The 230686-nt window shown below is 42.4% G+C and carries 187 protein-coding genes and 13 pseudogenes; 60 read left to right on the top strand and 140 right to left on the bottom strand.

What is annotated here, in order from left to right:
* The 14 genes and pseudogenes from V6D41_RS04585 to nrnB all read left to right on the top strand — a co-directional run.
* A partial coding sequence (locus tag V6D41_RS04585; RefSeq protein WP_333517431.1) for an amino acid adenylation domain-containing protein occupies positions 1-3571 on the top strand: 3571 nt, incomplete at its 5' end.
* Between the two features lie 7 nt (positions 3572-3578).
* On the top strand, positions 3579-7421 hold the full coding sequence (locus tag V6D41_RS04590) for a non-ribosomal peptide synthetase (RefSeq protein WP_333517854.1): 3843 nt from the start codon (positions 3579-3581) through the stop codon (positions 7419-7421).
* 108 nt (positions 7422-7529) lie between these two features.
* Entirely contained in the window at positions 7530-7922 is a 393-nt protein-coding gene (locus V6D41_RS04595) for a DUF1360 domain-containing protein (RefSeq protein WP_333517432.1), read from the top strand.
* A gap of 152 nt (positions 7923-8074) precedes the next feature.
* Positions 8075-9607, top strand: coding sequence for a glycoside hydrolase family 10 protein (locus V6D41_RS04600; protein ID WP_333517433.1), 1533 nt, complete (start codon positions 8075-8077; stop codon positions 9605-9607).
* 118 nt (positions 9608-9725) lie between these two features.
* Positions 9726-9830: pseudogene (locus V6D41_RS04605) on the top strand (GNAT family N-acetyltransferase); the annotation flags it as partial.
* A complete protein-coding gene (locus V6D41_RS04610; protein ID WP_252400937.1) occupies positions 9825-10292 on the top strand; it encodes a GNAT family N-acetyltransferase in 468 nt (155 codons plus the stop codon). The pseudogene V6D41_RS04605 and the gene V6D41_RS04610, both read left to right, overlap by 6 nt.
* Positions 10293-10717: 425 nt before the next feature.
* Positions 10718-11860 (top strand): acyl-CoA dehydrogenase family protein, encoded by a 1143-nt coding sequence (locus V6D41_RS04615; protein WP_333517434.1) that lies wholly within the window; start codon positions 10718-10720, stop codon positions 11858-11860.
* Between the two features lie 42 nt (positions 11861-11902).
* A complete protein-coding gene (locus V6D41_RS04620; protein ID WP_333517435.1) occupies positions 11903-13549 on the top strand; it encodes an AMP-binding protein in 1647 nt (548 codons plus the stop codon).
* A gap of 9 nt (positions 13550-13558) precedes the next feature.
* On the top strand, positions 13559-14893 hold the full coding sequence (locus V6D41_RS04625) for an acetyl-CoA carboxylase biotin carboxylase subunit (RefSeq protein WP_333517436.1): 1335 nt from the start codon (positions 13559-13561) through the stop codon (positions 14891-14893).
* Between the two features lie 14 nt (positions 14894-14907).
* On the top strand, positions 14908-15129 hold the full coding sequence (locus V6D41_RS04630) for an acetyl-CoA carboxylase biotin carboxyl carrier protein subunit (RefSeq protein ID WP_333517437.1): 222 nt from the start codon (positions 14908-14910) through the stop codon (positions 15127-15129).
* 14 nt (positions 15130-15143) lie between these two features.
* Positions 15144-16046, top strand: coding sequence for a hydroxymethylglutaryl-CoA lyase (ldeG, locus tag V6D41_RS04635; protein ID WP_333517438.1), 903 nt, complete (start codon positions 15144-15146; stop codon positions 16044-16046).
* A 17-nt stretch (positions 16047-16063) separates the two neighbouring features.
* Complete coding sequence (locus V6D41_RS04640) at positions 16064-16846, top strand: enoyl-CoA hydratase (RefSeq protein WP_333517439.1); 783 nt, start codon at positions 16064-16066, stop codon at positions 16844-16846.
* 10 nt (positions 16847-16856) lie between these two features.
* Positions 16857-18392, top strand: a complete 1536-nt coding sequence (locus V6D41_RS04645) for an acyl-CoA carboxylase subunit beta (protein ID WP_333517440.1) — start codon at positions 16857-16859, stop codon at positions 18390-18392.
* Positions 18393-18563: 171 nt separating this feature from the next.
* Positions 18564-19763 (top strand): oligoribonuclease NrnB, encoded by a 1200-nt coding sequence (gene nrnB, locus V6D41_RS04650; RefSeq protein WP_333517441.1) that lies wholly within the window; start codon positions 18564-18566, stop codon positions 19761-19763.
* 48 nt (positions 19764-19811) lie between these two features.
* On the opposite strand, the gene V6D41_RS04655 is transcribed toward nrnB, so the two are convergent.
* The 3 genes from V6D41_RS04655 to V6D41_RS04665 all read right to left on the bottom strand — a co-directional run bounded on the left by V6D41_RS04655 (position 19812) and on the right by V6D41_RS04665 (position 21839).
* Positions 19812-20408, bottom strand: coding sequence for a DedA family protein (locus V6D41_RS04655; protein ID WP_148961693.1), 597 nt, complete (start codon positions 20406-20408; stop codon positions 19812-19814).
* Positions 20409-20480: 72 nt separating this feature from the next.
* Positions 20481-21374: a UTP--glucose-1-phosphate uridylyltransferase GalU gene (galU, locus tag V6D41_RS04660; RefSeq protein ID WP_333517442.1), complete on the bottom strand. Its 894-nt coding sequence runs from the start codon at positions 21372-21374 to the stop codon at positions 20481-20483.
* A 6-nt stretch (positions 21375-21380) separates the two neighbouring features.
* The gene (locus V6D41_RS04665) at positions 21381-21839 is read right to left on the bottom strand and encodes a GtrA family protein (RefSeq protein ID WP_333517443.1); all 459 of its coding nucleotides are present in this window, start codon (positions 21837-21839) and stop codon (positions 21381-21383) included.
* 209 nt (positions 21840-22048) lie between these two features.
* Between V6D41_RS04665 and V6D41_RS04670 the strand changes: the two are divergent.
* The 5 genes and pseudogenes from V6D41_RS04670 to V6D41_RS04690 all read left to right on the top strand — a co-directional run.
* Positions 22049-22299 (top strand): annotated as a pseudogene (locus V6D41_RS04670) (6-carboxyhexanoate--CoA ligase); the annotation flags it as partial.
* Between the two features lie 34 nt (positions 22300-22333).
* Positions 22334-22491: pseudogene (locus V6D41_RS04675) on the top strand (3-hydroxybutyrate dehydrogenase); the annotation flags it as partial.
* Positions 22492-22966: 475 nt separating this feature from the next.
* The gene (xynD, locus tag V6D41_RS04680) at positions 22967-24505 is read left to right on the top strand and encodes an alpha-L-arabinofuranosidase (protein ID WP_333517444.1); all 1539 of its coding nucleotides are present in this window, start codon (positions 22967-22969) and stop codon (positions 24503-24505) included.
* 256 nt (positions 24506-24761) lie between these two features.
* On the top strand, positions 24762-26033 hold the full coding sequence (locus tag V6D41_RS04685; protein ID WP_333517445.1) for a glucuronoxylanase: 1272 nt from the start codon (positions 24762-24764) through the stop codon (positions 26031-26033).
* Positions 26034-26681: 648 nt separating this feature from the next.
* Entirely contained in the window at positions 26682-27827 is a 1146-nt protein-coding gene (locus tag V6D41_RS04690) for an alpha/beta hydrolase (protein WP_333517446.1), read from the top strand.
* A gap of 494 nt (positions 27828-28321) precedes the next feature.
* On the opposite strand, the gene V6D41_RS04695 is transcribed toward V6D41_RS04690, so the two are convergent.
* From V6D41_RS04695 to V6D41_RS04705, 3 genes are all read right to left on the bottom strand, one after another.
* Positions 28322-28588 (bottom strand): YnfE family protein, encoded by a 267-nt coding sequence (locus V6D41_RS04695; protein ID WP_148961701.1) that lies wholly within the window; start codon positions 28586-28588, stop codon positions 28322-28324.
* Positions 28589-28668: 80 nt separating this feature from the next.
* A complete protein-coding gene (locus tag V6D41_RS04700; RefSeq protein WP_333517447.1) occupies positions 28669-30168 on the bottom strand; it encodes a cellulase family glycosylhydrolase in 1500 nt (499 codons plus the stop codon).
* Between the two features lie 326 nt (positions 30169-30494).
* Positions 30495-31892 (bottom strand): alanine/glycine:cation symporter family protein, encoded by a 1398-nt coding sequence (locus V6D41_RS04705; RefSeq protein ID WP_333517448.1) that lies wholly within the window; start codon positions 31890-31892, stop codon positions 30495-30497.
* Positions 31893-32373: 481 nt separating this feature from the next.
* Here V6D41_RS04705 and V6D41_RS04710 point away from each other — a divergent pair, with 481 nt between their 5' ends.
* Both V6D41_RS04710 and V6D41_RS04715 read left to right on the top strand, forming a co-directional pair.
* Positions 32374-32727, top strand: coding sequence for a hypothetical protein (locus V6D41_RS04710; protein ID WP_148961704.1), 354 nt, complete (start codon positions 32374-32376; stop codon positions 32725-32727).
* A 25-nt stretch (positions 32728-32752) separates the two neighbouring features.
* On the top strand, positions 32753-32878 hold the full coding sequence (locus V6D41_RS04715; RefSeq protein ID WP_333517449.1) for a hypothetical protein: 126 nt from the start codon (positions 32753-32755) through the stop codon (positions 32876-32878).
* Between the two features lie 47 nt (positions 32879-32925).
* Here the strand turns inward: V6D41_RS04715 and parC are convergent, their stop codons facing one another.
* From parC to V6D41_RS04730, 3 genes are all read right to left on the bottom strand, one after another.
* Entirely contained in the window at positions 32926-35346 is a 2421-nt protein-coding gene (parC, locus tag V6D41_RS04720) for a DNA topoisomerase IV subunit A (RefSeq protein WP_333517450.1), read from the bottom strand.
* A gap of 3 nt (positions 35347-35349) precedes the next feature.
* A complete protein-coding gene (gene parE, locus V6D41_RS04725) occupies positions 35350-37317 on the bottom strand; it encodes a DNA topoisomerase IV subunit B (RefSeq protein WP_333517451.1) in 1968 nt (655 codons plus the stop codon).
* A 397-nt stretch (positions 37318-37714) separates the two neighbouring features.
* Positions 37715-38122: a CoA-binding protein gene (locus V6D41_RS04730; protein ID WP_333517452.1), complete on the bottom strand. Its 408-nt coding sequence runs from the start codon at positions 38120-38122 to the stop codon at positions 37715-37717.
* A 167-nt stretch (positions 38123-38289) separates the two neighbouring features.
* Here V6D41_RS04730 and plsY point away from each other — a divergent pair, with 167 nt between their 5' ends.
* Both plsY and V6D41_RS04740 read left to right on the top strand, forming a co-directional pair.
* Positions 38290-38871 carry a glycerol-3-phosphate 1-O-acyltransferase PlsY gene (gene plsY / locus V6D41_RS04735; RefSeq protein ID WP_253269127.1) on the top strand — a complete coding sequence of 194 codons (582 nt, stop codon included), beginning with the start codon at positions 38290-38292 and terminating at the stop codon, positions 38869-38871.
* Positions 38872-38958: 87 nt separating this feature from the next.
* Positions 38959-39246 (top strand): HesB/YadR/YfhF family protein, encoded by a 288-nt coding sequence (locus tag V6D41_RS04740; RefSeq protein WP_087991417.1) that lies wholly within the window; start codon positions 38959-38961, stop codon positions 39244-39246.
* Between the two features lie 32 nt (positions 39247-39278).
* Here the strand turns inward: V6D41_RS04740 and V6D41_RS04745 are convergent, their stop codons facing one another.
* The 7 genes from V6D41_RS04745 to acnA all read right to left on the bottom strand — a co-directional run bounded on the left by V6D41_RS04745 (position 39279) and on the right by acnA (position 44109).
* A complete protein-coding gene (locus V6D41_RS04745) occupies positions 39279-39578 on the bottom strand; it encodes a hypothetical protein (RefSeq protein WP_039074078.1) in 300 nt (99 codons plus the stop codon).
* 15 nt (positions 39579-39593) lie between these two features.
* Positions 39594-40010: a YbgC/FadM family acyl-CoA thioesterase gene (locus V6D41_RS04750; RefSeq protein WP_333517453.1), complete on the bottom strand. Its 417-nt coding sequence runs from the start codon at positions 40008-40010 to the stop codon at positions 39594-39596.
* Between the two features lie 83 nt (positions 40011-40093).
* On the bottom strand, positions 40094-40345 hold the full coding sequence (gene tlp / locus V6D41_RS04755) for a small acid-soluble spore protein Tlp (protein WP_148961709.1): 252 nt from the start codon (positions 40343-40345) through the stop codon (positions 40094-40096).
* Positions 40346-40381: 36 nt separating this feature from the next.
* Positions 40382-40528, bottom strand: a complete 147-nt coding sequence (locus tag V6D41_RS04760; protein WP_010328560.1) for an acid-soluble spore protein N — start codon at positions 40526-40528, stop codon at positions 40382-40384.
* A gap of 64 nt (positions 40529-40592) precedes the next feature.
* Positions 40593-40718: an FbpB family small basic protein gene (locus tag V6D41_RS04765; RefSeq protein WP_333517454.1), complete on the bottom strand. Its 126-nt coding sequence runs from the start codon at positions 40716-40718 to the stop codon at positions 40593-40595.
* A 77-nt stretch (positions 40719-40795) separates the two neighbouring features.
* Positions 40796-41308, bottom strand: a complete 513-nt coding sequence (locus tag V6D41_RS04770; protein WP_333517455.1) for a redoxin domain-containing protein — start codon at positions 41306-41308, stop codon at positions 40796-40798.
* A 71-nt stretch (positions 41309-41379) separates the two neighbouring features.
* Positions 41380-44109: an aconitate hydratase AcnA gene (acnA, locus tag V6D41_RS04775; RefSeq protein ID WP_333517456.1), complete on the bottom strand. Its 2730-nt coding sequence runs from the start codon at positions 44107-44109 to the stop codon at positions 41380-41382.
* Between the two features lie 226 nt (positions 44110-44335).
* On the opposite strand from acnA, the gene sspO reads away from it, so the two are divergent.
* The 4 genes from sspO (at position 44336) to V6D41_RS04795 (ending at position 45794) form a co-directional block, all read left to right on the top strand.
* Positions 44336-44482 carry an acid-soluble spore protein SspO gene (sspO, locus tag V6D41_RS04780; RefSeq protein WP_003244839.1) on the top strand — a complete coding sequence of 49 codons (147 nt, stop codon included), beginning with the start codon at positions 44336-44338 and terminating at the stop codon, positions 44480-44482.
* Between the two features lie 31 nt (positions 44483-44513).
* Positions 44514-44660: a small acid-soluble spore protein P gene (locus tag V6D41_RS04785; RefSeq protein ID WP_003221237.1), complete on the top strand. Its 147-nt coding sequence runs from the start codon at positions 44514-44516 to the stop codon at positions 44658-44660.
* Between the two features lie 80 nt (positions 44661-44740).
* Positions 44741-45133: an outer spore coat protein CotM gene (gene cotM, locus V6D41_RS04790; protein ID WP_148961933.1), complete on the top strand. Its 393-nt coding sequence runs from the start codon at positions 44741-44743 to the stop codon at positions 45131-45133.
* A gap of 232 nt (positions 45134-45365) precedes the next feature.
* Entirely contained in the window at positions 45366-45794 is a 429-nt protein-coding gene (locus tag V6D41_RS04795) for a DUF2621 domain-containing protein (protein ID WP_087991423.1), read from the top strand.
* Positions 45795-45824: 30 nt separating this feature from the next.
* On the opposite strand, the gene V6D41_RS04800 is transcribed toward V6D41_RS04795, so the two are convergent.
* The 3 genes from V6D41_RS04800 to ccdA all read right to left on the bottom strand — a co-directional run bounded on the left by V6D41_RS04800 (position 45825) and on the right by ccdA (position 47540).
* Entirely contained in the window at positions 45825-46316 is a 492-nt protein-coding gene (locus V6D41_RS04800; protein WP_148961712.1) for a CcdC family protein, read from the bottom strand.
* A 66-nt stretch (positions 46317-46382) separates the two neighbouring features.
* The gene (locus V6D41_RS04805; protein WP_333517457.1) at positions 46383-46745 is read right to left on the bottom strand and encodes a response regulator; all 363 of its coding nucleotides are present in this window, start codon (positions 46743-46745) and stop codon (positions 46383-46385) included.
* 87 nt (positions 46746-46832) lie between these two features.
* The gene (gene ccdA / locus V6D41_RS04810; protein WP_333517458.1) at positions 46833-47540 is read right to left on the bottom strand and encodes a cytochrome c-type biogenesis protein CcdA; all 708 of its coding nucleotides are present in this window, start codon (positions 47538-47540) and stop codon (positions 46833-46835) included.
* A 217-nt stretch (positions 47541-47757) separates the two neighbouring features.
* Here ccdA and ynzD point away from each other — a divergent pair, with 217 nt between their 5' ends.
* Entirely contained in the window at positions 47758-47931 is a 174-nt protein-coding gene (gene ynzD, locus V6D41_RS04815; RefSeq protein WP_024121579.1) for an aspartyl-phosphate phosphatase YnzD, read from the top strand.
* 73 nt (positions 47932-48004) lie between these two features.
* Here the strand turns inward: ynzD and V6D41_RS04820 are convergent, their stop codons facing one another.
* The 6 genes from V6D41_RS04820 to yneA form a co-directional block, all read right to left on the bottom strand.
* Positions 48005-48223: a YneF family protein gene (locus tag V6D41_RS04820; RefSeq protein WP_003221221.1), complete on the bottom strand. Its 219-nt coding sequence runs from the start codon at positions 48221-48223 to the stop codon at positions 48005-48007.
* Positions 48224-48308: 85 nt separating this feature from the next.
* On the bottom strand, positions 48309-48755 hold the full coding sequence (gene sirA, locus V6D41_RS04825; protein WP_333517459.1) for a sporulation inhibitor of replication protein SirA: 447 nt from the start codon (positions 48753-48755) through the stop codon (positions 48309-48311).
* Positions 48756-48907: 152 nt separating this feature from the next.
* Positions 48908-50911: a transketolase gene (tkt, locus tag V6D41_RS04830; RefSeq protein ID WP_333517460.1), complete on the bottom strand. Its 2004-nt coding sequence runs from the start codon at positions 50909-50911 to the stop codon at positions 48908-48910.
* A gap of 167 nt (positions 50912-51078) precedes the next feature.
* The gene (locus V6D41_RS04835) at positions 51079-51312 is read right to left on the bottom strand and encodes a DUF896 domain-containing protein (RefSeq protein WP_087991429.1); all 234 of its coding nucleotides are present in this window, start codon (positions 51310-51312) and stop codon (positions 51079-51081) included.
* Positions 51313-51375: 63 nt separating this feature from the next.
* Entirely contained in the window at positions 51376-52029 is a 654-nt protein-coding gene (locus V6D41_RS04840; RefSeq protein ID WP_333517461.1) for a YneB family resolvase-like protein, read from the bottom strand.
* A gap of 18 nt (positions 52030-52047) precedes the next feature.
* Positions 52048-52365 carry a cell division suppressor protein YneA gene (yneA, locus tag V6D41_RS04845; RefSeq protein WP_087991431.1) on the bottom strand — a complete coding sequence of 106 codons (318 nt, stop codon included), beginning with the start codon at positions 52363-52365 and terminating at the stop codon, positions 52048-52050.
* A 149-nt stretch (positions 52366-52514) separates the two neighbouring features.
* Between yneA and lexA the strand changes: the two genes are divergently transcribed.
* Entirely contained in the window at positions 52515-53132 is a 618-nt protein-coding gene (lexA, locus tag V6D41_RS04850; RefSeq protein ID WP_087991432.1) for a transcriptional repressor LexA, read from the top strand.
* A gap of 383 nt (positions 53133-53515) precedes the next feature.
* Here the strand turns inward: lexA and V6D41_RS04855 are convergent, their stop codons facing one another.
* Both V6D41_RS04855 and fosM read right to left on the bottom strand, forming a co-directional pair.
* Positions 53516-53938, bottom strand: a complete 423-nt coding sequence (locus V6D41_RS04855) for a hypothetical protein (protein ID WP_333517462.1) — start codon at positions 53936-53938, stop codon at positions 53516-53518.
* Positions 53939-54021: 83 nt separating this feature from the next.
* The gene (gene fosM / locus V6D41_RS04860; RefSeq protein ID WP_333517463.1) at positions 54022-54444 is read right to left on the bottom strand and encodes a FosM family fosfomycin resistance protein; all 423 of its coding nucleotides are present in this window, start codon (positions 54442-54444) and stop codon (positions 54022-54024) included.
* Positions 54445-54621: 177 nt separating this feature from the next.
* Between fosM and V6D41_RS04865 the strand changes: the two genes are divergently transcribed.
* Positions 54622-55074, top strand: coding sequence for a YndM family protein (locus V6D41_RS04865; protein ID WP_333517855.1), 453 nt, complete (start codon positions 54622-54624; stop codon positions 55072-55074).
* A 26-nt stretch (positions 55075-55100) separates the two neighbouring features.
* Here the strand turns inward: V6D41_RS04865 and V6D41_RS04870 are convergent, their stop codons facing one another.
* The 11 genes and pseudogenes from V6D41_RS04870 to V6D41_RS04920 all read right to left on the bottom strand — a co-directional run bounded on the left by V6D41_RS04870 (position 55101) and on the right by V6D41_RS04920 (position 65667).
* Entirely contained in the window at positions 55101-55859 is a 759-nt protein-coding gene (locus V6D41_RS04870; protein WP_148961721.1) for a poly-gamma-glutamate hydrolase family protein, read from the bottom strand.
* A gap of 250 nt (positions 55860-56109) precedes the next feature.
* A pseudogene (locus V6D41_RS04875) lies at positions 56110-56404 on the bottom strand (hypothetical protein); the annotation flags it as partial.
* Between the two features lie 93 nt (positions 56405-56497).
* A complete protein-coding gene (locus tag V6D41_RS04880) occupies positions 56498-58138 on the bottom strand; it encodes a YndJ family protein (protein WP_333517464.1) in 1641 nt (546 codons plus the stop codon).
* Positions 58132-58752 (bottom strand): DUF4166 domain-containing protein, encoded by a 621-nt coding sequence (locus V6D41_RS04885; protein ID WP_333517465.1) that lies wholly within the window; start codon positions 58750-58752, stop codon positions 58132-58134. Before V6D41_RS04885 ends, V6D41_RS04880 begins: the two co-directional genes overlap by 7 nt.
* Before the next feature lie 4 nt (positions 58753-58756).
* Entirely contained in the window at positions 58757-59563 is an 807-nt protein-coding gene (locus tag V6D41_RS04890; protein WP_333517466.1) for a hypothetical protein, read from the bottom strand.
* A gap of 156 nt (positions 59564-59719) precedes the next feature.
* Entirely contained in the window at positions 59720-60928 is a 1209-nt protein-coding gene (locus tag V6D41_RS04895; RefSeq protein ID WP_333517467.1) for a Ger(x)C family spore germination protein, read from the bottom strand.
* Positions 60918-62009 carry a spore germination protein gene (locus tag V6D41_RS04900; protein ID WP_333517468.1) on the bottom strand — a complete coding sequence of 364 codons (1092 nt, stop codon included), beginning with the start codon at positions 62007-62009 and terminating at the stop codon, positions 60918-60920. Before V6D41_RS04900 ends, V6D41_RS04895 begins: the two co-directional genes overlap by 11 nt.
* Before the next feature lie 27 nt (positions 62010-62036).
* Positions 62037-63605, bottom strand: a complete 1569-nt coding sequence (locus tag V6D41_RS04905; RefSeq protein ID WP_333517856.1) for a spore germination protein — start codon at positions 63603-63605, stop codon at positions 62037-62039.
* Positions 63606-63844: 239 nt separating this feature from the next.
* Positions 63845-65035 (bottom strand): chromate efflux transporter, encoded by a 1191-nt coding sequence (chrA, locus tag V6D41_RS04910; protein WP_333517469.1) that lies wholly within the window; start codon positions 65033-65035, stop codon positions 63845-63847.
* 160 nt (positions 65036-65195) lie between these two features.
* On the bottom strand, positions 65196-65384 hold the full coding sequence (locus V6D41_RS04915; RefSeq protein ID WP_014113918.1) for a hypothetical protein: 189 nt from the start codon (positions 65382-65384) through the stop codon (positions 65196-65198).
* Positions 65385-65406: 22 nt separating this feature from the next.
* Positions 65407-65667 carry a hypothetical protein gene (locus tag V6D41_RS04920; protein ID WP_333517470.1) on the bottom strand — a complete coding sequence of 87 codons (261 nt, stop codon included), beginning with the start codon at positions 65665-65667 and terminating at the stop codon, positions 65407-65409.
* Between the two features lie 128 nt (positions 65668-65795).
* Between V6D41_RS04920 and V6D41_RS04925 the strand changes: the two are divergent.
* From V6D41_RS04925 to V6D41_RS04945, 5 genes and pseudogenes are all read left to right on the top strand, one after another.
* A pseudogene (locus V6D41_RS04925) lies at positions 65796-65891 on the top strand (SRPBCC family protein); the annotation flags it as partial.
* A gap of 263 nt (positions 65892-66154) precedes the next feature.
* Positions 66155-66358, top strand: coding sequence for a spore coat protein CotC (gene cotC, locus V6D41_RS04930; RefSeq protein WP_087991446.1), 204 nt, complete (start codon positions 66155-66157; stop codon positions 66356-66358).
* 240 nt (positions 66359-66598) lie between these two features.
* Positions 66599-66955, top strand: a complete 357-nt coding sequence (locus V6D41_RS04935; protein WP_333517471.1) for a YoqO family protein — start codon at positions 66599-66601, stop codon at positions 66953-66955.
* 161 nt (positions 66956-67116) lie between these two features.
* Positions 67117-67839: a YrpD family protein gene (locus V6D41_RS04940; protein WP_333517857.1), complete on the top strand. Its 723-nt coding sequence runs from the start codon at positions 67117-67119 to the stop codon at positions 67837-67839.
* A gap of 119 nt (positions 67840-67958) precedes the next feature.
* A pseudogene (locus V6D41_RS04945) lies at positions 67959-68205 on the top strand (hypothetical protein).
* A 115-nt stretch (positions 68206-68320) separates the two neighbouring features.
* Here V6D41_RS04945 and V6D41_RS04950 read toward each other — a convergent pair.
* The 3 genes from V6D41_RS04950 to V6D41_RS04960 form a co-directional block, all read right to left on the bottom strand.
* The gene (locus V6D41_RS04950) at positions 68321-69160 is read right to left on the bottom strand and encodes a thymidylate synthase (RefSeq protein WP_333517472.1); all 840 of its coding nucleotides are present in this window, start codon (positions 69158-69160) and stop codon (positions 68321-68323) included.
* 663 nt (positions 69161-69823) lie between these two features.
* Positions 69824-70258: a dUTP diphosphatase DutA gene (gene dutA, locus V6D41_RS04955; RefSeq protein WP_333517473.1), complete on the bottom strand. Its 435-nt coding sequence runs from the start codon at positions 70256-70258 to the stop codon at positions 69824-69826.
* A gap of 30 nt (positions 70259-70288) precedes the next feature.
* The gene (locus tag V6D41_RS04960) at positions 70289-70726 is read right to left on the bottom strand and encodes a DUF2691 family protein (RefSeq protein WP_333517858.1); all 438 of its coding nucleotides are present in this window, start codon (positions 70724-70726) and stop codon (positions 70289-70291) included.
* Positions 70727-71237: 511 nt separating this feature from the next.
* On the opposite strand from V6D41_RS04960, the gene alr reads away from it, so the two are divergent.
* The gene (gene alr, locus V6D41_RS04965) at positions 71238-72422 is read left to right on the top strand and encodes an alanine racemase (RefSeq protein WP_333517859.1); all 1185 of its coding nucleotides are present in this window, start codon (positions 71238-71240) and stop codon (positions 72420-72422) included.
* Positions 72423-72534: 112 nt separating this feature from the next.
* Here alr and V6D41_RS04970 read toward each other — a convergent pair.
* The 4 genes and pseudogenes from V6D41_RS04970 to xylA form a co-directional block, all read right to left on the bottom strand.
* A pseudogene (locus tag V6D41_RS04970) lies at positions 72535-72740 on the bottom strand (MFS transporter); the annotation flags it as partial.
* Between the two features lie 358 nt (positions 72741-73098).
* Positions 73099-73797, bottom strand: a complete 699-nt coding sequence (locus tag V6D41_RS04975) for a glycoside hydrolase family 11 protein (RefSeq protein WP_333517474.1) — start codon at positions 73795-73797, stop codon at positions 73099-73101.
* Between the two features lie 257 nt (positions 73798-74054).
* Positions 74055-75557 (bottom strand): xylulokinase, encoded by a 1503-nt coding sequence (xylB, locus tag V6D41_RS04980; protein ID WP_333517475.1) that lies wholly within the window; start codon positions 75555-75557, stop codon positions 74055-74057.
* Between the two features lie 170 nt (positions 75558-75727).
* The gene (gene xylA / locus V6D41_RS04985; protein ID WP_333517476.1) at positions 75728-77065 is read right to left on the bottom strand and encodes a xylose isomerase; all 1338 of its coding nucleotides are present in this window, start codon (positions 77063-77065) and stop codon (positions 75728-75730) included.
* 252 nt (positions 77066-77317) lie between these two features.
* Here xylA and xylR point away from each other — a divergent pair, with 252 nt between their 5' ends.
* Positions 77318-78469, top strand: a complete 1152-nt coding sequence (gene xylR / locus V6D41_RS04990; RefSeq protein WP_333517477.1) for a transcriptional repressor XylR — start codon at positions 77318-77320, stop codon at positions 78467-78469.
* 151 nt (positions 78470-78620) lie between these two features.
* Here xylR and xynB read toward each other — a convergent pair whose 3' ends face one another.
* The 9 genes and pseudogenes from xynB to V6D41_RS05035 form a co-directional block, all read right to left on the bottom strand.
* Positions 78621-80222 carry a xylan 1,4-beta-xylosidase gene (gene xynB, locus V6D41_RS04995; protein WP_333517478.1) on the bottom strand — a complete coding sequence of 534 codons (1602 nt, stop codon included), beginning with the start codon at positions 80220-80222 and terminating at the stop codon, positions 78621-78623.
* A gap of 42 nt (positions 80223-80264) precedes the next feature.
* On the bottom strand, positions 80265-81656 hold the full coding sequence (locus tag V6D41_RS05000; RefSeq protein ID WP_333517479.1) for an MFS transporter: 1392 nt from the start codon (positions 81654-81656) through the stop codon (positions 80265-80267).
* An 835-nt stretch (positions 81657-82491) separates the two neighbouring features.
* Positions 82492-82986, bottom strand: coding sequence for a hypothetical protein (locus V6D41_RS05005; protein ID WP_333517480.1), 495 nt, complete (start codon positions 82984-82986; stop codon positions 82492-82494).
* Positions 82987-83738: 752 nt separating this feature from the next.
* A pseudogene (locus V6D41_RS05010) lies at positions 83739-84209 on the bottom strand (hypothetical protein).
* 221 nt (positions 84210-84430) lie between these two features.
* Positions 84431-84595, bottom strand: coding sequence for a hypothetical protein (locus tag V6D41_RS05015; RefSeq protein WP_202327644.1), 165 nt, complete (start codon positions 84593-84595; stop codon positions 84431-84433).
* A 116-nt stretch (positions 84596-84711) separates the two neighbouring features.
* Complete coding sequence (locus tag V6D41_RS05020; protein ID WP_333517481.1) at positions 84712-85110, bottom strand: UPF0715 family protein; 399 nt, start codon at positions 85108-85110, stop codon at positions 84712-84714.
* Positions 85111-85174: 64 nt separating this feature from the next.
* Positions 85175-85348 (bottom strand): hypothetical protein, encoded by a 174-nt coding sequence (locus V6D41_RS05025; protein WP_333517482.1) that lies wholly within the window; start codon positions 85346-85348, stop codon positions 85175-85177.
* 349 nt (positions 85349-85697) lie between these two features.
* The gene (locus V6D41_RS05030; protein WP_333517483.1) at positions 85698-85988 is read right to left on the bottom strand and encodes a hypothetical protein; all 291 of its coding nucleotides are present in this window, start codon (positions 85986-85988) and stop codon (positions 85698-85700) included.
* Positions 85989-86018: 30 nt separating this feature from the next.
* Positions 86019-86111 (bottom strand): annotated as a pseudogene (locus V6D41_RS05035) (hypothetical protein); the annotation flags it as partial.
* Between the two features lie 107 nt (positions 86112-86218).
* Between V6D41_RS05035 and V6D41_RS05040 the strand changes: the two are divergent.
* Complete coding sequence (locus tag V6D41_RS05040) at positions 86219-86452, top strand: hypothetical protein (protein WP_148961745.1); 234 nt, start codon at positions 86219-86221, stop codon at positions 86450-86452.
* Between the two features lie 39 nt (positions 86453-86491).
* On the opposite strand, the gene V6D41_RS05045 is transcribed toward V6D41_RS05040, so the two are convergent.
* Positions 86492-86677: a hypothetical protein gene (locus tag V6D41_RS05045; RefSeq protein WP_333517484.1), complete on the bottom strand. Its 186-nt coding sequence runs from the start codon at positions 86675-86677 to the stop codon at positions 86492-86494.
* A 43-nt stretch (positions 86678-86720) separates the two neighbouring features.
* Here V6D41_RS05045 and V6D41_RS05050 point away from each other — a divergent pair.
* From V6D41_RS05050 to V6D41_RS05065, 4 genes and pseudogenes are all read left to right on the top strand, one after another.
* Positions 86721-86844 (top strand): annotated as a pseudogene (locus V6D41_RS05050) (SAR2788 family putative toxin); the annotation flags it as partial.
* A gap of 22 nt (positions 86845-86866) precedes the next feature.
* Entirely contained in the window at positions 86867-87232 is a 366-nt protein-coding gene (locus tag V6D41_RS05055; protein ID WP_333517485.1) for a hypothetical protein, read from the top strand.
* Between the two features lie 220 nt (positions 87233-87452).
* On the top strand, positions 87453-88127 hold the full coding sequence (locus V6D41_RS05060; RefSeq protein ID WP_333517486.1) for an SOS response-associated peptidase: 675 nt from the start codon (positions 87453-87455) through the stop codon (positions 88125-88127).
* Positions 88128-88195: 68 nt separating this feature from the next.
* Positions 88196-88270: pseudogene (locus V6D41_RS05065) on the top strand (hypothetical protein); the annotation flags it as partial.
* 455 nt (positions 88271-88725) lie between these two features.
* On the opposite strand, the gene V6D41_RS05070 reads toward V6D41_RS05065, so the two are convergent.
* Positions 88726-89598 carry a PhzF family phenazine biosynthesis protein gene (locus V6D41_RS05070; protein WP_333517487.1) on the bottom strand — a complete coding sequence of 291 codons (873 nt, stop codon included), beginning with the start codon at positions 89596-89598 and terminating at the stop codon, positions 88726-88728.
* Positions 89599-89815: 217 nt separating this feature from the next.
* Here V6D41_RS05070 and V6D41_RS05075 point away from each other — a divergent pair.
* A pseudogene (locus tag V6D41_RS05075) lies at positions 89816-90106 on the top strand (ATP-dependent DNA ligase); the annotation flags it as partial.
* 284 nt (positions 90107-90390) lie between these two features.
* Positions 90391-90732 carry a putative quinol monooxygenase gene (locus tag V6D41_RS05080; RefSeq protein ID WP_148961749.1) on the top strand — a complete coding sequence of 114 codons (342 nt, stop codon included), beginning with the start codon at positions 90391-90393 and terminating at the stop codon, positions 90730-90732.
* 1000 nt (positions 90733-91732) lie between these two features.
* Here V6D41_RS05080 and V6D41_RS05085 read toward each other — a convergent pair.
* The 8 genes from V6D41_RS05085 to spoVK all read right to left on the bottom strand — a co-directional run bounded on the left by V6D41_RS05085 (position 91733) and on the right by spoVK (position 98975).
* Positions 91733-92008 carry a DUF2651 family protein gene (locus tag V6D41_RS05085; protein WP_333517488.1) on the bottom strand — a complete coding sequence of 92 codons (276 nt, stop codon included), beginning with the start codon at positions 92006-92008 and terminating at the stop codon, positions 91733-91735.
* Complete coding sequence (locus V6D41_RS05090; protein WP_333517489.1) at positions 92001-92309, bottom strand: hypothetical protein; 309 nt, start codon at positions 92307-92309, stop codon at positions 92001-92003. The genes V6D41_RS05085 and V6D41_RS05090 overlap by 8 nt, the downstream gene beginning before the upstream one ends.
* 285 nt (positions 92310-92594) lie before the next feature.
* Entirely contained in the window at positions 92595-93002 is a 408-nt protein-coding gene (locus tag V6D41_RS05095) for a hypothetical protein (RefSeq protein ID WP_333517490.1), read from the bottom strand.
* A 416-nt stretch (positions 93003-93418) separates the two neighbouring features.
* On the bottom strand, positions 93419-94753 hold the full coding sequence (gene glnA / locus V6D41_RS05100; protein WP_087991491.1) for a type I glutamate--ammonia ligase: 1335 nt from the start codon (positions 94751-94753) through the stop codon (positions 93419-93421).
* A 58-nt stretch (positions 94754-94811) separates the two neighbouring features.
* Positions 94812-95219: a transcriptional repressor GlnR gene (glnR, locus tag V6D41_RS05105; protein ID WP_003238341.1), complete on the bottom strand. Its 408-nt coding sequence runs from the start codon at positions 95217-95219 to the stop codon at positions 94812-94814.
* A 109-nt stretch (positions 95220-95328) separates the two neighbouring features.
* Positions 95329-96594 carry a methionine gamma-lyase family protein gene (locus V6D41_RS05110; RefSeq protein ID WP_333517491.1) on the bottom strand — a complete coding sequence of 422 codons (1266 nt, stop codon included), beginning with the start codon at positions 96592-96594 and terminating at the stop codon, positions 95329-95331.
* A gap of 17 nt (positions 96595-96611) precedes the next feature.
* Positions 96612-97874 carry a GTPase HflX gene (gene hflX / locus V6D41_RS05115; protein ID WP_333517492.1) on the bottom strand — a complete coding sequence of 421 codons (1263 nt, stop codon included), beginning with the start codon at positions 97872-97874 and terminating at the stop codon, positions 96612-96614.
* 132 nt (positions 97875-98006) lie between these two features.
* Positions 98007-98975 (bottom strand): stage V sporulation protein K, encoded by a 969-nt coding sequence (gene spoVK / locus V6D41_RS05120; protein ID WP_148961936.1) that lies wholly within the window; start codon positions 98973-98975, stop codon positions 98007-98009.
* Between the two features lie 762 nt (positions 98976-99737).
* Here spoVK and V6D41_RS05125 point away from each other — a divergent pair.
* Positions 99738-100505: an N-acetylmuramoyl-L-alanine amidase gene (locus V6D41_RS05125; protein WP_333517493.1), complete on the top strand. Its 768-nt coding sequence runs from the start codon at positions 99738-99740 to the stop codon at positions 100503-100505.
* Between the two features lie 62 nt (positions 100506-100567).
* Here the strand turns inward: V6D41_RS05125 and V6D41_RS05130 are convergent, their stop codons facing one another.
* The 9 genes from V6D41_RS05130 to V6D41_RS05170 form a co-directional block, all read right to left on the bottom strand.
* A complete protein-coding gene (locus V6D41_RS05130; protein WP_333517494.1) occupies positions 100568-101188 on the bottom strand; it encodes a hypothetical protein in 621 nt (206 codons plus the stop codon).
* Between the two features lie 49 nt (positions 101189-101237).
* The gene (nrdF, locus tag V6D41_RS05135; RefSeq protein WP_087991483.1) at positions 101238-102227 is read right to left on the bottom strand and encodes a class 1b ribonucleoside-diphosphate reductase subunit beta; all 990 of its coding nucleotides are present in this window, start codon (positions 102225-102227) and stop codon (positions 101238-101240) included.
* Positions 102228-102244: 17 nt separating this feature from the next.
* On the bottom strand, positions 102245-104347 hold the full coding sequence (gene nrdE / locus V6D41_RS05140; RefSeq protein ID WP_087991482.1) for a class 1b ribonucleoside-diphosphate reductase subunit alpha: 2103 nt from the start codon (positions 104345-104347) through the stop codon (positions 102245-102247).
* Positions 104307-104699 (bottom strand): class Ib ribonucleoside-diphosphate reductase assembly flavoprotein NrdI, encoded by a 393-nt coding sequence (gene nrdI / locus V6D41_RS05145; protein WP_087991481.1) that lies wholly within the window; start codon positions 104697-104699, stop codon positions 104307-104309. The genes nrdE and nrdI overlap by 41 nt, the downstream gene beginning before the upstream one ends.
* Before the next feature lie 243 nt (positions 104700-104942).
* On the bottom strand, positions 104943-105173 hold the full coding sequence (locus V6D41_RS05150) for a hypothetical protein (RefSeq protein ID WP_003238362.1): 231 nt from the start codon (positions 105171-105173) through the stop codon (positions 104943-104945).
* An 81-nt stretch (positions 105174-105254) separates the two neighbouring features.
* Entirely contained in the window at positions 105255-105530 is a 276-nt protein-coding gene (locus V6D41_RS05155) for a YmzC family protein (protein WP_148961755.1), read from the bottom strand.
* Between the two features lie 196 nt (positions 105531-105726).
* On the bottom strand, positions 105727-105948 hold the full coding sequence (gene hfq / locus V6D41_RS05160) for an RNA chaperone Hfq (protein ID WP_003221097.1): 222 nt from the start codon (positions 105946-105948) through the stop codon (positions 105727-105729).
* A 39-nt stretch (positions 105949-105987) separates the two neighbouring features.
* Positions 105988-106932: a tRNA (adenosine(37)-N6)-dimethylallyltransferase MiaA gene (miaA, locus tag V6D41_RS05165; RefSeq protein ID WP_333517495.1), complete on the bottom strand. Its 945-nt coding sequence runs from the start codon at positions 106930-106932 to the stop codon at positions 105988-105990.
* Between the two features lie 99 nt (positions 106933-107031).
* Positions 107032-107445, bottom strand: a complete 414-nt coding sequence (locus tag V6D41_RS05170; protein ID WP_148961757.1) for a YmaF family protein — start codon at positions 107443-107445, stop codon at positions 107032-107034.
* 89 nt (positions 107446-107534) lie between these two features.
* Between V6D41_RS05170 and V6D41_RS05175 the strand changes: the two genes are divergently transcribed.
* The 3 genes from V6D41_RS05175 (at position 107535) to ebrB (ending at position 108613) form a co-directional block, all read left to right on the top strand.
* Positions 107535-107783: a hypothetical protein gene (locus V6D41_RS05175; protein WP_087991477.1), complete on the top strand. Its 249-nt coding sequence runs from the start codon at positions 107535-107537 to the stop codon at positions 107781-107783.
* Positions 107784-107925: 142 nt separating this feature from the next.
* The gene (gene ebrA / locus V6D41_RS05180) at positions 107926-108243 is read left to right on the top strand and encodes a multidrug efflux SMR transporter subunit EbrA (RefSeq protein WP_087991476.1); all 318 of its coding nucleotides are present in this window, start codon (positions 107926-107928) and stop codon (positions 108241-108243) included.
* Positions 108244-108259: 16 nt separating this feature from the next.
* On the top strand, positions 108260-108613 hold the full coding sequence (gene ebrB / locus V6D41_RS05185) for a multidrug efflux SMR transporter subunit EbrB (protein ID WP_148961937.1): 354 nt from the start codon (positions 108260-108262) through the stop codon (positions 108611-108613).
* Positions 108614-108624: 11 nt separating this feature from the next.
* Here the strand turns inward: ebrB and V6D41_RS05190 are convergent, their stop codons facing one another.
* The 3 genes from V6D41_RS05190 to V6D41_RS05200 form a co-directional block, all read right to left on the bottom strand.
* Entirely contained in the window at positions 108625-109077 is a 453-nt protein-coding gene (locus V6D41_RS05190) for an OsmC family protein (protein ID WP_333517496.1), read from the bottom strand.
* A 74-nt stretch (positions 109078-109151) separates the two neighbouring features.
* Positions 109152-109859 carry a poly-gamma-glutamate hydrolase family protein gene (locus V6D41_RS05195; protein WP_087991474.1) on the bottom strand — a complete coding sequence of 236 codons (708 nt, stop codon included), beginning with the start codon at positions 109857-109859 and terminating at the stop codon, positions 109152-109154.
* A gap of 279 nt (positions 109860-110138) precedes the next feature.
* Positions 110139-110372 (bottom strand): hypothetical protein, encoded by a 234-nt coding sequence (locus V6D41_RS05200; protein ID WP_087991473.1) that lies wholly within the window; start codon positions 110370-110372, stop codon positions 110139-110141.
* Positions 110373-110593: 221 nt separating this feature from the next.
* Here V6D41_RS05200 and aprX point away from each other — a divergent pair, with 221 nt between their 5' ends.
* From aprX to V6D41_RS05220, 4 genes are all read left to right on the top strand, one after another.
* Positions 110594-111922: a serine protease AprX gene (aprX, locus tag V6D41_RS05205; RefSeq protein ID WP_333517497.1), complete on the top strand. Its 1329-nt coding sequence runs from the start codon at positions 110594-110596 to the stop codon at positions 111920-111922.
* A gap of 108 nt (positions 111923-112030) precedes the next feature.
* Positions 112031-112855 carry an MBL fold metallo-hydrolase gene (locus V6D41_RS05210; protein WP_333517498.1) on the top strand — a complete coding sequence of 275 codons (825 nt, stop codon included), beginning with the start codon at positions 112031-112033 and terminating at the stop codon, positions 112853-112855.
* Between the two features lie 78 nt (positions 112856-112933).
* A complete protein-coding gene (locus V6D41_RS05215; protein WP_333517499.1) occupies positions 112934-113290 on the top strand; it encodes a hypothetical protein in 357 nt (118 codons plus the stop codon).
* Positions 113291-113516: 226 nt separating this feature from the next.
* Positions 113517-114734 (top strand): cytochrome P450 family protein, encoded by a 1218-nt coding sequence (locus V6D41_RS05220; RefSeq protein ID WP_333517500.1) that lies wholly within the window; start codon positions 113517-113519, stop codon positions 114732-114734.
* A gap of 42 nt (positions 114735-114776) precedes the next feature.
* Here the strand turns inward: V6D41_RS05220 and V6D41_RS05225 are convergent, their stop codons facing one another.
* The 16 genes and pseudogenes from V6D41_RS05225 to V6D41_RS05300 all read right to left on the bottom strand — a co-directional run bounded on the left by V6D41_RS05225 (position 114777) and on the right by V6D41_RS05300 (position 191423).
* Positions 114777-122396: a beta-ketoacyl synthase N-terminal-like domain-containing protein gene (locus V6D41_RS05225; RefSeq protein WP_333517501.1), complete on the bottom strand. Its 7620-nt coding sequence runs from the start codon at positions 122394-122396 to the stop codon at positions 114777-114779.
* Positions 122397-122410: 14 nt separating this feature from the next.
* On the bottom strand, positions 122411-138871 hold the full coding sequence (locus tag V6D41_RS05230; RefSeq protein ID WP_333517860.1) for a non-ribosomal peptide synthetase: 16461 nt from the start codon (positions 138869-138871) through the stop codon (positions 122411-122413).
* Between the two features lie 67 nt (positions 138872-138938).
* Complete coding sequence (locus V6D41_RS05235; protein WP_333517502.1) at positions 138939-151691, bottom strand: type I polyketide synthase; 12753 nt, start codon at positions 151689-151691, stop codon at positions 138939-138941.
* A 15-nt stretch (positions 151692-151706) separates the two neighbouring features.
* On the bottom strand, positions 151707-165389 hold the full coding sequence (locus V6D41_RS05240) for a type I polyketide synthase (protein WP_333517503.1): 13683 nt from the start codon (positions 165387-165389) through the stop codon (positions 151707-151709).
* Positions 165373-180510, bottom strand: a complete 15138-nt coding sequence (locus V6D41_RS05245; RefSeq protein ID WP_333517504.1) for an amino acid adenylation domain-containing protein — start codon at positions 180508-180510, stop codon at positions 165373-165375. The genes V6D41_RS05240 and V6D41_RS05245 overlap by 17 nt, the downstream gene beginning before the upstream one ends.
* Before the next feature lie 45 nt (positions 180511-180555).
* Positions 180556-181305, bottom strand: coding sequence for a polyketide synthase (locus V6D41_RS05250; RefSeq protein WP_333517505.1), 750 nt, complete (start codon positions 181303-181305; stop codon positions 180556-180558).
* Between the two features lie 41 nt (positions 181306-181346).
* Positions 181347-182126: an enoyl-CoA hydratase/isomerase gene (locus V6D41_RS05255; RefSeq protein WP_333517506.1), complete on the bottom strand. Its 780-nt coding sequence runs from the start codon at positions 182124-182126 to the stop codon at positions 181347-181349.
* Positions 182114-183376, bottom strand: coding sequence for a polyketide biosynthesis 3-hydroxy-3-methylglutaryl-ACP synthase PksG (gene pksG, locus V6D41_RS05260; RefSeq protein WP_333517507.1), 1263 nt, complete (start codon positions 183374-183376; stop codon positions 182114-182116). The genes V6D41_RS05255 and pksG overlap by 13 nt, the downstream gene beginning before the upstream one ends.
* Complete coding sequence (locus V6D41_RS05265) at positions 183377-184624, bottom strand: beta-ketoacyl synthase N-terminal-like domain-containing protein (RefSeq protein ID WP_333517508.1); 1248 nt, start codon at positions 184622-184624, stop codon at positions 183377-183379.
* Complete coding sequence (locus V6D41_RS05270) at positions 184602-184850, bottom strand: acyl carrier protein (protein ID WP_087991461.1); 249 nt, start codon at positions 184848-184850, stop codon at positions 184602-184604. Before V6D41_RS05270 ends, V6D41_RS05265 begins: the two co-directional genes overlap by 23 nt.
* Before the next feature lie 84 nt (positions 184851-184934).
* Complete coding sequence (gene fabD, locus V6D41_RS05275; RefSeq protein WP_333517510.1) at positions 184935-187244, bottom strand: ACP S-malonyltransferase; 2310 nt, start codon at positions 187242-187244, stop codon at positions 184935-184937.
* The gene (locus V6D41_RS05280; protein WP_333517511.1) at positions 187241-188215 is read right to left on the bottom strand and encodes an acyltransferase domain-containing protein; all 975 of its coding nucleotides are present in this window, start codon (positions 188213-188215) and stop codon (positions 187241-187243) included. Before V6D41_RS05280 ends, fabD (V6D41_RS05275) begins: the two co-directional genes overlap by 4 nt.
* Before the next feature lie 487 nt (positions 188216-188702).
* The gene (fabD, locus tag V6D41_RS05285) at positions 188703-189569 is read right to left on the bottom strand and encodes an ACP S-malonyltransferase (protein ID WP_333517512.1); all 867 of its coding nucleotides are present in this window, start codon (positions 189567-189569) and stop codon (positions 188703-188705) included.
* Positions 189566-189836 (bottom strand): annotated as a pseudogene (locus tag V6D41_RS05290) (hypothetical protein). Before V6D41_RS05290 ends, fabD (V6D41_RS05285) begins: the two are co-directional and overlap by 4 nt.
* Positions 189837-189947: 111 nt before the next feature.
* Positions 189948-190625, bottom strand: coding sequence for an MBL fold metallo-hydrolase (locus V6D41_RS05295; RefSeq protein WP_333517513.1), 678 nt, complete (start codon positions 190623-190625; stop codon positions 189948-189950).
* Positions 190626-190805: 180 nt separating this feature from the next.
* Complete coding sequence (locus V6D41_RS05300; RefSeq protein WP_333517514.1) at positions 190806-191423, bottom strand: TetR/AcrR family transcriptional regulator; 618 nt, start codon at positions 191421-191423, stop codon at positions 190806-190808.
* A 120-nt stretch (positions 191424-191543) separates the two neighbouring features.
* Here V6D41_RS05300 and V6D41_RS05305 point away from each other — a divergent pair, with 120 nt between their 5' ends.
* The 4 genes from V6D41_RS05305 (at position 191544) to V6D41_RS05320 (ending at position 194676) form a co-directional block, all read left to right on the top strand.
* A complete protein-coding gene (locus V6D41_RS05305) occupies positions 191544-192101 on the top strand; it encodes a hypothetical protein (RefSeq protein WP_333517515.1) in 558 nt (185 codons plus the stop codon).
* 198 nt (positions 192102-192299) lie between these two features.
* Complete coding sequence (locus V6D41_RS05310) at positions 192300-192767, top strand: regulatory YrvL family protein (protein ID WP_333517516.1); 468 nt, start codon at positions 192300-192302, stop codon at positions 192765-192767.
* 1179 nt (positions 192768-193946) lie between these two features.
* Positions 193947-194459, top strand: coding sequence for a hypothetical protein (locus tag V6D41_RS05315; protein WP_333517517.1), 513 nt, complete (start codon positions 193947-193949; stop codon positions 194457-194459).
* Positions 194460-194478: 19 nt separating this feature from the next.
* Entirely contained in the window at positions 194479-194676 is a 198-nt protein-coding gene (locus tag V6D41_RS05320) for a hypothetical protein (RefSeq protein ID WP_333517518.1), read from the top strand.
* A gap of 33 nt (positions 194677-194709) precedes the next feature.
* On the opposite strand, the gene V6D41_RS21510 is transcribed toward V6D41_RS05320, so the two are convergent.
* The gene (locus V6D41_RS21510; RefSeq protein ID WP_442893045.1) at positions 194710-194862 is read right to left on the bottom strand and encodes a peptidoglycan-binding domain-containing protein; all 153 of its coding nucleotides are present in this window, start codon (positions 194860-194862) and stop codon (positions 194710-194712) included.
* Positions 194863-194949: 87 nt separating this feature from the next.
* Between V6D41_RS21510 and V6D41_RS05330 the strand changes: the two genes are divergently transcribed.
* Genes V6D41_RS05330 through V6D41_RS05340 form a run of 3 tightly spaced genes read left to right on the top strand, consistent with a single transcriptional unit; the run spans position 194950 to position 197428 of the window.
* Positions 194950-196809, top strand: coding sequence for a ribonuclease YeeF family protein (locus V6D41_RS05330; RefSeq protein ID WP_333517519.1), 1860 nt, complete (start codon positions 194950-194952; stop codon positions 196807-196809).
* 18 nt (positions 196810-196827) lie between these two features.
* Positions 196828-197118 carry a contact-dependent growth inhibition system immunity protein gene (locus tag V6D41_RS05335; RefSeq protein WP_333517520.1) on the top strand — a complete coding sequence of 97 codons (291 nt, stop codon included), beginning with the start codon at positions 196828-196830 and terminating at the stop codon, positions 197116-197118.
* A gap of 10 nt (positions 197119-197128) precedes the next feature.
* Complete coding sequence (locus tag V6D41_RS05340; RefSeq protein WP_333517521.1) at positions 197129-197428, top strand: contact-dependent growth inhibition system immunity protein; 300 nt, start codon at positions 197129-197131, stop codon at positions 197426-197428.
* A 37-nt stretch (positions 197429-197465) separates the two neighbouring features.
* On the opposite strand, the gene V6D41_RS05345 is transcribed toward V6D41_RS05340, so the two are convergent.
* From V6D41_RS05345 to V6D41_RS05575, 47 genes are all read right to left on the bottom strand, one after another.
* Positions 197466-198443, bottom strand: a complete 978-nt coding sequence (locus V6D41_RS05345; RefSeq protein WP_333517522.1) for an N-acetylmuramoyl-L-alanine amidase — start codon at positions 198441-198443, stop codon at positions 197466-197468.
* 44 nt (positions 198444-198487) lie between these two features.
* Positions 198488-198910: a phage holin family protein gene (locus tag V6D41_RS05350; protein WP_333517523.1), complete on the bottom strand. Its 423-nt coding sequence runs from the start codon at positions 198908-198910 to the stop codon at positions 198488-198490.
* Between the two features lie 39 nt (positions 198911-198949).
* Positions 198950-199132 carry an XkdX family protein gene (locus V6D41_RS05355; RefSeq protein WP_289347378.1) on the bottom strand — a complete coding sequence of 61 codons (183 nt, stop codon included), beginning with the start codon at positions 199130-199132 and terminating at the stop codon, positions 198950-198952.
* Positions 199129-200316: a BppU family phage baseplate upper protein gene (locus tag V6D41_RS05360; RefSeq protein ID WP_442893046.1), complete on the bottom strand. Its 1188-nt coding sequence runs from the start codon at positions 200314-200316 to the stop codon at positions 199129-199131. Before V6D41_RS05360 ends, V6D41_RS05355 begins: the two co-directional genes overlap by 4 nt.
* A gap of 12 nt (positions 200317-200328) precedes the next feature.
* Complete coding sequence (locus tag V6D41_RS05365; protein WP_333517862.1) at positions 200329-202821, bottom strand: peptidase G2 autoproteolytic cleavage domain-containing protein; 2493 nt, start codon at positions 202819-202821, stop codon at positions 200329-200331.
* A 103-nt stretch (positions 202822-202924) separates the two neighbouring features.
* Positions 202925-204631: a phage tail protein gene (locus V6D41_RS05370; protein WP_333517524.1), complete on the bottom strand. Its 1707-nt coding sequence runs from the start codon at positions 204629-204631 to the stop codon at positions 202925-202927.
* Positions 204632-204642: 11 nt separating this feature from the next.
* Entirely contained in the window at positions 204643-205482 is an 840-nt protein-coding gene (locus V6D41_RS05375; RefSeq protein WP_333517525.1) for a phage tail family protein, read from the bottom strand.
* Positions 205482-209360, bottom strand: a complete 3879-nt coding sequence (locus tag V6D41_RS05380) for a phage tail tape measure protein (protein WP_333517526.1) — start codon at positions 209358-209360, stop codon at positions 205482-205484. Before V6D41_RS05380 ends, V6D41_RS05375 begins: the two co-directional genes overlap by 1 nt.
* 12 nt (positions 209361-209372) lie before the next feature.
* Positions 209373-209552 (bottom strand): hypothetical protein, encoded by a 180-nt coding sequence (locus tag V6D41_RS05385; RefSeq protein WP_013307994.1) that lies wholly within the window; start codon positions 209550-209552, stop codon positions 209373-209375.
* Positions 209553-209554: 2 nt separating this feature from the next.
* Positions 209555-209893, bottom strand: a complete 339-nt coding sequence (gpG, locus tag V6D41_RS05390) for a phage tail assembly chaperone G (RefSeq protein ID WP_333517527.1) — start codon at positions 209891-209893, stop codon at positions 209555-209557.
* A 57-nt stretch (positions 209894-209950) separates the two neighbouring features.
* Positions 209951-210562 (bottom strand): major tail protein, encoded by a 612-nt coding sequence (locus tag V6D41_RS05395; RefSeq protein WP_333517528.1) that lies wholly within the window; start codon positions 210560-210562, stop codon positions 209951-209953.
* A complete protein-coding gene (gene gp17, locus V6D41_RS05400; RefSeq protein ID WP_333517529.1) occupies positions 210563-210943 on the bottom strand; it encodes a tail completion protein gp17 in 381 nt (126 codons plus the stop codon).
* Complete coding sequence (locus V6D41_RS05405; RefSeq protein WP_333517530.1) at positions 210940-211323, bottom strand: HK97-gp10 family putative phage morphogenesis protein; 384 nt, start codon at positions 211321-211323, stop codon at positions 210940-210942. The genes gp17 and V6D41_RS05405 overlap by 4 nt, the downstream gene beginning before the upstream one ends.
* A complete protein-coding gene (locus V6D41_RS05410) occupies positions 211316-211687 on the bottom strand; it encodes a phage head closure protein (RefSeq protein ID WP_333517531.1) in 372 nt (123 codons plus the stop codon). The genes V6D41_RS05405 and V6D41_RS05410 overlap by 8 nt, the downstream gene beginning before the upstream one ends.
* A complete protein-coding gene (locus V6D41_RS05415) occupies positions 211620-211970 on the bottom strand; it encodes a head-tail connector protein (RefSeq protein WP_333517532.1) in 351 nt (116 codons plus the stop codon). The genes V6D41_RS05410 and V6D41_RS05415 overlap by 68 nt, the downstream gene beginning before the upstream one ends.
* Positions 211971-211985: 15 nt before the next feature.
* Positions 211986-212495, bottom strand: coding sequence for a collagen-like protein (locus V6D41_RS05420; RefSeq protein WP_333517533.1), 510 nt, complete (start codon positions 212493-212495; stop codon positions 211986-211988).
* Between the two features lie 28 nt (positions 212496-212523).
* A complete protein-coding gene (locus V6D41_RS05425) occupies positions 212524-212838 on the bottom strand; it encodes a hypothetical protein (protein WP_333517534.1) in 315 nt (104 codons plus the stop codon).
* 15 nt (positions 212839-212853) lie between these two features.
* The gene (locus V6D41_RS05430) at positions 212854-214056 is read right to left on the bottom strand and encodes a phage major capsid protein (RefSeq protein WP_333517535.1); all 1203 of its coding nucleotides are present in this window, start codon (positions 214054-214056) and stop codon (positions 212854-212856) included.
* Positions 214057-214092: 36 nt separating this feature from the next.
* Positions 214093-214719 (bottom strand): HK97 family phage prohead protease, encoded by a 627-nt coding sequence (locus V6D41_RS05435; RefSeq protein WP_333517536.1) that lies wholly within the window; start codon positions 214717-214719, stop codon positions 214093-214095.
* On the bottom strand, positions 214709-215959 hold the full coding sequence (locus V6D41_RS05440; RefSeq protein ID WP_333517537.1) for a phage portal protein: 1251 nt from the start codon (positions 215957-215959) through the stop codon (positions 214709-214711). The genes V6D41_RS05435 and V6D41_RS05440 overlap by 11 nt, the downstream gene beginning before the upstream one ends.
* A gap of 5 nt (positions 215960-215964) precedes the next feature.
* Positions 215965-216135, bottom strand: coding sequence for a hypothetical protein (locus V6D41_RS05445; RefSeq protein WP_333517538.1), 171 nt, complete (start codon positions 216133-216135; stop codon positions 215965-215967).
* Between the two features lie 12 nt (positions 216136-216147).
* Entirely contained in the window at positions 216148-217857 is a 1710-nt protein-coding gene (locus V6D41_RS05450) for a terminase large subunit (RefSeq protein WP_333517539.1), read from the bottom strand.
* Positions 217857-218390, bottom strand: a complete 534-nt coding sequence (locus tag V6D41_RS05455; protein WP_333517540.1) for a phage terminase small subunit P27 family — start codon at positions 218388-218390, stop codon at positions 217857-217859. Before V6D41_RS05455 ends, V6D41_RS05450 begins: the two co-directional genes overlap by 1 nt.
* A gap of 71 nt (positions 218391-218461) precedes the next feature.
* Positions 218462-218803 (bottom strand): transglycosylase, encoded by a 342-nt coding sequence (locus tag V6D41_RS05460; RefSeq protein ID WP_333517541.1) that lies wholly within the window; start codon positions 218801-218803, stop codon positions 218462-218464.
* Entirely contained in the window at positions 218772-219146 is a 375-nt protein-coding gene (locus V6D41_RS05465) for an HNH endonuclease signature motif containing protein (RefSeq protein WP_333517542.1), read from the bottom strand. Before V6D41_RS05465 ends, V6D41_RS05460 begins: the two co-directional genes overlap by 32 nt.
* 112 nt (positions 219147-219258) lie before the next feature.
* Positions 219259-220017, bottom strand: a complete 759-nt coding sequence (locus tag V6D41_RS05470; RefSeq protein ID WP_333517543.1) for a hypothetical protein — start codon at positions 220015-220017, stop codon at positions 219259-219261.
* A 62-nt stretch (positions 220018-220079) separates the two neighbouring features.
* Positions 220080-220418, bottom strand: a complete 339-nt coding sequence (locus V6D41_RS05475) for a hypothetical protein (protein WP_333516615.1) — start codon at positions 220416-220418, stop codon at positions 220080-220082.
* 190 nt (positions 220419-220608) lie between these two features.
* Positions 220609-221289, bottom strand: coding sequence for an FRG domain-containing protein (locus V6D41_RS05480; RefSeq protein WP_333516616.1), 681 nt, complete (start codon positions 221287-221289; stop codon positions 220609-220611).
* Positions 221290-221459: 170 nt separating this feature from the next.
* Positions 221460-222047, bottom strand: coding sequence for a hypothetical protein (locus tag V6D41_RS05485; RefSeq protein WP_333517544.1), 588 nt, complete (start codon positions 222045-222047; stop codon positions 221460-221462).
* Positions 222048-222270: 223 nt separating this feature from the next.
* Positions 222271-222813 (bottom strand): tyrosine-type recombinase/integrase, encoded by a 543-nt coding sequence (locus V6D41_RS05490; protein WP_003220264.1) that lies wholly within the window; start codon positions 222811-222813, stop codon positions 222271-222273.
* Entirely contained in the window at positions 222810-223262 is a 453-nt protein-coding gene (locus V6D41_RS05495) for an ArpU family phage packaging/lysis transcriptional regulator (protein ID WP_333517545.1), read from the bottom strand. The genes V6D41_RS05490 and V6D41_RS05495 overlap by 4 nt, the downstream gene beginning before the upstream one ends.
* A gap of 15 nt (positions 223263-223277) precedes the next feature.
* Positions 223278-223406 (bottom strand): hypothetical protein, encoded by a 129-nt coding sequence (locus V6D41_RS05500; RefSeq protein WP_333517546.1) that lies wholly within the window; start codon positions 223404-223406, stop codon positions 223278-223280.
* A gap of 95 nt (positions 223407-223501) precedes the next feature.
* Positions 223502-224194 carry a hypothetical protein gene (locus tag V6D41_RS05505; RefSeq protein WP_333517547.1) on the bottom strand — a complete coding sequence of 231 codons (693 nt, stop codon included), beginning with the start codon at positions 224192-224194 and terminating at the stop codon, positions 223502-223504.
* The gene (locus tag V6D41_RS05510) at positions 224187-225329 is read right to left on the bottom strand and encodes an MrcB family domain-containing protein (RefSeq protein ID WP_333517548.1); all 1143 of its coding nucleotides are present in this window, start codon (positions 225327-225329) and stop codon (positions 224187-224189) included. Before V6D41_RS05510 ends, V6D41_RS05505 begins: the two co-directional genes overlap by 8 nt.
* A gap of 108 nt (positions 225330-225437) precedes the next feature.
* Positions 225438-225698: a hypothetical protein gene (locus V6D41_RS05515; protein ID WP_333517549.1), complete on the bottom strand. Its 261-nt coding sequence runs from the start codon at positions 225696-225698 to the stop codon at positions 225438-225440.
* The gene (locus V6D41_RS05520) at positions 225695-226021 is read right to left on the bottom strand and encodes a VWA domain-containing protein (protein ID WP_333517550.1); all 327 of its coding nucleotides are present in this window, start codon (positions 226019-226021) and stop codon (positions 225695-225697) included. Before V6D41_RS05520 ends, V6D41_RS05515 begins: the two co-directional genes overlap by 4 nt.
* Before the next feature lie 42 nt (positions 226022-226063).
* Positions 226064-226261 (bottom strand): XtrA/YqaO family protein, encoded by a 198-nt coding sequence (locus V6D41_RS05525; RefSeq protein ID WP_046160674.1) that lies wholly within the window; start codon positions 226259-226261, stop codon positions 226064-226066.
* 78 nt (positions 226262-226339) lie between these two features.
* Positions 226340-226495: a hypothetical protein gene (locus V6D41_RS05530; RefSeq protein ID WP_333517551.1), complete on the bottom strand. Its 156-nt coding sequence runs from the start codon at positions 226493-226495 to the stop codon at positions 226340-226342.
* Between the two features lie 12 nt (positions 226496-226507).
* A complete protein-coding gene (locus tag V6D41_RS05535; protein WP_003237439.1) occupies positions 226508-226648 on the bottom strand; it encodes a BH0509 family protein in 141 nt (46 codons plus the stop codon).
* Positions 226649-226755: 107 nt separating this feature from the next.
* Entirely contained in the window at positions 226756-227304 is a 549-nt protein-coding gene (locus tag V6D41_RS05540) for a hypothetical protein (protein ID WP_333517552.1), read from the bottom strand.
* Entirely contained in the window at positions 227301-227459 is a 159-nt protein-coding gene (locus tag V6D41_RS05545; protein WP_003220291.1) for a DUF6906 family protein, read from the bottom strand. Before V6D41_RS05545 ends, V6D41_RS05540 begins: the two co-directional genes overlap by 4 nt.
* A complete protein-coding gene (locus V6D41_RS05550) occupies positions 227456-227617 on the bottom strand; it encodes a hypothetical protein (protein WP_333517553.1) in 162 nt (53 codons plus the stop codon). Before V6D41_RS05550 ends, V6D41_RS05545 begins: the two co-directional genes overlap by 4 nt.
* Positions 227604-228455: an ATP-binding protein gene (locus V6D41_RS05555; RefSeq protein WP_333517554.1), complete on the bottom strand. Its 852-nt coding sequence runs from the start codon at positions 228453-228455 to the stop codon at positions 227604-227606. Before V6D41_RS05555 ends, V6D41_RS05550 begins: the two co-directional genes overlap by 14 nt.
* Entirely contained in the window at positions 228406-229245 is an 840-nt protein-coding gene (locus V6D41_RS05560; protein WP_333517555.1) for a conserved phage C-terminal domain-containing protein, read from the bottom strand. Before V6D41_RS05560 ends, V6D41_RS05555 begins: the two co-directional genes overlap by 50 nt.
* Positions 229238-229477, bottom strand: a complete 240-nt coding sequence (locus tag V6D41_RS05565; protein WP_333517556.1) for a hypothetical protein — start codon at positions 229475-229477, stop codon at positions 229238-229240. The genes V6D41_RS05560 and V6D41_RS05565 overlap by 8 nt, the downstream gene beginning before the upstream one ends.
* Complete coding sequence (locus V6D41_RS05570) at positions 229470-229799, bottom strand: hypothetical protein (RefSeq protein WP_003237453.1); 330 nt, start codon at positions 229797-229799, stop codon at positions 229470-229472. Before V6D41_RS05570 ends, V6D41_RS05565 begins: the two co-directional genes overlap by 8 nt.
* 46 nt (positions 229800-229845) lie before the next feature.
* Positions 229846-230043, bottom strand: coding sequence for a helix-turn-helix domain-containing protein (locus V6D41_RS05575; RefSeq protein ID WP_077670761.1), 198 nt, complete (start codon positions 230041-230043; stop codon positions 229846-229848).
* 200 nt (positions 230044-230243) lie between these two features.
* Here V6D41_RS05575 and V6D41_RS05580 point away from each other — a divergent pair, with 200 nt between their 5' ends.
* Positions 230244-230633, top strand: a complete 390-nt coding sequence (locus V6D41_RS05580; RefSeq protein WP_333517557.1) for a helix-turn-helix domain-containing protein — start codon at positions 230244-230246, stop codon at positions 230631-230633.
* Positions 230634-230686: the final 53 nt, after the last annotated feature.

Raw genomic sequence — 230686 nt, forward strand, 5'->3', positions numbered from 1 at the left:
AACGCGGGATATGAGCAGAAACCCGCTGTTTGATGCCATGTTAGTTGTTCAAAATAATGATTACCAGCCATTGCATATGCATGATTTGCAAATGAAGCCGGCACAAGTTTCTCATCTCGTTTCTAAGTTCGATTTGACATTACAAGCATCTGAGGGTGAGGAGAACATTCATTTCCATTTTGAATATTCAACCGCACTGTTTGAGAAAACAACTATTAAACGCTGGGCATCTCATTTGAAAAATGTACTTAACATCATCATTAAAAACCCGGAGGTGACACTCAACCATATCGACATCCTGACCCCAGAAGAGCGAAATCAGCTGCTCAATGAGTTTAACATCAGGAAAGCAAATCAATACGAAGAACAAACAATCAGTCAATTGTTTGAACAGCAAGCTGCACGAACACCAAAAGCCCCTGCACTTGTGAGCGGAGACAAAACATTGTCGTATCAAGAGTTGGATGAGTGGTCTAATGGCATCGCACGTACATTGCGCAGCCGAGGTGTTAAACCGGACACACCAGTAGGCATCATGATGCCTCGTTCGTTCAGCATGATAGCAGCCATACTTGGTGTTTGGAAAGCTGGCGGTTGCTATGTTCCTATTGATCCGGAATACCCGGTGGAACGGAAACACTATATCCTCAGCGACAGCGGAACGAAACTGCTCATAACAATAAATGAAGCGGATCGGGGAGCACTTGCTGACTTTAAGGGAGAGATATTCACCATACAGAACGCGGAGGCATACGACAGATCACCGCTGCCGCAAGTATCGTTTGCCCATCATTTGGCTTATATCATTTATACGTCAGGAACGACGGGCCGTCCAAAAGGGGTGATGGTCGAGCATAAAGGCATTGCCAACACTCTTCAGTGGCGGCGAAACGCGTATGCTTTCAACGAGACAGACACCATCCTGCAGCTCTTTTCCTTCTCGTTTGACGGCTTTATAACAAGTATGTTCACACCGCTTTTGTCAGGTGCAAAAGCAGTTTTGCTTCATGATGAGGAAGCAAGGGACATTCTGGAGATTAAACACCAGCTGTCCCATCACCGGATTACACATATGATTATTGTGCCTGTTTTATATCGAGCGCTTTTGGACGTATTGCAGCCGGAAGATGTAAAGACGCTTAGAATTGTCACTCTGGCTGGAGAAGCAACTGACCGCGAATTGATAGATCGCAGCTTGGCCATATGTCCGCATACAGAACTTTCCAACGAATATGGACCGACAGAAAACAGTGTGGCCACCACCGTCATGAGACATATGGAAAAGCAGAAACACGTAAGCATCGGCCAGCCAATAGACAGGACCCAAGTGCTTATTTTAAATGGCAATCATCAGCTTCAGCCAATCGGTGTTGCCGGAGAGCTTTGTATAGCGGGAACAGGGCTTGCAAGAGGGTATGTCAACCTTGTGGAACTGACAGAAAGGTCATTCATCCAGAACCCATACAAACCCGAAACGCGAATGTACCGAACAGGAGACGCCGCCAGATGGATGGCCGACGGAACACTTCAATATTTGGGAAGAATTGATGAACAAGTCAAAATCAGAGGATATCGTGTAGAAACGAAAGAAATTGAATCGGTCATTCGTTGTATAAATGGTGTAAAAGATACCGCAGTACTCGCTCATGTAACAGCATCGGGACAAACCGAATTAAGTGCTTATGTTGTGACAGAACCAGAGCTGAGCACAGATACGATACGCTTAGAATTACAAAACAAACTGCCGATGTTTATGATCCCTGCGTTTATCGAAAAACTGAGTTCACTTCCATTGTCTCCAAACGGCAAGCTGGATCGCAAAGCACTTCCAACACCTGAATCCAAGGGCGGAGCTGAACGTTCATTCCGCGCACCAGCCAGTAAGATGGAACAAATACTGGCGGATATATGGAAAGGAGTACTAGGAACGGAAAAAATTGGTACAGCTGATTCATTCTTTGAGCTTGGAGGAGATTCGATCAAAGCGTTACAGGTATCAGCACGGCTTCATCGGATAGGAAAGCAAATGGCAGTGAAAGATTTGTTTAACCATCCGACCATTCAAGAATTGGCAGCTTATACCCGGGATTCAAATACAAGTTCCAGCCAAGCTCCGGTTGAGGGAGACGTACAATGGTCCCCTGTTCAGAGATGGTTTCTTTCTCAAGATATAAAAGAAAAACACCATTTTAATCAGTCCGTTATGCTGCATCGAAGAACCCCTATACAAGAGGACGCACTGCGCAAAACCTTAAAAGTAATAACGTGTCATCATGATGCGCTGCGGATGGTGTTTACCCAGAATCAACAAGGAACGTGGGCTCAATATAATCGGCCGATCAGGCATTCGGACGCCGCGCTGTACGGTCTTCAGATTATTGATTTGTCAGCTCTAGAAAATAGAGCGTATGAGCCTCTTATCAAACGCCATGTACGTGATATTCAGCGGAAAATGGATCTGAAGAATGGGCCGCTGCTGCAAGCCGGTCTTTTCCGTACAACTGACGGTGATTTCTTATTTTTATCTGCACATCACTTCGTCGTTGACGGCATCTCGTGGCGGGTTCTGCTTGAAGATTTGTCTTTAGGGTATCGCCAAGCTGCTGGCGGGGAGGATATCAAACTGCCGCCTAAAACAAGCTCGTTTAAAGCGTACGCGAAAAAGCTTTCTGGCTATGCAGAAAGCCAGCAGCTTATGAAACAGCTCAAGTATTGGCGCGAAACCGAAGAATATCAAACAGAAGCACTGCCTTTTGATCAAATCGACGAAACCATAGCAAACGAGAGAAAACGGTCCACCATTTCGTTTACATTAAACGATAAAGAGACAGCTGCGCTTTTAAAAGATGCCAACAGCGCATATAACACAGATACTCAGGATTTACTGCTCGCTTCTGTCATTCTCGCGTTGCGCCATTGGACCAATCAATCCGCCTTCAAACTATCATTAGAAAGCCACGGGCGAGAGGATGTATTAGACGGGGTTGATGTGAGCCGTACGGTTGGATGGTTTACTGCCATTTATCCGTTATTGATTAAACTGAACGCAGACTTGCCAGATTCGGAAGAAGGCATGGTTCATGTGCTAAAAACAACAAAAGACACACTGAGACGTGTACCGGACAAAGGATTCGGCTACGGTGTTATCAAATATTTGACGCCGCCTGACAAAAAAGACATCGATTTCACATGTGCCCCAGAAATCAGCTTCAATTATCTTGGTCAATTTGAAAACGGCAGTCCAGCTGAAGTACCTGAGAAGGACGTTTTCTCATTCTCTCCGCTGGGTGCCGGGGATGATATCAGCACAACATGGAACCGTGAACAGTCGCTGGATATCAGCGCAATCGCTGCAGAAGGAAAAATGACTGTCAACATGACGTATGACAATACCCGCTTTCAGCGCATAACCATCGAGCAACTTAGCGAGAATTGCCGTCAATATGTATTACAGCTGATCGAACACTGCCAGAACAAAAGAGAAACAGAAAAGACGGTCAGCGATTTTGATGATCAAGAGCTGACAGAGGATGCGCTGCAAGAGATTGCTGATATGCTCAGTTTTCACTAATGAATCCGTGAAGAAAGGTGCAAATGCTATGGATAAGATCAAAAAAATCAAGAATATTTATCCTCTGAGTCATATGCAGGAGGGAATGCTGTTTCATTCCTTCCTCCGTAAAGAGGAGGGGGCATACGTTGAGCAGTCGCTCTTCACCATTAAAGGGAGCCTCAGTTATGAATGGTTTCAGCACAGCATTCAAACCATCATCGACCGCCATGACATTTTCAGAACCGTGTTTTTGCCGCACGTCCCGCATTTGTCGGGACCTCGGCAAGTCGTGATGACAGAACGCGAATTCCATTTGTACAGCGAAGACATTTCCCATCTGCCCACAAACGGGCAGAATGAGTATATTGAATGCTTTAAGGAGAAGGACAAGCAAAAAGGCTTTGATTTGCAAAAAGACATGTTGATGCGGATTTATCTATTCAAAATAGCTGAAGAGGAGCATGTTTGCATCTGGAGCCACCATCACATTTTAATGGACGGCTGGTGCCTTGGCATCGTTCTTCAGGAATTTATGCGGATTTATCAATCGATTCATGCAGGAAAACCGCTTTCTTTAGACCCTGTCCGTCCGTACAGCACCTATATTTCCTGGCTGACAAACCGTGACAAAGAAACAGCGGCGGAGTACTGGGATTCCTATTTAAAAAACTACAGCACCCCATCACCGCTGCCTCGTGTGTCTGATGAAGAAACAAAAGAGGGTTATCAACGTGAAGATTTGATATTTTCATTAAATAAACCACTGACAGACAAGCTCAAAGAGACTGCCAAACAACATGGCGTCACGCTTGCCACCTTTATTCAGGCAGTTTGGGGTTTGATGCTGCAGCAATATAACCGCACTGACGACGTTGTATTTGGCGCGGTTGTCTCAGGCAGACCGTCAGAAATTCCGGGTGTGGAACAAATGATAGGATTGTTTATCAATACCATTCCGGTTCGGATCAAAACACATCAAGACGAAACGTTTCAAGAGCTGCTCAGACGCAGCCAGAAAGAAATGCTGGAAGCCGATCCATTTACCTGCCAGCCTTTATTTGATATCCAGGCAAACACCGCATTAAAACAGGAACTGATCGATCACATTATAGTATTTGAAAACTATCCGTTACAGCAGAAAATTGCCGATTCAGCTGATCGCACCAGTTCACCGCTGCAAATCGATCAAGTGAAGGTATCTGAGCAATCAGGGTATAACTTTAATCTTGTCGTTGCTCCCGGTGAAGAGCTTGTCGTCAAGTTCAGCTATAACGCGTTCGTTTACGATACTGCCTGGATCAGCTGTATCAAGAGGCAATTTACGCAAGCGCTAAGCACAGCAGCACAGCACCCTGACATACCCATTGCTGATTTTTCTTTTCTAGATGTAACAGAAAAAGAGCAGATTGTCACACAGTTTAACCATACAAAAACAGAGTATCCAAAGAATCATACAATTATCAATTTATTTCGTAAACAAGCAGAAAAGACGCCAGATCATACCGCACTTGTGTATGGCACTATGTCCTTTTCGTATAAAGAGCTTGATAAACGCTCTGATGCACTTGCCAGAGAATTATATGAAAATGGGTTTCAGCAAAACGAGACAGCCGGAGTATTAGCTGCTCATTCTCCTGAATTCATTATCAGTGTGCTTGCCGTTTTAAAAGCAGGAGGAGCTTACCTCCCGCTTGACGCCGAGCTCCCACCTGAACGTGTCAGCTTTATGCTCGAGGAAACACAAGCGAAAATACTAATTATTCAAAAAGGGTTAGAGGCAAACGCTTCGTTCTCAGGAACATGTATGACTTCAGATGCACAGGCCTGGATGGAAGAGAATGATACCCCTATCAACGTCGGCTCCAGTCCGGATGATCTTGCATACATCATGTATACCTCAGGCTCAACAGGCCAGCCGAAAGGCGTCATGATCACCAATCGAAATGTCGTGTCCCTTGTCAGCAACAGCAATTACACATCTGCGTCCGTTGATGACCGGTTTATTCTGACTGGATCTATCAGCTTTGACGCTGTCACCTTTGAAATGTTCGGGGCGCTTTTAAACGGCGCAAGTCTTCATATCATTGATAAATCGACACTGCTGTCACCTGATCGGTTTGGGGCGTATTTGCTTGAAAATGACATCTCAGTGCTATTTTTAACAACAGCTCTTTTTAATCAGCTGGCTCAAGCTCAAGCAGACATGTTCCGCGGACTCCATACGTTATATGTCGGCGGAGAAGCACTCTCGCCTGCCCTTATGAATGCTGTCAGACACGCCTGTCCAGATCTGGCGCTTCATAATATTTACGGGCCTACGGAAAACACGACATTTTCAACCTTTTTTAAGATGAAAAGAGACTATGCAGGGCCGATTCCGATCGGAAAACCAATCAGCAATAGCACCGCTTTCATCTTAGATGCAAAAGGCTGTCTTTTGCCAATAGGCGTTCCCGGAGAGCTTTGTGTCGGCGGTGATGGGGTCGCAAAAGGCTATTTGAACAGAGATGACCTGACAAATGATGTTTTTTCTCCTCATCCTTTCTTGTCTGGAGAAAGAATATATCGTACCGGTGATTTAGCTCGCTGGCTGCCCGATGGAAACTTAGAATACATCAGCAGGATTGACAGGCAGATGAAAATCAGGGGAAAACGAATTGAGCCCGCCGAAATTGAAGCGCGCCTGTTAGAAATGGAAGGCGTGCAGGAAGCGGCAGTGACAATGAAAGAAAAAGACGGAGAGGCGCAGCTGCACACTCATTACGTCAGCGATGGCAAAAGAACAGAAAAGGAGATCCGCGCCGATTTGGCGCGTGTGCTCCCGGACTATATGATCCCGCAGCACTGGGTGCGTGTGGACCGGATGCCGCTTACCGGAAACGGAAAAATAGACCGCAGCGCTCTTCCTATTTCAGAAAACAAGCCTGATAAACAGCAGGACATCACACTGCCCAGAAACTTGATTGAGGAAGAGTTGGCGAACATTTGGAAACATGTTCTCGGTGTCAAAACCATTAGTATCGATGATGACTTCTTTTCTCTTGGCGGACATTCGCTAAAAGCACTGCAAGTCATACACACATTGAAGCATCAGCAGCACATAGACATACCCATCGATTTCTTGTTCGAAAACCCGACCATCGCTCAGCTTGCCGAAAAACTTTATTCGAAACAGCTGACAGCTGCAGATGAACAGCAAGTGATCAAATTGAATCAGCAAGGCGCGCAAAACCTTTTCTGCTTCCCGCCGATATCGGGATTTGGCATTTATTTCAAAGATCTTGCTTTATTGCTGAATGACAAGGCGGCCGTATACGGATTTCACTTTATTGAAAATGATACCCGCCTTGAACAATATGTTAATTGCATCACAGACATACAGCCTGAAGGCCCATACGTTTTATTAGGCTACTCCGCGGGAGGCAACCTGGCTTTTGAAGTAGTACAGGCTATGGAGCAGAGAGGATTGGAAGTCAGTGACTTTATTATCGTGGACGCTTATCTAAAAGAACAGCATGTGCCTATCGACACTGGGAATGACGAATCGGCAGCTTACCTGCCTGAAGCAGTCAGAGAAAAGGTGATGAAGAAAAAAAGAAACTATCAGGAATATTGGGCGCAGTTGCTGAATGAAGGGCATATCAAAGCAAACATTCATTTCATTGAAGCTGGAATTCAAACCGAAACTGGCAGGCATACAGGCTTAACGAAATGGAAAGGCGCCGCCTTGGGAAGCTACAGCGAATACACTGGTTTCGGCGCTCATAAAGATATGCTGGAAAGCACATATGCTGAAAAGAACGCTGCCATCATCCTTGACGTTTTAGACAAGATCACTACAAATCAAGCAATACTGCACAAACGATAAAGCGATTAGCGGACAGAGACCCTTTCTCTGTCCGTCTTCTTTTTTGTATCAAGAATGGATAAAGGACACTAGGGAATGATAACATCATCCTTTTCTTGGAGGCTTGTCATGAATGATCTTTCTTGGCTTACTTTTATCATGCTGATTCTTGCCAGCTACAGGCTGACACATTTGATTGTATTCGACAAAATCACAGAATTTATCCGAAAACCTTTTATGAAAAAGAAAAGGATCGTTGATCAAAACGGGCATGTAGATGTAAAAAACGTTCCGGCTTCTAACTTTGGGTATATGCTCAATTGCTACTGGTGTGCCGGCGTTTGGTGTGCGATCTTGATCGGATTGGGCTATCTCTTTTTGCCTCGTATTGCAGTTCCAGTCATCTTTATTTTAGCCATCGCAGGAGCACAAGCAATTCTTGAAACAGCTGTCGGTGTCGGCGTAAAACTCGTTGATGTGTTAAAGAGCCTGCAAACCATGATAAATGATAAAAAATCCTAAAGCAGCACAAATATGCTTCAGGACTTTTTTCGTTTATCTGGTGATATAGACGTAAATCCTGATTTCTTCAAACCGATTAAGCACCCTTTTACAGCCCGGGAATACCGTAATAGCGAAAAGTGAAAGTGATGTAATGGGGGAGAAGAAACAGAATGAAGGTTCGCCAAAAGCCGATTGTCCGTTTCCTTGTCAGCTTGATCATCGGAACGTTTGTTATCTCCGTTCCGTTTATGGCCAATGCGCATCCTGACAGGGAACTAAGAGCCGTATGGATTGCTTCCGTCTTAAACCTTGATTGGCCGTCAAAGAAAGGTTTAACAACGGAAGAACAAAAACAAGAGTATATCAAACTGCTTGACGATGTACAGACAATGGGAATGAATGCCGTTATTGTCCAGATTAAACCGACGGCAGATGCCTTTTATCCGTCCGCTTACGGACCTTGGTCTGAGTACTTAACTGGTGTCCAAGGCAAAGACCCGGGCTATGATCCGCTAGCATTTTTGATTGAAGAAACCCATAAACGAAATTTGGAATTTCACGCATGGTTTAATCCTTACCGTATTACGATGAATCATACAGATCTCGATAAATTGTCTGAGGATCATCCGGCACGAAAGCATCCAGAATGGGTTGCCGCTTATGGAAACCAGCTTTATTACCATCCGGGCATTCCTGAAGCGAGAGATTTTATCGTGAAAAGCATTGAGGAAGTCGTAAAACATTATGATATCGATGCTGTTCATATGGATGATTATTTTTACCCCTATAAAATAGCGGGACAGGAATTTCCTGATCAAGGACAATATGAACAATATGGAAAAGGCACGTTTTCCAATATTGATGACTGGCGGCGTGATAATGTGAACCAGCTAGTCAAACAAATCAACCAAACGATCAAGGCCGCAAAACCCTACGTCAAATTCGGCATCAGTCCATTTGGTGTATGGAGAAACGCGGCAGATGACCCGACCGGATCAAATACCAAAGCAGGCGTCAGGAACTATGACGACCTATACGCCGACACAAGACATTGGATTCAAGAAGGAGACATCGATTATATTGCGCCGCAAATCTATTGGAGCATCGGCTTTAACGCAGCGGCTTACGACGTGCTGGCTGATTGGTGGAGCAATGAAGTCAACAATAGGCCTGTTCATTTATATATTGGGCAGGCAGCTTATAAAATCAACAACAACTTTGATCCGCCATGGTCCGACCCAGAGGAGTATGTAAGACAAATCACCTTAAACCGTCAGCTTGAGCTTGTAAAAGGAAGCATGCACTTCAGCCTCAAAGACCTCAACAAAAATCCGCTTGGCATTAAAGACAGGCTCATCACCGAGCTTTACAGCAAACCGGCATTGGTTCCGCAAATGCCTTGGCTTGACAGTGCCGCACCAAAAAAACCAAAGCTTACGAAGGTCACCAAAGACAAAAACGGCAATCTGCTGCTCATTCAAGACCACCCGTCAAATCAAAAAACAAAAGAAACTACCTATTATGCGATATACAGAGCCGAAGGGGAATCGACCAAAACATTGCTGGGAACCGTGAGAAAAACAAATGGGCAGCAAACCTTCTTAGATGAAACAGCAGACCCAAATAAGAAGTATACGTATTATGTCACTTCAGCAGACCGGCTCCATAACGAAAGCAAGGCTTCCAAACGAAAGACAAAATAAGAAGTGAGAAGGACGGCTTTCAAAGTCGTCTTTTTTTAAAAAGTGATGTTGGAGACAGGATCCTTATGATAAGCCGCTGAATTTGTTAAAGAAAAGAAAAAGCAAGGGAGAGACTCACATGAATATGGAAGCGGTTTTTGGACATTTCCCAGTATTGGAATCTGAGAATCTAGTTTTAAGTAAAATTGAAGAGGTGCACGTACAGGACGTATTTTCGATTTATGATAATGTCAGAGTATTTGAATACTGCGGCATCATCCCGAAACATAACATAAAAACAGTACATAAAATGATCGGCCATTTTGATAGGGATTACAACAAAAAAAGCAGAATTAAGTGGGGGATTTTTCCAAAGAATCAAGAGAATACACTGGTTGGGATTATTGAAGCGATGGATTTTAATCAAAAAGTAAACATGGTAACAATTGGATACTACTTAGGTGAAGAATACTGGGGGAAAGGCTTTGCTACAGAATCCGTCCGCATGCTTGCAGCATTTTTATTTAAACATGTCAATGTAAACAGGATTCAAGCTGAAGTCATGCCTGAAAATGAAGCTTCAAAAAACGTCCTCTTAAAAAACAATTTTATAAAAGAAGGATTGCTCAGGCAGGAGTCCTATTGGTCAGGTAAAGGAGTTGTTGATGTAGAGATATACGGCCTTCTTAAAAACGAATACATATAAGTCTTTCTTTTTTCAAATACAATCCGAATATCAATGTCTGACAGAAGAGCTCACTTAATTGCGGGGGCGAATTTCCAATCTAGTCTGGACAGATGCCATGCTATTTTTTGTCCTATTCGGAGATGCCGTTTTAAATGATCCGGCTGAAGAACCCTTTTTGCTGCACTTTCTTTTCTTGAACCGGACACCGCTCTTGTTTTATGCCTATGTTCTTTCTCTATCAAAAACTTGATCGATCACAGTTCCCGACGCTATCAAATAGGCACGCCATTGCGTTTGCGATATGGATGTATGCTATGTATGCTCATCCCGTAGATGTTTTGACATAAAAATGACCCCGTTTTAATTTTCAGACTTCTTTTGTCAGGGAATGATTACAGAACTCGCCTAATAGGATGTTACAAAGATGTGAAGGAGGAAACCACGTGAATTTTGAGCTGACAAAAGAACAGCAAATGGTGCGTGAAATGGTAAAGGATTTTGCGAAAAAAGAAATTGCTCCTCACGCTGAACATGTAGATCAAACAGGCGAGTTCCCGATTCAAACATTTAAAAAAATGGGTGAACTCGGGCTGATGGGCATTCCATTTCCAGAAGAATACGGCGGATCGGGAGGAGATACGATTTCATATGCCTTAGCGGTTGAAGAAATCGGCAAAGCCTGTGGCAGTACTGGATTAAGCTATGCAGCGGCGGTCTCCCTCGGCGCAAGCCCGCTTTATTACTTCGGAACAGAAGAACAAAAAAAAGCGCATTTGACTCCGCTGGCGTCGGGCAAAGCACTCGGATCATTCGGCCTAACGGAACCAAATGCCGGATCAGATGCAGGAGGCACTCAAACGAAAGCGGTAACAAACGGTGACGAGTACGTGATTAACGGCGAAAAATGCTGGATCACAAATGCAAGCTACGCACGCACGGTGATTGTGACCGCAGTAACAGGCAAAAACAAAGACGGAAAAAACATCATTTCCGCATTGATTGTGCCGGCTGACACACCCGGACTTACGATTACGAGCCCGTACGATAAAATGGGCGTCCGAGGTTCAAACACAGCGGAAATTTTGATTGAGGATGTCAGAGTGCCTGCGGGCAACTTACTCGGTGATCCAACAAAAGGGTTTAAGCAGTTTCTATACACGCTGGACGGCGGACGAATCTCTATCGCCGCTCTTGCAGTCGGCATTGCCCAAGCCGCACTTGAAGCATCATTGGCATATGCGAAAGAACGGAAGCAGTTCGGACAGCCGATTTCTTCCTTTCAGGCGATACAATTTAAGCTTGCTGACATGGCGATGGAAATTGATCTGGCGCGGCAAATGGTGTTAAAAGCCGCATGGCTGAAAGACCATAACCGATCGTTCACAAAAGAAGCGGCGTATGCCAAGCTCTTTGCATCTGAAATGGCGACAAGAGCTTGCAATCAAGCCATTCAAATCCATGGAGGTTCAGGCTATATGAGGGAATATGGGGTAGAGCGGATGCTGCGGGACGCAAAATTAATGGAAATCGGTGAAGGCACATCTGAAATTCAGCGTATCGTGATCGCCAGACAGCTTTTAACGTAAAATGTAAACGCTTTCCCATCTCTTAGAAAGGAGGAACAATGCATGGCTGAACTCATCCATTCCACAATCGGCAGACTGCTGGAACAAACCGCTGAAACCTATCCTGATCAAGAAGCGGTTGTTTATCCAGACAGACATATCCGCTATACGTACGCCCAATTTGACAGCCTGTGCCGTCAAACTGCTAAAGCACTCATGCGGATGGGGATTGGGAAAGGAGACCACGTAGCCATATGGGCTTCAAATATCCCCGAATGGCTGGCCGTTCAGTTCGCCGCCGCAAAAATCGGAGCCGTGCTCGTGACCGTCAATACCAATTACCAAGCACACGAGCTCGATTACTTGTTAAAGCAATCGGATGCCGCGGCGCTTATTGTCATGGATTCATACCGGGGCACTTCTTACACAGACATCCTGAACAGCCTCATTCCAGAGCTGCAAATCGCCGAGCCTGGGCAGCTGACATCAGAACGCTATCCCTTTTTAAAAACGCTGATCTATATTGGCGATAAACCTTTGCCGGGCATGTATCATTGGGGGGATACAGAGAGATTTGCAAAAACAGTGACAGATGCTGAACTGGAAGCAAGAATGAACAGCCTTGAAAAAGACGATGTGATCAACATGCAATACACATCAGGAACGACAGGGTTTCCTAAAGGTGTGATGCTGACCCATTTTAATGTCATCAATAACGCTGCCAATATCGCTGAATGTATGGCATTAACCTCTCAAGACCGCATGTGTATCCCTGTCCCGTTTTTTCACTGTTTCGGATGCGTGCTCGGGGTTTTGGCGTGTGTGTCCGTCGGGGCAGCCATGATACCTGTACAGGAATTTGATCCCGTTTCCGTTCTTAAAACGGTCGAAAAAGAGAAATGCACAGCGCTCCACGGCGTGCCGACCATGTTTATCGCCGAGCTGCATCATCCGGATTTTGAAGCATATGATTTATCGACGCTCCGAACAGGCATCATGGCCGGCTCTCCCTGTCCAAGTGAAGTGATGAAAGCTGTCATTGAAAAGATGGGCATGAAAGATATTACGATCGCCTATGGACAAACCGAAGCCTCACCGGTCATTACGCAAACGAGAGCCAATGATTCCTTCATAAGGAGAGTCAATACAACCGGCCGCGCCCTGCCTCATGCAGAAGTGAAAATTGTAGAGCCCGGAACATGTCAAGAAGTTCAAAGAGGCGTGCAGGGAGAGCTATGCACCCGCGGCTACCACGTCATGAAAGGCTATTATAAAGACAAAGAAGCGACTAGAAAAGCAATCAATTACGACGGATGGCTGTTTACCGGAGATCTTGCTGTCATGGATGAAGACGGGTACTGCCGCATCACCGGAAGATTAAAAGACATGCTCATTAGAGGCGGTGAGAACATTTACCCGCGGGAAACCGAAGAATTTTTATATCAGCATCCTGATATTTTAGATGTACAGGTCGTTGGTGTGCCTGACGCCAAATTCGGGGAGGAGGCCGCAGCCTGGATTAAACTGAAAGACGGGAAAACCGCTTCACCTGAAGAAATTAAGGACTATTGCAAAGGGAAAATCGCCCGCCACAAAATTCCGCGTTATGTGATTTTTACAGACGAGTACCCGATGACGGCTTCAGGCAAAATTCAAAAATATAAACTGCGTGAAAAAACGATTGAAATGTTCAACTTATCATGTCAATGAGGTGAAGCCATGTTTACAAAAGTACTAATCGCCAACCGCGGAGAAATCGCAATGAGAATTATCCGAACGTGCAACCGCCTCGGCATCAAAACGGCTGCGGTTTATTCTGAAGCAGACAGAGACGCGCCCCATACAAAAGCGGCCACAGAGGCTTATTTGATCGGGGAATCAAGAGTGAGTGAAAGTTATTTAAATATAGAGAGAATTATAGAGACGGCGAAAAAAGCAAACGCCGACGCGATCCACCCGGGATACGGGTTATTATCAGAAAACAGCCGATTCGCTGAACGCTGCAAGCAAGAAAACATCGTGTTTATCGGCCCTGCACCCGATATCATCGCAAAGATGGGCAGCAAAATTGAAGCGCGAAAAGCAATGGAGGCAGCAGGAGTCCCTGTCGTTCCCGGCATTTCTGAATCCCTCGGAGACATTCAGGCAGCCTGCCGCACTGCAAGTCAAATCAGCTACCCCGTCATGCTGAAAGCTTCAGCGGGCGGAGGAGGCATCGGAATGCAGCTTGTTCAGAACGAAGAAGCATTAAGAAAGGCGTACGAGGGGAACAAAAAGCGCGCCGCAGATTTTTTCGGCGACGGGTCGATGTATATAGAGAAAGTCATTGAACATGCCCGCCACATCGAAGTTCAGCTTTTGGCCGATCAGCATGGCCATACGGTACACCTGTTTGAACGCGATTGCTCAGTTCAAAGACGCCATCAAAAGGTCATTGAAGAAGCGCCGTCTCCATTTTTAGACGATGAACTGAGAATGAAAATCGGGCAAACGGCAGTAAAAGCAGCCAAAGCGATCGGCTATACGAACGCAGGAACCATTGAATTTTTAGTTGATCCGAATCAAAACTTTTATTTCCTCGAAATGAATACGAGATTGCAAGTTGAACACCCCGTGACTGAAGAAATAACAGGCCTGGACTTAGTAGAGCAGCAGTTACGTATTGCTGCGGGCCAAACTCTCACATTCTCTCAAAAAGACATCAAACGAAACGGGCATGCGATAGAGGTCAGAATATACGCGGAAGATCCGAAGACCTTCTATCCGTCACCGGGAACGATCTCTGCGTTTTCACTCCCTGGCCAAACAGGCGTCAGACACGAATGTGCGGTAGCGAAAGACAGTACTGTCACCCCTTTTTATGACCCGATGATCGCCAAAATGATTGTCAAAGGCCAAAACAGAGAGGAGGCAATTGAAAAACTAGAGACAGCGCTCCGCGACTATCGGATAGAGGGAATCAAAACAAATCTTCCGCTTCTCATACAGGCTGCGGCATCAAAAGCATTTAAAGAAGGGGATGTTACGACTGACTTTTTGAAACAACACCTATAAAGGAGGCAGTTGTCATGACAGTTAAGATACAAATGGCGGGAAACCTGTGGAAAGTGCACGTCAAAGCCGGCGACCAAATTGAAAAAGGCCAGGAAGTTGCCATTCTGGAATCAATGAAAATGGAAATCCCGATCGTTTCAGACAGAAGCGGAACCGTAAAAGAAGTCAAAAAACATGAGGGTGATTTCGCAAATGAAGGAGACGTGCTGCTCGAACTGAGCGATTCGACTCAATAATCTGGAGGAAGAACATGCCATATCCTAAAAAAGTGAACATCAAAGAAGTCGGTCCGCGTGACGGCTTACAAAATGAGCCCGTATGGATCGCAACAGAAGATAAAATCACTTGGGTCAACCAGCTTTCCCGAACAGGTCTTTCCTACATCGAAATCACATCCTTCGTTCACCCGAAATGGATTCCGGCGCTTCGAGATGCGATAGACGTCGCAAAAGGCATCGACCGTGTAAAGGAGGTAACGTACGCGGCACTTGTTCCGAATCAAAAGGGACTGGAGAACGCGCTTGAAGGAGGCATTGACGAAGCTTGCATCTTTATGTCCGCCAGCGAGACGCACAATAGAAAAAACATCAACAAATCGACTTCTGAAACTCTTCGTATTCTCAAAAAAGTAAACGATGATGCTATAAAAGCAAACCTCACAACAAGAGCCTACCTCTCAACCGTTTTCGGCTGTCCATACGAAAAAGATGTCCCCATTGAACAAGTGATTCGCCTTTGTGAAGCCCTATTTGAATTTGGAATTTCTGAACTGTCGCTTGGAGATACAATCGGAGCGGCAAATCCCGCCCAAGTTGAAACCGTGCTTGAAGCTCTTTTGCCACGATTCCCCGCCAATCAATTGGCCCTGCATTTTCATGATACGAGAGGAACGGCGCTGGCCAACATGGTCACAGCGCTCCAGATGGGCATCACTGTGTTTGACGGATCGGCAGGCGGGCTTGGAGGCTGTCCATATGCCCCGGGTTCGTCCGGAAACGCCGCGACTGAGGATATCGTATACATGCTTGAACAGATGGAAATCAAAACAAATGTAAAGCTCGATAAACTGCTTTCTGCGGCCAAATGGATCGAAGAGAAAATGGGCACACAGCTGCCGAGCCGAAATTTACAGGTGTTTAAATCATCTTCATAAAAGAGAGGACAAATACAATGGAAGAATCTATTCTTTTTACCGTTCAAAACGATCACATTGCCGTGATCACTTTAAATAGGCCTCAGGCGGCAAATGCTCTTTCAGCGGATATGCTCAAAAACCTGCATGTGATTCTTCAGGAAATTGAATTCAATGCAAACATCCGCTGCGTCATCCTCACAGGTACCGGCGAAAAAGCGTTTTGCGCGGGGGCAGACTTAAAAGAACGGCTAAAGCTGAAAGAAGATCAGGTTCTTGAAAGTGTATCACTCATTCAAAGAACCGCGGCTTTGCTTGAAGCCCTGCCGCAGCCGGTTATAGCTGCGATAAACGGAAGCGCATTGGGCGGCGGTCTTGAATTGTCATTGGCATGCGACCTTCGAATCGCAGCTGAATCTGCCGTGCTGGGCCTTCCGGAAACAGGGTTAGCCATTATCCCAGGTGCTGGAGGAACCCAAAGGCTCCCGCGGCTGATTGGCAGGGGAAAAGCAAAAGAATTAATTTATACAGGCAGACGCGTAACTGCACACGAAGCAAAGGAAATAAGCCTTGTAGAGCATGTCACGGTTCCCTGTAACCTCATGCCAAAAGCAGAGGAACTGGCCGCAGCCATTTCTGCCAACGGGCCAATCGCTGTCCGTCAAGCTAAATTCGCAATCAATAAAGGATTGGAGACAGATCTCGCTACAGGTCTGGCGATTGAACAAAAAGCATATGAACATACCATTCCGACAAAAGACAGAAGAGAAGGACTTCAGGCGTTTCAAGAAAAAAGACGGGCCGTATACAAGGGAATATAAAAGGGAGGCAATGCTCATGGATTATGAAAAGGAACGAACAGAACGGGCCGATCGGATACGACAAGGCGGGGCGAAAAAGTATCATCAGAGCAACCAAGAAAAAGGCAAGCTCTTTGTCAGAGAACGGCTTGCTCTTTTGTTTGACGATGACATTGAGCTTGAAGACGCTTTTTTTGCGGAATGCATGTCAGACGGGCTTCCCGCTGACGGAGTCATAACAGCCATCGGCAAAATCGGCGGCCAAACCGTTTGCGCCATGGCCAATGACTCAACGGTAAAAGCAGGCTCATGGGGAGCGAAAACCGTTGAAAAAATCATCAGAATCCAAGAAACAGCGGAAAAATTAAACTGTCCGCTCCTTTATTTAGTCGATTCGGCAGGCGCCAGAATCACCGACCAAATCAATGTATTTCCAGGGAGACGCGGCGCGGGAAGGATTTTTTACAATCAAGTCAAATTATCAGGACGCATTCCGCAAATCTGCCTGCTATTCGGACCGTCTGCCGCAGGAGGCGCTTATATCCCGGCCTTTTGTGACATTGTCGTCATGGTAGACGGTAACGCCTCCATGTATTTAGGCTCACCAAGGATGGCGGAAATGGTCATTGGCGAAAAAGTGTCTCTCGAAGAAATGGGCGGCGCCCGTATGCATTGCTCAATCTCAGGGTGCGGAGATATTCTTGCAGACACTGAAGAAGAAGCCATACGTCTGGCACGGGCTTATTTATCGTACTTTCCGGCTAATTATCAAGCTAAAGCGCCCATTCAGGATAAACGCCCGCCAAAACACTTCGACAGCCCGCTTGCCGACGTCATTCCGCAGAACCAAAATGCGCCATTTGATATGCATGAGCTGATAGAGCGGGTCATTGATGAAGACTCATTTTTTGAAATCAAAACTTTATTCGCACCGGAAATAATAACGGCCCTCGCACGAATTCACGGACAGCCTGTCGGTATTGTTGCAAACCAGCCGAAGGTAAAAGGCGGCGTATTATTCCATGATTCAACAGACAAAGCGGCTAAATTTATTACCTTATGTGACGCGTTTCATATCCCATTGCTGTTCTTAGCAGATATTCCCGGCTTTATGATCGGCACAAAGGTAGAACAAGCGGGTATTATCAGGCACGGGGCAAAAATGATTTCAGCGATGTCAGAGGCAACGGTTCCCAAGCTCTCTGTCATTGTTCGAAAAGCGTATGGAGCAGGGTTGTACGCTATGGCAGGGCCGGCATTTGAACCGGATTGCTGCTTGGCGCTCCCAACCGCCCAAATCGCAGTCATGGGCCCAGAAGCAGCTGTAAACGCCGTCTACGCGAAAAAAATCGCCGAGCTGCCGAAAGAAGAGAGGGTGCCATTTATCAGCAGCAAACGGGAGGAATACAAAGAGGACATCAATATATACCGCCTGGCTTCAGAGATGATCATCGATGCCGTCATTCCAGCCAATTCGCTGCGTGATGAACTGGCCAAACGGCTCAAGGCATATATGACAAAGGAAATGACATTTACCAATCGAAAGCATCCGGTTTATCCGGTGTAAAAAAGCAAGGAATGAGGGTGGAGCGCAAAAAGCGCTCCTTTTATTTATTAACAATAATCACATTATGTTAACTAATCAACTTTGCATAAAACGCTATGTTTTTTAGAATAGTAAATAAAGGCTGCCTCACTAGCGGCAATTATCAGTTCATCATAAAAAGGGGCCTACATTATGTATCATTTATATTCACATAACGACTTGGACGGAGTAGGGTGCGGAATCGTAGCAAAATTGGCTTTCGGGAAAGATGTGGAGATCCGATATAACTCTGTCAACGGCTTAAACGCTCAGGTGCAGCTCTTTTTAGAAAAAGCGAAAGAGAACAACAGACAAGACGCGTTATTCATCACCGATCTCGCCGTTAACGAAGAAAACGAAGAGAGATTGAATGAGTATGTTCAAGCGGGCGGAAAAGTGAAGCTGATTGACCATCATAAAACAGCTCTTCATTTAAATGAGCATGAATGGGGATTTGTCCAAGTGGAATACGATGATGGACGGCTTTCATCGGCCACATCGCTGTTATATGACTATCTCGTTAAAAATGGCTTCATGAAACCGACAAATGCCTTAGATCAATTCACAGAACTCGTCCGCCAATATGATACATGGGAATGGGAACGGTACGATCAAAAACAGGCGAAGCGGCTTAATGACCTTTTCTTTTTGCTGTCAATCGATGAATTTGTAAAAAAAATGATTCAGCGTCTTTCTGCGCATGATGAATTTTTCTTTGATGAATTTGAAGAAAAGCTGCTTGATTTAGAAGACGAAAAAATCGAGCGCTACCTCCGCAGGAAGAAAAGGGAATTGGTGCAAACCTTTGTTCACGAACACTGTACGGGCATCGTTCACGCAGAATCGTACCATTCAGAGCTTGGAAACAGGCTTGGAAAAGAAAATCCGCATCTTGATTACATTGCGATTTTAAGCATGGGGTCAAAACGAGTCAGCCTGCGCACCATTCACGATGACATCGATGTGTCAGAAATCGCCGGCCGATACGGAGGCGGAGGACATGCAAAGGCATCCGGCTGTTCTATAACCGACGAAGTATACGAATTGTTTGTTGCTGAAGCATTTCGAATTGATCCTGTCAGGCCGGATGCTTTCCGTAACTTCTATAACCTAAAGGGGTCTGCCAACGGATCATTATATGAAAATCGCGCACAAATGAGATTTTTTCTGTTTCCTTTAGACAACGAGTGGAATATCCAAATTAACGGGGAAACACAGGATGAAACATTCACATCTTTTGAAGAAGCAGAATGGTTTATGAAAAGAAATTATGCCGCATCGCTCGTGCGTGATGAAGTATTTGTTGCATTTTTAGCGGAGCACTTGAAGCTGGCAAACCAACAGCGCAGATAAAAAAATATGCATAGGGGTGCATCAATCATCCCTATGCATATCCGCCAGCTATCGTTTAAAAATGGCTGTGCGTTTTTTAATCACAAAATAAAGGGCAATCACGACAATAGCCAGTATCATAATCGGTGTTGTATAAGTGCCCGCAATGTTCTCAACATCATCCCACTGGCTTCCGAGCTGAATGCCTAAATAAACAAACAGGATAGACCACGGAATGATCGCGAGTACAGTCAGGACCACAAATTTGGAAAACGGCATTTTGGCAATGCCTGCGGGGATGGATATCGCATGTCTGACAACCGGTATAAAACGTGCCGAGAAGACAACCCCCGTGCCGTACTTTTGAAACCAGTTTTCTGACATATCAATATGATGCTTTTTAATCAATAAGTACTTCCCGTATTTGTCCAAAAACGGTCTGCCGCCATAGCGACCGATCCAATAAATAAAGATCTGGGCAATGGTGCCTCCGATAACACCCGCAATAATGGCGCCAATAAATCCAATCGTGCCTTCCGATACCATATAGCCGCCATAGGCCAATACAATTTCACTCGGTATGATTTCGATCATCAAACCAATTGCAATGCCCGCATATCCCATATTCGTTAGCCAAGTTAAAATTTCGCTTATCAAACTGCCCACATTCTTCACAACCTGTCCTTATCTTTTTCACTATTATATGACTGATTGACGAGCAAGATGGTTACAAATTTTTTATCGCAGCACTTCTTTTGTTTCCCGTTTGAGCACTTCTTCTAAATAAGCTAAAAGCTGAGATCTCATTTCAGGACGCATTAAGCCGATTTCGGTGCTTGCTTTAAAACAGCCCAATTTATCGCCAATGTCATATCGTTTTCCTTTCAGCAGCCGGGCATGGATCCGCTGCTGACGGCAAACCTCACGAAGCGCATCTGTAAGCTGAATTTCGTTGCCCGCGCCTCTGCCAATGGACTTTAAAACGGGGAAGATCGAAGAATTCAGCACATAACGTCCCATCACGGCGATTTCCGAAGGCGCTTCTTCAAGAGAAGGCTTTTCCACTAAATCTTTTACCTCATACACATGCCCTTGAGATCTTGATGTATTGATAATACCATATTTGCTGACATCCTCAGGGAGAACTAACTGTACACCGACAACTTCTGTGCCATAAACATCGTATACATCCATTAATTGCCGAAGAGCGGGTGTTTCAGACATCATAATATCATCGCCTAATAGGACGGCAAAAGACTCATCTCCGATAAAATGCTCCGCACACAGCACCGCATGACCTAATCCAAGCGGTTCTTTCTGGCGGATATAATGAATATTGGCCAAATCGGCAATCTGCTGCATTTCCTTAAGCGTCTCCGTCTTGCCTTTTTCCCGCAGATTGAATTCCAATTCCGCCGATCGGTCAAAATGATCTTCAATTGAGCGTTTGTTTCTCCCTGTAATAATCAGTATATCTTCAATTCCTGACTCTACGGCTTCTTCTACAATGTATTGAATTGCTGGTTTGTCGACAATCGGGAGCATTTCTTTCGGCTGCGCCTTTGTCGCCGGCAGAAATCTCGTTCCTAAACCCGCTGCGGGAATGACCGCTTTTCTCACTTTTTTTCTCATTCATCTTCACTCCTGATCCTGTATGTTTTTCAGCGAATCTCCAAATACCCAGATTCGGTTTCCGATAAAATTCATCATCATTCCGCCGATAGTGGCGGCGAGCTTACTCACCAAAAGCGAACAGCCGACTTTTTGAAACAAATAAAGCAGCAAAAAGGTAATCCCCGACGCGGCAATATTAATCATGAAAAAGCGCACGATCTCTTTCCACCCAGCCTTACGTTTTACACGAAACGTCCAACTCCGGTTCCACACATAGCTGTTGATGATGCCTGCCGAATAGGAGCATATCTGCGCCGGCAGATAAGGGACATGACAAGCGGTGAGAAGAAAGAAGACACCAAAATCTATCAGCGTATTACCTACGCCCACAGTGCAAAAACGGCCTAATGTTTTTATTTTTTCTTTCAGCATAACGGCACCCGGTTTTGACCTCCCTTCATAAAAGATACGGATGGCTGTCATATTTGTTGATATGAATTACTTTAGCGGACAGTGTTGAATAAACAATTACTAAAATATGAACAAAACATGAAAAAGTAATGAGGCCTAGCAGATTCATTAAGTTAACATTTTGCTAGGAACTTTAATATTCTGTATAAGTGTTAATAAACATTTTAGTTAGCATTATTTTTCAAGATGAGAAAGGAGGGGAATGTGATGCAGGAAGAAACATACGAGAGCTTCCCAGGACGCCCCCACAAAGAGGACAACACATTTCCGGCGGAGAACGGCTCATCACTTACAGCGGTTTACAGGAAGGGGTGAATGGCTTATTACATAGTGGCTTCTCGCATTCAAGAGGGCAGTTTCAGCTTTAAAAGCGCTAATGAACCGATCAAAACGATCCGCACTTTACCCGATTGCCGTACATCAAACAGCTATGGCAGAGAAAGGACACGCAACCGCCCGGAAGCTTCTGCAAAATGGGATCCGCAATCAGCTGAAGGACATTCGCGCCGTATGAACGCGTTCTTGAGGACGTCATCTTCCTGGTCGTTCCCCAAAAACGGCTACTGTCAGGGAAGGAGAAAGAGATCGCTGCTTGACCAGCGACAAAGCAAAAGGCGCCAAAGGTCAGGCCGTAGTCATGGACGGCGGGAATACCGCTCAATAGTTCTTATGCTCTTGAAAAAAACAGCCGCTCTGAACGGCTGTTCTTTTGTGCTGAAAACTTTGTTCACAGAAGGATGACAAAATATGACGTGTACTGTCAATGGGGTCGTTTGCGGGAGACGCAAAGTTTGACAAAATGTAAATGATCAAGTGTAAAACGCCGCTGGCCTGGCAGTCAGCGGCGTTTTTTATTAAAAAAGCGAGAGTAATACTCCTGTGTTTGTAAGGCTTACTCTAGAAATCGTCCAATTTATGCGTTCTTCATGACCAGTTGTCATCAAATGGTAAAAAACAACCTCCATTTTAAGGAAAAAGAAGGATGTCAAGTTATTAGAAAAAAGTGTAGCGTATGTTTATGGGTTCTTGCTTTATTATTAAGTTGCTTATCTGCGGAGTCTGCTTTTGCTGCCGGTCTACAATTTGTCCTCAAATGTTAAAAGACCCCCATTTTAAAGAAAAAGGAGGAGTGTTAAGTTATGAGTAAAAAGTGTAGCGTATGTTTATGGGTTCTTGCTTTATTATTGAGTTGCTTATTTGGGGAGTCTGCTTTTGCTGCCAGTACTACAATTGCAAAACATGTTGGGAATTCAAACCCGCTTATAGACCATCATTTGGGGGCAGATCCGTTTGCGCTGACCTATAACGGAAGAGTCTACATCTATATGTCAAGTGATGACTATGAATATAATAGCAACGGAACGATTAAGGATAATTCATTTGCAAATTTGAATAGAGTATTCGTCATATCTTCAGCGGATATGGTGAACTGGACAGACCACGGAGCCATTCCGGTAGCAGGTGCCAATGGGGCCAATGGCGGCCGAGGGATTGCGAAATGGGCAGGTGCGTCCTGGGCTCCGTCAGTCGCAGTTAAAAAGATCAATGGCAAGGATAAATTCTTCCTTTATTTCGCCAACGGCGGCGGAGGTATCGGGGTTCTCACCGCAGACAGTCCGATTGGCCCATGGACCGATCCAATCGGAAAAGCGTTGGTAACGCCAAGTACACCAGGAATGTCCGGTGTTGTGTGGCTTTTTGATCCGGCAGTATTCGTAGATGACGACGGTACCGGTTACCTGTATGCAGGCGGAGGCATCCCTGGCGGTTCAAATCCAACGCAGGGGCAATGGGCCAATCCTAAAACAGCAAGAGTCATGAAATTGGGACCTGATATGACCAGTGTTGTTGGAAGTGCATCTACGATTGATGCGCCTTTTATGTTTGAAGATTCAGGAATGCATAAGTATAACGGAAAATATTATTATTCCTATTGCATCAATTTCGGGGGCACGCATCCGGCCGATAAGCCCCCAGGTGAGATCGGCTATATGACCAGCTCAAGACCCATGGGTCCCTTTACGTATAGAGGGCACTTCCTGAAAAATCCGGGTGCATTTTTCGGAGGGGGCGGAAACAACCATCATGCTGTTTTCAGTTTAAAAAACGAGTGGTATGTGGTGTACCATGCTCAAACTGTCAGTTCCGCTCTGTTCGGGGCCGGCAAAGGATACCGTTCTCCTCATATTAATAAGCTGGTGCATAATGCAGATGGATCCCTTCAAGAGGTTGCGGCAAATTATGCAGGCGTAACACAGCTTTCCAATTTGAATCCATATAACCGGGTAGAAGCTGAAACGTTTGCCTGGAATGGACGCATTTTGACCGAGAAATCCTCAGCACCCGGCGGGCCGGTAAATAATCAAAATGTAACAAACATTCATAACGGAGATTGGATTGCTGTAGGAAATGCAGACTTCGGGGCGGGCGGTGCCAGGACGTTTAAAGCAAATGTAGCATCCACTATTGGCGGAAAAATAGAAGTGCGTCTTGATAGCGCAAACGGTAAGCTTGCAGGAACCCTGAATGTACCTTCCACAGGTGGAGCGCAAACCTGGAGAGAAATAGAAACTGCGGTAAGCGGCGCAACCGGTGTGCACAAAGTATTCTTTGTATTTACCGGAACAGGTACAGGAAACTTGTTTAATTTTGATTACTGGCAGTTTACGCAACGATAGCGCCTGTAATGGCACCGCTTAAGAAACGAGAAGGGGGCAGAACTGACCAACACCGGAGCAGCCCCCATTGATCGGATAAGTCAACTCTAATGCGCGTGCGACTTGGGCGAAAAAAGTGTTCAGGTAATTATAACGGGTTTAGTAATGAAAAGTTTGTTATACCGCATAAAGCAAAGGGTTGTTTCAAAAGAGATAAAAATCTTTTGTTTGCAATATAAAAGGGAGACAGAAAAAGACATATAAAGGAGAGGTAAAAATGATGTCATGCGTAAAAAAACCAATTTGTTTATTATTGGTATGTTTCACTATGCTGTCAGTCATGTTAGCCGGGCCAGGTGCTACTGAAGTTTTGGCAGCAAGTGATGTAACAATTAATTTATCTGCAGAAAAACAAGTGATTCGCGGTTTTGGAGGAATGAACCACCCGGCTTGGATTGGAGATTTGACAGCTGCTCAAAGAGAAACCGCTTTTGGCAATGGACAGAATCAGTTAGGCTTTTCAATTTTAAGAATTCATATAGATGAAAATAGAAATAATTGGTACAGAGAAGTGGAGACTGCAAAGAGTGCAATCAAACATGGAGCAATCGTTTTTGCTTCTCCCTGGAATCCTCCAAGCGATATGGTTGAAACCTTCAATCGTAATGGTAACGCATCAGCTAAACGGCTAAGATACGATAAATACGCCGCATACGCGCAGCATCTTAACGATTTTGTTACCTACATGAAGAATAATGGCGTGAATCTTTATGCGATTTCTGTACAAAACGAGCCTGATTATGCACACGAATGGACGTGGTGGACGCCACAAGAAATACTTCGTTTCATGAGAGAAAATGCCGGTTCCATTAATGCACGTGTCATTGCACCAGAATCATTTCAATACCTGAAAAATATATCGGACCCCATTTTGAACAATCCACAGGCGCTTAGGAACATGGATATTCTCGGAACTCACCTGTACGGTACTCAGGTCAGTCAGTTTCCTTATCCTCTTTTCAAACAAAAAGGAGCAGGGAAAGAGCTATGGATGACGGAAGTATACTATCCAAACAGTGACAACAATTCAGCGGATCGCTGGCCTGAGGCATTAGGCGTTTCAGAGCATATTCACCATTCAATGGTGGAGGGAGATTTTCAAGCTTATGTTTGGTGGTACATCCGCAGATCTTACGGTCCTATGAAAGAGGACGGTACAATCAGCAAACGCGGTTACAATATGGCTCATTTCTCGAAGTTTGTGCGCCCCGGCTATATAAGGGTTGATGCAACGAAAAATCCTAATGCGAACGTTTACGTGTCGGCCTATAAAGGTGACAACAAGGTCGTTATTGTTGCCATTAACAAAAGCAACACAGGGGTCAACCAAAACTTTGTGTTGCAGAATGGTTCTGCTTCTCAGGTATCTAGATGGATCACGAGCGGAAGCAGCAATCTTCAACCTGGAACGAATCTCAATGTAACGGACAATCATTTTTGGGCCCATCTTCCAGCTCAAAGCGTGACAACATTTGTCGCAAATCGTTAAGGGTACTAAGGCAAAGGGTGCTGATCAAGTCTCATTTTCAATAGAATGTCTGAATTTAAGCGATTTTCTGATCAGAAAATCGCTTTTTTCGTGTCGTGCGTCACTTTGAAGCCGTTTTAAACGCGAGAGACATCAACTTGTCAAGGTAAAGGCCGTAGGTCGAAACCTCAAAATCAAGAAAAGGTTTCATAAACTCTAGTTATGAAGCGTTTTTAAGCGTTGTAAACACTAGTCAAATAAGTATTTTATCATTTAATGAATCCACTTTTATGTTCTCTTTACAGAAAGTAAAAGTGGATTCATTATTATTTAGGAAAGTAAAACTGGATCCATTCTGAACGACTGATGCACAATTACTGAGACATTATGAATAATTATAGAAGGGTATTGTAGAACCTTGGCGAAATTTTATAGAAATATCTTGTTAAAAGAGGTGTGTACATGTATTCGCCCATTAACATTAAAAGAAGCAGCAAGTTCGGAAATAATTATTGGGAATCATATAGTCCTAAACTAAAAAGGAATGATCTAGAATACGATTTTTGGGTTCTTGTTGAAACAGACCCTAAAACAGTTTTGAAAAGTGCTTAAAGCGCAATGTATGTATTTCACATTAGCCACTTTTATTAATTAAGGGGGAACAAGAGAATGAAAACTTATGACGCATTTCCGGAACCCATTGGCGATTATACTGTCGGCCGAACCCAGATGGATTTTGAGTACACGGCATCAGATCACTCTAAAAGAGAACTGACGGCGTTTGTGTACTATCCGTCCGACAGTAGCGAAGGTAAGACTACATCAACGTACATGTTTCCTGAAGTCTACGAGATGTTTAATGAGCAGCCACTTGTCACTGCGTATCTTAAAGGGAAGGATGTTTTCTCTATAGATATCAAGACCCAGTGTTACGACGACCTTGCTCTCTCCGGGAAGGAAAAGCGCTATCCGGTGTTATTCTATGTTTGCGGCGGGGGTGGTTCTCCAGAATGGGGTACAGTGATCTGTACAGACTTGGCAAGCATCGGATATGTTGTGGTAAGCATCGGCCATCAGAATAGCACGATGTATAAGCGTAAAGATGGGCGCCTGTTTAATGTATCAAAGGATTTTTCGGATGTCATTATGGCGTTTTCTGAAGATCCGGAGATGCTGGCGTTGGCTGGTAAGATGGAGATGCGGCCTGACGATGAAACTGCCATTGAGATGTGCCATAACGTGCTTACACTGCCGATACTTTCCAAGTTAACAGAGTATAGTGAATTACAGGCAGAAGATGTAAGGTATGTAGCCGATTATCTTTACAAACTGGACTCTGGAGAACTGAATTCCATCTTTAAGGGCAGATTGTTGCTTGACATCGGCATGGGCATAGTCGGACATTCTTATGGAGGGCCTACGACGGCGATTGTTTGCCGGGAAGACGATCGGTTTGCCTGCGGGATTGGCTTGGATAGCGGTGCGTTCGGCCTTCTCGACAGCGACCTTAAGAAACCCTTCTTGCTACTGTTTTGTGAGCCTAACTATAACATGAATGCGATAATTGGCGCTAACAATAGCATGGAAACCTATTATTTCTCTGTTGATCGTGTTGCGCATTTAGATTACTGCGACATCGTGTTTACCAGTGTTAATGAGGAACTCAGAGGCGAACGGGATGCTATGGAGATGCGAAATCTTGTTACAGACTATACGAAGAACTTTTTTGATCATTACATACTGCAGAAGGCTGCAAGTGTGGAAAGTCTGGCATACGATGGCGTGGACTTGATCAAGAAGACCAGCAACAAGTGACATAATCGAGAGGTTGCTGATAAAGCATGTCAAAGAGTTAGCTGTTTGTTATGTCTAAAAACTTTTATAATAATTATTTAAAAAAAGCACTTGAGAAAAATGAAATGGAATGAATGAGACAAATTAAAATACTCAAACTGAAAAACCTTTATGACCTATGACCAATTTAATTTATTAAGGACGTAGAGGTTTTTTAATATTACACTACAGAATGAGTGCGAGAAGAAAGTAAGTGAACATGGGCTTTTAAATTATCTAGGGAAGTATCAGCTTCACTTACGACAAAAAAATAGAAGGTCTAACTTCAAGAATGGATCCACATTTACCTTCTAGTACAGAAGATGAGCATGAAAAACAACTGCTGTCTGTTTTCGTTTTATTAGTTTACATAATATATATTCTAGGAAGTAAACAAAATAAATCATTTCCCGTCTCAATATCAAAGTATACTTAAGTTGGTGAGACAGAAAATGAAATTTTACGCTTCTTAAAACTCAATCATAAAATGGTGTTGTTAATTCATAATAAACGGCTTCTAAATCTTCCAGCGTCATATCGCCATATGCACATTTAATAGCTGAATCAGCAAATTCATCGTAGTCATAATCCGTAGAAAAATGTCGCTGCAGCTGTGTCTCGTAAGGTTCGATCTGTTCTTTTTGATTTTGAATATCTTTTTCCTTACCCGGATAGTCCGGGCCGTTTATCACATCATTCATATGTTTGAACAGCACCATATACTGTTTCAATATGTCATCCACAACGTAATCCTCCTCGTTTTGGTTTTGCTGTTTAAGATGCTAAAAACGGACATCATTGCTGATGCCCGCCAAAAGCTGAACTATTTGGGCTCTGTCCCCCAAATCAGTTTTCCGTGATTATATAATGTGATTTTTTTCGTTGTTTTAAACGTATTTGATTGAAAAAAGGAATAATCCTCGCTTTGTGCATAATTGCTCCAGTCATCATTGTGAAGACGAAGCTGAATATCCCCTGTGCTTGCTCCGGTTGACAGCGTTCCGGTTTTAAATCCTAGTTCCAGATAGGTATCTGCGCCTTTCTTAGGTTTATGCAACCTCACAAACTTGTGAGTCACATTGCCGCATCCGATCTTCGCGTAGTCACAGTCAAAGTTTTGGCCTTTGTTTTTCGCGTTATACCAGTAACGGACAGTGACATCTTTTAAATCAACCGTGGGGTTGCCGTTATTTTTGATGTGAAGCTGCGGGCGGATCTGGTTTCCGTTCACACTTCCATCCCCTGCTCTGGATTGCACAGAGATGCTCTTTTCCTGTGTAGGTTGATCTTGAACCGGCGTTTCAGGGCTGTCCTTCGTCGAATCTTTGGTACCGAGAATGCTTTCTCTTACAAATGTTCCTGAAGACGATAAATCTGACAACGGCCAGCCGCCTGTTTTAGATGCTCCCGGCTTTAAAGCTGAAGACGATTCCTGCTTATCAGAAAGATTCCAGTTGACCCAGCTGATGTTCTTGCTGTCGAGATAATTCAGCCATTCCCTTGACTGGTCAAGGAATACTCCGCCATTTCCAGAAGCATCGCTTGTCCCCCATTCCGTCACAAAAATAGGCGCTCCTTTGCTGAGGGCATAGTTTGCCTTATCCCGTAAAAACTGGCCATGTGTGCCGGCATAAAAATGAAGCGCGTACATGATATTCTTATCCGCAAGCTGATCATCTGCAGCATCATTCACATCCTGGCTCCATGTACCGGTACCGACAATGATGATGTTGTCGGGATCGTTTTTACGGATAACGGAACTTACTTCTTCAGCATACGGTTTAATATCACGCTTCCAGTTCACATCGCCGTTTGGTTCATTCGCAATTTCATAAATAACGTTTGGCGTGTTTCCGTAAAGGCTTGACATTTCCTTGAAGAATTCTTTTGCCTTCTCTTTATTTTGATTTGGGTTGCCGTCATTTAAGATATGCCAGTCAATGATGACATATATCCCAAGCTCTTTTGCCGCTTCAACCGCTTCTTTTACTTTGTTTTTCACAGACGGATTATCAATATAACCGCCGTCTGCCGTATACATCGCCGCTCGGAAAACCGTAATGCCCCAATCGTCTCTTAGCCATTTTAAGCTATCTTTATTGACAAAATCGCCAAACCATTGCAATCCGTGGGAGCTTATCCCCTTCAACTGCACTGTTTTGCCGTCTTGATTGACTAGCTGTGTACCTTTTATGCTAAGCTGGCCATTTATAGATACCGGTGTCTTTGCCCCTGCTGCAGATGCTTCTGGAGCCGCCAAGCCGCAGGTCGCTAGTAATGCAATGAATAAACATACGGTTAAGATAGAGACTGAACGTTTCATATATGATATTCTTCCTCCTTCAAATCAATATGTAAAAAATATGCCTAGTAACTCACCGCTCTCCTCCCTTTCGCTTTTATACCACGAACTCATTGTAAAAAGCTTTCTTATGTTTGTCTATCAACCTAATTTCTTGTTTTTAGCCGGCTTAAAAGCCTGTCTAATTTCTCTTTTTGTGTTGTTTCAGATACAAGCTAATACATGTGGATCAATGATAAAAGTGTATAATCAGGACTTTACACATTATTATTTTATTAAATCAAAATATTCCGCTTCTTTCAGGCAAATAAAAAGCTGCATTCATTGAAGTGAATGCAGCCGTGTTTTTATGCTTCTTGTTTCTCATCTTCCCAAGTTTCAGTGTTTTTAAGACCCGGGATGTTTTTCGATTTAAATACAGGGTCAAGTCCTTGTTTACGCTGATTCGCGTAATCTTTATACACTTTGTAAGCTACGTTTGACAAGAGCGTTATCACAATTAAGTTAATCAACGCCATAATCCCCATAAAGAGGTCCGCCATATCCCAAACAATCTGGAACCCTGCTACACACCCAAAGACAACCATAGCAATAACCGCGATACGGTAAATGTTCAGCCATGTTTTGCTTGTTTTAATAAATTCAATGTTTGTCTCACCATAATAGTAGTTTCCGACAACTGAACTAAAGGCGAACAAGAACATTGCGATAGCTATGAAACTAGGAGCCCACCCTCCAATATGGTGGCTCAGAGCAGCCTGTGTAACCTGGATGCCGTCACCTTTTGGTGTTACACTGTACAGTAAAATGATAAACGCTGTGGACGTACATACGATAAATGTATCGAAAAACACGCCTAATGTCTGAATAAAGCCTTGCTTTGCCGGATGCGAAACATGAGCAGTAGCAGCAGCGTTTGGCGCGCTACCCATTCCTGCTTCGTTAGAGAAAAGTCCGCGCTGTGCACCAATGACGATGATCGCTCCCAGTCCTCCGCCGACAACTTGTTCAATTCCTAAAGCGTTTTTAACAATGATCGCAATAACGCTTGGGAATGCAGAAATATTTGTGAATACAACATAAAGAGCAATGAGAATATAAAGCCCAGCCATGACTGGAACAATCAATTGTGTCACAGCGACAACACGTTTTAAACCGCCGAAGATAATAAAGGCCGTTAAAACAGCAAGAACAATCGCCACAACCGTTTTGTTCACATGAAAAGCGCCTTCTAACGCTCCTGCAATTGTATTGGATTGAACAGCGTTAAAAATTAAACCGAATGATACGGTAATCAAGACAGCGAATACGATGCCGAGCCATCTGACTCCAAGGCCTTTTTGAATATAGTAGGCCGGTCCGCCGCGGAAATCGTCTCCGTCCTTCACTTTATAAAGCTGTGCTAACGTGCTCTCAACAAAGCTTGAAGCCATACCTACAGCAGCTACAACCCACATCCAAAAGACAGCGCCCGGTCCGCCTGTCGCAATTGCTAAGGCAACACCCGTCAAATTCCCTGTACCGACTCGGGATGCGGCTGAAATAAAGAATGCTTGCATAGATGAAACGCCTTTATTTCCGTCAGGCTTCTCTCCCACTATTCTGAACATTTCAATAAAATAACGGAATTGGATAAAACCAAAACGAAGTGTAAAAAATAACCCAAGCCCTACTAAAATATAAAATAAATATTTCCAGATAAAATCACTTGGAATATTGATTAAGCTGTTGAAAAAAGACTCCATATTGACCTCCCGTATTCATCAATTCATAGTAATTTCAAATTTGATGTTAGATTTTTTAACATGCTAAGTCTTATTATATCACAATATGTCGAATTAGGAAGTTTTTTCGTTAAGATTATTGTCCTCGATTGATACTCACTCCTTCGCTCCCTCTCTCTATTATTTTCCTATGAATAAAAAATTACTTCTTATAAGCTTTCATTAAAAATCGTATTCTCTTTTGAAAATTAAGAATTTCTCTGATAAATAAAGACATAAATCCTAAACAACAAACATATCATTTAAAATATGTTTTTATTCACGTCTCAGACCGGGTATACATACACTAATAAATGAAGTTGCTCTTTCAAAAATAAGCAAAAAGATATATACTTAACAAAGTAAACTTTATTTTTAAATTTAATAAATCAGGTTTACTTTCGGAATGGGTTAGGGTATTATTATAAAAATATTCAGTAATATTAAAGGAGGGGGAGATCATTTGAAAAAAGTAACGATACTGAAAGCGTCCATCTTATTCTTGGCGATTGCCAGTTTTCATTTGTTCTCAATTCCCCACGCCTTTGATATCGGCCATCATTATAAAGCCGTAGCCGACCAGCAGGAATTGCATGAGATGAAAGCCGGCCAAAATGCTGATGATGAGAAGAAATCCATCACAGGAGCATTTGCGCTGACTGCTTTATGGGCAATGGCTGTTCGGCTTCTGACCGCTGAAAGCAAAGATACGGGATACTCCCGCAGGCGCCAGCGGAAAAAAAGCTTTATACTAGCCAAATTTTATCAATCGTCTTATTTTGGCAAACTTCATGTTCAACATCACCCGATTATATAACGAAAATATGAGGAGGCTGTTAAACATGTTGTTTATCTTAAGAATGGTGATTATAGGCTTATTTTCTTTCACAGCGCTGAATTTATTTGTATGGCAAGGAATCGAATTTGTTCATGCCTTTACAGATCTTTTCACCAGTCATGAAAGCTAATTGAAAAACAAACGAAACCCGCTCGCATAATGTGAGCGGGTTTTATATTATTGCTCTGTTTGAAGGCGCCAAACAGCTGTGACCTTGCCTGATTCCTCTTCATCAATAAAGAAAGAGCCATTGCTGTATCTGTCGTTTGTCCGCAAGTCTTTTGCCTGCAGTTCTTTTCTGTCGCCTTTTTCTGTTTCCGCCATAAGTCGTTGATCAAGACGACAAGCGAACACTGATACGACACGGTGAGGATTTTTCTTCAGTTCCCTTAGCATCACGACACCGCGTTTTGCACGGGACGTTTTTTCAAACTCGGCGAGAATCATGCGTTTTACCGCTCCCCGCTGTGTGAACAATACAATTGAATCAGATTCTTGAAGGATCTCTCCGGAGACCACAAAGTCATCTTCTTTTAAGTTAATCCCTTTGACACCTGCCGCACGCGCACCAACTACATTTACTTCGTCCTCTCCAAACCATAGGGCGTATCCAAGGTGAGTGGCCATAAAGATCTGGCTTTCCCCATTTGTCACATGTACATCGATCAGTTCATCTTCACCCTTCAAATTTAATGCCACGAGCGCTTTAGAATAACGCTGAGCTTTATAATGGGTGAGCTCTGTCTTTTTCACCATTCCGTTTTTCGTAAAGAACAATAGATACGCTGCTGGATCAAATTCTTTTATCGGTAAGGCCTTTACAATCGTTTCATCACCATCAATACTAATCACATTTGAAAAATGCTGGCCCATGTCCTTCCATCTGATATCAGGCAGCTGGTGAACCGGGCAATAGATATAGCTTCCTTTGTTCGTAAAGAGCAGCAGCACATCTGTCGTATTCATTTCAAACTGATGCAGTATTCTATCCGTATCCTTCATTCCGAAATCCTGACCGTTGGAAGCGGCATATGAGCGCTGGCTCGTCCGTTTTAAGTAACCATCCTTCGTAACGGTCACATATACATCTTCAGAGGCAACCATGACTTCAAGGTTAATTTTAATTTCCTCAATTTTTTCTTCAATCACAGAGCGTCTTGTGTCTGCATATTTCTTTTTCAGTGCTTTTAAGCTGTTTGTGATCACTTTTAACAGCTTTTTATCATTGCTCAGAATGGATTCGAGCTCTTCAATTTTTTCATCTAGCTCTTCAGCCTCTTCCTTCAGCGCTGTGATATCTGTATTGGTTAAACGGTATAGCTGCAATGATACGATCGCTTCAGCCTGAGGCTCTGTAAATTCATATTTCGCTATCAAATTGTTTTTAGCGTCACGTTTGTCGCTTGAAGAACGGATTGTTGCAATGACTTCATCCAAAATGGACAAAGCTTTCATGAGACCTTCTACGATGTGATGCCTGTCTTTTGCTTTTTGAAGCTCGTAAACGGAACGGTTTGTGACGACTTCTTTTTGGTGGCCGATATATGCATCTAAAATAGCCGGCAGACTCATCAGCATCGGACGGCGGTTATGAATAGCCACCATATTAAAGTTATATGTGATCTGCAAATCGGTATTTTTATATAAGAAATTCAAAATGCCTTTGGCATCCGCTTCTTTTTTCAGTTCAATAACCACTCTCAGCCCTGTTCGGTCCGTTTCATCGCGAACCTCTGAGATGCCCTCAACCTTTTTATCAATGCGGAACTCGTCCATTTTTTTCACAAGGTTGGCTTTGTTTACTTCATATGGAATTTCAGTAATGACGATTTGTTCACGTCCGCCTCTGATTCCTTCTATTTCAGCTTTTCCACGGATAATGATTTTTCCTTTTCCGGTTTCGTAAGCTTTTCTTATGCCGTCAACACCTTGAATAACACCGCCTGTCGGAAAGTCAGGCCCTTTTATAACTTCCATGAGTTCATCAACAGAACAAGATGGCATTTGGATGCGTTTAATAACAGCATCAATGACTTCTCCGAGATGATGAGGGGGAATGTCAGTCGCATATCCCGCTGATATCCCGGTAGATCCGTTGACCAATAGGTTAGGGAACATCGCCGGGAGTACGACAGGCTCCTTGCTTGTATCATCGAAGTTCGGCACAAATTCAACCGTATTTTTGTCAATATCCCGAAGAAGCTCAGATGCGATCGGAGATAATCGCGCCTCTGTATAACGCATGGCTGCCGGTGGATCTCCATCGATGCTTCCGTTGTTCCCATGCATTTCGATCAACACATTTCGCACTTTCCAATCCTGGCTCATCCGCACCATTGCTTCGTAAACCGAACTGTCACCGTGCGGATGATAGTTACCTATAACGTTACCGACTGTTTTGGCCGCTTTTCTGAAGTTTTTATCAAACGTATTTCCATCTGTATGCATCGCATACAGAATTCTGCGCTGTACCGGCTTTAAGCCGTCTCTTGCATCAGGAAGCGCCCTGTCTTGAATAATATATTTACTATAGCGCCCAAAACGGTCCCCGATCACCTCTTCTAATGGTAAATCATGAAATAATTCTGGCTGTGACAATCATTAAACCTCCTCAGCGACCGATAAGTTTTCATTTTCTAAAATATTGCTTTCTTCATCTAAGCCGAAAGCGACGTTTTTCTCAATCCACTTTCTGCGCGGCTCCACTTTGTCTCCCATTAACGTCGTGACACGTCTCTCTACGCGTGCCGCATCGTCGATTTTGACCCTTACAAGCGTACGGGACTCCGGATTCATCGTCGTCTCCCACAGCTGGTCTGCGTTCATCTCTCCGAGTCCCTTATATCGCTGAATGGTATATCCTTTGCCGACTTTTTTCAAGACATCATCCATCTCTTCATCAGACCATGCATATTCAATGATTTCCTTTTTTCCGCTTCCTTTGCTGACCTTATATAAAGGAGGCAGTGCAATGAACACCTTGCCATGCTCAATGAGCGGCTTCATATAGCGATAGAAAAAGGTGAGAAGCAGCACTTGAATATGAGCGCCGTCAGTATCGGCATCGGTCATAATGATGATTTTGTCGTAGTTGATGTCATCGACTGAGAAATCCGCTCCGACTCCGCCGCCGATCGCATGGATGATCGTATTGATCTCTTCATTTTTAAAGATATCAGCAAGTTTCGCTTTTTCCGTATTAATGACTTTACCGCGTAAAGGCAGAACCGCTTGGAATCTGCGGTCTCTTCCCTGCTTGGCTGATCCGCCTGCAGAATCGCCCTCAACGAGATACAATTCATTTTTTGCCGGGTTTCTTGAACCGGCAGGCGTCAGCTTTCCACTTAATGTCGCTTCAGATTTTTTGCGTTTTTTGCCGCTTCTTGCTTCTTCACGGGCTTTGCGTGCCGCTTCGCGTGCCTGACTCGCTTTGATTGCTTTTTTCACAAGGAGCGTTGCGGTATCCCGGTTTTCCTCTAAAAAGTAAGCAAGCTGCTCTGAAACAATCGCATCAACTGCTGATCTCGCTTCGCTTGTACCGAGCTTCCCTTTTGTTTGTCCCTCAAACTGAAGAAGCTCTTCGGGAATGCGAACAGAGATAATGGCTGAAAGCCCTTCCCTTATATCAGTGCCTTCAAGGTTCTTATCCTTTTCTTTCAGCAAAGCCACTTTTCTCGCATATTCATTAAAAGCGCGTGTCATCGCTGTTTTTGCACCTGACTCATGAGTACCGCCGTCTTTTGTTCTGACGTTATTAACAAATGACAGAATGTTTTCAGAATAGCCGTCATTAAACTGGAACGCAAAGTCCACTTCTATTGAATGATGCTCGCCCTCAAACGAGACCACTTCAGACAAGACGTCTTTTTCCTCATTTAAGTAAGCGACAAACGCTTCTATGCCGTTCTCGTAATAAAAGACCTCCTGCTGGTCATTCCGCTCATCAATCAGCTCAATTTTTAATCCTTTTAACAAAAACGCAGATTCTCTTAATCGTTCAGAAAGCGTTTCAAAATTATAAGTTGTTGCACTGAACATCGTTGGATCTGGCTTAAAGTGCGTAAGCGTTCCTGTCTTTTTTGTTTTGCCGAGCTTCTCGAGGGATGTAACCGGTTTTCCTCCATTTTCAAACCGCTGCTGATAAATGAAACCGTCCCGCTCAATGGTAACCGTCAGCCATTCAGATAAAGCATTTACGACTGATGCACCAACTCCGTGCAGCCCTCCGCTTGTCTTATAACCGCCTTGGCCGAACTTTCCTCCGGCATGAAGCACCGTTAAAATCACTTCAGGGGTTGGTTTGCCGAGCTTATGCATTCCGGTCGGCATGCCGCGGCCTCTATCCTGTACAGAAATACTGTTGTCTTTATGTATTTTGACGATAATGTGATCTCCATGGCCGGCAAGCACCTCGTCGACAGAGTTATCTACAATTTCATAAACCAAGTGGTGCAGGCCCCGCGCGTCAGTAGAACCAATATACATACCCGGCCTTTTCCTGACGGCCTCTAGGCCTTCGAGCACCTGAATGGCATCTTCGTTGTAATCAAATTGCTGTTTTCTAGCCAAACGTACAAACCCCTTTCAAAAACTAACATTGTCTTTCTCTTTTTTCAGTGATGCGCATCAATTGTAAAAAGTATTTTTTATGAACCTCGCCTTAAGCCGGTACTGCCTTGGACTCCCCATTATAACCAATATGTTTGTGATCGCAACATAAAGCTAACAAATCAGTTCACAAAACATCGGGCAAAGTGCTGTTTTTACGAAATGGGAACGTATGTTTGTTTATTATATATAAAGCAGCAGACCTTCGCAAATCGAACGGCCGAAACCCAGCTGGACAAGGTGTTCAAAAAAAGCTGTTCAAGCTTTATTGTATCTGTTTCACCGTAATACGCAAACAATATCTTAAAATTAAAAAGCAAAAATCCTTGAATTCACAAGGATTTTTGCGGTTCTGCATCTATTTTGTTACTGCGTGCGCCACTTTTATACACAGATCCATGATAACCGTTCTGTCTTTTTCCTTTAGCATCTTGTAAGCTTCTTCGTTGACCAGCCCTTGCTGTGCCCAAAATACTGGAGCATCTGTCTCCAAAAACTCTTCCGCAACGCTTGGCAGCTGTTCTGAGCGCCGGAATACATTGACAATGTCAACTGGGCCATCAATCTCTTTTAAAGATGAAACGGCTTTGACACCCAGAGTTTCATCAATTGTAGGATTGACGGGAATGATATCATAGCCCGCATCCTGCATCGCTTTTGAAACCATATGTGACGTTCTATCCGGCCGGTCCGAAAGCCCCACTACCGCTATTCGCTTGCTTCTATCAAGAATCTCTTTCAATTCCGCTTTGGAAGGGTTTTGCATCTGTACCACTCCTTTTTCATCTATTTTACACGATCAAAATGAAAAAAATCAAAATATGGTGCACGTTTGTGTGGATTTGTAAGCAAACTTTACAAAAAACTTGTCATCAGATCATGACATCTCATGTTAAAATAGAAAGAAGGGACTTTGAAAAAGGAGAAATGTAGATGTTTATTGCTTTATTGATTATTTTGGCCTACCTGATAGGCAGCATTCCATCTGGCTTAATTGTGGGCAAGCTTGCCAAGGGAATTGATATTCGGGAACACGGAAGCGGCAACCTAGGCGCAACCAACGCGTTCCGTACGCTGGGCGTAAAAGCTGGTTCCGTCGTCATAGCCGGAGATATTTTGAAAGGAACGCTGGCAACTGCATTGCCTTATCTCATGCATGTTGATATTCATCCGCTTCTTATTGGAGTCTTTGCAGTTTTAGGCCATGTGTTTCCTATATTCGCCAAATTTAAAGGCGGTAAAGCCGTGGCAACGTCTGGAGGCGTTTTGCTATTTTACGCACCTCTGTTATTTATCACGATGATCGCGGTATTTTTCATCTTTTTATACTTGACTAAATTTGTTTCCCTGTCATCAATGTTAACAGGGATCTATACTGTTATATATAGTCTCTTTGTCCATGATAGGTATTTATTGATTGTTGTTACCCTGCTCACTATTTTTGTGATATACAGACACCGGGCGAACATTAAACGAATTATCAATAAAACAGAACCTAAAGTGAAATGGTTATAAACGTAAAAACCTTCTCTTTTGACACAGAATAGCCTAATACGTTTATAATAGAGAAAATTCAAATGAAGTACAAAGGGGTGTTCTGTTATGAATATGACAATTAACGAAGACGCACTGAACTGGTATAAAGAAGAGCTGGATTTAGAAAGCGGAGATCAGGTTCGCTTTTTCGTCCGCTACGGCGGCTGCAGCAACGTTCAAAAGGGATTTTCCCTCGGTGTTGCGAAAGATGCCCCGCAAGAGGCTGGAGCCACTGCAGAAGCCGGCGGCATTACCTTCTTTATTGAAGAAAGTGATCTATGGTACTTCGATAACCATGACCTTCTAGTCAGCTATTCAGAGGATGCTGACGAACCTGTTTTTGAATATCAATAAAAAAGGAACGCACGTTATGTGCGTTCCTTTTTTTACAAATGAAATCTTTTAAGATGATCGGTCAGGTTCTCTTGTTCCAAAATATATTTTTGTGTCTCACCCAGGAGATCAAAGTGAGGAAATTCACTTTTCTTATGTATCCATTCTTTTTTTAAACCGTACGCCGCTCCCCATTGAATCAGTTTATCAATATCTGCACAGCCGGCTTTTGTCACGGTCTTTGCTTCTGGAAACCGGTCATCCAGCCAATAATGGGTTAAAAATGCAATATCTCCTCTTTTCACTGCTTGTTTCCACCGGTTGAGTTCTTCCCGTTTCACTCCAAACGCCATATCTCGTTCACTTCCCTATTTTTTGGCCTTTTCATATGCTGCGTGCCAATCAGGAAAAGCTTTGCGGAACTGAATAGGCTTAAAGTTTTCTTTATCCACACAAATATGAGATGAGGTGGCTTCGATGGAAAGCTCACCAGCCGGATTATAAATATGATAACCATAGACGGTTTTAAAGCCGTTGTAGTCCTCTATCCATGTATGCACAACCGCGGTTTCTCCATAATGAAGCGGCTTTTTATAGGATATATTGATATCAACGACTGGTGAGAGGACGCTCCTCTTTTCCATATCACTGTATAAAAAGCCTAAATCCTTTATGAGAGCCGTTCTGCCGACCTCCATCCATACAAGATAATTCGCGTGATAGACAATCCCCATTTGATCTGTCTCTGCATAACGCACTTCTATTTCTTTTTTTGATACCTGCAAAATTATTCTGCTCCCTTAACTTTAATTTAGCCCCATTTTACCATAATCAAATCAGAAAGAAAAAAACCAGGTTTCCCTGGTTTTTAAGAGCGGTATCCGTTTTGTCTCGCTTCGGATTCGTCTTGAATTTCATTGCGAAACGCTTCGATACTCTGTTCGCGTCTAGCATTTTTTTCTTTGATGTGCTGCTTATCTTCTCCTGAAGCAAACTCCATTGATGCTTCTGCTTCTTCCATGTTTTCAATTGTATTTTGAACCATATCCTGCAGCTTTTCTACGTTATCAGAACGATCATCAGGATTAGGGTGCTGGTATTGATTATGGTTATTTGTCATTTGGATGGACCTCCTAGAAATATACTCAATTTTGCGCTACTCACCTTTTGTCTGCATGATGATCGGCTGCTGTCCGGACTTATCCTGCATTTTTTCCCCTTTATTGGCTCTATATTTTACAGGCTTCGTACCCAAGTGGCTTGGAGCAAATTGAGGCTGACCGTTTTTCTTGTTGTTTCCCATGTTTATCCCTCCTCAACAGATAGGATTCTCAAAAGGAGGGGTAAACATGAATACAAATTTAAGGTTATTTTTGCTTAAATCGCTGTTCAAGCTTTTCCTCAAGCTGATTTAAATACTCTGTATTGGTCATCAGCTCTTTTTTATTTTCCATGACGAGCTCATGAAAAGAACGTTTTCTCACCTTCTTCACTCTTCTCACCTCCGCATATTCATTTATTTTTTCCAATTCTGAAAATTTGTAAGCATTCAGAACAAAAAAAACTGAATCTAATCAAGATCCAGTTTTTGTTCCATTTCTTTTTTTGTCATGGTGCCGATATGTATATCTTGAATAACGCCTTTTTCATCTAAGATATACGTCGTTGGGTATGACATCACGTTATAGTCAGCATTGATCCCTTTTTTATCAATCAGGATAGGAAACGTTAATTCATACGTATCAGCAAACGCCTGAACCTGTTTCACACTTTTCTCAGCTGAAGTGAAATTAACAGCAACAACCGCAAGTTCGTCTGCGTATTCTTTTTGCAGCTGTTCCATCGCTGGCATTTCCTGCCGGCACGGTTTACACCAAGTTGCCCAAAAATTGAGGAGGACTTTTTTGCCTTTTGTGTCTTGTAAGGAACTTTTCTCTCCCGATAGCGTTTTCAAAGTGAATTCTGGAGCTTGCTGTCCCTCTTCTATTCCCACTTCTTTTTTGCTGTATGTTTGATACAAATTCCATCCCATATAGCTGGCAAGCATAATAAGCAGGATCCCTGCGAGCCATTTTTTCATCATATGCCACCTCCGCAGCACACTTTGTCATAAAAAGAAGAGAAAGCGAAATGCCTTCTCTTCCTATTGATTCATCAGGACTGCTTCATTTTATCGCGAAGCACCATTTGCAGGATGCCGCCATGGCGATAGTAATCAATTTCAACCTCACTATCAAAACGGACAAGTGCTTCAAATGTTTTTACATTTCCGTCTTCATCAATTGCTCTTACTGTAACGATATCACGAGGGCGTACGCTTTCATCAACATCTACCTCGATCACTTCTTTACCGGTTAAGCCGAGTGTTTCTGCATTTTCACCTTGTTTAAATTGAAGCGGCAGCACACCCATAAATACAAGGTTGCTTCTGTGAATTCTCTCAAAGCTCTCAGCAATGACCGTTCTGATGCCGAGAAGGTTTGTTCCTTTTGCAGCCCAGTCACGTGAAGATCCCATACCGTAGTCTTTTCCAGCTAATACAACAAGGCCGGTTTTATCTTCTTTATATTTCATGCACGCATCATAGATTGATGTTACTTCACCAGTCGGCCAGTACGTTGTAAATCCGCCTTCTGTACCCGGCGCGATTTGGTTTTTGATGCGGATGTTGGCAAATGTTCCTCTCATCATGACTTCATGGTTTCCGCGGCGGGAGCCGTAGGAGTTAAAGTCACGAGGAGAAACCCCTTTCTCTTGCAAGTACTTTCCGGCAGGCGTGTCTTTTCCGATTGCCCCTGCAGGAGAAATATGGTCGGTTGTGACTGAATCGCCAAACTTACCGACAACACGAAGAGCTTTTAATGGTTCAACCTTGCCTGGTTCAACAGACATTTCTTCGAAGAATGGCGGATTCTGAATGTAGGTTGACTCATTATCCCATTTATATAACGCTTCATCTGTCGTTTCAATTTCGTTCCAACGCTTGTTGTCGTCAAATACCGTTTCATACTCTTTGCGGAAGAGCTCAGGCGTAACAGTTTGCTTAACAAGTGAATTAATTTCATCCATTGACGGCCAAATATCGTTAAAGTAAACGTTTTGACCATCTTTTCCTACACCGATCGGATCGGTTTTCAGGTTAATGTTCACCGTTCCAGCCAGCGCGTATGCCACAACAAGCGGCGGTGAAGCAAGATAGTTGCCTTTAACAAGCGGGTGAATACGTCCTTCAAAGTTACGGTTTCCGGAAAGGACAGATGTAATCAGCAGATCATTTTTCGCAACCGCTTCTTCGATTTCTGGTGAAAGCGGTCCTGAGTTTCCGATACATGTTGTACATCCGTACCCAACGAGGTTAAAACCAAGCTCTTTCATGTATGGAAGAAGGCCTGAATTCACAAGATATCCTGTAACGACTTTAGAACCCGGTGCAAGTGACGTTTTCACGTAATTAGGCACCTCAAGTCCTAATTCAACCGCTTTTTTCGCTACGAGTCCGGCACCGATTAGAACGTACGGGTTCGATGTATTCGTACAGCTTGTAATCGCAGCAATGGCTATCGCACCCGTTTTCATCACTGTTTCTTCGCCATTAAGGAGTTTAAAATGAATTTCTTTATCTTCTTCTTCAGCATTTAAACCGAATCCTTGGTTACCCGCAGGGCTGACTAAATGTTTTTTGAACGTTTCCTGCATAGCAGAAAGCGGGATTAAATCCTGAGGGCGTTTTGGACCTGATAAGTTTGCTTCAATTTGAGTCAAGTCAATTTCAACCACATCAGTAAATTGAGGGTCTTCAACATCAGGAGTGTAGAACAAGCCATTGCTTCTGCAGTATGCTTCGACAACATCAATATGTTCTGGATCACGGCCTGTCAGACGCATGTAGTTGAGCGCTTCTTCATCTACTGGGAAGAATCCGCATGTAGCGCCGTACTCCGGAGCCATGTTCGCAATTGTTGCACGGTCCGCAAGCGGCAATTCAGCAATTCCCGGTCCGAAGAATTCAACAAACTTGCCCACAACGCCTTTTTCACGCAGCACCTGAGTCACTTTTAACGCCAAGTCAGTAGCGGTTGTTCCGTTCGGAAGCTTGCCGACAAGTTTCGCGCCGATCACCTCAGGAACAGGGAAATAAGAAGGCTGTCCAAGCATTCCTGCTTCAGCTTCAATTCCGCCGACACCCCATCCAAGAACACCGATTCCGTTAATCATTGTTGTATGTGAATCTGTTCCGACAAGCGTATCAGGATACGTGACAAGCTCGCCGTCTTCTTCAATGGCATGGACGACACTTGCCAGGAACTCAAGGTTTACCTGGTGCACGATACCTGTTGCAGGCGGCACTGCCTGATAGTTATTAAACGCTTTCTTTGCCCAGCTCAAAAATTTATAGCGCTCTGCATTTCTTTCGAATTCCAAGTCCATATTAATAGCTAACGCATCTTCTGTGCCTGCTTTATCAACCTGAACAGAGTGGTCGATAACGAGATCAACAGGAATTTCAGGATTAATTTTATCAGGATCTCCGCCGACAGCTGCCATAGCTTTACGCAGTGAAGCTAGGTCTACTACTGCCGGAACCCCTGTGAAGTCTTGTAAAATAACACGAGATGGTTTGAACGGAACATCGATTTCCTTTAATTCGGCAGTTCCCCATTTTGCCAAATTTTCCACATGCTCTTGTTTGATCACGAATCCGTCAACTTGACGCAATACTGATTCTAAAAGAACTTTGATGGAATAAGGAAGCTTCGAAACCTTCCCGACCCCTGCATCTTCCAATGCTTTTAAAGAGTAGTAATGATAGGTTTTCCCATTTGTAGTAAACGTTTTTCTTGCTTGGAAAACGTCTTTTGCTACAGTTTTTTGCTCGTTTGCCATTCTCCAAAATCCCCCTTCAGATCAGATCATTCTCAGATGAACGTAAATCCCATCACAATTTTCTCACAATTTCATATTAAAACAAAATCATACATAAGTAAATATCAATGTTTTTATTAAATACAATAAGTTCGGCTTATCAGACAAACGTACCGGTAATTATTGCTGTTTATGATCTCTCATAGAACGAAACAAAAGAAGCCATATTATGATGGAGGTGATAATGATGGTCAAACGAAAAGCGAATCACGTCATTAACGGCATGAATGACGCAAAAAGCCAAGGCAAAGGCGCAGGCTATATCGAAAACGACCAGCTTGTACTGACTGAAGCGGAACGCCAAAATAATAAAAAAAGAAAAACCAATCAATAACATCGAACTCTTTTAAGGAGGTTCTCATTTTATGACCAATAAAAATACTAGTAAAGATATGCATAAAAACGCCCCTAAAGGACACAATCCGGGCCAGCCGGAGCCTCTCAGCGGAAGCAAAAAAGTGAAAAACCGGAACCACACAAGACAAAAGCACAATTCAAGCCACGATATGTAAGAAAAGCAGACCTCAGTGTCTGTTTTTTTATGCGTTCACCCATTTCTGATCCGCCGCATATGATGTCAAGCAAGGTTGATATGTGGAGGAATGCTTCCATGACCCATTCTAAACGTAATGACGCTAATGATTTCGATGGTATGGATGAATGGCTTCGGCAATTCTTTGAAGATCCCTTCGCCTGGTACGATGAAACATTGCCTATTGATTTATATGAAACAAGTCAGCAGTATATTATTGAAGCGGATCTGACTTTTTTACAGCCGACACAAGTAACGGTTACCCTGTCTGGATGCGAGTTCATCTTAACGGTCAAATCGTCAGGACAGACTTTTGAAAAACAAATGATGCTTCCTTTTTATTTAAATGACAAAATCATTAAAACCGAATGCGAAAACCAACTACTCACAGTTGCCGTCAATAAAGAAACAGAAAATGATTCTTCTTTTTCTCTTCAATTTCCTCTTAGCTAAAATGAAAAGTCACTTTCATCCCCTATTATGAAAGTGACTTTTTCCCGTCCATTTATTGTCAAATGCCCTCTAGTGACTCTCCCATGGCCAAATAGCAGATTCACTATACAATAGATTATGATCTACTATCTCTTTTGACTAGACGTCTATCACTTTTTTTCTATTCTTTTTTTACTGTGTTCTTCTAATCTCTCTTCGTATACAATATGGTTAGAATAAGGGGGAATGATTGATGCTGGAAGGCTGGTTTTTGTGGTTTATTCTGTTTTGGGTGATCACGATGATTGTCTTATTATCAATCGGCGGTTTTTTTATGTTTCGAAAGTTTTTAAAGCGTTTACCAAAAGAAGACGGCAGGTCAGAGCTGGATTGGCAGGATTACTATATCGAAAAGAGCAGGCATTTGTGGAGCAATGAAAACAAACAATTCCTTAATGAATTGGTATCTCCGGTTCCGGAGCTGTTCAGAGATGCAGCAAAAGCCAAAATCGCGGGTAAAATCGGTGAGCTTGCATTAAAAGAAAAGGTATCAAAGATTGATCAGCAGCTTATGATCAGAGGCTATATTCTCGCAACTCCTAAAAGAGACCATACCTTCTTAAAAAGACATCTCAGAGACAAAAAAATCGATCTCGAACCATATCAAACCCTTCTTAAATAAAAAACCTTTCCTGACAGGAGGAAAGGTTTTTTAATTCATTTGAATATTAGCAGACTGCAGCTCATTATGAAGTTTTCGGTATGACAAGTACATAGCGATTCTCCACGGCACAATCATACCGAACGCCAGGATCCAAAACATTCCGCTCAGTGCGCCGTAATCAATTGATGTACTCAAAATCGATTTCATCACGATTCTGATCACCAAAAGGCCGACTAATATAAATACAAATGCTTTAGAGCGTTTCATGTAAATTTCATTATTTTTAATTTCGAATTTAGACGTTTTGATTAGAAAAATAGAGAAAATCACGCCTAAAGTGAATGCTTCTAAAAACTCTGCACCAGTTACCCAAAATACCGGAAATAAAAACATTAACGCTCCCGTACTCATAAAAATCGGCGGAAGGATGATTTTTTTCGGTGAAACGGGCTTATCAGAAGATTTTATTCTGACCACCATCACAGCTACAGCCATTAACACAGCAATAATCGATGAAACTATAATCATCATATTTATCATTCCTTTGTTTCTAGGAGTGTTGATACTATATACTATACTCCAAAACAATAAAAAAAACCAATGACTTTAATGTCCCATAACGCGGCTGACAGCTTCTAGCACTTTTGTTTCCTCGAACGGTTTGACAATAAAGTCCTTTGCCCCCAATTCAATCGCTTCTGTTACAATTCTTTGGTGCCGCATTGCGGTACACATGATGACCTTCGCTTTAGGATCGAAGTTTAAGATATCACGAAGCGCCTTAATGCCGTTTTTCACTGGCATTGTAATATCCATTGTCACGATGTCCGGCTGCAGTGTTTTATACAGGGCAGCTGCTTGCTCGCCGTCCGCCGCTTCGCCTGCGATTATGTAATTTGCCTCTTCCAAGATCTCTCTGAGTTTCACTCTCATGAACTTGGCGTCGTCTACAACTAAAACTCTTGTCATATTCCCCTCCAAAATCGATTTCCACAGATAATAGTCTTATTGTACCAAAAACAAAAGGATTAGTAGTAGTACGAAAGTAATTTGCCGTTAAAAACCAGTAAATCCTCCAAAAAGATCCGACAGTAAAATAATAATTAGGCTCATCCAATTAAAGAATAACAGCACACCAATCACAATCATCAAGACGCCGCCTGCTTTCATGATCAAAAGCTGGTTCTTTCTTATCCACTTTAGCTTTGTGATAAAAAAAGACAATAAAAGAAACGGAACAGCAAAACCGAGTACATATAACATCATGTACGGCACCGCTGAGCCTGGATTTGTGCTTGCGAGTGTGATAACAGCTGCTAATATCGGACCGGTACATGGCGTCCACCCCGCCGCAAATGCCATTCCGATTAAGACGGAACCTAAAAACCCGCTTGGTTTATGCTTAAAATGGATTCTCCGCTCTTTCATCATAGCCTCAGGCCGGAACACGCCAAGTGTAATAAAACCAAACAAAATAATAAGCAACGCGCCAATTTGCCGAATCGCCTCGTGATAATCCCTAAAGAGGCTGCCAATAAAAGATGTTCCATAACCTAAAGCGATAAAAATGACTGAAAAGCCAAGCAAAAAACACAAAGTATGAAACAAACTTCTTTTCTGCAGCAGCAGCTTTTCTGTTTTCACATCATCCATGCTGACCCCTGTAATATATGACAAGAAAGCTGGGTAAAGCGGCAGGCAGCAAGGCGAAATAAAGGATAGAAATCCCGCTCCGAAGGTCAAAAAATAATTCACGTCTCCCATGTCATCATCCCTTCACGATTTGCTCCTTCAAATGACAAAATCATTTCATTTTTTTAACACTTTCACTTGAAGGATTTCTATTTTCAGAAAAAACTTATATAATTTAATTTGACATTGAGTTATTGTACTCCTTCTCATTTGAAAATTAGTATAAATATGGATATAATATAAACAAACATTCACTTTGAAGATCTAATGTATGAAAGGATACATCCCTGTGATTAGAGAGCATCTATTAAATGAAATCGAAAAAAAAAGAGCAGAGCTGCTGCAAATTGTCATGGCGAACGGAATGACATCTCATATTACGATAGAGCTCAGTCAGGAGCTTGACCATCTTCTCATACAATATCAAAAGCAGCGCCTTCGAGCAGTAGCGGGTGACGAATGATTGCAAAATAAAAAACCCGTATAAGGGTTTTTTATTTTATAACCATGTTTCTCTATATCATAATCTTTACGTATTATTTCGTTTGATTATTCATGGCTTTCATCATTTGATTGATTTTCTTTTGAGAAGGTTTCATTCCCATTTGCATCATCATCATGCGTAACATTTGTTCATTAATAGGCGGATTCTTTTTAAGATAGCTCATCATATATTTACGAGCAATAAAAAACCCGAGTGCAACACCTATGAGCAATGCAACAACGCCCACTAGGATGCCAACCCATAAAGTCATTTTATTTCCTCCTTCATGTTGTCTAGTTTAAAGTGTACTAAACCAAAAGCTATTATACAACATTTACATCTCTTTTTCTTCGGTTTTAGACAAAATTTCTTTCTTTCACCGGATTTAGCCAGCCGTAACGCTTCGAATTGAAATCCATAGCCAGAAAGCAAGGGCTTACCTTTCTCAGCACTTCAAAGAAAATCGTTTCTGCCTCGTAATTCCCCGAAGCCACAATTTCTATCATGTTCTCTTTCATCATAAACGTCGCGTGGCCTTTTGCTTTCGGCAAAGCTAATCTATAAATATAATCCAGCTGCCTGTAATCCGTGTTGTGTAAATTCATTTTTAACCGCTGATGCATATGTAAAATCGGGATTGGCTGTGTAATATATTGAATCTGTTTCTCTGTCATTTCATACCGCTGCTTTGTCAGGCTTGTCCAATGATAGTCTTGAAACAGCTCAAACATAACCGATTCCCGCCCGAAATAGTGATTGGCAAATTCCTCTTTTATCAGGTACGTATAGTAGTGACGTTCCATCTTTTCATCCCCTTTTTCAGCAGCATTTCATTTGCACTCTATTATACAAAAGAAGAAAAGAAAGAATTGTCTATTACTGTTAAACAGCCAATACTATTTTTGTCGGATAAACAAGAAAAAGAGGATGATTTGACTCATCCTCTTTGAAAGACTTACTTATTGAGTAATGCTTTGACTCGGTTCACTACGTTTGGAACTGAGAAGCCGTATTCATTGATGACGGTTTCACCAGGAGCGGATGCACCGAATCGGTCTATGCCGAGCACATCTCCTTCAAGCCCCGTGTATTTTCCCCAGCCAAATGATGAGCCCATTTCAATCGCAATACGTTTTTTCACTTCTGCAGGAAGGACGGCGTTCTTGTATTCATTTGATTGTTTATCAAAACGGTCCATTGAAGGCATACTGACAACAGACACATCGATATTATCTTTTGCCAATTCAGCCTGCGCTTCAATCGCAAGACCCACCTCGGAGCCTGAAGCGATGAGAAGAGCGTCAGGTGTTTCGTTTTTAGATTTAGAAACGACATATGCACCTTTTTCTACTCCTGCCAATGCTTCTTCAGCTGTTTGGTCGATCGTAGGAAGGTTTTGGCGTGTCAATACAAGCGCTGTTGGCTGTTCATTGCTTTGTACTGCAAGCTTCCATGCTGCCGCTGTCTCATTGCCGTCTGCAGGACGGATCAAGGATAGATTAGGCATCGCACGGAGTGAAGCAAGCTGTTCAACAGGCTCGTGCGTCGGGCCGTCTTCACCTACGGCAATACTGTCATGTGTGAAGACATATGTGACAGGAAGACCCATTAATGCTGCAAGGCGTATTGCCGGACGCAGGTAGTCAGAGAAGACAAAGAAAGTCCCGCCGAATACACGAAGTCCTCCATGAAGCGCCATACCATTTAAGGCTGCGCCCATCGCAAATTCACGAACACCGAACCAGAAGTTTTTGCCTGAGTAATCAGCCGCTGTAAAATCACCGGCATTTTTAATTGTCGTCTTGTTTGATCCCGCCAGGTCAGCAGATCCTCCCACAAAGAAAGGAATTTTTTCCGCAAGGCCGTTGAGAACTTCACCGGAAGATGCACGGGATGCCAGGCTGCTTCCTTTTTCATAAACAGGAACCTCTTGATCCCAGTCCTTTGGAAGCTCTCCTTTGATTCCCAGCTCAAGCTGTTCAGCGAGTTCAGGATAAACTTCTTTATATTTAGCGAATTGGGCATTCCATTCCTGTTCCTTTTTCTCGCCTGATTCTTTAACCGCTTTAGCGAAATGCTCATAAACTTCTGAAGGAACGTAAAAATCTTCTTCATATGTCCACGCGTAAGCTTCTTTTGTTAATTTGCTTTCCTCTTTACCAAGCGGCGCACCGTGAACACCCGATGTGCCGGCACGGTTAGGTGAACCAAATCCAATTGTTGTTTTCACTTCAATTAATGTAGGTTTCTTTTCATTTTGGCGGGCTTTTTCGATAGCCGCTGTTAATTCTTCGATGTTGTTTCCATCTTCAACATAAAGAACTTCCCAATTCATTGCTTCAAAACGCTGTTTTGCGTTTTCAGAGAACGAACGGTCGAGATCTCCATCGAGAGAGATGTCATTAGAATCGTATAATACGATCAGACGGCCAAGCTGAAGATGGCCTGCTAGTGAAGCGGCTTCAGAAGAGATGCCTTCCATTAAATCACCATCACCGCAAATACTGTATGTATAATGATCGACTACGTTAAATGAATCGCGGTTGTAAGTTTCCGCTAAATGGCGTTCAGCGATTGCCATTCCGACAGCCATGGCAATTCCTTGGCCAAGCGGTCCTGTTGTCGCATCAACACCGGCAGTATGTCCGAATTCCGGATGTCCAGGTGTTTTGCTGCCCCACTGGCGGAATCCCTTAAGATCTTCGATGCTAAGATCAAACCCGCTTAAATGAAGCATGCTGTATAAAAGTGCTGATCCGTGTCCAGCAGATAAAACAAAACGGTCACGGTTAAACCAGCCAGGGTTTGCCGGACTTACGTTCATAAATTTTGTCCACAGCGTGTATGCCATTGGAGCTGCCCCCATTGGCATCCCTGGGTGACCAGAATTTGCTTTTTCAATAGCGTCTATTGACAGTGTGCGAATGGTAGCAACTGATTTCTTTTCAATTGTATCCATAAAAATCCCCTTCCTTATATGTTGTACCCTTACATCATAAATGTCTGACGACTTTTTCTCAACTGTTTCAGCTTAAATTTGAGAGAAACTTGTTGAAATTTGTCCCATGAAAGTGTTGCTATAGTATATGCAAAAGAGGAATACGTTATTGCCGTATTCCTCTTCTATTAGTGAAGTTTATTATTTCTTTTTTCTTTTTTTAGTTTTTCTGGTGTAACATCATTGCCTTCCGGATCAATGATTTTCACACTTTTTAATGTGTTTTTCATAGAAGAGCGAAAACCTTTCAAATACTCTTGACGGAGCTTTTGCTGTTCAGCTTTTTCTTCTTCTGTCATAACGCCAGCTTTGGCTTTGGCAGCAAGTTCATTAATTCTGGCAATTTTTTCGTTTGAAATCATGTTAAACTCCTTTATGGCATTTTGTCTATATAGTACTAGATCAAAAAGAGTTTTACAACTGATTCAATCGGCTGTCTCGTCATTCTCTATGTATTCCTGAAACCGCCGGTGGACGGTCGCTTTAGATACATCATACCCAAACCCTCTCAGCGTAGCCGCAATTTCTGCGAACGTCAGTTTATTCGCTCTTAGGCGGACGATCTCTGAGATGGGCACCTCTATTCTTTCTTTTCCGCTGTTTTCATGTTGGTTTTTCAGGTTTTTTTGCGGTTTGAAACCGTTTTTTACTGCCCGTTTCATTCCCCGCTTGATTTTCATGTTGTGAATTTTCCGCTGGTACTCTTCAACAATGCTGACGATCTCCAGCACCATCGAGTCAGCCTCCGATAACTCCAGTTCACCTCTGTGAGCCGTTGTATAGACTTTCACACCTTCTCTATAGATGCAATGAAGCAGTGCGATTTTTGCATTTCCACGTCCGAGCCTAGTTTCATCCTGAACCAAAATGACATCAATTCCAGAATTCTTGATCTCATCAAGCAGCCCAAACACACCATCCCGATCCATTTCATATCCGCTAGCTTTCTCAGAAATCACTTTGACGACTTCCATGCCGTTCTCGCCCGCAATGGCCGTAAGCTCCTCCTCCTGCCGCTTTAATGACGTCTCCTGCTGTTGTTTATTTGTGCTTACGCGGGCATAAATGAGTGCTTTCATTTTTTCTATCTTTCCTCTCTATCTTACAGTTGCCAATTCATATGCATCCTGATGCTTCTTTTTCAATGGAATCACCAATTCATCTCCCGGCTGGATATCAGACGTCTGAAGATGATTTTTATCAGCCACCCATTCAATAAATTCACTTTTGTTTATCTTCTTTTTATCTGCTACCTGGCCGGCTATAGACCAAAGTGTATCGCCTTGCTGGACTTCTATTTTAACATACTGATTAAGCTCCTGGCCGCTGCTTGTATATGACAGCAAAAGGATTACCGCGCTCAAAATCACTGTGAACAGACCGACAAAAATAATAGATTCTTTACCCATGATCATAACCTCCAACAGGAATGTTTGTTCGCCTTTTTATAATTTCAGTATATACGAACAAACGTTTCTGTCAATTGTTTTTTCGAACCTATGTTTGTACTGTAAGGAAAATCATGCTATAATCTTCTTAAAATCGACGTTTTGAGGTGCGAAAAATGACGAAGCTATCAAAAAGGCAACTTGATATCCTCCGTTTTATTAAAGCAGAGGTTAAATCAAAAGGATATCCGCCTTCCGTAAGAGAGATCGGAGAGGCTGTCGGGCTTGCGTCCAGTTCAACTGTCCACGGCCACTTGGCCCGCTTGGAAACAAAAGGGCTGATCAGACGAGATCCGACAAAACCAAGAGCGATAGAAATTCTTGATGAAGAAGTAGACATTCCGCAAAGCCAGGTCGTTAATGTACCGGTCATCGGGAAAGTCACGGCGGGATCTCCTATTACAGCAATAGAAAATATTGAAGAATATTTTCCGCTTCCTGACCGTATGGTTCCCCCGGACGAGCATGTGTTTATGCTTGAAATTATGGGAGACAGTATGATTGACGCTGGTATTTTCGATAAGGATTATGTCATCGTTAAACAGCAAAACATAGCAAACAACGGGGAAATTGTCGTTGCGATGACAGAAGATGATGAAGCTACGGTAAAACGTTTCTATAAAGAGGATACTCACATTCGCTTACAGCCTGAAAACCCAACGATGGAACCTATCATCTTACAGAATGTCAGCATTCTAGGGAAAGTAATTGGCGTGTTCAGAACCGTCCATTAATCTATTGAACTATCAGATGATGAAATAACCCCCTCTTCCTTTATGGAGAGGGGGTTTATTGTATCAAAAAAAGCAGGCTCGCCCTGAATTTTAGGTACGAGCCTGAATAGGAGGAAAAGAACATCATGTTTACACCATAATTATCCATCAAACAATTGTTGAAGTCAAGAAATTTTTTTTCCTTCAGGAAACTTTTATCGAAATGTTGTCTGTTTAAAACATTAGACGTGACCTGCTAAAAAATGTTTCATTTCTTGGTCGTGGAATGATACGGGTTTAGATTTATGCAGAGAGCGCGGCAATTAATTTCTGTGAAAATTTAGTACATAGTTTAGTTAGTTCTATTTTATGTAAAAAACAGCTCACCTTTATCATCGTGAGCTTCAATCAAAATGAAAATATTGAATACCATAACTCCCTTTTACTCGAACACTTGTGCAGTTTTCCGAATGTTCTTCTGCAAAGATACGGTATCGATGAAATGGATCAATTGAAACCTTATCCTGAGCACTAAAATCAAACCAACTGCCTCTGAATTGTTTCGTGCTCAGCGTGGAATATTGCCCCGTAAGCCCCATCCGTTGAAGTTTAAGCTCAACTGAACAACTATTGGCTCCCAAGATCGTAAACTGATAGCCTAAAAAATATTCGATTGCCGGAACATCACTGATATTTTCCAGAACAAACGACTTTGTGCTGTCATTTAAAATAAAGTCTATTTTGTGATCAAACCCTAATGCTGACGCATGGGTACTGCCAATGCCAAAAAAACACGTCAAAACTGCCGTTAAAGCCAGTATCTTCATTTTCAACCAAACCCCCTCGTTTACCATACTTTAACCTTTATTCATATTTATGTATATGTTCTTTGTAATATCTCGAGGCCGTTTCAATCATAAAATTTCATATGCGTTTTTTCCTGTTTATAATAACGAAGCCTGTCTTGAAGGGTTCCGGTATGAAATTCAAATTTATGGCCGTCTGGGTCGGTAAAATAAATAGACTTTCGATCGCGTTCATTTCGTTCTCTTCCAGGCAGTATATGGACATGAAGCCTTTTCAATTTTGCTGACATTTCCTCAAACTTACGATCTTCAATAGTAAAAGCAATATGAGTATATGATGCCTTAATGTCATTTCTCGGAATGTCAGACTCTTCATTAAGTGCAAGCCAGATGCCATTCAAATCAAAATATGCTGTTGTTCTTCCTTTTACCAGCAGCTTGGCATCAAACACTTTGTGATAAAAATCGATTGATGTGTCCAAATGGGAAACAGAAAATAACAAATGATTGATTCCTTTTATCTCCACAATAAATCCCCCCTCTAAAGCTGATCAACCATATGTACGTTTTTGCACCAAGAAGGTTTCATGCAACAAGAAAAAAATACCAGTGTAAACAAAATCGAATTGTTTAAAATAATGACTGTAACAAAGATAACGATTAAGAAAAGGATTTTCCTTAAAAATAACAACTTAGGTGATCAAATGAAACATCTCATTGCACTTTCTTCAAAGATTGCTTTCACTCTCGCCCTTTTATATGTAATATTGGACAGGGTCTACTACGCATCCTTTCTAAGTGTGATGTTTATTGCACTTTTCTTAGGTTTTGTCTCATACCTTTCCGGTGACATGCTCGTCCTTCCGAGAACAAACAATATTATAGCTTCATTGGCTGACTTTGGACTTTCATTCGTTATGATTTGGGTCTTTGCTTTAACCCAAACAAGAAATGATTTCTCACCGTTTGCAGCCGCTCTTCTTTCCGCTGTCTGTCTTACTGTTTTTGAATACTTTTTTCATCGGTATTTGCTGAAGAATGTGCTGGATGAAACCTTCCGAAATGAACTGACCACCAGGGATAACACCCTTCAATATCAAACAGAAGCCGCAGACGAATTACTTCCTGACGTTACTAATGAGAAGCATGAGGAATAGGAGGCCGGCTTATGGCCTCCTATTTTTCAGTAGTTACTTTTCAGAAAACGGGACATCACTTCGGTAAAATCATAAAACCTCTCATTTTGAGTAACAGATCTGCTTTTTAAAGAAAATACGCCAAACAAAGATTTTCTAAAACCTGTGCTCATTTCTATCTGGATACTCAAACCTGTTTTTGATTTATTTGCAATGTTATTCGGACTAACGCCTGCATGCGGATGGTCTGTACTGAGCAAGACAGCAGGAAAACCGGCATTTTGCAGTTCTTCAACTAAATCTGCCGCTCTTATGCGATCTGTACCGCCGACTTCGATCTGCTGATCTTCTTCTGCATACCCGTGCAATGAAATGACATATTCATGACTTCCCGTCATCCTCAAGGCCCGGGGCTCATCAAAATGCGTACTCGTAATATGCAGCACAGAGTTTCCTGACGATTTTAAGCCTTCAAATAAATACATCGAAGACTCTTTGTTTAGCTCTCTCGCTACTTCACTTGTCCCGCCTTCAATACCTCCTCCGTGAATGGCTAAAATAAGGACAGGACTGCCGGTTTCTTTCGTAACAATACGGTAATCTGAAGGCTTTTCATTGTTTTTTAATTCCTCAAAATTCTGATAGACATCTTCCGCGTAAATTGAAGAAATCGGAATGAACATCACAAAAACAATCAATAATTTTACAATTTTAAGAGTTGATGGGAAACGTTTGGCTATGTTACAATCAACATGCTTCAAGGAATGGAGCAAACGGCGGAGCAGGGATACTTTGGCCGGTTTCATCTACTCCGCCTCTAAGTCCAAATCAACAGGATGTCGGTTTCTTTGAGGCTTTAGCACGAATTCTCTCGTCCTCCTTGTTAAATTTTTGTTAAATTCACAATATTATATACCATTAGCCCGGGCGCTGTTCTTCTCATTTTTGAATTTATGAAAAGGTATTGGCACCGCATGCATCCCAATTCCCATATCTAACATAAAAAAAACGCACCTGCTCTTTGGCCTGTGCATTTTTATTTTCTATTGATTCTTCCTTTTTTGCTTCATTCAGTTTCATGATATTTTTTTCGATTTTTCTTATTTTTCGCCTTTGCGGGATTGTTTTCACTTCATGATAAACAGCGATAAACCCGCTTAATGTTACTACTGCGATGTAAAGAACACGATGTTTGATAAACCGGTCAGCACGCTCGTGATCCCCCTTCTCTTTTTCCAGCCTTTCGATCACATCTTTACCAAACAGCTGATCGACATACACTTTTTTTCATTCCCACTGCAAATCCAGCAGCCAGCCAAAGAATCAGAAATAAATTGATATAAAATATCACTAGTCACTTCCTTTCCCGTTAAGATGCGGCGCAGAATTGGAATGCAGCTGATCGAATCGTCAAACAGCTGTCAGACGAAGCCATTTCTTTGTGTTAGGTACTTTCATTTGGTCGACAATATGTAATAATGTAATGTACTGTTAGAAATTTTAATCCAAACAGCCACATATGATGAACAGCGGTTAATCTGTTGTCATGCGAAGCTTCTATCAGAAAGGTCTCAGATAAAGGAAGCGGACAAGTTCCCGCTCTGGTTTGCAGATAAATTCCCTCATCTCCAGCTCCGTTTTTTCTCCGCCTGCTTGTCAAAACCAGTTTCTCATGATGATGATAAGGCTTTAAAATGCCTGTCATGCTGCTGAATGGAAGCGGGAGAGAGATGTTCATATACCCCTCTTCATTTGAACGATACACTGAATATAGAGCGGTAAAAATGGTTTCGTTTTTTTCATTTGTTCTGATCCAGGCACGCACTCTTTTTCTTCCGTCTTTTTTCGAATGAACACCCTTTATCGTGCTGTACATTTTATACCAATCAGGGTTCGTCGACAGATGTATTTGGCCGATTTTACTGCTGAACCATTCGTAAACAATTGCAAGCGGCCGAAACCACGTGCTCCACATCACTTTTGCTTTCACATCATACTCAACGGTTTGTTCATAAAACGATAAAATAAATGGCGCCAGTTTTTCGGGTGAAAAATCTTTTGAACGAAGGCTTCTCATATCATCCACAAGCCCTCTGTATTGAGCGTTATTTTCAGCTTGAATCTCAGCTAAAAAGGCTTTTCCAATCCTTCTTTTTCCATAGATCCGGCTGAATATCTTTACACTGTCTGCATCAAAAGGCTTTGGATCTTCTATTCTCCATCCGATGAGAGCGGGCAGTATCACAGCAAACGCGTTGATAAAACCGTGAATCCAAATCATCTGATTGATGCTCAGTGTAACTTCCTGCCGAAATACACCAAATGAATAAATCATCGAAAAAGTGATCGTTAACATTAAAACGGCAGAAGAAAGCCGAATAAGAATTTTTCCCGTCTTGCTTCGAAAAGCTGTGGTGAACACCAAATATGCATGAAGATAAAGCGCCGTCATATAGATGCCAACCGCAATGACATCAAGTGTTTTTGAATATGTGATGCCAACCGCGATAAGAATGGGCGAAAACAAAATCACCCATGTTATCCAACTGTACAACATCCGATTATTTCTGGCGATTCTTCCGAGCAAGCCGTTAAAGATCGGGATCAGAAAAGCTGAATAGTGAAAGTGGACAGCAGTCAGCAAAATGATAAGCGGGCCAAATTGCATGATCTGCAAATGTGCAGCATAAGCAAAAAACCAAAACCCTCCACCCGCCAAATAGATAAGCCCGAACAAAACTGAGGTCTCTTCGATTCTATGTATCTTTGTATCCCGCAAGCGAAGGAGCGCGTACAACGCCATAAAGACAGTGTAGATCCACCAGATCAGAGCGAACCACCCGATGTCTGTCACAAGAGCCAGCACCGCAAAGAAAGCGGCTGCCGGATAGCACTGTATGAAACCAGATTCCAGAAATTGAGCAGCCCGAGGCGGCGATTGATGAAAGACAAAAGGAAAAATCCCCGGAACGAAAAAGAGGATGGATAACAAAACAAGCGCCTCTGCCACTGATAGATGGGGTGTTTCCGCTGCAAGAAACCCTATAAAATAAAGCGTACTGATCATGCCATTTCGTTTTAACATGATTCTCTCTCTTCTTCCTGAAACGTTCCTTTATAATAGAAAAGAGTGCCGAGAATTGTATTTTGCACATGCACTTGAATGGTGAAGCAATTCTTGCTTTCATCAAACGTTTCGCAAACAACGGACGTACCGGTCAGCCATTTTGGCAGCGGTATTCGTTTTCCGCATATCAACAGCCATTGCTTTCCCGATGTAATCGTAAGAGTGCCGTCAAGAGATGCCTCTAACACTAAAACAGAGAGCAGAAGATGAGGTCTGCCGAAGAAATCGAGTATTTTGTCTTCTTTTTCGTCGTATACCATTATCGCGTCAAAAAAACGTTCTTTGCCTTTAAAGAAAAATGTACGATTCCATTCTATCCCGATATGTTCCCGATTCATAAGACAAGTTCTATTTTGTATCGTAAAAGGGATGTCTTTGCCTCTTTCTGAAAAGAAGCACCTGAAAAAAATACCCAGCTTTAACAGCATTCTGACAAGAAAAGAGCCTCCGCTTATTTCTGACATCGTTCCTGTCCCGCTGAATGTATGCGCTTCGTCTAATTGATATCGTTTTTGCAGCTTGGGATGCAGCAAATAATAGTTCTTGATCGTTTTTTCATAAATCGAATTCACAATGTCACTTCTTTCTCTTTCGTTTAGTGTGCCGGGCACTAGGGAGCTGAAGATTAAGAACGCCGCTTGCCGCAGAAAACACACTCAACAGAATTGATAATAATATCTCGGAACCTAAAAAAACGAACCCAGCATAGATAAAAGCCTGGACTGCATGAATGACCCATTTTTTCTTTAATGGAATAAGCCACAGAATACCCCATCCTATCTTCGCTGTTCCTGCAAAGATACTTGTTTCAAAACCTGTAAAGCCTTGATAAAACCAAAACAGACTAAAAAATAAACATATGAACACATAGACGATTGCCGATCGAATGGAGTGTTTCGGATGTTTGTTTTGCTCAATCCAGAGCCTTAGTACATCAAAGCTCCACGCAGTCGCCCAGCCAAGCAGCGGCCGAAAAAATATACGATCGATCCATCTTCCCGGCAGTCCGTAGGCTGTTTTGTATTGGTACTGTGTTAAAAACGTTATGTTCCCGTTGTCTCGCTGTATATACTTCCAGTAGCCATTACCGCGCCTAATCAGAGATAACGGATGATCAGAGCCAAAAGCCAGTGAAGAAACTCTTTCAGATGAATATTTGTCGAAAACACCGACTGTTTCTCCTGTACCCGATACCTTTAGCCCAAAACCTATTCTTGTTTCGTAAAGAAACTTCTGCTTTTCGTATTGCTGCTTAGGCAAATATGTGATATTTGAAAACCGGAGATCCCATTCTTTATGCAGCACTGGGGTTTGCGTATATTCCCAGAGCGTATCCAGGTCAGATCTCATTTCGATTTCTACATAAATCGGTTTCTGTCTCACAGCCCCTCCTCCCTTCTATTTTAAGCAATTTCATATTATCATATTGATTGTTTTAAAAAATGCATTTACCCCAAAAAAAGTATCTTCATCCTGAAAAATGCATAAGAAAAAGAAGAGATGTTTCTTTCTCTTCTTTTTAAAAATCTATTTGATTCATTACTGAGTTTTAACCGTTCCATAATGAGTAATTGTGGTGTTTACACTGTACGTGATGTCGGCCTTACTGAAGGTGTCATCCCAGTTCTTTTTCACCTTTTTCCATAAGTCCGGATGTTCAAGTCTTAATGATTCATCAAAACCCGCAACATCAGCTTTATAATCTTGCTGGATTTTTTTTAATACATGACCGACTATTTTTTTCACTTCGTTTTCAATATTCTTTTCAATACGTTCTATAAACTGTGTGTCCAACGTCTCATTTGTGTTCCAGTTTTCAACCAAATCCCCTTCCGATTCAATATCGACATGGAATGATATATCCGTTCCTTTTATTATAGGCTTTATTTTACTTTTTATATAATTGATATCGTACGCGATAATCTGCTGGCTCTTTTTATCATAGCACTTTACAACTCCGCCTTTTCCTCCTCCGGCAATCCAAGCAATTCCCTCCGTTTCATATTCATCTAAAAAGCCGATCATTTTTTTAGACTTCCCGTTAATTACCGCTGATCCGGAATACTTGACCGCTCCATTTGCCGAGACTGCATTTTGCAGTAAAAAACTGCTGCCGGAATGCAGTTTACCGATTAGTTTCGCGAGTGTTACAGGGCGAAGTATTCTGGAAACTTTATGTTCATTCTCAACTAATCCAGTCAGCCGAAATGCCGGAATTTCACCACTCTCTTTCAGTTGGAGGGCATCTCTCGCCTTCCCTTTTGCAGATAAAACAAGACAGCTCAGCCTGATTTCATTATCACGAAAAAATTGATCCAGCATTTTGTCGATAGGATATGTACGCAATACATCTTCACTCATGACAACCACTTTTAAATGCGGGCTAAACACTTCACGGTCCCTTCTTAATGCAACCTCGCTCCCAATCTGTTGTAACGAATCACCTGTTTCACTTATATTTTGATACGCTTTTTGCGTTCCTTGTCCGCCTCCTCCGTTTTGTCCCGCACCTACCACTTTTTCATTAACAAATTGATAGGTCAGTGTAAGGTTGTCTTGTTTTGGATAGCTCCCTCCCTCTTCTTTTAACTCTTTTTCAGTATTTGTTTCTTTTCCTTTATCAATTGCGATAGCAAATGTGAGACCAAGCTCTTCTATTTCCCTGCTGCTCCAGCACCCTGTTACACAAATCATAGACAAACATACGATGACAATAGCGGACACTGGATGTTTGATTTTACGTTTCACCTCTTTTCCTCCATTTCGATATGACTAAAAGAAAAATCGGCAGAGCGCCAAATATATACAAAGCCATATGACTGACTATATCGCCCAAAATAAACACATCATTTTCATTTTTGGGCATGCAAGAGAGAATAAAAACAACAGGAAGCAGCCAAAACATACATGAAACGGGTTTCTTTTTGAAAACTTGCGAGACTCCTAAAGAAGCTGCATAAAAAGTGATAATGAACGTGGCAAAAAGCTGCATAATCCAAATGACTAGCAGGAATGATTCAAATCGTTCAAATATTAAACCAGATATCTCAAAGCTTCTCATCAGGTCAAGTGCCGGCCATGTTCTCGTTACAACACCGTCAACGGATATTGCACCGATAACCATAATCAGCGTAAAAATATAAAAACATGTCACAACACTTGTCCCGATTACAACCGCTTTCAACGCCTTTTTCGGTTTCTTCATAAACGCTACTAAAATAAGCATAATTTCAGAACATGTAAACGAAAGGGCCGTTGTTTTCACTCCTTTGAGAACCGGCATGATTCCATCTCCTAATACAGGGCGTAAATTGTTGACCTCAAATATACCTATACTCATGACCGCTACAGTTAAAAAGATAATGACCGTAACCGGAAAGATCATTTCAAAAAGCCGGGCAATGGGATCGAGCCCTTGTGTAATTGAATAAAGCCCGATCCAAAGAACCGTCATGACTATCGCCCACGATGGCGTCCCTTCAAGGAGAAAAAACACAACAATTTCTGACATGACTCTCACTTCGAAGGCACCGAGAGCTAAAAAATAAGTAATGAAAATGAGACTGATTAAAGCGCCGAGCCATTTGCCTACAATATGACCAGCATATTCATAAAACGTCTCCTCAGGATACTGCTGGCTTAATTTCACGATGACTATTCCGGCAATGATCGCGATAACCCCGCCTAATAAAATGGAAATCCATCCATCAGGCGATTTTGTTTGTTCTGTTACTGTCCGAGGGAGCGTGAGAACTCCTGCAGCGAGCATATAATTAATAATGATCACCGTTGCTTGTGCGGTTGTAATTTTACTCTTTGGGCTGGACATGAGATTATCACCATCCTGTCGAAGTCGTCATTTCACCCGTTTTGCATTATCTGTATTCATGATTTTTGGTCTGCGTTTCATGACTAAGAGAGGCATTCTGATGATAAAATCTTTCCAATCTTTCACATAATAAGGGACCGCTGGGCTTGCGTATGGAAGACCAAAGCTTTTCAACTTTACGACATGGCTGCTTAACAGCAGATAATACATAATGACTCCAAATAACCCAAACACCGCCGCGCAAAACATCGCGCCAAACCGAAGCATCCGAAGTGCGATGCCTGTACTGTAATGAGGGATGGCAAATGAAGAGATTGCTGTGAGCGCAACAACAATGACCATGATAGGACTGACAATGCCCGCTTGCACAGCTGCTTCCCCGATAATTAACCCGCCAACGATGCCTATCGCAGGTCCGATGGGTTTTGGAAGACGAAGCCCCGCCTCTCGTAAAATTTCGATTGCAATTTCCATAAATAAAGCTTCAATGATTGATGGGAACGGAACACCCTGACGCGTCCCGGAAATTGAAATTGCCAGCTTGGTTGGAATTAACCCTGGATGAAAAGAAATAAATGATATATATAAAGCCGGTGCAAATAACGTGATGATTGCTGCAATGAACCTCAGTAATCTGATAACTGAACTTGGAAACCACCGTTCATAATAATCTTCAGGCGATTGAAGCACCATGCTGAAAGTGACCGGAACAAGTAAAGCAAACGGGGTGCCGTCAAGCAGAATGGCTACTCTGCCTTCCATTAATCCGCTGATGACGCGATCAGGCCGTTCTGTACTTTGTACTTGTGGAAAGGGACTGAGATAATTATCCTCGATCAGCTGTTCAACATATCCAGATTCTGGCAGATAATCGATCTCAATTCCTTTCACTCTTTTTTTTACTTCCTCGACCACTTCTGGATCTGCTATATCATACATGTAAGCGATGATTAAATCCTTTTTTAGCCTTGTCCCTACTTCAAATCTCTGAAATGTTAATTGATCATTTTTTCCTTGCTGCCTTAAAAGAGCTGTATTCGTACTCAACTCTTCTGTAAAGCCCGTGCGCGGCCCTCTGACAAGCGCTTCTGATAGCGGCTCCTCAATGCTTCGATTTTGTTTCTTTATGGTTCCCAGAAGAAAGACCTGCGGCATTCCATCGATAAGAAGCGCTGTTGAACCCATGAAAACATTCAGCACGATATCACTGATTTTTTCTGCTTCTACCACATCACAGATTGATCCGATTTGACTCTTTATATCCTGCGAATTTAAAATGCCTTTGCCGGATTGAGAAATGTCCTCTCTTACCTGATCAGGCTGATTCATGACCAGCAACGCTGATACTCCTTTATTAATCGAATCTTGATCAGACAGTCCATCAACAAAGACCAATGCTGCTTTCACATGTAAATGAGTGATTTCAAATTCCCGGATATGAACGTCTCCGTTATGTCCGATCTTTCTTTTGACTAGCTCAATGTCGCACCCAAAGTTACCGGTTAACACATCTTGGTCCTGCTTTTCAGCTTTAGATTGATCTGAGCCTTGATGCTGCTTCTGTGTTTTGTACTGATTGTTCCGCCACCTCATGATTGCACCTTCTTATTTTTCAATCCAAGTAAATACTTTATTGATTGCATATGGAATGAGGAATACAACGAATGCTTGAAACCATACTGTCCAGTCAGTAAGTGTTGATATCATATTATCCATCTGTCAATTCCTTTCTCTCTAATAGGATTATTTTTCCCATACATCTATTTTTTATGTTCCTCTTTTTTGACAATAAAAAAAGTATGATGAATGTCTCATCATACTTTAGGAAATCAAGGTTAAAGAAGGTTCAGAAGATAGCCGCCAATCACACCGGTGGCTACAACAACCCACGGAGGCAGTTTCCAATAAGCAAGCATACTGAACAATACGGCCGCAAACGCAAAATCAATTGGATTCAAAATCGCACTTGTCCAAATCGGAAAATAAAAAGCTGAAATTAATATTCCGACTACCGCTGCATTTACGCCTGCAAGAGCTCCCTTTAGGTTAGGGTTCCTCCGCAAAACATCCCAATAGGGCAACGTACCTAAAATCAACAAAAACGCCGGCAGGAAAATGGCAATGGCAGCTAACATTCCGCCTTGCCAGCCGCCCATGACTGCACCTAGATAAGCGGCAAATGTAAATAACGGTCCCGGTACAGCTTGTGCTGCACCATATCCTGCTAAAAATGCTTCTTTGCTGATCATTCCAACTGGTACAAATTCCTGTTCCAATAACGGCAATACAACATGTCCCCCGCCAAAAACCAAGGAACCCGCCCTGTAAAAGCTGTCAAACATAGAAAGCCAACGCAAATCCGCAGTTTCTCGAAGGACGGGCAGAAGAACAAGCAATCCGAAAAATAATGAAAGACACACGGTTCCGAATGTCTTAGATATAGGAAAATGAAAAGCTGATTCTTTTTTGTCGATAGACTCTTTAAACACCAGAAAACCAATCGCTGCGGAGATGACGATAATGCCAGCTTGGGTATACGCGGTTTGCCATAAAAGTGATACAATCAATGCAAACAATGCCATCGTTTTTCGTTTGACATCGGGCGTCAGTTTTTGAGCCATTCCCGCTATAGCGTGGGCAACAACTGCGACCGCTACGATCTTTAAACCATGAATCCATCCGGCTTGCTCTATATTGGTATGTTTTAATAAAAGAGCAAATATGATCAGTGCCAAAACAGAGGGCAGCGTAAAGCCGAGAAATGAAACGATACCGCCAAGTAACCCGCCACGCATAACACCAATCCCAATCCCAACTTGGCTGCTCGCCGGACCAGGCAAGAATTGGCACAAAGCAACCAAATCGGCATAGCTTTTTTCATCAAGCCATTTTCTTTTGCGAATATATTCTTCATAGAAATAGCCCAGATGAGCAATGGGACCTCCGAATGATGTAAACCCAAGTCTTGTTGAAACAGTTAAAATTTCTATCAGCGTTTTAAAGCTGTTGCTCTTATGTTCGTGCATCGCTTCCTCCCATGTTCTCAGCATTTAAAAAAAGCAGAAATACTCCACTTAAGTATAAAAAACTGAACCATATTTGCAAGCGCTTGGTTGAAATGATAACGAATCTTAACTATATGATAAAAAAAGGCTCATTTTGAGCCTTTTTTCAGTTCGGAATCAACTAAAATTCCAGTTTGAAGCTTTCTGCCTGATCTGACACTTCCACAGGTATTCCCATTATCGTTTTCGGTTTAGAAACGTAAACAAAACGCATCTCTTTCTCCAGTTGCTGAAACGTTTTTTCACTGACTACAATCCTAGCCGGCTTTCCCGGACTGTTATCAATGGCTGCTTTGATTTTTCCAAGCATAAAAAACCTCCTGTTTTAGATTCTAACTTAAAGAAATGACCATCATGAAATTGAGTACAGCTAAAACTCCTGAAAAAAAGGCGATCCCCTTGCTCCGCCTCCAGAAATACAGTACGTTGGCTAATAAAACAAAACTGATGAACCCATCAAATCCTCGCAGAACCATTTGGTTGAACCGGATTTTTTCTCCAACAATAACAATTGCAGCTGCACAAACAATCATCAGGAAAAAGACGAAAATATACACTTTCCACTCTCTCGCTGTATTTTCTTTCTCATACATGCAAAACTCCCCCTTTGACAGAAATGTTCATGAACTGACTGCAAATAAATAATGAAACGATGGCCATGATCTTATTAGTTATTATATGATTTAATTGAAAAAACATCATCTGTCAAGAGGTAAACGAAATGGATCAAAATCATGAAAATCCATTACGGGATATTACGGAAAACATTACTCTGGGGGCGCCTATTCAGAAAGTCTGGGAGGCAGTCTCCTCTTCATAAGGCCTCGTTTTCATTTCGCCCTTCGTGCAGAATAAACCTTATCAGAATCGACCAGCAGACTGACTCAGAATGTAAGAAAAAGAGTGATTCAGAAACATAGAAGATAAACTAATATAAGATAAATGATGCGGTCGATGAAAAATCGGATTTTTCTGAGTGATTTTGGACAGCCCTTTTTTCCTTCTATGATTGTAACTGTCCAAGCCGCACAATCAATTCGCCATATCATAAAGCGTATGAACAATAAAGGAGGAGTATATATGGGTTATTACAAAAAATATAAAGAAGAGTATTATACGGTCAAAAAAACGTATTATAAGAAATATTATGAATATGATAAAAAATACTACGATCACCGTGATAAAAAAGATTACGACTGTGATTATGACAAAAAATATTATGACCACGACAAAAAAGACTATGATTATGTTGTAGAGTATAAAAAGCATAAGAAACATTACTAAATTCCATTAACATCTCCTCATTTTCACTTTTTCCCCGGTTGAATACCGGGTTTTTTTGTTTGACTTGCTGTGGTTTAATTTGAAGTTTTCCTTAATGACGATGTCTAAATTTATATTGAATTTTTAGTACATAGTTTAATTAGTTTATATTAGTGTGTATTTGTTGCTGCTTCCAAGTATTGCAGGTGCAAAGAAACTTTTGTAAACTCTTTGAGGACCATACATAAAAGGAGAGGTTCTTTGTCTAAAAACATAGTATTTTATCTCATTTTACTTTGTCTATTTATATCTTTTGCAATGAAAAGCTTTGAGGTGATAAGAACGATTGCCAATGTTAGCTGCTTTGTTTTCGTATTGCTGTATGTTAAAGACGAAATGAAAACATACTCACGTAAAGCGTTAACAACTCTAAGTATTTGTTTTCTTTTTTTAGTCGGTATCTGTGTTTTTATCATTTTGCAAGGACAGACATTTATGAAACATCACCTCTTTTTCAAAGCCTGGGAAACGATAGCTGGCATTCTTTTGATTATCGTTTCTTTAAGCATTTGTACTTTTATTTTGAGGAAGATTTCAAATCGTTTAAAACGATTGTGAACTGGTCCTTTCATTATCATAATGTTAAAAGTGTCGGAATGGAGGAGCAGTTTCTCTCCTTAAACAATCCCAATATGAAATATTTTGTCGATTTATATCCACAAATCCAGTTCCAAAATAAGGTATAATAAATGACGAAACCATTATCAAAAGGGGGAATTGTGTTGAAAAAAGTATTGATTGCAGGTGCAATAGGAACAGCAGTTCTTTTCGGAACACTTTCATCGGGTATTCCTGGCTTGCCCGCGGCAGACACTCAGGTCGCAAAAGCAGCTTCCCAGCTGCCTAAAGGAATCGGCGGCCGCGCCTATCTGAACAGTACTGGCGCCGTTTTCACAGCTAAAATCAAGCTTCCTGACACCGTAAAAAATGATGACTCAGTCTCTACTCCGTATATTTATTCAGGATTTAGCGCAAAAAGCGGAACTGAGGCAGATCTCGGGCTTCAGTACAGCAAACAATACAACGTCTGGAAACCTCTCATGAAGGTCGGATCCAAAAATGATGAAACGTACATCGAAGGAAAAGACAAATTCACATATACCAAAGGTTTTCGTCCTGGAAGCACTGTCCAAATGACAATCTATAAAAATTTGAACGGCAATACACGCATGACCCTTTGGGGAACGAACAATGACGGGTATACAGGCCGGATTATCACAGAAATCCAAGGAACCAATATCGGCACAATCTCAAAATGGAAAACTCTTGCTACCGCGGCTGTTTCGTATGAAAGTCAGCGTTCTGCCATCAAAGCAACCTTTTCGACAGCCTTTAACAACATTACAATCGACAATAAAGCCGTCACTCCTGTGGTAGATACGCAGGATTTTGCAAATGTTTCTGTTTCAGGAAATAACGTTTCAATTTCTGTTAATAAATAAACGAAACAGCAAAAGGCCGCCGGCATTGCCAGGCGGTTTTATTAGGACAATTACACAAAAAACGGCATGCTGTTCATAGCTCGGATTATATTAGAAATAATCATCAGAATCTACAGCTTATGTGTTTGCTTATATCATTTAAATATAGGGTGGAAAATTGGTATGAAATACAAAACAGGTCCTTTTGGAATGCTTTTGGTTATTATAGCTCTTCTAATATCAATATATTTTATGTTTAATACAAAAGCGTAGATACCTGCTGGATATGATCTAGCTATTCATGGAATTGTGATATCAAGAACTTTAATGATCGCTTTTACTTTGTATCTAGTTTCAAAATTAGGATATTTTCTTCTAAATAAATAAGATTAACTTTACTTTTTTATATGAGTCTTTGGCATATATGGTTTTATCTTTTAGCTCAATTTACAAGATGTCTTAATAAAATTAAGATTGCCTATTAATCAATAATGAGGCAGCATTAAACCGCTACCTCAAATGAAAGCTTGTCCCCATGTTTATAGTTGATTAACTTGAAATCATCTATGGTAAAGTCATAAAAATCTTTAACTTCAGGATTGATCCATAATTCAGGTGCTTCAAACTGTTCTCTTTTCATTTGAATTTTCAAATTGTCTATATGACGTGTGTACACATGGCAATCGCCAATATTAAAGATATATTCACCAAGCTCATAACCAGTCACTTGAGCAATCATGCGCTGTAAAACATTATACTGAAATACATTGAAGGGATTCCCCAGCGCCATGTCATTGCTCCTCGCTCTTACCTCGAGGTGGAGCTTCCCTTGTTTAACGTACCACTGTGTCTCATATACACATGGTGTTAAGGCCATTGAGTCTAATTCATCCGGATTCCATAGCATTGTAATGTGTCTCCGTGAAGATGGGTTGTTCTTCAATTGCTGAAGAAGATAATCGACCTGATCCACTTTTTCTCCATTTAGATTTCTGTTTTTCTTCCCCAGTTGAAATCCATAAGCATGTCCGATGGTGCCGTCTTCTTGTTTCCACTGATCCCAAATAGATACGCCCATTTTGTTTAATTCAGTAACATCGTTAGATTTAAGCTGCCAAATCCAGAGCAGCTCTTTAATGGCCGTTTTCCAGGCCACCTTTTTGGTCGTTAATATAGGTATTTCTGAGTTGTCGAATCTCATCTGCTTACTGATTACACTAAGTGTGTGAGCCGGTGTTCCATCAGAGTCCCATTTGGTTCTTACATTAAATTCTTCGTCTGAGATTCCATTATTCATTATATCCTTTATAATTAAATTGTATTGTTTATCGAATTGAGTCATGACTTTCATATCCTTCTTTCATTTTCAGTTACTTGGCATAATTTATTACGAAAACAATATTAACGCAAATACTAAGCACGTGCAGATGAAATGAATTCTTATTCCAATCACTGTGTATTTAAAGAGGAGTCAGCCCCTCTTTTACACTGTATTTCTCCATAACATAGTTTGTCACGTAGCTTATAGTTACCGCCAGTTTGATACATACACCGTTTAATTTGGTTTAAATCAGTGTCATTACTATTTTTCCTTTATACTTTAATATCTTTCATAAAAGTATTCTTTTATAGAGATGCTTATCTTCATCGACATCTCTATCCTAAATATGGTAAAATCGATAGAATGTTAAAACTGTAAGAAAGGGAGCATTGATATGTATATGAGTACTATAATTTTAGCATCCATGCTTTTATGGGGTGCAGTTATTCAAGAACTAAGTAAACCTTCAAAAAAGCAAAGCATTCGAAAAATTGTTTCTTTAACATCTTTAGGTTCTTTATCAACTTTAGTTATTACGATTTCACTTTTTCAAAACTTCCCGTTTTAAAATTTTTTTATAATTAAATCCTTCATATTAAATTATTCATTTTTGAATACGATAAGATATACCTTGGCTAACCTCCATGATTATCCTCCTTCAGATAATCAGCCAAGGTTATTGTTTTACTTCGTCCCAGTTGAACCATGCCCGCCTCTATCTTCATTTCCGAGGTGTTTAACCTCAACCAATTCAACTGCCGGCATTTTCTTCATCATTCTAAACTGGCAGATCCGATCTCCTTTTTTAATTTTTGTATCACGCAATGCATAAGCAGGAAAGAACCAAAAATCGCTGTCACCCTTGTACGATTCATCGATAACACCCATTGAATTTGTTTGAATAACACCAAAGTTCTTATATGTACTTGAACGGGGAACGACATGTGCTTCGTAACCCTCAGGCAATTCCATAGCTACACCTAACGGGACAAGTTTAAATTCATCTTTTTTAATTGCTACATCTTCAGCAGCTCTGAGATCAATCCAATCTCCTTGCTCAATTTTACTGATTCTCGTTTGGGTTTCATCTAGATATTTAATTTTTATTTGCATTGTCATATGTATTAGCTCCTTTAAAAATATTAACTATCATACTGTAAGGCCTGTTCTTGTGTCATTTTCATCAGTTATAAATTGAACGTCTTCAAAATTATTCTTTAATGCATTGAAGTAAAGTTTTTCAATGGCATTTTTGTTTTTACAGTAAATTGAGACATAGCTATTATCTGCTATCAAAAGGACAAGTTCGCAATCACTGCCAACAAACTTTTCGTATGTCTGGACTTGATTAACCGTTTTTCCAAGTGGAAATGCTTGCAGTTCAACGAAAATGGTATAGTACTGATTTGTTTTTAATCGATTCGCTAAGTTAGTCCCTTCAACAATCGCGTAATCATTAAAGAGCTCCTCATCATCGAGCTCTCCATCTCCAACAAAATAGGATTCCCCACTCGTTTGCCACATATAATTAGCTATTTCTAACGGCTGCAGTATTCTCCATAAATAATCCCCATATTCATTCGGTATTTAAAAATGAACTCCCCTTTTCATGTATATCCCTCACTTAAACGATTTTCTGAATATGAATTTAATTATATACTCTGATGTTAGGTTAATGGAACAAGGAATTGACTGCCGTTTCACCGATCTTCTTTTGCAAATTATCAGATCTTCTCATTTAAAGTCGCATCCAATGTTCAGTAACAATACGCGTCCTCCAAGATAAGTTAGCCCGGATAAGTACCTTCATATAAGTGTCCTGCTTGTTTTTCCAGAGTACGTCTATCCGGGGAGATTTCCGTTTGATGGAATTTTTCCGGAAGCCAGAATTGTTTCACGTTTGGGTTATAGAACATTGAAAGAAAATATTTATGTACAACTTCGGCATCGATGATCACCTTCTCGTATACCATGGATTTACTGTTGAATGATTTCAAATGAAGTTGAATAAAATAAGATTGAACACATCCAGCAATTAACATTTATTTTTGCGGTAAAATGCGTTTTTTACTATTCCATAAGAAGGAAGGAAGCGATGATGACAAAGCTTTGCCGAGAAGTTTGGATCGAAGTCGATCTTGATGCCATAAAAAAAAATTTACGAGCGATTCGCCGTCATATTCCAAATAAGAGCAAAATTATGGCTGTCGTAAAAGCGAACGGTTATGGTCATGGGTCTGTAGAAGTGGCGCGCCATGCCCTGGAACACGGGGCGAGTGAGCTCGCTGTTGCCAGCGTAGAGGAAGGAATCGTTTTACGAAAAGCGGGAATTACAGCACCTATCCTTGTGCTTGGTTTTACATCCCTTAGTTGTGTGAAAAAATCAGCGGCTTGGAATATTGAGTTAACAGCATTTCAGGTTGATTGGATTCAAAAAGCGAACAAGATATTGGAAAACGAAGAGAGTACTGACCGATTGGGTATTCATATTAATGTAGATACCGGTATGGGCCGATTAGGGTTACGCACAAAAGAAGAACTTTTAGCAGTAGTGAAAGCATTAACAGCAAGTAAATTCCTAAGATGGGCAGGTATCTATACCCATTTTTCAACAGCTGATGAACCAGACACCACATTAACCAAGCTGCAGCACGATAAATTTATCAGTTTTCTCAGCTTTTTAAAAAATCAAGGCATTGAATTGCCCACCGTACATATGAACAATACGGCTGCGGCAATCGCTTTTCCTGAATATAGCGCTGATATGATTCGTTTAGGCATCGGCATGTACGGCTTATATCCTTCAGACTATATCAAACAACTAAACCTCGTTAAGCTTGAACCTGCATTAAGTTTAAAGGCGCGCATCGCTTATGTGAAAACCATGCGGACAAAACCCCGAACCGTTAGCTATGGTGCTACATACATCGCAGAACCCGATGAAGTCATCGCTACACTCCCGGTCGGATATGCTGACGGTTATTCTCGTGAACTTTCCAATCGCGGAATTGTTCTTCATCGCGGAAGACGAGTGCGAGTGGCGGGGAGAGTGACAATGGATATGATCATGGTTAGTTTAGGTGAGGACGGTGAAGGTAAACAAGGAGAGGAAGTCGTGATTTACGGTCAGCAAAAAGGAGCTGAGATCACCGTTGATGAAGTTGCTGACATGCTTAATACGATTAACTACGAAGTGGTGTCAACATTAAGCCGCCGCATCCCTCGTTTTTATATAAGAGATGGCGAGATTATCAAGGTATCAACTCCAGTAATGTACGTGTAGGATTTTACGTGCGTTTTTTGCAAATACTTAATGCTGACCAAGATTCCTCTACCGGGGGATTTTACTTTTCCGAAACCAATCTCCTATAAACTGAGAGATATAATGCGCCAAATTAATGATTGATATACCTTAAGAACTGATTTTTCATGGTATTTTTATCGTGTCGAGAACGAAAATGCTCTTTGCTTTCTTTACATGTACGCCCCTTTGTTTCCGGCATGAATTTGTACACAAAACCAATCACAAAGTTTAATATCCAAAGGAAAAAACACTTAACCCAGAACCAAGTTCTCTTAATCTTTGAGGGAATGTTTCCGCTCTGTAAAAGACCGCACTCCTTGTGTGATCTCTTCCCTAGTTGTGTATTTTTTCTGCTTTGCACGCTTATCTTCTTGAATTTGTTTAAGACACACAGCGTCTCATTGATCAAAAGGGATTAGTAGATGTTTTATAATACTTAATATTTTTTATCTGTTTTAGTAACTCATTATAGATAGAGTCAATCGTGCTTTTTAAGCTTGTTGAATGATATAGAAACAGATAGTATAGATCATAAAAAACACCCCTTACATTAACGTGAGGGGCTTATTTGTGTGTAAACATATTTCCGATTTCATCGTGAACCAAAAGTTTGGACGGATACCAAATCAGGTTTTGAATCACAAAACGAAAAGGATTATCTGCTTTTCCCTCCAATAGTCAGTACATTTGTAGTTACATTGGCACTGCCATTACTTTGATATCCCTCTACCGTAAGCGCAGTTTCATACATCTTACCCATTGGCATTCCTAAGCTTTCCCACTTCTTGAAGTGTTCGCTGACAGATACAGTTCCGCTCGTTCGTTTTGTCTGCCGGACACTCCAATACTGTTTAAATGTTGCGTTACCTATGATAGAGGGTTGGTTGATTCGAATCGTTTCATAAATGTCATATGTGCCCCCATCAACAGTAATAGTACCCTTTGGCGTTCCCGTCGGCCTATAGGTGCCCCAATTATCGACGATATAATATTCAACGAGCGGGTCCTTCGTCCATCCATACACACACAGATAGGAATTTCCGCCTGGATTGAAGGTTGCGTTATAATGAATTGATATGTTTCCAAGTTGTGAGTGAGTCTTGGTTGAATCGAATTTCTTGCCTTTTCGGAATAACGCATTCCCAACGTTATTCCAATGGGCACTAAACGCGCCGCCGCTATTGAGCGTCATACTGGTGTTCCCATGATCCTTCCACAATTCATAATCATAGCCATCTTGGGTGCCGGTTTGATTTGAAGTGATTGTAGTTGCCGCCTGTGCGGACCAGGCAGGTAATGTCAGGGCCAGACTAAATAAAGCTGCCAACAAAAACCTCATTCTTTTTTGTTTCATTTGGTAACCCTCCTGTTTGATTAATTTGTATTTAGGTCTTACCGTGATGATTTGTTTTTCTCACCACCTTCCAAAACAAGGAAACAAAATACATAGTAGTTATATTGTCGTTCCTGCTATCCCCCTAAAAAGTTTCATTTAGAATGTAATCGCTTTATGTTTTTTGATGGGAAATAGAATTGCAATATTTATTTTTTCACCAAACAATTTCATTAATTGTTCTTCCGTTGATCACCTGACATTTCGTCCCGCACTTTTCATTCGGCTTTTCGAAAGCTCTTCAAAGCCGAATTGAGATCCTTTGTGTGAGTGTAAATTTTCTTATACAAATCAAATAGTGTTTTATACTTTTGAACATTTTGTTCCTTTGGATAAAATACAGCAGCCTCACGAATGAACTGCTCTGCACCTTCTGCAAGGGATTCAAACCACCTACTCCCAAAGGCAGCTAGCATAGCGGCCCCCATGGCTGGACCTTGTTCATTTTCTAATTGAATCACCCTCGCATTGAAAATATCTGCCTGCATTTGAAGCCACGTTTCATTTTTAGCTCCCCCACCGATAGAAACAACAGTATGAACTGATTTACCCGATTCGCGAAATAGCTCAATTGATTCACGTAAAGAGAAGGTGATGCCTTCCATTACTGCCCTCAAAAAATGCTCTCTTTTGTGAGCTCCATCCATTCCGATCAAGCTTCCCCGAATAGAAGAATCCGCATGCGGCGTTCTTTCGCCAACCAAATAAGGAGTGTATAATAGTCCATTTGCCCCTATCGGAATAGATTCCACCCCCTGCAGTAATTGCTCAAACGATTCGTTTGGTGCAAACGTTCTTTTAAACCAGTCCAAACTGTATCCTGCAGCAAGCGTGACCCCCATCGTATAAAAAGAATCCTTTTTTCCATGATTAAAAAAATGCACTTTCCCTTTAAAATCTCTTTCATTGCCTTCTTCGCAGGAAAGTATGACCCCTGATGTCCCAATACTGCATAGTGTTTTTTCGGAAGAGAGAATACCGGCTCCGATAGCACCACAAGCGTTATCTGCTCCCCCAGCGTACACTTTTGTTTTTTCCGATAGTCCTGTCTCCGCCGCAACGTTGGGAAGCAACGATCCTACAAGTTCATGAGATTCAACAAGCGGAGGACAAATAGCTGCAGAAATACCAAATTGATTGCAAATATCATCACTCCACTCCTTGTGAGTAATATGTAAAAGTAAAGTTCCTGCTGCATCGGAGTATTCGGTGTGAATCGCACCAGTCATACGGAATCTCACATAGTCCTTCGGAAGCAAAAAAACAGCTGTTTTTTTAAAAAGTTCAGGTTCATGTTCCTTCACCCATAACATTTTTGGTAATGTAAACCCTTCTAGAACACGGTTTTTTGTGATGTCAAGCAGATGATCGCCAAATTCCTCGGTCATCCTGTTACATTGAGGCGTCGTTCTGGTATCATTCCAAAGAATGGCACGACGTAACACCTGTTTGTCTTGGTCAAGCAGTACTAACCCATGCATTTGTCCTGAATAGCTTATTCCGTCAATATCCTTGGCTTGAACGTTAGATATAGAAACCAATTCAGCCAATGCATCAATTGTTTGCTGCACCCAGTCTTCAGGATTTTGCTCACTATATCCCGCCTTCTCTTGGATGAGCGGATATTCTTTGGATGTTTCTGCACAAACCTTGCCGTTTTGATTAACTAAAATGGTTTTAACAGCACTCGTTCCAAGATCTATTCCAATGACATACTTCATATTTTCACTCCTTAACCCTTTAAAAACCATTCACTCTACATAAATCCGAATTTTAGAAATTACCCGTCATATCAATAATCAAGAGGTAAGGAATCATGACGGGTAGTTCAGGTAACTTGGCTATCCTGCTATATCTTTTACGGCAGGATATGGAGCTTCTCTTCCATCTGTTATACTTCTAAAATGTATTGGTTCAATATTGCTTTTAATTGTTCCTGTCTGCCAGATTCATTTTTAATTGTTTTATTATTTAGCGCATATTGCTCAAGTGTATTAAAGTTAGCTCTTCCTTCTGTAATTTCAAGACCAATCCCTTCAGTAAAGCTGCGATAACGATGTTGAATCACATCTTCAAACACACGTTCTTTGATCAATTTGTGAGCTACTTTCAATCCTCTTGCAAATGCATCCATCCCCGCAATATGGGCATATATTAAATCATCAGGCTCAAAAGAAGATCTACTGACCTTTGCGTCAAAATTTAATCCGCCGCTTCCAAGGCCGCCATTTTGCAGGATCTCGTACATTGCTAATGTCGTGGAATATAAATCTGTCGGAAATTCATCCGTGTCCCAGCCTAAAAGAGGATGACCTTGGTTCGCGTCAACAGAGCCAAGAAGACCGTGTACTCTTGCCATGCGTAATTCATGTTCGAATGTATGTCCGGCTAATGTGGCATGATTGGCTTCGAGATTTAATTTAAAATGATTGTCTAAGCCATATTGCTTCAAAAAGGCAATGGTTGTTGCTGCATCTGTATCATATTGATGAGTGGTCGGCTCCTTTGGTTTTGGTTCAATCAAAAACTGCCCTGTATACCCGATTTCCTTCGCATAATCCACTGCCATATGCATAAATCTTGCCAAATTATCAAGTTCAAATTTTAAATCGGTATTTAACAATGTTTCGTATCCTTCACGGCCGCCCCAAAACACATAATTCTCGGCGCCAAGTTCTTTTGCTGTTTCTAGCCCTTTTTTTACTTGTGCTGCAGCATACGCAAACACATCTGCATTGCAGGAAGTCGCGGCACCATGGACGAAACGTGGATTCGTGAACATGTTTGCAGTATTCCATAATAGCTTAACGTTGCTGGTTCTCATGTACTCTTTCATCATGCTCACGATACGATCTAAATTTTGATTCGTCTCTTTTAACGTACTTCCTTCGGGTGCAATATCTCGGTCATGAAAAGCAAAAAATGGCGCATCCAGTTTTTCAAACAACTCAAATGCTGCTTCTACTCTCGCCTTGGCCAGATCCATTCCTTTATACTGATCCCACGGCCTTTGCATCGTAGCCGCTCCAAAAACATCTGTGCCATCAGCGGTAAATGTATGCCAATAAGCAATAGAAAAACGCAAATGCTCTTTCATCGTTTTTCCGCCGATTACTTCTTGAGCATTATAATATTTAAATGCTAAAGGATTAGTGGAATCTGTCCCTTCGTAAACCACTTTGTTTACGCTTTCAAAATAGTTAACTGAACTAGAATGAGATTGAGCCATGTGATTTCCCCCTTAAAAAATAAATTCAGGCGCATTTTATGCCATATTGTAAGTAGATTATTTATTAGTTTGTTGTTCAAACAAACTAACTTATTTTTATCTTATATAACCTCATCCGCATTTTCAATATTTTTTTCGTTTTTTATGAACACATTAGATATAATAAGGGTAAGATTCGCTATGTACCATGTTTCATACTAAACACATAAAATTTTTACTTAATTTAGAGGTTATACAAATGGAGTGGATGAAGTGGATATCGCAGATCAAACCTTTGTCAAAAAAGTAAATCAAAAATTATTATTAAAAGAAATACTTAAGAACTCACCTATTTCAAGAGCTAAATTATCTGAAAGAACTGGTTTAAATAAATCAACTGTTTCATCACAGGTAAACACATTAATGAAAGAAAATCTTGTATTTGAAATCGGCCAGGGACAATCAAGCGGCGGCAGAAGACCTGTCATGCTTGTTTTTAATAAAAAGGCTGGATACTCCGTAGGAATAGACGTTGGTGTGGATTATATTAATGGCATTTTAACAGACCTTGAAGGGACGATCGTTCTGGATCAACACCACCATTTGGAATGCAATTCTCCAGAAATAACGAAAGACATTCTAGTTAATATGATTCATCACTTTATGACACATATGCCACAATCTCCGTACGGGCTTATTGGGATAGGCATATGCGTGCCTGGGCTCATTGATGAAAATCAAAAAATTGTTTTCACTCCGAACTCCAACTGGAGAAATATTGACTTAAAACCTTTCATCCAAGAGAAGTTCAATGTTCCTGTTTTTATTGAAAATGAGGCAAATGCCGGTGCATATGGAGAAAAAGTATTCGGTGCTGCAAAAAATCACGATAACATTATTTATGCAAGCATCAGTACAGGAATAGGGATCGGCGTCATTATCAACAATCATTTATATAGAGGTGTAAGCGGATTCTCCGGAGAAATGGGACATATGACAATAGACTTTAATGGACCTAAATGCAGTTGCGGAAACCGAGGATGCTGGGAATTGTATGCATCCGAGAAGGCTTTATTAACATCTCTCCAGGCTAAAGAGAAAAAAGTGTCCACTCAAGATATCATAGACCTCGCCCATCTGAATGATATTGGAACTTTAAATGCTCTACAAAATTTTGGATTCTATTTAGGCATAGGCCTTACCAATATTTTAAATACTTTCAACCCACAAGCCGTCATTTTAAGAAACAGCATCATCGAATCGCATCCAATGGTTTTAAATTCAATTAGAAGTGAAGTGTCATCAAGGGTTTATTCCCAATTGGCCAATAGCTATGAGTTATTGCCATCTTCCTTAGGAAAGAATGCACCGGCATTAGGAATGTCTTCGATTGTTATTGAACATTTTCTAGATATCGTTACATGACTAAATTGCACAAAACTCTATGTTCTACGCTTATCTTCCAAGATGAGTTTTTGTTTTGTTGGTGTAATGTTGAATAAGACCATTTTATTAAACATACCTTCTCCTATGAAAAAGGAGTTCTTCAATAGAAGTCTCCTTTTTCACGTGTACATTATTTTTCTTTATAACGAAAATATCTAAAGTCGGCCGGAATATGATTTCCGCTGGTATCTTGACATTGCATTCCTACAAAAGCACCTGTGAAGAAGCCTCCTCCACGGATGTAATCATCTGATAATTTTTTCGATTCCAATGCAATGTCAATTTTTCTCCAATCTTCTTTGTTAAACGAATAGAAATAATAATAGTTTTCCTTTTCAATGTTTACTCTTAAATATATATATTTTACCTCACGAGGAATCACAATTTTATTTTTTAATGGCTGTGAAAAAGAGAAGTTATCACATATCGTTAATTCAAGAATACGGCCAAGTTCTTCATCATGCGTGACTTGAAGAGCCGTCCAGTTCTCAGTATTGTAATAGTTCACCAATCCGGCAGCTTGTTGAAAATTCTCCGGATAAAACTCAACTGCAGTTTCCGCTTCAAAATGGAGACTTTGCCAACGTCTGGCTACAAATGCCTGAGTAAATGTCGAGGTTAATGATTCATGGCCGTATAATCGCAAATGATTTGGCACTTGAGTCAATGAACCTAATTCATTTGTAAACGGGATCCTTAACGTTTGAAAATGAATATTTAATGTAGGATCCTCGAATTCATCAACCTCCGGGTAGGTTGATGGAAACATTTTTTCTGATACAGCAGGGGCTTCTACCTCCAAACTTCCTTCTTTTCCACCAACTATATAAGGCCATTCATCTTTCCAATAGAGTTTTTGAATAGCTGTTTCCCTGCCCAAAGGGCAATATCCTCTCTGCTGAAAAATGGAACCATCGTCAGGATGAATAGGACGTCCCGTTAAATGAGCTAAATACCACTCACCTGTTTGTGTTTGAACAATGGAGGCATGTCCACATTTTTGCAGTGGATTTTCTGGAGCATGCCACGATGTTAAGAGTGGATTATCAGGATGAACTTCATATGGCCCTTCAATATTTGAAGAACGGGCAATTGTAGCAGCGTGTTCGAACCGAGTTCCTCCTTCTGCAGTTAATAAATAATAATAGTTCCCGATATGATAAAGGTGCGGAGCTTCCGTCAGCTTCCTATCCGTTCCTTTAAATATAACTTTCGGTTTACCAATTAATTTTTGCTCCTTATCAGAATACTCCTGTATGACAATTCCTCCAAATGAGTGCCGATCAATACGCTGATCCCATAACATATTTAATAAATATTTTTTTCCATCTGTATCATGAAATAAAGATGCATCAAACCCCGAGCTATTTAATGTAATCGGTTCTCCCCAGTCACCATTAATCGTTTCACAAGTCACTAAATAATTGTGACAATCTTTCCAAGCGCCATCTACGACCTTAACATCCGAATAGACCAGCCAAAACCTTCCGTCGCTATAACTTAAACATGGCGCCCAAACCCCACCTGAATTAGGGTTTCCTTTCATGTCTAATTGTGAAACTCTCTGTAATGGATGTGCAACTAAGTGCCAATTCACTAAATCTTTTGAGTGGTGTATCTGTACTCCTGGAAACCACTCAAATGTAGATACAGCGATATAATAATCCTCTCCTACCCTACAAATACTTGGATCGGGATTAAATCCTTTAAGTACTGGATTGATAATCTTCATTTGGGACTCCTCCTCAGCTATTTTCTTTTCACTCATCAATGTTTAAGCTTTGAATTCATCAATGTTGTCCAAATAAACTTTATCTCTATTCTCTAATTCTCGTACCATGTTTTTATATTTTTTCTCATCTAAATTATAGAAATGAATATCAATCATGGCTAAAACCAGTAAGAACACGGGAATAATGGTAGTTGTAATTAAAATTCCCGTTAATGCCTCCGGCGTTTGGGCCTGATTTGCCACATATCCAAACTTATCTAAAACCAATCCCGGTACAACCCCTCCCAAGGCCATGCCAAATTTAAAGAAAAATCCGATGATAGCGTATATGAGCCCGCCCATTCTTTTCCCAGTCCTATACTCTCCATATTCTATTGTTTCAGGAATGAGCGCCCACATATATCCCCCGGCAGTGAGACTTCCAGCAGCAGCGATTAATCGAAAGAAGAGTATGAGGTATATATTACTTGACGGAACAAACAGTAAAGCTAGGAGGCCGATTATATTCAGTAATAATGCATAGTTTAGTAATTTCTTCTTCCCCAATCGTTGATGAAGCTTTGGAATAAACGGTAAAATGACCAATGCAGGCAAGCTTCCTATCAAACCGTACCACTTCACTAAATCCTCTCTTCCTAAGTTATACGTCACGTAATAGATGCCAACTGAATTACTTATTGAATTCACTCCGAAAATGATAATAAAGAAAATACTTAATACAACAAGCGGACGATTCACATGAAATTGCTCAAATATATCAGAGAATTTAATTTTCTCTTCAGATTTTTGAAGAGTGACACGCTCTTTTGTGCTTTTAAAACAATAGATTAAAAGGAACGCGCCTATCGTTCCCAAAATACCCATGGTTAGTTGCCAGCCAAGAGATTCGTTACCGAAAGTATCGCTTAAATAGGCAGCCAGTAAGGGGACAAAAAAAGCAACGACAAGTCCTCCAAGATTCGCAAATAACATACGAACAGATGTTATACTAACAACTTCTTGATTATTTCTAGTCATTGCAGAAGTTAACGCGCCATATGGAACGTTTATCGTTGTATATGTAAGCGACAAGCCAACATAGGTCATATAGGCATATATTAATTTCCCCATCTCCGAAAAATCTGGGGTTGTAAAGCAGAGTATGGCCAGTATGACAAATGGAAAAGCTCCGAATAAAAGATACGGTCTAAAGCGTCCAAATCTGCTGTTCGTTCTGTCTACTATTGTTCCGATAAAAGGATCAGCGAGGGCGTCAATTATTCTAACCACTAAGAACATCGTACCGGCTGTTGCTGCCGATAAGCCAAATACATCTGTATAGAAGAACAAAAGGTAAGTAGACACCGTTGCATAAATTAAATTACATGCGAAATCCCCAGACGCATATCCAACTTTTTCAACCATCCTAATCTTCTTTACATTTTCACTGAGCATGATTACTCCCCTTTTCGATCCTTTAATATGGAACAGTAAGAAATGGAAAAAATATCTCCAGACTTATGCCCAGCGTTCTATAAAAGCGCTTTCAAAAAGGTGTAAAAATTCTAGTGGTTTACTTTACTGAGCATTATCATCATCTAAATAGTGATCAGCAAGCAGGAAATTCATCTGTTTTTCGTCGAGGCTCTTCCCCCTTTCATCCATATTGAATAAGAACTTATCTTATGGACAACCGTAAGTTCGCCTCATTAGTTTGTTGGCCAAACAAACTAACTTGATTTAATATTATAAAATCCTTTCAGCTTTTTCAACGTTTTTTTCAGAAAATTTAAATCGGCTTGAGAAAAATATTGATTTCACCTTCTTTTTCAGGCGCAGCAAAGATTAAATAACAGATAAAGAGAATAACACTTATTAAGCGGTTCCTCATAAAAAAGGCTTGTTTTCCGCTATAGGGACTGCTCTTCTATGTTTTTCGGGTATAGGCGGTTGAAAGCTTAACAATTTTTTCTTTCGAAAATTTAATTTAAACTTTTGGCACATAAAACACGAATAATTTTTACACTATAGATGGATCCAGTTACCGAAAAACATAAAGGGATTTAATTATAATTATGTATTCTTCATCCAGTATCGATTTAAAACTAAAACAAAGTTTCCAGTCTTTATTTCCTGAATACGCATCAAAGCTTGAAACTTAAAGTGATCATTCCACCTTCTCATCATGCACATAATTAGGTACATGCAATAAATTCAAAGCTCTCTTACGGGGCTTTTCTATTCGCTAAAAACATAACCAGTTAACGGAAAGCCCTTTATGGCTTTCTTCTTATTTCTCGGATTGTTTGTCATTGAGTAAAAAAATTAGTACCTCTTCAATTTCCTTTTCTAAGTCATTATTATTTAAATCGAATAATGTTCCACAACCGCTTCCTATAAATCCACCGTAGAAATACCATAAATCAATTGTAAATGCGTTCATATCTTCATCTTCATTGGCTGTTACAGTTCCATAATTAATTATGATTTGGGAACGGTATTCTTTTTCCAAGCACCTCTCAGCTGTTAAATCACTAATCCCATCTCCATCTATATCTATATCTCTACAAATTTTGATGCTAAGGTTACGTTTGCCCTGACTTTCAAAAACATCTGTATATTTACGTTGCAGTTTTTCTGCTACTACTTCCCCTAAGCCTTCCAACGCATATATTTTTTGTTTTAATTCTAGATTTATATTCTTATCTAGAATATGCAAATAGCCATCAGCGTCTGGACTTTGATTTTTCTGTATCTTGAATAAACGTCTTAAAGCTTTCCGCACAGCGTTGTCCTCCTTACAGGGAACTCTCGGCTATAGTGGCTGATATACCCACTATGGTATATACAGGATACTTTATATTTGGGACATATTCAAAACTGCTTAGATAGCGAGCTTTCAGGAGTGCCAATACATAAAATCATTTTATGAAGATTAGGCTGGCATTGCTGACCAATCAATTGATCTTGATTAAAATTGCTTCTTTAACGAGTGTATTCTTGGTAGCTTGGAGGAGGCCGACTTATCTACATAGAAGAATCTTAGAACATGATTTGGCTAATGTTATTTCAATATCAAATTCCATTATGTCTTAACAGAAGACGTCATGACCTTAGATATTTATCAAAAGAAGATTTTAAAGATGAGTTACCTTCTGCTGAGAATAAGCGCAAAAACTGCAGGCGAGATGATAAAAATTCAGCGTCAGAATACGGTCTAAAATAAGCAAACGAACAAATGATTTAGACTGATTATCAAACACTCATGAAGACAAGAGCAAAAGGCAAAAGAGCCTGCACCTATATTTTTTGCATGCTGAATATTATTTTCAACTAAGATAGATATAGTTAGTGCTTAACCGTACTATAATTTCACTTTACAAATAAGTTTTTTAAAACTCTTATTTTATTTAACTGAGAGATTGGTATTCCACTTTAAAATTAAACTTTTATTAGTACTGGAAGTAATAGAAATTGTATTTTTTATCAAATACTGCTACATTGCTTCAAACATAAGTTTGTTATTAAAAACAGAAATTAATTCTGTATCAGTTTATTCAATATGTTAATTTTACTTTGGTCTTTATTATTCTTCTTTGTTCTTCTATAGCCATCTAACAAAGACTTATTATAAATCTTGAGATAATCATCAATAGTTAGCAAATGATATCTCGCTCCGTAATCTTCAAAAATCTCTAGGTTATTATAGTCTACATCTGCAAATGGTTTTAAATCCTCTATGTACGCAATGCCTATTTTAGTATTAGTTTTCCTAAATTCATGCTCATGTAAATCAACCATTTTATAGCCTTGCAGTTCCATAATTTTTTTTAGTTTTTCCCACTTTTCCTCTAAAAAAATTAAAGGAATAAGGATATCAATATCTTCTGGGGAAAAATCCAACCCAGTTACCTTTTCAAGACCTAAAGAGCCCTATAATAATGGAATAGTGTCTAACTCTTTATTAAGAGTTTTAGCTATATTTATAAATTCATTATTTAATTTCATTTTTTATATCCCCAATATGTAGTGATTCATTATTTAAGCATTAATTGCCCCTTGAAGTTTCAAGTCCTCAAATTCTTCCATATGGTGAATATCCTCAAACTCATTTAACCCCTTTTTTTCTAATCAGAAAGATTGAAGCATTAGTACTTAGAATTGGTTTGACTGCACTGGGCTCTTTTTTAAAAAATAGCCTGCATTTTTACAATTAACGATTCTTTTATCTAAAAAGCTTTGAATACTGAATTAAAGAATATCAGCAATATAATGATGGCTAGTACAACAACAATCTCAAAAGTATGTGAACTGCCATCTTTTTTTTCTTGTTCTGTCTTCTCTCTCATTTGTTCCCTATATTTTCTTTGTATTTCATCCTTTTTTCTATTCACCTTACTCGACCCCTTTCAAAATACAGTAAATCCATTCTGAATTATTCTTCATGAGGTCAAATCCAATTTTTACCGTTATTCCTTAAATGTATCATGAGCTTGTAGATTGTGATAACTTAGATTGCTGTCTTTGCCTTGTTTTGCAGAAACACTGAGTCCCAGACCCAAAAGATAAAAGCAAATGAAATGCTAAATAAGTAAATTTCATATGATAATAGAATCCCTAAGGTGTTCATTGGATCAGTGATTAAAGCGAAGAATAACCATACTAAGAAGGAAAAGAATAAGTATATGAGTAAATATTTCAGGTAAAACCTTTTTGGTTTACGATTTAAGAAGTATTGTACAGGGGCTGCAAAGATTAAATAAAAGATATAGAGAATAGCACTTATTAGAATGTATGGATAGTAGCCATCATAATTAATGCCAAAAACATAAACAGCAGCAGCTGATAACGCAGACAAGACATGAACAATAAAGATCCTTAAAACTTGCATGTTTATAACCCCTTTCATGATGAATGCTTCTACAACATTATCTAGATCCTTCCTTAAAATCCCTTACAATATATGTTTTAACTTAAACAATTTGAAATATCACAAACATTGCAACTTCTGCTACAAGCAAATAAATCATATATCTAGCATAATTAAACACGTTTTCATCAGCATTTTTTTCTTTTTTAAAAGTCCAAGCAAATAATCCTAATATAGTTGCCACTAACACGATTTCAGTTATTGTTAAAATTGACATACTTTCCTCCCAAATAAGTACCAAATATAGACCAGAGTTTATGATGGCGAAAATTTACTTAGTTTCTTCAAAGCAATAATGACAATAAACTGAGTTGTTATCTTCATATCTAATGTATGTATCTTAGATTAAGGAGTTTGTATAGCCAGCTGTTTTGAGTATCGCTTTACTTATCATAATCATATCCTTCTGGATATCATAATCTGTTTGAAGATCCAAATTAACTTTAAACGCTGCATGTAAGTCAAAGAACGAATTATCAAATTTAAATTTTAAGAGTTTTCATTGCAATCCCCCGATCTGTTTCCTTTATTATACAGTGAGGTCATATCTAATTAAAACTGCTGTTTTATTCAGAACTTACAAGTTCCCCATCTGATTTTAGCTCACCTATTTTTTCTCTGGTTTTATTAAACAACGTAATTTCAGCTTTGGTGGCTATACGCTTAATTGACTCTTTAGCCCAATCATTTGTGTACATATTACGCACTTGACCGTCTTTGACATACAACGTTTCAGATTTGGCAAGAGCATCTGACCTATGCGGTAGGCTTGGTAAGATTTTAATTATATTTATTTCCGTGCTCCCTTCTTCATCAGTGTATTCAAGAGCGTAGTATTGGCCGACCTTAATCTCCATCACTTTTTCTCTCGATTCTGTGTGAAATTATTGTTCATTCTTGTCTCTAAGTAGTTCAAAATTAATCAACGGGATGTATAAGTCTTTGTCTGATAAATTTAATTTGTTTCTAAATTATTTAATTGCTTCATCTTGTTCTTTAAAATAATGTTTGGCATTTTTCTATTCTCCTTTTTATATAATGTTTTAATACACACTAAATTGGGTAAAAATTTGTAGAGGTGATTTCTTTGAATAATGATCATAAAGTTACTCATTACTCATCATTTATTTTTTCAACAATCATGGTTTTGCTGGTCGCCATCTTTCCACAATACACTTCTTGGTTTGTAACAGTTTTCTTCCTAGGTTTTGCACTTATTTATACATTCCAAAGACATAAAACAAGTTCTTCAAAAGCAATTTCTTATATTTCGTATTTATTATTCATCGTTTCATTGACTTACACTTTAGTCAATATGTAGTATTAATCCTCCCTTTCTGGGAGGATTTTTTGGTTAAACTTATTTATCAGCAGCTTTTGGTCCACCTCTATCTGTAATGATAAAGCTATCTGAGCCAATTTTTTTCTTGCGATCTTTATCTTCATAAATTGTAACATTGTGGCGTGTCATTAGTGTCGCCCCAGCCATTTTAAACTCTTTACGATCTTTAAAATAAACAACAGGATATTCGCCTAAAATAACCATATTTGCTAAACCCGCTAAGTAAGATGACCATCCCCCTGAAGGTAATAAGAAGACAAATGAATTCTTATCTGTAGAACGACAAGGAAATAAAGATACTATAATAACTTACAATCAAGCCAAAACATCCAAATAAAAAAGCTGGTTATAATTATTATAAAAATCAATAGGAACTTATAAAGAGGGATTGCTATGGCAAAATTATATACATGTTTAATTTGCGGATATAAAGGATTAATTCAAAACCCCTTAAACAATGATGGTGAGTATCAAAAAACATTTGATATCTGCCCTTGTTGCGATTTTGAATACGGCTACAGTGAAGATCATGACGTAAGCTTAGGTTTTATAGTAACTCCAGATCACTTAATTGAAGCTGCAATTCAGTTATACCGAAAACAGTGGATTGAGACTGGAATGAAAATTGCAAGTCATAAAGATATTCCAGAAGAATTAAGAAACGGTGACTGCTTAAAATTCGAAGTGTTGTTAAAGCAATTGAATAGCCTAAATCTCGATACAGAAAACTTTGAAATTAAGGGATTTAATGGTTATTAACGCAGATTCAAGCCCCAATTTTGGGGGCTTTCTTATTATAGTACAGTCTACCAGAAAACTGTTGAATGTATAAATATCAGTGAACTTTTTCTTTCTTCATATTCCCCTAATCAACACTTCAACTTCTTTAACCTCAACTGTTTGCTGCATCACATTCCTCCTTTTTGATTTTCATGTATCAAGCCTGTACAATATTCAAAAACCCTAAAGGATGATGAACATGTGTGGCAGGTTCACTTTATTCTCTGAGTTTGATGACATCATTGAGCAATTCAATATAGATCAATTCTTATCTGAAGATGAATATCACCCAAGCTATAATGTCGCTCCATCACAAAACATCCTTACAATCATTAACGATGGATCAAACAACCGTCTGGGCAAACTTAGATGGGGGCTTATCCCTCCTTGGGCTAAAGATGAAAAGATTGGTTATAAAATGATCAACGCTCGAGCTGAAACATTGGCCGAGAAACCAAGTTTTCGAAAGCCGCTCGTCAGCAAACGTTGTATCATACCCGCTGACAGTTTTTATGAATGGAAACGCCTTGATCCAAAGACTAAGATTCCTATGCGGATTAAACTTAAATCGTCCAACCTCTTCGCTTTTGCAGGCTTATACGAAAAGTGGAACACACCAGAAGGCAATCCGTTGTATACTTGCACAATTATCACAACAAAGCCTAATGAGCTTATGGAAGACATTCATGATCGGATGCCGGTTATCCTTACTAATCACAATGAAAGGGAATGGCTCAACCCTAAAAATACTGATCCTGATTATCTGCAAAACTTACTGCAGCCATACGGCCCCAATGACATGGAAGCATACCGGGTTTCATCTTTAGTGAATTCACCTAAAAACAATTCACCTGATCTTATTGAAGCCCATTAAGTCCCACTGCCATATTGCTTTTATATCACTTTCGCTTAGCTATTGTATTCTAAGTAGAAGGTGATATTTTGTTTGTATCGCCAATGTTATTGCATTTGATAAAGGAACCGCTTGATGACGAGGACTATATCACTGAGCTGAAAGTATCTCAATAAATGGTAATGTACAATATTAAAAAATATATCCACGTACTTATATAACATGCGTTTTTACCTAATTCATTACGTGTACATAATTATGTCACTGTACATAAATAGCCGATGTTACCTCGAATATATTTGTACAGAAATTTCTCAATGATAATAAATGGTTAGGGGGTAGTGGCTTCATGCCACCCGGGACCAACGCCGCTGAACTTCGAAAGTTTAAAAACTGCATTTAGGTAATCTATGGTAATTTAAAAATGTAGCTTTGAAATAAGGTTTGAGCAAAAATACCTTACAAACCCTTATTTTACGATAAATAAATAGAAGCCATTTTGAAAAAAGATTGATCAAAATGGCTTCTTCTTCATTAGATTTTAGTTTGGTTTTTATAAAAAAGATTAATCATTTTCTACCTATGTTGTTCAACAATCGCGCCCGTTTGTTGAAGACCATTAACAGAGTTTTTCTATTGCGTTTCCTTTTACTCGGGTTCTAATAATTTTGCTTTCTTGTATAAAAGTTTCGGATTTAATAATACTAGGCCGCCCCATAGCGACTCCTTGAATAATCTTATAGCTGTTCCAACCATCTTTTAACGGGTAGAACACCTTATTTTCGGTTAAATATGCCCCTAATGCAGATGCGGCTACACCAGTTGCCGGATCTTCGTTGTATCCAGCTCTCCTAGGAAATTGACGTGCCTGGATATATTGCTTGCTTTCCTGCTCAATGGCAAAAGGATAAAACCCAGTAGTGTTAAACTCATCACATAATTTCCAAAGGTATTCAAAATTAGGTTTAAGATTGTTAAGAGTTCCCACGCTTTTTAAAGGAATAATTAGTTTATAACGAGACGTAGAGACAGATTGAATAGGAAAATTATTTATGTCATCTATTCCAATACATAATGCTTTACATATTTCTTCTACTGTAGGATTTACATTCAAAAATTGGGGGGAGAATTGATCCACATTAACATCTAAATTCGATCCTTTTACTTCCCATTCAACTTTAACAGGCCCTAACATTGTCTCCACTATAGTCGCTGAATGTTTTATCATACCTCGGTTAACGAGAACTGTAATGCTTCCTATAGTCGCATGGATGCACATTTCCATCTCATGTAATGGAACAAAGAAACGAATCTTTACATCACAATCAGAACGAGTTGGTTTTAAAACGAAGGCTGATTCATGAGCAAAATCCTTTGTCATCTTTTGCATATTATCTGTTGTTAAACTATCTGCATTCAAAACAACAGGACACGGGTTACCTCCACCGTTTTCCAGAGAAAACACTGTTGTATTTACAACTTCATAACACAATTTTCTAACACCTCCTTTGCTTTAAGCTTCATTTTAACATCATTTTCCTTCCTAAAAGTTCCTGTTGATCTTCAACAATATGGCCCTTTAACGGAACAACTCTATTGTCACTCAACAGTTTTTTAATCCACTTTCAACTTCAGATGTTCTTTTTCTTTCAATATAAAAACACCCCTTTAGATAACCAATCCAAAGGGGTGAAACGGTGCAACTTTTCCAGATTAAGCTATATACTCGTCACAACAATGAAATAACAAGCAAGTTTCCAGAACTCTTGGACTTAGATATTCCAGATGGAACAGTACTCGATGGTGAAGTTATTGTAGCTGCCCCAGGTGGTGCTCCTGACTTTGAGGCTGTAATGGAACGTTTTATGTCCAAAAAATCAGACCATAAGATTGTTTACTGTGTCTTTGGTGCTATCTACAAAGACGGTCAGTCAATTGCGGTTAAGCCGCTCAGTGAGCGTAAGATAGCTCTGAACTCACTTGAACGGAATCATCCTAGTAGATAACAACAAAAGTGGGTTTACGAACAGTTTGAAAACTATATTATTGAAACTTAATATACTTTCACCCTTCTTTATTCCATTAAAGGGCCATATTGTGGAGGATCACCGAAGGAGAATAAAGGCTGAATAATTGCGAGGGAATGGAAGAAGGCTAATCGTTAAAACGGGGCGCATATTCTGGAACAAATAGCACTTTTGTTGAATAAGGAAGCGCATTCTATTACACTAGGAAATAGGTTTAACGGGAATATTCTTAAATAAACTTTTTGAGGGGTATTACTATGACTAACTATGCCAATCAAGTTGTTTTAAACGTTCGTTTCAAAGTTAAAGCAGGCAAAAAAGAAGCTTTTCGAAAATCACTTTATTCACTTGTTGAAGTGATGTCAAACGAACCTACCTTTATAAATGCTATTATAAGTGATGATATTGAAAAACCAGATGATCTTGTAATTTATGAAATCTGGCAAGGTACAAAAGACAGTTGGTTACAGGAAGAATTGCCAAAGCCTTATCGAAAAAAATATGAAGAAGTTGTTGGTGATCTGCTTGAGGATAGAATAATAAGTTGGTTAACCCCAAACGGAGAATGGGGAAGTAATTTAACGAATGTCAGTCGCTGATTTAAACTTGGCCAGTTAAGAAAAACTGTTTATAGTCGCTGTTTTTTAAGGTGCTTTCAACTTTAAGGACGTTTTCTAATATGTCCTTCATTGATTCTTTCATCATCTTCAATTACCAAGCTAATCAACTGATAACTACCTCTGTTGGAATCCCCCCTTGTCTATAAGCACTATATGAAGATCGCAACTTTGTTCAGAAAAAGGGCGCGATTGCGGAGTGAAAAAAGCCCAATTTTTCAAATTCAATACTTAGAAATTGGGCTTTTAAATATTAGCATTTTCCTGACCTTACGCTACCCCTTATTAAGTTTGCATTTCTAATTTTCTTAATATTGCTCAATTTCAATAATATCTCCTAATTTTAAAACATGTTTTTTAGTCGAGTAATCAACAATTCGCAATTCTCTTTTTAGCTGTCGATATAATGAATATTACCGCAAGTTTCTTCATTTCCCCTTTTTGATAGAAGGTGAATTGTAGAATAATGTTCCCTTCCATAGCCCCGCAGATAATTTCATTAAATTCTTCATATTTTTTGTTCATCCAAAACCGTTTTTTTAACTTTATCTAAACTTTCATTGTATGCCATTAGTAATTTTACATATTCCGGTAACATCATGGAAACCCACTTAATTCGGCCTCTGTCACGAATCACTTTAAAACACCTACTTTTCCATTACATTTTGTGTGACATTATATAAAAAGACTTCCCGAAACTGGTTTTAAATTAAGTTCTTGACATTTAATATAAATTTGATTGTTCCTCGATCTCTAAGCATATCGACCCACTCCTTTATTGATCTAATATTGGCGGAACAAATGTTCTCTATTCAATACAAATAAGAACAAAAGTTCAATGTGAATGTTGGTAATAAATCAAACCCCCTTATAAAAGGGGTTAATTAGGAGCAAATCAAGTTCCCATATTACTTAAGGTTTTATTGAAAGAAATGTACGACAAAAATGCTGTCAACGTTATCGCAAAGCTTCGCTTCTACTATCATCCTCTAATCAAAGTTACAATGGATTTAGTTAGAATTCCAGATATAAAACATACAACTGTCATGATAGACACCCAGATTAAAAAAGTTGGCTCTAATCCTATTTCAATTAGCATAAAAACTAAAGAGAATACGAATATAATCAAGGTTGTTACCCATACTCTTTTGAAAATAAAGTATCCAATTATCCCTAAGATAAATGATACAGCCGGCAGTACAAGTAGTATTAAAAATGCAGGACCACCCAAATGAGATATCCTCCTAATCTTATTCATTATGCAATAATTCAAAACGAGCAATTTCCCATTCTTTTTTCACTTTTAATGGTGTTGTGTTAACCTTTTTCCCTGATTTTAAGTCATAGGAGGTTATTTTCCCTAAGACATTCTCTTTTTGCATGTCAAACCCTTTGATAAGGACGTACATGTTACTATCATCAAATTTAATATCATTCAATAACATTTCACTATTGCCTGCATAGAATTTGAAAGATTTTTTCTTATTTAGATTTTCATCAAAAAAGCTAACTTTTCCATTGTATGAGACAGCAACGATAATATGAATATACCAAAACATGATCGGCAGAAACTAACTCAAAACGAATGTCTTAATCCTCTGTATACTTTTTTCATTGATTCCTTCTATTCTTAAGATTTTAACACATTACCATTCTTGTCAAGATGATATTAAGAATAAACAAGAGAGGAAATTAAAGTTTGTTTTACATGAAGTCTTTAAGTTGATCTAAAATCATCTCAGTATCTTCGTTTTTGGACTTTCCTACCTCCTGAGCAGCTTCTCAAACTATAGTTCTTAAATTGTTCGACTTTATTTGGTGTGTGTACGAAGAAACAATTGATATCAATACATCAGCCAATTCAAAAGCCATATCACCTTTTGCCCTATGGAATTTTCTCTAATAATGTGCAGTATCCACACTAGGTCTTCGAGATCTTGGATTGGAAAAAGAGAAATTTTATGAAACTCCATAGAATTCTTACTAACCAATATTTTTTCGACTTCTTCTTTCTGTATAGCATCAGGATCATTTAGATTAATAGTATGAATTTCATCAAAATCTAAGTTATCGTATTCAAGAATTTCATCTTCGCATTCATATGTGTATAGCTTAGATAAAAATTCATCAAATAAGTCGGCAATCCTAAAGTCAGTATTTAATTCAAGGTCAAAGTACTGTACAGGTGTATTCTCATTAGTTTGGCGATAATCTAATGCAACCCATTTGTGTCCATCTCCCTGTATGAACAACAGTTTTTGTGGTAACCCCTCAACTTCAATATGGTCGTCTGACCAAGATGTTTCCTGATTTCTTTGGAACGCATTAAAATTAAATCAATCCACCATTTTGTTATGATCAAATTTTTATATTCTTGAGGCAAAGTTAAATTCAACTTCACTGATGTCCTTTAACCTTAAAAGGATCATATTCAATGTTCTCCCTTAATGACTCTCATTTATTACCTCCTATAGGTTGTGTAATAAATACACCAATACATATACGCTTCTAAATTTGTAATATTTTATGTCCTCAATCGCAGAGTTAGATTTCTAACTTCAAATATGTTTGGTCATAATTTGGTCATTGACCAAAAATACTAATTCCTCATTCTATTAATCAAAATCAAAAAATCCCTTGACACCAATAGTGTCAAGGGATTGAGAGATTAATACTGAGACATATACTGTTCGCGTTCCCAAGGATGAACTTGTGTTCTGAACATATCCCATTCGATTTCTTTTGATTCGATGAAGTGTTCGAATAGGTGCTCGCCTAGCGCTTTGACCATGACTTCGTTTGATTTGAATTCTTCTAGCGCTTCCGCAAGTGTTGCTGGAAGGTCAACGATTCCGTTTTCCATGCGCTCTTCTTTGTTCATCACGTAGATGTTGCGGTCGATTGGAGCTGGCGCTTCCAGTTTGTTTTTGATTCCGTCTAAGCCTGCAGCAAGCAATACGCTGAGTGCAAGGTACGGGTTAGCAGCTGGGTCTACGCTTCGTACTTCAACACGTGTGCTGATGCCGCGGGAAGCCGGGATACGGATAAGCGGGCTTCTGTTTTGCGCGCTCCATGCTACGTAGCAAGGTGCTTCATAGCCAGGGACAAGACGTTTGTAAGAGTTCACAGTCGGGTTTGTTACTGCTGTAAAGCTTGTTGCGTGCTTCACGATACCTGCAATGAAGTGTTTCGCTGTTTCACTTAACTGAAGATCTGCGTTTTCGTCATAGAATGAGTTAACGCCATCTTTGAAGAGTGAGAGATTGCAGTGCATACCGGAACCGTTCACACCGAACAACGGTTTTGGCATAAATGTCGCATGCAGACCGTGTTTGCGGGCAATTGTTTTGACGACTAGTTTAAACGTTTGGATATCGTCGCAAGAGCGGACAGCACCAGCATATTTAAAGTCGATTTCGTGCTGGCCAGGCGCTACTTCGTGGTGAGACGCTTCGATTTCAAAGCCCATCTCTTCAAGCTCAAGTACGATATCGCGGCGGCAGTTTTCTCCCAAGTCAGTTGGAGCCAAGTCGAAATATCCGCCTTTGTCGTTTAGTTCAAGCGTCGGCTCGCCTTTTTCGTCTAATTTGAATAAGAAGAATTCAGGCTCAGGTCCGAGGTTGAAATCACTGAAGCCGAGATCTTCCATTTCTTTCAGAATCCGTTTTAAATTGTTTCGCGGGTCACCTTCGAAAGGTGTGCCATCCGGATTGTAGATATCACAGATGAAACGTGCTACTTTACCTTTTTCAGCTGTCCATGGGAAGATAACAAATGTATTCAGATCTGGATACAGGTACATATCTGACTCTTCGATGCGAACGAATCCTTCAATAGAAGAACCGTCAAACATGACTTTATTATCAAGCGCTTTTTCAAGCTGGCTTACAGGAATTTCAACGTTCTTGATTGTTCCAAGAATGTCAGTAAACTGAAGACGGATATACTTCACGTTTTCTTCTTTTACTAATTTTACGATATCTTCTCTAGTGTACTTTGCCATTTCGTAAAACTCCTCCTCTTAAAAGGTAAATGTATATAGCAAAACAGTTGCTAACGGATTAATGAAAGAAGCGGGACATGTCGCCTTGGCGGAATGTATTCCCTCGTTGAAAACGGCCGGCTTGCATGAGCTCGTTTTTCAGGAGCTGTCTTAGTTCGTCATCGGACAGATCATGCTTCATTGGTTTTTTCGTCTTCTCGTTTTGTTTTTGCTCTGGTTCGGCTTCTGCTTTCGCCAGAATTTGTTTAATTCCTGCCATGTTTACACCTTGTTCTATCAGGTGCTTGATTTCTAACAGTTTATCTACATCATGGAACGAAAATAATCGTCTATTCCCTTCGCTTCTCGCTGGAAATATCAGTCCATTTTCCTCATAATATCGAATTTGCCTTGCTGATAACTCAGTTAACTGCATGACAATTCCTATTGGAAATAAAGGCATTGAGCGGCGAATATTATCACTCATCTCAATTTCCTCCTTTTCTTAACTTAGTTTCATTATAGGTGATGTTATATTTTGTGTCAATAAGATGTAAGGATTCTTAACATCAAATTCAGTGAAATTTTTAAAAAATTTAAATTAATTGCTTTTCCATGAGTGAATCCACTGCACTGCAGATGGCATTCTTCACATGCGAATAGGTTAATCCTCCCTGAACATACGCTACATACGGCGGGCGGATAGGTCCATCTGCTGATAATTCGATGCTTGCTCCTTGAATAAATGTGCCTGCTGCCATAATGACATCATCTTCATATCCCGGCATGTAGGCCGGATAAGGGGTCACGTGCGCATTGATCGGTGATGCATATTGAATCGCCTGACAAAAGGCAATCATCTTTTCTCTGTCAGAAAACTCAACAGATTGAATCAAATCCGTTCTTTTCGCATCCCATTTAGGGTTTGAAGTAAAGCCTAGTTTTTCTAGGAACCTTGCTGTAAACACAGCTCCCTTTAAACTTTGCGACACAACGTGAGGCGCCAAAAAGAAGCCTTGATACATTTCTTGGAGCGAATAAAGAGATGCCCCTGCTTCCCTGCCGATGCCCGGTGACGTCATACGGTATGAGCAAGCTTCAATCCATTTCGCTTTCCCAACGAGATAGCCGCCTGTTTTCGCAAGGCCGCCGCCGGGATTTTTAATGAGAGACCCCGCCATCAGATCGGCTCCGACATGGCAAGGCTCAAGGTCCTCCACAAATTCTCCGTAACAGTTGTCCACAAAAACGATCAGGTTTTCATTGATTTCTTTTACGAAACGGATCATTTCTTTTATTTCACTGAGTAAGAAAGAAGGACGATTCGCATATCCTTTTGAGCGCTGAATGCCGATTACTTTCGTCTTCGGATTGATCGCAGCGGCGACTGCATCATAGTCTATTTTACCGTCTTCCGTCAGATCAACCGCATTGTAGCCGATTTGAAAATCCTTTAATGACCCAGCGTTTTCTCCGCCTCTGACGCCCACAATTTCTTCTAGCGTATCATATGGCTTGCCCGTGATATAAAGGAGTTCGTCTCCCGGTCTGAGAACCCCGAACAAAGCAATGGAAATGGCGTGTGTGCCTGAGATAATTTGCGGTCTTACCAATCCCGACTCTCCGCCAAACACATCCGCATAAATGCTTTCAAGCGTATCTCTTCCGATATCATCATAGCCGTATCCAGTAGACGGCGTGAAATGAGTGTCGCTTACTTTGTGTTTTCTATAGCTTTGAAGCACTCTCCATTCATTGCGCTCACTGATTTCTTCTATTTGTTTATGAACGCCGGCAATGTCCGCTTCCACTTCCATTGCCGTTTTTTCCAATAATTCTCCGTGTGTTAATGTGTCAAACATGTTTTTGTATTTCCTTCCTACATATACTTCTTTAATTCACCGATGATGCTTTGCTCTTCTTGTACATAACCTGATATGTCGTACCGTTCATTTTCTTCATCAAAGCAGAACCGGTCAACCATCGTTTCCGATTTGATTCTGGAAAGAAGCTTCCCTTCACTTGCCGGCACACGTGCTTCAAAAGACGTTAACAGTTCTTGGCGCAAATAGCGCTGAATCGCTTCTTTAAACGTATCAGCGTCTTCCTCAAATTTCGCACTGACCATAATATGATCTCTCCCGGCCGTCGGAATAAAGTCAGGCAGCTTTTGATCACGCTTATTGTAAGCCGTCAGCATTGGGATGTCATCGGCTTCAAGTTCCTCAAGCAACCGAAGCACCGTTTTTTCGTGTCCCGGGTAATCCTCATTAGAGGAATCAATCAAATGCAGGATCAAATCCGCTTCTTTGACTTCCTCAAGTGTTGACCGAAATGCAGCAATCAGTGTCGTCGGAAGATCCTGAATAAATCCTACTGTATCTGACAGAAGTACGCTGTAGCCGCTTGGCAGGACCATTTTTCTGGTCATCGGGTCCAGTGTGGCAAACAGAAGGTCTTCTTCATAGCTGTCTGCACTTGTCAAGCGGTTGAACCATGTCGATTTCCCCGCGTTTGTGTATCCGACAAGCGCAATTTGAAGCACGCCATTTTTCTTTCTTCTTTCACGGTATCGGCTTCTATGGCGAGTGACAGTCGAGAGCTGTGTGTTGATTTCATGAATACGATTTCTGATATGGCGGCGGTCGGTTTCCAGTTTTGTTTCCCCGGGACCTCTCGCCCCGATTCCTCCGCCTTGCCGGGAGAGATTAATTCCTTGCCCCGTCAGACGCGGAAGTGCATATTGCAGCTGAGCCAGTTCAATCTGGAGTTTGCCTTCTCTCGTTCTCGCCCGCTTTGCGAAAATATCTAATATCAATTGCGTGCGGTCAATCATTTTCACTTCAATTGTAGTTGCCAATGACTTCAATTGACTCGGCGACAGCTCATCATTAAAAATAAGGAGATCAGCTTCAAGCTCTTCCACCAATGCCTTCAGCTCTTCTACCTTTCCTTTTCCTATATATGTAGCGGCGTCAGCCCTGTTCCTTTTTTGAGTGACGCTGGTCAATACGGTTCCGTCTGCTGTTTTTGTCAGAGATGCAAGCTCTTCCATAGAATTTTCAAAATGCTCATCCGTGATATGCGGCAGCTGACATCCGACTAAAATGGCTTTTTCCTGTCTTGTTTCCTGTTCGTTCAAATGGATGTTCCTTTCTTTTGCATATTGGGCAGTAGTATTATCATACCAAACCCTGCATGTGTATACCACAAATCGACTGCTTTGAAAAGTTAGAAATACAACAAAAAACAGACCTCTCGATAGCTGAGAGGCCTATACGGAGCCAGATGCTTCTTCTTTAATGGAAAGATCTTGGCTTTTAATGGTCATCAAGTCGCTCTTTAAGTATTGATCGCCCATTAAAAGCCTCATGGCTTGCGCTCTGATCGATTTTTCGATTACATTTCTGACAAAACGGCCATTGCTGAATTTAATGGGACTTGTCGTACTTTTTACTGTCATTAAGTAATCTTTCAATTTCCATTCCGCTTCTTGACTGAGCTGGTATTCTCTTTCTGCGATCATTCGTTTCGCTATCTCCATGAGCTGGGTGACAGAATAATCCGGAAAATCAATAGAGATGGGAAATCTTGATTGGAGACCGGGATTTAATGAGAGAAAATGATCCATTTCCCGAGAATATCCGGCGAGGATCAAAATAAACTCATGCTGTTTATCTTCCATATGCTTGACGAGCGTGTCGATCGCTTCTTTCCCAAAGTCCTTTTCGCCGCCTCTTGCCAGCGAGTAGGCTTCGTCTATAAACAAAATGCCTCCTAATGATTTTTTGATTAAATCTCTCGTCTTTTGGGCGGTGTGGCCGATATATTCCCCGACCAGATCAGCCCGCTCTGCTTCTATCAAGTGGCCTTTTGACAAGACATTCATTTCAAAGAACAGCCTGCCGATCAGCCGAGCAACCGTCGTTTTTCCTGTTCCCGGATTTCCTTTAAACATCATGTGCAGGGCTTGCTTCCCCACCTTCAAGCCTTGCTCTGCGCGTTTTTGGTTTACAAAAATCCAAGCGTATATTTCCTTGATGTTACGCTTCATTTCCTCCATCCCAACCAACGTGCTCATCTCTTTTTCCATTTCCTTTAAAATACCGTGCTTCGCTTCGTTTTTTTGCAATGCAGCTTGATATTCCGCCTCTGCCTCAGCATTCGTCAGCACCTGCTTTTGTCCGTTAAGAATAATGTTGATCTGTCCGTTGTTCTTATATGTCACAGCGCGCTCCAACATTTTCACCTCTCTGTTCTCTCTATATGATATTCAAGCGGATGCCCTTTGTGACAAACGCCTATCATGTGTCGAAACAATTGCTTTTATCGGGAATGATAAGGAATCTTGCGCTTTCCCGAGAAATACTTTATTTCTTATTATATTCAAGGACATGGGGTGGACAAACCAAGAGATTTTGTTTTTAACAATTTTGTAAGGAACACTGAGATATGAACATGGTGATATGCCTTTGACAGATAAACCTCATTCACTATTTACTCAATATCAGGTTTCTATCATCCCTTGAGGGACATTTCCTATATCGCTTTTAACAGCTCAAACGAATTTGTCAGCGGAAGAGCCCACCCGAGCTCCTTTGCGCACCCTGTTTAGCATGGCGCTTTCGGTTTTGAACAGGAACCAAGCCAAAACTCGCTTAATTTGACGCCCTCATTCGGCCTAAGATACCTGAGACATTTCTTTTTCTTCTCAGCATATAAGGAGCTCTGCGCATTCATTTATGTTTCAAATTCCTGACGCAAAGCCGAAGACCAGATGGAATCAACGGAAATCAAGCCGCCCCCATAATACTAATACTCACAAACAAATGATTTTTTCACATTTTTCTTCAGAGAGAATCTGCTGTCGCTTCATGTTGAATTGTGCGCTTTCCCGAGAAATAATTTCCGCATGTGAAAGGGTTATTTCCTCATTTTTCAGACGAATGATAATCGTACAAGCAGAAGCCGTGTTTTTTCATATCCTGTAATGAGGTGATAGAGAATGGTTAAAATTTTTATTGACGCTGGTCATGGCGGCTCTGATCCAGGCGCAACAGGGAATGGCCTTCAAGAAAAAACGTTAACCCTGCAAATCGCTTTAGCTTTGCGTACGATATTGACAAATGAGTATGAAGGCGTTTCTTTGCTGCTGAGCCGGACAAGCGACCAATATGTCAGCTTAAGCGACCGGACCAATGCTGCCAATAACTGGGGTGCAGATTTCTTTTTGTCCATTCACATTAATGCCGGGGGAGGCACAGGTTTTGAAAGCTATATTTACCCGGGTGTGGGGGCCCCGACGACGATTTACCAATCTGCGATTCACTCTGAAGTGATACAAGCTGTCAACTTTGCAGACCGCGGCAAAAAAACAGCAAACTTCCACGTCCTAAGGGAGTCGGCAATGCCTGCCCTATTGACTGAGAACGGATTCATTGATACCGTAGCGGATGCGAATAAGCTGAAAACAAGCAGCTTTATTCAAAGCTTAGCGAGAAGCCATGCAAACGGATTGGAGCAAGCCTTTAAGCTTAAAAAGACCTCCAGTTCAAGCTTATATAAGGTTCAGGTCGGCGCATTTAAAGTAAAAGCAAATGCGGACTCACTCGCAAGCAGTGCCGAAGCTAAAGGCTTTGACACGATTGTCCTTTTAAAGGACGGATTATACAAAGTACAGATTGGCGCATTTTTATCCAAAGCCAATGCAGACGCACTTGCTGTAAGAGCGAAAAATGCCGGCTTTGACGCTATTGTGATTCTAGAATCATAATCTAGACGTGGACGAGCGTCTCATAAAAAACCCGGCTCCTCATCGCGAGAAACCGGGTTTTTTTATTCAAGAATATCAACAACAAATTGTGACCATGTTTCCAGACGGTTATAGATGTCGTCGTGTTTTAATTCAGAGACTTTCATCCATTTTCCTGCAATTTGTTCTTTCTCTTTCACTTCCACATGTGAGCCTGGCTTCAATTGAAGCGCAGAAAGAATCCCGATATGCACTTTGCCGACACTGTTATCATCATCATTAATCAATCCCAGTGTGACAATCGCCTGTTTATCCTCTTCGTTGATTTGCAGTTCTTCGTCAAGCTCACGGTCTGTGTTCAGCTTTAAGACTTCTGAAAATGAGGCTGCTCCTTCAATAGAGTTCATATGACCTCCAAATCCGAGAGAAAGTTTATTGTGCAGACGTGATTCTCCGCCGCCGGCCAGCCGCTCGTAAAGGAAAACTTCATCTTCCCGCTTAATGACGACATAAGGAATCGGCTGCTTATAATGAGGATCTTCTTCTGCATCTCCCCTTCTCATTTCACGATAGCCCGCTTCGATCTGAGCCATGATTTCTGCTACTCTGCTATCTTCACTGTTCACGCCCTGGAAGGTTAAACTTTCTTTCTTAAACACGTCATCGCGCGGGGCGACCAATATCATTTCGTCCATTTTTCCCATGATTACTGCGTCCTCCTCATTTGTACCTTCAAGCCGAAAAGAGCAGATATTAGATCTGCTCTTTTTCATCTCCAAAATAAAAGTCATCGTCTTTGAGCGGCTCAACTGTCGCTTTTTTATAACCGTTACCCTTCATAGAGAAGAAGTCATGTGATTTTGTTTTTGTATTTAATCCATTTAAAACGATCGGGTTAATGTCTTCCTCTTCAAAGTATGGATCGAATCCAAGATTCATCAGCGCTTTATTGGCATTATAGCGGATGAATTTCTTTACATCGTGTGAGAGTCCGACTTGATCGTACAAGTCCTCTGTATACTCAAGCTCGTTTTCATATAACTCATCCAGAAGGTTGATCGCAAACTCGCGAAGCTCTGCTTTTTTCTCTTCTGTCTGCTTATTATAAATTTCCTGAGCAAGCAAACCCACATAAACGCCGTGAATCGCTTCATCACGAAGGATCAGGTTAATGATTTCACCGCTCTGCATCAGTTTTCCTTGTCCGTAGAAATATAACGGATAATAGAAACCGCTGTAGAAGAGGAAACTTTCCAAATAGACGGAAGCAACCATCGCTTTGAATAGTGAAATCTCATCATCTTTTTGAATGGCTTTGTAAAGTCCGACGATGACTTGCGCTTTTTTCTGCAAATATTTATTTTGCTTAACCCATTCGAATACTTCATTAATCGTTTCAGTCGGTGCCAGGGTCATGAAAATATTAGAGTACGACTTCGCATGGACAGCGTTCTCCATCATCGCCATAAAGTTCAGCACCGCTTTCCGCTGGTGGCCGTCTACGTGTTCAGCCACGATCGGCATCCCCGTATTCCCCTGCTCTGTATCAAGAAGAGTCAGTCCGGCCAGTACCTTCATATATGTGTCCTGCTCGTTTTTCCCGAGGTACTTCCATGTGAGGAGATCGCCGTTTAAAGCAATCTCTTCCGGAAGCCAGAACTGTTTCACGTTTTGGTTATAGAACATTTGGGTAAAATCGTCTTCATGCTTTGACCAGTTTGCTGCGTCATAAATTTTCGTCACTATAAACTCTCCTTTAATCAAACAACACAAGAAAGGCAGCTGTCTTGCCCAGTATCTTTCGTTCTTGCATAGTAAATGGTTTTAATTCCTCTGTGATGTGCATACAGATCGATTCGGTTTAAATCACGAGTCGTCATTGTATCTTTTAAGAACAACGTGAAGCTGATTCCCTGATCAATGTGCTGCTGGATAGTCCCGATCATATCCACAACCTTAAACATGTCCATATCGTAGGCTTCTTTATAGAAGAACCAGTTATTAGATGCAAGCCCAGGCATTGGGTAGTACGTTTTTGAGTTCCCGTATGTTCTTTCTTCAATCCGTTCCATAATCGGCATGACAGACGCCGTGCTTGATTGAACGTATGAGATAGAGCCTGTCGGCGCAATGCATAATCTGTAGCTGTGGTACATGCCGTGTTCAGCCACAAATGCTTTTAGCTTTTCCCAGTCCTCTGCTGTTGGGATATGCATACCTTCAAATAGAGTAGCGATTTTTTCGTATTTCGGTGAGAAATCTGTTGAAACGTATTTTTCGAAATATTCACCTGTCGCATAGGTTGATCCTTCATATTGATCAAACGTTTCGCCCTTCTCTTTTGCGATTTCCGCTGAGCGCTGGATGGAGTAGAAGTTCACCATCATAAAGAACGTATTTGCAAAGTCACGCGCTTCCGGGCTTTCATACGCAATGCCGTTTTGCGCAAGATAGCCGTGAAGGTTCATAGCGCCGAGACCGATTGATTTCATCGCTTTATTTGCCCGTCTTACAGCAGGCGCGTTGCGGATATCAGTCGTTTCAGACACGTGTGTTAAAGAGTCTGTCGCAAGCTTAACCGTCTTTTCGATTGATTTGTGCTCCATGACATTGAGAATGTTAAGTGAACCCAGGTTGCAGGAAATATCCAAACCAATTTCATCTTCTACGTCATAGTCTGTGTATGAAGAAACCTGTGATGCCTGAAGCACTTCAGAGCAAAGGTTAGAAAATTTCACCTTGGAAATATGGTTATTGGCATGCACTTTATTCACGTTATCTTGGAACATGATGTATGGATAGCCTGATTCAGAACGAAGCATCGCCAGTTTTTCAAGCAATTTCCGCGGGTTGATTTTTTCCTTTTTCACCCGGGGGTTGTCGACAAATTTGTCGTACATTTCGTTCATGTCCAGCTCATCCATGTGCTGGCCGTACTCTTTATAAATCGTGTGCGGATAAAATACGTAAGCCGCTTTGTCCTCACGCGCAAGCTCAACGAATTTATCCGGAATGACAACACCGATAGAAAGCGTTTTGACACGTACATCTTCATCCGCTGAAATCTTTTTCGTATCAAGAAAATCATTGATATCGCGGTGGAATATGTTTAAGTACGCCGCTCCAGATCCTTGCCTTTGTCCCATTTGGTCAGCGTAGCGGAACGCATTATCAAGGAGCTTCATCACGCCTACAACGCCTTTTGTGGCATTTTCAACATCTTTAATGGCTTCACCTTTGGCGCGAAGCTTGGACAGGTTAAGAGAAACCCCGCCGCCCAGCTTAGAAAGCTGCATGGAGATATCGATCGCTCTTGAAATGTCGTTTAAAGAATCATTGACTTCGAGCAAGAAGCAGCTCACCAGTTCACCGCGGCGTTTTCTGCCGGCGTTCAAAAATGTCGGTGTGCTCGGCTGATATTCCTGATTGATCATCAGGTTCACATATTCTTTTGCTTTCTCAGTGTCGCCGTTTGCGAAGAACAGCGCAACAATTGAGATTCGGTCCTCATAACGCTCGAGGATTTTTTTCTTGTCATTCGTCTTCAAAGCATAGTCATTATAGAATTTAAACGCACTCATGAAGGAAGGAAAACGAAACTTCTTAGCGTAAGCTGTCTTAAACACGTCTTTAATGTCTTCAAAAGAATAAAGGCTTAAGAATTCCTCTTCGTAGTATTGGTTTTCAATCAAATAATCCAGCTTCTCTTTTAAGTCGTGAAAGAAAACTGTGTTTTGGTTGATATAGTCTACAAAATAGCTATGTACAGCCTCTTTATCCTTATCAAACTGGAATTTTCCATCTTTTTGGATCATGATTTCGTTATTTAACTGGATCCATTTTGGCACTTGATTTTGTGACAACTCTTTCTACCTCCTGAGTAAACAATTCAACGTCTTTAGATGTGCCGCTGAGTTCAAATTTGTGCAAGATCGGCACCTGATATTGTCTTGAAATGGTATCGGCGCTTTTTGCAAAGTTATCGCCCCATACTTTATTGCCGCTCGCAGCGACTCCTAATAAAAGATGGGCGTATTTTTCGAGAAATGATTGTGTTGATGCCGGTACCTGACCGAAGTTCGTCGTGTAGGTGACCAAAACAAACGGAGTGTCCATGTGGTCAATGTCGTCCACCTTGCGTATCTGCTGAAAGTCTATTTTATTCACAAACCGCTGAACATTCCCTGTTTTCGAATCAAATATGATTTGTACCACGTTTTATCACGACCTATCAAAAAATATGAATCTCTTATCACTAACACTATATATAGTATACTATCCTCTAGCAAAAACACAATATATAGATTTGTTTTCGTGAAAAATTCATATTTTGATCAAATCAGGCAAATGGGCAGGCTCATCAGGGCCCAAAAAAGAGAGCAGAACGAGAATGATCTCTCGTCCTACTCGGGGTGTCGTTTTTAAGCCGATGTATATCATAACATGAAAAAAAACTGCTTAGTAGTCTAGATTTTTTTTTCTTAAGCTATCACAGCATTTTTCGCTCTCTACTGTTTCTTCTATTTCAACATCCGCACCGATCTCTTCTAAAACCGCCTTCAAGGCGCTGATAATTGACGCTTCTCTGATTAATTCTTTTCCGTTCACAATGATGCTTGTTCCGTACTCATAGCAAGAATCATCTTCACAAATTTCTTCCCAATGATTCACGATCACTTTATGCTTCATGTTTTCACCCTCTGTTTGATCTGTGTCTGTATTTAGTTTAGCGGGTAGCATCCGCTTTGTAAATTCGGATGCTTGTGAATTTTATTCAAGCTCATCATCATCCGAATATTCTTTTTTCAGCTTTACCTCATTGCGGGACTCATTATACTCATAAATTTTGATATAGCCGTCCTCCACAACGCCAAAATGATTATGTTCAAGAGGAAACGAGGTTGGCTGAGGCGTTTCATAGCCTGAATTGCCGCTGTCTGTTTCAATGATGGTGTCTTGATTCCCGCACGCCCCGAACAGCAAAAATACAGCTATCCACACAAGCGCTATCCTGATCCGTCTCAGTTCTGTCTCACTTTCAAACAAGGTCGCGTCACTCCTAGATTCTTTTTTATACATAATATACCATTTCAATTCACATATGTTGATCTCATAAAAAAAGACCGTGCCTTGGCATGGTCAGCTTACAAAAAAGCTTGGAACGAAAGTGGATCAATTTTAAAAAATGGCTGCCGGAATTCCCCCGACAGCCTCCCCATGCCTTAACATGGTGTTTTTTGATCTATTCGAGTTCAAGCTGGACGTTTTTTTGCGGCGCAAACGTTGAGATCGCATGTTTATATATAAGCTGCTGCTTCCCTTCCGATTCCAGCAATACGGTAAAGTTATCAAAGCCTTTCACCTGACCCCGCAACTGAAAGCCATTCAGCAAAAAAACAGTGACATACGTATTTTCTTTCCGGATTTGATTCAAAAACTGATCCTGAATATTAATCGGTTTCATGTTTCGTCCTCCTTGATTCTCTATATCATACAGTTTCGATTAAAGTTCGAGTTTTCCTGCTATATGTGTGAAAATTTCCTTTTTTTTCAGTTCCATATCAACGGGTGGTGTCATATCGAACCAGATCACCTGCATTTTGTTGCGAAACCATGTCAGCTGGCGTTTCGCATATCGCCTTGAGTTCTGCTTCAGTTGATCGACGGCATCAGAAAGCGTCACAAAACCGTCAAAATGTGCAAATAGCTCCTTATAGCCTATCGCTTGAATCGATTGACAGTCCCTCACATTCCTGTCGTAGAGGCGTTTCACTTCCGGAAGAAGACCTGCCTCCATCATCATATCAACACGCTGATTAATTCTTGCGTAAAGCGTGTCTCTATCCATTGTCAGCCCGATTAACACTGCATTGTACAGGAGTTCTCTTTTTTGCTCCTTCAAATGCTGAGACATCGTTTTTCCAGACGTATGTAAAATTTCCAGCGCGCGAATGACTCTTCTCGTATTATTCGGATGAATCGCAGCTGCTGCCTCTGGATCTGCCGCAGCGAGTTTGGCATGAAGAAAGTCAGCACCTTCCCGCTCAGCAGCCATTTGCAGGCTCTGCCGAAACGCAGGGTCGTTCGCCTCTTCCGTAAATGTATAATCGTAAAGCACAGATTGTATGTAAAGCCCTGTACCGCCGACAATCATCGGAAGCTTTCCTCTTTTGGCAATCTCGCTGATTTTGTTTCTCACTAAGCTTTGATAATCTGCAGTGGAGAAGGAATCTTGGGGATCTAAAATGTCAATCAGATGATGGGGCACCCCCTCCATCTCCTGTTCGGTGATTTTAGCTGTTCCAATATCCATCCCTTTATAAACCTGCATCGAATCTCCGCTGATAATTTCCGCGTTCAAGGATTTAGCCAGCTGAATACTTAAATTTGTTTTCCCCACTGCCGTCGGTCCTACTAAAATGACAACGGGCTGCTTCGTATTATTCAATATGTATCACTCTCTTTTATAAATCTCCCCCCATTATAGCATTCATCATGTACAACCACCTATCCATTTTGCCCTTTTTTTGCGTCGGTAAACATCCTTCTACCAACCGAGCGGCTCATTGCCGACGATTTCTCTCGTCTTTCCTTGCAGGGCATGCCGATGCGTTTTTCTTCCGTCATCATTCGGGTCATACACAACGCCTCCGTACCGGATCTCAATCGGCTCATTATAGGCCAGATACGTCGTTTCTTCGATTTCGTGATAATGGGTGCCGTCTGTTCGGGGAATCGCAGGACCCGTTATACCGTAATACCGGTGAAAGTGTCCGTTTTCAAAAGACGTAATCCCTGAAAAGTAGTGTGTATGCTGATCTGTGTTCGATCCGTTTGCCGGCTGAGTAAACCCTTCAATGAGATGATAATGTCCCTGTTCTCTGGTCGTCTTGGCAAGATAAGCATGTACGTGAGGCGGCGCTTTTGACCAGTCAGATGGATACAGGCCCAATGTGTTCACACCCCTTCTTTTTCATCAAACGCCCAATCAAATCCGGGTAGGCTGAATACACTGCATCATCTACACTTTATGACAGGAGGAAAGAAAACATGAATGAGGTAGATCATTATTTCACTGCTGCAGATACAAGGATCATTGGAAGGCCTTACGGATTCGGAAGACCATTTGGGTTTGGAAGACCCGGGTTTGGCTACGGATTTGGTTTTGGCCGGCCATTTGGGTTTTTTGGAGGACCATTTATCGGCGGCCTTGCAGGCGGGCTTATAGGAAGCGCTTTATTTAATCCCTATTTGTATGGCGGATATCCCTACTATCCTCCATATCCTTATTACTATTAATCACAACAGACCTCTTAAAAAGGGGTCTTTTTTATATGGGACCGGAAATGAATCTCTTGACTCGTTGTTAGGCATACACTAATATTTTTCTAGCTGACGATTTTATGATCTCAAAACACATTTGAAGTGAGGAGAATTTACGATGTTAATAGGATACATATTCCTCACGATTGCCATATGCTCGGAATCAATTGGAGCGGCCATGCTGAAAGTGTCTGACGGCTTCAAAAAGTGGAAGCCCAGCGCCTTGGTCGTGATTGGCTATTTCATCGCCCTTTACATGCTGTCACTCACCTTAAATCATATCCCCCTCAGCCTCTCGTATGCAACTTGGAGCGGTGTGGGCACGGTGCTGACGGCAGTGATCGGAGTGAAATGGTTCCAGGAAGAACTGAACGTGAAAGGACTTATCGGAATCCTTTTATTAATTTCAGGAGTTGTGTTGCTTAACTGGCAGTAAGGGAGTGTTGATGATGATGAAAGGATTTCTTTATTTGGCTCTTGCCATTGTATCTGAGGTTTTCGGGAGCACGATGCTGAAGCTTTCAGAAGGATTTACACAAGCCTGGCCCATTATCGGAGTCATTGCCGGATTTCTTTCTGCTTTTGCCTTTCTAAGCTTTTCTTTAAAAACATTAGACTTATCAAGCGCGTATGCGACATGGTCGGGTGTTGGAACGGCGCTTACAGCCATTGTCGGATTTTTGCTTTTTGGCGAAACCATCAGTTTAAAGGGAGTGTTCGGGCTCACGCTTGTCATTGCAGGCGTCGTCGTTTTAAATCAATCAAAAGCCCCTGCTGAAGAAAAAAAACAGACGGTCTGTGAGTGACCGTCTGTTTCTTATTCACCACTCCGTTTTACAGAGGCCTCAAGCTGCACCTCGACATTTCCTTGAATGGCGCGTGAAATCATGCAAGACGACTCCGCCTTTTCACAAAGCTTGTGCGCCAATGCGACATCCTCTTGTGAAGCATCCTGTTTGAGCACGACGGAGGGGCGGTGAATGATCTTTTTGTATGTAAAGACTCCTTTTGTGACGTCGACAATACCTTCTGCCTCCATCTGCAGGTCTTCTTTTTCCAGCCCGCTTCTTTCCATCATCGCAGCAAGTGTAATAATGTAACAGGTTGCTGCCGCCCCGAGAAGCATTTCATCCGGGTTGGTCCCCTCTCCCGGTCCATCCATTTCTTTAGGAATGGAAATAGATGTGATGAGGTTTCCGCTTTCGATCGTACCAACGTCGTTGCGTTTACCCGGCCAGTTCGCTTTTAAATAAAAATGATGATCTGCCATCGTCTGTTTTGCCTCCTTTAATGATCCTATTTCAGTCTACTGATCTTCTCTTATTTTGTCTTCTTGTCTGCTTGTTATGAATACTCTTGTTCAAGGACACTGTTGATTGCACGGACATAATCATAAAATTCACTGTTCTTTGTGTATTTCCTATTTTTATAATAAAAATCATCGAAAAATGCTTCTCTCTGCTCACGGCTGATTTCCAGCTGGATACTCAGCCCCGTTTCCCCTTTGTTGTTAATGTTTTCGGCATTCAATCCAGCAAGGCCGCTTTTAGATGACGCTAACTCAGCTGAAAACCCTCTTCTCTCAAGGGCCCTTACGATCATTTTCGCACGCTTTCGGTCTGTGCCTCCAACAAGTGTATTCTTGCTTTCCCCTTTATATCCGTGAAAAGCCACAACATATTGATGCTCCTTGATTTTCTTTCCAGCCAATGGCTCATCAAAGTTGGTGCTTGTAATATGCAGTGTTTGGTTATCGTGTGACTTTAAACCTTCAAACAGGTATGTAGAGTATTCATTATTGAAATACCGCACAAGCTCGCTTACTCCGCCTTCAATTCTTCCGCCATGCGGAGACATAATTAAGACTTTGCTTCCTTTTTTTTCATTATAAGAAATATCATAATCGGCTGGGCTCTCATTTTCTGCCAAGCTGCTGAAATTTGAATATGTATCTGGCTGATTAGATGGTTCAGGTTCTAATGAGTAATGAACATATCTCAGAAATAAGACAATGGCTAAGACTAATATGACATTTAGTAAAAATCTTCTCATGTTTAACTCCTTTCATAAGAATGGCGCGGTTCATTATATGAGGTTTAGCCAATAGGTTTTATCTTACCATTGTATACACTATATCAGCAGTGAAAAAGTTCCCGGTTTCAAAAAATCAATTGATTGTCACGGTTCATAGCGGTTCGTTTCAAATATGAGTGAAAAAAGATTGAGAGGAAAGACAAAAAAGGTAGGAACAACCTCACTTGGCAAATACATGTATAGAGGTGTAAGGAGGTTTTTTTAGCAGCTGCCCGGCATGCTGAGACGGACAGCCTGTTATCTGCCTGAAAAATGGAAGTTTTGCTTATTTGTTCTTACAAAGTCACAAGAGAGAATAGAGTCTAACAAAAACGTTCTGATCTGTTGTTTCGAAAAACAAAAAGCTTTGATTTGCGTTTTGCTTTTCTGCCTTACAATAATTGTTCTTTTACTAATCGTTCCGTCTTTCTTCATATATATAATGCTGATTGGCATTTGGCTTTCCAAAGACCGATGTAAGAAGAAATTCATACGTTGCTCTCTCCTTGCCAGTTTGATGACAACATTATAATACGAACAAATGTTCTTTTTCAATCCCCAATGATTGCCTCATCTCCTGAACCTTTCGTATTTGATTCAAAAGATTCATTAAAACCAACTCTTGTCCGCTTACTATGAAGGACAAACAAACTTACCAAACCTATCATCCGTTCATAGAGTATACAGAATACCTTATAATAGGAGGAAAATACATGTTTGGGTACTCTATGGTACAAATGGTGAGAGCAAATGCTCATAAGCTAGATTGGCCGTTACGGGAAAGCGTATTGCAGCTTTACAAGCCCTTCAAATGGACTCCTTGCTTCTTGCATCAGTTTTTCGAAACCAAATTGAAAAACCGAAAAAAATTGTCGGTCATTATTGAATTTGAGGAAGGCTGTCACGAGACCGGCTTTCAAATGGCTGGAGAGGTGCTGCAAAAAGAAAAACGCAGCAAGCTAAAAAGACGCTTCAACACAATCAATTGCTGCAGCGCGGAGGTGACCCCACAAGCGCTAGATTTACTTCTTTCTGAATGCAGCGATATCCGCAAAGTGTATTTAAACCGTGAAGTCAAAGCGCTTCTAGACACGGCAACCGAAGCAAGCCACGCGAAGGAAGTCGTCAGAAACGGGCAAACCCTGACTGGAAAAGGCGTTACCGTCGCTGTTGTCGATACAGGAATCTACCCGCATCCTGATTTAGAAGGCAGGATTATCGGATTCGCCGACATGGTCAATCAAAAAACTGAGCCGTATGATGATAATGGCCATGGCACACACTGTGCAGGTGATGTCGCCAGCAGCGGCGCATCCTCTTCCGGCCAATACCGCGGACCAGCGCCGGAAGCTAATCTAATCGGCGTGAAGGTACTGAATAAGCAAGGTTCAGGAACATTAGCGGATATTATTGAAGGTGTGGAGTGGTGTATTCAATACAATGAGGACAACCCGAACGAACCGATCGATATTATCAGTATGTCGCTCGGAGGCGATGCGCTTAGATATGATAATGAACAGCAAGACCCGTTAGTCAGAGCGGTTGACGAAGCGTGGAACGCTGGGATTGTCGTCTGTGTCGCTGCCGGAAACTCTGGGCCTGATCCACAAACCATTGCAAGCCCGGGCGTCAGCGAAAAGGTGATGACAGTAGGTGCCCTTGACGATAACGATACCGCAAGCAGCGATGATGATACGGTCGCTTCCTTCTCAAGCCGCGGGCCAACAGTATACGGGAAAGTAAAGCCCGATATTTTAGCGCCGGGTGTTGATATCATTTCCCTTCGCTCTCCGAATTCTTATATCGATAAGCTTCAAAAGTCAAGCCGTGTAGGATCTCAGTACTTTACAATGTCAGGAACATCGATGGCAACACCCATATGTGCAGGAATCGCAGCTTTAATCCTTCAGCAAAACCCGGATCTTACACCTGATGAAGTGAAAGAGCTTTTGAAAAATGGCACGGACAAATGGAAAGATGAAGATCCGAATGTTTACGGCGCGGGCGCTGTCAACGCAGAAAATTCCGTTCCCGGCCAATAGACAGCTTCATAGAGCCGGCAAATCTCTCAGTAGACTTGCCGGCTTTATATTTTGAACTTTCATAATAATGGGATAAAATATAGAAAATAAATGAAGGGAGTGAAAGAAATGCCATATTATATCTGCGAGACATGCGGTGTACAACATGCGCAAACAGTAAATCCGCCGGACTCATGTCTGATTTGCGATGACGAACGGCAGTATATTCATCCGGATGGACAATCTTGGACAACCCTTGCAGACATGCGTGAAAAAGGAAACCTTCAAAACATCCTCAAAAAAGAAGAAGAACATCTTTATAGCATCAAAACTGAACCAGAGTTTGCGATCGGACAAACAGCACATTTGATCCAGCATAAGGGCTTCAACGTGCTGTGGGATTGTATTTCATATCTTGACGAAAAGACAATTAAGCAAATCAACGAATTAGGCGGAATTCAAGCCATCGCTCTGTCTCATCCTCATTATTACTCTGCTCAGGTGGAGTGGGCTGAAGCGTTTCAGGCCCCGATCTATATTCATGAGGATGACAAAGAATGGGTGGCAAGGCCAAGCAATCACATTCAGTTCTGGTCAGGGGAAACGCTCAACGTGAAGCCGGGACTGGACCTTTACCGCTTGGGCGGACACTTTAAAGGCGGGGCTGTTCTCCATTGGCGCAACGGCAATGAAGGGAAAGGCTGTCTGTTGACCGGGGATATCATTGCGGTTGCGGCCGATCGAAACTGGGTCAGCTTTATGTACAGCTATCCAAATCTCATTCCCCTCCCCGCCTCCAAAGTTGAAGAAATAGCAGCCAAAGTGAAACCGCTTCAATTTAACAGGATTTATAATGCTTTTTCAAAAGTTGTCAAAGAAAATGCCGACGAAGCGGTTCAGCGTTCTGCTGTACGTTATATCAAGGCACTGAACAACAAGTTGTTTCATACATAAAGGGTGAGGCGGCTCTTTTCCGTGTAAAAGTTGCAGCAATTGGGAATAGTATCGTGTAGATCAAAAGGAGGAATATTGATGGCACACACGAATACACAGCTTTCTCAATGGCTGGAATCAAAAGTCGGCCAAACAATTGATATTAGAAAAGGTGAATTGACCCATGATGAAGAGATTTCTGACTTGGATCAGATTGTTCTCCACCTTGAAAAAGTGGGGATACGCAGCACCAATCATCCTGATGACTATGTTGCAAATGAAGAACTCGTTTTAGAAGGCGAAGGAACAACATTCACAGAAGAAGGCAACATACCGCTTCCGCAAAACGCCTATGAGATTCCTTTATTAGGTGATATTCATATTCACCAAGAAAACGAAGGATTGAAGGTCGTAACAGATCGTGCAGTCTATACATTTGATGTCCAGCACAGCTGACGGTCACTTTCATCAAAATCATTCAGCTTAGCGCCTTTGAGCTTTCATTCAGAGGCGCTGCTTTACAATGGAGCCACTTTTTCATTTTTTCGTTCTTCACCCTATTGAATGACGTCTAAAATAGATATATAGTTTTAGAGACAGGATTAAGTTTCAAATAATTCTGTATTTCACAAGCTGGTTCTGCAAAAACATCTATTTACCCTATTAGGCGAGGAGAATGCAAATGGAAAAATTGATGTTTCATCCGCACGGGAAAGAATTTCATCACAATCCTTTTTCAGTTTTGGGCCGATTTAGAGAGGAAGATCCCCTTCACCGGTTTGAATTAAAACGGTTCGGAGGTACATATCCGGCTTGGTTAATTACCCGATACGATGATTGTATGGCCTTTTTAAAAGACAATCGGATTACAAGAGACGTTAAAAACGTGATGAGCCAAGAACAAATCAAAATGCTCAACGTCAGCGAGGATATCGATTTCGTATCCGATCATATGCTGGCAAAAGACACACCTGATCACACCCGCTTGAGATCACTTGTTCATCAAGCATTTACTCCCCGAACGATTGAAAATCTGCGCGGCAGCATCGAACACATTTCTGAACAGCTTTTAGATGAAATGGAAAAAGAAAAGAAAGCGGATATCATAAAATCCTTCGCATCCCCTTTGCCTTTTATTGTTATATCTGAATTGATGGGAATTCCTAAAAAGGATCGGGCACAGTTTCAAATCTGGACCAATGCGATGGTTGATACCTCTGAAAGTAACAGAGAGCTGACTAATCAAGCCCTTCATGAATTTAAAGACTATATCGCCAAGCTGATCCACGACAGAAGAATACAGCCAAAAGACGATTTAATCAGCAAACTTGTGCATGCTGAAGAAAACGGCAGCAAGTTAAGCGAAAAAGAGCTTTATTCGATGCTGTTTTTACTGGTTGTAGCGGGTCTTGAAACAACTGTTAACTTGCTAGGATCGGGCACTCTCGCATTGCTTCAGCACAAGGAGGAATGCGAGAAGCTCAAGCAGCATCCTGAAATGATCGCTACAGCTGTTGAAGAATTGCTGCGATACACCTCGCCTGTTGTGATGATGGCAAATCGGTGGGCCATCGAGGACTTTACATACAAGGGGTTTTCGATCAAAAGAGGAGACATGATCTTTATAGGCATCGGATCTGCCAATCGCGATCCAAGCTTTTTTGAGAACCCGGAAATACTAAATATAAATCGGTCGCCTAACAGACATATTTCTTTCGGCTTTGGCATTCATTTCTGTTTAGGAGCGCCGCTAGCCAGACTGGAAGGCCACATTGCATTTAACGCGCTTCTGAAGAGATTCCCGGATATTGAACTCGCGGCAGCGCCTGATGACATCCAATGGAGAAAAAATGTCTTTTTAAGAGGGTTAGAAAGTCTCCCTGTGTTACTTTCAAAATAACATATTCAAAACGCCCCCTTCAAAAGGGGGCGTTTGTGTTTCTCAGCGCTTCACCAATTCATCTTCTTTCGCTTCATGTTTTTTCCGGAAAGCCTTAAGGAAATTCGCGTTAACAACTCCCCTGTTTGAATAGAGTTTTTCGCAAAATTCTAACATGGCTTTGGAGGCTTTAGGTTCTGTTAATATCATGAAGTGGTTGTTTGATTCGACATCCACCAGATGGAAATGTGGCATTTGCCGCTCCCATTCCTCCCAGTAGGCAGATTGATCAAACGGTGCTTTTTCATTTGAGAAAGTGAAATAAATGTCTAAATCTCCAAAGAAAGACCTGCTTTTATTGCGGAAGTAATAACATTTTACCGCCTCAGGATCAGGAAGAGGCTGAACAGTGTACGCTTCAACATCATAGGCACGCTGGGTTTTCATCATTTGCTGAGTCTGCGCGCGTATTTGCTTCTCCGGTTTGTTCAATCCCCGTTTTCTTGCCAAATCAATCAGCTCAGACAGGAATTCTTCATCCTCTGAGTTTGTGTCTACCTCTTCACGGCTGATGAGAACGTCAGTAAGCTTATCCGGCTTCGCAATCGATGCCAGCATCATATTGATCGTTTGCAGCATTGATGTTTTCAAAGAAGCTTCATTCTCTTTCGTCTCAGAACTGTATGGAGAGTCAATCATCACCATGCTTTTGACAGCAAGACCTTGGCTTTGCAGCTGGCGTGTGACTTCATATGCAATCATTCCGCCTAAGGAATATCCGCCTACATCATAAGGGCCTTCCGGCTGAATGGCTCGGATGATCTCTATATAATAGGAAGCCATTTGTTCAATTCCGTGCAAAGGAGCATGTTGAGTCATAAATCCCCTTGCTTGAATACCGTAAAAAGGGCGCTGGCTTTTTTCTGCAAATGACTGATAGATTTCAACGCCACCTACTCCGCCATGAAACCAAAATACAGGGCGCCCCCGCTTGCCGTCATTTAACGGTATCAATTCCGGGAACGTACGAGTGTGCTCGTTTCGTAAGGAGGCATCCGCCTGTTTCTTTGCGATCAAGTCCGTCATATCCTGCACAGTTTGGCATGCTTGCAGCTCCGCCAAGGTGATGAAAGGATCAACCTTTGCTTGCAGTTGCTGCAATAACTGTATGCAAGAAATCGAATCAAACCCGTAATGCTGCAATGGCTTATGAGGATGCAGTTCTTCTGGATCCATCCCTAATACATCAGCTAACATGTGATGATCGCTGCTGTTGATATGCATCTCATGTGAAACAGAAGGCGTATTCTCTAATGCTTGAAAGCCATTCCAGCAGCTTCTCTTTTCAAATGGATAGGTTGGCAACGGTATTCTGCTGGCGCCTTTTCCTTGATAAAACTGCTCCCACGGGATTCGCACCCCTTTTGTCCAGCAGAATGCAATCTTTTCAAGGTTATTCTCAGACAACAGAGTTCCTATCACCATTTCTCTTAATGGACCATCAAGCAAGGTTTCGATATCTGACGAGCCCTCTTCTGCATTCCCGCAAAAAACAGGCACAGAACTTTTTGGCTTTTCGCCTTTTTCCGCAGCTGTTATGCAGTCTTGCAAGCAAATAACCAGTTCTTCTTTACTTCGGACGACCAGCGCCAGCCGGTCCTCCATCTCCTCTCGTCCGGTTTGAAGTGTATAAGCATAATGTGGCAACGACAGTTCTTGTTGTTCGTTCACATAATCAAGCTGCTGTTGAATAACTGCTTTTAGCCTGTCTTGATTTTTTGCTGAAAGAACCACAATATGAGCTTCATTCTCGTTCATATTAACCGGTGCTTTTGATGAAGGAATATATTCTTCTAAAATGACGTGCGCATTTACGCCTCCAAAGCTATAGCTGTTGATACCCGCTCTGCGCGGGATGATTCTGCCTGAGTCGCCCTTTACATCCTCCCATTGCTGGTTCTCCGGAATCATTCGGAAACGGGTGCCCTTTATTGACACCTGATCATTCAATGAAGAAAATCCGGAAATGCCTGGTATTGTTTGATGCTTCATCGCCATGCTGACCTTCATGAGAGCAGCCATACCGGAGACCAGTTCACCGTGTCCAATGCTCGGCTTTAAGCTGCTGATATAACACGGCGCTTCCTCCTGTACTTCCTGTGGAAGTTCCGACTCTAGCTGACTTAAGCCTGAAGTTAACGCACCTATTTCTATTGCGTCTGCCAATGGAGAGGCGATCCCATGCGCTTCGATATAGGCCACCGTTTTGGGATCAATTTGCGCTCCTTCATAAGCCTTCAGCATTGCATCCTTCATACCGGCCGGATTTGGCGCGTGCAGTGACATTCCCCGGCCGCCATGCGATACACCTGTACCTTTAATGACCGAATAAATATGATCGGAATCTTCAATGGCTTTTTGCAAAGGTTTAATGATGAGAACCCCTGCGCCTTCACTTCTGACAAAGCCATTCGCATCTGCTTGAAAGGATTTGGCCTGTCCATCCGCACTCAAATATCCCATTGAGTCGAAGCCAATGAATCCTTTTGGTGAAAGCAGCAAATTCACAGCCCCGACAATGGCTTGTTCACATTCGCCGTTTCGGATGGATTGTATAGCTCTGTGCAAAGCCACAAGAGCGGAGGAACAGGCAGCTTCGTAATATTCGCTTGGCCCTTTTACATTCAGCGCATAGGATATACGGTTTGGAATTAAGGAAGGAATCACAGCTGCATCCGTATTGCCAGCTGCGACGAATACGCCTGTCGGACGGCTTGATAAGGCCTGTCCTGTTAAGCCTGCGTCTTCCATCGCCTTCCATGCATGTGTCAAGAGCAGAAATTCCTGCGGATCCATATGTGCCGCTTCTTTAGGTGATATGCCAAAAAACAGCGGGTCAAACTCACCTATTCCTTCTATAAATCCGCCCCATTGAAGGCTTGATGATCCTTCTTTATCAACTGAGGCAAATTCACGCCAGTCCCAGCGTTCTTTCGGCACTTCAGAGACACAGTTTTTTCCGTGAATGATGTTGTCCCAAAACTCCGTTACGCTGTTTGCTTTCGGAAACTGTCCCGACATGCCGATAATGGCTATGCCGTCGGCTGCATGTTCGATTGCTTTATCCGTTTTCATCTCATCAGCCGGCATCTGTTTCATTTGGTTTTCGATTTGAGCTGATCGTTCCTGCTGCTGATCAACTCCACCAAACAGCTGAACAAAAGATGTTTCATGGTTGTCCGCAAAAAATTCAATAAGCTCTTGAACAGTCGGATATTCAAAAAACAACGTCGGGTTTAATTCGATTTTTGTTTCTGATTCGATCTCCCTTGTCAGCCCAACCAATTGAGAGGAATCAATACCCAATTCCATAATATGAGCTTTTGAGAGAGCCAGTTTTGACGGATCGGCCATGTTTACTGCCAGTTTATTTGTTACATAGCTTTTGATACGGTCTTTTAGACCGCGGACTTTGATGTTCTGATTTTCATTCCTTATTTGATTTGTAACTCGCAGTTGTTTTAACGAGTAACCCGAATAGCGCAGCACCGTTTCTGACGATTCATTGATCACATCTACATCGAACAGGAGCATGTCACCTGTATTCTTAACCAATGTAATCAGAAGCCAGCAATCCTCTTGTATCGTATGTTTTGTAAATTGGATATCATTGATTCCAAAGGGCAGGAAACTGCCTTCAATGTCAAATTGCTCCAAGAAACTAAGGATAGCCAAGTAGGCGCTGTTTGTCATCAATGGGCTTACAGTGTAATGATGCCCGTTTGCCAGATCGCTTTGAGGCAGGCGAATTTTTGCCAGTACGGACTTATGATCTCTGTAAAGATGTGTAATCGTCTTAAATAACGATCCCCACTCAGGGCCATTTCCGGCTTTATACATCTGATCGATGTGATGAAGCTCGGTTAACGAATGCTTTAAGCTTTCGATATTGACTTTTTTTGTTTCAACCAAACTTTTTTGGCATTGCCCGATTGCGGCAGGCTTCCATGTATCAGAGGCTAGCTCACGGTACATGATTTGTAATTCTATGACTTGATTTTTTTGAAGCGGCTTTGCCTGCAGTTCAATGGTCTCGCCTTGTTTGATGCAAATTGGATTGATATAGCTTAATTTGCTGATACGGCCGCTGTTTTCCTCAGGAAACATGTTAAAAAATGCGTCAATAGCCAGACTGCTGTATGTTGCGCCGACAAGCACCCGTTCATTGTTGAAGACGTGGCCTTGCACGTAAGGCTCATCATATGTGAATTGATCTTGTATGACCGGATGATTGTTATTGCTTTCGACAGCTGATGGTTTCCCCTGACCCGCCGGAACATCGAAATGAAATGATGTATGATGATCAAATGCATAGTGCGGCAGGCGAACCCAGCTGGATCGGTTCCCTTGAGCTGCTTCTTTAAAATCAACGGATGCCCCTGCTGCCCATTGCTCTGCTGCGCTTGTTTCTCGTTCCTTTTGGGCTGATCCCGCGCATGGCTGTAAATCGAATGATGTATAAATACCTTGCTTGCGTGAGCTTTCTTTTGATGTACGGAACATCTTCAGTTTTTCGATCAGTTCCTGAGTCGATGTTACTGTAAATGCAGCCCTATGCTCTAAATCGTGGTTTATTCTTTGTAAAGCCTGTACAATTGGTTCAATATCCAGAGCAGCTTCCTTCTCTAAAAACAATTGCATGTTTTCAAGATAGCTGAGCAGGCTCCATTTTGTTTTTGCTGAAAAAACGGCTGTACATTCCGGCTGGCGGGAAGTAATCCGTCTCTCAGGAGCCATCTCTATAAATTCTTCTATAATGAGATTGGCATAGGCTCCCCCCGCTCCGAAGGAATTGATCATGCTTCTGCGAGGCAATTGCTTTCCTGTTTCAGGATCATTCAAGCGATGCCATGGCTCCGTTTGTTCTTGAAGATAAAAAGCCGTGTTTTCCAGTTTAATATTTGGATTGATAGGTGTTGCGTTGATTGTCGGCACCAGCGTTCCCTTCTTCATCTGCAGCAGCACTTTTGTCAGCTGAGAAATGCCGGAAGCTGCCTCCAAATGTCCCAGATTGGATTTGACAGAACCTATCGCGCAAAACTGTTTCTTATTCGTGTATTGTTCAAATGCGTTTGTTAATGCAATCATTTCAATAGGATCGCCCAGCGCTGAACCATTTGCAGCTGACTCAATATAGCTGATAGTCTCCGGATCAATGCCCGACTGCTCAATCGACCTGACGATTAATTTTGCTTGCTGCTTCGGATCTGGTGCTGTATACATCTGTCTTCCGCCGCTATGATTGGCAAAACTGCTTTTGATCACAGCGTAAATATGATCCTGATCTTCCATTGCCTTCGAAAGCGGTTTTAACAGGACTGCTCCGACACCTTCCCCGGGAATAAGTCCGGTTCCTGTGCCAAAACTTTTGCTTTGGTTTCCGCTTTCCAGCAGATTGGCCCGCTCCAAAGAATCATACTTTGAGAGATCGAGTGTTAAATTGACTCCTCCCGCAATTGCCATAGAGCTGCTATTCAATTTCAGGCTTTCACAGGCAAGATGGATGGCGTTTAATGAACTGGAGCATGCTGAGCTGACAGCGATACTCGGTCCAGTCAGGTTGAAAAAGTGGGAAATGCGGTTTGCGATATGCCAGTCTCCCCCATTTGAACTGAGCACTGCCTGCTCTAATGATGGGATATTCCAAAAATACTGGTTATACATATTCCCAATAAAGACACCCACTTCGGCATTATCATCCCGCAGTTTATCCAGCCGGGTTCGGGTATAGCCGCCATCCTCAAATGTTTCCCAGACGGTTTCTAAACATAAGCGCAGTTCCGGCGTCATTTCCATCACCCGGCTTGGCTCCACCTCAAAAAGCTGATGGTCAAATGCTTCAATGTCTTGTAAAAATCCGCCATACCGCTTCTTATCTGCCATCTGGATTGAATCTTTTGATAATGTTTTCAATAAAGATGTGCGCCATCTGGATTCCGGCGCCTCTATAATACAATTGTCTCCAGCGATTAAATGCGCCCAAAGCTCTTCTAAGCCAGCAGACATCGGATAGCGTCCGCTGATCCCGATTATTGCGATATCTTCTGTACCATGATCATTCGTCTGTGCCACTTGGAAATGACTTGTCTTTTCTTTTTTCAACTCACTATTTGATGCTTGCTGAGTTTCTTTGATCTGCTGCTCTCCGGCAAAGCGGCGTGCGGTAAAAGCAAGCGGCTTACTAGCAGCTGCACGCTCCCTTTGAACAGGTGCTTCGTGTTTTGCAGGCTGCTGTGTTTCTTTTAACAGTGCTGTCCGGAGCTTATTTTCGTACTCCTTGACTAAATAGTCGACGAGTTCTTTTGTGTTGTTATGTTCGAATAAAATGGTTTTTGGAAGATCCCCCGTCACTTTTTCTAATTCACGAATAAAATTGACCTGCAAAATCGAATCGATTCCATACTTCTCGAAAGTCGTATCTTCGTGAATACGCTCTGGTGATAGTTTGATCGATTTTGCCAGCGTACGTTTCACAAATTGAATCGTTTGTTCAATGAGAGAATCGTTATCCTGTGAATGAACTTTTTCCGCATCGATTTGTAAATGTGCTGTATCTTCTATCTCAGTTTTCTTTTTTTGACGAACGACTCCGTTACTTTCAGCAGCAATGATCTGCTGGCCGAGCTGATGTGATTGTTCAGCCATAAAGGAAACATGGCGATATCCCTCACTCTCAAGCACCATTTCCCAAGTGTCCGGATACAGACCCGGGCAGCCCGGTATACGGAGAGCAGGATCCTCATACAGCCACCAGCCCTCTAAAAGGCCGAACGTCAAATGCGAATATATATTATGATCACTTATTTCATTTAAGAGGAGCAGTCCGTTCTTTTTCAAAACTGCTTTTGCGTTTCGCAATGTCTGCCGGATATTTTTCGTGGCATGCAGCACATTCGCTGCAATGGCCACGTCATAGCTCCCCGCATCAATATGCTGTTCAGATGCCGGCTCCTCCACATTAAATCGTTTATATGTCAAATACGGGTTATCCGGGCCGTACTTATTTTCTGCGTGCATTAAAAATGCTTTAGACAGATCTGTATAGCAGTATTCTTTTATATGTGTCTGCCAGGCTTTCAACTTTTGAAAAACAGCCGCGCTTGTACCGCCGGTTCCGGCTCCGATTTCTAATATACGAATCTTTGCCTCAGGCTCTTGCTTCAGACGTTCTTGCAGATAGGCCGTTAGTGTGTTCGCCAGCACATCATTAAAATAGTCTGCGACTTGGTTGTTTTTATAGACGCCTTCTACTAGATCCATTGATGAATTCGGAAACAGGATATCGGTGGCAGACACCTTGCCGGTCAGAATATCCGGCAAGGCTTTAAGTGCTGTCTCCACCAATGTCACCATGGCTTTCATATTATTGTCTTGAAACAGGTCTGATTTTTGTTCATTCCATTCCTTCCACAGCTCACTCACGGTTCCTATTGAGCGCGTTGGAACATGTCCATTCGCCGTCCGCTTGAGAAATTGATGGCGTTCTAAAATCGAATGGCTTTCTTCTAACCATCTGCCATAGAAATTCTCCAATACTGGCTGGGATTTACTTTCTGTGAAAAAACCTATGGACTGCAATTGTGCGAAAAGCATTTTACAGAGAATGTCTTCTGTGTTCAGCATTGGCGCTCCCCCTCCTATAACAGTTGTTGAATCTTTGTGCTGTCACCCGGGTGATAGCTTTGCAGCTTTTGAATGGCTGAGCTGTGAGTTTCCGGGTAAACTTCAATTGTTTCTTCTGTCTGTTCCGCTTCATCATTCGCATCGTTTGCCATTTTCATCATCACCAGCTGCTGCAGTGGTCCCCCGAGCAGCAATTCCAATGCCTCCATCGCTTCAGGGGCTTCAATAGAGCCAATGCCTGCCTGAGCCATTCTCTTCTGATAATCCGGTGAGGAAACCACACCGACGCTTCCCCAATAACTCCAATTCATCACGGCTGCTGCACAAGGCCATACTTGAGAAAGCCGCTGTGCAAAAGCATCCTTAAAACTGCAGCCGGCAGCGTAATTGCTTTGTCCCGAAGCTCTCGCAAACGATTGTACGGAAGAGAAAAACAAAACAAAGTCCAATGGTTCATTCCGGAAAACTTGAGCCATTCGCACACTGACATCTACTTTTGCAGAAAGAACGTTTCTGAAGCATTCCTCGTTCATGTTCATCAGGCTTTGGTCTTGCAAGACAATGGCAGAATGAATGATGCCGTTGATTTCTCGATACATTTGTTTCATAGTTTCATAAGCGCGCTCCAATTCCTGACGGTTAGCCGCATCAGCTTGAATATAAAGCGGGGCAGGCCCTAGGTGCGAAAGTCTGTCGATTTTACTTTGAATAGCCGCATTCATTTTTGTTCTGCCAATCCAAACGATCTGCGCCTGATATGTTCTGATCATGTATTCGCTCCAGACTTCGCCAATTCCGCCTGCGCCGCCTATGATGACATAAACGCCTCCGCGCTTATACTTATTTTGCACCGGTTGATTGTTGTGCACTGGAATCAAGCGCAATTTATGCCAGCTCTTATTCCGGTAGGCCCAAGTATTCCCTTCCTCATCAGCAGGCATGGAAAAGATTTCAGACACCGGCAAGTTCTCATGTTTCGTGACATCAATCAGCTTTGTCTGCCAATTTGGATATTCTTTTGCCATCGAACCGATCAGGCCGTGCACACCAGCATCGACCGGATCGACAATATCATGCTGATCAACATATTGCGTGTTCGCCGTCACGACCGTCCAGCGTATCTCCCTCTCTCCATAGCCTAAAGACTGGATCGCCTTAATGATTCTGTATATTTGAATCACGCCTTGACCTTGGGCTTCAATCATTTCGTCACCGACTTCACATTCTGTCACACGAGAAGGAGACAGCCACACAATATGGTCAAACGATCCGAGAGTTTCAAGGTGGCTGGCAATCTCATGAATCGATGTGTTCGGCTCAATGTATAGCTCCTTGGCAAACGGGTACTGCCTTTGAACAGCTTTTCTGCTGTTGTCATCCCCTCCGAGGATGACAACACGCTCATCAGCAGGCGGCATGACGCTCTTCACCAATTGAACTTGATCCCATACCGGCGCCATTAGAAGCGCTCCATCAAGAGATGTCTTGATATCCGGTGACTTCGGCTCATCTTGCGGTTGTATGTCTTCTTCCAGCACCCTTGAGGAAATACCCTTGATTCGCACACACACTCGGCCTTGTTCATCACAGAGATCAATATCCAGTCTCTGTATTCTGTCCTCATTTGGACGAGACGTCACAGAAGCCCACATTTTATCTGTACACGGGCTGAATATTTCGAGCTCTTGGAGCGCAAAAGGCAGGGAAAGCTGCTCGTCACCGGAATTCAGTTTCAGCCCGATTGATGCTTGTAAAGCAGAGTCTGCCATACTTGGATGAAGAACAAATTCGTCCAGCGTGTGAGACACACAAGGAGGCAGGGAAAGCTCTGCCAAGGCTTGATTACGGCCAATATAAAGCCGATCTATTCCTTGAAAACCAGGTCCGTAGTCAATGCCGATTGCCTTAAATAATTCATAACATTGCTCGTGGGAAAGGGTGCTCAGACTGCATTGATCTTGAAGCATGCTGATATCCTGAACTGGAATACCTCCTGCTCGGCTGATTGCAGCACTGCCTTGACAGTGTATTTTCCGCCCATTGTGCCCATCCGCTGTGTAGATGTTAAAGGCCATCTCACCGTCCTGCTGGGGATCTAGACTGATATCGACTTGAACAGGCTTCCCGTCCGCCACAATCGGCTGCACCCACACAACATTTTTGATATGGATAACAGCTTGCTTGTCTTTAAGTTCTCTCACTGCTCTCGAAACGGCGGCATGAACCATCTCAAGATATGCTACACCCGGCATGACCGGGCTTCCCTTCACCTTATGATCGGTGAAAAAGAACTCAGCACCTGTAAAGGTCGAGCTGAAACGCTGCTCTGACAAATCGGATGTGTTGGACTGTACTAGCGGGTGCAATACTGCTGTCTCGAAAATATTTGTTTCATGATGTGTGACTGCTTCTTCTTTCATATCCGTTATCCAGTAGCGTTCTTTTGCAAATGGATAGGTTGGGAGGCTGATGCGTTTCGGCTGTTTGCCGCCATACAGTTTACTCCAATCTATTTCCATGCCTTTTATCCATAATTCAAGCAGTCTTTCATATGTTCCGGGCTCCCAGCTGCTTTTGAGCGTTTTCTGTATTTCATCATCTGATCTCAATGTCTGTACAATCCCTTTGTCCGCTCTGCCTGACATGTACTTCGCACTCGCATGTCCAGCTATAAAGAGGTTCAGTTTTTCCAGCAAGTCCTCCCCCGAGACAGCGATGATCCCTAATCTTTCCTCCATTGGATCACGCCCTTCTTGGAGTGTATAAGCAATATCAGTGAGATCACGAGATGTGACAGGTTGGCTGCTGATAAAGTCTGCTAATTGCTGGGCTTGGTCTTTCAGACGATTTTCATCCTTTGCTGACAAGATAAAGATGCCCGGGTGTTGTGCTGTCACAGCTGGCGCTTGTGCAGATCGAGTGGTTTCTTTTGGAATATATTCCTCAATGACCACGTGGGCATTGACGCCGCCTATGCCAAATGAACTGACGCCGGCGCGCCGTGGCAGCTCTCGGCCAGCTTCATCCTGCAGCGCTTGCCACTTTTTGGATTCCTGCACAATATAAAACGGGCTGCCTTCCAGTCTGATATACGGATTGATGGTTTCACTGTACAGGCTTTTTACAAGCGTCTTATGTTTTAGCTGCAATAACACTTTAATGACACCCGCCACACCGGCCGCCAGTGATAAATGACCGATGTTTGTTTTCGCTGACCCAAGTCCGCAATGGCTTCCTTGAACAGCCGGGTCACCCGTTTTTTCATACAGCTCTTGAAATGCCGCTTTCAGGCCGTTGATTTCTACTGGATCACCAAGCTCTGTTCCGGTTCCATGCGCTTCAATGTAAGTAACGGTTCTTGGATCGATTCCCGCTTTTTCATATGCTGTTTTTACGACATCCGCCTGAGCCTTCGGATTAGGAGTCGTAAGAGAGTTTGCGCGGCCTCCGTGGTTTACCGCACTTCCTTTGATGACACCGTAAATATGATCACCGTCTCGTTCAGCCGCTGTCATTTTTTTCAGGAAGAGAATGCCGGCGCCTTCACTGACTGCGAACCCATCGGCTCTAACAGAAAATGTTTTGCACCTTCCTTCTTTACTCAGCGCCCCGGCCTTATCATAAGCGATATGGCCTTGCGGCGTTACGACTGTGTTGACACCTCCTGCAATCGCCATTTCACAGTTTCCGTTTTCAATTGCGCATACCGCATGATGAATGGCGACCAAAGAGCTTGAGCATGCAGTATCTATCGGTTCGCTCGGTCCATGAATGTTCAGGAAATAACTGACCCTATTCGGTCCGGCAGAAGGACTCATATTCGCAGCTGCTGAGCCTTCTATGTCTAGATTTGACAGCAGTGAACTATACCCCGTGTTTCCAGTCCCAATGAAGATGCCCGTTTTGGTTCCTGACAGGCTTCTCGCTGAGTACCCCGCTTCTTCTATCGCCTTCCACGCATAGGTCATTAACAGGCGTTGCTGAGGCTCCATCTGCTCAGCCTCAAGCGGCGATATGCCGAAGAACAATGGATCAAAGTCAGCGACTTCATCAATAAAACCGCCCCATTTGACGTTTGTTTTATTCGGTTCTTTTAGAGGGTCTCCGTAATACTCCTGCCAATCCCAGCGGTCTTTTGGAACCTCTGTAATACAATCCGCACCCGCTTTCAGGTTCTTCCAGTATTCCTCGATGTCCTTTGCCTTCGGGAAAACACCGCTCATCCCGACAATCGCGATAGGCTCAGGCCTATGATCAGCTGTCTTTTCTACTGGCGTTACCGAAGGGTTTACAAAGCGGTTTTCAGTCGAAAACATCATATTTTTTATATTTTGTTCGACAGGCTGTATCAGCATTTCAGATTCGGCAGACAATTGGGCTGTAAAAGCATTCGGATATTCTTCTGACAGATACGCTGCAAATGCATAAACAGTTGCGTGCTCAAAGAAGATCGTAGGCGTGAGATCCAGCTTGTACTGCTCATTCAGTGTATTTGCGAATTCAGTTAACGTAATCGAATCAAAACCATATTGATTAAACTCCATATCCGTGTCAATCTCTTCAGGTTTGATTTTAAGCAATTGAGAGATTGTTTGCTTCAAAGCTTCTTGAATGTGGTCAAATAAATTGTCTTGACCCATCCTGGCTTCAGGTATCACTGGTACTTGCGCTGTTTGCATTGGCACATCATCAGAAGACGGCTTTTGAGTCAGCTTTTCCCTCATCATGTCTCTGATCCCTTCCATGACGATGACGTGATCTTTGCCGAATGCCAAACCTTTGTAAAGCGCCTGAATGCCGGTCTCAGACCGCATTGGAGTTACACCTGTGTTTTTCAAAGTCATGTTTTCAATTTCTTTATTCGCGCGCATGCCGCCTTCTTTCCAGAGCGGCCAATTGATCGACAGCGTTTGCCCGTGCCTGTACATGGCGGTCACGAGCTCATTTCGATAAGCTGCATAACTGTCCATAAACGCATTAGCCATCGCATAATCCGCCTGCCCCGCGCTGCCGGCGACACCGGATATTGAAGAAAAGAGGATAAAGAAATCTAACGCGAGATGCTCGGTAGCCTCATCCACATTCACAAGCCCTTTTACCTTAGGGGCAAAAACTTGTGTCAGTTCTTCGTTGGTTTTGTTCATGAGATAGTTATCTTTAATCAGGCCTGCGCTGTGAATGACGCCATTCAAGTCTCCGTAATCAGACGTAATGCTTGTGATGAGCCCGGAGGCTTCTTCCGCTTGCGTCACATCAACCCGCCTATATTCTGCTCGGGCCCCTAATAGCTGAAGTTCGTTAAGCTGCGTCTCTTGATCCGCATTCAATGCAGATCTGCCTGTCAGAATGAGCACAGGCTGTTCAGCTTGACGAGCAACCTCTTTTGCAAAAATAAACCCAAGTCCTCCTGCGCCGCCTGTGATGAGGTATACTCCCTTATCTCTCCACGGCAGGCTTATTTCCCGATCAGCCATTTGCATTTCACGCAAATCATTGATGTACCGTTTGCCCTTTTCGTATTTGATGCGCTGATCTCCTGCGTGTCTTTTATTCTCTCTCAGTTTTTCTGCCATACTTTCAATGTTTTCGTTTGAATCGATTTCAATCGTCTGGCCTATCCATTTTTTATTCTCCAGGCTGGCGGTTTTAAGGAGCGCCGATAGCCCTGAAAATGAGTACTGCTTTCTTGCTGCAGAAGTAAGCAGCTGAATCAGGACATTGTCTTGCGGCTTGCTTTTGAGAAGATTCTGTACCGTCTTAAGCGCTTGTTCGGCATAATCTTGGAACCTTTCTGCCAGTCCTTCGCGGAAAGAATTCAAAACGATGCATTCCGCTCCTTTAACTCTTGATTCAATGCTGTCTTTTGTGAGGCCATTCATGTCACAAAGCAAAACAATGTGCCGTTCGTAATGAGGCTCAGGACTTTCTTTTTCACAATCCATAGGCACCCATTTTTCTTCAAACATCAAGGTTTCCAGCATTTGATCAGGTTCCGTCGATCCATTTCCGCCTTCCGCTGCTCTGAAAGATAATCCTTTCAGCCGTACGCAAACTTTGCCGTTCTCATCTAACATATCAATATCCCGTTTTTGCACCTTATCAGTTGCCTTGCTGCCTTGACTGTATCTTGCGTATACCCACATTTCTGACGAGCATGCTCCGAATACTTCAAGCTCCTGAACCGCAAAAGGTAGTGTCAGTTGGTTATCTCCGGCGCCTGTCAAAATGCTTGACGCCTGCAAAGCAGAGTCCATCAGCCCCGGATGCATGTTGTATTGGCTGAACGTATCTAAAGCAGACGGATGCAATGACAATCTTGCTAAAACAAAATGTTCGGCTGTATAGATTTTTTCCATGCCGCGATAAGCAGGACCATATTCAAAACCGATCATTCGATAGGTGTCATATACTTCGTCAACGCTGAAATGGCTTTGCTGACACTGCTCCCGCAAGGACTGCAAATCAACCGCTGGCTGATGTTCAGCAGGACTCAATACAGCGCTGCCTTGACTGTAGACGATTGACTGTTCGCCCGCAATGTCTGGATTACCGTAAATTTCATAGGAAATCTCACCATTTTCCTCCGGTAAAAGCCTAATGTGTACGTGCTGAGGCTGGCCCTCTACAACAATGGGCCGCACCCACACCGCGTTCTTTAGCTTCATGGTACACGGAACACCTTGTACCTCTGCCGCCTGCTCAACGGCAGCTCGCGCCAATTCAAGATGCGCCACCCCCGGCAAGATCCGTTGGCCTTTGACAACATGATCAGCAAGGAAAAACTCTTCTCCCGTATAGATTGAGCTAAACCTTTGTTCCGAGAGGTTCGATGTGTTTTGATGCATTAATGGATGCAGCACGGCTGCGCCAATGCGGAAGGTGTCTTTGTTTGCTACAGGGCTGCCGCTTTTTTCTATATGATCAGAGATCCAATAACGGTCTTTTGCGAAAGGGTATGTCGGCAAGCTGATGCGCTTAGGCACATTCTCGCCATACAGTTTCGTCCAGTCTGCATCAAGGCCTTTTACCCATAATTCAAGCAGTTTTGCGTACTTTCCCCGTTCCATCCATTTTTCGACGGCTTCTTGAATCTCGTCGTCCTCTGTCAGCATTTGCAGTGTGCCTTTATCAATCCTGCCTCTAAATAAATCTTCCACATCGCTTTTGCCTGCTGCAAAGTCTTTTAACTTTTGCTGCAAATCCTCAATGGAACCGGAAATAATCCCAAGACGTTCTTCCATCGCGTCCCGTCCGGCTTGCAGGGTATAAGCGATGCGGGTGAGATTTGCGCCACCATACGTTTCCTTATCAAGCGCATCAGCCAGCTGCTGTGCCTGTTCTTTTAGCCGTGCTTCATTTTTAGCCGATAAAACGAAGATACCCGGATGTTCAGGTGTGATGGACGGTACAATCTCATCGGCCGCTTCTGGAATATATTCCTCAATAATCACGTGGGCGTTTACGCCGCCGATCCCAAATGAACTGACACCTGCCCGGCGTGGCAGCTCTTCCCCCTGTTCATTTTTTAGCGCTTTCCATTCTTCCGTTTCCCGTACGATATAGAACGGACTGTTTTTCAGCTGAATGTATGGATTCACGGTTTCGCAGTGAAGACTTTTCGCTAAGGTTTTATGCTTAAGCTGCAATAATATTTTAATAACCCCTGCTGCACCTGCTGCCAGCGATAAGTGGCCAATGTTTGTCTTCACAGACCCCAGTCCGCAATAAGGATTGGCTGATGCATCGCCTTCATTCATACCCAATGCTTGAAAAGCTGATTTCAATCCGTTAATTTCAACCGGGTCTCCAAGCTCCGTCCCGGTTCCGTGCGCTTCAATGTAGGTCACGGTTTTCGGATCGATACCCGCTTTTTGATATGCCGACTGAATGACATCCGCCTGCGCCTTCGGATTAGGTGTCGTTAAAGACGCTGCACGGCCGCCGTGATTAATTGCGCTGCCTTTTATGACTCCGTAAATGTGGTCTCCCGCTTCTTCAGCCGCTTTTAACTTTTTCAGAAACAGGATGCCTGCCCCTTCCCCATGAGCAAAACCATCGGCTTGATTTGAAAACGTCTTGCATTTCCCTTCTTTACTGAGCGCACCGGCTTTATCAAAGCTGATATACACTTCAGGAAGGATAATCGTATTCACGCCGCCCGCTAATGCCATCTCACAAGTGCCTTCCTCAATTGAAGAGATGGCGTGGTGGATAGCCACCAATGAGCTGGAGCATGCTGTATCAATCGGTTCGCTCGGCCCATGAAGATTCAGGAAATAACTGACCCGGTTCGGCCCGACTGAAGGGCTCGTATTGGCTGCCGCTGAGCCTTCTATTGCCGAGTTGGCTTTTGACAAAAGGGAGCTGTACCCTGTATTTCCGGTTCCGATGAAGACGCCTGTTTTTGTGCCTGACAGACGTTTCGCCGAATATCCTGCATCTTCGATCGCTTTCCAGGCGTAAGTCAACAGTAAGCGCTGCTGAGGTTCCATTTGTTCAGCTTCACGCGGGGAGATGCCGAAGAATAATGGATCAAAATCGGCAATTCCGTCGATAAAACCGCCCCATTTTACATTCGTTTTATTGCCTTCCTTCGCCGGATCACCTTCATATTCCCGCCAATCCCAGCGGTCTTTCGGAATTTCCGTCATGCAGTCTTTGCCCTCTTTTAAAGTCTCCCAGAACGCATCAACATCTTTTGCCATAGGGAAAATCCCGCTTATACCTACAATCGCAATTGGCTCATGGCCAGCATCACTTTGTGCGGCGTTTGGCAATATGACTTGCTGCTTTCGGCGTCTTTTAGCTTTGACATGCAAGGCTTGCTCCTGTTTGGCAGCAGGCTGAACCTGAGCCGATACAGCGCGCACAGCAAATGTGTTCGCAAATACCGCTTGATATTCTTCGGCCAAATGCTTGCCAAACGCATGAATCGTCGGGTAGTCAAAAAAGACGGTTGGCGTCAGCTCTAACTTATAGGCGCGGTTCATATGGTTTGTGAATTCCGTCATTGAGATAGAATCAAATCCATACACCGTCATCTCGACATGATCATCAATCGTTTCAAGCTTGACCTTTAACAGCTTGGCGACCTCCCGTTTTAACATCGCCTTTACTTTATCCAGTAAACTGTCTGTATCAATGCTTTTTACTTGTTCAGTCAAGTTCTCTGTTTCCTTCTTTTCCATAGGTGCTGAGACGGTTTTTGCGAACATGTTTTGTTTTATCTTATGCCCATCGCCTTCAATCACCATTACTTGGTTTGCTTCGGAATGAAACGCTTGATATAATGCCTGAATACCTTTTTCTGCTCTCATAGGAACAATCCCGGCCAGTTGCACAAGCCTTTTCTCTGTTTCTTGGTCGACCTTCATGCCGCCCTCTCTCCATAACGGCCAGTTTATGGAAAGTGTCTTTCCGTGCCGCTGGCTGATTTCGGCAAGCCCATTTCGATAGCCTGCATACATATCCATAAATACATTGGCTGCCGCATAGTCAGATTGACCAATGCTTCCTAAACTTCCTGAAATAGAGGAAAAGAGAATAAAGAAGTCCAATGGCAAGTCCTTGCTCGCTTCGTCTAGATAAACAATCCCTTTTACTTTAGGCGCCAGTACGTCGTGCAGGTCTTCTGCCGGTTTATTGACCATGTAGCTGTCTTTGATGATTCCCGCGCTATGAAGAATGCCGTCTAGACGGCCGTACGTTTTCTGAATTTCGTCGATGAGCTGGCAGACTTCAATCTTATCGGACACATCTGTTTGCCGATAGGTGACCTCAGTCCCCTTGTCGTGAAGCTCTTTAAGCTTTTTCCTTTTGCTTTCGCTAAGAGGTGAGCGGCCCGTCAAAATAACTGTTGCATTCTTCGTTTGTTCCGCGATTTCGTTTGCAAAAATAAGGCCTAATCCTCCGGCACCTCCTGTAATGAGATAAACGCCATCGTCTTTCCACGGCTTGCTGATGTCACGGCTGGCCGTTTTGATGTCACACCAATCAGCAATGTACCGAGTGCCGTTTTGATATTTGATATATGAATCGCTGCTCATTTGATTTTCTTTCAGTTTGCCAGCAATGCTTTCTCCGCTTTCTTCACTGCTGACTTCAATCATTTGGCCGGTTAGTTTGGCATTTTCCTGTCCGGCTGTTTTCAGCAGTCCTGTCAGCCCTGAAAACACCTGCTGTTCTCCTTCGGAAGAGGTTACGACCTGAATAAGCGTGTCGCCTTTCGATTTCGTGCGAATGAGCTCTTGTACCTTTTTAAACACTTGTTCCGTATATGAATGGAAACGCGCCTCCACTGAAGAAGGCCTTGCTTCCAGGCTGAAAACATGGACACCCTCGAGTACTGCTTCAATCTGTTTTCTCGTCTCATGATCATATTCACATAGGAACACGAGATGCTCCGCATATTTTTTTTGACCTGCTCCGTCAGCTGCCTTTTGTTCTTGCCAAACGGGCTGAAGCAATAAAGTTTCAGCTTTCATTTTTGATGGTTCGATTTGTATATCAGCCTCCATTACTCTCGTCGAAAATCCTTTCATCCGCACGTAAATCGTGCCATGCTCATCGCATAGATCGATATCGACTTTCTGTATCAGATCCCCCGGTTTGTTTTTCGAGTTGAATTGAACATAAACCCACATGTCAGAAACGCATTGCTGAAAGATCTCAAGTTCCTCCAGGGCAAATGGGAGTGCCGCCTTAAAGTCTTCACCGCGTGAAAGCTCCGCCCTAACGACGTTTTGCAAATATTCAGCCGCCTGTAACGCCCCATCCATTACACTTGGATGAAGAACATAATCGTCTGACGTATGCATGACAGATTCCGGCAGTGATAATTTGGCAAGCAGCTGCCCGTCGCCTTTATATACGGCTTTTACACTCTTGTAGCCAGGACCGTAATCGGCACCGATCATTCCTTCATAAAACAGGGCAGCGTCCAATCTGTTTTGATCACATCGGTTTTTGATCTCAGCAAGATCCAGCGCTTTTTCTTGGTTTATCTGAATCAATTCCGCTATCCCCTGGTTATATACCACCGGTTCTGCATCAGCAGATTCCGGCTCACCATACATCCGATAAAGAATGTGTCCGCCGTCTTCGTCATAAAGTCCGATGTTTACTTGAACTGGCTCATTTCCTGCTACAACTGGACGCATCCAAACAACATTTTTCAGGCGGATTCCGGTTTCTTGATCTTCTAAACCGCCAATTCCTTGTTCTATCGCGGCTCTTGCCATTTCAAGCGTGACCGCTGCCGGCAAAATTGCCATGCCTTTAATGATATGCTCGGCAATAAAATACTCTTGTCCTGTAAAGATGGAGCTAAACCGCTGCTCTGACAGAACCGATGTATTATGGTGCACCAAAGGATGCAAACACGATGGTTCAATTGTTGTTACATCGCTGGTGCTGCTTTTAGGCCAGTATCGTTCTTCAGCAAAAGGGTACGTCGGCAAACTGATACGGCGCGGCTTCGTATTTGGATAAAGTCTGCGCCATTCAACATGAAAGCCTTTTGCCCACATCTCAGCAAGCTTTTTCAATTCTTCTTTTGATATTCGTGATGAAGCCAATTCTTCTGCTTCAGCGTTTCTAAGCAGCTGTTCAGCGGATGTCATTCTCGTTTTTTCTCCTTGAATACTGCTTTCTGCTAGGGTCTTTCCATTCACAAAAGCTTCCAGCTGTTGTTTCCATTCTTCCAGATCGTTCACCATAAAAATAATCCTGCTGTCCATTGCTTCCCGTCCGACCTGGAAGGTGTATGCAATATTTCTTAGAGACATATGCGCTTGCTCGTTTTGACTGATATAGATCAGCAGTTCCTTCACGTATGCTAGGAGCCGCTCTCTATTTTTTGCCGATACAGGAATGAGATAGGGCGGATTGCCTTCGTTCTCCGCTCTCATATCAGAGATGTTTTCATATTGCTCAAAAATAGCATGGGCGTTAGTGCCGCCAAGACCGAATGAGCTCAGAGCCGCCCGATGGACACCTTCTCGTTTCTCTAATGGCTTTCGTTCACGGACTAGATAAAAAGGCGAGCTTTCAAACTTTATATTCGGATTCGGCTCAGTGCAGTTGATGGTCGGTGCAAGTTCATTATGGTATAAGCTCATCGCAACTTTAATGCATCCGGCTAGCCCAGCAGCTGTATCCATATGGCCGATATTCGTTTTCACTGAACCAATTCCGCAAAATTGTTTTTTGTCCGTGTATTGCTTGTACACTTTATTTAATGCAGACATTTCAATAGGATCGCCTAATTTCGTTCCCGTTCCGTGCGCTTCAATATAGCTGACCGTTTCGGGATGAATGTTGTTTTGATCCAATACATGCTGTATCACTTCTGTTTGGCCTTTTACACTTGGCGCATAGAAGCCGGCCTTATCTGCCCCATCATTATTGATGCCTATTCCGCGCATAATGGCATAAATATGGTCTCCGTCTTTTACGGCATCCACAGCTTTCTTCAGCAGGATAACCGCTACGCCTTCGCCCCCGGCCATTCCGTCTGCTGAAGCATCGAAGGCCTTAACATGTCCGTCGCTTGAAAAATTCAACCCGTTTTGGTGCACGTAGCCGATCGCTGATTGTGCGTGCAATGTTGCGCCTCCGACAAGCGCATATTGAGATTCACCTGATGTCAGGCTTTTGTATGCCTGATACAAGCCGACTAGTGATGAAGAGCAGTTAGAATGAACAAAGTAGCTTGGCCCTTTTAATCCGAGCTTATGTGAGATCATCGTCGGGATGGTTCCGCTTTGGGCTAAAACCCACGAAACATAGCCATCAGGTGATTCATGCCCTTCTATTGCCTCCTTCGGCAATAACGTTCTGTATGAATTGCTGCTTGCAGACATATATACACTTGTAGCCGGAATCTCATTTGCCACATATCCTGCATCCTCAATCGCTTTCCAGGAATGCAGCAATAAAAGGCGGAGCTGAGGGTCCATATACTCAGCATCTCTCGGAGAAATTTGAAAGAAACCAGGGTCGAATAAATCTTTCCCCTCGATCGCAGATTGCACAGGCACATAGTCAGGATGTTGAATCAATTCTTCCGGAACTCCGTTTTCGCGAAGCTCTTCTTCAGAGAAGAACTGAATGCTTTCTTTGCCTTCTTTGATACGATTCCAAAAGTCATGATGATGCTTCGCCCCAGGAAACTGGCAGGATATCCCCACAATCGCAACACTATCGTCAAAATAGGAAGGAATCGTCTGCTGCGAGTATTTTCCATCTTCTTTGAGATCATGATTGTCTTCAATTTGAGTTATGGCTTGATCTGCGTTTTTCATTTCCAAAATGTATTGGCTTATGGCACGGATCGTGGAATGCTCGAATAGCTCAGTGACACTAAACTCACAATCCAATTCTTTTTTGATTCGTTCAGCCACGGCTACAGCCAGAAGCGAATCGCCGCCCGCATCGAAAAATCCGTCTTCCGGCCCAAAGCCGCTGACCTTGAGCGTTTCCTCCCAAATGCGAAGCACCTGATCCTCTATTTCCGTTAACTGCAATTGATTTGATTTCTTTCTATTGAAAACGATCTCTCGTTTTTCCAGTTCTTTACGGTCCACTTTCCCGCTAGGCGATAACGGTATCTTATCTAAGCGGATAAAGTGTGAAGGTATCATATATTCCGGCAGACTGGATTTTAGATGCCGGCGCAAATTTTTTGGATCTGCAGGGGAATGTCCGCTTTTCTCTGTATAATAAGCAGCGAGCTGTTGATGGCCTTCCAGCTGCTTCACCACAACCGCCTGATCTAAAATGCTCGGTAATTCACCCAGCTTTGTTTCTATTGCGCCAAGCTCGACGCGAAAACCGCGTATTTTGACTTGGCTGTCAATCCGTCCTAAATACTCTATGTTGCCGTCAGGAAGCCATCTTGCTGAATCACCCGATTTATAAAGCTTGGTCCCCGGTTCAAACGGATTATCAATAAATTTTTCAGCCGTAAGGCCAGGCTTATGATAGTAGCCTCTTGCCAAACCGGCTCCCGCAATGCAAAGCTCACCTGGTTTTCCGATCGGGACAGGCTTCAAATGCCGGTCCACAATATGAATTTTCACGTTGGAGACGGGCTTTCCAATCGGTGTATGGTGACTTGCGATATCTCCTTTTCCGCATCGGAAATACGCAGCGTAAATGGCGGCTTCCGTAGGTCCGTAAATATTTTCAACATGGCAGTTTTTAAAGATCGATACCGCCTTTTTCACTAATTCTTTAGGGAAAGCTTCGCCTGCAACCATCATATACTTGAGCGGTCCATCCTCTGTGAGCTGCTTGTTGTCTTTCGCCGTTTCTAAAAAGACATGCAGCATAGCCGGCACAAAATTAATGTGGCTCACTTGGTATTTTTCTATATAATCCATACACAGCTGCGGTGATTTTTCTCCATTAGGCGGAAGAATCACAAGGCGGCCGTTTCCGATAAACCATCCGAATAATTCCGAAATCGATACATCGAACACATAGTTCGTTTTCAGTAAATATGCATCCTCAGCAGTCACGGGATAGTGGGATTCAAGAAAATTCAGGGTATTCATAATTCTTCGATGCTCTACCATTACCCCTTTAGGCTGTCCTGTGCTTCCCGATGTGTAAATGATATAGGCGAGATGCTCCGGTTTTACTTTCCGCTTTAAATCGCTGCTTTGCTGATCTGTATAACCGTTTCGGCAAGCCAACTCGATATTGATTGCTTTTACATGGCTGCCAGTTAATCCGCTGATCGAATGACGAACGTTAGGTTGGGTCAGGACAATGGATGCCTGACTGTCATCGAGCATGTACTCCAACCGTTCTTGCGGGAAGCTTGGATCTAACGGCACATACGCTCCGCCGGCTTTCAGTATCCCTAAAATCCCGATAATCATATCAAACGAACGCTCTGCACAAATTGCAACGGGGTGTTCAGGTCCAACCCCCTGATGTTGAAGGTAGACTGCCACAGATGTGCTTTTTTCATCTAGTTCTTTATATGTAAGAGACCTGTCTTCGAAAATCACAGCAACCGCATCCGGGTTTTGTTTCGCTTTTTCCTCAAATACTTCATGTATACACTTGTCATTTGGCGTGTTTGTCCCTGTCGCATTCCATTGTTCCAGCAAACTATTTTGTTCTTGATTTAACTGAAAAGAGTAGGTTTCAAGCGGCAAAGACGGATCCTCCATCATATGCTGCGCGAGCTTCATATAGTTCTCCATCATACCTTCAATGGAGGACAATTCATATAGATCAGGATTGTACAAAAGATGAAGCACTGTATCATTTTCTTGCTCATATATTTCGAGTGCCAGCTCAAATTCTCCCTCTTGCCGAATATCCTCCATATATTCAATGCCAAGCGTTTGATATGATTCGAGCACTTTTTGTAAGCCTGTTGTCTGAAAGAAGTTTTGGTACAGAAAGGCTGTTTGAAAAACCGGCGAATCCGCTGCCGAGCGGTCTACATTCAGCTCTCTTACCAATGCAGGGAACGGATACGCCGCATGGTCCAGACCGTCAGCCATTGTCAGCTGCAGCTCCCGAATAAATGCTGTAAATGGCTGGGATCCGATATTTTTGCTCCGAACAGCCATCATGTTGATAAAGTATCCGATAATAGATTCAAAGCTATCTTCAGGCCGTCCCATTGTCGGAACGCCGACAATGATATCCTTTTGTTTTGTATAGTGATGCAGCAGTACCTTGTAAATGCAGAGAAACACAGCCGATTCATTCACATGATAGGTGCGGGCAAACGATTTGATTTGATTCCTCAGGTTATGAGGGAGCAAGCTTTTATAAGCTTGCCCCTTGAATTTTCGTGCTGAAGACCGCGGACGGTCAGCAGGAAGATCAAGAACTGGCAGATTCCCAGACAACTGTTCTTTCCAGTAAGCGAGATGCTCTTCCCCTTCTCTGCTGTTCAGCATCCGGGTTTCCCATTTGACAAAATCATAATAATCAGCCGTTAGCGTCTGCTGCACCGGTTCAACCCCATTCAGCAAATGTTGATACGCCTCGAAAAGCGACGATATCAAAGTCAGCATCGACACACCGTCAAATATGATATGGTGAATCGTGATGAGCAAAATGCATTCTTCGTTTGACCGATGAAAAAGATGTGTGCGCCATAACGGACCAGCTTCCAAACGAAAAGGCACTTTTGCTTTTTCTTTTAGAAAAGGCAGTATCTCTGCTGATTTCATAGTCGATATATCCTCTTCCTCAAAAGAAAGAGCCTCTGAAGACTGAACCGTTTGAAATGGAATGCCATTCTCCTCTTGAATCACACTGGTTAAAACAGGATATTGTCTCTGTACAAACAGAAGGGCTTTCTTGAACGTCTCTGCATGTATTGGTTTAGTGATGCGAAAGCATAAAGGAATATGATAAGCACTCATTTCAGGAGACATTTTTTGAAGCATCCACAGCCCTTTTTGCCCTTCTGAAAGCGGGCTTTTGAACTGCCGCTTCATGCCTTGAAGATGTTGTTCCACCTCAGAAATGGTTAATTCTCCTGATCTGAAGGCATCGAGAATTTCTTTATGATTCATACGATTTACTCCCTTCTATGATGTTTTGCACACTCTTAAAATCCAGTTTTCCTTGCGCCACCTCTTGCATCAATCCGATGATTTGCTCGTCTGTATACGTTCCCTTTGTTTGATGTGCTGCCGCGCTTTGATTGCGTTTTTCAGCTTTTAAGGCCAAATGAGCGGATAAATCTTGGACTGTCTGATATTCAAGGATTTCCCGGCCAGTCACCTTCATCTGCGTGATTTTTTCGATATGACGCATCAATTTTCGGCCAAGAATTGAATCCATCCCATAATCCAAAAAGTTTCTTTTGAAGCTTATTCGCTCCTCAGATATGCCCAACTCTCGTACTAAAAATTGAACAATGACCTTTTGAATGTGTGTTTCTCCATTAGGCTCGTCAATCTCTGTTTTCATGTCTTGTATATGCGGTTTAGCGGCCTTTGTTTGATGATTGCCTGACGAAACCCAATACCGCTCCCTTGCAAACGGATAGCCAGGTAAAGGAATCGTCCGAACGTCATCGCCTTCATGAAGGAATTCCCACGGGATCTGATGTCCTCGCACCCAACATTCCGCAATGTTTTCCAAATTTCTTTCTTTTGCGAGAGCTTGCAGGAATGTTTCATCCTGTTCTACTAACACCCCTTCCGTATGTCCTATATAAAGGGATGCCTGTTGGCCTGATACCTCACCATTCTTCATTGCTTCCGCGTATTCCTTCAATTTTCGCACCAATTGCTCCTGATTGTTCACAACAATCGCGAGCCTCGCTTCCATGGCTTTTCTTCCAGCCTGAAGTGTATATGCAACATCAGGTAAAGATAGGTTCTGATTCTGCTCAAGATACACAATCATGCGGCTGACAGCATCCTGAAGCCGATCGTCATTTTGGGCCGATAGTACGATAACCTGCGGGCATTCAGCTGACTCTTTATGCCGCTGTGTGAACGGCTGCTCATCCGGGATGTATTCTTCAATGACTGCATGGGCATTGGTGCCGCTGATACCTGTCGTGCTGATGGTTCCCATCCTCGGATTCTGATTTTTCCTGATCCATGGAAGGTTCTCTTTGCAAAGCACAAACGGGCTTTCTTTAAACTGAATATACGGGTTGTCCGATTCACAATGATGAGTAGCCGGAATCGTCTGGTTTTTTATTGCCATCAGCATACTGATTAAAGCAACCACCCCTGACGCTGCAAATGTGTGTCCGATTAAAGGTTTAATCGAGCTCATCATGCAGAATTGCTTCTGCTTCGTGTATTTGCTGAACACGCTCGTTAACGCTTGGACCTCAAGCGGATCACCAAGATTCGAGCCGGTACTGTGCGCCATCACATATTGAATGTTGAGCGGGTTGATTCCATTTTTTTCATAAATGTTCTCGATCAATTCTGTCTGGCTAAAAGGATTTGGTGCCGTAATGCCATTGGTTTTGCCATCGTAATTCACACCGCTGGCCTTTATGCAGCCATAAATGTGATCATTATCTTCAATGGCCTTTGATAATGGTTTCAGGAGAACAGCAGCCACCGCTTCACCTGGCACCAGACCATTGGCATCTTGGTCAAATACTTTACATTGTCCGTTCGGAGACAGCATTTCGGCTCTTGTCAGCGCTTCAAATGACATTTGAGAAATATTCAGGCTGACGCCGCCGGCTAAAGCCATTTCACAATCTCCCTGACGGAGGGCTGAACATGCCTGATGAATCGCCACAAGTCCAGATGAACATGCTGCTGTCAATGCCATATTAGGTCCTTTTAGATCTAATGCGTATGCGATTCGCGCAGATAATGTGGCGTTTTGTGTTCCGTTAATGTAATCCGTATCTCCGGTTAAATGCGCATATTCTCCTTCTTCCACACCTACGTAAACACCGCAGGATTTTCCTTTTATTCGATGTCCCATATAGCCAGCGTCTTCAAATGTGTGCCAAGCTTCCTCTAGAAAGATGCGCTGGCGCGGGTCCATGCTTTCAGCTTCTTTAGGCGATATTTGAAAAAACAGCGGATCAAATCGGTCTATGTCCTTCAAAAATGCGCCCCATCTCGGCACTGCTTTTTCTGGACCTCCGTTAGCTCTCCCCCAGTCCAAGCGTTCTTTCGGGATGGCAGTGATACAATCTTTCCCGTTTTTCAGATTGTCCCACAGCTCCATGACCGAATCAGCTTGAGGAAATCTGCCGCTCATGCCAATAATGGCGATAGGCTCATCGTGAACCTGCCGGACGCTTTTTTTGCTGGTATCCAGTTCTGTAGGAACCGGAGCATCATCTTCAGGATTCTTTTGTGCCTCAGGTACATCATCCCGGTAAAATGCTTCGATCAGCTCTTTGTGATCCGTTAAGAAGAAACGGATTAATTCCTGTAAAGTCGAGTAACCAAAAAATAAAGCCGGTGTCACTTCGATGTTGAAATGCTTTGTTAACACATTCGAGAACTTAGCCAAATAAATGGAATCAAATCCGAAGTCGGCCCAATTTTTGTTCAAATCCAGCTTGTCCTTTGAGATTTTAAGCAATGTGTGAATACGCTCTTTCAGATCGTGTTCTAAACGCTTTTCAACGCTTAGCGTTTTTACCTCGTCTCTTTTTTCTAGTACAACTGGGGCTTGAATGGCTGGTTTCGGAATAGCTGATTCGGTCATTCCTAAAAAGCGGCTGACCCGGGTGGCCTGACCGGCTACCACAAGATGCTGAGCATCCTGCTGAGACAGGATGTGTTCGAATAGGCGAATGCCTTCATCGGCTTCTAAGAAGCGCTGGCCGCTTGATTTCAGGTACAATTCGGTTGTTTCTTCATCACCGATCTTCATTCCGCCATCTTTCCATACAGGCCAGTTGATGACATACGTTTTGCCGCTATGAAGCCCATTTCTGTACTGTGCATAGGCCATTTGGAACCGATTCCCGACCGCATAATCACAACAGCCAAAATCTCCTAAAACCGCAGAAGACGAAGAAAAATAACAAACAAAATCAAGGATTTCATTTTTAAGCCATTCATCAAGCGCTATCGTACCGCTGATTTTCGGTTCAATGATGCGCTGGAAGCTATCGATCTCTTTATCAAAAATAGCAGAATCGCTCTCGATACCAGCTGCATGAATAACGCCGTTGATGGCGCCAAATCGGTCTTTCCCTCGTTTCACGCAATCTCCCATCGCGATAGGATCAGAAACATCTGCCTCTGCATACATGGCTTCGCCGCCTAGATCCTTTAATTCTTTTATTTGCTTTTGCTTTTCGTCATTGAAAGGCGACCGTCCTGTCAAAATAAGGTTTGCGGCATAGTTTTTAGCCAAATGCTTGGCGAATAAATAACCGAGCCCTCCTAAACCGCCTGTCATCAGGTAAGTGCCGCCAGACTTCAATTTGCTGTCGTTCGGTTGTATGGTGGTCTGTTTAATGTGACATACACATCGTTTCCCATTTTGATACAAAACGGTTTGTTCAGTTGAAGCCTGTAATTCCGTCCAGATTTTACGAGCCCAATCATCCATCGATTCTTGATCTGCCGGCTGAAAGATTCCAGTCACTTTTGTATGTGGAAAAACAAGCCCGAGTGAGCGTTCGAAGCCAATCCATGATTCCAGATAGCTCCGGTCAAGACCATTTTCAAAACGTCCCGCCAGCAGCAGCCGTGAAGGATGGAGCTTCGCTGCGGACATTCCTTGTAATAAATAGACAATGCATGAAAGGTCCTTTATATAGCTCTCATCTTCCGCAGGCCACATATAGAGGATTGCATCTGGCTCTCCATGTTCCTCCTGAATGCTCTGGAAGGCTTTTTCAAAAGTGTCGGGTTCTTGCCGCACAATCTGATAGCTGTATTGAGACTGTTTGCTGTACACCTCACCCTGCGAAATAAAAATGACCTTGGTGTCTTGATCAACTTTTTTCACTGATGAAGCGAAGGCGTTTTGCTTTTCTCTATCCGTCAAAAAACAGATGAGCGTTTTGAAGCGTTTCGATGTGAGAGTTGCCGGTTCTTCTTTCCACACCTCTTGAAAAGTCATAACCTCAAAATGCTCTTCTGTTTGTTGTTCTTTAGACGCTGGGGCCTTTGCCTGATCTGGTGCCCAATAACGTTCTCTTGCAAATGGATATGCGGGAAGACTGATCCGGACAGGCGTATTTGTTCCATACAGCTTATCCCAGTCAAAAGACAAGCCTTTCACCCAAAGATCCAGCAGTTTCGTGTATTTCCCTTTGCTCATCCATGCCTCTATGATTTTTTCTGTATCTTCATCTGCCGATAAGACCGCTAATGCTTTTTTGTTCTCATCGATGCGATCCAGGTACAGGCTGTCTGCTTTATTTTCGATAAAATCGCGGAGCTTTCTCTCAAGATCCTCTAATGATTCCGCTATAAAGCCCAGCCGTTCCTCCATTGCTTCACGACCCGTTTGCAAGGTATAGGCGATCCTGATCAGATCTGTTTTGCAGTACCTTTTTTCTTGAATGGCTGTGAGCAGCTGTTCCGCTCTTTCTAGCAGCCGTTCCCTGTTTTTCGCTGACAGCACAATCAGCGCAGGAGGAAAAGCTTCAGGCGTTTGCGCTTCTGTTTGCGGAATATATTCTTCAAGAATCATATGAGCATTGGATCCTCCAGCGCCAAAACTGCTCAATCCGGCGCGTCTCGGCACCTCCTGTCCATCAATCACCGGGCGCTTCCATTCACCAAGATGCTGCTGAACGACAAACGGAGTATGGCTGAATTCAATGTTTGGATTCAGTCGCTGAGAATGCAGTGACGGCGCAATTTGACCGTATTTAAACTGAAAAAGTATTTTTGTCAGTCCTGCAATTCCAGCTGCACTTTCACAATGACCGATATTTGATTTACTGGAGCCGATCGCGCAAAACTGTTTCTCCAGCGTATCTTCCTCAAATGCTTTTGTTAATCCCGCTATCTCAATCGGATCTCCTAATGCGGTGCCTGTTCCATGCGCCTCCAAATAACTGATGGTTCGGGCAGGAATATTGGCGCGCTCAATCGCTTCTTTAATCAGCTGTGCCTGTGCATGAGGATTTGGAACCGTATATCCATTTGTTTTTCCTCCGCTGTTAATCGCACTTGCCTTTATCACACCGTAAATATGGTCTCCGTCTGCTATTGCTTGTTGCAACGGCTTTAACACAATGGCGCCTACGCCTTCACCGTCGACAAATCCATCTGCGTCATCGCCGAAAGATTTACATGTATCACTTGCAGAGAGCATATTCATGACAGATAGGTTCTGATAATGAACCGGGTCAACAACTAGATTGACACCGCCGGCAATGGCGCAATCACTCGATCCGCTATAAATGCTTTCCAGCGCTAGATGAATCGCTGTCAGAGAGGATGAGCAGGCTGTATCGACTGCAAGGCTTGGGCCATGAAAATTCAGCAAATACGATATTCTGTTTGCGATAGACCAATAGCCGTAGCCGGTCGGATAATTTTTGTTCATGACTCCGGCAAAGACGCCGATTTTTCTGCTTGTACAGAGCGTGTCAGGCGTGTATCCCGCATCTTCTATACTTGCATAAGCGGTTTGCAGAAATAATCGCTCCTGAGGGTCCATTCTTTCTGCTTCAAGCGGAGAAATCTGAAAAAATAATGGATCAAATTTGTCCATATCTTTGATAAAGCCGCCCCATTTCGTATAAATCGACCCTTCTTTTCCTTTTTCTTTATCGTAATAGGCTTTCCAATCCCAGCGTTCTTTCGGAATTTCCTCAATACAATTTCTACCTTCTTTTAGATTATTCCAAAAGTGTTCAGCTGTCTCCGCTTGAGGATAACGGCCTGAAATGCCGATAATGGCAACGTCACGACTGGCAGGAGCGTGTGTTGGCGTTTCTTTCTCCCTGCTGAAGCCAAACTTGCGATAGCGCCGCTTTCCTTTAGCGGCCTGCCCAGATTTTTTTGAAGACTTATTCATGCTTGCGGCCGGTGTCTGTTGGTGAACTTGACGGTCAAGACCTGTCAGTTTCATCAGCGCTTCTGTTTTTGTTTGGATGAAATGCTCAACTAACGCGTCAATCGTCTGGTACTCGAAAAATAAAGTGCTACTTACATGGTCAAATTCTTTACGCAAGGTATTCGTCAGCTGGACAACGACGATAGAATCAATCCCGTACTTTTCAAGCGGTTCAGATGACTCAATCTTGCTAGCAGGGATTTTCAATGTTTCCCCGATTAGTTTTTTCATATATTCTGTGCTTATTTCTCTGAGGTGAGCATGATTTGATTGTCCTGTTTTCTCCGAATCTACGTTTTGTGTCTTAGCTGGCTCCTTATTAGACGCTAATGAAACATCCTTCTCTGGCGAGATCACAGTTTCCATCATCATACGGCGAACCAGCCCGTTGCTTGAGCCAGCGACGATCTGGTGACTGAGATCATGGGCCGCTTCGGCCGGGAAGAAGACAGATTCAAAGCCTTCGCTTTCAAGTGCCGCTTTCCAGCTGTTAGGATATAAGCCTGGGCAGCCGGGAATCCGTACTGCAGGATCTTCATACAGCCACCAGCCTTCCAAGAGACCAAAGGTGATGTGAGGGAACAGGCTGTTTCCCGCCATTTCATTCAGCAGCAGCATTCCGTTGTTTTTCATCACTGCTTTTGTATGCCGCAGCGTTTGACGGATATTCTTTGTCGCGTGAAGGACATTGGCTGCAATGACGACATCATAGCCGCCAGCCTCGATTTCCTGCTGGTCAATCGGTTTTTCCACGTCAAAAAGCTGATACGTCAGGTACGGATTTTCCGCCCCATATTCCTTTTCAGCATGCAGCAAAAATGCTTTGGACAGATCTGTATAACAGTATTCTTTGATATGGTTTTGATAGGGTTTCAGTTTTTGAAAGATTCCGGCGCTCGTGCCGCCTGTGCCTGCCCCTATTTCCATAATGCGGATGGATGCCTGCGGATCGTGCTTCAGCCGTTCATCCAGATAAGCTATTAACGTATCGGCAAGCACTTTATTAAAATAGTCTGCCACTTGGTTATGCTTATAGATGCCTTCTACTAATTCCATTGAGGACTGAGGAAACATCATATCTGTGGCAGGCACTTTCCCTGTCAAAATATCCGGTAATCCTTTCAGCATGGTTTCTGCTAAAACAACCATCGCTTTTGTATTGCTGTCTTTGAGCCATTTTTCTTTTTTCGCATTCCATTCTTTCCAAAGCAGCGCGATATCCTCTGCTTGATCCTTCCTTACCAATGAATCTCCATCTTTCTTAAGATAACCATGCTGCAGAAGGAATTCACTGCTTTGCCGAAGCCACTTTTCATAAAATTCACGAGTCTTGTATTGTTGAAGGCGTTCAATCGATAATCTATGACCATCAAACAGCCCAGCCGTTTGCAGCTGGCCTAACAAAAGTCTGTAAAGAAGATCGTCCAGCTCTTCGTGTGTCACTCTTTGAAATTGTCCTGTTTTCTGCAGGCGCCCCTTCAGGCTTTCAGCGTCTGCCGAAGGGTGCTCAGGATAAAGGGTGATGAATTCTTTCTGATTCACGCCTTCGACTGCTACAGGTTTTGTCGTATGAATAAATGCCGTTTGGCTGACTGGTCCAGAAAGCAGTGCTTCTAACGCCTTCATACCTTCCGCAGGCTCAATTAAGCCTAAGCCAATTTGATTCATAAGCTGTACATACTGTTCATCCTCGGCCGCTTCACTGTTCCCCCAATATCCCCAGTTCATGACTTTTACAGGACAAGCCCAGGTATGAGAAAGTTGGTGAGCAAAAGCATCTGCAAAGGCGCAGCCAGAGGCATAATGGCTTTGCTTTACATTTTTGATGTGTGCGACAAGCGAAGAGAAAAATAGAACAAAATCTAAATGTTCCTGTTGGAACACTTGGGCAGTGCGAACACTGACATCCACCTTCGCCGCCAGTCCGGCTGTAAATTCTTCCATCGTCATATTATCCAGGCTTTGTTCAGATAAAACCATTGCAGAGTGAACGATCCCGTGAATTTCAGGATGACGCTTTTTCACTTGATCATAAGCCTGCTGCAATGAATGCATATTCGCAGCATCGGCTGCAATATAGTAAGGCTCAGGGCCAAGCGCTGAGAGACGGTCTATTTTCGCCTGGATGGCATCATTGATTTGACTGCGTCCAATCCAAACGATTTGCGCCTGATAGCGGCGGATCATGTACTCACTCCAAGCCTCTCCGATGTACCCGGCACCTCCGATGACCACATATACTCCGCCTGTTCGGTAAAGCGTGCCATTTGACGGTGAGTACCGATATGGGATCAATTGCTGCTGATGCCATTGCTGATTCCGATAGGCCCAAGTGTGTCCGAGACGGTCAGCAGGGAGCGTAAACATTTGATGTACCGGCCACATGCAGCCTTCTTCAAAATCGAGAAGACGGATTTTCCAATGCGGATATTCCTTAGCGATTGTGCCCGCGAATCCATGAACGCTTGCATGAGCGGGGTGAACTTTCTCAGATGGAGTAACTGACTGCGCTTGGACGGTCACCAAAGACCACTCTATATTCTTCTCACCATAGCCTAATTGAAGACATGCCTTCACTAGCTTAAATGCCTGAAGAACGGCCTCTTCTTGTCCCTCACTAACGATATTCTCCGGGTGTGACGGGGCAATCCACAATACATGGTCAATGCCTCCGCACGCTTGCAGCTTGTCCGCTATTGCAGCAATGTCATCTGCAGACCGGATATCAATAAAGGAAACCTGCTGATGATGCTGCTTTATTAACGTCCGTTCACCTTCAGTACCACCGCATAAAACAGCACGCGCAGCAAAAAACAAAGCATTGTCCTCACCATTTGGAGAAACCGGTTCCCAGACAGGGATCATCATCGTATGGCCTGTCAGCGGAGAATCAGCTGCTGTTTGAGGCTTTGTCTGCTCTCCATCAAGTGCCCGCATCGAGGCGCCCTTCATTCGAACACAAACGTTCCCGTTCTCATCGCATAAATCAATATCATACTTTCTGACTTTGTCCTCCGCTTTACTGTCTGAACTATATCGAATATAAGACCATATCTTCTCAGGACATGGGCTGATAACGTCAAGCTCCTGCAATGCAAACGGGAGAGACAGCTGATGGTCCTGTGCGTCAGCATTGACTGAGCTGACGATAAAACCGACTGTCGCATGGAAGGCGGAATCCATCAAACTCGGGTGGAGCGTAAAATGCTGCTTGCCGTCTTTTAGAAAAGCGGGTAACGAGATTTTTGCAAGCAATTGATCATGTCCGACAAGCACTTTTTCAATCCCTTGATAGCCCTCGCCATAGTCAAGCCCAATCTGTCGAAACGCCGTATAGCATTGTTCTGACGTCACTGTATCCAGACTGCATTCTGTCTGTATGGATGCAAGATCTAAAACAGGAGTGTCCGCTTCAGCTGAAATGACTGCACGGCCTTGACTGTGTATCATCGGGGTTTCTTCTTTAGTTTCAGAGCTGCTGTAAATGTCAAAGGAAATGTCCCCGTTATCCTCAGGATAAAGGCCAATATGTATTTCTTTTGGTTCACTTCCTATCGTGATCGGGCGGATCCAGACGATGTCTTTAAGCGACACAACTCTTTGTTCACCTTCCAGATCGCCCGCAGCTTTTTCCGCTGCTTCCCTTGCCATTTCTAGGTAGGCAACGCCCGGCAGGATTTTCTGTCCCTGCACAACATGATCAGATAGGAAAAATTCTTGACCTGTAAAAACAGAGCTGAAGCGCTGCTCAGTAAAGTCTGACGTATTGCGGTGCACCAGCGGATGTAAGGTATGATCTACTATGCTGGTTTTTGTTTCAGGAGCTGGTATCCAGTAGCGCTCCTTTGCAAACGGATAGGTCGGAACACTGATTTTAAGCGGTTTGCGATCGCCATATAGCTCGTCCCAGATGACCCGCTTTCCTTGAACCCATGATTCAGCCATTTTCTTCAATTCGCTGTTTGTTAATGTTGGTCCCGCGGCCTCCTGATCCTCCTTGGCTTGCCCAGACCAGCAGCCGTCGATCTCTATTTCACCATTTGCAAACGCCCGAAGTTTAGCAGATAAATCCTTTATGTCCTTCACGATGAAGGCTGCCCGCTCCTCCATTTCCACTCGGCCTGTCTGTAATGTATAAGCTAACGCTACAAGATTGACGTCTTCGCTCAGAAAATCAAGGAGCTTAAAAGCGTAAGACTGCAGACGGTCTTTATTTCTCGCGGACAGAGGAATAATCATTTCTTCATTTTTCGCTAAAATCTGCTCTGAACGGCTCTCTGTCGGAATATATTCTTCCAAAATAAGATGAGCATTTGATCCTGAAGCGCCAAACGAACTTAAACCGGCGCGGCGGGGATATGTGACGTCCAACCCGTTTTCTGTAAAAGAAGGCTGCTGCCATTCCTTTGTATCATGCTGGACAAAAAACGGGGTTTCATCCAGCTGCAAATATGGATTCAGCTCTTCCGAGTGTAGTGAAGGCACCAGTGTTTTATGGTGCAGCTGCAGGACAGTCTTCGTTAAACCGCTGATACCAGCTGCAGATTCGGCATGGCCAATATTTGATTTCACAGAACCAATTGAACAGAATCGCTTGTCCTGTGTATTTCGGCTGAAAGCCTTCACCAATCCTTGTATTTCAATCGGATCTCCTAATGAGGTGCCAGTGCCATGGGCTTCAATATAGCTAATGGTGCGCGGATCAATTCCTGTTTTCTCTAAGCACGCTTCGATAACATCAGCCTGAGCTACCGGGCTCGGAACTGTAATTCCGCTTACTTTTCCCACATGATTAATGGCACTGCCTTTGATGACAGCGTAGATTCGGTCACCGTCCTGTTCAGCTTTTCGGAGCGGCTTTAACAATACTGTTCCGACACCTTCTCCAGATACGTAGCCGTCCCCGCCTTTGCCGAATGTATGGCAATAGCCATCACTTGAGTGCATCCCGACACTTCCATAGCTGATATATTTAGCCGGATGCAGTGACAAATTGACGCCTCCGGCAAGCGCGGCCTCACATTCTCCATTCCGGATGCTCTCTATTGCCAGATGAACAGCAGTTAATGAAGAAGAGCAGACCGTGTCGACCGCCATGCTTGGACCGTGGAAATTACAATAGTAAGAGACCCTATTGGCAATTTGCGCATAATTCAGCGATAAAGGAAATGGATGATGTTCTGATAGAGCCTCCGCTCCTATAAGGGAGTAGTCCTTATGCATAACACCTGCAAACACGCCGACATGCTGCCTTTTATTTTCTCCCTGCGGTGAAGCAATGGTTTCTGGTGTATACCCCGCATCTTCAATGGCTTCCCAGCATGTCTCTAAAAATAAGCGTTCCTGAGGGTCCATCGTTTCCGCTTCTCGGGGTGAAATCCTGAAAAATTGAGGATCAAAACAATCAGCATGCTCGATAAACCCGCCCCATTTTGACAATGGCTTGCCCGAAGGTGAATCCAGCCCATTGTTATCCTTCCATTCCCAGCGCGAGTTTGGGATCTCCGTGATGCAGTCGGTACCTGCCTTAAGATTTTCCCAAAATTCCTGTATGTTTTTTGCCTTAGGATAACGGCCTGCCATTCCGATAATGGCGATATCCCCCCCGATCTCTGTTGAGGAGGGAGAGACGGCTGAAGAATCCCGCATTGGTTTAGGAGACTGGCGAACTGCATCGTCCGCCTCTCCAATTGAATAGTGATCAGCAAGATACACAGCTAGTTCTGCAATCGTCGTATATTCAAACAGCAGCGTTGGCGAAAGATCCGCTCCGATCTCAGTCCCTATCTTCTGAACCACTTTTAGCAAGGATGGTGAATCCAGCCCAAGCTCATAGTATCCGGCGTGGATATCCATTTGTTCTGCTGGTCTTTCAAGCTGTTCAGCAAGCAATTGACGCAAATACGTTTCAATTGCCGTATAGTCCCGACTAGGATTCTGAGAGACAGCATGAATTTCTTTTCCAGAATGAAGGGCTGCCGCATCACGTACAGACTTGCCTGCAAACTGTTTCAGCTCGGCCACTTTTTGTCCGGAGGAATTAAAATATTCAATCGTCATATAAGTGAGTTCTTTCTTCTGGCGCACAGATGAAGAGAGGATCCGTGCTGTACACTCTTTTTGCAATCGTTCTGAAGCTGAGAAAGATTCATAATACAGTGGCAGATACATCGTTTGATCTGAGAGAAGGCAGCTTGAACCTATACCGCTGCCATCAATGAGAGTCGGATGAAACAGAAAAGCTTCAGAATGGCCCAGCGCTTCATGTCCGACAGATAGATCAATCAAAGCACCCTCTTTGGTTTTATAAATCTGCCCTTCCGCCTTCATCATGCCGGTATGCACTAATTCTTGAGAGCGGCATTGTTCATACAGTTCATCTAAATTCAAAATCCTTTCAGCTGTATGTTTCCACTGATTATGGTCTATTGAATCTTCAAAAGCAGTCCGCTCTTTACGATGCATGTCAGCCGTCACATATTGTCTTTTGTCCGAAAGCGACTCACCACGCTGTTTTTGTCCGTCGATGATGATGGACCATGTCCCTTTCTTGCTTTCAGACACGTGAATTGTGAGAGCAATGTCATACAATTCGTCTGCGATCAAAGGGTAAAAAATAGTCAGGTTTTTTAATTCAAGCTCTTGATATGCGTAACCATGTTCTTGGAATACTTGGTAGATCAAATCTATATAAGCAAGGCCGGGTAATAACGCTTGTCCGTATACCTTGTGGTTGGACATGATAGGATTATTTAATGAAATGTGCAGTTGTTCAGTTATCATTTTCCCACTCCTCTCTTATTTGAAAGTTTTCCAAAACATTTCTTTCGGAGCCCCTGCGTCTGAAAGCACTTTTTTCTGCACGGTTTGAGCTGATGGTTCTGTTAAAACGGGCTGCCGGCTTAATTCCGGCAGAAGCAAAGGTTTTCTTCTAATTAAACGCTCACCCGATTCTTTCCAGGCTTCCACAATCAAATGGGCATTCGTGCCGCCATCGGCAAAACAATTGATTGCGGCAGCCGGTGTTGTCTCCTTCCACTCGGCTTGTGATTTACAAAAATACAAATCGGTCTCTTCTATATCAAAATGCGCCATGCTTTCGTCACCTGACAGGAAGGGAACCAATTGTCTATGGTTCAGCATTAAAGCCACTTTAATCAGACTCGCTATTCCTTCTGCACATAAAGGGTGGCCGATGTTAGGTTTCACTGATCCCAACCCTAATGGCGCCTTTGAACCGGAACGGTAAATGGCTTGAATCGCCTTCAGTTCAAGTAAATCTGTCACCGCTGATCCCGAGCCATTCGCTTCGAGATAACTGATTTCTTCAGGCTTTTTGCCGCTTTTTTCAAGCGCTGTCTGCATGACATCCTTTTGCGCCTCGAGATTCGGTGAAGATGGGCCTGCCGTTCTTCCGTCATTGTTAATAGCAGCGGCTTTAATGACTGCATATATGGAATCTCCGTCTTCGAGTGCTTGGCTGACGGTTTTGACGAGAACCATACCCATGCCTTCTCCTAAAATGACACCGTCTGCCCGCTTATCAAAAATATGGAATGACGGTTTGTCAGATAAAAGTCCGCGCTCCTGAAACATATGATGCGCATCAGCATCAAGCAAACTGACGCCGCCTACAACCGCTGCCTCAATATCTCCGCTCCGCAGAGCTTGAATGGCCATATTCAGTCCGACCAGTGCAGAGGAACAAGCAGTATCCAGCACAATACTTGGTCCCCTTAAGTCAAAAAATTGTGAGATGTTAGCTGCTAAATAGTTTTGTCCGCCAGCCACAATCGGATTTCTTGCTTTTGAAAGACTGGACGGATCAGGCTTGTGCTGGCTGCGGCCTCCTATATAAACACCAGCCTTCATGCCTTTCACTTCTTTTTCCGTATAGCCTGCGTGATACCACAGCTTCAGGCTTTCCTCCAATACAGCCAAAGCTTGAGGGTCCATCGCTCTGACATCGTTCTCGGACATCATGAAGAAATCATGATCGAATCGATTTATATTATCAATGAGGCCCGCGTAATTCGAGCTGGAGTACCCGAATCGTTCAGGCGGTACAGGTTTAATCGCAACCCGTCCATCCCGAATTAAATCCCAGTATGCCTCAAGTGTTTCCGCTTCAGGGAATCTGCAAGTAAGTCCGATGATGGCGATATCTTCTGCAAGACCCGCCGTTTTCTCATGACTGGTCTGTTGCGGTTGCTGTTCTGGCATGGGTGCCTGTTTCATTGACGATCGCGCCTTGACAGGTGTCTGTTTCTCAGAAACGTTTCGGTGTAAAACAGCTGATACGTCATGTTTTGATATGAGCCAGCTTGCAAAGGATTCTATTGTCGGATATTCAAACAAAATTGATGGATCAATGTCTCCGTTTAATGCTTGGTTCATCTGCTGTACCAGCTGAGCCAAGATAATCGAGTCGATTCCGTATTCTTGGAAAGGCTCATCCGTTTCAAAGTCTTCAGCTGCGATCTTCAGTTCATCTGAAAAAAGAGTTACGAGCCATTCGACTGTTTCATCGAACAGGTTGTGAGTGCTGTCTTGCTCTTTCGTCTCAGGAAGTGAGAGAGCTTCAACAGGCATTGACGGCTGTATAAGTTTGTCCGGCTGCCATACGTTTGTATCCGGGATCGCCGGCAGTACGACAGCATGCCGTGTATCTGATAGAATCTGATCCAGCAGCTGTAATCCCTCACCGTTTGTCAAGCTCACCAATCCAGTCTGTTCTAAAGCTTTGCTTCGAACCTCACCTAAACCGGTCTCCTTCCAGTTAGGCCACTGAATGCTGACAATTGGACATCTCTCTTTATGGGCCTCTGCAAAATAATCCATAAAAGCATTCGCCATCGCATAATCAGCTTGTCCGGCTGCAAGAACAGGAATGGCCGCTGATACAGATGAAAACAAGGCAACAAACGCCAATGATTCGTCTTTCAGCAAATCAAACAACGTTTGCAGGCCTTCGACTTTCGGTTCAAGCACCTGTTCGATCTCTTCGAGCGATTTTCTGATAAATGCCGGATTATGTTTGTTCACCTTCCCGGCACAGTGGATGACTCCGCCAATCTCCCCCATTGTTTCGTGTATGGTCTTCAGGCTCTGTTCAACGGCAAGCGAATCGGTCAAGTCCAGAGACAGCACTTGAACTTCCGCACCCATGGCTTCTAGCTCTTGAATGGCGTTTATTTTCTCCGCGAGCGAGACATTTTTTACTAAATTCCACTGGTCACGCGGAGGCAGCTCTTCTCGGCCGATGAGGACCAGGCGCTTTACGCCGTATGTTTTCACAAAATGCCGGGCACACAATGAACCGAGACCTCTTGTCCCACCTGTAATAAGCAGGACTTTGTCTGCTGAAAACGATACTTGTTTATGATAAAGACCGGCTGTATCTGCTGTTTGCTCTGCCAAATATGCGCGGTACCGCTGGCCGTTTCGATAACAGACTTCAGATTCTGTGCCATTAGCATAAAACTCGTGTGCAACCAGTCTGGCCAGCTCCTCATGAGAAGTTGCAGACTCCATATCTGCATGTCTTGATGTAAGATGGCTGTACTCGCTTTGAAGCATGCGGTATAAACCGGCTCGTGAAGCACCGGATAAACGAACAGCTTTATTTTCGAAAGACTCCAGCCCCTTCGTTACACCCAAAATCGTCAAATGATGCTTGCTTGTGCGTCCTTGTTCGATTAGCTTTTGGAGCCAGTTTATCCAGCTTATAGATTGCTCATAGCTCGTTCCGCAACCGATCAGATCGACTGCTCCAGAGATATGTTCAAAGTCAGCAGAAGATACATGATCAAGCTCTTGACTGTCAAATATACGGTAACTCGAGAAATACTTCGAAAGCTCTTCCGCTAATGCCATTGTCTCCTCGTTTGCTAATATGGCAACGGTTTGATTCGTACGTTCTGCCGGTTCAATCTGACAGTGCTGCCACTGCTTGTGCAGAAAGCAATGCTTAGTATTCGGCTCGGAGTAAGGCACTGCCAAACCGCTGTTTTCAGGCTTGTCTTCTTCATTTGGCAGCCAGTAATACTCTTCTGCAAACGGATAAGCAGGCAGACTGATTCGGCGAGGCTTGTGATCTCCATAAAACCCGTTCCAATCGACCTGTAATCCTTTCACCCATAATTCCGCCACCTTATCAAGCCTTTTCTTCTCTATCCATGTTTGCAGCAATGCTTTGGCATCATGATCTGTTTCAAACAGCTTGATTTCGCTTTTCTTCGTTTTCACGTGAGCGGAAAATATGTTGCTGTTTGGCACATCCGCTAAATAATCACCTAAAGCTTTGATAACCGCTTCTTTGGAATCCGCCAAAAACGCCATCCGATAATCCATCGCTTCCCGGCCCGTCTGAAGTGTATACGCCATATCCTCCAGATTGATTTCTTCATTTGAATTCGCGAAATCTTTCATTACTTTTGCATAGGCCTTCAATTGCTGCTCTTTTTTCGCTGAGAGTACAAATAATGTTGAATGATGCTGCTTTGTCAGTCGATCATTCCTCTTTTCAGCCTGGTATTCTTCTAACACAATGTGGGCATTCGTCCCACTATATCCGAAAGAGCTGACACAGGCTCTTCTCGGTTTTCCATCGGCCGATTCCCAAGGCTTCAGCTCTGTATTTACATATAAAGGCGAATGTTCAAATTGAAAATGCTCATTCGGTGTCGTGAAGTTCAATGTCGGCACCAGCGTTTTGTGGTCCATACACAACAACACCTTTTGAACACCGGCTACTCCTGCCGCCGCAGATGTATGTCCAATATTGCTTTTGACGGAACCGATTGCGCAAAACTGCTTTTTGTCTGTTTTTTCTTTAAATACGGTGGACAGAGCCTCTAATTCAATTGGATCACCTTGTTTTGTTCCAGTGCCGTGCATTTCTACATAACTGATACTCTCAGGATGTATGCCGTATGTTTCGTATATGTCTCTTTCCAGATCCATTTGGCTTTTCGCACTCGGTGCCGTGATTCCGTTTGTTTTCCCGTCTTGATTAATACCTGAGCCAATGATGATGCCATAAATATGGTCACGGTCCGCTTCTGCATCTTTTAGCCTTTTTAGTACCAGCGCACCCGCACCCTCGCCGGGCACGAAACCATTAGCACCATTATCAAATGCTTTACATTGCCCATCAGGTGAAAGCATGCCGGCCTCACACATGCTGATATAAGATTCCGGCGTCAGGTATAAGCTGACACCGCCGACCAGCGCCATATCAATTTCTTTGTTTATGAGTGCCTGTCGCGCTAAATGTGTGCCGACCAATGAAGATGAACATGCGGTGTCAATAGGAATTGCAGGCCCTTTTAAATTAAGAAAATACGGAATACGCGCCGCGGCGATCGCAAAGCTGTTACCGGTGGCATTTGCCCTTGCCTGCTGATTCAGCATGACCCCATATTCATTGCTCATAATGCCGAGATAAACGCCGCATTTTTTCTCATTTAATGTTCGGGCGTTATATCCAGCGTCCTCAAAGGCTTTATAGCCTTCCTGCAAAAATATTCGATGCTGCGGGTCCATCAGTTCAGCTTCTGATGGCGGAATATTAAAAAACAACGGATCAAAATGTTCAATATCATCAAGCATCCCCATTGATTTACAATAGACTCTCCCTTTTTTGTTCAGGGCAGGATCATAGAATTTGTCAATATCCCACCGTGATGTTGGAATATCCCGAATCGCATTTCTCGCATGAACCAGGTTATCCCAATACTCTCTTACATTCCTGGCGCCCGGGTACCTTCCCGACATCCCGACAATCGCTATTGCATCCTCCCGGTGATCTTGATGAATAGGAGCCGGTTTCTTCTCAGGTTCTTTCTTTATTGGGTATTGAACGGACTGAAGCGGACGCTCTGCCGGCTGTTTAACAGCTTCAGAGACCTCATGCTGATCTTTCATTTCTTGTTTTCTATTAAGATGCGTTCCAAGCTCAGACTTTAGCATCTCGGCAAAATCACGTATCGTTGGATAATCATACACTTTAGTGACTGAAAAAGACGTGCCATATTGCTTATTCACCGCTTTTATCCATTCGAGCCCAGTAATCGAGTCCATTCCGATATCTATGAATGCTTCATCAATATCCACCTCGTGCGGCTCCATAAATAACACGTCTGCTATGCTTTCTCTAAATTCTTTATGCAGCGTTTCAATTGCCCCATTATATTGGCTTGATGCGGATATTTCAGCTGCTGCATATCGAATGGTTGCTGCAGGTTCCTCCTGCAACGGCTGATGGTGCTCTAACCGTTGCAGGGAGATATTATCCGGTTTAGCAGCAGGTGCTGCTGTTTTCTGTTTCATCGACACATACGTCTCCGGTTGCTTCGGAGCATCGCTTTCTGCTGTTTTCTTTCCAGCTTGTGTGCTTAACTCATGTGTTAAGTAAACAGCGAAATCACGTGTTGTCGGATAATCATAAACCTTGGTGACATTTAGTGATGTGCCATACTGTTTATTTATGGCTTTTATCCATTCGAGCCCGGTAATTGAATCCATTCCGATATCTATGAATGCGTCGTCTGGATCAACCTCGCTTTGATCCATGTACAGCACTTCCGCTAAGCTAGCCGTCAGTTCATTGCACAATTCTTCCGCCGAGATCGTGTCTGTTTCTGTATCTAATGGAGGCGGAGATGCCGCTCGCTGCAAACGATCCTGATTGGCTGTTAAAGGCTGTAACGTGATATTGGCAGGCTTTCCGCTGGCTTCCCTGGCTTTAGACGGCTTTTGAATGACGGACTGTACCGGAACGGGTGGTTCCACTGTTCTTTTTTCCTCAGCCTTTGTTGCATTAACTTCTACCCAATAGCGATCTCTTGCAAAAGGATAGGCGGGTAAACTGATGCGCCGAGGTTTTTGATTCTGGTAGAGCGTGTTCCAGTCGATACGTAAGCCTCTTACCCAAAGGTCTAACACCTTCGTGTACTTTCCTTTTTGCATCCATGCCTCAATTGTTTTTGACATATCTTCATCAGCGGCAAAAGCGGCAATGGTTTCTTTGTTGCGTTTCACTTGTCCTCGAAAGATATATTCACGATCTTCTGTACCGGAAATACATTCAGTCAGCTTTTCTTCAAGCTCCTGCATCGTTTCAGCAACGAACGCCAGGCGATCATTCATCGCTTCACGTCCGACTTGCAGAGTATAGGCGATACGGTGCAAATCTGCTTCAGCATATCTTTGTTCACGAATGGCATGCAGCAATCGTTCCGCCCGTTTCTGAAGTTTTTCTTCATTTTTTGCTGAGAGCACAATGACAGCCGGCTGTTTCCCCGCTGGCGAACGTTCCTGCTCAGACTTCGGAACATACTCTTCTATTAAAATATGGGCGTTTACTCCCCCGGCACCAAATGAAGAGATGCCTGCGATTCTCGGATATTCAACGTCTTTTCCATTGACAGAAACGATCGGCCTCTTCCATTCTTCTAGCTCTTGCTGTACTTTAAACGGTGAGTTAAGGAAATCAATATTCGGATTCAGCACGTTTGAATGCAGGGAAGGCGCAAGCTGCCTGTATTTCATTTGGAGTAATACCTTGGTTAAGCCTGCGATACCTGCCGCACTCTCGCAGTGCCCCATATTTGATTTGGCTGAGCCTATTGCACAATATTGTTTGTCATTCGTTCGTTGCGTAAACACTTTGGACAGCCCTGTCATTTCAATCGGATCTCCAAGTGAGGTTCCCGTGCCGTGCGCTTCGATATAACTGACAGTCCGCGGGTCAACCTTCGCTTCCACAAACGCCTTGTTGATCACATCTGCTTGGGCATTCGGGTTTGGAACTGAGTAACCGTTTGTTTTTCCTCCGTGGTTAATGGCAGTCCCCTTAATGATTCCATATATGTGATCGCCATCTTCAACGGCTTTAGACAATGGCTTAAGAAGCACTGCTCCTACGCCTTCTCCCGGCACATAGCCGTCTCCGCCCTCACCGAAGCTTTCACATCGGCCTTTACTGGACATGAATTTGTTCTGCCCGAGCATCAAATATTTATTTGGGTGGATTGAAACATTCACGCCGCCCGCGAATGCCGCCTCACACTCTCCGCGATGCAAGCTTTGGCAGGCCAAATGAATAGCAGTTAAAGAAGAAGAACACATGGTGTCCAAAGCAATACTCGGCCCATGAAAATCAAAATAATACGATACCCGATTCGCGATGGATGATGGATTTCCTGTTAAAGCCAGAGACCTGCCCCGCGCCTGCTCTTGCGCCCCATACAGCTGGTATTCTTCGTACATGGCTCCGACATATACCCCGACACTTCCGCCAAGCTCCGCATCACGCTTACGGCCGAGCTGCTCTCTTGTATATCCTGCGTCTTCCATCGTTTCATACACGCACTGCAAAAATAGCCGCTCCTGAGGGTCCATTAATTTTGCCTCACGCGGTGAAATATGGAAAAACTGCGGATCAAACTTGTCTACATCCTTCATAAAGCCGCCCCACTTGCTGTAGGTTTTTCCAGGCTTATCCTTATCTTCATCATAATAGAGACTATGATCCCAGCGGTCTTCAGGAATTTCCGTAATACAGTCACGCCCGTCCCTCAGGTTTTCCCACAATTCATTGATGTTGTCTGCCTGAGGATAGCGCCCAGAGATACCAATGATTGCAATGTCCTCTGTTTCCTTTTCTTTTGACTGCTTCTGCCCTTTTTCTTGCAAAGGAAAGAATCCGGACTTTCTTTGGGCAACTGAAATTTCTCTCTTTTCAGGCTCTGAAACTGTTTTTCTATTTTCCGCAGCGGAAGGTTTGTCTGTTTCAATTTCCAAGATGTCCAGAAGCTTTTCTCGGTGGGAATCAATAAAATACCGGGTTAATGACCGAATATCCTGATATTCAAAGAACAATGTCTTGGACAAAGACCCAAATACTTTTTCTAATTGACCTGTTACATGCATGATCATAATAGAATCGATCCCATAATCCTCGAGAGGAGCTTCAGCATCAATCTGGCCGGCCGGCAGCTTGATAACCGAAGAAAGCACTTGTTTCACATAATTCTCCGCTTTTTCTCTCAATGTCTCTTCATCGACTCCTAGGACAATGTCTGCTCTTCCCGTATCCTGACTGCCATTTCTTTTTTTCGTATTTTGGGATTCACCTTGACCATGTCCCGTTTCATACAAAAATGCACGAATCCGATTAGCAACACCGGAAGCCACTAATACTTGCGGCTTTCCTGACGCCCAGCCATGGTATAATGCCTGAATCCCATGCCCTGTTTCCATGGCCACCATGCCTGTTTCTTTTGTCAGCATCCTCGCAGTTTCAGCATCAATATGCATGCCCCCGTCTTTCCACAGCGGCCAGCACACCGAAAGAGTTTTTCCATAACGTTTGTGCAGCGCTGCTTGGCCATTTCGATATTCGCTGAATGCATTCATAAATGCATTCGCCATTGCGTAATCAGCCTGCCCCGCGCTTCCCACTGCTCCGGCACCTGAGGAAAAAAAGATAAAGAAGTCGAGCGGAATATCTTTCGTTGCTTCATCAAGATGAATCAGACCGGCTACCTTTGGAGCGAGCACGGTTTGAACTTCTTCTTTCTTTTTCTTAATAATAAAATTATCTTTTATCATACCGGCGCTATGAATGATACCGTTCAAGCCTCCGTAAACGTTTTGGATCTCTTCTAATAAGTCATTAACAGCTCGTTTCTCTGTCAGATCCGCTTGTATGTAAACCGCTTGAACACCAACTTTCTGTAAGGCTTGAAGCTGCGCCTGCTTCCTTTCATTGAGCGGAGAGCGTCCTGTCAGGATCACAACAGCATCATTCGTTTGGTTTGCGATTTCATTTGCAAAGATGAAGCCAAGGCCACCTGCACCGCCTGTAATCAGATAAACACCTTTATCTTTCCATGGCATGTCACTTAAGTGCTCGCCAGCAACCTCTTTCCATTTACTTACAAACCGTTTCCCTCGCCAATAGCGAATATGCGTGTCACGCGGACAGCGTCTGTTTTCCTCCAATATTTCGATTAGGTCACTACTAGACATCTCGGTATCTAATTCAATCAGCTGTCCAGTCAGTTTGGGGTTTTCCAGTTCAGCCGTTTTGAGCAGTCCGGTTAAGCCGCTTAATAGCTGCGGCTCGTTCAACACAGGCACCGCCACTTGAATGAATGTATGTCCCCCGGTTTTCGATTGCAGCAGCTGCTTGATTTCTTCAAATAACTGTACGGCATACACTTCAAACCGTTCATCAATTGCCTCTTTATAATGCTGCAATACTGTACAGTCAAGATCATTTCGGATGCTTTCCAGTTGTTCTCCAAAATCACAGATAACGACTTTATGTGTCTCGGATACTATAAACCCCTGCTCCTCGGCAGGAGCATTTTCTTCCCAAACGTGTTCAAACAGCAGCGTGTCAATTGTCTCAGAAGGATCTTCTGCATCTGCTTCTAACACTCTTGCAGAATAGCCCTTCATTCGCACGCAAACCTGCCCCTCTTCATTGCACAAATCGATATCAAGCTTCTGCATGCGATCCCCAGCTGCACTGCCCTCGCTGTATGTGATCCGCGCCCACATAGATATCTCGCAGCCTTTGAAGATTTGGACATCCTGTATGGCAAAAGGCAGCATCGCCTTTCTGTCTGCTAAACTCGTAATGTGTCCCAGCCTCAAACCGATAGATGCTTGAAATGCCGAATCTATCATGCTCGGATGCAGGACATAATGGTCTTGCGTACCTGAGATCACAAGCGGCATCGTCAATTTCGCAAGAACTCCGTTTTTGCCGGCATATATGCTATCGATCGCTCTGTGGCTGTCACCATAATGAATGCCCATTTCTTCATAAGCCTCGTAGCAATCAGAAGGTGACAGAATCTGCTCATTATCGTTTGCCTTCAGTTCTTCAATGTTTATTACAGGAGGTTCATCAACCTCACAAAGCACTGCATTCCCTTGTCCGTATACAACCAGCGCCTTCTCTGCGCTTTCAGGCTCCTGGCAGATTTCGAATGCAACCTCACCATTTTTCTCAGGATATAAACGTATGTGTATGTCCGCTCGCTGTTCTATGAAGGCAAACGGCCGAACCCAGACAATGTTCCGAAGCCGGAATCCTGTCGGGAACTGATCTCCAGCTGCCTTTTCGACAGCCGCCCGAACCATTTCCAATAAAGCTGCACCGGGTAAAATCCGCTCGCCCTTAATGACATGATCCTTAAAGAAAAATTCACGTCCTGTGAACGTTGAACGGAAGCGTACTCCCGACATGTCAGACACATTTTGATGCAGAAGAGGATGAAGGACATGCCCTTCCCCTTTTGATAGACGAGTCACTGTCTCTGCTTTAGGCACCCAATAACGCACCTTTTCAAAAGGGTATGTCGGCAAGCTGATCCGCTTTGGTTTCTTTCCTTCGTAAAGAAGGGTCCAGTCAATCGCAGCTCCGTTGGCCCACTGCTCCGCAATCAGATCGAGATTTCTTTGTTCCAGCGATTTATGTACCGTTTCGGCGGAAAGCGATAAATCACTTCCTCTTGACATTCGCCCCATCCAGCAACGCTGAATCGTTTCGCGCCCTGCTGCAAAAGCCTTCAATTGTCCGGTCAATTCTTGAATGCCGGCTGCTGCAAAAGCAACCCGCTCTTCCATCGGTTCACGTCCCACCTGCAATGTATAAGCCAAATCTCTAATCTGAATCCCATCATGAAGAAAATCCAAGAGACGTTTTGCATATACACGAAGACGTTCTTGATTACGGGCAGAAAGCGGGATAACAGCGGGCATGCCAGAAACTGACGGCAATGAAACGCCCTGCTCCGCTGTTTGAGGAATATATTCCTCAAGGATAATATGTGCGTTTGAACCGGTCGCCCCAAAGGAACTGATACCCGCCCGGCGCGGATAAGGGGTGTTTTTCTCATTTTCCCTAATAACAGGTAGCTTCCACTTTGCTGTTTCATGCTGTACATAAAATGGAGACTTTTCAAAATCTACGTACGGATTTAGTTCTTCTGAATGCAAAGAAGGCACGAGAGTCTGATGGTGAAGCTGAAGGGCAACCTTGCTTAAACCACTGATGCCCGCGGCGGATTCAGCATGTCCGATGTTTGACTTAACAGAACCAATCGAACAGAACTGCCGATCCTCTGTATATTGACGGAATGCTTTTACCAACCCCTGAACTTCGATCGGATCTCCTAAGGACGTACCGGTTCCATGCGCTTCCACATAACTAATCGTCCTCGGATCAATTCCCGTTTTCTCCAAGCATGCCTCAATAAGGTCAGCTTGAGAAACTGGACTCGGCACTGAAATGCCGCTTACAGTGCCCACATGATTCACTGCACTTCCTTTAATGACGGCATAAATGCGATCTCCGTCTTCCTCCGCCTGGTGCAAAGGCTTTAATAAAACTGCACCGATTCCTTCAGCCGGTACATAACCGTCTCCATCTTTGCCAAATGTACGGCAGTGCCCGTCAGTGGAAAACATATCCCAGACTCCGTATGTCATATATTTATTAGGATGCAGGGACAGGTTCACTCCGCCTGCTAACGCGACATCGCATTCACCGTGACGAATGCTTTCCAGGGCCAGATGTACAGCGGTCAGAGATGAGGAGCATACCGTATCAACCGCCATACTCGGACCGTGGAAATTACAAAAGTAAGACACTCTGTTGGCAATTTGCGCATAGTTGAGCGAGAGAGGAAACACATTTTCCGCTGATGCTTCTTCAGCGCCGACTAATGTATAATCCTTATGCATGACGCCTGCAAAAACACCTACATGCTGCCTTTTGTTTCGTCCTCTAGGTTTGGCCAAAGTCTTGGGCGTGTAGCCTGCATCCTCAATCGTTTCCCAGCAGGTTTCTAAAAACAGCCGCTCCTGAGGGTCCATTGTCTCTGCCTCTCGCGGCGTGATTCTGAAGAATTGAGGATCGAAGCAGTCTGGGTCGTCAATAAATCCGCCCCATTTGGAAATGTCCTTACCTGAAGGAGATGTGATTCCTTCAAATCGCCGCCAATCCCAGCGCGACTCAGGAATTTCGCTAATGCAATCCTTACCCTCTTTCAGATTGTTCCAAAATTCATGAATATTGTTTGCCTTCGGATACCTGCCCGCCATGCCGATAATCGCAATGTCGCCCGATTGCTCAAAAGATGCAACACGAGAAGAGTCTGTCCGTCCGCTTGTCCTCCGTCCTTCGGCAGTTGTAGCGCCGATTATGCTATTGGAGACGTGTTCTCTTTCAATTTGATCAAGGGAACCAGCGGCACTAAAATGCTCACCATAATCCTCGGTAAGAAGCGCTGACAACTCCGCAATGGTGGTATGCTCAAACAGGAGAGTCGGCGAAAGGCTCTCACCGATCTTGTCACTGATCGTTTCTACCACTTCAAGCAAGCCTGATGAATTCAATCCCATTTGGTAATAGCCGACATGCTTTTCAATTTGTTCGATCGGTTTATTTATTTTGTCTGCGATTAATTGGCTTACAAACTGTTCAGCCCCGCCATAGGTATCCATACTGCCGGATGAAGATAACGTATCTGCAGCTTGAGTATGCTCGGCTGCGTCCTTTCCTGTCTCTTGTTTCTCCTGTACATCCTGATGCTTTCCGCTAATCAGCTCTGCTTCACGCACTAGTTTGCTTGTGAAGTTTTTCAGTTCAGCTACTTTTTCACCGGAAGCATTGAAAAATTCAAGTGTTACATAAATCAACTCTTTTTCCTGACGGACAGAGGAACGCTTAATTCTGGTCATGCAATGTGTCTGCAAAAGTGCTGAAGCGGAAAAGGATTCATAGAACAGAGGCAAATATAGCCTCTGTTCCCCTTTAAGCAAAGATGTGAGCAGATTGTTGGCACCCACCCCGCTCCCGTCTATGAGAGTCGGATGAAACATAAAGCCTTCTGCATGCTGCATGGCTTCCGAGCCGAGAGAAAGATCGAGAAGGACGCCGTCTTCCTCTTCATGGATGCAGCCTTTCGCTTTCATATATTCGCTGTGCACCAATTCCTGACGTCTGCATTGTTCATATACATCATTAAGCTGAACAACGTTCTGCGCAGCTGCTTTGATCTGGTTGAAATCCAGAGTTTCTTCAAAAACAGCAGGAGAGTGGGTATGCATATCAGCCTTCATATAGAGCTTTTCTTCTGAAGTTTCATTCCCTTCACTTTTTTCAATGCCTTTGGCTGTGATTTGCCACTTTCCTTCTTTTGTCTCCGCACATTGGATATCGAGAGCGATTACCGCACCCTGTCCCACCGTCAGCGGCTGATAGATGGATAAATTCCGCAGCTGAAGCTCTGAGCAGGTGTAGCCGTGTTCTCTGAATATCTGGTAGATCATATCGATATAGGCCAATCCCGGAAGGACATGTTGTCCGTAAACCACATGGTGATATATAAACGGATTTTTTAACGATAATGTGAGTTGTTTCGTTATTTTTTTCACGTTAGACCTCCACCTCATAAGTATCCCATATGTTTGCCGCATCCATTTTTAAGGTCTCCGCTTCCGGCTTTGACTCGCCATGCGAAAACGCCCGTTTCTTTAATTGGGGAGGCGATATCGGACTGCGCTTGATGGCGCGTTTTTCATCTCTTTCCCACGCCTCTACGATGACATGAGCATTCGTCCCCCCATCGGCAAAGCAGTTAATGGCCGCAGCAGGCTGCAAATCTGTCCAGTTTTCCAACGTTCGGGTGAACGTGATATTCGCTTTCTGTTGATCGAAATGCGCCATCTCTTTTTCACCTGATAAAAATGGGACGAAGCGTCGCTCTTTCAGCATCAGTACAACCTTAATAAAGCTGGCGATCCCTTCCGCACATAGCGGATGCCCGATGTTCGGCTTTATTGAGCCAAGAGAAAGAGGCAATGAGTGATCGGAACGGTACACCGATTGGATCGCTTTCAGTTCAAGCAGATCGGTTACCATTGAACCTGACCCGTTTGCTTCAAGATAGCTGATGTCCTCTGGTTTTTTCCCGCTTTTGGCAAGCGCGTCTTTCATGACTTCCTTTTGCGCCTCCAGATTAGGTGTTGCCGGTCCTGCCGTTCTTCCATCATTATTGACCGAGGCCGCTTTCACGACAGCATATATGGTATCTCCGTCTTCCAGCGCCTGTTTTACTGTTTTTAACATGACCATTCCGACGCCTTCACCTAACACAACTCCGTCAGCACGCTCATCAAACACATGGAAGGATGATTGCTTGCTTAAAATGCCGCGCCGGTCAAATAGCCTGTGAGAGGCATCTGTGCTTAACAAGCTGACACCGCCGACTAAAGCAGATTGAATATCACCGCTGCGCAGAGCTTGAATGGACATATTCATGCCGACCAAAGCTGATGAACAGGCTGTATCTACTACAACACTCGGGCCGCGGACATCGAAAAATTGTGAAATATTAGCCGCTAAATAATTTTGGCCGACTGTCACGATCGGATTCTTCGCATGGTGAAGACTCTCTTCATCAGGTTTGTGCTGGCTTCTTCCTCCAATATAAACGCCGACTGGCTTCCCCTTTATTTCCTCAGGAGTATATCCGGCGTGATACAAGAGTTTCAGACACTCTTCCAATACGAGTAATGCTTGCGGGTCCATCGCCCTTACGTCTTCTTCATGAAGCAGAAAGAAATCAGGGTCAAAATGGTTGACGCCATCAATCACGCCAGCATAATATGGCGTTTTACAGCCCCAGCGTTCTGCCGGAACCGGGACGATTGACGAACGCCCCTCAGATAATAACGACCAATAGGTTTCCAGCGTATCTGCAGACGGAAAGCGACAAGACAGCCCGACAACGGCAATATCTTCTGTATGAGAATCCAGTGAAAGAGTTACTGGCTCTTTTATCTGGGCGGCAGAAGCACGATCTTCCGCAGGGCCGGTAATACCTGCCTCCGTTTTGTTCTCCAAAGGTGCTGATGTATCCGATATCCCGCCTCCGAATAGAGCGGACAGCATTTCGGAATAAGAGCCGATCAGCCAATCTGCGAACCTTTGAATTGTCGGGTATTCATATAGAATAGATGGATCGAGCGCTGCTTCTAGTTTGCGGTTTATACGCTGAAGCACCTGTGCCAAAATGATTGAGTCCACCCCATAATCTTGAAATAAGCCATCAATCTTGAAATCTTCACGTTCAATTCTCAGCTCTTCGGTAAACAAATCAACCAGCCAGGACTGTGTTTCAAATAATAGTCCATCATTTTTGAAAATTTCATCGGTCCCATCGATGTCTTTGACCAGCGGGCTCTGTAAAGTTAATTCGCGTAAACCGTCCTCATGCTGTTTTCTCCGCTTCATCAGCAGCTCCGGCTCCCAATTGATTTGATTCGCCACCGCAGGGAGAACAACTGGTTCGAGCGTTTTAGATAAGATTTGATCCAAAAAACGCAATCCTTCTGAATTCGTAATGCTCAACAAACCGCTTTCTCGATATGCATGATTTGTTACTTCACCCATACCGGTTTCTCTCCAATTCGGCCACTGAACACTGATGATCGGCGTATTTTTCTGATGTGCTTCTGCAAAATAATCCATATAGCTATTTGCCATAGCATAGTCTGCTTGTCCCGCCGAAAGCTGCGGAATAATGGCTGAAACAGAAGAAAATAGTACAAAAAACTGTAATGGCTCGTTACACATGTGGCGATATAGTGTTGTCAGCCCAGCCACTTTAGGCTCCAGCACCCGCTGAATATCATCGGCCGTTTTACGGATGAAGGCCAAAGTATCCATATCTGTCAGACCTGCGCAATGAATAACACCGCCAATCGGCCCTAAGGTTTTCCTGATATGTTGCAGCGTTTGCTCAACAAGAGCCTCATCAGATAAAGGAAGCGGCAGCATTTGCACTTGCACACCCTGTGCTTCCAGTTCCCGGACTGCATTGATTTTTTGTGCCGCGGATGTGTTTGCTGTCTCCAAACGAGCCCACTCCTCTCGCGGAGGAAGCTGCTCTCGTCCAGTCAGCACCAGCTTTTTCACTCCATAGTGCTTCACAAAATGCCGTGCGCATAATAGCCCGATGCCTCGCGTCCCGCCTGTAATGAAAAGTACATGCTCTTTCGGGAAGGCCATGCTTTGATCGGCTCCCTTACCTGTTTCAGGATGGGCTTTTAGAAAGGCCTGGTACCGCAAACCGTCTCTGTAGCAAACCTCCGCATCATGGGAGTCCGTATAAAACTCATCTGCGATCTGCTTCGCGAGGCGATGATGGTCAATAACCTCATCTGCATCCATATGTCTTGATGTAAGGTGGCTGTACTCGCTTTGAAGCATCCGATACAAACCAGCCCGCGAGGCGCCTGCCATCCGGACGGATGTGTTTTGGAACGATTCCAGTCCCTTCGTCACACAAAGCAGCCTGAGCCCCTCTTTATGCCCGAATTCAATCAGCCTTTGCACCCATTCAATCCAATCCAGCCGGCCTTCATCTTCTTCACCGCAGCCGATGACATCTACTAGGCCGCCAAACTGTTTCCAATCGATGTCTGACTGATTACCGTCTAACCGGCTCACATCTAATAAGAGATGATTCGGAAAATAAGCAGACACTTCAGCAGCCAAATCTGCTGTCTCTGGATTGCTCAGGATGGCAACCGTCCGAGTCCCCGGTACCTTTGAGCCAATCGGGCTCAACCTCCATTGTTTTGTCAAAAAACATGCAATGCGCTTTTCACTAGCATTAACTAGTACTTTCTTGTCCGATTCTGAATGTTCCTTTGCCGGTACCCAATAGTGATCCTTCGCAAATGGATATGAAGGGAGACTGATCAAGCGCGGTTTGGTCTCGCCGTATAATGTATTCCACTGGATCGCCACGCCTTTGACCCATAGATCCGCAAGTTTGGCGTATTTTCTTTTTCTGATCCAAGCATTAATTGCCATCGCCATATCCTCATCTGCTGTAAAAATAGCCTGGGTTTCTTTGTTTCGAAAAGACTGTCCCCGGAAGAATTCTTCGGTTTCTTTCTTATTGTCAACAAACGCTTGCAGTTTTTCTTCAAGTTCCTGCATCGTCCCCGCAATACACGCCAGACGCTCATCCATTTCTTCTCGCCCGACTTGCAGGGTATAAGCGATGCCGTGCAAATCCTGATCTGTATATTTTTTCTTGCGAATCGCCTCCAGCAATTGCGAAGCACGATCCATTAGCCTATTTTTGTTTTTAGCCGACAGCACAATCATGTTTGGCTGTTCTGATGCCATTTGTTTTGAATTGGCATCTGGAATATATTCTTCAATCACAATATGTGCGTTTACTCCGCCAATCCCAAATGAACTGATTCCGGCACGGCGCGGAAGCTCGTTTCCGTCACGATCTGTGACAGCCTTCCATTCCTGTTTTTCCTGAACAATGTAAAACGGACTGTCAGCCAGCTGAAGATAAGGATTAAGCGTCTCGCAATGCAGGCTTTTCACTAACGTTTTGTGTTTCATTTGCAGCAGCACTTTGATCAGACCTGAAATACCTGCGGCAAGCTCTAAATGTCCGATATTGCTTTTAACTGAGCCGATGCCGCAACGGTGATCCGGAATGTCAGGCTGGCTGCCGCCTCTCTTATTGGATAATTCCTTAAACGCGGCTTTCAGCCCGTTTATTTCAATCGGATCCCCCAATTCAGTCCCCGTTCCATGGGCTTCGATATATGTGACCGTGCTTGGATCTATGCCTGCTTGTCGATACGCACGCACTAACAGATCAGTTTGTGCTTTCGGATTAGGTGATGTCAGTGTATTGGCTCTTCCGCCGTGATTTTCCGCCGTCCCCCGAATAACGCCGTAAATGTGATTTCCGTCGCGCTCCGCGTCTGCAAGCTTTTTCAGCATGATCATTCCGACACCTTCGCCTCTGACATAACCATTGGCATCGGCGGAGAAGGTTTTACACCTGCCGTCTTTGCTGAGCATGCCAGCCTTGCTGTAGCTAATGTGCGCCTCCTCGGTTAGGATCGTGTTTACGCCTCCTGCAATTGCCATCTCACAATCGCCGCTTTGCATCGCCGTCACAGCACGGTGAATGGCTACAAGAGAACTGGAACAAGCTGTTTCAATAGGTTCACTCGGACCATGGATATTCAGAAAATAACTCATTCTATTCGGGCCAACCGAAGGAATCATATGACCTGTAGCCGCATGGCCTTCAATTGGAAGATTCGCTCTATGGAATAGGTCTTTGTAACCTGTGTTTCCAGTACCGATAAAGATACCCGTCCCTGTACCCGAAAGGCTTTGCGGCGAGCACCCTGCATCTTCCAGCATCTTCCATACGTATGTCATTAACAGACGTTGCTGAGGGTCTACATAATTGGCTTCCCGCGGCGAAATACCAAAAAACAACGGATCAAACTCTGCTACACCATCAATAAATCCGCCCCATTTGATGTCGGTTTTATCGGCTTCAGTGTCAGGGTTTCCATAATGCTCCCGCCAGTCCCATCGATCTTTTGGCACTTCTGTGATGCTGTTTTTGCCTTCCTCAAGGTTTCTCCAAAATTCATCTATATCCATAGCGCCAGGAAATCGGCCGCTGATGCCGACAATTGCAATCGGCTCAAAATCGGCAGTCTGCTTGCTTGTTTCTTCTTTTGCAATAACGGGCTGTTTGAAGCGGTGCTTTCTGCCCGTTGTACTTTTCGGAACTTCAGGAGATATTGTCTGTAACTCTTCTTGCCCCTCTGATTCTGCGCTCTCCTGAACAAAAGTCTCCTCAAATTCATCTATCAAATATTCAGCCAGGCTTTGGATGCTTCCATATTCAAAGAAAATGGTCGGCGTTAGTTCCAAGTGATAGGTTTCGTTGATCTTGTTTGTAAAGACCGTAAATGTAACCGAATCAAACCCGTATTCACTCAGCTCTGTATTGACATCAATATCTTCACTATCTACTTTTAAGATCGCACTGACCATGTTGCCTAATGATGCTCTCAGGCTATTTAAACGGTGAAATGAGCTTGACGTTTCATCTGTATCATTAACAGCAGCATCTTGATTCAATTCTCCCGGATGCGATGTCATTACATATTCAGTCAGACTTTGGATGCTTCCATATTCAAAGAATATGGTCGGCGTTAGTTCCAATTGGTATGCTTCGTTGATCTGATTTGTAAAGACCGTAAATGTAACCGAATCGAATCCGTACTCACTCAGCTCTGTATTGACATCGATATCGTCGTTGTTTACTTTTAAAATCGCTCCAACCATTTGAATCAAAGACGCTTCTAATTTTTGAATTTGACCGTGAGCCTGATCTGCGTTTTTCTGCTCTTTCCGTTTGGCTGTCGTTCCTGTAGAAAGCAGTTTTTGCTTCATTTTCTGAAGCTGTCCTTCCATCACAAAAACTTGCGGCTTATCAGATGCTATTCCTTGATAAAATGCTTCCAAGGCGCTATCTGTTGGCATCGGGACCATTCCCATGGTTTTCAGCATTCTCTGTTCAACTTCAGCGCCGACTTGCATCCCGCCTTCTTCCCATAACGGCCAGTTAAAGGAAATGGTTGAGCCGAATCGCTTCTTTGATACCGCAAGGGAACGCCGGTATGCAGCAAATGCATCCATAAACGTATTGGCTGCCGCATAATCAGCTTGTCCAGCGTTTCCTAAACTTCCGGAAACAGATGAGAATAAAATGAAAAAGTCCAATGGAAAGTCCTTGCTGCATTCGTCTACATGTAACAATCCGCTTACTTTTGGCTGCAACACTTCTTGAAACTCTATATTCGATTTTTGAACGATGAAGTGATCTTTAATGCTGCCTGCACCGTGAATGATTCCGTTGAGTGTGCCATACTTTTCTTTGATTTCCTTCATGAGACGCCGAACCGCTCTCTGATCACTGACATCAGTCTCTCGATAGACAACCTCCGCCCCCATGCTTCGAAGAGTCTCCAGTTCATTTTTCTTACGCTCACTTAAAACAGAGCGTCCTGTCAGCACAATGGTGCATCGAACGGCTCGATCGGCAATTTCCTTTGCAAACAGAAGGCCTAAGCTTCCTGCTCCGCCTGTGATGAGATAAACGCCCTCGTCTCTCCACGGCATATGATGCTCATCAGCGGAAGGCAGAGCCATTTCCCGCCAGCCTTTCACAAAGCGGTTTCCAGCCTCATATCGAATTTGTTTATCAGCAGGCCTCCGGCAGTCGTCTTTCAGCTTGAAATGAAGATCATTCATCTCTTCAGGCTTCTCGATCTCGATGACCTGAGCTGTAAGTTTGCTGAATTCTAATTCAGCTGTTTTAAGCAGACCGGAAACACCAGCAAACAATTGTTTCTCTTTATTCAGCGGAACGATGGCTTGAATGATAACACGGCCTGCAGAATGCTCACGGATCTTTCTTTGCACGAGCTCAAACACGTTCTGCGCGTATAACTGATAACGTTCTGCAATATGCCCTTCAGCTTCATCCAGAGTTATGACACGGGTATCCTTCATGTTTGATGCAAGGCTGTCTATGACACTTCGTTCAGTTTCAAAGAGAACAACGATATGCTCTGCGAATGAAAGGTCTTCGTCCACAAATCCGCCATTCTGTTCTCTCCATACCGGTTCGAGCATTAAGCGTTCATGCCGCGGTGAAGACTTTGATGAGTGAACCTCCCCTTCCAATACTCTCGTGGAGAACCCTTTGATCCTGACACATACATCTCCGCTTTCGTCAATGACATCGATATCCGCTTTCTGAACAATATCCTCGGAGTGATGGCTGTCACTTAAACGAGCATAAGCCCACATAGAAGACGAACATCCATTGATCACCTCAAGCTCTTCAAGCGCAAATGGCAAAATCAGCTTCTGATCCGTCAATTCCTGCATGATGCATATTGTTGCCGTCTGCAAGGCGGAGTCCATGATACTTGGATGCAACACAAACTGTTCCTTCGTTCCAGAAACGATTTCTGGAAGCTGCAGCTGCGCCAAAACCTCTTTGTTTCCTATATTCACATTCTTAATCCCTTGGAAGGCCGAACCATGGAACATCCCCCTGCTTCTGCCTTCTTCGTAAAATTGATCAGCTGACATCTTTCCTTTGCCGCAGCGGCGTAATATTTCAGTGAGATCTGCGACCGGCGTTTTGGCGGCAGATACCAGCTCCGCACTGCCTTGACTATGAATAACCGGGTCGGCCCCGTCTTCCTGTGTACTGTAAATGTCAAAAGTGATTTTCCCATCTTCTTCAGGAAAGAGACCGATATCCACTTGAGCCGAATGATTGTCAACCACAACAGGCTGAACCCAGACTGTATGATTCAATCTGATTCTGACCCCTTGGCCATTATCGCTTCCTGCCGCCTGCTTGATAGCCGCGCGGACCATTTCTAGGTATGCAACACCAGGGAGCACCGGCTTTCCTCTTACCACATGGTCTCTCAGAAAGAATTCCTCACCAGTGAAAACCGAACTGAATTTCTGTTCAGAAAAATCAGATGTATTCTGATGGAGCAGCGGATGAATGGAACCGGTCTCTGTCTGATCTCCGGATATATGACTCGACGGCTTGCGGTCAGCCTGAGACGGCCAGTATCGTTCCTTTGCAAATGGATATGTCGGCAGACTCATTCTGTATGGACGCTCATCTTTGTAAAGCTGCATCCAATCCATATATGCTCCCTTGCTCCAAATTTCCGCAAGCTTGTTCACTTTTCCTTTGGCCATCCACTTACGGATCAGTTCGGCGCTGTCCTCGTCCTCCGTCAGCCATGAAACTTCCCTGGAATTCTGCTGACTTCCTTGAAAACAGCCTTCAATCACTGTTTTTCCACTGATAAAATCTGTGAGCTTCTGTTTTAACTCATTCACATGATCGGCAGTAAAGGCAACGCGATAGTCCATCGCTTCCCGCCCGACCTGAAGGGTATACGCAAAATCAGGCAGCTGTTCGTTCTCAAGCCCTTTTCTATCCAAATAGGCCATAATATCTCGTACATACTCCTGCAGTCTCTCTTTATTTTTTGCCGAGATCGGTATGATACAGGTCCCGTCTATCTTTCTCTTATCAGAATCCTTTTTGTATTGTTCAAAAATGGCGTGAGTGTTTGTCCCGCCTAGCCCGAACGAGCTAAGTGCAGCCCTGTGCGTTTTGATATCACGGCTTAACGTTTTCTTTTGATCGACGACGTAAAAAGGAGAGTTGGCTAAATCTATATTTGGATTCGGCTCCTTATAATTGATGCTCGGTGCCAGCTCCTGATGATAAAGACTCATCACGACCTTAATGCAGCCCGCCAGACCGGCAGCTGTATCTAAATGTCCGATGTTGGTTTTGACCGACCCAATGCCGCAAAATTGCGTTTTATTTGTATATTTCCGGTAAACGTTCGTTAAAGCCGCCAGCTCGATTGGATCTCCAAGCTTCGTTCCGGTTCCGTGCGCTTCCACATAGCGGATGGTTTCAGGATGTATCTTCGTTTGATTCATGACCTTTTGCACCACATCAGCCTGACCTTTGACGCTTGGAGCATAAAAACCGACTTTGTCAGCGCCGTCGTTATTTACACCTATGCCTCTCAGCAAAGCATAGATATGATCTCCATCTTTTACAGCATCAGCCGCTTTTTTCAGCAATACTACGGCAACACCCTCACCGCCTATCATTCCGTCAGCTGATGCGTCAAAAGCTTTAATATGTCCGTCGCTCGAAAAGTTCAGTCCCGGCTGATGCATATATCCGATATTTGACTCGGTATGGAGCGTAGCACCGCCAACTAAAGCATAAGCAGATTCACCCGACAGCAGGTTTTTATAGGCAGAATGCAGTCCAATCAGGGACGATGAGCAGTTAGCATGGACAAAATAGCTTGGCCCTTTCAGCCCGAGCTTATGAGAAATCATTGTCGGAATCGTCCCGCTCTGAGCAAGCACCCACGAGACATAACCGTCCGGCGTTTCCAGACTCTCTGTTGTATCTGACGGCAGCAGCGCGCGATAAGAATTGTTGCTTGCCGACATAAAAACACTGGTTTGCGGAATCTGTTTCGCAGCATAACCGGCATCTTCTATTGCTTTCCATGAGTGAGTCAGCAGCATTCGAAACTGCGGATCCATAAATTCAGCGTCTTTAGGAGAGATTTGAAAGAAACTTGGATCAAACTTGTCTTTGTCATCAATAGAAGATTTAGCTGGGACATAGTCGGCATTTTCCGCCATCTCCTCTGAAATGCCAAAGCGCTGAAGCTCTTCTTTACTGAAAAACGTAATGCTTTCCTTGCCGTCTCTGAGGTTCTCCCAAAACTCATCATGATTTTTCGCCCCTGGAAATTCACACGATATACCAATAACCGCTACACTATCCTCATAATAATCTGGCAGATCGTTCCCCTCGAAGGACTGATCTATATAAGCTGCCGGTTCTGTCGGCACAGAGATACTTGTATCCGCCATTCGCTGTTCAGTGATGTATTGGCTGATATTTTTGATCGTTGAGTACTCAAACAGGTCTGTGACAGAAAATTCACAGGATAATTCATGTTTGATGCGGTCAGCCACAGTAACCGCGAGAAGCGAATCACCGCCCACATCGAAAAATCCGTCTTCCCGTTCAATGTCAGTCATTTTCAATACATCCTGCCAAATGGCCAATACAGCATCCATAATGTTCTTAGGAGAGATCTTTCTTTCTTTTGAATGCTTCGCAGTTAGTCCGCTATTCTTAAGTCTATTTCTGTCTATCTTTCCGTTCGGTGTTAACGGCATATGGTCAAGCTGAATAAAATAAGAAGGCACCATATAGGCAGGCAAAGCGTCTTTCACATAATGACGCAGCTCTCTTGCTGCAAGAGAAGCATTTGCATGTTTAGCTGTATAATAGGCAACAAGCTTTTCCATTCCATTCTCTTCAGCCGCGACCACGACGCATTCCTGAATGCCGGAATGCTCACTGAGCCTGCTTTCAATATCGCCAAGTTCAATACGGAATCCGCGTATTTTCACCTGATTATCGATACGGCCTATATATTCAATTCGTCCTCCCGGAAGCCAGCGCGCCATGTCTCCCGTTCTATAAAGCTTCGATCCAGACTCAAAAGGGCTGTCAATGAATCTCGTATTCGTTAATTCTGGCTTTTTGTAATAGCCTTTCGCCACGCCGTCCCCTGCAATGCAAAGCTCTCCGGGAACGCCAGCCGGTACTGGTGCAAGCTGAGAATCCGTAATATAGATTTGTGTATTGGCGATTGGCCTTCCTATCGTGGCATGAGAGCATTCTTCATTAATACGCTGAACCGCTGACCAGATGGTTGTTTCGGTTGGCCCGAACATATTCCAAGCTTCGCTGCCTGTATGTAAGAAATATCGTTTTAATGTCTCAGGCAAAGCTTCGCCTCCGCATAGAATTTTCACCCTCTCTTCATTTTCCCAGCCTGAATAAAAGAGCATCTTCCATGTAGCCGGCGTTGCCTGCATCACTGTCGGTTTGATCGTTTGGATGTCCTGTTTCAGTTTTTCAACGTCTTTCGTATGCTCCGTTTGGCAAATATGGCAGTGTGCGCCCTTTATCAAAGGCAAATATAACTCCAGAGCCGCGATATCAAAACAGTAGGTTGTGACAGCGAGCATGTTATCCTCTGGTGAAAGACCTGGTGTTTCTCCCATCGAAACGAGAAAATTGGTCAAAGCTTTATGCGGTATCATGACACCTTTTGGCTTTCCTGTGCTGCCGGATGTATAAATGACATATGCCAAGTTTTCGGGCGTGACAGTGCGTGTAAGCACTTTTCGATCAGAGGCTGTTTGAGCGATCTCATCCCAGTCTTGATCTAACAGAGCAGTCTTGACACCGCTCCAACTCAACGTGTTTACTAATTCTGATGTCGTCAGCGTGATGGAGACTTCACTGTCCTCCAGCATGTACTCCAGTCGCTCAGCCGGATAGGAAGGGTCAAGCGGCACATATGCTCCTCCAGCCTTGAGAATCGCCAATAATCCCACCAACATGTCCAGCGACCGATCCACATAGATTCCTGTCAAGCGGTCCGGACCCACTCCATGCGCCTGCAAATAAATGGCCAGCTGTGTGCTTCTTTCATCAAGCTCTCGATACGTCAATGTTTGATTTTCATAGCTGACAGCCGCTCTATCAGGCGTCTTTTTCGCCTGCTGCTCAAACAATTCATGAAAACATGTATATGGATACGTTTTGCCAGTGTCGTTCCATGTTTTAAGAATTATCTGCTCCTCTGCTGCAGGCAGTAAAGAATACTCTTTTAAAGGCTGAGAAGGATTCAACACTGCCTGTTCTGTTACATAAACAAATTGATCGAACATCGCGGATACAGATGCCGCATCAAATAGCCCAGTATTGTATTTAATGTTCAGCTCCATTATTTCTTCAGTTTCCCAAAGTTCAAATACTAATTCGTATTCACCCTCTTGATGAATACGCTCAACGAAATCGACAGAAAAGAAGTCAGCATAGCGGCTCAACAAGTTTTGATAGCTTCCTGTTTGAAGAAAATTCTGATAGAAAAAAGCAGTTTGAAACACCGGTGAGCCCGCTTCGCTGCGAGGAATATTCAAATCCCTCACCATTTTCGGAAACGGATAGTCTGCATGATCAAGTCCATCCAACATGGTAAATTGCAATTTAGCCACAAATTCAGAAAAAATATCTGCCGGGTTCAGTTCACTGCGAATCGGGAGCATATTAAGAAAATGCCCAATGGAAGCATCAAATCTTTCTTCCGGTCTCACCATCGCCGGCATGCCGACAATCTGTTCCTTTTGTCCGGTATAGCGGTCCAACAGCATCATATAGCAGCTTAAGAATACCGTCGAAACATTCACAGAATGCTCTTTCGCAAACGTCCTGACCCGATTCATGAAGCCGCTGGACAGCTGCCGGGTGTATGTATCCTCTTCAAACTCAGAATCGGCTGAACTTGTGCTGACCTTAGGCAGCTGAAGATTCGGCAAAGTTCCCGATAGCTGTTTCTGCCAGTATGAACGATGCTTCGCGCCGTCTTTTCCGGCAAGCATGTTCTGCTCCCAGGCCGCAAAATCGTGATAAATGGCAGGAGAAACAGTTATTTCCGGCTGCTGTCCTTCTAAAAGAAGCTTATAGCTGTCAAACAGACTGCGTATAAATGTTACAGACGAAACCCCGTCAAAAATCAAATGGTGAATGACAACTAGTAAAAACTGCTCTTGTTCAGATCTGGAAAAACTCATGACACGCACTAACGGGCTGTTTTCCTTTACATACGGTTCCTTTCCTTTCTTTCTAAGAAAAGAAGGAATGTCAGACTCTTTCATTCCTGAGATGTCTTCTGTCTTGATTTCAAGTGAAAACGCTGGATCATGTGTAAGATATGGCACTCCGTCTTTCTCTCGGATGACATGCTTTAAGATCGGGTGCTGATGGAATACAAAGCCGAAAGCCTCTTGTAATGTTTCAAGGTGAAGCCCTGACGAAAATCGAAAACAGAGAGGTACATGATAGGCACTTTTTTCAGGTGACATTTTTTGCAATGTCCACAATCCTTTTTGCACCTCAGACAGAGGCTGAAAAGCTGCCTGACTCTTTTCCGGTTCCGTTTTCGATGTGTCAGTACCCGCTGTGTCATCAGAGATGCTGCTGATATCTTCTTGTTTAGATAGATAGCCAGCCAAGCGTTCAATCGTAGGATACTGATGTATCTCTCTGGCTGTGAGTTTGATACGGTATTTTTTCTCGACCGACCGAATGAGCTTCATCATCTTGATAGAATTCACTCCAAGGCTCTGGATATTAGCATTTGGCTCCGCCCAATCGCGGGAAACGTGCAGCTCCTCAGTCAAACAGCTGAGCAGATGCTCCTGTATCTCTTCCCTTATTCTCCTCACATGATCTGCTTGCTGCATGTCCTCGTCTTGGACCGCCCCGTTCATCCGGTTGGGGTTATGAAGCAAGTAATCGAAATCTCCATTTTCAAATGACGTTTTCAGCTGGGTGCGCTGGATCTTTCCGATAGCCGTTTTCGGAATCTCTTCTTTTTGTACCGGCAGCAAATATTCCGGGGTGACGCCGATCGCCTGTGAGACATGGGATTGTATGTTTCTAAGAAGCTGAGACATCTGCTCATCATTCATGTTTGCGGAAGTAACAAAGAAGATAGCCAGCTGGTCCGTTGAATTCTGATCCACGCGGACTGCGCAGGCAGCAGTATAAGAAGTTTCGATTTCCGCTAATTCTTCAACAGCAGACTCAATCGCATGACTGTAATAATTAATGCCATTAATGATAATTGCATCTTTCGTGCGCCCTGTAATGGTTAAGCGCCCGTTCCGCAAATAGCCAAGGTCTCCGGTTTCAAACCATCCATCTTCCGTAAACACACTCTCATTTAAATCCGGGCGCCGGTAATAACCGCTTGTAACGGAAAGACCCGAAACTTGAAAACGGCCAATCTCGCCTTCCTCAACCAAATCATTATGGTCATTCACTATTCTCATAGAGAATCCAGGGATTGGAGAACCGATTTCGACAAAATGATCATCATCACTTGTTGCAGCCCGGGTAAATTCATGAGAGAAAATAACGCCGGATGACGTTTCGGACATTCCCCATGCAGGCCGGATCGCATCAGCAGGCAGTCCATGGGGTTCTAAAAGCTCAAGCATTCTGCGCCCTACCTTGGCGACCATTGCTTCGCCGCCATTGAGCATGTAACGCATTGAGGACAGATCCCATTTCCTGTTTTTCATTTCTTCTGCAAAATCAGTGACAAGACCGAACGCAAAATTCGGTGCCCACGTAACAGAAGCACGGTAATGATCAATCCAATCCAGCCATTTCAGCGGCTCCATTAAGATCGTTTCACTTGAGACGTTAATTTCTTGGCAGCCTAGATAGACATCCCGCAAATGCAACATTCCGATGCCTCCGACATGATCAAACGGCATCCAGTTAAATGTGATATCTTCTCTGGTGAAGCCTTTCATTTGAATAATCCCTTTCACCATGCTCATAATGTTTCGATGATTCAGCATAACTGCTTTGGGCGTTCCAGTACTGCCTGAAGTCAGCAATAAAAGCGCTAAGTCTTCAGGACTGGATTGATGCCAATCCGTCTCTGCCTCGGCACTGAGCAGATCTTCCGCAGCGATTGCACGGAATCCTTCAAGGCCTTGTTCACTTGCCCAATCGATCATTTCCTGGTGCATGTCCCGGTCCGTAATCACCGCCGGCTTGTCAAGAAGCGTCCATGCATCTTTCAGCTTTTGAGTCCCGCTGCTCGATTCAGCGTACGTTGGCGGAACGGCTAACGGAGCCGGAACAATTCCTGCTAAAACACACCCCCAGAACGCAGGGAGAAGCTGAGAATTGTCGCCTAGCTGCAAAATCACGTTTTGTTTTGCTTTCAGGCCTGATTGCCGGAGCCCCTTTACGATACGCAGTGCATCATTCCACAATCGTCCATATGATTGATACACTTCTTTTCCATCCGGCTGCAAATAAATGATTCCCTTTGTATCCCCGAGCTCAGCAGCAGTTCTGTATAAAACTTCAGGTATTGTTGCCGGCTGCTCTTCAGATAGATGTAAAGGCTCACCGTAGCTGACAGAAGGATTAGCTAAAATGCGTGTATTATCATTATTTCTCATCGCGCTGCCTCCATTTAATCTGCAAATTTTCATGTGGATTTTTGGTTAATTTCCATACAAACCTTTGATTCTCATTTTGACTTCCTCATGATGAAATGTTTTCTCGTGCATCATCAATTCCTGTTCTATGACGTGAGGCAGCTGCTCACGAAGCGGGGCAACCAAATGGTCTTTTAATGTAATCAATGAGTTTCTCGGCTTTTCCGCGAATTCATGCGCCAGTTCCACCGCATAATCTAATACTTCCGTACGAGGCAGGACTTTAAAGGGAACCCCTCTTTTTTCGAGATCAGCTCCGCGGTAGCTGCCCGCATTCATTAGTATTTCCTGAGCCAGGCTGAACCCCAGTTTTTTAGGAACGATAAAGGTTGCGCCCATTCCAGGCGTAAATCCGTATTTCATAAAATTAGCCGTATACACACTCTCTCTGGCCAGAATGACAATGTCAGCAAAAAGCCCCATGACAAAGCCGCCTCCAATTCCGTGTCCCTGCATTGCCGCGATGACTGGAATCTCGCAATCCAGCGCCAGCGAATAAAGATTGTCATCCGTGAACTTGGTCAATCCCTGCTGAATTCGAAGCAGCCCTTCTTGCGTTCCTCCTGAAGCAAAATAGTTATCATACCCTGTCAAAATGACTGCTTTATAATTGGGGTTTTTCCGAATGAATTCAAACGCTTGAATTAAACCGTCTGTAAGTTCTTGTGAAAACGCGTTTTTATGAGTGCGGTCATGCATTTTTACCTGAATAATAGCAGGCTCAATTTCGATGAGCTCTACAACAGAATGCGTCATGATGTCCTCCTAACGGTTCTGATTGTCATCTTTTCAAATGATTACTGTTCCTCCCATGGGAATTGTCCTGTTTCAACATACCTGATGATTCCCATCTGGTTTTGAGGGTCAGTAAACATGTCTTGATTTGCAGTTAAAGCGATGGATTTCGAACGGCTGACTTGATGATCAAGTGAGCTGATAAACTGTTTATAATCCGCGATTCCCTTTTTATTCAGTCTTCGCAGCCGCAATAAATGCTTTCTCAGCAGCACCTCACTTTGAGCATCAAAGGCATCTATTAACCCCCATTCACCGGCTTCCTGTACGGAAATCGGCTTTGTCATCAGCGTCATATAATGTGCTTTCTGCCAGCCGATCCGGCGAATCAGAAACGGTAAAACACAAGCCGGATACAAACCGAATAACAGCTCAGAGAGACTGAATGACGCCGTTTCATCAGCTATGGCAATATCTGTGGCAGATACGAATCCAAGACCGCCGGCATTCACTTTTCCCCTGACATGCGAAATTGTGACATAAGGGCCTGTCTGCAATTTCAGCCATAAATCATAGAGAGGCTCTTGAGATCTTGCCTGGTTTTTGCCGCTTTTCATTTCCTGATACATTTCTTGAAAATCTGCGCCGAAGCAAAATACTTCGGGAAGCCCTTCTAAAACGACAACCGTAACCGATGATGTTTCACATTGGTTTAACACTTGCAAACATTCTTCTATGAGTGTGTCATTAATCGTATTATTCGCTTCAGGACGGTGAAAGGTGATATAGCAAACCGACTCTTGAATGCGGACCTTTATCGTTTGATAGGTCACGAGATCCACCTGTACTTCCGATGAAACTCAGAAATTTCTTCTAAAAATAAGCGCGGCTTCTCTTGAGTAAACTGCATGATGCCCGGTATCATCTCAACATCCAGCTTTACATTGCGCGTTCCGAACCGCACCATCCCGTTCCCCTTAAACAGCAGCTCATACTCTTCCATTGAGAGCTGATATCGGCGATCTAAATGCTTCTCAATGCCAAATGAGCGCTGGCGTTTCTGGCCTTGCGGAGTTGTAATACCGCTGTAAAATTCAGAACAGCAGCCTGATCCGTAGGAAAAACAGCCGATTCGTTTAGGCGAATCAAACCGCCCTTGGTCTATCGTGCTGGCCAACGCCAGAAACAAGGCAGCTCCCATAATATTTCCAACCCGTTGGCAATAGTTTAAACCTGGCTTTACACGATTTGAAAAATCCGATTCAATATCAGCTGTTTTCGCCTTCGCCACCTTACGCATCATTGTTCGGTGCGCACCTTTCACCATCCCGCCAAAAGGTGTATGGTAAGCAAGGTATTGAAACGTGTCCTGATAACTTGCACCGGGCACACGTTTTTGGTATTCCAGAAAGGTTTGTTCGCAGCAATCCAGATATGACATTAAAGACAGGTCAGAATCTCCCGCTTCACTATCGGGAATAGGACGGCACGTATCCATCACTTCATAGCCGTAATAGCCATTTGCTCCGGGATCTATTTGAAACACCTCGGGATTTTCGCCTACTAAAATGGCCACCGCTCCCGCTCCGGCGCTCGGTTCAGCATAAGACCAGTCTTCACTTAAAGCGTCTCCGCCCTCGGCGATTAAGAAACGTGAAATATCACTGGCGATAACCAGCGCTTTGGCACCCGGAGACGTCTGGGATAATATAAAATTGACCGCCATCTGAAATCCTGCGGTTCCTGAATAACATGCCTGTTTAATCTCAAACAAACGACAATTGCGGTTCAGGCCTAAATATTCATGGATATATGTACTTAACGATTTCCCAAAGTCGATCCCGGATTCAGAACAAGTGATCAACAATTCAATCCGGTCCTTCTCGGCTTCGGATAATGCATCAATAATCGGCTTAGCTGCATTGACTCCAAAGGTCACTGGATCTTCATAAGGCAGCGCTACCGCTTTTTCTTTCATTAATAAGTTTTCAAATCTGGCAGTATCTAAGTGTCTATATTTGGCAAGTTCCATGACATCAAGGTATGCCGTCCCGCCAAAGACATTCATCGCTTCTATTCCGGCTGAAACCATTTATGATTCGCCTCCACATTTCTCAATGTTTTGTATACAAACCGCGGTGTTCATTCCGCCAAACCCCATGCTTAAGCTCAGCGCATTTTTGATGCGGTATGAAATCGATTTCTCATTTACCCAATGAAAAGAATCATCAATTGGATGATCCAAATTCCGGCTCGGATGCAGGGCAGATTTTCTCATTTGCAGCAAAACAGAAATCACCTCTACAATGCCTGCGGCGCTGAGGCCGTGCCCGATTATCGATTTTGTTGCGTTAATATAAGCGTGGGAAAGCCCGCACGCATGCAGCGCCTTTAATTCAATTTCATCTCCAATAAAAGAACCCGTGCCATGGGGATTAATATAATCAATATCTTCTGGTGAAAGGCCGGCACGCTCCAGCGCCTCCTGGATGACATGAATCTCCCCTTCTAATGAAGGATCGGGATTCCGGTTCCCGTCTAGTTTGATTGACCATCCAGACAACGCTGCATAAGGCTTGACACCTCGGTGGACAGCGGTCTCCTTTCGTTCTATCACCAATGCGCCGCACGATTCTCCATAAATAAACCCGTCTCTGTTCTGATCGAAGGGACGGCACGCTTTTTCAGGCACCTCCGCATATTTGTCCGTTCCCATAGCGCCTAAAGCCCTTAGCGCCTCGCATTCCATATAAGAAAGGTCCATTAATGCACCAAGCGCTATGCAAATATCTACCTCGCCTGACAAGACTTGCTGAATCGCATGAATCACTGCTAACTGGCCGCTGGCCGAGGCTCCTCCCGCGGTATAAGCTAAGCCCGTAATGCCAAACTGATCTGTGCATAATCCGCAAAGGTCGCTATCCATGAAAGACAGGCCATACGCAGGCGAAATAAAACCAGAGCGATCTTGATAACTTTCATAAAGCTGTAAGGTTTCTCTCTGCTGAAAATTTGATCCACCGACTACCAGTCCGATACGTGCGGAATCGACTTCGTTTAATTCAGCTTCCTCCCAAGCCTCTGAGAGAGTCACCAATGCAGCACGGCTGGAAAATGACGCTTTTCTTAATAATTTTTTAGAAAGCCGGTCGGGATAAGACAATGACGCAATTTCAGCTCCAATAAACCGGCTGTCTTTTTGTCTGCCCGAACGCTTCATAACATCAAAGGCATGCCTGCCGGACAGCAGCGAAGAAGCAAAGGCTTCTTTCCCTTGACCGATAGCAGCCGTAACGCCTACACCGGTCACCACCACCTCAGACAGTTTGCACTTTGTCATAAAGCACCTCAGCCAACTCGCCGATATTTTTCACCCCAGACAGCTCAATGCGGGGAATTTTTAATGATAAATCCTCTAGCACCATTGTGATAATTTCGGCTCTGTCTACAGAATCAGCTCCTAACTCAACTAACTGATCTTCAGGCTCAAATCTGTGTCCGTCTAATTCAGGAAGCACCTCGCAAATATTGGTGACTAACACTTCAAAGATTCTCTGTTTATCCATAACGCGCTCTCTCCTTCAAGGGTTCATTTGAGTACTTTTTATAGTATTTTCGTAATATTCAAACTATCAATCTTATACTGTCTTTTAAAACGAAGGTTGATACATTGATTGCATCCTTTCATGAAGCAATGCTGCCGTTTCTGTCATTAATGTTTTTCCGATCTCATCCACATGACGACTGCGCCAGTTTTCTAATTCAGAACCTTTGGCCCATTGATTAAAGGCTCCCAGCGCCGGACCGCAGTGAATTTGATAATCGACCTTCGAATGTTCGCTTCCGCTGATTGCCAAGTTGGAGCTGTATCTGAAGTACCATCGGAAAATCAAAGCCATTTTATGCTTCGGATTTTGTTCAGCCTTCTCAATTTCTGCCTCGGGATAATGCAATGTCATATCTTTATAGATGTCTTCTATACTGCGTTTGAAGTATTTCTCCTCCAGCTGAGTCAACGTCTTTGCATCCAGCTCACGTATTGACCCGTATCGCTGGTACAGTTCATATAACTTGCTTGCCCGCGCCGGAAAGAACACGCCTTTTTTCAGCACTTGCACCTTGCTGCCCGACTCAAACATATCACCCGCAGGCGCGTAGGCTGTATCTTGTACATTCATCTGTTGAAGCAAATCCTTTACTTTATCACTTGTCGCCGCCTCAACCGTACATTGATTGATTGAGCCTGTTACAATGAAATCAGCACCAAGCATAAAAGCTGCCACCGCTGCATCAGGCGTTCCAATTCCTCCAGCTGCACCAACTCTAATTTTTTTCGGATATTGATATTTTTTCATCATTTCATCTCTTAATGACGTCATCGCCGGCATCAGGCTGTATGCCACACCTCCATCTGTATGGCCGCCTGAATCAGCTTCCACACAAATATCATCAGCCATCGGAATGTTACGCAACAACTCAGCTTCATTCACTGTGATTTTATTTTCTCCTAAAAGCTTTTGCAGCATATTCTCAGGCGCAGGACTCAGAAATGATTCTGCAACTTCCGGCCGTGATAATTTCGCAATGATACGATGTGAGCAAATAATTTCACCATCGGGGTTTCGTTTCACTCCTTTTGCGCGATACCTTATCAATGCGGGAGTGACACTTAAAAATGCTGAAGCTTCCACATTTCTCACTTGATGCTTCAATAAAAGGTTAATCATTTTTTCTTCTGATTCAGTATGTTTCATATTATGGACGAGATTGATGCCGTAGGCTTGTCCTTCCCCTAATTCTTCTTGAATAGTGAGGATCGCATCTTCAACCTCATTCAGACTCAGGCCGCCTGTACCAAAGAACCCCATCATTCCTGCTTTTGACAGCTTTACTACCATTTCTTTCGAAGCAATGCCGCGGTACATTCCTCCTGCAAGATAAGCATATGTAAGTTGATAATCCTGTTTAAACTCAGCATTTCCTAAAGATTCTGCCGTAATTCCAGCTTGAACTTGAGGTCGATGTCCAGCCGCTTCTGCTTGTTCCTTTGAATGCGCACTGAACGTATGACGGGAAGCAAGGTTCTTTTCGGGTGCATGTGTTAACGGTTCTGCTTCATTTTTAATCCGCTGGATGAGGCCGGTTAAAACAGTTCCAGGCCCGATCTCTTCAAACTCCATTTCTCCTCTTCCCATCAGAAAACGTATGCTGTCCGTCCATTTCACTGTGCTGACCATTTGTTCAGATAATGTCTCTTTTATCCTGTCCTGTTGATAGGGCTCTGCATAGATATTGGAGATAACAGGGACAGATAAAGGCGCAAAAAGGAATGAGTCAATAAATTGCTTAAATTCCTGTTTTGCTTCATTCATATATCTGGAATGAAAAGCTCCGCTTACGTTTAAAGGGTGAAATAGCTTTACATCCTTGGTGTTTTCAAAAACCGTTCCGGCTTTTTCAATCTCTTTTTTTTGGCCGGAGATCACAATCTGCCGAGGCGTATTTTCATTTGCCACATCAATGTCATAGAGACGGTGCTCTTCTAAAACGGCTGTAACTTGTTCCTTATTCAGGCCGATCACAGCAGCCATTCCGCCTCCTGTAATTCGTCCCATCAGTTCGCCTCTTTTTTTGACAAGTCTTAATCCGGTTCCAAAATCAAAGGCCCCCGCTGCAAACAACGCATTGTATTCTCCTAAGCTATGTCCTGTCGCAAAATCAGGTTTTCTGCCGGTTTCCTCCAGTCTCTTCAAATAACTGAGTGCATTGACGACGTACAAAGCCGGCTGCGTGTATTCAGTATGGTTTACATCCAAATAGGATTTTTCGGTACAAAGCTTTTCTATTGAATAGCCCAAAATTTGATCTGCTTGATCAGTCAAATGACGATATTGTTCAAATAGTCCTTGTCCCATTCCCTTTTGCTGAGAGCCTTGCCCTGGAAAAACATATGTAATCATCTTGTAAACTTCCTTTCTGGTGTACGGAAACACTCAACCGTATTCAGATTTTTCAGCTCCTGATGAAATGGTGTGATGATCGAGCAGCAGCGGTCAGCTGAATCACCCGGAATCAGCTGTTTCACAAAAGCAGCTAAGGTGCCGGATGGCCCTAAATCGATAAACCGGCATGTATGCTGGCTTTCTAAATATCCAATCGCTTCGCGAAATCTCATTGGCTTTCTAACCGCATCCCAAAAGAAATGCTTGTCTATTTCGCGAAGACAGCCCCCCGTTAAACTCGACACCATTGGTATTGACGGGTTTTTAAAAGAGATTGAACTTAAAAAATCTGCATAGACACTTTCTGCCGGATCAATAAGCGAAGAATGAAAGGCATAGGACACAGGCAGCTGCTGGTAAAGAATCTGCTTCTCTTTTAAAACCTCCATGATCTGCTTTATGTTTTCTTCTTCACCAGAAATGAGGAAGTGCGAATCATAATTGATAGAGATGAGTTCACTATTTCTAAACAGCTGCGGATGGTCTTTCAGTAATTGCGGCTGATCAAGAATGGCCAGCATTTTTCCTTTATCGCAGGATTTCTGGATTAAAATGGCCTGTTCAAGTATGCAATTCAGTATATTCTCTGCGTCTGACACACCAGAAACAGCTGCTGCTGCGAATTCTCCCAGACTTGATCCCAATACGTAATCAGGATAGATTCCCCTATCTGCCAAAACCTTGTATAAGGAGTATTCAATTATAAAGATTGCGGGGTGGGACAAAAGAATGCTGTCAAACGGATCTGACACACGTTTAGCGGGATGATAGATTTCTTGAACAATGGATGTGCCGATTCGCCGTGCTGCAATGGCATCCATTTCAAGCATCGATTGGCGAAACACGGTATTTTCCTTAAATAATTCCTTCCCCATATGATAGTACTGGGAACCTTGTCCGGAAAACATAAAAACGAGCGGTTCATTCATATGCATAACCTACTTTTTTTATATTTATGACAGCTAGTATGCTGTAAAAGATACACAGCAGCGAGTGAAATCCGATTATTTAATGAAAAGACATAATGGAACTTTAGGAAGATTGTTTTGGTGCTCTGGATGCGGATCAATTATGAAGTGGTCGTAGATGTATGTTGATATCTCTAAATTGGTATAACATGCTGACAGGATCAGCAAAAAACATCGGCTCTATGAATGATTGGGTGCGGTGAAAAAGAGACCATCTAGATGTGAGAGCGATGGTTTGGCATCCATTTGCCGGCTGACTGACATAGTTCAAATGTCTAATATGGTGCGGACATGTTATATCAGCCTCATTATGTAACAGTATATAAAGTTATTCATTGAGAAACAGTGTCGAACGAACGATTGCACCTCTAAAACTTTATACCTTGATTAAAAGGAACTCTATCTCTAGCCTGCCTTTAGCGGTGCATGATCTTAGGGATCATCATTTTCAGCGGGACATTGCTTCCGCATCTTTCTTTATACGGTGAATTAACCCTGTTAAAATATTTCCAGGCCCTATTTCCTCAAACTCTATTTGGCCTTTATTCATTAAGTAGTTTATGCTCTCCGTCCATTTCACTGAATGGTTGATTTGATCGGCCAGCGTCTGCTTCATTAATTCGTATGTATACGGTTTGGCATACACATTAGAAATAACCGGGATAGACGGAGGCGAAAAATGAAAGGTATGAAGAAATTGCTCAAATTCTTCTTTCGCTTTATTCATGTATTTGGAATGAAACGCGCCGCTTACGTTTAAGGGGAGTACCATTGTAACTTCAGTCATCGTTTCAAAAAGAGATGCGGCTTTTTCAATATCATCTTTTCTGCCTGAAATCACAATTTGATATGGGGCGTTCACATTAGCGATATCAACATTGTGTAAATCATATTGATTCAGAGCACTTGCAACCTGCTCTTCATTTAATCCCATAACAGCTGCCATGCCGCCGTTGCTCACCATGCTCATCAGCTCGCCTCTTTTTCTGACAAGCTTTAAACCTGTCTCAAAATCAAAGGCTTCCGCTGCAAATAACGCATTGTACTCACCCAAGCTGTGCCCGGCGACAAAGTCGGGCTTAGCTTCCGCTTCACGGATTTTTTTCAGGTAACTTAATGCGTTTACCACATATAAAGCCGGCTGTGTAAATTGCGTTTTGTTTAAATTAGAATAAGGATTTTCTATGCAAAGACGTTTGATTGAATATCCTAGGATCTCATCTGCCTGAGCCATCAGTTCTTTAAATTCATCGAATAGTTCGCTGCCCATTCCCTGTTTCTGCGAACCCTGACCCGGAAAAACATATGTGATCATTCTCTCAAAGCCACCCTTCCGATTAGTAAATATGATGCACTTCTGTATGATTTTATAAAAAATAGTGATGACCGGATAAATAGTAGCATGTTCATGTTGATGGTAACCTCTGTAAATATTAACGTCAAGTTAATTTTTCCTACAGTTCACTCGATTGTTTTCCTATTTTTTTCAATTGGGGCATAAAGGATCAGGGGCTATACCAGAACATAAGAAAAATGACCCGTATTACTTATAGGGCGTGGATATGATGAGAATGCGCTTCATCTTTTCTCCAGAGCCTTAGTCAAAACAAATCAGATCCTTCTATATAATCATTTTAAACATTGCTGATCATTTAGATATTCGAAAGAAAATAGGACAATAGATTCAAAAGACTTATTTAAAATCAAAAATACCTTTTTGGTTTTTACGAGTGCGAAATTTCACAAAATGTTCTTTATTATCAATTTGAAAGTAAATATTATACTGGTAGAGATCCTCGATCGTATGGCCGGGCGTTTTGCCAAATGAGTGGCCAGGGAACACTCGTACATAGGTCGAAACCTCCGACTTAATCCTTTGAATGCTTCTGAACATCTCTTCCGCAGAACTGCCATCACCCTCGCATATGCCGCATCCTTCTATAAATACCGTATCTCCGGTAAAAATACTCTCGGAAAACAAATAACACATTCCTCCGGCTGTGTGCCCCGGAGTGAGAAGGCATTGCACTCTCATGTTTCCTATGCTGATCGTCTGTTGATCATGCAGGCCAATTAAATTGCTGCACCGGAATTGATAATAATCAATTTCTTTTTTTGACATATAAACTTGAGCGTTAAACATCTTCGTCAGCGGCTCGACCAGGTTTACATGATCGTAATGAGAATGTGTCAATATGATTGCTGTTAAGTCAGCCTCTAGATCGGAAAGTTTAGTTGTTATTTTACTAAGTTCCCATGAGGGGTCAACAACAATTGCAGATCTGCTTACAATATCTTCAATGATATAGCAATAATTCGTCCAGCCTTGATATCTTGTTTTAATTGGATGTACTTTATAAGTAAGATTCATTTACATCATTCCTATCAAGTAAAGTTCTTAAATGAAAGATGGGTAAACTGTTCAGCCCTAGTCCGTCTTTCATTCCACTTTACCAAACGGCATGCCTGTTTTCCATTTTTTTCAGAGATTCTTGTTCTTTCTGCATATAAAAAAGCTATTCTTTTGGAAATAGCTTTTTCGCACTGCGTCTTAGGGATTTCCTTCTTCTGTCTCATATGTTTCTTCCACGCAAATTGATTCTATATGCTGCATAATGACACGTTCGATCCTATCTTTATTTATTCGCACCGGGTCAAGCATCGCATGTAAAGCCAAGCCGTCAATCAGCGCGTAAAGTCTCTCAGCTTCAATGTCTTTATCAGCATCCTGCTTCAGTAAATCGAATTCAGCTAAATAGGCAATCAGATTCCGCATGCCACTGTAAATCCCGTCATAATTCGCATCAAACCTTTCCTTTTTATGTCTGGCGTAAACCGTAAAAGCAAACCACACCTCCATCTCTCTAATCGTTTCTTCATTCGTTGGGACAATTTCAAGTAAAATATGCAACACTTTTTCCTTAGGGGGCACATCCCTCATTGTAATGTCCTTAATTCGGGCCATCACCTTTTCTTGAACAAGTTTCATTGCGAAAACAAGCAGGTCATCCTGTGTAGAGAAATAATGGCGCAGCGCACCTAATGACAATCCTGCTTCCTTTGCAATGTTTCTGGCTGAGGCTCCCTCCATCCCCCGTTCTAAAATGACCCGCCACGTCGCTTCTGCAATTTGTTTTCTTCTTTTCTCATGGTCAATTTGTTTTGGCATAGCTTTATTGTAACAAGAAAAAAAGAAGAGAGCAATTTTTATAATACAGTTGTATTATAAAAATAAAGATGATAACATATTGTTTAAATAATACAACTGTATTGAAAAGAGGGGAATAAATTGAACGGTATCGCATGGATGATTGTCTTCTGTGAAATTGCGTTTTGGGTTGTGATTGTTTTAGGGCTTGCTGCACGCTACCTATTCAAACAACATAGATTAGGACTGCTGTTCCTTGCCTTAACTCCAGTTATCGATTTGATCTTATTAGCGGCAACTGGTGTGGACCTTTACCGCGGAGCCACAGCGACTGCTGCCCACGGGATCGCAGCAGTTTACATCGGTATATCGATCGCTTTTGGAAAACAAATGATTCAATGGGCGGATGAAAGATTTCAATATTATGTGGCAAAACAAGGATCCAAACCGCTGAAACGCTATGGAATGGATCACGCCAAGCACTATGCTAAAGGCTGGATAAGACACGTCCTGGCGTATCTTATTGGGGCGGGATTACTAGGGGGGATGATCTATTTCATCAATGATACTGCCCGAACCGAGGCATTAAGCGGCATACTTAAAATATGGACAGTTGTCATAAGCATTGATTTTCTCTTTACCGCCAGCTATTTTATCTGGCCGAAAAAAGAAAAAGCTTCGGCGAATCTCAGAAGTTAACATGATGAAAAATAAGGTCCTTTCCGCTGGAAAAGGACTTTTTTAGTTTATGTAAAAATATGTTATACTGTTTTCCGAATGATCTATCTGTGGATCCTTGAATGTTTGCGGAAGAACAGATTTGAAGATTCGTATTTTTGCCCATTTCAAGGGTAACCGTTTGTATAAGTAAGCAGGCAGGTGAAAGGAGTGTCATACTTGAGCCAAAAAGAACAGAACGAGCACTCTAAAGATTTTAACCTGAGATCAAAATTAATCGGAATTGTATCTATCACTTTCATCGTTGCGATTGCATTTGCAGTGATCTTCGGCGGCTATTTCTTTGGGATAAAAGGATTATTCTCCTTACTAGACGTCACATACGATTCCAATCAAACTTTAGTTTTATTTATTTTAGTCTCTTTTGCTGTCGGCTTGATTATAGACACACTCACAAAGATTGTCTCTATAATTCTGGCAAAATCACTTTCGTTGAAAAAGACTGCCCTTTTTGATTTCCTACTTTACTTTGTGAGCAATTTCATAACGATCTGTTTTGCAGATTATTTTATGCAGTCTATATATATTCCAGATGCCTTGCTTTTTGTGATATCAGCCTTGGTAGCTTTCATTGAACTTGCCTTTGATGACCAGCCCAATGGGGAAACTGCTCAAAACCGCCTTTGATAATTCAAGCGGTTTTTGCTTTTATATCATCCTCATCATAAGATAGTCCACAAGAAAATGTAAATTGATGAGTGGAATCATAGAATCGATAGTGATAGATATGGCAGAAAATAAAGTACAATTCTATAACTCAGCGTTACCAGTTATAAAAGCGGACAAGGACAAGTATTTTCCTTTCATAATACAAAATAAAACTCCCTGTTCACACGAACAGGGAGCAAAACAAGATGTAATTTAAATTCTGCATTCCACAATGATTCTTGCATTCGGATCCTCAAGTTCATCCAACACAATAATCATATTTGGACCACATGCCATGTTCCCACCCCCTTTCCCCAAAATATACTTTAATTTCAATTACTTGAAAATAAAAACTTCTTATACTGAAGGATATGCCCACGAAGGATTAGACATTAACACTGTTCACACATTTACAATTTATTATCATTTAACTCCAAATCGCACAAAAAAAGCATTGATCATTCAAAGAATGTCTCAATGCTTGAAAAATGTATGGGAAAATATAGGCAAAGGGTATATTCCCCTTCGCCAAACCCCGCTACATCACGCGTTTGAACATCTTTTCCATTTCATAAGTGGTGTTATTTTATATTCCGATATAAACACTCAACCCTAGCGAAAACCTTGGTATTTCAGTGTTTTCTTAGTCCCACCATTTACGATAATTGTAGTGAATTATCATGATTATTCATAAAATATGGGCAAAATATGGGCAAAATCATTTGATTATGATTTTGTCCATTCGTTTTATCAGGGTTGTGAATGAGCGATTTCGAAAGAAATTTATATCAAATCATTGTGAACATGCATTTATATAGATAGAACCCGATTTTACCCGAACTAAAAAGAAAGACCGGGAAAAGCGAACAAGAATTACGAGAGGCCACAAAAAGCCTGATCCGTATAGGCGTTCTTTCATGGGATAAAGAAAAGAAAATATGGATTATCTAAAGTCCTGCTCAAGAGTAGGGCTTTTTATATATCGAAGCTTTTCCCTTAGTCAATATGTCAATTTTAAATTCATAAGAACACAACTAAAGATATCCTTTTCCATTATGTTCATGATACCTTATTACCGAATTTGTTATAAATATAGAAAATTATGTAATGTGATGTTAGACTCTAATTGCTTAAATATTAAAGGGAAGGAGAACCAAAATGAACAAGGTAATCGGTAGTTTCAAGAGTAAGTTTGCGATTGTTTTGGCGTTGGTTTTAGCTTTAGGTTTTGCAACAATCTTTAGCACTCCCCAAGCTCAAGCTGCACAAGCAAATAATGATTATCAAGACAAAAAAGCAGCTGAACAGTTGGCATTAGCTTTTTATGAAGCGTCTACATTTGACAAAGAGACAAGTAAGTACAGTTTCGATATTGAAAAAGCTATTGTTTCCGGAATCAAATTGGCTGATGCTGTCCAAATGAAAAATTATTTAGAATTGTTGTCACCTGATCAAGCTAAAGAAACATATGATCAACAAGTAAGCGCAATAAAAGAAGTGAAAAATAACCCAACAATTGCTCCTATTATTTGGTGGGCTGTGAAAGTTCTTGCTGGGGCTGGCTTAGCTTGGTTAGGTAAAAAACTTTTAGATATGGGTGGATATGAGTTTTGTAAAAGATATGAGGATTATAACGACGTTACAAAGTATGTATGTAAATTTATCGGATAACATCTAGGAGTGATCAATATTGAAAGCATGGTTTGTATATGTATTCATTGCGACATTGGTGTCAATGCTAATTCAATCAGGATTAGATAAGGCCGGCATGTTAAACTTGAACAACATATGGGCTGATTTTATCAGTTGGGTTATCATTTTCTTTGTCGTTTATATTCTGATTGACTTGGCAGGAAGATTCCTCATACGCTCGAAAAGCAATAGTTGAAAATCCCTTCCTTCTAGGAGGGGATTTTCTTTTTTATTTCAATAGCGCTTCCAGTTTTGTCTTTGTTTTCGGGTCATAAATGCCGTCAGGGTTTAAACCATTAATCAGCTGGAACCGCCTGACTGCGTCATCAATTCCTGAATAAATAATGCGTATAGGAAAATTAGCACGGATCGAATTAATCATTTTCCTTTTTCCAAATACTTATTTGTCTTTTTCTTCTTTCTTCCATGGTAATATCTTGGTTAGGAATTCCGATGAAAGGATATGAACATGAAAGTATTTGAAGCTAAAACGTTGCTTTCTGAAGCAGATAAACGCGGAAAAGAATACAAGGAATTAAGAAGTCAGATGGTCAATCTAAAAAAGGCTTTTAAAGCTGTAGCTGATTTAGATGACAGTGAGTTTTCCGGCAAAGGCGCCGACAACATTAAAGCATTTTATCAAGACCACGCAGGTGTAGCTGACAATTGGATTGACTTACTTGATATGAAAATTGCTTTCTTGACAAGCATTTCAGGCACTTTAGAGGACGCCAGCTTATCTGATGCATATATAGAAGAATCCTTCTTAGAACACGAGCTGGCTAACGCCTACACAAAGTCAAAATCTATTATCTCTGAACAGAAGAAAGCGATGAAAGATATCTTACATGATATAGATGATATCCTTCCGCTTGATTTGTTTTCGACTGAAGACTTTAAAGACGAACTCGCCGATGCGGAAGACAAACGCAAAAAAACGGTTGATAAACTAGGCAACGTAGACGAAGCACTTATATCTGAATATGCTCAGTCAGAGCCAAACGAGCAATTCATCAAGCAGGACTTCCAAAAGCTTGAGGAATCAACAGGCAAAGGCAAGAATGCTACACCCATCCATTACAATGCCAAAGCTTATCGAGAAAGTGATATACATAAGAAAAAAGGCGATATCGAGAAACAGACTGAAGCTTATTTGAAGATCAAGAAAGATGAAGCGAAAGAACGAGAAATCAAAGATTTAAAGAAGAAGCTAGCTGACGGAGTGACGGATCCGGATGAATACTTAAAAATTGCCAAGAAGGTCGGCTATGAGAATCTTACCCCTGAACAGCTTGAATTTGTTTCATTTCTTGAACAGCGTAAAGCTTTCATGGATAACGGAAAAGAAGTGTTGCGAATCATAGGTGATGGCGCTAAAGGTGCAATTGTTGGTGTATACGATCTTGCCAAGGATACCGGTGAAGGGGCAATTCAATTTGGATGGAATATCGGTTGGACAATTGACAACTTAAACAAGGATCCTCAAAAAGTTCTGGATACCGTTTTGGAATACGACTATCAAGCTGCCTTTCAAAGTATGGTTGACACATTGAAGGATGATTGGGATAAAAAAATGATTCACGGAGATGCATACACCCGGCTGCACTATGTTACTTACTTGGGCGGAAGTCTTCTGTTATTGAAAGGCGGAAAGTCATCTGTCTCTACAGGCTCGAAAGACCTTGCTAAAGTCGGGAAGGCAGCTAGTGGCACAATTAAGAAAGGCGGAAAATCTGTAAAACAGTTTGTCAAATCTCCTGTTAACCGGTATACTCCTGCATTAGAAGGAATCCTTCAAGATGCTGAGAATACCATTAATGTGAAAAATACTCCGCTGCTAAAAAGTATTGCGGAAGATAAAAAAGAGAGTGTTCTCAGAAGATCTGAAAGTTCTAACAACATGGGTACAGGTAATGTCAAACAAGGTGATAGTACCCCTCTCGCACCTGGCGGCGGATTAGCTGCTCATGAGGCAAAAGGCGGGCATCTTATAGAAAGACATGTTGGGAAGACTGATGGCGAATTATTTCAACGTTTAATAAAAGATACAAAAATCTCTGGGTCTTCTTCATTTAAAGATAGAGCTACTGCAGAAAAAGTCGCCAGTTCAATTCTAAGTGATCCAAAAAACATCAGTAAAATAAAAAAATGGCTCTCTAATCCTACAAGTAGACCTACTCTTCCTTTAAGATACAAAGGTGATGGAGAAGTTCTCGGCAGAAGGGTAGAAAAAGGTTCAAATGTTGCTAAGGATGCTACCAACGCCACAATAGTATTGAAAAAGAGTAAAAATGGGGAGTTTATTTTAACTGGCTATCCTACAAAATAAAAGGAGTTCTGAATAACAATGAACGAGAATTATGATACTCTGGAAGAATTAAGTGATTTTTTAGAAGGAACATTTCACCAGGACATGGGTTCACCAGAACAAGCTTTGAAAGAATTTATAGCTGAATCAAGTAAAGAATGCTTAGTTTTCACAATAAAATTTTGTGAAGAGTTTTTAATTGAAAACATATCTGATCAAGAGAAAGAAAGTTTTATAAAATCAAATACGGAGATTTATTTTCCGGCAATCGATTTAACTCCTTTACAATGGTTGAAAAAAGTAATTACAGAAATAAAAGAGGCTATTTAGTATATAAGCAATGATTGAAATTAAAGTTTCTGATCCTATATTTAGATTTCTCGGTGGACATTTCCACCAAGATATAGAGTCTCCGGAAAATGTCCTTGATGAATATTTAAATGAATCATCACAAAAACTAAAAGAAAGAGATTTAATAGCACTAACTGAGTTTGTAAATAGTGATTATTCAGAAGAAGACAAGATTGAATTTATAGAAGAAGCAGCTGATGGTATATACTTTCCTGAAGATGATATAACTCCATTAGAATGGTTTAAGCAAGTCATTGAACAAATTAAAGAACACCTTAAAACAATATAGTTAGAAAAAGAGCCCTCTTTTAAGAAGGGCTCTTTTATTAATTCAATTTCGCTTCAATTTTCGCTTTAGTTTTTGGTCCATAAATGCCATCAGCAGTCAGACCACTTACTGACTGGAACCGTTTGACCGCGTTAGCTGTTTTTGGACCATACACGCCGTCAATGCCGTTATTCTTCGCCCCTTTATCCGGATAGAAATAAAGAACCGCCAGCGCTTTTTGAATTCGCTTTACGTCATCCTCTTTTCGCATAGGTCTTGTCACTTTATAGATGCCAGAAGGTAGCGCATATGACGTTTTCTTGTTGCTTGTTTTAGTCCTTGAGGTGCTTGAGCCAGTAAGCTTTAATACTTGGCCGATTTTGATCAGGTTCGGGTTCTTGATACCGTTCAATCTTTGCAGGGTTGCCATACTTACGCCTGTTTTCTGTGCAATTACAGAAAGAGTATCTCCTTTCTTCACGGTGTACGTCGCCCCGCTAGCCTTTGTTTTTGTTTTCGCAGGAGAAGATGTTTTTTTACCACCAAGGCGTTCTAATTCTGCAGCAATGGCCGCCTTCACTTGTTCCCATCTTCCCTCTGACAAAATACGGTGCGGGCAATACTTGCCGTTCCAGTCTTGATGTTTGCGGACACGATCAATCCCCCAGCCGCGTTCTTTAAGCAGCTGCGCCACAAATTTAATAGCCAGCTTTTCTGCCGCCTTATATCTAGCACCTCCTGACTTGCTGTAACAGATTTCAACACCGATAGACTTACGATTCCCGGTGCCGTTTGTGCCATCTCCTGTGTGCCATGCATTGCGGTTTGTGGGGATGCCCTGCCGCACCTCCTTGTCATCGACTGCAAAGTGAAAGCTTGTTGAACTTGTGTTATTGATCATGTAACTGATCTCATTGGCAGCTGACGCGTCATTGGCTGTATTGTGGATGGTGATGTACTGCGCCGTCATTGCGTTCGGGCATTTCAAACCGTATTTAGCTTCTGATACAAGATTCTTTTTTACTGAGATTGTCATAAGTGTTCTCTCCTTTATTTTTGATATAGAAAAAGCCACCGGTTTTATCCAGCAGCTTGTTCGTCTTTTTCGTTTGTTTTCTCACTATCTTTTTCAATTACGTGCAAACGGTCCGTGATAAAAGCCGGAATCTTAACGCCGATCTGCGCCAGATTCTCCGTAATGGAAAGCCCCTCATTTGCGATATAAAAAAGAACGGTACTGAAAGTCAAAACACCGTTCAAGTTCATAATCGTATCAACAACATTAGCAACAATAATCACAAGAAAGTTGAGCATTTTCCGGACGTATCCAAACCAAGCGCTCCGACTCCGCAATTTCTTGTATTTCCATGCCTTAATCACGCCTGTTAGTATGTCAATGATGTTTAGGATTAAAAATAGATCAAGATATTTCACACCCCCAAACAGGTAAACTCTTGCTAAATCCAGCGTTTCAAAGTTAATAAACACACTCGTTTCCTCCATTTCTTGTTATCACCTCCAAGAGGCAAAATAAAAACACCCCTATTGGGCGCTTGTTATTCCTAAATCCACGCAGACGGCGGGTTTGTCATAGCTCCTTCCTGTGACTTGTTCATATTCTGCTAGAGTGATCCAATTAATTTTCACATATTCTCGCACGTCATCATCTGTATAACACCCCCAATCATAGAATTGTTTTATATCTGATAAAGCTGGGTACTTCATGAAGACGCACCACCTTTTAGAGCCTCTACATCGGCCTGAAGCCGTGCTACTTGTAAAGACAAAGAGGCGTTTTGCTGTTTCAAAGCGTCTATTTGCTTTTCAGCAGCCCCTAGATCCGTGGAGGTTACCAGTGTCATAAAATCTGTCCATCCTAGGCTGTGATACCAATACCTTATAGAGATTCTTGGGTCTTTTATATTTCCTGCAGGTAAAAAAAACTGGGCAAACCGATATTGAGTTGATTTCACATTTAAAATACCACCATAAGAACCTGGGTATCCTATGGCCTCATTAGCTAAAAGTGGAAAAGTCGATATTCCATCAGGATAATTGTTTCCATCATAAGAAGCGTCTTGAAAAGCAGAATCATTAATAAGATTAATCTGCTTCGTCGTTACATTATGAGGATTAGACTTGCTGTTGAGATGATCATTTACTTTGGATTCTGCCTCATTCCACTTTGTTCTTTCACTTGATGTAATATGTCGTGAGCTGTCTTGATTATGGACATCGAAATCAATTTTTGCTGCCTGCTTTACATTCATCACTTCTGATAAACCGATCTGTGCCTTCGTCACTTTGTGTGGATTACCTTTATTGTTCGCATGCTTATCCGTGTAAGCTATTGCATTCGATTCCGCCGCGTTTGCTTTTTCCTGAGCGCCATCCTTTGTTTCGATATTCTCCAGATCGGCAAACTTGGCTTTAAGCTCCTCGACGGTTTGACTGATTTCATCCATTGTTTTGTTGATTCCTGCTCGAAACGTCTCAAAATCGTCAATGTAATACTCCGCTGCTGGGACAATGTTCTGATCTTCCAATGTCTTTGATATCGTAAAAGTAAAAAAGGAAGTAGCCAAAGCCTGACCATTGGTGTAGTAAAGCTTTAATTCTGCCTTCACAATGCCGGGATGCTTTAATTCTTCATCAGACAGAATGTATTCTGCTTTTCCGTTCACTTTGTCTACGAGAGTAAGACTCTTTTTATAGAAAGAGCCATCCGGATAAAGCAAAACAATTTTCGCATCAACCGCGGACAATGGAAGTGGGACACCATCTTTTGTAAAAGAAAAGGACAGCTTGGCGCTGCCCGTGTCTTGCGTCATAAATTGGATGTTTGTTGAACTTCCGTTTGATCCATGTGAGTTAATATCATACGTGACGTTTGCATTTTTATAAATCAAGAATGAACCTCCTTAATGCTGCGGTGTAACAATCATCTTAGCTACCCCATAGCCTTTTTCTTCGTCATATGGCATTTCGATTTTCATGACAGTTCCGTATCCATTGGACTCAGCTTTTGTTGCTATTCCATTAATAGCAGAGACGCTATCACCTATCCGAACCGTTGAGTCAATACGAACAAATACCTGACCAATAAGGCCAATGACATGCCATTCGTCTCGTTCTTCACGAGGCGTATATTTCACAGAAGGATCATAGTCTGGATTTTCCGCCGGGACCGTTATAACTCGTTCCCCGTCGTAGACCTCTCTATAAATAATGCCGCCAAATTCATCCCTCAAATACCGGTTTTTCCAATCGAAGGCAGCACCACCGAGGACAAGCCCGGCCGTCTTCGATACAACACCGAGAATCTTATCGCCAGCCTCGGCTTTCCGAACCTTTTCGCCTTCTAAAGCTACAAGATAGGAGGCTTCAATTTTCTGGCCGTCCGTTGACTCAAAGTATTCCGCGAAGTCTTTAAGATCAGAGACACTTTCTATTCGACTTGTGGCGCGAACAGTTCCGTTTTTTGCATCTAGCTCAATTTTTTTGTTTGCTTCTGACGGATTACCGTCGCCGTGGCCTAGGGCAAGCGTGTACTCCTTGCTGTTCTTTACGTTCTTTGAAAACATAACGCCAGTTGATCCGCTGTCTCCGGTCGTGTGCGAATTCCATGAAAACATTACGCCGTTCCGTGAACCCTCCGTAGTTGCTCCGCCGGCTACACCCGCAATAAAGTTTCGTTCACCCTTCGCTATTATCGTTCCAGATCCCGCAATGATTGCGCTTGTATCCGTTAAAGGAGAACCGGAAGAAGCAGCCGCCCTGAAACCGCCTTTTATGTTAGTAGGTACAGAACTATATTTTTGACCTGCTAAAATAGCAGCGTCAGTATAACCAACCGCCCGAACAGCAATAATAGTCGCTTGGTTATTCGGCGAAGTGATACCAGCAGTCCCGCCTCTGGTGTGTACAATGCCGTTACTCAGCGTAACGTAATAGACACCGCCGCCAATTCCTATACCTACAGGGGCCGAGTCATGAATTGTAAAGTTAGATATATATACATCGTCCGTCCGCTGTTCACCGCCGTAAACATGGATGTCCGATCCTGCTGTTGCAAATCCGGTCATCTGCAAGCCGTCAACGTGAACTTTACGGCTCTTATATTGAAACGCGATAATATCTGTACCTTTATAATTATAGGTCGGATCGCCAATAGCTCGGAATTTTGAAACCATGACGCGTTGGTATGCTGATATTACAAGCGCTTTTGGTTCAAGCCCAGCGTATAAATCGTTGTAAATAGGTTCACGGGCTGTGCAATCCACTAAGGTAACGTCCCTCGCTGTCTCACTCCACGGCTCACTCGCCAGATGATGCCCGATATGCCGAAGGTCGTAAGCTCGCACGTCCCTAAAAGATTCGTGTCCGCGAATATGGACATTTTGTGCAGCCGGCCAAGTCCCATGTGCTTTTACTTCGATCCCTCTCACATTTCCTTCGGTATAACAATCGAGAATCCACACGTGCTTAGTACCGTCATCTATTTCGATACCATTCGAGTTAGCTTTCCCTGTTGCGTGAGCTTTTCCGCTTGGATGAGTCATGACGCAATTAGAAATAAATATATACTCGCTGTAGTGAGTCGTGATTCCGTCATCTCCATAACCAGAACCGATGCAATGATCGAACCAAATGTATCGGCAGCCTTGTTGGGTATAGTTAGTCGCGCTAATATCGTAAGTAGGCGCTGAAGCATCGAAACAGTGAAGCCCCGGGTTAATACCTTCAACCTCCCGGACGATACCGAACTTTACTTGTGCAAATGTCAAGCAGCTTGAATGTAGACCACCCGTTGCTCCAACGCCTCCTTGCCGCTCAGGGTTCCAGTCCAGAGTCATGCCTTGGACTGTTATATTTCGATTACCGGTTGCATGGTCCGAGTTGGTAATAACCCATTCACTTGCTGGCGTATCATCGTGAAGCTTTAGCGTTGTGACACCCATGCCTTGCCCAACAATATAAGTCCACGATGGGAGTTTGACTCCCTTTACGATATAAATACCTGCCGATAAATTAAGCCGAACCTTCCCGTTTCCGAGCGCCTTTTTAAAGGCTTCTGTGCTATCCTTAACGCCTGTTGGGTCTGCTCCGTAGTCGTCTACGTTAACTGTTCGCTTAATTTTTTTAAGTAGTTTGGTATATTCGCGATCAAGCCGTTCTTTTAAAAGGGGCGCAATATTGCCGTCAGTATCAACACGGGCATCGACGACCTCTTTCACATTTGTTCCGTCAGCATTAAGAATCAAATTACGCATACGATTATAAAGGCTCTCAATATAGGTTCGGAGAGAAAAACCTTGATGGGTAATTTGATCACTGGTATGCGCTTGAAAATCAGATTTATGATTCCTCAAATCGCCGTCTAGGTTGTTAATCTGGTTTTCTACCTTATCCATGTCTTCTGATAATTGAGATTCATAGATTGTATTTCGAGTAGTATCGTAATATTTTCTAAGCCTGATCAAGTGCTTCACTCCTTTGTGGCAAAAATAAAAACGCCTATCGCAGCGTTTGAATTATCTGGTCAATATATCTTTTTTGATCTCTTATTTTCTTGGCCTGATTGACCGCAATGTCTTGAATATCTTTTCTATAGTTTGCAAAGGTAAGCTTCGGACTGCTGTAAGGATTCAAAGGATTATACTGAATCGTTACTAAACGAACATCATCTTCAAAAGTAATACCCTCGGCTGTATCTGCTAAAACATGAATGGTATCACCTTTCCAAAAAGGTTTTTCAATAGATAAAAGCTTAGGTTCATAGATATATTGATAGTCCACACTTACGGTTGTTTCCGGGTATGGATTGACATGTTTCTTTAAGGCCGAGACCATGCTGCCCGCCTTTTTTATTGTTTCATCTTTTATCGGATCGGCCCATCTTGGTTTCCCCTCCCGCAAGAATCTTTTTTCTTCGGGATGAACATAAAGAATAGGCTCAAAAACATACTTGGGTTTTTTATCTGTGGCATCGCTATCCTTTGCCATAGCACCGTATCCCCATGCCCGAGTGGTGCAGTTTTGTGAGTTTGTTTTGATGTTAATACCCGGCATGTTATAACGGGAATCAAGCGTAAAGTCTACTTCCTGCCCCATTTTCTTATAAACATGGATTTTATAATTATCAACATCAATTTCTAAGTCATAATCCTCTATGATCTGATCCGTCAATTCTGTGCTGTTTTTCTCTCCGAAATTCTCTTCTTCTGCCGATGGGAAATCACTTTCAGGAGCTTCTAATACATAAGTGAAGTCCGTCCCTTTTAACGCAATATCAAGCGCCTCTTTTAGCTTTAGCTTTTTAGAGACAGTTTCCTCAACACGATTTTCGACTAAAAGCACGGAATAGATATGATTCGCGGTAATCGTTTTTGTGATGACATTTTTTGATTGTTTCAGGTCAACATCCGTAATGTAGTATTTCTGGTGATTGAACTTCCTCTCGTCTATATAAAGGATATTATCGTTTACTAAAAGATCAAATTCAGCTGCATTCTGCTGAGTTTTTGTAATAGTGAAAGAAAAGCTTTTCTTTCCCGTTGTGTCATCTGTCAAATCAACAATAACTCCTGTTATTTCAACAACATCCGTTCCGTCCGTCGTAGAAACAAACAATTGAGGAAAATCAACGTCTGAAGGCAAGTTTTTATTTAAAGAAACGTCTTTCCCCGCATATTCCTTACTTGGAAATACAGGTTCCTCAACCGGGGTATCTGGATTATCTGGTACATCTGGTTCGTCAGGCACCGTCGTAATGTTGTCATATTGCGTCAAATTATATTTATCTATGATACTGATTAACTTGCTCGGATAGTTCACGTCAGTAGCATATCCGCCGTCTTTTACTGCTTGGCATGCTTTTTTATAGTTGGTCTCACCCACAACCGCCTTATACCTATCAAGACGGTTATACAAGCTTCCTAAATCAGCCAAGCTTTCAGCATAGGAGGGATACTTTCTAAACTTCGCTTGGATTCGAGTAACGTTTCCGTATTTGTCTTGCTCGCTTGTCCACATCAAGACATACTGACCGTTATATGTTCCTTTTATGCCAAAAAGGTTATGTGCTTTTTGCGCCAATCCACTTGTGCCGTACCCACTTTCAAGACACCCCTGAGCGATGACAAGGCTGGCGAGAACATTGTATTTTTTGTATACATTTTGTGCGCCGGGTACAAGGCTTTTAATAAAGTCTGCTGCAGCCATATCATCACTCCTTACTTGTAATAGAAATGAGTATCAAATTTGATTTCAAAATCATTTGAGTTTTGTATTTCAAATTCGTTCCATCCAATATCTAAGGATGGAAGCCGGCCAGAGGTTTTAATTCGTTTATCATTAATCACTGTATATTGTTTGATGAACGATACCTTCTGAGATCGTTGAAGCTCTTGTTCAATTTTTAGCTTTTCACCGTTCGTGTGATTCACGATTGTGACATTCTTGCCTTTCGCCCAAAGGGTAACGTTGTAGTTATGCTGCAAAGTATTTACTATGGCATCACCCGGATTATAAATGCTGAATCGCTTTTTGTTTTTGAAGTGATATTCAAGATCGTCTCTCATTAAGATTCCCATGCCAGAACTCCAATGCTCTCCAGAAAAGTTTTGAGGTGTAGACGATGTGAATTTAGATTCAGCCAGTCCAAGAATGTCTGTAAACTCTACTGTGAATGTTGCATGGTTTTTCTGATTATCTTTCGGGATAGAGAAATTCCCATCACAAGTAACAAGGAAACGACGGTTAGGGAGCAAATCCGTTGAAATGTAATAGGGAAACGGCTGAACTAACAAGGCATAAAGTTCATGCCTGTTCTGGTAAAACGTCTCAGCAATAATTGAATTAATAAGAAATTCAACTTTTATACTTCGCTCCTTATACACAACATCCCGGGGATGCTGCGGCAAGACTAATCCGTTTATCCTCGGGATCGTTGTTGTTTCTCGCTCAATATTAGGAGAGTCGGGTGTAAAACTCCTTACACTAAAACGAGGGAGCAAGCTTGTCAGCTCTCGCTCCCCCTTTCCATCGTTAAAATCTATATATAGATCAAGCATTAGCCTCTCACCCCACCTTTATAGGCACTCTGGTTGTAACGATCCGCGCTCTTTTGATCAAGAATTTTCCCATCTCCTTTTTCAAACAGGATATTTGCAATATGCTGACCATCTATATGAACTTGTGCAGGCTGAATGACAATTGGAGTTTGTGCCATCCCTGCGCTTCCTCCTCCATCACCTGTAAGTCCCTTGGATAAAAGCGTAATCAAAGCATCAAGCTTCTGGTTTAACGATGGGGTATCTACTTCGTTTCTGACCACAAGTTCCGATTTCATGGCAATTAGCTGATCGGCCGCGCCCTTTATGTCAAAAGCCATCTGGCTAAGTTCCTGTTTAAATGAGCTCATTGTGCTTTGAGCCATGGAAACGGCGCTTTTCTTCGCTAATTTTGCTTTATTCTGAATCCCAATGGCAAAACCATCAGAGAAGTTATGACCTTCCGATTGAGTCAGTTTTGACGGAGAATGGGAGTCAATGGATTTCTTCAATGCACTTAATGCAGTTTTACCAAGATTCCAAGCTGTGCTGAAAAGGGAGCCATTCTTTGAACCCATGCCGTTTATAAATCCGGTTACAAAGTCTTGGCCTACACTATTTGTTTTCGCGCTTTTCAAACCTGTTTTCGCGCTGTTGGAAACGTTCTTCCCTGCATTGCTCGCGCTTCCTTTTTTGCTGTTCACTCCACTCGAAAACATTGTCCCGGCTTTCTTACCTCCGCCACCATCTGTGGTTTTCCCAAGAGTATTGGTCACGGATGAACTGAGAGAACCAGCTGCAGAGGTGTTTGCCCCTTTCGTTGAGTTCAAACCGGATTTATGTTTATTCCCCTTGTTCTGACCAGCTGAACTGGCCTGTCCTCCGCCTTTGTTAAGCTCACTCAGCACAGCCTGACGCAAGACCGAGCCACTTTGAACATTAGAGTTTTTTGTTGAATTCAAACCTGATTTGAATGCGTTCCCTTTAGACTTACCGGCTTGGTTAGGTGTAGAGGTATCCGACTTCAATGAATTATTTAAAGCTTGCTGTAAAACAGTTCCTTCTCCAATAACAGCCGGCTTTGCTTGTTTTAAGCCGCTGGCAAAGTCACGAACCGCCTTTTGACCGGCAGCTTGCGTATTACTCGGCTTATTCATTTCATCTTCAACGGCTGATACTACTTTGCTTGCTTCTGCCCGCGCTTCTCCTTCTGTCATCCCCACGCCTTGATAAAACTCTTGAAGTGCCTGCTGTGTGGTAGCAATGGCCTCTTCTTTGCTTTTACCTAGACTTTGAAGAAACTCAATCTGTTTATTGGCCCAACGTTCTTGATAGGCGGATTCAGATTCCTCGGTTTTGACCATAATCCCCATTGAGTTAGAAATATATTCATCTTGTCGCTTTAATGCTTTTCCAGTCTCTAAATCTAATAGTTGTCCGTCTCTCGACATTTTTGAAAAGAGAGCACTTGAATTCTTCTCATAAGCAGCTGTGTTTTTTGCTAAAGCCTTGTCATAATCAGCCGTGCTCTTACTAAGCAAAGTATTGCGCTTTTCTGCGTCAATATAGCCCTGTGCATATAGTTTTTCAATGACATCATTCCGATAATCCAAGTCCTTTTTGGCTGCTTTTTGTCCATCTTCATAAACCTTCTTGATATCATCGTTGTACTGTTTCGCCTGTTTGAATGATAGTTTCCCTTGTTGCTCAGAAACAGCTTTTTGCATGGCTATAGCTTCTTTTTGATTGGCCGCAAACTTGCTCGTAGATTGCTCAAAATATGAAAGAATCTCATTGAATTTAGCCTTTTGTGATTCATTCATTTTTGAGGATACAAGACCCGTGTCCTTCTGTAGCTGTTCTAATTCTTTTACCTTTTTCCGGGCTTCCTGCATATCCTTATCAATAGCGCCGACCATCTTATCTGTGATCTTTTCGCCTTGTTTCTTGGTATTCTCGTCTGTATCTTCAAATAACCCTTTGAGAACAACCAACGCATCTTTCTTTAATCCCTCAAGCTCCTTAATCAGACTGTCACGCATTTGAGAATAAGTGCTTACAAGTTTAGAAGCCATTTTGTCAGCTTCTTCACCGGAAACCCGGCTCAATTCAAATAATTGAAGTTCAGCTTTTTCTCTTAAATCAACATAAGCCGCTGCTGATTTTTGAGTTGCTTTAGAAACCCCTTCACCGTAAAGCAATGCGGCTTCCCGTGCCTCTTCCTGTTTCTTCTTTTGATTCTTTAATTCTTCATTGTAAGCATACGTAGCAACAGTGATTCCTCCGAGAAGGGCAGTTCCACCGACAATAGCAAGGCCAACAGGACCAGTGAATGCAAGAAGGGCTCCAATGCCAGTTGTTAACGTCGCAACGGCTGTTGTAACCCCCAAAACGCCTGTTGCAAGAAGAGCAGTTTTGGCAATGGTTTGAACTGTGCTGGAATCCATATTATTAAAAACCGATATGATCTCTGTTCCTTTTTCGGCGAGATCACCAAGCGCTGGCAGCAGTTTTTCAGTTAGTTTGATCTTTGCCCCTTCAAGCGCAGACTGAAAAGCAACAATGCTTCCTTGTGCATTATCAAGCATCGTCTCTGACATCTTTTTGGCTGCACCATCTGATTTTTCAAGAGCTTTTGTAGTTTCTCCAAGGGCTTTTGAACCTTTTTGAAGAAGTGTCGTCCAGTGTTTATAGGCTTCCGCCCCTACGATAACTTTCAGCGTAGCTGATTGCTGCTCTTTCGTCATGCCCTTCATGCCCTTTTCCATTTCGGCAACAACTTCCGGCATGCTCTTCATATTACCGGCGGCATCAAAGAAATTAAGGCCTAACCTTTCTATTTCTTTAGCTGCCTTTTTAGAAGGCGCTGCAAGGCGAGTCAAAGACGTACCAAATGCTTGTCCTGCTAATGTCCCTTGAAGACCAGCATCACCAAAGGCCATAATTGAGGCAGCTGATTCCTCCATGCCCCATCCAAGTGAATGAGCATTAGGCGCCAAGAATTTCATGGCTTCCCCCATCTGCTCTACATTTGTGTTTGCATTAGCAGCCGCATAAGCAATGACATCCGAGGCATGACCTGATTCTTTAGCTTTCAGAGCAAATGCAGTCATGATATTAGACGTAATATCTGCCGCCGCGCCCAGCTCCAACTGACCAGCAGCCGCAAGACTAAGCATACCCGGCATCGCATCATAAATTTCATTTACTTTGAATCCAGCCATTGCTAAAAAGCCCTGTGCATCCGCCGCCTGACTCGCTGTAAAGGCAGTGGTTGCACCGAGCTCTTTCGCTTGCTCTTTCAATTTAGATACCTCTGACGCTGTTCCACCGGAGATCGCTTTTACCTTGCTCATTTGCTTTTCAAATTCCATACCGGTTTGTATGGCATCTTTGAATGTCAAAACTAAACCACCGAAGGCCACGCCCGATGTCATCGCAACTGATGATCCAACAGAGCGCATCGTTCCGCCAACAGAATTCATGCGCTGCCCCATTTGTCTGATACGCGCCGCAGCTCTTTTTGATGCACTCTCCATCTCTTTTATTTTCTGAGTCGTTTCCTTCAAGGCATGTTGCGTTCTGTTCATCTGTGCAGTCGCATTGTTCAGTCGTCGGGCAAGAGATTGTGTTTCTTTTGCATCCTTCCCCTTTTTGATCGCTGCATCTGCATAAGCTCTTTCTAGGGCTTTTATTTTTTGTTTATGCTGCTCAAGCTGTTGGCTAAGAGTCCGGGCTGTTACTTGGGCGGTCCTTAACTGATTCCCCCACACACCAACTGCTGTACGGTTCTTTTCGAACTCAGATTTGATATTTTTCATCTGAACAGCAATCCCACGCATTTCGGTATTAAACTGTGATGAATTGGAATACAGTTTGACTTTAATATCCTTGCTCAATCGGGCACCTCCTTATCCTAAAATCTGATCTATGTACATCTGATCATTCTCATTAGGTTTCGGATTTTCAGTCGTTTCTTTTCTCCTTGCTAACCGTTTGAGATGATACACAATGTCCATTTCGTCAATTTGGTTTTGAGAGAACCCGACTTCTTCCAAGGCGTTGTACATATCCATGACAGCCTCGGACAAACTTACTCCCCCGGTTCTTCACCATCTACATTCTGATTCGGGTTTAACAGAGCGCTGGCTTCTGTTATGTTTCCAAGAACGTAATTTGCAGTAGCATAAATAGTTCTCGCAGCTACTCGCGCATCAATTCCATTTTCAAAGTCATCAAGCGTAAATTTATTTCCGAATACATTACAGACAAATTCATTTTGTTTTTCAGTGAACATCCTGTCAGCATCGTTAGATTCAAAGTCTTCTGCAATAGCCGAAGCACTACGGAACAATTTCCCAGAAATGAAATCTGGTGTCACAAACTTTTTGTCTTTCCCGTCAATTTTTAAAGTGATTGTTAAAGCCTCCACTTTCATTCCTCCTTTTAATTCAACAAAAAAGAGCGCTATTAGCGCTCATCAGGTTACTTATTTACCAACGTCAACAACTTCATCATTTCCGCCAGAAGTAAAGCTTTCAGCGTTGTAAACTACTTGTCTAAACCATGTATCAGCGTTCACACCGCCTCCTTCTTCGGCTTTGGCTTCCCATCTTCTCTTTCCTTTTTTTACATTTATCAGTGGACTAAATTTAATTTTCACTTGTGTAGATTGGGGTGACGGTTTTCCTTCCTCCGTCTTATGTTCAACTGGTACTAGTTCCGGCTTTCCTTTTAAAGCCCAATAGTAACGGTACCCACCCGTTGAAATTTTGGCACGGAAACCCAGTGCAATCTCTAGTGATCTGTCATCAGCGCTTGAAAAATGAATTCCGTTTTCAACTGTTTTTCCGAAAATCCTCGCCTGCATATCAAGGGGTAAATCTGCGACTTCCATTTCCCCGTCAATGTCTCCTAAGCTGCTTAATTGTGCATACGCACCGTTATCCGCATAGAAAGTTTCTGTTTCAGATTTCGGATCAAGTTTCATACTAACTGCACCCGGTAATTCCTCTGGAACTGAAAATTCAAGTTCATCTTTTGTATCTTGCAGAACTTCTGCGATATGGAACATATCCAGTCCGGTTAAGATTTTCCCCATCTATTCTTCCTCCTTAAAATAGCCTTTCACATATCTCATTGCTTTGTGGTAGACTTTTGTGTCTTCTTCATATAATGGATGCGAATCATACCGGCCATAACCGATTGATCGCATTAATTTATCTATTTCATTAGCAATTGGCTTTTCAGATCTCCGCGTGTTTGATTGAGTGAATATACTCACCTGAAACCGAACTTCAAAACAGTATGCTTTGTTATCTGCATAACCGGCATCAGCATCTTTAAACTCATAAAATACGACTCTCGGAAAAGCATTCACATCATTTGCGATGAGATTATGAATTCCGCCCGTTACTAATTCATTCAATTTAGAACTGGACGTAAGAGTTTTGACCAATTCATTAACCGGGTCCATTGTCATTTGATCGGCGCTGTAAGGATTCTCTGCATGACATTAACAGCGCTTGCCTCCCCTTCTTCTCCGCCTTTTTCAATAAAGGGATGCGGCGGCATTTTTGACGTGCCCCATTCTAAAAATCTGGCACGATAAGCGACTTTTTTATTCGGACCAACAGAGACAAATTTCTCTCCGTCCTTGGATTCTCTTACATTGGAAACTGTGATATTGTCCTGCATATGAGGCTGTTGCTTATCACTTCGGTTAACATGGCCGCGCTGCCGTTCAGCAATAATTTCACCGCCGGCCTTCAATGCTACAGGTTCAACCTTTTCAACATCTCCGCCGATTTTTTCAAAATACCGTGTTAAGTCATCAAGGCCGTCAATGTCCATGTTAGCCATTCAATCCAACCTCCTGACACATGATCTCAAGCTCTTCCTTGTTATCCTCGGGATCATTAAAATCTAATACATCAAACGTGCGGAACACCGGTTCCTCCTTTTTATCTCGGCCGACACATTCAACAATCCTCATATCTCGTTGAACGTCATCTCGATAGCGAATCGTGATCTTTTTCGGTGATTTGACTCCCCTTGCTCCCGCGATAACAGATTCATTGTTTCCGAGAGAACTAAAGCCGTCTATCGCACCCCATACAGTGAATAAATCAATATATTCCTCATTCCAATTCAGTTCTTCATCCTGTATTGACTCCTTCTTTTGAAAGGTCAGTCTGTGCCGGAGTTCGCTGATTTTCTTCTTCATGATCTTGCTCTCCTTCGGATGTATAGCGTAATTGAGTCAATAAATGCTCAACAGTAAAAGGAATGGATGAGCCGGTTGTCCCTGACTCATACATCCCTCTATTTTCATACCAGTGTGCAACCAACATTTGAAGCACGATTTCAAACTGTGCATGCCCTTCCGTGTATCTACCGATTGCATTCACGATGTAGCTTTTGGCTGCTGTAATGTATTGTGAAAGCAGATGATCGTCTGCATCATGCTCCACTTTTAAATAATGTTTGACGGCGCTTAATAGATCCATGCTATATCACCGCCCTTATTCTTGTGGCGCTTCATCTGTTCCTTTAAGAGTCTGTACATCAGTTTTCAGCTCGTCAATTTGTTTCTGCAGCTGGTCAAACACTGTTTTTACATCTGAATTTAAATTGTCCATCATGACACTTCCAGAGCCAATGTTATTGCTGCGAACAGACTTGTCCCCCAACATTTCGTGAGTAATAGAGCCTTCTTCAATTACAGCTGGCTCGCCCTTGTCTCCCTTCGGTCCCTGCGGCCCTGCTTCCCCTTGAGGACCTTGTTCGCCTTTGTCCCCCTTATCACCTTTCGAGCCTTGAGGACCGATCTCGCCTTTTTCCCCCTGCGGTCCCTGTGGACCGATTTCCCCTTGTGGTCCTTGCGGGCCCGGATCACCTTTTAGCCCTTTCACATAGACAGGGTTATCCTCACTGTTTTCTTTTAGATAAACAGGTGTAATTGCTTTACCGTCAGCCCCCTTTTCTGATGATGTTTTTACTCCGCCACTCTCATAAAGATAATCTTCTGGCATTTTCACTCATCCTTTTCTTTTATAATTTTTATTCAGTTGCATCTGGCTCTGTTTTCGCTGTCTCTAATGCTTTCAATCTGTTTTCTAAATCTGAAAGTCTTTCTTTGATAGCTGAATTCAAGTGCTCTTCCATTACGCTTCCGGCGCCTATATTGTTGCTGCGGACTGACTTATCCTGCAGCATTTCATGGGTTACACTGCCTGCACCCATTTCGGCTTGATTTCCGCCGCCTAATGAAATTTCCTGACCGTCTTTCATTACAGTTCCGCCATCAATGGCTAAAACACCGCCAATGACGGTACGATCCCCGCCATCAGTGGTGTAATTTTTAGTTACTCGCATAATAACCCTCCTTTATTACTCAGTAGGCAAAGTCAACTGACCATACACGACCGCCTCAGAATCCCACAGTTTTACATCTTCACGCTCAATTGCGCGCACTTTAGTTGTATTTGTCTCAAATGCACCAGCACCGACATCAGTAGAGGCGATTGATTGTTGCTGGCGGTCAAATAATACAATCGCTTCTTTTAGATCGCCGACAATAACAGGCGCTTTCCCTGATTTTGTTTTTAGAATCTTGTTTGGAATGACTACTACCCGGCGGCCAAACAGCATTTTATTTGTCGGTTCAGTTGGGATATCTTTAAGCAAATATTTGCCGTCTGCATCCTTTAACTGATCAAGATAATCAAAACCGTCTTGATTAGTCATGATAATTGCGTTTGGTGATATTGCTGGATCAAGCGTTACGTTCAAAGTCTTTTTGATAGCATCCAGCCCTTTAAATTCAGTCTTTTTCAAGTTATCAAGAATCGCCAAAATCAAAGCATTACGAGTTGTGATTGATTTCTTTACAAACCATTTAGCAACATAGGCCATGATTGCTTGATCTGTGTCTTGAAGCAATGTATTTGAAAGTGGCAATATACCGGCATAATCCACAATGTTATAAGAGAGTTTGGAGAATTTCGGCTGATCCGTTTCTTGAATCTCGTCCATTTCTTCAAGAACTGCAAACGGGGTCAAATCACTATTTTTCTCAAGCATGCGACTTCCTGAGCGAGTTGCAACTGGCTCAACAGTCACGTATTGCTCTAACTGATGTACTTGCTCCCGTTTTAACTCTTTGATTAGTCTAGAAATATCCTCCGGAATCAGGATGCCGCCGTCTTCTTCATTTTTTCCGGACATTGCCCGAAACTCTTCGCTCTCAAAAAGATCACGTTCCTCATCACTCAAACGCTTACCGCGAAGAGACTTCATGAATGCTTGAGCGAACATCTTTTGACGCTCCTCTTTTGCTTCTGCATCACCCGTTCTACCTTCTGGATTACGCTCCTGCTCTGGTACAAAATTCACACCGCCCGGCAAGTCAGGCACATCAAGTGAACGTCCCTCGGTCATCAAATCAATTTGATTCTTGAGCTGCTTCACTTCATCGAGCAGGGCACGGGCCTCATCTGTTTTACCCTCCTGCAGCGCCTTGTCTGCTTGCTGCTTCTTTTCAGTAAATTGCTGTCTTAATTGAATTTCTTTTTTGCTCATTTGCATTGGCATATTGGTTTCCTCCTTATTTAGAAACAAAAAAAGACCTTACTCCGGGAGTACAAGGTCAAGTAATTCCAATTCCATTTTTAATGTTTCATCTGATGCGTTGCGGCTCTCCTTCAATTGCTCTACTTTTTCTAAACTGCGGGCGCCTACGACTGCCTCTGTATCACTATACGCCGGCGTCGTGACAAGAGATATATCAAAAAGACGATGTATTTTATTGATCCTTCTCTCATAGATGTCCTCATCTTCATTCAGCCGCCACTCATCCGCGTCTGTGTCGCCATAATCGAGTGAAAAAGCAAAAGAGCATTGATTGATAACACCACTGCGGACATTTTCCATTAAATCACGCGCGTATGACGTGTCGGAGGGCTTAAATCTGAATTTGAGACCTATTCCATCTATTTCAAGCTCAAGACGCCCAGCGTCGCCAGAAACAGTATTTCTCGCCAAAGGAAAGTCTTGCTGGTGATTAAAAAGGGCAATAACATTTGAAAGATCGGCTGATTCAAGTGCATCCCTGCTGATAATTTCCTTGAACCACCCTAAACGCTCTGACCACTTTTCAAATTTCAAAGCGTAACCTTCGACAAATTCGCTTTGCCCCTCACCTTCGGACCGCAGCTCAACCGGCGTCGTCAAATGCCGAACCTCTTTATCCTTCATTCTTGATGTCACCCCCTTTCACGGCGCCGCCAGCTTTAATCCGCTGATATTCTTCCATAAAATCGAGGAACACATAGTTTAAGCTGGACATATACTTGTCGCCTTTCTCAATCGGGTTACGCTCAAGTAATTCCCTGATTTCGTCTTTATTCAGCACCCCTGTTTCATGCAGTGTTTTCAAATACTCTGCCTGCGTCTTACTGTCTCCTCGCAGCTCGCTGTCTATATTGAATTTCACGTAATGGCCGCTTTTCTGATCGTGATCTAAAAACAATTTCACATTAAGCTCTTGTTCAAAATTCACGATCCATGGCTGCAGTGTGTTCCTAACATATTCAATAGACTGATGTTCAATATTTGAAAATGTTGCTTTATCCAATTCGTTTAGCTTATGCAACGGCACTTTATAAATCATGGAAATCTGGGCTTTGTTAAACTTCATGGACTCAACGAATTGAGCTTCTTGTAGAGGCATGGAAATAGATTGATATTCCAAGCCGTTATCTATGATGGCGATATTTTCACCTTCGTTTACCCGTTTCCACTCTTTGCGCACGTTCTCTTTTGGTTTTTCATCCAAGAATGCCGGGACTTTCAAAATCCCCCGAGGTGTTGCCTCGTTTTTGTACAGTTTGGCGTTATATTTTGTGGCAGCCGCTTGCGCCCCAATATGTTCCCGTACTACCCCTATAGGTGATTTTCCATGTATGCCGTCAGTCGAAAGCCCTTTAAAATGCAGCACTTCATGATCATACAGCTCCATGGTCTTGCCATTGACCACCGTTTGATACCACAACATGCCTGTTGTTGGATGAACATAAGCATTTGTGAAATCAGGTCGTAATGGGATTAACGCTTCCGGGTAACCATGTGACCCGAATTGTATATAGGAAAACGCATTTCCCCAAGTTAGAACATGAGTCATCATGAGTTTTTTCCATGTGAAGGCTGTCATATAAGGATTAGGCCGAGCATAAACAGCATGCGCGGACTTGTGTTCAGGTTTCCGCTCTATGCCTCCGTCCGTTCTTCTATATGTGTGAATCGGCAGTTTTGCAATATCATCAGACAATACATTCACACATGCAAATATGTCCGGTTGCACCAGCGAATTACTTTCACTCACCCTTTCGCCGCTTGCTGTTTTCCGACCGCCGAACATGTTTAATAGAATATTATTAAAGCCATCTTCACTATCTGACGAGTCCGAACGTTTCTCAAATATCCGATCTATTAGCAACTATTTCACCTCGCTTTCTTGGTAAGAAGATAGGCATAAAACATAAAAAAGACACCCGTCAGAATAAGACCGATGTTTGTATTCCATCTATAAGCAGCTGTCAGGATAAAGGCGGCGCCCGTCACAAACAGCAAATCGTTAAGTATTAACATGAAAAAAGTGAACACTTTCTTCATCCCTATCACATCCTAAAAACTGAAATTTCCCGATCCAAAGTGCTCATTCAAATCAACTCTTCCACTATTGCCGAAGTACATCGCACGGGCATACGCATTTATAACAGCTGCAATAGGGTCAATCCTTTGCGGGGATTTCGCTTTATCCAGCATGATATTTTCTTGCGGATCAATTTTCGTAATCGCGTTATTAATGGCCCATGTTAAAACCGGATCGTCACCGTGTATGATTTTCCCCTCATAAACATTTTCTCGAAAACTCTTTGTAGGTAATGAAAGATGATTTATTCTTTGCGGCATTTCGACTGTTGTCAGCCCTTTTGACTCAAGACGTTGGGCTAAATGAAGAGCGTTCCATTTATCGTATACAATCTCTTGTGGCCGAAAACGATGTTTATGAATAAATTCTAGTATCCATTGTTCGACTCGTTGATAATCAACCGCTTCCCCTGCCGTATACGTAATGTAACCCATCTCTTTCCACAAATCATATGGCACCTTATCTGTTGCCATTTTTTCCTTTGCTCGTGCCTCAGGCATAAAGGAATGTTGACCAACGTAGAACAAACCTTCTTGCACGGCCACATATCCAACAGATGTTAAATCTGTAGTCATGGATAGATCAAGCCCGAGGTAAACTGACATACCCTGTAAATCAGGGATTTCACCGCTGCATGCACGCCATTTTGTCATGTTCATATATCCATTATCCTTTTGATCAACCCACCGATTCATATTTTTAGTCAAGAAGCTTCTCATTTTCTCCGGAACTTCCAGCGCTACTTTAAGCGCAGCACGCAACGACTCCATGCCCTCTGGATACGTTGCAACAATCGGATTGGCTTTAATCCAGTTGGATTCGTCTTTTATATCGTCCTCTGGATCAAGCTCACAGATCATAACAAAATAATCATCATTCTCCGTGTCAATGTCTGGATCAAGGATTTTACTTGTATATTGATATTCCCTGAAACACGGCCTTTCCATATGAAAGCCGGCTGTCGTAATAACAGCCATTAACGGACTGCGGCGGGCGACCATACCACTATCAAGAACATCATAAATTTCACTTGTTTCATGAGCCATATATTCGTCTACTATTCCAATTGATGGGTTCTTCCCATCTCCTAATTTTCGAGCTTCCCGAGACAAAGGCTGAATAATGGAGTTTGTCTTGTATTTTTTTACTCGCCCATTCGCTGAAGTGTATTTTCCTTTCAGTATGGGAGCGTTTTGCAGTTGCTCAAGAACAGCTTGGTACACTTCGTCAGATTGTTCACGAGACCACCCAGCAATAAAAACCCGATGCTTTTCTTGCGTAGGAAATATTTCATATGACGCCACTAATGCAAGAAACTGTGATTTCGCATTTTTCCGGGCCAACTGGATATAAACTTTTCTGAAACGCCGAGCACCGTTTTCTTTTTTATAGAAACCGTAGATATTAGCTGCTATAAAAAGCTGAAAGTCTGTAAGCTCAATCGGCTGTCCGGAAAGAATTCCCTCGACGTGTCTGAATTGCCGCGCCCATTCATAAAAATCGACAACAGCCTCGGCATCAAAATAATAAGGGCAGTCTTCATCTGCAAGGCGTTCAACATCTCGAAAAAAGCGCTCAACTGCCCATCTATGCTTTTTGCTTGCCTTGATTTCACCAGAACGGATTTTCTCAGCGTATGACCATACCCGTTCAATGAGAATTTCGGCATTAATCTCTTGCATTACATGCGGCCCCCGAACCGTTCTTCCTCTTTTGACTTCGGTTTCCCATCATCTTTTTTCGGGATGACAAGTCTACAGCGAGAGGAAATGGTCAGCCCTAAATCACTGGAAGCTTGCCGGCATTGTTTAAATAACTTGTCCTGATTAATTAACAGCTCGGAATAGTCATCATTTGTGACTTGTTTTTCATGTTCCCCAATAACATTTCCCGCTTGATCAAGGTCCTTGACGATAATTGTCTTCATCGGTCCCTGTTCAAGCAATTGATCAGTGATCTGGATGTAAAGTTTACGAGCATATAAAAAACGGGCGAGCGCATCAACATCTAAATTGGTCATAATCCCGATGTTTTTTAGCTCGTCCGCTACCTTTTTAAACTCTCTTTTTAAGTCTTTTGGCAAATAAGAAGGAGCTTTTACTTTGTCGTTTGGTGCCTTTATTTCCTGTTCTCGACGTTCCTCAATCTCTTGCTGTGTCAGGTGTTTCTTCCCTTTCACCAGTAGCAAGTCAACAGGTTGCCGCGGTCTAGCCATTCCCTCACCTCCTTCCGAATTTTCATTTAGGGAATTTTTCAAAATGGGGAGGGGAGCGCGGTCTCCGGCGTTCACCCCTCAGAGATTTTAGGGTGGGGGGTGCTCATTTCCTCTTTCAACTGCAGCATTGCGGCTTCTAATTTCTTTTGTGCTTCTTTTACTTTCTTTGTATACAGATCGAATGCTGTTTCCTTTTTCATCGTTACACGAAGAGCAAACAGTTTCTTTACCTTCTGTTGCATGCGTCTTATGTCAGCATTGGTATAATAGGATGTATACTCAGTCCGACATCGAGGACACTTGATATAATGCTCACGGATGCCGTCGTCATGCTTCCTGGCCTTTGAGCATCCTTTGACCAAGAGCATTGTTCCACATTCATCACACATGCATGTTGGATGTTCTGTTCCCAAATCCTCCATCCTCCTTCGCTGTCTTTCTACTGTGGCACGGTGCACATAAGGGCTGCCAGTTGCCTGAGTTCCAAAAGAGTTTCATGTCGCCTTTATGCGGTTTGATATGATCGACTACTGTTGCCGGCACCTGTCTACCTTCCATCATGCAGGATACACAGAAAGGATGCTTTGACAGGTAGCCAAGACGTGCCTGCCTCCACTTGCTGTTATATCCACGCTTTGCAGCGGACTCCCGGTGCTGATCATAGCCCAGCTTGGTTCGCTTGTGCTGTTCACAGTAGCTCTCTCTTGTTAGGTTAGGACAACCGGGTTCATTACAGGGTTTCAAAGACTTATGCATATTAATAGATTACCCCCATTAAAAAAGCTCTCCAGATTGGAGAGCTTTTAAAAATGTTAGATTTAAAATTGTGTGTTAGTATGTGTATGTTCACAATGCTGAAAACTAATTATTAATTATTCTCATCTGTAGGTGGAAGTAAACTTGTAGGTAAAGAATCTTCAATCTCTTTTGGAAGTAAAGTTTTTACAGCCGATTGACCAATCTGTTTTGCCGCCTGAGGATTTCTTGCGCACCAATTAACTAGCTTAACCATTAAAGCAGTTGCCCATTTCTTTTTAGTTAAGTATTGAACTTGGTCCTTTAACAACTCAATTTCTTGATGCAACTTTTTCTTTTCAGCTTTTAGTTCAGATTCAAGTTCTTCCGATTTATCAAAGGCTGAAGAATACTTTTCTTCAAGCTCATCAAGTTTATCTTTAAGCTTTTGTCCTTCAGCTTTTGTAAAATAACTCTCAGATACTTCTTCAAACTTTTCTTCCAAAATCTTTTCAATTTCTTCTATTTTTTCTTGTGTTTCTTTAATTTGTCTTCCAACAACTGAATTTCCCATTTCTTTTCTTAAATTTTTAACCCAAGTGGTTATTTCCCTTGTAAGTGTACCATAAGAAAAAGTGCTATTTATTTTTTCATGAGATAATAATTTTCCGGGACTTATCTCCAAATCTTTCATTTCTCCATCAGGATTTAATATAAATGAAAAGCAATAATCCTTGTGATAAATATAAGTAATTTGCAAAGTTAATTCATCCAAAAAATTTTTATTTAATGTGGTGGATGTTGAGATTTTAAAATCATCTGCAGTAAAACCATTTCCCTCTAATTTTTCTCGTAAATTCATCAGGAAAGTTTGATTAATATCTAATGACAATAATTTCACCTCTGTTATGTTTTACACTATAAACAAAAAGCATCTCGAGAGATGCTTTTTGTTTATTTTTTAAAGATTAACCTATAAATCATCTGCTTCTTATAATTGTCATTTTTAAACTCTGACCGATCCGAAGAATATATGTACCATTTATCGTGACGGTCTGACCAATTGGTTAACTCAACTTTAGTTATATCAGGATAGCTGTATGTATATTCTTCGTTAGTTTCTGGGTTCTTCAAATGAATAAGTAAGAGCGTACCTGTCTTAGTTTCAAATACCTGATGACCTTTTATCTCGTGTAGAATTTGTTCATCTTTTCCTGGTATATCTGGTTCAACGCTTAATTCTACCTTTGGATAATTGTTCAAACAATTAATTAACATAGGATCAATAATCATTAAATTCACCTCCTATTTTATATATCGTCTTATACACCCTAAATTTTAACACTTTATTCAAATCTTTAAATGCTGTTAGATGAATAAAAAAAGTCTCATGCAGTTTCTTTATCGATTTATTACCTATTACCATAATACCTTGACCAAAACAAAATTGTTTGCCGTTATTCTGCCGAATTTATGCCATTTTTTAGTTACTTCTAGGTTTATATACTCCTTGGCCATTCACATATCTTGCTAATCCATCTAAATCTGGAAATAAGGTAAATTGACTTACACCACTAATATTAAGAAATTTCTTTACATCTTTTTTTAACTTAGAACTTATATTAATTTTTTTCAATATATCCGGACGATCTGCAAGTTCTTCTTCTAAGGGAAGGCCTGATTTCCCTTGTATAGTAAACATGCCATGTTGAGCTACAATTCTTGTACTGTTTCTCATTGGATATAAAGCTAATGAATTATCACTGAGTTTGGGCTCATTTATATTCACAATATCTTCATAGCTATTTTCAGGAATATAATATTTTTCTTCTCCCAAAGTTTCTTTGTTCAATTTAAGTGGTTTTAACATCCAAATTGAGCATGGATTAATATGTAGCCAATCTAGGCTTGCAAAATATAATGCAACTGCAAATGATTCACTCCAATCAAGGAGTCTAGTTTTTACACCGTGATGTTGCATTAAAAATAACAAATCCCACCCCTCAGTTTTGTGGTGAATGTACCCCATTCGTTTAAATAAGTTATAGTATGTTAACTCTGTAGCAATATGATCAAAATCTGGTGTGCTAGGACCCATACGATATAATCCAGAATGCAACTTATAATGTGAAGCGTTTTGGCCTCTGAACCATACCTTTCCCATCTTTTCACTATCCTGGAATTCATTAATTTCATTCAGTATCTTATTCCACTCTTCTGAAAACAATTTCTCTCACGCTCTTTCAATTTTTTTAGACATGAAGAATTGCGAAATATACACAAATCACTCATAAATTTATACTGTGTAATTTGCCGAATTTAATCAAACCCCTATTATCCTGAACAATTTGACATTGACACTTTCATTTCTTTTGTGAATTCCTTCCCTGTTCCTGATACAACAATTATATTCACCCAAACATGATTTTTATTTGTATTCATCATCTCTTCAAAATAACTGAAAGGGATAACAACTTCTATGGAATGAAAAGTTTTTAATGTCGTCGGTAAGACTTCTCCATCATCGAACTTTTTTTCTTTTACAAACTTATAAGGTGTAAAGCGGTGACCACAAACAAAAAAACTTCTTAAATAATAATATACATCTTTCGGATCCCTAAAGAGGTTCTTAAAACAACTTATGTCTCTTGCTGAATATGATCTTGCCACATGTTTTGGAGGTTCTATTAAAAAATCTTCTAAATAAATATCTCTATATCCTATATTTTGAATCTTTATATAACAGAGATCACCGTACTTTGAATCATAATTGCCCCCTATATAGTTAGTAAGAATGTTTATTTTTTCTCCCCTATCAGTCTTAGCTAAGAATAATGAAACCGTGATTGCAATAAAAGTTCCTATAGCTGAAATAGATGTCCATGTAATCTCATTCAACTTCCATATAATTTCATATATCATATTCTTTTCCTCCCAATTTTCTACTTTACTTGATTATCTAAATACGAACAACTTTAAATTAACCATAACTTATATACTGTGCAACTCGTCGAACTGAGCCAACCCCTTGTCCTCTCTGTTTTTAACCAACATCCCTAAAATGAATTACACACCTGTTATTTTTGAGGAATTGACGAAAAATGCAAAGAAAAAGGCCCATCCTTGTTGTTTTGGATGAGCCTGGTTATATTTTAAATTTCTTCATAGCGTTGTTCATTGCGTCTTGATTGATTCCGATATACCGCAGGGTTGTCCGTTGGTCCGAGTGATTAAATATCTCCTGCAGCATAGCAACGTCCTTCGTTTGTTTGTAAAAGTGATAGCCAAATGTTTTCCTCAATGTATGAGTGCCGATGTCATCTAAACCAACATACTCGGCAGCCGCCCTGAGAATCTTGTATGCCATCGACCGGGATATTGGCTTGTTAATCCCTTCACGGCTTTTAAAGAGAAACTCATGGTCCTCTTTCCCTTCGACATAGGCCTTAAATTCTCTTTGAAGAGCTGGCGTCATGTCGATTCTCTTTTTCTTTTTCGTTTTCTTTTCTATGAGATTAAAGTATGGCCGTTTAGCGTCTCTTACTCTCAGCTGCAGAATATCTGATATACGGAGCCCTGAATTGATACCGGTCACAAATAGCATGTAATTCCTCATGTTTTGCTCTTTTAAAAATCTCTTGATGTAGAAGATACATTCCGGATCACGTATAGGCTGAACAAAATTCATTCAGTGGTTCCCCCATCCTTATATACTTCTTCTCTCAGAGCAAATGCCAACCGATATAGAGCCTTTGCCTTCCCACGATAATAGCTGCGCTGGCTCAGGTCCATTTCTGCATACACTTCATAATCATACATTTCTTCCGGCTGCATATAGAGCATGACAATGATCTGCCGTTCTCTTTGAGAAAGCCGGTTAACAGCTCTTTGAATCCTTTTTAGGAATTTATCACGCTGACTCTCCCAATCAAGACGTTTTAACGCTGCCTCTTCTGTTGAGGAATGAAACTCATTTGTGATGCTTGGCGGAACAATGCTGTAAGTAGGTGTAACCTTTGGTAAAAAATCATCTGGCACCTGTAAGAGATATAAACGATATTGATCAAGCAGCTTCTCTGCTTTTGATTTAGTCGCTTCTTCGTCAATCTGAGGAATGTTTAATGTTAATTGATTCATAGTTTTACCCTCCGTTTATTTGCGTCTTAAAGCCCCGCCTTTGCCTCTTTTCAATGTTTGCCTATCTTGACCCATCATTTGCCGCCAAAACCATTCTGAGCGCTCCTGCGCGTTTTTATTGGACTTTTTCTTCCTCTTCTTCATGCCTTCCCTCCGTTCAAATAAAAAACGGACACCAACCAAAGCACAGATTTCTCTGTACAGTGATTAGTGTCCGCAGGCGTCTCCATCTTGGACTATTAATTCTTTTTTAAGCTTTCTATGCTCGCATCTATAATCTCTTCAAGTAGCTTGTTTTTCTTTTTACTAGCAAAAAGATCTGTTATTATCGCATTTAGAAAAAAACCAAATATAATCAAAATTGTAATAATCGTTGTAATATCCATTACTGTTTCATTAGCGCCAGTTTGCTCCACTTTTATCCAACCTAGAATCTTAGGACTCTTTATTACAATTAAAAATATTGGTCCTGATAATAAGGTGAGTATAGTTCGAATTAAAATTTCTCGACTACCTTCTGTATCGTTTGTTTTTATGTAGCTTTTTAACAATCTTAGTTTGTTGATATTAAAATCCGCGAAAAATAATATGGATTTACTTATTTTTTCTAAATTCCACATTAGATCATTTATTTTTTCTTTTTTTAAACCAGCTAAAAAATCGTCTTCCTTCATTAGAATAGGATTATTCAACCACTCATAGAGATTATTTGGTTTCTTATTAAAAGAAAACGCTGCATTATTTATGAAAAAGATTGCAAGCCACACAGACATATGCGATCCGATTACAAAAATATCAGGACTCCATTTATTCCACCCTTTATATTCTAAGAAAAGTAGGATAGCTGATAAGCCAACAAGCAGAGCAGCAAAAGCTCCTAAAATTTTTATGTAAGATATAGATATTCTAAGAAATAATTTAAATTTACTCATTTTCATTCACTTCCGTTATTGTTAGAGAACACAAATAATTAATTGGCTTAAAAGATATGCTGCAAATAGGATCTCTAACCTCTTTTATAATTCTTGTAAGATTCGGATTACCGACATTTTCAACTAATACCAAAACATATTGATTGCCTTTTTCTTTAGCAATAACTCTTTCACGTTCGGATAAATAGAACTGATAGTTACTGTTTTTGAACTTTGTCCCTTTAACTTCAATAAACTTGTCAGTGCCGTCCGGAAAATAAGACCTTATATCATATCCGTGCCCATCTTCTCTACTTGAAATCCAATCAACTTTTTGAGCCAAATCAGTTCTGCCTTCTTTTATTAAAACATCTTTTTCTTTATTAAATACAAAGTCTTCTGCTGCTTTTCCAGTTAGCTCATTAGCAATTTCTTTCTCTCTACGTAGCTGTTTATATTTTTCTACATTTATAACTCTTCTTATAGTCATTTTTTTCTTTTCAAGACTGTCTAATTGCGTTTGGCTATTATTATCTTCTAAATAATGTTCATAGACATAATCGTAAAAGAGATCATTTAAGGTAATTAAATCTTTAAGCAATTGCGCTTCATCAAATGTAAATAAATTATATCTCTTGTTTATAAGAGCACTGGCAGCATACTTTTTCGGTCTCTCAGATTTACCCAAATAAAATTCATTTGTATTAAAACCTAATAACTCATCATTCGATTGAATTTGTTTTGCAAAAAATTCTCTACCTTTTTTAGCTTGTTCTCTAATTTTTGATAGACTAAATTTTTCAGTGCCTGTGGAAATGCTCAAATAAAAATTTTGACCGTCTTCTGAAAACAAAATAACAATATAAATCCCTACTTGTGTTGATACTCTATTCCCTTTAGTTGTTAAACGATCATCAAGAAAAGCAATCCAAAATGAATCTGAAATCCTACCAGTACCTGTAGAGGCTTTTATGCTGATATGGTCTAAATTTTTAAATTGTCTTTCTTTTAAAGCTTTTTCAATAGACGCGGGAATTTCATTGCGAAACAGTTGAAAAAAATCATGTTCTCTATTGTCTACTTTGAGCTTTTTATAATCATTAAAACCTGTCCAAAATCGATCTACATCAAATAAGGTAAATTTAACGCTATCCAAAATAAAACTCCTTTTACTCTAGGACTTAATAATCACATTATACCTTATTCTTCTAAATTTTTAATAATTAATCAAAAGAAAATTCACTTATCATAGTTACTCTTGAATTTATCCTGTAATCCAATAAGGCATAATAGCTATAGCAAAAAAAGCACCTATTACAATCAACAATATAAGCCAACTATTTGTTTTATCACGCTTTGCAATAATTACTTCATTCCCAATCATCTTCAAATCCTCTGCTTGAGCCACCAACATAGGTACTTCCTCAACCTCAACCTTTAAATACTGCGCCGCCTCATAAATGGTCATCGCTTCGTCTTTTGTGGCTTTGACTGCCCGCTGAAGCTCAACCTGTAAAGGAATCATTCTACCTCACCTTCTAATTCATTTTGGGCAACTGTTATGGCGAAATTGAGATTTGTTATGATCTTCTCTAATGCCTGTTTGTATCGTTTTCTATCTCCGCTTAGATGCTGAATGTCCTTTTGAGCTTGCCGGAATTGATGTACCGTTACTTCCTCCTGACGCTTGTTTTCCTCAATGATTTCCTGCTGCTTCACGGACAGTTCAGTCCGATCAATCAGAAAGTCAATATGCTCTTTAGCCATCCAATATTGTTCTGTCGGGTTAGCATTTTCATAGCCTTTTAGTCTTGAAATACGTGCTTTAATTTCCTGTAATTTATCCATATCCGTTCCTCCCATATCGCAGAGAGGGCCGGCCCCTCTGCGTCACATTTTATAGCCGATCTCAAAATCAATTCTTGAAAGATTGCCTTTTGACGTTTGCACGATTGTTTTCCCATGCTCCGGCATTTCCGTTAATTTGAATGATCTATTGTTTCCGTCAATCACAATGACGTAATTTTTGTCATCTTCAATTTGATTAAGTACCTGTTCTAAATTTTCTATATGTTTTGGACAGTTCACTGTAAACGCCCCCGTATGGTATAATAGAAGTGTCGAGTTTCTATTTTCCAAACGGTGGCGTTTACTAAATGACCATCATCACATCCAATCGTTCATTGGGAAAACTTGCAGCTTTGTCTGTGGTTCTTCCGTTGGGATGATTGGATGTTTTTTTATATACTCCAAACGCTCCTCTTCCGTCATAACCAATGTAATGACTTCTCCATGCTGACGTAAGTTTTTATTTTCTGTCATGTCCTCGCCTCCTTACTCTTCGTTTAATTGTTTGATGCGCAGATTGTAAAGCGTCTCAATTTCATCGTCTGACTGGCGTTCCAGAAATGCTTTCCCGTATCCGCCTAAGATAGTGAGCCACTCAATCAAGTGCTGACGTTCTGTCCATTCCAACGGTCCCGACTCCCTTCTTGATCAATAATTGCATCGCAGCATTTTTATAGTCAGGCGGACATTCTTCATGCCGCACGATGACCATGAGTTGGTGAATGGTTGCTTTCTCAAAAGGGAAGGCGCTGCCTGATAAGATCATGCTCTGTCGCATCCTTTCCGAGAAGTCCGTTCATTCGTGGCTGAATGAAGTCCCTGCTGGCTTGATCCATAACAAGGAATAGCATTTCGTCTATATCTCTCTTTAGCTGCTCTGAAATACAGATAATAGAATCATTGGCTTCCCACATTTCACGAAACCGCTTGATCTCCCAATCATTCCAGACAAAGTTTTTTTCGATGAATGGGATATACACCGGGCTATCCTGCACAAACCGCCGCAGATTATCTTTTTTGCCTCTCAGATGCGTTCTTTTGATTGAAATGCGTTTATTTGCATTTAACCCATAAGGACGTGGCGGAAGCACGCGGCCTCTTGCAAAGTCAACAATCAGTAAAATGATTTCATCTGGCTTTCTATTCAGCAGCTCGGCCATGTCATAAATGGATTTGCCGTCATACCAGTAATCAACAACCTGACGCATTTGCACCAGTGACCATTCAAAATTAAGATCAGCCAAAGCAATTTCTAACCGATCAGCAGGGGCTGCGACACTCATGCCAAACACTTCCTTACCGTCCCGGTATACCGATGAACAATGATTAATCTCTGTTCATGCTGCAGATTTTTAGAAACCAGCCAGTTATTTGGATTTAAACCATTTTGCTTGATAATGTCCTTTTGCGCACGTGTTGGGCGTTTACCGTGTTTCAAACTGCATTCCTCCTATAGTTTTGATAGTCAGCAATTTTCTGATCAATAAGAGCAATAAGTTTATTAATCTCTTTTTTGCGTTCAGCATCAGTAAGCTTCCGTTTTGGCTTGAGCTCCCAAACGCCGGGCATGATCAACTGAGCCTTAGTTCCATGCACTGTTCCCACCTCCTTTAATGCGTTTGTCCTCTCCGGTAAACTTGACAACCCTTGTTCCCTGCATCATTCGGGATATGATGCGACCGCCATGAACACCGTATTTCATTTGGAGATTTTCGACGTTGTAATTGGTGCTAATGATATTGGGCTTGTCCTGCCGAGACTCAATAATTGTCAAGATCAAGTCCGTGGCCCATGATTCCTCACCGTCTTTGTCCTTTTTGACGTACTCAGCGCCTAAGTCATCAAGTACAAGTAACTGGCATTCTTCAATGTTTTTGAGAATAAGGCTTTCTGTTTCCGTCTTATCCCCGTATGAGTTTCGTATTTTCCGTAGCAGCAATTTTGTATTGGCGAAGATCACTTTTTTCCGCAGCTCTTTGACATATTGCGCAACGCTGTGAGACAAGTGACTCTTTCCGATCCCGTAATTCCCTTGTAGTAGCAAGGAATCAAAGTCTCCCCAATTTTCAAAGTTCTCAGCGTACCATTTCAGCTTTCGGAAGGCGTCCATCTGTGAGTCTGATAAGCCTTTTAAGTTGAAGTTACCGAATGTGGCTTTCTGGATATCTGGAGGAACCAGACTGTTATTCCAGAAGAATGCGTCCGCTGCTGTTTCTTCTTGAAACTCAATCATTTCTTTTTCAAGGGCAAGGTTGTCACAAGCTAAACACCGGCTGTGCTTCTTGCCATTCTGTAAGTAAATCGGAACCTCGTTACCGCACCCCTCGCACTCCCTAACGCCTATCTTCTTGGGAAACAAATGCTGCAGGCTTTTGGGAACTGCTTTAGAAAAGGCCTGAGTATTGGTTTGTTTCGTTTGCTGGGCTGGAATCAAACTGACGGCCTCCCTTTTGATTTAAGTAATTTTCAAACTTGGTACCGAATAGCGTTTCTGGACGAATGAATTTGTTCATTTCAGGATCATTTAACCATTCTTGGGTTTTAACAAGGATGACATGTTTAAAATCATTGAATCTAAAACCTTCGTTCCATCTCGCCTTTATAAAATTTCTTGTTTTAGGTGTAGATGAACGATAGTTTTTGCCTGATACTTTGTTCAAAAGATCAATGATCAGCTTGTAAGGAATCTCCTCTATTGCTTTTTTTGAGGAGGATGCGGCGTCGGGTGTACCCGACAATATATCTTCTTCTTTTTCTTCTTCTTTTTCTTGTCCACTTGTCGGCAACGTATCGTGATACGTGTCGTTTACGTATCGTGCAAATGATTCCCTGATAGCTTCATTAGGAATGTGTGGATAAAGAAGCTCTATCAACGTATTGTCCTTAACTTCCTGCAGCTCTTTTTCTATGCAGTCCATCATTGGTTTTCCAGCTTTATTGAGGTTGTATTTCCCCCATTTGATAATTGCGACTTCCCTAGTTTCAGAGTTATACATGATTAACCTATGATGATTTTGAAACCGTTCCATAAGACTGTTAATCGATTCGATTGAATATCCAATATCAAAGGCCATTTGCTTTTTAGTAATGGAGTAAATGCCTATTTGAGTCGTATTGGGGTTGGTTAAGAGATACAAATAAAAGTATTTATCCTCAGGTGTTAATTCCTCTAATACTTTTGGGTCTTGCCAGAATTGCACATGGACCTGCCGGAATTTAGCCATTAGTTTCACTTCCTTGCTCTATTGCTTCTGTTTTAGTCAAGGCCCAAGGCGACCTCTTTCCGTTAACAAGGACTGTACCCAAAAGATTGTCAGCTCTTTCATTTCGGATAACTTTCCCGCCTTGAGAAAGAAGTTTATTCAGAGTCTTTTCATGAGTTGACTTAGATTCACTGACCACCAAATGAAACTTGTTATTTTGCCAAACATGACTTATTAAAAACAATTCATCCAATCCTTTCCGCTCTGGTGCAATTTTTTTGAGCAATCCACGCCTCGACTGCACGCCGCGAAAACCTCTGCTGTGTTTTTCCTGAGCCCGGACGCCCTGGTAGCTCAAATACCGGAAAATCAGGCTGGCTGAAATATAATTCTTCTGCTGTTCTGGCAGTGCATTTCAAGATCCCCTCATACACTTCTTTTTTAGTCAGAAGTTGATCTTGTGAGGATAAGACCGAAATCATTTCTTGAATTTTTGGAATTAAAGCAGCACTCACATTTGCAATAACGTCATTTGTAATTCTCTCGATATCTGATTGTTCGAGTTCAATTTTCATATTGTTCCTCCAAGTAAATTTTTATTTCCTCACAGGAAACCTAGTGTTAAAAAAAATGGCTCATTGGAATATTTAATTTGCGGGCTATTTTTTCTATACTTGTAATACTTGGGTTTACTTTCCCGTTCTCAATCTTAGAAATATATGATGCTGAAAATCCAAGTGTCTCTGCAAACTCTCTGAGTGTCTGCCCTTTTTTCGTTCGAATTTCTTTGACTCTGTTTCTGAATTTCGAGATATTCATTTATTCACCTCTTTCATCAGTTTCCTGTGTGGAAACTAAGGAAACTATAACACCTTATCTTGGAATTGACAACCCCTCTCTTACGATAATTTGTATACTATTTGTCAACACAGGTGTTATAATGTCTATAATACAGGCGATAAAAATAATTATATATTTTACACATAAAAAACTTTTAAATGTCGAAATAAGGTGATTATTTGAATAAGAATATAGGTGCCAATATAAAAAAATTACGTGAAGAAAAAGGTTATGGTTTAGTTCAAGCCGCAGAAGGCATTGGAATATCACGAGGGTATTTATCTAAGTTAGAAAAAGGTACGCAATATCCTTCTGTTAAAACAATAGATAAGATTGCCGAATTCTTTTCTGTTGATCGTTCGTACTTTTTTACTGATCTGGACAACTTGGATCAATTCTCTGAAACTGAAAGAGAAATTACTTTCGAGCGTGACTTATCTATAGAAAACCTTAGAAAGAAATATAACCTCACTATTGAAGGCAAAGAGGTTTCTGATGATGAAATTAATGTGATGTTAGAAGTGCTAAAAGCGTATAGAAAATCAAAGGGTAGTTCGAATATCGATTGATTCATCTTCAGCCAGTTGTTTAATTTTCTCCAGTAGTTCATCAAGTGAAACAT

Source organism: Bacillus sp. 0102A, from assembly GCF_036765155.1.
In the GTDB taxonomy this organism is placed as follows: domain Bacteria; phylum Bacillota; class Bacilli; order Bacillales; family Bacillaceae; genus Bacillus; species Bacillus subtilis_G.

Bases quoted from the DNA above. Each gene is read 5' to 3' on its own strand.
- V6D41_RS04595 (WP_333517432.1), top strand. From the start codon at position 7,530: ATGAATGATCTTTCTTGGCTTACTTTTATCATGCTGATTCTTGCCAGC.
- V6D41_RS04600 (WP_333517433.1), top strand. From the start codon at position 8,075: ATGAAGGTTCGCCAAAAGCCGATTGTCCGTTTCCTTGTCAGCTTGATC.
- V6D41_RS04620 (WP_333517435.1), top strand. From the start codon at position 11,903: ATGGCTGAACTCATCCATTCCACAATCGGCAGACTGCTGGAACAAACC.
- V6D41_RS04625 (WP_333517436.1), top strand. From the start codon at position 13,559: ATGTTTACAAAAGTACTAATCGCCAACCGCGGAGAAATCGCAATGAGA.
- V6D41_RS04630 (WP_333517437.1), top strand. From the start codon at position 14,908: ATGACAGTTAAGATACAAATGGCGGGAAACCTGTGGAAAGTGCACGTC.
- ldeG (WP_333517438.1), top strand. From the start codon at position 15,144: ATGCCATATCCTAAAAAAGTGAACATCAAAGAAGTCGGTCCGCGTGAC.
- V6D41_RS04640 (WP_333517439.1), top strand. From the start codon at position 16,064: ATGGAAGAATCTATTCTTTTTACCGTTCAAAACGATCACATTGCCGTG.
- V6D41_RS04645 (WP_333517440.1), top strand. From the start codon at position 16,857: ATGCTCATGGATTATGAAAAGGAACGAACAGAACGGGCCGATCGGATA.
- nrnB (WP_333517441.1), top strand. From the start codon at position 18,564: ATGTATCATTTATATTCACATAACGACTTGGACGGAGTAGGGTGCGGA.
- galU (WP_333517442.1), bottom strand. From the start codon at position 21,374: ATGAGAAAAAAAGTGAGAAAAGCGGTCATTCCCGCAGCGGGTTTAGGA.
- V6D41_RS04665 (WP_333517443.1), bottom strand. From the start codon at position 21,839: ATGACAGCCATCCGTATCTTTTATGAAGGGAGGTCAAAACCGGGTGCC.
- xynD (WP_333517444.1), top strand. From the start codon at position 22,967: ATGAGTAAAAAGTGTAGCGTATGTTTATGGGTTCTTGCTTTATTATTG.
- V6D41_RS04685 (WP_333517445.1), top strand. From the start codon at position 24,762: ATGATGTCATGCGTAAAAAAACCAATTTGTTTATTATTGGTATGTTTC.
- V6D41_RS04690 (WP_333517446.1), top strand. From the start codon at position 26,682: ATGAAAACTTATGACGCATTTCCGGAACCCATTGGCGATTATACTGTC.
- V6D41_RS04700 (WP_333517447.1), bottom strand. From the start codon at position 30,168: ATGAAACGTTCAGTCTCTATCTTAACCGTATGTTTATTCATTGCATTA.
- V6D41_RS04705 (WP_333517448.1), bottom strand. From the start codon at position 31,892: ATGGAGTCTTTTTTCAACAGCTTAATCAATATTCCAAGTGATTTTATC.
- V6D41_RS04715 (WP_333517449.1), top strand. From the start codon at position 32,753: ATGTTGTTTATCTTAAGAATGGTGATTATAGGCTTATTTTCTTTCACA.
- V6D41_RS04730 (WP_333517452.1), bottom strand. From the start codon at position 38,122: ATGCAAAACCCTTCCAAAGCGGAATTGAAAGAGATTCTTGATAGAAGC.
- plsY (WP_253269127.1), top strand. From the start codon at position 38,290: ATGTTTATTGCTTTATTGATTATTTTGGCCTACCTGATAGGCAGCATT.
- V6D41_RS04740 (WP_087991417.1), top strand. From the start codon at position 38,959: ATGAATATGACAATTAACGAAGACGCACTGAACTGGTATAAAGAAGAG.
- V6D41_RS04745 (WP_039074078.1), bottom strand. From the start codon at position 39,578: ATGGCGTTTGGAGTGAAACGGGAAGAACTCAACCGGTGGAAACAAGCA.
- tlp (WP_148961709.1), bottom strand. From the start codon at position 40,345: ATGACAAATAACCATAATCAATACCAGCACCCTAATCCTGATGATCGT.
- V6D41_RS04760 (WP_010328560.1), bottom strand. From the start codon at position 40,528: ATGGGAAACAACAAGAAAAACGGTCAGCCTCAATTTGCTCCAAGCCAC.
- V6D41_RS04770 (WP_333517455.1), bottom strand. From the start codon at position 41,308: ATGATGAAAAAATGGCTCGCAGGGATCCTGCTTATTATGCTTGCCAGC.
- acnA (WP_333517456.1), bottom strand. From the start codon at position 44,109: ATGGCAAACGAGCAAAAAACTGTAGCAAAAGACGTTTTCCAAGCAAGA.
- sspO (WP_003244839.1), top strand. From the start codon at position 44,336: ATGGTCAAACGAAAAGCGAATCACGTCATTAACGGCATGAATGACGCA.
- V6D41_RS04785 (WP_003221237.1), top strand. From the start codon at position 44,514: ATGACCAATAAAAATACTAGTAAAGATATGCATAAAAACGCCCCTAAA.
- cotM (WP_148961933.1), top strand. From the start codon at position 44,741: ATGTGGAGGAATGCTTCCATGACCCATTCTAAACGTAATGACGCTAAT.
- V6D41_RS04795 (WP_087991423.1), top strand. From the start codon at position 45,366: ATGCTGGAAGGCTGGTTTTTGTGGTTTATTCTGTTTTGGGTGATCACG.
- V6D41_RS04800 (WP_148961712.1), bottom strand. From the start codon at position 46,316: ATGATAAATATGATGATTATAGTTTCATCGATTATTGCTGTGTTAATG.
- V6D41_RS04805 (WP_333517457.1), bottom strand. From the start codon at position 46,745: ATGACAAGAGTTTTAGTTGTAGACGACGCCAAGTTCATGAGAGTGAAA.
- ccdA (WP_333517458.1), bottom strand. From the start codon at position 47,540: ATGGGAGACGTGAATTATTTTTTGACCTTCGGAGCGGGATTTCTATCC.
- V6D41_RS04820 (WP_003221221.1), bottom strand. From the start codon at position 48,223: ATGACTTTATGGGTTGGCATCCTAGTGGGCGTTGTTGCATTGCTCATA.
- sirA (WP_333517459.1), bottom strand. From the start codon at position 48,755: ATGGAACGTCACTACTATACGTACCTGATAAAAGAGGAATTTGCCAAT.
- tkt (WP_333517460.1), bottom strand. From the start codon at position 50,911: ATGGATACAATTGAAAAGAAATCAGTTGCTACCATTCGCACACTGTCA.
- V6D41_RS04835 (WP_087991429.1), bottom strand. From the start codon at position 51,312: ATGATTTCAAACGAAAAAATTGCCAGAATTAATGAACTTGCTGCCAAA.
- V6D41_RS04840 (WP_333517461.1), bottom strand. From the start codon at position 52,029: ATGAAAGCACTCATTTATGCCCGCGTAAGCACAAATAAACAACAGCAG.
- yneA (WP_087991431.1), bottom strand. From the start codon at position 52,365: ATGATCATGGGTAAAGAATCTATTATTTTTGTCGGTCTGTTCACAGTG.
- lexA (WP_087991432.1), top strand. From the start codon at position 52,515: ATGACGAAGCTATCAAAAAGGCAACTTGATATCCTCCGTTTTATTAAA.
- V6D41_RS04855 (WP_333517462.1), bottom strand. From the start codon at position 53,938: ATGAAGATACTGGCTTTAACGGCAGTTTTGACGTGTTTTTTTGGCATT.
- V6D41_RS04865 (WP_333517855.1), top strand. From the start codon at position 54,622: ATGAAACATCTCATTGCACTTTCTTCAAAGATTGCTTTCACTCTCGCC.
- V6D41_RS04870 (WP_148961721.1), bottom strand. From the start codon at position 55,859: ATGAAACCGGCCAAAGTATCCCTGCTCCGCCGTTTGCTCCATTCCTTG.
- V6D41_RS04880 (WP_333517464.1), bottom strand. From the start codon at position 58,138: ATGTTAAAACGAAATGGCATGATCAGTACGCTTTATTTTATAGGGTTT.
- V6D41_RS04900 (WP_333517468.1), bottom strand. From the start codon at position 62,009: ATGTCCAGCCCAAAGAGTAAAATTACAACCGCACAAGCAACGGTGATC.
- chrA (WP_333517469.1), bottom strand. From the start codon at position 65,035: ATGCACGAACATAAGAGCAACAGCTTTAAAACGCTGATAGAAATTTTA.
- V6D41_RS04915 (WP_014113918.1), bottom strand. From the start codon at position 65,384: ATGCTTGGAAAAATCAAAGCAGCCATTGATAACAGTCCGGGAAAGCCG.
- V6D41_RS04920 (WP_333517470.1), bottom strand. From the start codon at position 65,667: ATGTATGAGAAAGAAAATACAGCGAGAGAGTGGAAAGTGTATATTTTC.
- cotC (WP_087991446.1), top strand. From the start codon at position 66,155: ATGGGTTATTACAAAAAATATAAAGAAGAGTATTATACGGTCAAAAAA.
- V6D41_RS04950 (WP_333517472.1), bottom strand. From the start codon at position 69,160: ATGACTCAATTCGATAAACAATACAATTTAATTATAAAGGATATAATG.
- dutA (WP_333517473.1), bottom strand. From the start codon at position 70,258: ATGACAATGCAAATAAAAATTAAATATCTAGATGAAACCCAAACGAGA.
- alr (WP_333517859.1), top strand. From the start codon at position 71,238: ATGACAAAGCTTTGCCGAGAAGTTTGGATCGAAGTCGATCTTGATGCC.
- V6D41_RS04975 (WP_333517474.1), bottom strand. From the start codon at position 73,797: ATGAAACAAAAAAGAATGAGGTTTTTGTTGGCAGCTTTATTTAGTCTG.
- xylB (WP_333517475.1), bottom strand. From the start codon at position 75,557: ATGAAGTATGTCATTGGAATAGATCTTGGAACGAGTGCTGTTAAAACC.
- xylA (WP_333517476.1), bottom strand. From the start codon at position 77,065: ATGGCTCAATCTCATTCTAGTTCAGTTAACTATTTTGAAAGCGTAAAC.
- xynB (WP_333517478.1), bottom strand. From the start codon at position 80,222: ATGAAGATTATCAATCCAGTACTTAAAGGATTTAATCCCGATCCAAGT.
- V6D41_RS05000 (WP_333517479.1), bottom strand. From the start codon at position 81,656: ATGCTCAGTGAAAATGTAAAGAAGATTAGGATGGTTGAAAAAGTTGGA.
- V6D41_RS05020 (WP_333517481.1), bottom strand. From the start codon at position 85,110: ATGAAAGGGGTTATAAACATGCAAGTTTTAAGGATCTTTATTGTTCAT.
- V6D41_RS05025 (WP_333517482.1), bottom strand. From the start codon at position 85,348: ATGTCAATTTTAACAATAACTGAAATCGTGTTAGTGGCAACTATATTA.
- V6D41_RS05030 (WP_333517483.1), bottom strand. From the start codon at position 85,988: ATGGAGATTAAGGTCGGCCAATACTACGCTCTTGAATACACTGATGAA.
- V6D41_RS05045 (WP_333517484.1), bottom strand. From the start codon at position 86,677: ATGGTTATTTTAGGCGAATATCCTGTTGTTTATTTTAAAGATCGTAAA.
- V6D41_RS05055 (WP_333517485.1), top strand. From the start codon at position 86,867: ATGGCAAAATTATATACATGTTTAATTTGCGGATATAAAGGATTAATT.
- V6D41_RS05060 (WP_333517486.1), top strand. From the start codon at position 87,453: ATGTGTGGCAGGTTCACTTTATTCTCTGAGTTTGATGACATCATTGAG.
- V6D41_RS05080 (WP_148961749.1), top strand. From the start codon at position 90,391: ATGACTAACTATGCCAATCAAGTTGTTTTAAACGTTCGTTTCAAAGTT.
- V6D41_RS05085 (WP_333517488.1), bottom strand. From the start codon at position 92,008: ATGAATAAGATTAGGAGGATATCTCATTTGGGTGGTCCTGCATTTTTA.
- V6D41_RS05090 (WP_333517489.1), bottom strand. From the start codon at position 92,309: ATGTTTTGGTATATTCATATTATCGTTGCTGTCTCATACAATGGAAAA.
- glnA (WP_087991491.1), bottom strand. From the start codon at position 94,753: ATGGCAAAGTACACTAGAGAAGATATCGTAAAATTAGTAAAAGAAGAA.
- glnR (WP_003238341.1), bottom strand. From the start codon at position 95,219: ATGAGTGATAATATTCGCCGCTCAATGCCTTTATTTCCAATAGGAATT.
- V6D41_RS05110 (WP_333517491.1), bottom strand. From the start codon at position 96,594: ATGTTTGACACATTAACACACGGAGAATTATTGGAAAAAACGGCAATG.
- spoVK (WP_148961936.1), bottom strand. From the start codon at position 98,975: ATGTTGGAGCGCGCTGTGACATATAAGAACAACGGACAGATCAACATT.
- V6D41_RS05125 (WP_333517493.1), top strand. From the start codon at position 99,738: ATGGTTAAAATTTTTATTGACGCTGGTCATGGCGGCTCTGATCCAGGC.
- V6D41_RS05130 (WP_333517494.1), bottom strand. From the start codon at position 101,188: ATGGGAAAAATGGACGAAATGATATTGGTCGCCCCGCGCGATGACGTG.
- V6D41_RS05150 (WP_003238362.1), bottom strand. From the start codon at position 105,173: ATGAAGCATAAAGTGATCGTGAATCATTGGGAAGAAATTTGTGAAGAT.
- hfq (WP_003221097.1), bottom strand. From the start codon at position 105,948: ATGAAACCGATTAATATTCAGGATCAGTTTTTGAATCAAATCCGGAAA.
- V6D41_RS05175 (WP_087991477.1), top strand. From the start codon at position 107,535: ATGAATGAGGTAGATCATTATTTCACTGCTGCAGATACAAGGATCATT.
- ebrA (WP_087991476.1), top strand. From the start codon at position 107,926: ATGTTAATAGGATACATATTCCTCACGATTGCCATATGCTCGGAATCA.
- ebrB (WP_148961937.1), top strand. From the start codon at position 108,260: ATGAAAGGATTTCTTTATTTGGCTCTTGCCATTGTATCTGAGGTTTTC.
- V6D41_RS05190 (WP_333517496.1), bottom strand. From the start codon at position 109,077: ATGGCAGATCATCATTTTTATTTAAAAGCGAACTGGCCGGGTAAACGC.
- V6D41_RS05195 (WP_087991474.1), bottom strand. From the start codon at position 109,859: ATGAGAAGATTTTTACTAAATGTCATATTAGTCTTAGCCATTGTCTTA.
- V6D41_RS05200 (WP_087991473.1), bottom strand. From the start codon at position 110,372: ATGAATTTCTTCTTACATCGGTCTTTGGAAAGCCAAATGCCAATCAGC.
- aprX (WP_333517497.1), top strand. From the start codon at position 110,594: ATGTTTGGGTACTCTATGGTACAAATGGTGAGAGCAAATGCTCATAAG.
- V6D41_RS05210 (WP_333517498.1), top strand. From the start codon at position 112,031: ATGCCATATTATATCTGCGAGACATGCGGTGTACAACATGCGCAAACA.
- V6D41_RS05215 (WP_333517499.1), top strand. From the start codon at position 112,934: ATGGCACACACGAATACACAGCTTTCTCAATGGCTGGAATCAAAAGTC.
- V6D41_RS05220 (WP_333517500.1), top strand. From the start codon at position 113,517: ATGGAAAAATTGATGTTTCATCCGCACGGGAAAGAATTTCATCACAAT.
- V6D41_RS05225 (WP_333517501.1), bottom strand. From the start codon at position 122,396: ATGCTGAACACAGAAGACATTCTCTGTAAAATGCTTTTCGCACAATTG.
- V6D41_RS05230 (WP_333517860.1), bottom strand. From the start codon at position 138,871: ATGAAGCGGCAGTTCAAAAGCCCGCTTTCAGAAGGGCAAAAAGGGCTG.
- V6D41_RS05235 (WP_333517502.1), bottom strand. From the start codon at position 151,691: ATGATAACTGAACAACTGCACATTTCATTAAATAATCCTATCATGTCC.
- V6D41_RS05240 (WP_333517503.1), bottom strand. From the start codon at position 165,389: ATGAGGTGGAGGTCTAACGTGAAAAAAATAACGAAACAACTCACATTA.
- V6D41_RS05245 (WP_333517504.1), bottom strand. From the start codon at position 180,510: ATGAGAAATAATGATAATACACGCATTTTAGCTAATCCTTCTGTCAGC.
- V6D41_RS05250 (WP_333517505.1), bottom strand. From the start codon at position 181,305: ATGACGCATTCTGTTGTAGAGCTCATCGAAATTGAGCCTGCTATTATT.
- pksG (WP_333517507.1), bottom strand. From the start codon at position 183,376: ATGGTTTCAGCCGGAATAGAAGCGATGAATGTCTTTGGCGGGACGGCA.
- V6D41_RS05265 (WP_333517508.1), bottom strand. From the start codon at position 184,624: ATGACAAAGTGCAAACTGTCTGAGGTGGTGGTGACCGGTGTAGGCGTT.
- V6D41_RS05270 (WP_087991461.1), bottom strand. From the start codon at position 184,850: ATGGATAAACAGAGAATCTTTGAAGTGTTAGTCACCAATATTTGCGAG.
- fabD (WP_333517510.1), bottom strand. From the start codon at position 187,244: ATGATTACATATGTTTTTCCAGGGCAAGGCTCTCAGCAAAAGGGAATG.
- V6D41_RS05280 (WP_333517511.1), bottom strand. From the start codon at position 188,215: ATGAATGAACCGCTCGTTTTTATGTTTTCCGGACAAGGTTCCCAGTAC.
- fabD (WP_333517512.1), bottom strand. From the start codon at position 189,569: ATGATCACATATGTTTTTCCGGGTCAGGGTTCGCAGAAACAGGGAATG.
- V6D41_RS05295 (WP_333517513.1), bottom strand. From the start codon at position 190,625: ATGAATCTTACTTATAAAGTACATCCAATTAAAACAAGATATCAAGGC.
- V6D41_RS05300 (WP_333517514.1), bottom strand. From the start codon at position 191,423: ATGCCAAAACAAATTGACCATGAGAAAAGAAGAAAACAAATTGCAGAA.
- V6D41_RS05315 (WP_333517517.1), top strand. From the start codon at position 193,947: ATGAACAAGGTAATCGGTAGTTTCAAGAGTAAGTTTGCGATTGTTTTG.
- V6D41_RS21510 (WP_442893045.1), bottom strand. From the start codon at position 194,862: ATGATTAATTCGATCCGTGCTAATTTTCCTATACGCATTATTTATTCA.
- V6D41_RS05330 (WP_333517519.1), top strand. From the start codon at position 194,950: ATGAAAGTATTTGAAGCTAAAACGTTGCTTTCTGAAGCAGATAAACGC.
- V6D41_RS05335 (WP_333517520.1), top strand. From the start codon at position 196,828: ATGAACGAGAATTATGATACTCTGGAAGAATTAAGTGATTTTTTAGAA.
- V6D41_RS05340 (WP_333517521.1), top strand. From the start codon at position 197,129: ATGATTGAAATTAAAGTTTCTGATCCTATATTTAGATTTCTCGGTGGA.
- V6D41_RS05345 (WP_333517522.1), bottom strand. From the start codon at position 198,443: ATGACAATCTCAGTAAAAAAGAATCTTGTATCAGAAGCTAAATACGGT.
- V6D41_RS05350 (WP_333517523.1), bottom strand. From the start codon at position 198,910: ATGGAGGAAACGAGTGTGTTTATTAACTTTGAAACGCTGGATTTAGCA.
- V6D41_RS05355 (WP_289347378.1), bottom strand. From the start codon at position 199,132: ATGAAGTACCCAGCTTTATCAGATATAAAACAATTCTATGATTGGGGG.
- V6D41_RS05365 (WP_333517862.1), bottom strand. From the start codon at position 202,821: ATGGATAAGGTAGAAAACCAGATTAACAACCTAGACGGCGATTTGAGG.
- V6D41_RS05370 (WP_333517524.1), bottom strand. From the start codon at position 204,631: ATGGCTGCAGCAGACTTTATTAAAAGCCTTGTACCCGGCGCACAAAAT.
- V6D41_RS05375 (WP_333517525.1), bottom strand. From the start codon at position 205,482: ATGCTTGATCTATATATAGATTTTAACGATGGAAAGGGGGAGCGAGAG.
- V6D41_RS05395 (WP_333517528.1), bottom strand. From the start codon at position 210,562: ATGGGGAAAATCTTAACCGGACTGGATATGTTCCATATCGCAGAAGTT.
- gp17 (WP_333517529.1), bottom strand. From the start codon at position 210,943: ATGACAATGGACCCGGTTAATGAATTGGTCAAAACTCTTACGTCCAGT.
- V6D41_RS05405 (WP_333517530.1), bottom strand. From the start codon at position 211,323: ATGGCTAACATGGACATTGACGGCCTTGATGACTTAACACGGTATTTT.
- V6D41_RS05410 (WP_333517531.1), bottom strand. From the start codon at position 211,687: ATGAAGAAGAAAATCAGCGAACTCCGGCACAGACTGACCTTTCAAAAG.
- V6D41_RS05415 (WP_333517532.1), bottom strand. From the start codon at position 211,970: ATGGATCTATTAAGCGCCGTCAAACATTATTTAAAAGTGGAGCATGAT.
- V6D41_RS05420 (WP_333517533.1), bottom strand. From the start codon at position 212,495: ATGCCAGAAGATTATCTTTATGAGAGTGGCGGAGTAAAAACATCATCA.
- V6D41_RS05425 (WP_333517534.1), bottom strand. From the start codon at position 212,838: ATGCGAGTAACTAAAAATTACACCACTGATGGCGGGGATCGTACCGTC.
- V6D41_RS05430 (WP_333517535.1), bottom strand. From the start codon at position 214,056: ATGCCAATGCAAATGAGCAAAAAAGAAATTCAATTAAGACAGCAATTT.
- V6D41_RS05435 (WP_333517536.1), bottom strand. From the start codon at position 214,719: ATGAAGGATAAAGAGGTTCGGCATTTGACGACGCCGGTTGAGCTGCGG.
- V6D41_RS05445 (WP_333517538.1), bottom strand. From the start codon at position 216,135: ATGAAGAAAGTGTTCACTTTTTTCATGTTAATACTTAACGATTTGCTG.
- V6D41_RS05450 (WP_333517539.1), bottom strand. From the start codon at position 217,857: ATGCAAGAGATTAATGCCGAAATTCTCATTGAACGGGTATGGTCATAC.
- V6D41_RS05455 (WP_333517540.1), bottom strand. From the start codon at position 218,390: ATGGCTAGACCGCGGCAACCTGTTGACTTGCTACTGGTGAAAGGGAAG.
- V6D41_RS05465 (WP_333517542.1), bottom strand. From the start codon at position 219,146: ATGCATAAGTCTTTGAAACCCTGTAATGAACCCGGTTGTCCTAACCTA.
- V6D41_RS05475 (WP_333516615.1), bottom strand. From the start codon at position 220,418: ATGATTATTGATCCTATGTTAATTAATTGTTTGAACAATTATCCAAAG.
- V6D41_RS05480 (WP_333516616.1), bottom strand. From the start codon at position 221,289: ATGGGAAAGGTATGGTTCAGAGGCCAAAACGCTTCACATTATAAGTTG.
- V6D41_RS05485 (WP_333517544.1), bottom strand. From the start codon at position 222,047: ATGATATATGAAATTATATGGAAGTTGAATGAGATTACATGGACATCT.
- V6D41_RS05490 (WP_003220264.1), bottom strand. From the start codon at position 222,813: ATGAATTTTGTTCAGCCTATACGTGATCCGGAATGTATCTTCTACATC.
- V6D41_RS05495 (WP_333517545.1), bottom strand. From the start codon at position 223,262: ATGAATCAATTAACATTAAACATTCCTCAGATTGACGAAGAAGCGACT.
- V6D41_RS05500 (WP_333517546.1), bottom strand. From the start codon at position 223,406: ATGAAGAAGAGGAAGAAAAAGTCCAATAAAAACGCGCAGGAGCGCTCA.
- V6D41_RS05505 (WP_333517547.1), bottom strand. From the start codon at position 224,194: ATGAGTAAATTTAAATTATTTCTTAGAATATCTATATCTTACATAAAA.
- V6D41_RS05515 (WP_333517549.1), bottom strand. From the start codon at position 225,698: ATGATTCCTTTACAGGTTGAGCTTCAGCGGGCAGTCAAAGCCACAAAA.
- V6D41_RS05520 (WP_333517550.1), bottom strand. From the start codon at position 226,021: ATGGATAAATTACAGGAAATTAAAGCACGTATTTCAAGACTAAAAGGC.
- V6D41_RS05530 (WP_333517551.1), bottom strand. From the start codon at position 226,495: ATGACAGAAAATAAAAACTTACGTCAGCATGGAGAAGTCATTACATTG.
- V6D41_RS05540 (WP_333517552.1), bottom strand. From the start codon at position 227,304: ATGAGTGTCGCAGCCCCTGCTGATCGGTTAGAAATTGCTTTGGCTGAT.
- V6D41_RS05560 (WP_333517555.1), bottom strand. From the start codon at position 229,245: ATGGCTAAATTCCGGCAGGTCCATGTGCAATTCTGGCAAGACCCAAAA.
- V6D41_RS05570 (WP_003237453.1), bottom strand. From the start codon at position 229,799: ATGAAAATTGAACTCGAACAATCAGATATCGAGAGAATTACAAATGAC.
- V6D41_RS05575 (WP_077670761.1), bottom strand. From the start codon at position 230,043: ATGAATATCTCGAAATTCAGAAACAGAGTCAAAGAAATTCGAACGAAA.